Annotated in this window: 212 protein-coding genes and 4 tRNA genes (2 of these 216 cut by a window edge); 146 read left to right on the forward strand and 70 right to left on the reverse strand. The window is 54.9% G+C overall.

Features of this window, described 5'->3' with window-relative positions; translation table 11 throughout:
- Together ACXAF0_RS09925 and ACXAF0_RS09930 are read left to right on the forward strand one after the other, a co-directional pair.
- Positions 1 to 252 carry the final stretch of an HvfC/BufC N-terminal domain-containing protein gene (locus ACXAF0_RS09925; RefSeq protein ID WP_475345702.1) on the forward strand. The gene continues 543 nt to the left of window position 1, outside the view, so the window shows 252 of its 795 coding nt (coding positions 544-795); its start codon lies off the left edge, out of view; the stop codon is at positions 250 to 252.
- Entirely contained in the window at positions 239 to 790 is a 552-nt protein-coding gene (locus ACXAF0_RS09930) for a DoxX family protein (RefSeq protein WP_475345703.1), read from the forward strand. The genes ACXAF0_RS09925 and ACXAF0_RS09930 overlap by 14 nt, the downstream gene beginning before the upstream one ends.
- A 20-nt stretch (positions 791 to 810) precedes the next feature.
- On the opposite strand, the gene ACXAF0_RS09935 is transcribed toward ACXAF0_RS09930, so the two are convergent.
- Positions 811 to 1,554 carry a GntR family transcriptional regulator gene (locus ACXAF0_RS09935; protein ID WP_475345704.1) on the reverse strand — a complete coding sequence of 248 codons (744 nt, stop codon included), beginning with the start codon at positions 1,552 to 1,554 and terminating at the stop codon, positions 811 to 813.
- A 324-nt stretch (positions 1,555 to 1,878) separates the two neighbouring features.
- On the opposite strand from ACXAF0_RS09935, the gene ACXAF0_RS09940 reads away from it, so the two are divergent.
- The 5 genes from ACXAF0_RS09940 (at position 1,879) to ACXAF0_RS09960 (ending at position 9,000) form a co-directional block, all read left to right on the forward strand.
- Positions 1,879 to 2,997, forward strand: coding sequence for a TRAP transporter substrate-binding protein (locus ACXAF0_RS09940; RefSeq protein ID WP_475345705.1), 1,119 nt, complete (start codon positions 1,879 to 1,881; stop codon positions 2,995 to 2,997).
- 1 nt (position 2,998) lies between these two features.
- Positions 2,999 to 3,568: a TRAP transporter small permease subunit gene (locus tag ACXAF0_RS09945; protein ID WP_475345706.1), complete on the forward strand. Its 570-nt coding sequence runs from the start codon at positions 2,999 to 3,001 to the stop codon at positions 3,566 to 3,568.
- Positions 3,569 to 3,574: 6 nt separating this feature from the next.
- The gene (locus tag ACXAF0_RS09950; protein WP_475345707.1) at positions 3,575 to 4,900 is read left to right on the forward strand and encodes a TRAP transporter large permease; all 1,326 of its coding nucleotides are present in this window, start codon (positions 3,575 to 3,577) and stop codon (positions 4,898 to 4,900) included.
- 142 nt (positions 4,901 to 5,042) lie between these two features.
- A complete protein-coding gene (locus ACXAF0_RS09955) occupies positions 5,043 to 6,632 on the forward strand; it encodes a gamma-glutamyltransferase family protein (protein WP_475345708.1) in 1,590 nt (529 codons plus the stop codon).
- Between the two features lie 103 nt (positions 6,633 to 6,735).
- Positions 6,736 to 9,000, forward strand: a complete 2,265-nt coding sequence (locus tag ACXAF0_RS09960) for an AAA family ATPase (RefSeq protein ID WP_475345709.1) — start codon at positions 6,736 to 6,738, stop codon at positions 8,998 to 9,000.
- A gap of 13 nt (positions 9,001 to 9,013) precedes the next feature.
- Here ACXAF0_RS09960 and ACXAF0_RS09965 read toward each other — a convergent pair whose 3' ends face one another.
- The gene (locus tag ACXAF0_RS09965) at positions 9,014 to 10,063 is read right to left on the reverse strand and encodes an aldose epimerase family protein (RefSeq protein WP_475345710.1); all 1,050 of its coding nucleotides are present in this window, start codon (positions 10,061 to 10,063) and stop codon (positions 9,014 to 9,016) included.
- Positions 10,064 to 10,225: 162 nt separating this feature from the next.
- On the opposite strand from ACXAF0_RS09965, the gene ACXAF0_RS09970 reads away from it, so the two are divergent.
- The 4 genes from ACXAF0_RS09970 to yjfF all read left to right on the forward strand — a co-directional run bounded on the left by ACXAF0_RS09970 (position 10,226) and on the right by yjfF (position 14,842).
- Complete coding sequence (locus tag ACXAF0_RS09970) at positions 10,226 to 11,176, forward strand: ABC transporter substrate-binding protein (RefSeq protein ID WP_475345711.1); 951 nt, start codon at positions 10,226 to 10,228, stop codon at positions 11,174 to 11,176.
- A 144-nt stretch (positions 11,177 to 11,320) separates the two neighbouring features.
- Complete coding sequence (locus ACXAF0_RS09975; protein WP_475345712.1) at positions 11,321 to 12,817, forward strand: sugar ABC transporter ATP-binding protein; 1,497 nt, start codon at positions 11,321 to 11,323, stop codon at positions 12,815 to 12,817.
- Between the two features lie 41 nt (positions 12,818 to 12,858).
- Positions 12,859 to 13,878: an ABC transporter permease gene (locus ACXAF0_RS09980; RefSeq protein ID WP_475345713.1), complete on the forward strand. Its 1,020-nt coding sequence runs from the start codon at positions 12,859 to 12,861 to the stop codon at positions 13,876 to 13,878.
- Positions 13,865 to 14,842: a galactofuranose ABC transporter, permease protein YjfF gene (gene yjfF / locus ACXAF0_RS09985; protein ID WP_475345714.1), complete on the forward strand. Its 978-nt coding sequence runs from the start codon at positions 13,865 to 13,867 to the stop codon at positions 14,840 to 14,842. The genes ACXAF0_RS09980 and yjfF overlap by 14 nt, the downstream gene beginning before the upstream one ends.
- A 77-nt stretch (positions 14,843 to 14,919) precedes the next feature.
- Here yjfF and ACXAF0_RS09990 read toward each other — a convergent pair whose 3' ends face one another.
- Together ACXAF0_RS09990 and ACXAF0_RS09995 are read right to left on the reverse strand one after the other, a co-directional pair.
- On the reverse strand, positions 14,920 to 15,258 hold the full coding sequence (locus ACXAF0_RS09990; RefSeq protein ID WP_475345715.1) for a hypothetical protein: 339 nt from the start codon (positions 15,256 to 15,258) through the stop codon (positions 14,920 to 14,922).
- 83 nt (positions 15,259 to 15,341) lie between these two features.
- Complete coding sequence (locus tag ACXAF0_RS09995; RefSeq protein WP_475345716.1) at positions 15,342 to 16,091, reverse strand: FadR/GntR family transcriptional regulator; 750 nt, start codon at positions 16,089 to 16,091, stop codon at positions 15,342 to 15,344.
- Between the two features lie 548 nt (positions 16,092 to 16,639).
- Here ACXAF0_RS09995 and ACXAF0_RS10000 point away from each other — a divergent pair.
- The 3 genes from ACXAF0_RS10000 to ACXAF0_RS10010 all read left to right on the forward strand — a co-directional run bounded on the left by ACXAF0_RS10000 (position 16,640) and on the right by ACXAF0_RS10010 (position 20,363).
- Complete coding sequence (locus tag ACXAF0_RS10000) at positions 16,640 to 17,413, forward strand: SDR family NAD(P)-dependent oxidoreductase (protein ID WP_475345717.1); 774 nt, start codon at positions 16,640 to 16,642, stop codon at positions 17,411 to 17,413.
- 57 nt (positions 17,414 to 17,470) lie between these two features.
- Positions 17,471 to 18,460: an AraD1 family protein gene (gene araD1 / locus ACXAF0_RS10005; protein WP_475345718.1), complete on the forward strand. Its 990-nt coding sequence runs from the start codon at positions 17,471 to 17,473 to the stop codon at positions 18,458 to 18,460.
- Between the two features lie 208 nt (positions 18,461 to 18,668).
- A complete protein-coding gene (locus ACXAF0_RS10010; protein ID WP_475345719.1) occupies positions 18,669 to 20,363 on the forward strand; it encodes a hypothetical protein in 1,695 nt (564 codons plus the stop codon).
- Between the two features lie 265 nt (positions 20,364 to 20,628).
- Here ACXAF0_RS10010 and ACXAF0_RS10015 read toward each other — a convergent pair whose 3' ends face one another.
- Positions 20,629 to 20,838, reverse strand: a complete 210-nt coding sequence (locus tag ACXAF0_RS10015; protein ID WP_475345720.1) for a hypothetical protein — start codon at positions 20,836 to 20,838, stop codon at positions 20,629 to 20,631.
- A gap of 118 nt (positions 20,839 to 20,956) precedes the next feature.
- Positions 20,957 to 21,718 (reverse strand): IclR family transcriptional regulator, encoded by a 762-nt coding sequence (locus ACXAF0_RS10020; RefSeq protein WP_475345721.1) that lies wholly within the window; start codon positions 21,716 to 21,718, stop codon positions 20,957 to 20,959.
- A gap of 295 nt (positions 21,719 to 22,013) precedes the next feature.
- Between ACXAF0_RS10020 and ACXAF0_RS10025 the strand changes: the two genes are divergently transcribed.
- The 5 genes from ACXAF0_RS10025 to ACXAF0_RS10045 all read left to right on the forward strand — a co-directional run bounded on the left by ACXAF0_RS10025 (position 22,014) and on the right by ACXAF0_RS10045 (position 27,251).
- On the forward strand, positions 22,014 to 23,741 hold the full coding sequence (locus ACXAF0_RS10025) for a thiamine pyrophosphate-requiring protein (protein ID WP_475345722.1): 1,728 nt from the start codon (positions 22,014 to 22,016) through the stop codon (positions 23,739 to 23,741).
- A gap of 175 nt (positions 23,742 to 23,916) precedes the next feature.
- Positions 23,917 to 25,731: an alpha-amylase family glycosyl hydrolase gene (locus ACXAF0_RS10030; protein WP_475345723.1), complete on the forward strand. Its 1,815-nt coding sequence runs from the start codon at positions 23,917 to 23,919 to the stop codon at positions 25,729 to 25,731.
- A 192-nt stretch (positions 25,732 to 25,923) separates the two neighbouring features.
- Positions 25,924 to 26,394, forward strand: coding sequence for a hypothetical protein (locus ACXAF0_RS10035; RefSeq protein WP_475345724.1), 471 nt, complete (start codon positions 25,924 to 25,926; stop codon positions 26,392 to 26,394).
- Between the two features lie 87 nt (positions 26,395 to 26,481).
- Positions 26,482 to 26,754: a hypothetical protein gene (locus ACXAF0_RS10040; protein ID WP_475345725.1), complete on the forward strand. Its 273-nt coding sequence runs from the start codon at positions 26,482 to 26,484 to the stop codon at positions 26,752 to 26,754.
- A gap of 59 nt (positions 26,755 to 26,813) precedes the next feature.
- Entirely contained in the window at positions 26,814 to 27,251 is a 438-nt protein-coding gene (locus ACXAF0_RS10045; protein ID WP_475345726.1) for a PAS domain-containing protein, read from the forward strand.
- 18 nt (positions 27,252 to 27,269) lie between these two features.
- Here ACXAF0_RS10045 and ACXAF0_RS10050 read toward each other — a convergent pair whose 3' ends face one another.
- Both ACXAF0_RS10050 and ACXAF0_RS10055 read right to left on the reverse strand, forming a co-directional pair.
- A complete protein-coding gene (locus ACXAF0_RS10050) occupies positions 27,270 to 28,499 on the reverse strand; it encodes a glycosyltransferase family protein (RefSeq protein ID WP_475345727.1) in 1,230 nt (409 codons plus the stop codon).
- Positions 28,492 to 29,322 carry an HAD-IIB family hydrolase gene (locus ACXAF0_RS10055; RefSeq protein WP_475345728.1) on the reverse strand — a complete coding sequence of 277 codons (831 nt, stop codon included), beginning with the start codon at positions 29,320 to 29,322 and terminating at the stop codon, positions 28,492 to 28,494. The genes ACXAF0_RS10050 and ACXAF0_RS10055 overlap by 8 nt, the downstream gene beginning before the upstream one ends.
- A 291-nt stretch (positions 29,323 to 29,613) precedes the next feature.
- Here ACXAF0_RS10055 and ACXAF0_RS10060 point away from each other — a divergent pair, with 291 nt between their 5' ends.
- The 4 genes from ACXAF0_RS10060 (at position 29,614) to ACXAF0_RS10075 (ending at position 32,840) form a co-directional block, all read left to right on the forward strand.
- A complete protein-coding gene (locus ACXAF0_RS10060; RefSeq protein WP_475345729.1) occupies positions 29,614 to 30,471 on the forward strand; it encodes a hypothetical protein in 858 nt (285 codons plus the stop codon).
- A gap of 212 nt (positions 30,472 to 30,683) precedes the next feature.
- Entirely contained in the window at positions 30,684 to 31,850 is a 1,167-nt protein-coding gene (pobA, locus tag ACXAF0_RS10065; protein WP_475345730.1) for a 4-hydroxybenzoate 3-monooxygenase, read from the forward strand.
- Positions 31,851 to 32,058: 208 nt separating this feature from the next.
- Positions 32,059 to 32,352 carry an ElaB/YgaM/YqjD family protein gene (locus tag ACXAF0_RS10070; RefSeq protein WP_475345731.1) on the forward strand — a complete coding sequence of 98 codons (294 nt, stop codon included), beginning with the start codon at positions 32,059 to 32,061 and terminating at the stop codon, positions 32,350 to 32,352.
- On the forward strand, positions 32,349 to 32,840 hold the full coding sequence (locus tag ACXAF0_RS10075; RefSeq protein ID WP_475345732.1) for a hypothetical protein: 492 nt from the start codon (positions 32,349 to 32,351) through the stop codon (positions 32,838 to 32,840). The genes ACXAF0_RS10070 and ACXAF0_RS10075 overlap by 4 nt, the downstream gene beginning before the upstream one ends.
- A gap of 41 nt (positions 32,841 to 32,881) precedes the next feature.
- Here ACXAF0_RS10075 and hpt read toward each other — a convergent pair whose 3' ends face one another.
- On the reverse strand, positions 32,882 to 33,418 hold the full coding sequence (gene hpt / locus ACXAF0_RS10080) for a hypoxanthine phosphoribosyltransferase (protein WP_475345734.1): 537 nt from the start codon (positions 33,416 to 33,418) through the stop codon (positions 32,882 to 32,884).
- 486 nt (positions 33,419 to 33,904) lie between these two features.
- Entirely contained in the window at positions 33,905 to 34,648 is a 744-nt protein-coding gene (locus tag ACXAF0_RS10085; protein ID WP_475345735.1) for a glutathione S-transferase, read from the reverse strand.
- 278 nt (positions 34,649 to 34,926) lie between these two features.
- Here ACXAF0_RS10085 and ACXAF0_RS10090 point away from each other — a divergent pair, with 278 nt between their 5' ends.
- The 3 genes from ACXAF0_RS10090 to ACXAF0_RS10100 all read left to right on the forward strand — a co-directional run bounded on the left by ACXAF0_RS10090 (position 34,927) and on the right by ACXAF0_RS10100 (position 36,402).
- Entirely contained in the window at positions 34,927 to 35,145 is a 219-nt protein-coding gene (locus ACXAF0_RS10090; RefSeq protein WP_064790642.1) for a DUF3126 family protein, read from the forward strand.
- A 129-nt stretch (positions 35,146 to 35,274) separates the two neighbouring features.
- Positions 35,275 to 35,439: a hypothetical protein gene (locus ACXAF0_RS10095; protein ID WP_475346237.1), complete on the forward strand. Its 165-nt coding sequence runs from the start codon at positions 35,275 to 35,277 to the stop codon at positions 35,437 to 35,439.
- 312 nt (positions 35,440 to 35,751) lie between these two features.
- Positions 35,752 to 36,402 carry a hypothetical protein gene (locus ACXAF0_RS10100; protein ID WP_475345736.1) on the forward strand — a complete coding sequence of 217 codons (651 nt, stop codon included), beginning with the start codon at positions 35,752 to 35,754 and terminating at the stop codon, positions 36,400 to 36,402.
- A 65-nt stretch (positions 36,403 to 36,467) separates the two neighbouring features.
- On the opposite strand, the gene ACXAF0_RS10105 is transcribed toward ACXAF0_RS10100, so the two are convergent.
- The 3 genes from ACXAF0_RS10105 to ACXAF0_RS10115 are packed head-to-tail and all read right to left on the reverse strand — an operon-like array spanning position 36,468 to position 39,193.
- Positions 36,468 to 37,253, reverse strand: a complete 786-nt coding sequence (locus tag ACXAF0_RS10105) for a siderophore-interacting protein (RefSeq protein ID WP_475345737.1) — start codon at positions 37,251 to 37,253, stop codon at positions 36,468 to 36,470.
- 4 nt (positions 37,254 to 37,257) lie between these two features.
- Positions 37,258 to 37,773: a MarR family winged helix-turn-helix transcriptional regulator gene (locus ACXAF0_RS10110; RefSeq protein ID WP_475345738.1), complete on the reverse strand. Its 516-nt coding sequence runs from the start codon at positions 37,771 to 37,773 to the stop codon at positions 37,258 to 37,260.
- A 16-nt stretch (positions 37,774 to 37,789) separates the two neighbouring features.
- Positions 37,790 to 39,193 carry an MFS transporter gene (locus ACXAF0_RS10115; protein WP_475345739.1) on the reverse strand — a complete coding sequence of 468 codons (1,404 nt, stop codon included), beginning with the start codon at positions 39,191 to 39,193 and terminating at the stop codon, positions 37,790 to 37,792.
- 505 nt (positions 39,194 to 39,698) lie between these two features.
- Between ACXAF0_RS10115 and ACXAF0_RS10120 the strand changes: the two genes are divergently transcribed.
- Both ACXAF0_RS10120 and ACXAF0_RS10125 read left to right on the forward strand, forming a co-directional pair.
- A complete protein-coding gene (locus tag ACXAF0_RS10120) occupies positions 39,699 to 39,956 on the forward strand; it encodes a type II toxin-antitoxin system RelE family toxin (protein WP_475345740.1) in 258 nt (85 codons plus the stop codon).
- 10 nt (positions 39,957 to 39,966) lie between these two features.
- A complete protein-coding gene (locus ACXAF0_RS10125) occupies positions 39,967 to 40,350 on the forward strand; it encodes a helix-turn-helix transcriptional regulator (RefSeq protein WP_475345741.1) in 384 nt (127 codons plus the stop codon).
- A gap of 55 nt (positions 40,351 to 40,405) precedes the next feature.
- On the opposite strand, the gene ACXAF0_RS10130 is transcribed toward ACXAF0_RS10125, so the two are convergent.
- From ACXAF0_RS10130 to ACXAF0_RS10140, 3 genes are all read right to left on the reverse strand, one after another.
- A complete protein-coding gene (locus ACXAF0_RS10130; RefSeq protein ID WP_475345742.1) occupies positions 40,406 to 42,733 on the reverse strand; it encodes a P-loop ATPase, Sll1717 family in 2,328 nt (775 codons plus the stop codon).
- Positions 42,734 to 42,841: 108 nt separating this feature from the next.
- Entirely contained in the window at positions 42,842 to 44,071 is a 1,230-nt protein-coding gene (locus ACXAF0_RS10135) for a TIGR03862 family flavoprotein (RefSeq protein WP_475345743.1), read from the reverse strand.
- A 97-nt stretch (positions 44,072 to 44,168) separates the two neighbouring features.
- A complete protein-coding gene (locus ACXAF0_RS10140) occupies positions 44,169 to 44,969 on the reverse strand; it encodes a polysaccharide lyase family 20 protein (protein WP_475345744.1) in 801 nt (266 codons plus the stop codon).
- A 208-nt stretch (positions 44,970 to 45,177) separates the two neighbouring features.
- On the opposite strand from ACXAF0_RS10140, the gene ACXAF0_RS10145 reads away from it, so the two are divergent.
- Complete coding sequence (locus ACXAF0_RS10145) at positions 45,178 to 45,669, forward strand: GNAT family N-acetyltransferase (protein WP_475345745.1); 492 nt, start codon at positions 45,178 to 45,180, stop codon at positions 45,667 to 45,669.
- A gap of 9 nt (positions 45,670 to 45,678) precedes the next feature.
- Here ACXAF0_RS10145 and ACXAF0_RS10150 read toward each other — a convergent pair whose 3' ends face one another.
- The 6 genes from ACXAF0_RS10150 to pcaQ form a co-directional block, all read right to left on the reverse strand.
- Positions 45,679 to 46,617, reverse strand: coding sequence for a helix-turn-helix domain-containing protein (locus ACXAF0_RS10150; RefSeq protein WP_475345746.1), 939 nt, complete (start codon positions 46,615 to 46,617; stop codon positions 45,679 to 45,681).
- Positions 46,618 to 46,690: 73 nt separating this feature from the next.
- Positions 46,691 to 47,371 carry a hypothetical protein gene (locus ACXAF0_RS10155; protein ID WP_475345747.1) on the reverse strand — a complete coding sequence of 227 codons (681 nt, stop codon included), beginning with the start codon at positions 47,369 to 47,371 and terminating at the stop codon, positions 46,691 to 46,693.
- A gap of 130 nt (positions 47,372 to 47,501) precedes the next feature.
- Positions 47,502 to 48,893, reverse strand: a complete 1,392-nt coding sequence (locus ACXAF0_RS10160) for a TRAP transporter large permease (RefSeq protein WP_475345748.1) — start codon at positions 48,891 to 48,893, stop codon at positions 47,502 to 47,504.
- On the reverse strand, positions 48,886 to 49,383 hold the full coding sequence (locus ACXAF0_RS10165) for a TRAP transporter small permease (protein ID WP_475345749.1): 498 nt from the start codon (positions 49,381 to 49,383) through the stop codon (positions 48,886 to 48,888). Before ACXAF0_RS10165 ends, ACXAF0_RS10160 begins: the two co-directional genes overlap by 8 nt.
- Positions 49,384 to 49,477: 94 nt before the next feature.
- Complete coding sequence (locus ACXAF0_RS10170) at positions 49,478 to 50,509, reverse strand: TRAP transporter substrate-binding protein (protein WP_475345750.1); 1,032 nt, start codon at positions 50,507 to 50,509, stop codon at positions 49,478 to 49,480.
- A 244-nt stretch (positions 50,510 to 50,753) separates the two neighbouring features.
- Positions 50,754 to 51,695 (reverse strand): pca operon transcription factor PcaQ, encoded by a 942-nt coding sequence (gene pcaQ, locus ACXAF0_RS10175; protein ID WP_475345751.1) that lies wholly within the window; start codon positions 51,693 to 51,695, stop codon positions 50,754 to 50,756.
- A gap of 144 nt (positions 51,696 to 51,839) precedes the next feature.
- On the opposite strand from pcaQ, the gene pcaD reads away from it, so the two are divergent.
- From pcaD to pcaB, 8 genes are all read left to right on the forward strand, one after another.
- Positions 51,840 to 52,640, forward strand: a complete 801-nt coding sequence (pcaD, locus tag ACXAF0_RS10180; RefSeq protein WP_475345752.1) for a 3-oxoadipate enol-lactonase — start codon at positions 51,840 to 51,842, stop codon at positions 52,638 to 52,640.
- Entirely contained in the window at positions 52,633 to 53,025 is a 393-nt protein-coding gene (gene pcaC, locus ACXAF0_RS10185; protein ID WP_152630574.1) for a 4-carboxymuconolactone decarboxylase, read from the forward strand. The genes pcaD and pcaC overlap by 8 nt, the downstream gene beginning before the upstream one ends.
- A gap of 4 nt (positions 53,026 to 53,029) precedes the next feature.
- Positions 53,030 to 53,731, forward strand: coding sequence for a protocatechuate 3,4-dioxygenase subunit beta (pcaH, locus tag ACXAF0_RS10190; protein WP_475345753.1), 702 nt, complete (start codon positions 53,030 to 53,032; stop codon positions 53,729 to 53,731).
- A gap of 3 nt (positions 53,732 to 53,734) precedes the next feature.
- Positions 53,735 to 54,322, forward strand: a complete 588-nt coding sequence (pcaG, locus tag ACXAF0_RS10195) for a protocatechuate 3,4-dioxygenase subunit alpha (protein WP_475345754.1) — start codon at positions 53,735 to 53,737, stop codon at positions 54,320 to 54,322.
- Between the two features lie 116 nt (positions 54,323 to 54,438).
- Positions 54,439 to 55,293, forward strand: a complete 855-nt coding sequence (locus ACXAF0_RS10200) for a CoA transferase subunit A (protein ID WP_475345755.1) — start codon at positions 54,439 to 54,441, stop codon at positions 55,291 to 55,293.
- A gap of 14 nt (positions 55,294 to 55,307) precedes the next feature.
- Positions 55,308 to 56,081, forward strand: coding sequence for a CoA-transferase subunit beta (locus ACXAF0_RS10205; protein ID WP_475345756.1), 774 nt, complete (start codon positions 55,308 to 55,310; stop codon positions 56,079 to 56,081).
- Positions 56,082 to 56,104: 23 nt separating this feature from the next.
- On the forward strand, positions 56,105 to 57,310 hold the full coding sequence (pcaF, locus tag ACXAF0_RS10210; protein WP_475345757.1) for a 3-oxoadipyl-CoA thiolase: 1,206 nt from the start codon (positions 56,105 to 56,107) through the stop codon (positions 57,308 to 57,310).
- A gap of 143 nt (positions 57,311 to 57,453) precedes the next feature.
- Positions 57,454 to 58,791, forward strand: a complete 1,338-nt coding sequence (gene pcaB / locus ACXAF0_RS10215) for a 3-carboxy-cis,cis-muconate cycloisomerase (RefSeq protein WP_475345758.1) — start codon at positions 57,454 to 57,456, stop codon at positions 58,789 to 58,791.
- A gap of 42 nt (positions 58,792 to 58,833) precedes the next feature.
- Here pcaB and ACXAF0_RS10220 read toward each other — a convergent pair whose 3' ends face one another.
- Entirely contained in the window at positions 58,834 to 59,325 is a 492-nt protein-coding gene (locus ACXAF0_RS10220) for a GNAT family N-acetyltransferase (protein WP_475345759.1), read from the reverse strand.
- A gap of 268 nt (positions 59,326 to 59,593) precedes the next feature.
- On the opposite strand from ACXAF0_RS10220, the gene ACXAF0_RS10225 reads away from it, so the two are divergent.
- The 3 genes from ACXAF0_RS10225 (at position 59,594) to ACXAF0_RS10235 (ending at position 61,674) form a co-directional block, all read left to right on the forward strand.
- The gene (locus tag ACXAF0_RS10225; RefSeq protein ID WP_475345760.1) at positions 59,594 to 59,818 is read left to right on the forward strand and encodes a YgaP family membrane protein; all 225 of its coding nucleotides are present in this window, start codon (positions 59,594 to 59,596) and stop codon (positions 59,816 to 59,818) included.
- Positions 59,819 to 59,977: 159 nt separating this feature from the next.
- Entirely contained in the window at positions 59,978 to 60,391 is a 414-nt protein-coding gene (locus tag ACXAF0_RS10230) for a protein tyrosine phosphatase family protein (RefSeq protein ID WP_475345761.1), read from the forward strand.
- A gap of 146 nt (positions 60,392 to 60,537) precedes the next feature.
- Positions 60,538 to 61,674: a GNAT family N-acetyltransferase/peptidase C39 family protein gene (locus ACXAF0_RS10235; protein WP_475345762.1), complete on the forward strand. Its 1,137-nt coding sequence runs from the start codon at positions 60,538 to 60,540 to the stop codon at positions 61,672 to 61,674.
- Between the two features lie 42 nt (positions 61,675 to 61,716).
- On the opposite strand, the gene ACXAF0_RS10240 is transcribed toward ACXAF0_RS10235, so the two are convergent.
- Positions 61,717 to 63,687, reverse strand: a complete 1,971-nt coding sequence (locus tag ACXAF0_RS10240) for a GNAT family N-acetyltransferase (protein WP_475345763.1) — start codon at positions 63,685 to 63,687, stop codon at positions 61,717 to 61,719.
- 293 nt (positions 63,688 to 63,980) lie between these two features.
- Here ACXAF0_RS10240 and ACXAF0_RS10245 point away from each other — a divergent pair, with 293 nt between their 5' ends.
- The 6 genes from ACXAF0_RS10245 (at position 63,981) to ACXAF0_RS10270 (ending at position 74,394) form a co-directional block, all read left to right on the forward strand.
- Positions 63,981 to 65,990, forward strand: a complete 2,010-nt coding sequence (locus ACXAF0_RS10245) for an autotransporter assembly complex protein TamA (RefSeq protein WP_475345764.1) — start codon at positions 63,981 to 63,983, stop codon at positions 65,988 to 65,990.
- On the forward strand, positions 65,987 to 70,423 hold the full coding sequence (locus ACXAF0_RS10250; protein ID WP_475345765.1) for a translocation/assembly module TamB domain-containing protein: 4,437 nt from the start codon (positions 65,987 to 65,989) through the stop codon (positions 70,421 to 70,423). The genes ACXAF0_RS10245 and ACXAF0_RS10250 overlap by 4 nt, the downstream gene beginning before the upstream one ends.
- A gap of 166 nt (positions 70,424 to 70,589) precedes the next feature.
- Positions 70,590 to 71,441 carry an alpha/beta hydrolase gene (locus ACXAF0_RS10255; protein ID WP_475345766.1) on the forward strand — a complete coding sequence of 284 codons (852 nt, stop codon included), beginning with the start codon at positions 70,590 to 70,592 and terminating at the stop codon, positions 71,439 to 71,441.
- A gap of 127 nt (positions 71,442 to 71,568) precedes the next feature.
- Positions 71,569 to 72,510 (forward strand): bifunctional Delta(1)-pyrroline-2-carboxylate/Delta(1)-piperideine-2-carboxylate reductase, encoded by a 942-nt coding sequence (lhpI, locus tag ACXAF0_RS10260; RefSeq protein ID WP_475345767.1) that lies wholly within the window; start codon positions 71,569 to 71,571, stop codon positions 72,508 to 72,510.
- Complete coding sequence (locus tag ACXAF0_RS10265; RefSeq protein ID WP_475345768.1) at positions 72,507 to 73,004, forward strand: thioesterase family protein; 498 nt, start codon at positions 72,507 to 72,509, stop codon at positions 73,002 to 73,004. The genes lhpI and ACXAF0_RS10265 overlap by 4 nt, the downstream gene beginning before the upstream one ends.
- A 157-nt stretch (positions 73,005 to 73,161) precedes the next feature.
- A complete protein-coding gene (locus ACXAF0_RS10270; RefSeq protein WP_475345769.1) occupies positions 73,162 to 74,394 on the forward strand; it encodes a bifunctional alpha/beta hydrolase/OsmC family protein in 1,233 nt (410 codons plus the stop codon).
- Between the two features lie 81 nt (positions 74,395 to 74,475).
- Here ACXAF0_RS10270 and ACXAF0_RS10275 read toward each other — a convergent pair whose 3' ends face one another.
- From ACXAF0_RS10275 to ACXAF0_RS10320, 10 genes are all read right to left on the reverse strand, one after another.
- Positions 74,476 to 74,823, reverse strand: a complete 348-nt coding sequence (locus ACXAF0_RS10275; protein WP_475345770.1) for a RidA family protein — start codon at positions 74,821 to 74,823, stop codon at positions 74,476 to 74,478.
- Between the two features lie 47 nt (positions 74,824 to 74,870).
- Positions 74,871 to 76,157, reverse strand: a complete 1,287-nt coding sequence (locus ACXAF0_RS10280; RefSeq protein WP_475345771.1) for a M20 family metallopeptidase — start codon at positions 76,155 to 76,157, stop codon at positions 74,871 to 74,873.
- Positions 76,158 to 76,189: 32 nt separating this feature from the next.
- Positions 76,190 to 77,335 (reverse strand): NAD(P)/FAD-dependent oxidoreductase, encoded by a 1,146-nt coding sequence (locus ACXAF0_RS10285; protein ID WP_475345772.1) that lies wholly within the window; start codon positions 77,333 to 77,335, stop codon positions 76,190 to 76,192.
- Between the two features lie 11 nt (positions 77,336 to 77,346).
- Positions 77,347 to 78,390, reverse strand: coding sequence for a histone deacetylase family protein (locus ACXAF0_RS10290; RefSeq protein ID WP_475345773.1), 1,044 nt, complete (start codon positions 78,388 to 78,390; stop codon positions 77,347 to 77,349).
- A 68-nt stretch (positions 78,391 to 78,458) separates the two neighbouring features.
- Positions 78,459 to 79,388: a 3,5-dioxohexanoate:acetyl-CoA acetone transferase gene (gene kce, locus ACXAF0_RS10295; protein ID WP_475345774.1), complete on the reverse strand. Its 930-nt coding sequence runs from the start codon at positions 79,386 to 79,388 to the stop codon at positions 78,459 to 78,461.
- Complete coding sequence (locus ACXAF0_RS10300; RefSeq protein ID WP_475345775.1) at positions 79,385 to 80,761, reverse strand: aminotransferase family protein; 1,377 nt, start codon at positions 80,759 to 80,761, stop codon at positions 79,385 to 79,387. The genes kce and ACXAF0_RS10300 overlap by 4 nt, the downstream gene beginning before the upstream one ends.
- A 38-nt stretch (positions 80,762 to 80,799) precedes the next feature.
- The gene (locus ACXAF0_RS10305; protein WP_475345776.1) at positions 80,800 to 81,897 is read right to left on the reverse strand and encodes an ABC transporter ATP-binding protein; all 1,098 of its coding nucleotides are present in this window, start codon (positions 81,895 to 81,897) and stop codon (positions 80,800 to 80,802) included.
- Positions 81,898 to 82,002: 105 nt separating this feature from the next.
- Complete coding sequence (locus ACXAF0_RS10310) at positions 82,003 to 83,157, reverse strand: extracellular solute-binding protein (protein WP_475345777.1); 1,155 nt, start codon at positions 83,155 to 83,157, stop codon at positions 82,003 to 82,005.
- A gap of 125 nt (positions 83,158 to 83,282) precedes the next feature.
- A complete protein-coding gene (locus ACXAF0_RS10315; RefSeq protein ID WP_475345778.1) occupies positions 83,283 to 84,083 on the reverse strand; it encodes an ABC transporter permease in 801 nt (266 codons plus the stop codon).
- A gap of 12 nt (positions 84,084 to 84,095) precedes the next feature.
- Positions 84,096 to 84,968, reverse strand: a complete 873-nt coding sequence (locus ACXAF0_RS10320; protein WP_475345779.1) for an ABC transporter permease — start codon at positions 84,966 to 84,968, stop codon at positions 84,096 to 84,098.
- Positions 84,969 to 85,139: 171 nt separating this feature from the next.
- Here ACXAF0_RS10320 and ACXAF0_RS10325 point away from each other — a divergent pair, with 171 nt between their 5' ends.
- Together ACXAF0_RS10325 and moaD are read left to right on the forward strand one after the other, a co-directional pair.
- Positions 85,140 to 86,084 carry a LysR family transcriptional regulator gene (locus tag ACXAF0_RS10325; protein WP_475345780.1) on the forward strand — a complete coding sequence of 315 codons (945 nt, stop codon included), beginning with the start codon at positions 85,140 to 85,142 and terminating at the stop codon, positions 86,082 to 86,084.
- Between the two features lie 85 nt (positions 86,085 to 86,169).
- A complete protein-coding gene (moaD, locus tag ACXAF0_RS10330; RefSeq protein ID WP_475345781.1) occupies positions 86,170 to 86,421 on the forward strand; it encodes a molybdopterin converting factor subunit 1 in 252 nt (83 codons plus the stop codon).
- Between the two features lie 6 nt (positions 86,422 to 86,427).
- Here the strand turns inward: moaD and ACXAF0_RS10335 are convergent, their stop codons facing one another.
- The 4 genes from ACXAF0_RS10335 to ACXAF0_RS10350 form a co-directional block, all read right to left on the reverse strand.
- A complete protein-coding gene (locus ACXAF0_RS10335) occupies positions 86,428 to 87,273 on the reverse strand; it encodes a hypothetical protein (protein WP_475345782.1) in 846 nt (281 codons plus the stop codon).
- Between the two features lie 118 nt (positions 87,274 to 87,391).
- Positions 87,392 to 88,588, reverse strand: coding sequence for a choline ABC transporter ATP-binding protein (gene choV, locus ACXAF0_RS10340; protein WP_475345783.1), 1,197 nt, complete (start codon positions 88,586 to 88,588; stop codon positions 87,392 to 87,394).
- A gap of 2 nt (positions 88,589 to 88,590) precedes the next feature.
- Positions 88,591 to 89,439, reverse strand: a complete 849-nt coding sequence (gene choW / locus ACXAF0_RS10345) for a choline ABC transporter permease subunit (RefSeq protein ID WP_475345785.1) — start codon at positions 89,437 to 89,439, stop codon at positions 88,591 to 88,593.
- A 101-nt stretch (positions 89,440 to 89,540) separates the two neighbouring features.
- Positions 89,541 to 90,500: a choline ABC transporter substrate-binding protein gene (locus tag ACXAF0_RS10350; protein WP_475345786.1), complete on the reverse strand. Its 960-nt coding sequence runs from the start codon at positions 90,498 to 90,500 to the stop codon at positions 89,541 to 89,543.
- Positions 90,501 to 90,877: 377 nt separating this feature from the next.
- On the opposite strand from ACXAF0_RS10350, the gene betI reads away from it, so the two are divergent.
- The 4 genes from betI (at position 90,878) to ACXAF0_RS10370 (ending at position 96,434) form a co-directional block, all read left to right on the forward strand.
- Positions 90,878 to 91,468, forward strand: a complete 591-nt coding sequence (betI, locus tag ACXAF0_RS10355; protein WP_475345787.1) for a choline-binding transcriptional repressor BetI — start codon at positions 90,878 to 90,880, stop codon at positions 91,466 to 91,468.
- 65 nt (positions 91,469 to 91,533) lie between these two features.
- On the forward strand, positions 91,534 to 92,991 hold the full coding sequence (gene betB, locus ACXAF0_RS10360) for a betaine-aldehyde dehydrogenase (protein WP_475345788.1): 1,458 nt from the start codon (positions 91,534 to 91,536) through the stop codon (positions 92,989 to 92,991).
- An 86-nt stretch (positions 92,992 to 93,077) separates the two neighbouring features.
- Entirely contained in the window at positions 93,078 to 94,763 is a 1,686-nt protein-coding gene (gene betA, locus ACXAF0_RS10365; protein ID WP_475345789.1) for a choline dehydrogenase, read from the forward strand.
- A 354-nt stretch (positions 94,764 to 95,117) separates the two neighbouring features.
- The gene (locus ACXAF0_RS10370) at positions 95,118 to 96,434 is read left to right on the forward strand and encodes an NAD(P)/FAD-dependent oxidoreductase (RefSeq protein ID WP_475345790.1); all 1,317 of its coding nucleotides are present in this window, start codon (positions 95,118 to 95,120) and stop codon (positions 96,432 to 96,434) included.
- Positions 96,435 to 96,452: 18 nt separating this feature from the next.
- Here the strand turns inward: ACXAF0_RS10370 and ACXAF0_RS10375 are convergent, their stop codons facing one another.
- From ACXAF0_RS10375 to ACXAF0_RS10390, 4 genes are all read right to left on the reverse strand, one after another.
- Complete coding sequence (locus ACXAF0_RS10375; RefSeq protein WP_475345791.1) at positions 96,453 to 97,199, reverse strand: cysteine hydrolase family protein; 747 nt, start codon at positions 97,197 to 97,199, stop codon at positions 96,453 to 96,455.
- Positions 97,200 to 97,555: 356 nt separating this feature from the next.
- Complete coding sequence (locus ACXAF0_RS10380) at positions 97,556 to 98,041, reverse strand: group III truncated hemoglobin (protein WP_475345792.1); 486 nt, start codon at positions 98,039 to 98,041, stop codon at positions 97,556 to 97,558.
- A 120-nt stretch (positions 98,042 to 98,161) separates the two neighbouring features.
- Positions 98,162 to 99,511, reverse strand: a complete 1,350-nt coding sequence (locus ACXAF0_RS10385) for an NAD(P)/FAD-dependent oxidoreductase (protein WP_475345793.1) — start codon at positions 99,509 to 99,511, stop codon at positions 98,162 to 98,164.
- A 120-nt stretch (positions 99,512 to 99,631) separates the two neighbouring features.
- Positions 99,632 to 101,002: an aspartate aminotransferase family protein gene (locus ACXAF0_RS10390; protein ID WP_475345794.1), complete on the reverse strand. Its 1,371-nt coding sequence runs from the start codon at positions 101,000 to 101,002 to the stop codon at positions 99,632 to 99,634.
- A gap of 305 nt (positions 101,003 to 101,307) precedes the next feature.
- Here ACXAF0_RS10390 and ACXAF0_RS10395 point away from each other — a divergent pair, with 305 nt between their 5' ends.
- The 7 genes from ACXAF0_RS10395 (at position 101,308) to pgi (ending at position 109,533) form a co-directional block, all read left to right on the forward strand.
- A complete protein-coding gene (locus tag ACXAF0_RS10395) occupies positions 101,308 to 102,690 on the forward strand; it encodes a glutamine synthetase family protein (protein ID WP_475345795.1) in 1,383 nt (460 codons plus the stop codon).
- A 41-nt stretch (positions 102,691 to 102,731) separates the two neighbouring features.
- Positions 102,732 to 103,280, forward strand: a complete 549-nt coding sequence (locus ACXAF0_RS10400; protein ID WP_417829885.1) for a cupin domain-containing protein — start codon at positions 102,732 to 102,734, stop codon at positions 103,278 to 103,280.
- 96 nt (positions 103,281 to 103,376) lie between these two features.
- Entirely contained in the window at positions 103,377 to 104,882 is a 1,506-nt protein-coding gene (locus ACXAF0_RS10405) for an aldehyde dehydrogenase (RefSeq protein ID WP_475345796.1), read from the forward strand.
- A gap of 71 nt (positions 104,883 to 104,953) precedes the next feature.
- Complete coding sequence (gene speB, locus ACXAF0_RS10410) at positions 104,954 to 105,925, forward strand: agmatinase (protein WP_475345797.1); 972 nt, start codon at positions 104,954 to 104,956, stop codon at positions 105,923 to 105,925.
- A 123-nt stretch (positions 105,926 to 106,048) separates the two neighbouring features.
- Positions 106,049 to 106,648: a tyrosine phosphatase family protein gene (locus ACXAF0_RS10415; protein WP_475345798.1), complete on the forward strand. Its 600-nt coding sequence runs from the start codon at positions 106,049 to 106,051 to the stop codon at positions 106,646 to 106,648.
- Positions 106,649 to 106,780: 132 nt separating this feature from the next.
- Entirely contained in the window at positions 106,781 to 107,740 is a 960-nt protein-coding gene (locus ACXAF0_RS10420) for a PfkB family carbohydrate kinase (RefSeq protein WP_475345799.1), read from the forward strand.
- A gap of 146 nt (positions 107,741 to 107,886) precedes the next feature.
- Positions 107,887 to 109,533, forward strand: coding sequence for a glucose-6-phosphate isomerase (pgi, locus tag ACXAF0_RS10425; protein WP_475345800.1), 1,647 nt, complete (start codon positions 107,887 to 107,889; stop codon positions 109,531 to 109,533).
- A 6-nt stretch (positions 109,534 to 109,539) separates the two neighbouring features.
- Here pgi and ACXAF0_RS10430 read toward each other — a convergent pair whose 3' ends face one another.
- Genes ACXAF0_RS10430 through ACXAF0_RS10440 form a run of 3 tightly spaced genes read right to left on the reverse strand, consistent with a single transcriptional unit; the run spans position 109,540 to position 111,112 of the window.
- Positions 109,540 to 109,824 carry a DUF3253 domain-containing protein gene (locus tag ACXAF0_RS10430; protein ID WP_475345801.1) on the reverse strand — a complete coding sequence of 95 codons (285 nt, stop codon included), beginning with the start codon at positions 109,822 to 109,824 and terminating at the stop codon, positions 109,540 to 109,542.
- Complete coding sequence (locus tag ACXAF0_RS10435; RefSeq protein ID WP_475345802.1) at positions 109,821 to 110,015, reverse strand: DUF2256 domain-containing protein; 195 nt, start codon at positions 110,013 to 110,015, stop codon at positions 109,821 to 109,823. Before ACXAF0_RS10435 ends, ACXAF0_RS10430 begins: the two co-directional genes overlap by 4 nt.
- Positions 110,016 to 110,038: 23 nt before the next feature.
- Positions 110,039 to 111,112 (reverse strand): NAD(P)/FAD-dependent oxidoreductase, encoded by a 1,074-nt coding sequence (locus tag ACXAF0_RS10440; protein WP_475345803.1) that lies wholly within the window; start codon positions 111,110 to 111,112, stop codon positions 110,039 to 110,041.
- A gap of 186 nt (positions 111,113 to 111,298) precedes the next feature.
- On the opposite strand from ACXAF0_RS10440, the gene ACXAF0_RS10445 reads away from it, so the two are divergent.
- The 3 genes from ACXAF0_RS10445 (at position 111,299) to ACXAF0_RS10455 (ending at position 115,299) form a co-directional block, all read left to right on the forward strand.
- Positions 111,299 to 112,894 (forward strand): choice-of-anchor I family protein, encoded by a 1,596-nt coding sequence (locus ACXAF0_RS10445; RefSeq protein ID WP_475345804.1) that lies wholly within the window; start codon positions 111,299 to 111,301, stop codon positions 112,892 to 112,894.
- Between the two features lie 162 nt (positions 112,895 to 113,056).
- Positions 113,057 to 113,791 (forward strand): response regulator, encoded by a 735-nt coding sequence (locus ACXAF0_RS10450; RefSeq protein WP_062954505.1) that lies wholly within the window; start codon positions 113,057 to 113,059, stop codon positions 113,789 to 113,791.
- An 8-nt stretch (positions 113,792 to 113,799) separates the two neighbouring features.
- Positions 113,800 to 115,299 (forward strand): sensor histidine kinase, encoded by a 1,500-nt coding sequence (locus ACXAF0_RS10455; protein WP_475345805.1) that lies wholly within the window; start codon positions 113,800 to 113,802, stop codon positions 115,297 to 115,299.
- An 81-nt stretch (positions 115,300 to 115,380) separates the two neighbouring features.
- On the opposite strand, the gene ACXAF0_RS10460 is transcribed toward ACXAF0_RS10455, so the two are convergent.
- The 4 genes from ACXAF0_RS10460 to ACXAF0_RS10475 all read right to left on the reverse strand — a co-directional run bounded on the left by ACXAF0_RS10460 (position 115,381) and on the right by ACXAF0_RS10475 (position 119,646).
- Positions 115,381 to 116,493: an ABC transporter ATP-binding protein gene (locus tag ACXAF0_RS10460; RefSeq protein WP_475345806.1), complete on the reverse strand. Its 1,113-nt coding sequence runs from the start codon at positions 116,491 to 116,493 to the stop codon at positions 115,381 to 115,383.
- A gap of 4 nt (positions 116,494 to 116,497) precedes the next feature.
- Positions 116,498 to 117,385 (reverse strand): carbohydrate ABC transporter permease, encoded by an 888-nt coding sequence (locus tag ACXAF0_RS10465; RefSeq protein ID WP_044826806.1) that lies wholly within the window; start codon positions 117,383 to 117,385, stop codon positions 116,498 to 116,500.
- Positions 117,378 to 118,286 (reverse strand): carbohydrate ABC transporter permease, encoded by a 909-nt coding sequence (locus tag ACXAF0_RS10470; protein ID WP_475345807.1) that lies wholly within the window; start codon positions 118,284 to 118,286, stop codon positions 117,378 to 117,380. Before ACXAF0_RS10470 ends, ACXAF0_RS10465 begins: the two co-directional genes overlap by 8 nt.
- A gap of 97 nt (positions 118,287 to 118,383) precedes the next feature.
- The gene (locus tag ACXAF0_RS10475) at positions 118,384 to 119,646 is read right to left on the reverse strand and encodes an ABC transporter substrate-binding protein (protein WP_475345808.1); all 1,263 of its coding nucleotides are present in this window, start codon (positions 119,644 to 119,646) and stop codon (positions 118,384 to 118,386) included.
- 266 nt (positions 119,647 to 119,912) lie between these two features.
- Between ACXAF0_RS10475 and ACXAF0_RS10480 the strand changes: the two genes are divergently transcribed.
- Both ACXAF0_RS10480 and ACXAF0_RS10485 read left to right on the forward strand, forming a co-directional pair.
- A complete protein-coding gene (locus ACXAF0_RS10480; protein WP_475345809.1) occupies positions 119,913 to 121,121 on the forward strand; it encodes an adenylate/guanylate cyclase domain-containing protein in 1,209 nt (402 codons plus the stop codon).
- A gap of 294 nt (positions 121,122 to 121,415) precedes the next feature.
- Entirely contained in the window at positions 121,416 to 121,580 is a 165-nt protein-coding gene (locus tag ACXAF0_RS10485; protein WP_230233676.1) for a DUF1127 domain-containing protein, read from the forward strand.
- A gap of 83 nt (positions 121,581 to 121,663) precedes the next feature.
- Here ACXAF0_RS10485 and ACXAF0_RS10490 read toward each other — a convergent pair whose 3' ends face one another.
- Positions 121,664 to 123,241, reverse strand: coding sequence for a cryptochrome/photolyase family protein (locus tag ACXAF0_RS10490; protein ID WP_475345810.1), 1,578 nt, complete (start codon positions 123,239 to 123,241; stop codon positions 121,664 to 121,666).
- Positions 123,242 to 123,504: 263 nt separating this feature from the next.
- Between ACXAF0_RS10490 and bfr (ACXAF0_RS10495) the strand changes: the two genes are divergently transcribed.
- From bfr (ACXAF0_RS10495) to ACXAF0_RS10515, 5 genes are all read left to right on the forward strand, one after another.
- The gene (gene bfr / locus ACXAF0_RS10495; RefSeq protein WP_044826901.1) at positions 123,505 to 123,981 is read left to right on the forward strand and encodes a bacterioferritin; all 477 of its coding nucleotides are present in this window, start codon (positions 123,505 to 123,507) and stop codon (positions 123,979 to 123,981) included.
- A 21-nt stretch (positions 123,982 to 124,002) separates the two neighbouring features.
- Positions 124,003 to 124,494: a bacterioferritin gene (bfr, locus tag ACXAF0_RS10500; RefSeq protein ID WP_044826803.1), complete on the forward strand. Its 492-nt coding sequence runs from the start codon at positions 124,003 to 124,005 to the stop codon at positions 124,492 to 124,494.
- A gap of 175 nt (positions 124,495 to 124,669) precedes the next feature.
- Positions 124,670 to 127,159 carry a heavy metal translocating P-type ATPase gene (locus tag ACXAF0_RS10505; protein ID WP_475345811.1) on the forward strand — a complete coding sequence of 830 codons (2,490 nt, stop codon included), beginning with the start codon at positions 124,670 to 124,672 and terminating at the stop codon, positions 127,157 to 127,159.
- Between the two features lie 3 nt (positions 127,160 to 127,162).
- Entirely contained in the window at positions 127,163 to 127,546 is a 384-nt protein-coding gene (cueR, locus tag ACXAF0_RS10510; protein WP_475345812.1) for a Cu(I)-responsive transcriptional regulator, read from the forward strand.
- 36 nt (positions 127,547 to 127,582) lie between these two features.
- Positions 127,583 to 128,059 carry a c-type cytochrome gene (locus ACXAF0_RS10515; RefSeq protein ID WP_475345813.1) on the forward strand — a complete coding sequence of 159 codons (477 nt, stop codon included), beginning with the start codon at positions 127,583 to 127,585 and terminating at the stop codon, positions 128,057 to 128,059.
- An 85-nt stretch (positions 128,060 to 128,144) separates the two neighbouring features.
- On the opposite strand, the gene ACXAF0_RS10520 is transcribed toward ACXAF0_RS10515, so the two are convergent.
- Together ACXAF0_RS10520 and ACXAF0_RS10525 are read right to left on the reverse strand one after the other, a co-directional pair.
- Complete coding sequence (locus ACXAF0_RS10520) at positions 128,145 to 129,275, reverse strand: sensor histidine kinase (protein ID WP_475345814.1); 1,131 nt, start codon at positions 129,273 to 129,275, stop codon at positions 128,145 to 128,147.
- Positions 129,276 to 129,291: 16 nt separating this feature from the next.
- Entirely contained in the window at positions 129,292 to 130,542 is a 1,251-nt protein-coding gene (locus tag ACXAF0_RS10525; RefSeq protein ID WP_475345815.1) for a D-amino acid dehydrogenase, read from the reverse strand.
- A gap of 184 nt (positions 130,543 to 130,726) precedes the next feature.
- Between ACXAF0_RS10525 and ACXAF0_RS10530 the strand changes: the two genes are divergently transcribed.
- From ACXAF0_RS10530 to ACXAF0_RS10575, 10 genes are all read left to right on the forward strand, one after another.
- Positions 130,727 to 132,190, forward strand: a complete 1,464-nt coding sequence (locus ACXAF0_RS10530; protein WP_475345816.1) for an NAD(P)H-hydrate dehydratase — start codon at positions 130,727 to 130,729, stop codon at positions 132,188 to 132,190.
- A gap of 143 nt (positions 132,191 to 132,333) precedes the next feature.
- Positions 132,334 to 133,728 (forward strand): malonyl-CoA decarboxylase, encoded by a 1,395-nt coding sequence (locus ACXAF0_RS10535; RefSeq protein ID WP_475345817.1) that lies wholly within the window; start codon positions 132,334 to 132,336, stop codon positions 133,726 to 133,728.
- A gap of 168 nt (positions 133,729 to 133,896) precedes the next feature.
- Positions 133,897 to 133,981, forward strand: a tRNA-Leu gene (locus ACXAF0_RS10540).
- Positions 133,982 to 134,092: 111 nt separating this feature from the next.
- Positions 134,093 to 135,565, forward strand: coding sequence for a trigger factor (tig, locus tag ACXAF0_RS10545; RefSeq protein ID WP_475345818.1), 1,473 nt, complete (start codon positions 134,093 to 134,095; stop codon positions 135,563 to 135,565).
- Between the two features lie 44 nt (positions 135,566 to 135,609).
- Positions 135,610 to 136,239 (forward strand): ATP-dependent Clp endopeptidase proteolytic subunit ClpP, encoded by a 630-nt coding sequence (gene clpP, locus ACXAF0_RS10550; protein ID WP_167717870.1) that lies wholly within the window; start codon positions 135,610 to 135,612, stop codon positions 136,237 to 136,239.
- A 301-nt stretch (positions 136,240 to 136,540) separates the two neighbouring features.
- Positions 136,541 to 137,806: an ATP-dependent Clp protease ATP-binding subunit ClpX gene (gene clpX / locus ACXAF0_RS10555; protein ID WP_475345819.1), complete on the forward strand. Its 1,266-nt coding sequence runs from the start codon at positions 136,541 to 136,543 to the stop codon at positions 137,804 to 137,806.
- A 140-nt stretch (positions 137,807 to 137,946) separates the two neighbouring features.
- Positions 137,947 to 140,358, forward strand: coding sequence for an endopeptidase La (gene lon, locus ACXAF0_RS10560; protein WP_475345820.1), 2,412 nt, complete (start codon positions 137,947 to 137,949; stop codon positions 140,356 to 140,358).
- Between the two features lie 263 nt (positions 140,359 to 140,621).
- Positions 140,622 to 140,894, forward strand: a complete 273-nt coding sequence (locus ACXAF0_RS10565) for an HU family DNA-binding protein (RefSeq protein WP_008891813.1) — start codon at positions 140,622 to 140,624, stop codon at positions 140,892 to 140,894.
- A 111-nt stretch (positions 140,895 to 141,005) separates the two neighbouring features.
- Positions 141,006 to 141,082 (forward strand) — tRNA-Val (locus ACXAF0_RS10570).
- Positions 141,083 to 141,355: 273 nt separating this feature from the next.
- Positions 141,356 to 141,432: transfer RNA gene (locus tag ACXAF0_RS10575), tRNA-Val, on the forward strand.
- Positions 141,433 to 141,446: 14 nt separating this feature from the next.
- On the opposite strand, the gene ACXAF0_RS10580 is transcribed toward ACXAF0_RS10575, so the two are convergent.
- On the reverse strand, positions 141,447 to 141,644 hold the full coding sequence (locus ACXAF0_RS10580; RefSeq protein ID WP_475345821.1) for a hypothetical protein: 198 nt from the start codon (positions 141,642 to 141,644) through the stop codon (positions 141,447 to 141,449).
- An 88-nt stretch (positions 141,645 to 141,732) separates the two neighbouring features.
- Between ACXAF0_RS10580 and ACXAF0_RS10585 the strand changes: the two genes are divergently transcribed.
- A complete protein-coding gene (locus tag ACXAF0_RS10585) occupies positions 141,733 to 142,320 on the forward strand; it encodes a hypothetical protein (protein WP_475345822.1) in 588 nt (195 codons plus the stop codon).
- A gap of 119 nt (positions 142,321 to 142,439) precedes the next feature.
- Here the strand turns inward: ACXAF0_RS10585 and fliG are convergent, their stop codons facing one another.
- A complete protein-coding gene (fliG, locus tag ACXAF0_RS10590; RefSeq protein ID WP_475345823.1) occupies positions 142,440 to 143,459 on the reverse strand; it encodes a flagellar motor switch protein FliG in 1,020 nt (339 codons plus the stop codon).
- A 311-nt stretch (positions 143,460 to 143,770) separates the two neighbouring features.
- Here fliG and ACXAF0_RS10595 point away from each other — a divergent pair.
- From ACXAF0_RS10595 to ACXAF0_RS10795, 41 genes are all read left to right on the forward strand, one after another.
- Positions 143,771 to 143,847: transfer RNA gene (locus tag ACXAF0_RS10595), tRNA-Asp, on the forward strand.
- A gap of 285 nt (positions 143,848 to 144,132) precedes the next feature.
- Positions 144,133 to 144,498, forward strand: coding sequence for an NADH-quinone oxidoreductase subunit A (locus tag ACXAF0_RS10600; RefSeq protein ID WP_008891231.1), 366 nt, complete (start codon positions 144,133 to 144,135; stop codon positions 144,496 to 144,498).
- Positions 144,489 to 145,031, forward strand: coding sequence for a NuoB/complex I 20 kDa subunit family protein (locus ACXAF0_RS10605; protein ID WP_044826791.1), 543 nt, complete (start codon positions 144,489 to 144,491; stop codon positions 145,029 to 145,031). Before ACXAF0_RS10600 ends, ACXAF0_RS10605 begins: the two co-directional genes overlap by 10 nt.
- 19 nt (positions 145,032 to 145,050) lie before the next feature.
- Entirely contained in the window at positions 145,051 to 145,680 is a 630-nt protein-coding gene (locus tag ACXAF0_RS10610; RefSeq protein ID WP_475345824.1) for an NADH-quinone oxidoreductase subunit C, read from the forward strand.
- Complete coding sequence (locus ACXAF0_RS10615) at positions 145,680 to 146,858, forward strand: NADH-quinone oxidoreductase subunit D (RefSeq protein WP_475345825.1); 1,179 nt, start codon at positions 145,680 to 145,682, stop codon at positions 146,856 to 146,858. The genes ACXAF0_RS10610 and ACXAF0_RS10615 overlap by 1 nt, the downstream gene beginning before the upstream one ends.
- A complete protein-coding gene (nuoE, locus tag ACXAF0_RS10620) occupies positions 146,855 to 147,517 on the forward strand; it encodes an NADH-quinone oxidoreductase subunit NuoE (protein ID WP_475345826.1) in 663 nt (220 codons plus the stop codon). Before ACXAF0_RS10615 ends, nuoE begins: the two co-directional genes overlap by 4 nt.
- 1 nt (position 147,518) lies before the next feature.
- Positions 147,519 to 148,799 (forward strand): NADH-quinone oxidoreductase subunit NuoF, encoded by a 1,281-nt coding sequence (gene nuoF, locus ACXAF0_RS10625; RefSeq protein ID WP_475345827.1) that lies wholly within the window; start codon positions 147,519 to 147,521, stop codon positions 148,797 to 148,799.
- A gap of 27 nt (positions 148,800 to 148,826) precedes the next feature.
- A complete protein-coding gene (gene nuoG / locus ACXAF0_RS10630; RefSeq protein ID WP_475345828.1) occupies positions 148,827 to 150,887 on the forward strand; it encodes an NADH-quinone oxidoreductase subunit NuoG in 2,061 nt (686 codons plus the stop codon).
- 87 nt (positions 150,888 to 150,974) lie between these two features.
- Positions 150,975 to 151,988, forward strand: coding sequence for an NADH-quinone oxidoreductase subunit NuoH (gene nuoH / locus ACXAF0_RS10635; RefSeq protein WP_475345829.1), 1,014 nt, complete (start codon positions 150,975 to 150,977; stop codon positions 151,986 to 151,988).
- A gap of 31 nt (positions 151,989 to 152,019) precedes the next feature.
- Positions 152,020 to 152,508, forward strand: a complete 489-nt coding sequence (gene nuoI, locus ACXAF0_RS10640) for an NADH-quinone oxidoreductase subunit NuoI (protein WP_044826786.1) — start codon at positions 152,020 to 152,022, stop codon at positions 152,506 to 152,508.
- 83 nt (positions 152,509 to 152,591) lie between these two features.
- On the forward strand, positions 152,592 to 153,200 hold the full coding sequence (locus tag ACXAF0_RS10645) for an NADH-quinone oxidoreductase subunit J (RefSeq protein ID WP_475345830.1): 609 nt from the start codon (positions 152,592 to 152,594) through the stop codon (positions 153,198 to 153,200).
- Positions 153,200 to 153,508 carry an NADH-quinone oxidoreductase subunit NuoK gene (gene nuoK, locus ACXAF0_RS10650; protein ID WP_007089416.1) on the forward strand — a complete coding sequence of 103 codons (309 nt, stop codon included), beginning with the start codon at positions 153,200 to 153,202 and terminating at the stop codon, positions 153,506 to 153,508. The genes ACXAF0_RS10645 and nuoK overlap by 1 nt, the downstream gene beginning before the upstream one ends.
- Before the next feature lie 7 nt (positions 153,509 to 153,515).
- Entirely contained in the window at positions 153,516 to 155,519 is a 2,004-nt protein-coding gene (gene nuoL, locus ACXAF0_RS10655) for an NADH-quinone oxidoreductase subunit L (RefSeq protein ID WP_475345831.1), read from the forward strand.
- Between the two features lie 6 nt (positions 155,520 to 155,525).
- Positions 155,526 to 157,043: an NADH-quinone oxidoreductase subunit M gene (locus tag ACXAF0_RS10660; protein WP_475345832.1), complete on the forward strand. Its 1,518-nt coding sequence runs from the start codon at positions 155,526 to 155,528 to the stop codon at positions 157,041 to 157,043.
- 11 nt (positions 157,044 to 157,054) lie between these two features.
- Complete coding sequence (gene nuoN / locus ACXAF0_RS10665) at positions 157,055 to 158,494, forward strand: NADH-quinone oxidoreductase subunit NuoN (RefSeq protein ID WP_475345833.1); 1,440 nt, start codon at positions 157,055 to 157,057, stop codon at positions 158,492 to 158,494.
- A 2-nt stretch (positions 158,495 to 158,496) separates the two neighbouring features.
- The gene (locus ACXAF0_RS10670; protein WP_475345834.1) at positions 158,497 to 159,255 is read left to right on the forward strand and encodes a biotin--[acetyl-CoA-carboxylase] ligase; all 759 of its coding nucleotides are present in this window, start codon (positions 158,497 to 158,499) and stop codon (positions 159,253 to 159,255) included.
- A gap of 43 nt (positions 159,256 to 159,298) precedes the next feature.
- A complete protein-coding gene (locus ACXAF0_RS10675) occupies positions 159,299 to 160,090 on the forward strand; it encodes a type III pantothenate kinase (RefSeq protein ID WP_475345835.1) in 792 nt (263 codons plus the stop codon).
- An 80-nt stretch (positions 160,091 to 160,170) separates the two neighbouring features.
- A complete protein-coding gene (locus tag ACXAF0_RS10680) occupies positions 160,171 to 161,847 on the forward strand; it encodes a ribonuclease J (protein ID WP_475345836.1) in 1,677 nt (558 codons plus the stop codon).
- Positions 161,848 to 161,951: 104 nt separating this feature from the next.
- Positions 161,952 to 162,356: a methylmalonyl-CoA epimerase gene (gene mce, locus ACXAF0_RS10685; protein WP_475345837.1), complete on the forward strand. Its 405-nt coding sequence runs from the start codon at positions 161,952 to 161,954 to the stop codon at positions 162,354 to 162,356.
- 126 nt (positions 162,357 to 162,482) lie between these two features.
- Entirely contained in the window at positions 162,483 to 162,722 is a 240-nt protein-coding gene (locus tag ACXAF0_RS10690; RefSeq protein ID WP_475345838.1) for a DUF1467 family protein, read from the forward strand.
- Positions 162,723 to 163,251: 529 nt separating this feature from the next.
- Positions 163,252 to 163,719 (forward strand): hypothetical protein, encoded by a 468-nt coding sequence (locus ACXAF0_RS10695; RefSeq protein WP_475345839.1) that lies wholly within the window; start codon positions 163,252 to 163,254, stop codon positions 163,717 to 163,719.
- A gap of 160 nt (positions 163,720 to 163,879) precedes the next feature.
- Positions 163,880 to 165,205, forward strand: a complete 1,326-nt coding sequence (proS, locus tag ACXAF0_RS10700) for a proline--tRNA ligase (protein ID WP_475345840.1) — start codon at positions 163,880 to 163,882, stop codon at positions 165,203 to 165,205.
- Positions 165,206 to 165,328: 123 nt separating this feature from the next.
- Positions 165,329 to 166,579, forward strand: coding sequence for a lipoprotein-releasing ABC transporter permease subunit (locus ACXAF0_RS10705; protein WP_475345841.1), 1,251 nt, complete (start codon positions 165,329 to 165,331; stop codon positions 166,577 to 166,579).
- Positions 166,572 to 167,306, forward strand: a complete 735-nt coding sequence (locus ACXAF0_RS10710) for an ABC transporter ATP-binding protein (RefSeq protein WP_475345842.1) — start codon at positions 166,572 to 166,574, stop codon at positions 167,304 to 167,306. The genes ACXAF0_RS10705 and ACXAF0_RS10710 overlap by 8 nt, the downstream gene beginning before the upstream one ends.
- Positions 167,307 to 167,395: 89 nt before the next feature.
- A complete protein-coding gene (dnaE, locus tag ACXAF0_RS10715) occupies positions 167,396 to 170,881 on the forward strand; it encodes a DNA polymerase III subunit alpha (RefSeq protein ID WP_475345843.1) in 3,486 nt (1,161 codons plus the stop codon).
- A 231-nt stretch (positions 170,882 to 171,112) separates the two neighbouring features.
- A complete protein-coding gene (gene rpsB / locus ACXAF0_RS10720; RefSeq protein ID WP_475345844.1) occupies positions 171,113 to 171,892 on the forward strand; it encodes a 30S ribosomal protein S2 in 780 nt (259 codons plus the stop codon).
- An 87-nt stretch (positions 171,893 to 171,979) separates the two neighbouring features.
- Positions 171,980 to 172,903, forward strand: a complete 924-nt coding sequence (tsf, locus tag ACXAF0_RS10725) for a translation elongation factor Ts (RefSeq protein ID WP_475345845.1) — start codon at positions 171,980 to 171,982, stop codon at positions 172,901 to 172,903.
- 165 nt (positions 172,904 to 173,068) lie between these two features.
- Complete coding sequence (gene pyrH, locus ACXAF0_RS10730) at positions 173,069 to 173,800, forward strand: UMP kinase (protein WP_475345846.1); 732 nt, start codon at positions 173,069 to 173,071, stop codon at positions 173,798 to 173,800.
- Between the two features lie 44 nt (positions 173,801 to 173,844).
- Positions 173,845 to 174,366: a ribosome recycling factor gene (frr, locus tag ACXAF0_RS10735; RefSeq protein ID WP_475346238.1), complete on the forward strand. Its 522-nt coding sequence runs from the start codon at positions 173,845 to 173,847 to the stop codon at positions 174,364 to 174,366.
- Positions 174,367 to 174,368: 2 nt separating this feature from the next.
- Positions 174,369 to 175,109: an isoprenyl transferase gene (locus tag ACXAF0_RS10740; RefSeq protein ID WP_475345847.1), complete on the forward strand. Its 741-nt coding sequence runs from the start codon at positions 174,369 to 174,371 to the stop codon at positions 175,107 to 175,109.
- On the forward strand, positions 175,093 to 175,914 hold the full coding sequence (locus tag ACXAF0_RS10745) for a phosphatidate cytidylyltransferase (protein WP_475345848.1): 822 nt from the start codon (positions 175,093 to 175,095) through the stop codon (positions 175,912 to 175,914). The genes ACXAF0_RS10740 and ACXAF0_RS10745 overlap by 17 nt, the downstream gene beginning before the upstream one ends.
- A gap of 39 nt (positions 175,915 to 175,953) precedes the next feature.
- Positions 175,954 to 177,108, forward strand: a complete 1,155-nt coding sequence (locus ACXAF0_RS10750) for a 1-deoxy-D-xylulose-5-phosphate reductoisomerase (protein ID WP_475345849.1) — start codon at positions 175,954 to 175,956, stop codon at positions 177,106 to 177,108.
- Positions 177,109 to 177,152: 44 nt separating this feature from the next.
- A complete protein-coding gene (gene rseP, locus ACXAF0_RS10755) occupies positions 177,153 to 178,256 on the forward strand; it encodes an RIP metalloprotease RseP (RefSeq protein WP_475345850.1) in 1,104 nt (367 codons plus the stop codon).
- Positions 178,257 to 178,282: 26 nt separating this feature from the next.
- Positions 178,283 to 180,577: an outer membrane protein assembly factor BamA gene (bamA, locus tag ACXAF0_RS10760; protein WP_475345851.1), complete on the forward strand. Its 2,295-nt coding sequence runs from the start codon at positions 178,283 to 178,285 to the stop codon at positions 180,575 to 180,577.
- Complete coding sequence (locus tag ACXAF0_RS10765; RefSeq protein WP_475345852.1) at positions 180,577 to 181,155, forward strand: OmpH/Skp family outer membrane protein; 579 nt, start codon at positions 180,577 to 180,579, stop codon at positions 181,153 to 181,155. The genes bamA and ACXAF0_RS10765 overlap by 1 nt, the downstream gene beginning before the upstream one ends.
- Positions 181,155 to 182,174: a UDP-3-O-(3-hydroxymyristoyl)glucosamine N-acyltransferase gene (gene lpxD, locus ACXAF0_RS10770; RefSeq protein ID WP_475345853.1), complete on the forward strand. Its 1,020-nt coding sequence runs from the start codon at positions 181,155 to 181,157 to the stop codon at positions 182,172 to 182,174. Before ACXAF0_RS10765 ends, lpxD begins: the two co-directional genes overlap by 1 nt.
- 11 nt (positions 182,175 to 182,185) lie before the next feature.
- Positions 182,186 to 182,635 (forward strand): 3-hydroxyacyl-ACP dehydratase FabZ, encoded by a 450-nt coding sequence (gene fabZ / locus ACXAF0_RS10775; RefSeq protein WP_475345854.1) that lies wholly within the window; start codon positions 182,186 to 182,188, stop codon positions 182,633 to 182,635.
- 2 nt (positions 182,636 to 182,637) lie between these two features.
- Positions 182,638 to 183,441, forward strand: coding sequence for an acyl-ACP--UDP-N-acetylglucosamine O-acyltransferase (gene lpxA / locus ACXAF0_RS10780; RefSeq protein ID WP_475345855.1), 804 nt, complete (start codon positions 182,638 to 182,640; stop codon positions 183,439 to 183,441).
- On the forward strand, positions 183,422 to 184,285 hold the full coding sequence (locus tag ACXAF0_RS10785; RefSeq protein WP_475345856.1) for an LpxI family protein: 864 nt from the start codon (positions 183,422 to 183,424) through the stop codon (positions 184,283 to 184,285). Before lpxA ends, ACXAF0_RS10785 begins: the two co-directional genes overlap by 20 nt.
- Positions 184,275 to 185,441, forward strand: a complete 1,167-nt coding sequence (lpxB, locus tag ACXAF0_RS10790; RefSeq protein WP_475345857.1) for a lipid-A-disaccharide synthase — start codon at positions 184,275 to 184,277, stop codon at positions 185,439 to 185,441. Before ACXAF0_RS10785 ends, lpxB begins: the two co-directional genes overlap by 11 nt.
- Before the next feature lie 73 nt (positions 185,442 to 185,514).
- Entirely contained in the window at positions 185,515 to 185,955 is a 441-nt protein-coding gene (locus tag ACXAF0_RS10795) for a VOC family protein (protein WP_475345858.1), read from the forward strand.
- Between the two features lie 106 nt (positions 185,956 to 186,061).
- Here the strand turns inward: ACXAF0_RS10795 and ACXAF0_RS10800 are convergent, their stop codons facing one another.
- Positions 186,062 to 187,369 carry a citrate synthase gene (locus ACXAF0_RS10800; protein WP_475345859.1) on the reverse strand — a complete coding sequence of 436 codons (1,308 nt, stop codon included), beginning with the start codon at positions 187,367 to 187,369 and terminating at the stop codon, positions 186,062 to 186,064.
- Between the two features lie 110 nt (positions 187,370 to 187,479).
- A complete protein-coding gene (gene gltX / locus ACXAF0_RS10805) occupies positions 187,480 to 188,886 on the reverse strand; it encodes a glutamate--tRNA ligase (protein WP_475345860.1) in 1,407 nt (468 codons plus the stop codon).
- 279 nt (positions 188,887 to 189,165) lie between these two features.
- Between gltX and ACXAF0_RS10810 the strand changes: the two genes are divergently transcribed.
- The gene (locus ACXAF0_RS10810; RefSeq protein ID WP_475345861.1) at positions 189,166 to 191,166 is read left to right on the forward strand and encodes a ComEC/Rec2 family competence protein; all 2,001 of its coding nucleotides are present in this window, start codon (positions 189,166 to 189,168) and stop codon (positions 191,164 to 191,166) included.
- A 92-nt stretch (positions 191,167 to 191,258) separates the two neighbouring features.
- Here ACXAF0_RS10810 and lexA read toward each other — a convergent pair whose 3' ends face one another.
- From lexA to ACXAF0_RS10835, 5 genes are all read right to left on the reverse strand, one after another.
- A complete protein-coding gene (lexA, locus tag ACXAF0_RS10815; RefSeq protein ID WP_475345862.1) occupies positions 191,259 to 191,966 on the reverse strand; it encodes a transcriptional repressor LexA in 708 nt (235 codons plus the stop codon).
- Between the two features lie 162 nt (positions 191,967 to 192,128).
- Positions 192,129 to 192,629 carry a cyclic pyranopterin monophosphate synthase MoaC gene (gene moaC, locus ACXAF0_RS10820; protein ID WP_475346239.1) on the reverse strand — a complete coding sequence of 167 codons (501 nt, stop codon included), beginning with the start codon at positions 192,627 to 192,629 and terminating at the stop codon, positions 192,129 to 192,131.
- A complete protein-coding gene (gene trpC, locus ACXAF0_RS10825) occupies positions 192,626 to 193,423 on the reverse strand; it encodes an indole-3-glycerol phosphate synthase TrpC (RefSeq protein WP_475345863.1) in 798 nt (265 codons plus the stop codon). The genes moaC and trpC overlap by 4 nt, the downstream gene beginning before the upstream one ends.
- On the reverse strand, positions 193,420 to 194,454 hold the full coding sequence (gene trpD, locus ACXAF0_RS10830) for an anthranilate phosphoribosyltransferase (protein ID WP_475345864.1): 1,035 nt from the start codon (positions 194,452 to 194,454) through the stop codon (positions 193,420 to 193,422). Before trpD ends, trpC begins: the two co-directional genes overlap by 4 nt.
- A 46-nt stretch (positions 194,455 to 194,500) precedes the next feature.
- Entirely contained in the window at positions 194,501 to 195,073 is a 573-nt protein-coding gene (locus tag ACXAF0_RS10835) for an anthranilate synthase component II (RefSeq protein WP_475345865.1), read from the reverse strand.
- A gap of 272 nt (positions 195,074 to 195,345) precedes the next feature.
- On the opposite strand from ACXAF0_RS10835, the gene ACXAF0_RS10840 reads away from it, so the two are divergent.
- A complete protein-coding gene (locus ACXAF0_RS10840; protein WP_475345866.1) occupies positions 195,346 to 196,569 on the forward strand; it encodes a divergent polysaccharide deacetylase family protein in 1,224 nt (407 codons plus the stop codon).
- Between the two features lie 131 nt (positions 196,570 to 196,700).
- On the opposite strand, the gene trpE is transcribed toward ACXAF0_RS10840, so the two are convergent.
- Together trpE and ACXAF0_RS10850 are read right to left on the reverse strand one after the other, a co-directional pair.
- Positions 196,701 to 198,200: an anthranilate synthase component I gene (gene trpE, locus ACXAF0_RS10845; RefSeq protein ID WP_475345867.1), complete on the reverse strand. Its 1,500-nt coding sequence runs from the start codon at positions 198,198 to 198,200 to the stop codon at positions 196,701 to 196,703.
- Positions 198,201 to 198,283: 83 nt separating this feature from the next.
- A complete protein-coding gene (locus tag ACXAF0_RS10850; protein ID WP_475345868.1) occupies positions 198,284 to 200,176 on the reverse strand; it encodes a SurA N-terminal domain-containing protein in 1,893 nt (630 codons plus the stop codon).
- Between the two features lie 341 nt (positions 200,177 to 200,517).
- On the opposite strand from ACXAF0_RS10850, the gene tpiA reads away from it, so the two are divergent.
- The 12 genes from tpiA (at position 200,518) to ACXAF0_RS10910 (ending at position 214,125) form a co-directional block, all read left to right on the forward strand.
- On the forward strand, positions 200,518 to 201,273 hold the full coding sequence (tpiA, locus tag ACXAF0_RS10855) for a triose-phosphate isomerase (RefSeq protein ID WP_475345869.1): 756 nt from the start codon (positions 200,518 to 200,520) through the stop codon (positions 201,271 to 201,273).
- A 134-nt stretch (positions 201,274 to 201,407) separates the two neighbouring features.
- Entirely contained in the window at positions 201,408 to 201,749 is a 342-nt protein-coding gene (gene secG / locus ACXAF0_RS10860; protein ID WP_008891176.1) for a preprotein translocase subunit SecG, read from the forward strand.
- A gap of 115 nt (positions 201,750 to 201,864) precedes the next feature.
- Entirely contained in the window at positions 201,865 to 203,493 is a 1,629-nt protein-coding gene (locus ACXAF0_RS10865) for a CTP synthase (RefSeq protein ID WP_475345870.1), read from the forward strand.
- A gap of 58 nt (positions 203,494 to 203,551) precedes the next feature.
- Complete coding sequence (gene kdsA, locus ACXAF0_RS10870; RefSeq protein WP_475345871.1) at positions 203,552 to 204,409, forward strand: 3-deoxy-8-phosphooctulonate synthase; 858 nt, start codon at positions 203,552 to 203,554, stop codon at positions 204,407 to 204,409.
- Positions 204,410 to 204,519: 110 nt separating this feature from the next.
- Positions 204,520 to 205,791: a phosphopyruvate hydratase gene (eno, locus tag ACXAF0_RS10875; RefSeq protein ID WP_475345872.1), complete on the forward strand. Its 1,272-nt coding sequence runs from the start codon at positions 204,520 to 204,522 to the stop codon at positions 205,789 to 205,791.
- 323 nt (positions 205,792 to 206,114) lie between these two features.
- Complete coding sequence (locus tag ACXAF0_RS10880; RefSeq protein WP_475345873.1) at positions 206,115 to 206,477, forward strand: FtsB family cell division protein; 363 nt, start codon at positions 206,115 to 206,117, stop codon at positions 206,475 to 206,477.
- Positions 206,478 to 207,097: 620 nt separating this feature from the next.
- The gene (pdhA, locus tag ACXAF0_RS10885; RefSeq protein WP_475345874.1) at positions 207,098 to 208,108 is read left to right on the forward strand and encodes a pyruvate dehydrogenase (acetyl-transferring) E1 component subunit alpha; all 1,011 of its coding nucleotides are present in this window, start codon (positions 207,098 to 207,100) and stop codon (positions 208,106 to 208,108) included.
- A gap of 53 nt (positions 208,109 to 208,161) precedes the next feature.
- Positions 208,162 to 209,604, forward strand: coding sequence for a pyruvate dehydrogenase complex E1 component subunit beta (locus ACXAF0_RS10890; protein WP_475345875.1), 1,443 nt, complete (start codon positions 208,162 to 208,164; stop codon positions 209,602 to 209,604).
- 64 nt (positions 209,605 to 209,668) lie between these two features.
- Positions 209,669 to 211,000: a pyruvate dehydrogenase complex dihydrolipoamide acetyltransferase gene (locus tag ACXAF0_RS10895; protein WP_475345876.1), complete on the forward strand. Its 1,332-nt coding sequence runs from the start codon at positions 209,669 to 209,671 to the stop codon at positions 210,998 to 211,000.
- Positions 211,001 to 211,096: 96 nt separating this feature from the next.
- Positions 211,097 to 212,494 (forward strand): dihydrolipoyl dehydrogenase, encoded by a 1,398-nt coding sequence (lpdA, locus tag ACXAF0_RS10900; RefSeq protein WP_475345877.1) that lies wholly within the window; start codon positions 211,097 to 211,099, stop codon positions 212,492 to 212,494.
- 118 nt (positions 212,495 to 212,612) lie between these two features.
- A complete protein-coding gene (lipA, locus tag ACXAF0_RS10905; RefSeq protein ID WP_475345878.1) occupies positions 212,613 to 213,611 on the forward strand; it encodes a lipoyl synthase in 999 nt (332 codons plus the stop codon).
- Positions 213,612 to 213,660: 49 nt separating this feature from the next.
- Complete coding sequence (locus ACXAF0_RS10910) at positions 213,661 to 214,125, forward strand: type II toxin-antitoxin system RatA family toxin (RefSeq protein WP_475345879.1); 465 nt, start codon at positions 213,661 to 213,663, stop codon at positions 214,123 to 214,125.
- A 22-nt stretch (positions 214,126 to 214,147) separates the two neighbouring features.
- Here the strand turns inward: ACXAF0_RS10910 and ACXAF0_RS10915 are convergent, their stop codons facing one another.
- Both ACXAF0_RS10915 and ACXAF0_RS10920 read right to left on the reverse strand, forming a co-directional pair.
- The gene (locus ACXAF0_RS10915; RefSeq protein WP_475345880.1) at positions 214,148 to 214,642 is read right to left on the reverse strand and encodes a CinA family protein; all 495 of its coding nucleotides are present in this window, start codon (positions 214,640 to 214,642) and stop codon (positions 214,148 to 214,150) included.
- A 5-nt stretch (positions 214,643 to 214,647) separates the two neighbouring features.
- The gene (locus tag ACXAF0_RS10920) at positions 214,648 to 215,130 is read right to left on the reverse strand and encodes a phosphatidylglycerophosphatase A family protein (RefSeq protein WP_475345881.1); all 483 of its coding nucleotides are present in this window, start codon (positions 215,128 to 215,130) and stop codon (positions 214,648 to 214,650) included.
- Positions 215,131 to 215,351: 221 nt separating this feature from the next.
- Between ACXAF0_RS10920 and ACXAF0_RS10925 the strand changes: the two genes are divergently transcribed.
- Positions 215,352 to 216,677 carry a peptidoglycan DD-metalloendopeptidase family protein gene (locus ACXAF0_RS10925; protein ID WP_475345882.1) on the forward strand — a complete coding sequence of 442 codons (1,326 nt, stop codon included), beginning with the start codon at positions 215,352 to 215,354 and terminating at the stop codon, positions 216,675 to 216,677.
- A complete protein-coding gene (locus tag ACXAF0_RS10930; RefSeq protein ID WP_475345883.1) occupies positions 216,637 to 217,089 on the forward strand; it encodes a bactofilin family protein in 453 nt (150 codons plus the stop codon). Before ACXAF0_RS10925 ends, ACXAF0_RS10930 begins: the two co-directional genes overlap by 41 nt.
- A 132-nt stretch (positions 217,090 to 217,221) precedes the next feature.
- Here ACXAF0_RS10930 and ACXAF0_RS10935 read toward each other — a convergent pair whose 3' ends face one another.
- The gene (locus tag ACXAF0_RS10935) at positions 217,222 to 217,920 is read right to left on the reverse strand and encodes a haloacid dehalogenase type II (protein ID WP_475345884.1); all 699 of its coding nucleotides are present in this window, start codon (positions 217,918 to 217,920) and stop codon (positions 217,222 to 217,224) included.
- A 95-nt stretch (positions 217,921 to 218,015) separates the two neighbouring features.
- A complete protein-coding gene (locus ACXAF0_RS10940; protein WP_475345885.1) occupies positions 218,016 to 220,049 on the reverse strand; it encodes a lytic transglycosylase domain-containing protein in 2,034 nt (677 codons plus the stop codon).
- A gap of 208 nt (positions 220,050 to 220,257) precedes the next feature.
- Between ACXAF0_RS10940 and dapA the strand changes: the two genes are divergently transcribed.
- From dapA to ACXAF0_RS10960, 4 genes are all read left to right on the forward strand, one after another.
- Positions 220,258 to 221,139 (forward strand): 4-hydroxy-tetrahydrodipicolinate synthase, encoded by an 882-nt coding sequence (gene dapA, locus ACXAF0_RS10945; protein ID WP_475345886.1) that lies wholly within the window; start codon positions 220,258 to 220,260, stop codon positions 221,137 to 221,139.
- 17 nt (positions 221,140 to 221,156) lie between these two features.
- Complete coding sequence (gene smpB / locus ACXAF0_RS10950) at positions 221,157 to 221,633, forward strand: SsrA-binding protein SmpB (RefSeq protein WP_475345887.1); 477 nt, start codon at positions 221,157 to 221,159, stop codon at positions 221,631 to 221,633.
- 134 nt (positions 221,634 to 221,767) lie between these two features.
- Positions 221,768 to 222,427, forward strand: coding sequence for a sulfite oxidase-like oxidoreductase (locus tag ACXAF0_RS10955; RefSeq protein ID WP_475345888.1), 660 nt, complete (start codon positions 221,768 to 221,770; stop codon positions 222,425 to 222,427).
- Positions 222,428 to 222,509: 82 nt separating this feature from the next.
- Positions 222,510 to 223,001 (forward strand): glutathione peroxidase, encoded by a 492-nt coding sequence (locus ACXAF0_RS10960; protein WP_475345889.1) that lies wholly within the window; start codon positions 222,510 to 222,512, stop codon positions 222,999 to 223,001.
- A 39-nt stretch (positions 223,002 to 223,040) separates the two neighbouring features.
- Here ACXAF0_RS10960 and recQ read toward each other — a convergent pair whose 3' ends face one another.
- From recQ to ACXAF0_RS10975, 3 genes are all read right to left on the reverse strand, one after another.
- Positions 223,041 to 224,873: a DNA helicase RecQ gene (recQ, locus tag ACXAF0_RS10965; protein ID WP_475345890.1), complete on the reverse strand. Its 1,833-nt coding sequence runs from the start codon at positions 224,871 to 224,873 to the stop codon at positions 223,041 to 223,043.
- Between the two features lie 31 nt (positions 224,874 to 224,904).
- Positions 224,905 to 225,546 carry a uracil-DNA glycosylase gene (locus ACXAF0_RS10970; protein WP_475345891.1) on the reverse strand — a complete coding sequence of 214 codons (642 nt, stop codon included), beginning with the start codon at positions 225,544 to 225,546 and terminating at the stop codon, positions 224,905 to 224,907.
- 84 nt (positions 225,547 to 225,630) lie between these two features.
- Positions 225,631 to 226,239: a LabA-like NYN domain-containing protein gene (locus ACXAF0_RS10975; protein ID WP_475345892.1), complete on the reverse strand. Its 609-nt coding sequence runs from the start codon at positions 226,237 to 226,239 to the stop codon at positions 225,631 to 225,633.
- Positions 226,240 to 226,438: 199 nt separating this feature from the next.
- Here ACXAF0_RS10975 and folK point away from each other — a divergent pair, with 199 nt between their 5' ends.
- The 5 genes from folK to ACXAF0_RS11000 form a co-directional block, all read left to right on the forward strand.
- On the forward strand, positions 226,439 to 226,987 hold the full coding sequence (gene folK, locus ACXAF0_RS10980; RefSeq protein ID WP_475345893.1) for a 2-amino-4-hydroxy-6-hydroxymethyldihydropteridine diphosphokinase: 549 nt from the start codon (positions 226,439 to 226,441) through the stop codon (positions 226,985 to 226,987).
- Positions 226,988 to 227,096: 109 nt separating this feature from the next.
- Positions 227,097 to 227,429, forward strand: coding sequence for a DNA-directed RNA polymerase subunit omega (rpoZ, locus tag ACXAF0_RS10985; RefSeq protein WP_167718026.1), 333 nt, complete (start codon positions 227,097 to 227,099; stop codon positions 227,427 to 227,429).
- A gap of 143 nt (positions 227,430 to 227,572) precedes the next feature.
- Positions 227,573 to 229,717, forward strand: coding sequence for a RelA/SpoT family protein (locus ACXAF0_RS10990; RefSeq protein WP_475345894.1), 2,145 nt, complete (start codon positions 227,573 to 227,575; stop codon positions 229,715 to 229,717).
- Positions 229,718 to 229,908: 191 nt separating this feature from the next.
- On the forward strand, positions 229,909 to 230,571 hold the full coding sequence (locus ACXAF0_RS10995) for a DUF2062 domain-containing protein (RefSeq protein ID WP_475345895.1): 663 nt from the start codon (positions 229,909 to 229,911) through the stop codon (positions 230,569 to 230,571).
- Positions 230,568 to 230,686 carry the beginning of a pyridoxine 5'-phosphate synthase gene (locus tag ACXAF0_RS11000; protein ID WP_475345896.1) on the forward strand. It continues 631 nt past the right edge of the window, so 119 of the gene's 750 nt are visible here — the first part of the coding sequence; its start codon is at positions 230,568 to 230,570; its stop codon lies beyond the right edge, outside the window. Before ACXAF0_RS10995 ends, ACXAF0_RS11000 begins: the two co-directional genes overlap by 4 nt.

The raw sequence follows: 230,686 nt of genomic DNA on the forward strand, positions 1-230,686 counted from the left end.
GTGCAACGTGCCGAGACTGTTCTGGTCACCCGGCCTTACATGCAGGTCGAAATGCGTCTTCTGAGCGCTGGGCAGGCGGTGTTTTTTAGAGCACTGACGCGCGGCGGTTTGAGCCTTGGTGATGCCTGCGCCGAAGCGCTTCAGGCCGAACCGGATTTTGATGTCATTGCGAGCTTTGCTGAATTTTTAACAACGGGCGCATTCGACGCCCGCCTGAATACCCCGAGAGGAAACGGGCATGATGACGAATAATGTACAGAACGTAATCGGCGGCTTCGCCCGTCTTGAGATGAAAATGGACGCCCTTGGCGGGCGGGATGTTGTCGGGATTGCCAGCCGCGCGCTTTTTGTGCTTTTGCTGCTGCCCTATTATTTCAACAGCGCGCTGACCAAGATTGATGGCTTTGGGCTCAGTGCCGGGGCATTTGCGCAGATCCTGCCACCGATTGCCGAGCAGTATCTTTATGATACGTCTGTCATTCCGTTCTTCCCGTGGCACTTGATCGTCTGGGCCGGAACCATTGGCGAGTTCGTCCTGCCAATCCTGATTGTGGCTGGCTTGTTCACCCGTGTTGCTGCGCTTGGCATGATCGGCTTTGTGGTTGTTCAAACTATTGTCGATGTGGCGTTTCATGGCGCAGCCCTTGGTATGCTGGCCAATGGCCTGCCGACAGAGCTGATTGATCAGCGTTTGCTGTGGATTGCACTCTTGGCTGCGATGGTCATTGCCGGCGGCGGGAAGCTGTCGCTTGATAAGGTGATGCGTCGCGTCAACCGGGTCATCAGCTAGGCCTCCAATCGGTTGCCAACCTATTTTCCGACTGCAATGTCGTCAGAGGAAGCACGTTCTGGCGACATTTTGCTTTGACGCAGGCTTGCAAGGTATTCCTGGCTGATCTCGTGCACGGCCATGATGTGCCCGTAAAGCAAGTCTTCGGCTGCCTTGACGTCGCCGCGCAGGATGGCATCGACAATGCCCTGATGTTCCTCATGCGAGGAGGCCAGTCGTGCCAGGCTTTGGAATTGGACGCGGCGGAAGGGCGCCACGCGGCGACGAACAGAGAGTGTTACATCGACCAGCACATCGTTATGGGTGCCGCGATATAGTGTGTTGTGGAATGACCGATTAAGAGTCTCGTAGTTGTCGCTATCCCCCAGACGGACCGTTTCCGCCAACTCATGATGCAGTTTTTCAAGGTTGTGGCGTTCAGTGCTGGTCATGCGTTTGGCAGCCAGGCGGCCGCATGTGCCTTCGAGTTCTGCCATGCTTTCAAACATTGCGGTCAACCGTTCCGGGGTGGCCAGCGAGACATAAACGCCGCGATTGGGGATTTTTTCTGCCAGTTCTGATGCGGTCAGCAACTGCAACGCTTCGCGCACCGGGGTGCGTGATACGCCAAACCGTTTAGCCAAAAGCGGTTCTTCCAGACGCTGTCCCGGGGGCAGCTTGCCTTTGACGATATCATCTTCCAGCGCCTGACAAAGCTGCTGGGCAATGCCGACAGGTTCGGATTGCTCGGGCGGGGTGGTGAGCGCATGGCGAAGCTCGATCATCTGGTGTTTAGGCCCTTCTTGCGAGGTTTATTTGGTTCGAATGTATACACCAATATTTGCATCAAGGCCAAGTATCTCAAGGGGTGTAAAATTTGCTTCATTTTTCCTTCCTTGAATTGCGTATTTTGTGTGCATTGAAAATGTGCGATGTGATATATCGATTAAATATTGTGCATGGTGATGTTGCCTGAAAAGACTGAAAACAAGTTAAGTTGTTGAAAAATAAGCAATGGCATGCGTGTTGCAGGATGTATACACAATGCGGAGTGCATTCCGTTGAGCTTACGTTTCACAGAAACAGCTATCTCTATCAGGGAGACATCAATGACAAATGTTAAACGGCGCGACTTTCTGACCAAATCGGCAATCGGTGCTGCCGCAACCGGTGCAGGGGTGGTTGCCGCCCCGAATATCGTGCGTGCTCAGGAAACCTTTAACTGGAAAATGACGAATGCCTATGGTCCGGGGTCACCGTTCTATGTGACCGGTCCGGGCAGTCCGGAAGATTTCTGCAAGCGTGTCACCGAAATGTCGAATGGTCGTCTGAACATTCAGCATTTTGCCGCAGGCGAACTGATTCCGGCACTTGAAGGTTTTGACGCGGTGCAGGCCGGTACGGTCGAAATGAATGCGGCCAATGCCTATTTCTGGGCGGGTAAAATCTTTGCTGCCCAGTATTTCACAACTGTGCCGTTTGGCCTGAACTTCCAGGGTGTAAATGCCTGGCTGTATCACGGCGGCGGGCTTGAGCTGTGGCATGAAGTTTATCAGCCTTATGGTCTGGTGGCCTTCCCGATGGGCAATACCGGCGTTCAGATGACCGGCTGGTTCCGTGAACCGATTGAAAGCCTTGCCGATTTCAATGGCCTGAAAATGCGTATCCCGGGTCTGGCGGGTAAGGTTTATCAGCAGATCGGCGTTGAAGTAAAACTTCTGCCAGGTGGGGAGATTTTCCCGGCCCTGGAACGTGGCGTGATTGACGCAGCCGAATTCGTTGGTCCGTATCAGGACCGCCGTCTGGGCCTTCAGAAAGCCGCCAAATATTACTACACCACCGGCTGGCATGAGCCGTCCAACGTGACCGAGCTTCTGATCAATCAGAAAGCGTGGGAAAGCCTTCCGGCTGATCTTCAGGCGATTGTCAAAAACGCCGCACAGGCCTGCAACCTTGATAGCCATTCCTGGTGTGAAGCCAATAACGCGGCTGCCTTGCGTGATCTGGTCGAGAACTTTGGCGTCACGGCCCAGACCCTTCCTGATGAAGTGGTCACCAAGCTTAAGGGGATCACGGCCGATACCCTGGAAGCCGAAGCCGCCAAGGATCCGGTCACCAAAAAGGTCCATGACAGCTTCATGGCGTTCCGTGACACCCACCGTGAATGGGCCGCGATCAGTGAAAAGCCCTATCACGGCATCATTTCATCGAAAGGCGGGATGGGCTGATATGAATTCGACCCGTACTGAACCGTTACCGGACCGTGCCTTGGGACTGGTTGTCGACATTGCCGGATGGGGGGCTGCGATCAGTGGTCTGGCCCTTGTTCTGGTGGTCGGTGGCAATGTGTTGCTGCGCTACCTGTTCAATTCGGGAAGTGTCGCGATGCAGGAACTTGAATGGCATCTGGTGTCACCAATTGCCCTGATGGGGATGGCCTATGGCATGCGACACGGCGGTCATGTGCGGGTCGATTTTCTATATGAACGTCTGGGCCCCCGGGCCCAGGCGATCATTGATCTGTTTTCTGCTGTCCTGATGGCGATTTTGGGTGGGGCATTGATCTGGTTTTCAATTCCCTATGTCGAACAATCCATCATGATGGGCGAAGGGTCACCTGATCCCGGGGGATTGCCGTATCGCTTCCTGCTTAAGGCCTTTATCCCGATCGGGTTTGGTTTGTTGCTGCTCCAGGCGATTGCGCAGGGGCTGATCAACTACCGTCAAATCGTTGCTGGCGACAGCGAACCTGCCTTGGATGCATCTGATGCGGTCACGCAAAGCGGTGCAGGAGACTAATCAGAAATGACCGGAAATGAATGGCTGGCCATCGGTATGGTCGGGGGATTCTTTGGCTTCCTCGTGCTCGGTGTGCCTGTGGCGATCTCGCTTGCGATTTCGGGATTTGCCTTTGGAATTATGGGGTTTGGCACCGGTTTGTTTAACCTGCTGCCCGCCCGTGTCTATGGCGTTGTGACCAACTACACGCTGCTCGCCTTGCCGCTTTTCATCTTCATGGGGGTGATGCTTGAAAAGTCAAAGCTTGCCGAAGAGCTGATTGACGTGATCGGCCATGCCATGGGCAGACTCAGGGGCGGTATGGGGCTTGCCATCGTTATCGTCGGTGTGCTTATGGGCGCGTCTTCTGGCGTTGTCGGGGCGACTGTTGTTACCGTTGGTTTGCTCTCACTCCAGCCGCTGATCAATCGCGGCTATGACAAAGGGGTTGCAAGCGGTGTGATTTGCGCATCCGGTACGTTGGGCCAGATCATTCCGCCCAGTCTTGTGCTGATCCTGCTTGCAGATATTTTGGGTGAATCTGTCGGGACCTTGTTTGCCGCCGCCATGGTACCGGGATTGATCTTGGCCGGGATGCTTGGGCTTTATCTTGTGTTGCTGGGTATTTTTAAGCCGGAAATGGTTCCCGCGATCCCGCAGGATGAGCGCGATGCCATGAACGCGCAGCAATTGCTGCTCAAGATTGGCAAGGTTGTTGTGCCACCGTTGGCCCTAGTATTTGCGGTGCTTGGCTCGATTGTCGGCGGTATTGCCGCTCCGACAGAGGCGGCATCCATGGGCGCGCTCGGTGCGTTGCTTCTTGCGTTGTTTACTGGGCGCCTGAATTTCACGGTGATGCGCGATGTGCTGCATGACACCCTGATCACCAGTGCAATGGTGTTCTTTATCCTGATTTGTGCCCAACCCTTTGGTCTCGCCTTCCGCGGCCTTGGCGGCGAGGGGCTTGTCCATGCCATGTTTGAATGGGTTCCCGGTGGGGATATGGGTAACCTGCTGTTCATGATGGGGGTGATTTTTGTTCTGGGCTTCTTCCTTGAATGGATCGAAATCTCCTATATCGCCCTGCCGATGTTCTTGCCGGTGTTTCAGTATAGCGGGATCGATATGGCCTGGCTTGCCATCCTGGTGGCGATGAACCTTCAGACCAGTTTCCTGACACCACCCTTTGGCTGGGCATTGTTCTTCCTGAAGGGGGTGGCACCGAAATCGGTTTCAACGGTCGATATTTATCGCGGCGTGATCCCGTTTATCGGCATTCAGGCGATCGCGCTTATCTTGTTGTTTGTCTTCCCGGAGCTGACCAGTTGGTTGCCCGATCTGATCGGGTGGTAGGCCGGACTGGAAAATAGGTATTCTACGATATGAAAAGGCGCTGAACGGAAACGCAAAACAGCGCTATGAACAATGCAGCCGGACATGCCTCATTCGATACGGGGTGTGTCCGAACGCATTATGGCAGGGAGGCCAACGCACAATGTTACGTTCAAGAACCGCACTCGGGGGCATGATGACAGCCCCGCATCATCTGGCCGCAGAGGCTGGGCGTGACATCCTGCGTGAAGGGGGCAACGCGGTTGAGGCGATGATTGCTGCCGCCGCCGCCATTGCCGTTGTCTATCCGCACATGAATGCGATTGGCGGGGACGGGTTCTGGCTGATTGCCGAGCGCGGCAAAGACCCGGTCGCCATTCGGGCGTGCGGCGGGGCGGCAGGTCTTGCAACGCCGGACTTTTACCGCGAACAGGGCCATGCCGCGATCCCGGCCCGGGGGCCGTTGGTGGCCCTGACGGTGGCGGGTGCCATTGGTGGCTGGATCAAGGCGGCCGAGGTCGCAAGTGCGCTCGGCGGCAAAATACCGCACAGCCGCCTGATGGCTGATGCGGTGCATCATGCCAAAACGGGCGTGCCGATCACGAAATCACAGGCCGAACTGACCAAAAGCAAAATGCCGGAACTCGAAAACTCTCCGGGCTTTGTTGAGACCTATGCCGCAAATGGCCTTCCGGCGGTTGGCGATGTGTTGCGACAACCTGCTCTTGGCGCGACGCTGGAGCATCTTGGCCGTATCGGGTTCGATGATTTTTATCGCGGTGATATCGCGCGCAGCAATGCGCATGGGCTTGAGGCTGCCGGCAGTCCGATCCGCCTTGCCGATCTAGAAGGCTATCACGCCAAAATCATGACCCCGCTTTCGGTCAAACTTTCAAGCGGCACGGTGTTTAACATGGTCCCGCCGACCCAGGGCGTCGCATCGCTGATGATCCTTAGTCTTTATGATCGTCTGGGGCTGGGTACCGCGCAGCGAGACGGGTTTGATCATATCCATGGCCTGATCGAGGCCACCAAACGTGCTTTTCTTAAACGCGATGCCCATATCGGCGATCCGGACCGCATGAGCATCGATCCGATGGCGTTGCTGTCTGATGAAATGCTCGATGCCGAGGCCGCCAAAATTAATATGAAAACAGCTTTGCCTTGGCCGCATGTTGCCAAGCCGGGCGATACGATTTGGATGGGCGCGGTTGACAGCAATGGCGTTGCGGTAAGTTATATCCAGAGCATCTTCTGGGAATTCGGATCCGGCGTTGTGGTACCTGAAACCGGGGTGCTGTGGCAAAACCGCGGATCGAGCTTCACGCTACATGACGGCCCCAACCAGCTTGGACCAGGGCGCCTGCCATTCCACACCCTGAACCCGGCCTTGGCGAAGCTCGATGACGGATCGGTGCTGACCTATGGCACCATGGGCGGCGAGGGGCAGCCGCAAACCCAATCGGCGATCTTTACCCGCAATGTCCTGTATGGGCAGGACCTGCAGGAGGCGGTTAGCGCCCCGCGCTGGTTGCTGGGCAAAACCTGGGGCGATGACACCACCACCCTCAAGCTCGAAAATCGTTTTGACCCGAGCCTGATCGAACAACTGAAATCCGCCGGTCACGCGGTCGAACTCGTCGGTCCCTATGAGGACATGATGGGGCATGCTGGCGGCATTCGTTTGCATAAGGATGGTGTGATGGAAGGTGCGACCGATCCAAGAGCGGATGGAGCTGTATGTGGCTGTTAGTCGTTGGTTGTGAACTACCCTTAAGAGAGATGTGAGCATGTGCTGCAATCTGTGCGCAAGTAATGTAGGGTTGATGTACCTTACTTAGTTAGCGCGAGTGAGTATGTTCAGAAAGATAAACAAGATAAAAAACTTCGGCGTTTATGCTGATTTCAATGGTACAGACCTTCCTGACTTTCAGAAGTTCAACTTGATTTTTGGCTGGAATTATTCTGGAAAAACAACCCTTTCAAGAATATTTCGCTGCGTTGAGCTAGATGAAAGGCACAAAGATTATGCTGACGGAAGTTACACCTTTGTCGATCACGCTGGTGCTGAGCATACTGTCGGTCAGACATCATCAGCAAAAGTTCGGGTGTTTAATGATGACTTCAAATTAGCAAATTTTCGTTGGGAAACGGGGAATTCTGTTCAACCCATTTTATTGCTTGGCGAAGAAAATATAGAAGTGCGTGATCGACTTAAAAAGTCAGAAGTTCGAAGCGCAGAATTGGTAGATAAGGCTACAAAGGCTGCGGAAACAGCTGATGCTCTCACAAACAAACTTAGCAGGGCCGAGACCGAGTGTGGGAACCAAATTGCCAGAGAATTAAGGATTTCTCGGTTTAATAAAACCAGATTGAGGCCGGTTTTTGCTTCATGGGGAGCTGAAATACCAGCGCCACTAAGTGATGAAGAATTTGCCGTGGAGCGAGAGCGCGCAAACTCAAGTGAAGGTCGGGAGGAGCTGCGCAAAATAAAGTTTAGGGCCTCAAGTTTAGATACGACCCAGCTAGAAGTTTCAAAGTGTCTTTCTAAAAATTTGACTGAAGTTGTTGTCGTCGAATCTTTAGTTGCCCAGCCGGAAGTTTCTGAGTGGGTCGAGAGAGGCCTTGGTCTCCACAAAGGTCTCGAACATTGCCAATTTTGTCTATCGTCTTTGAACCACGAGCGGATTTCAGAGTTGCAGGCGCATTTCTCTGATTCCTACAGCTTATACAAGGAGGAACTCCTTGATTTGCAAAAAAGTGTCAAAGGTCAGCTTTGCGAGATTGACGGCGCTCATTACGTAAAGTCAGCCTTCTTCCCCGAGTTACATGAGAATTGGGCAGAGATTGTTCAGACTCTCAAAAGCAAGAAGGATGCTTACAACAACTTCTTGGGGGCGCTTCATGCCGCGATTGAAGAAAAGATTTCGAACCCGTTTCGCAATGTTGAAGTGCCAGACAACGTATTTGATGAAGCAGAGCTTGATTTAGCAATAAATAAACTGAACGAGCTTGTTGAACGGCACAATGATAGGTCTCAAAACTTCGAAAAATTGAAAACGGAAGCAGTGGAGAAGTTACTCCATCACTATGCTTGCGATGCCATGCGTAAAGTGGATCGTGTGGCGATTCTATCTTCTGTTGATGCTTTGCGGGATGAAGAGGCGCAGGCAAAAAAGGAGTTGAAAGAGCTAACTGCTAACATCGAAGCGGACCGAGCACAGCTATCTAAAGCCCACAAGGGAGCCGAAAAGCTAAACGAGTTGCTCGTCAGTTACTTCGGTAAGAGGGACTTGCAGATCGAGGTCAACGAGAGCGACGAGTTTGAAATTGTTCGCCGTGGAAAAGTCGCAAAAAATCTAAGTGAGGGAGAAAAAACCGCAATTTCATTCTGTTATTTTATAGTCACTCTGTACAGAGAAGCCGACGATTTTTCGAACTTGGTTGTCTATATTGATGATCCAATTTCGAGTTTAGACTCTAATCATCTGTTGCATGTTAACTCATTGATTAAAAGTACGTTTTACAGCTTTGATGAGCATGCGGCGAAAGGGCAAAAGCACAATGCTCTCGTGGAGCAGCTGTTTGTCTCAACTCATAATTACGAGTTTTTTCATCTCGTTTGGGAGTGGATGTCTGGGGGGCCAAAGACGGGTTTTAGTTCTGTCTATTATATTCAGCGACAGGATACCGATGACCGTGTCTCCTCTTCAATTGTTGAGTGTCCTAAGGCGTTTACTCAGTTTCGCTCAGAATATCTTTTTATGTTCATGTGTTTGCACAATTTCCTGCAAAAACCTGAAGACGACATAGTCGTGCTTTTTAATATCGGGAATATGTGCCGACGTTTTCTCGAAAGATATTTTGTTTTTAAGTACGTCTCGATTAGTAAAATTGACCAGCATGTTGGCCAATTGATTGAAGATAAGGTCGAAGCTGAACGGGTCAGAAAATTCTCTCACTTCTACTCTCATTCAATCAAGCGCAGTACTGCGGCTCCAGTTCCAGACAAGAATGAAGCTGTTTCAGTAATCCACATCATCATGTCTTCTATCGAGAAGCAGGATAAGGTTCACTTCGACGCCTTGGTTGAGGCTGTAAACTCAATAAACGAACCATAAACAGAGAAATTCTCTATTCGACTTCCCACTCAATCACATGACGATAGGTTTCGCCGGGTTCTAGCCAGGGACTTGGGAAGTCCGGGCGGTTGGGGCTGTTGGGATAGGTTTGTGGTTCCAAGGCAATGCCCGCAGTTTGGTGTAAACCTGTGCCGGTTTCGGTTTTCATCTCGTTCGTGAAATGCTGCGCGAGATAGAATTGCAGGCCGGCCTCGGTTGAGAACAGTTTGATCGTGCGGTTGCTTTGGGGATCAAGCAGGGTGGCGACTTGGCGAAGCGTTCCGCGGTCGCCGGTCAGGCAGAAATTGTGATCAAAGCCTTGCTCGACGTTTGCCAGCATGTCCGAGATTTTGGCGGGGTTTTGGAAATCATATCCGGTGCCGGTCACGTCACTTGGCGGGCCGTCGGGGATGAGTTTGTCATCGACCGGAAGCCATTGATCGGCATTGATCTGCAGGACGTGGTTGGCGGCGGTTGCATCAAACTTGCCAGACAGGTTCCAATAGGCGTGACTGGTCATGTTGACCGGACAGGTTTGATCGCAGGTGGCGGTGATTTCAAGCCGAAGGCGGTTGTCCGCGATCAGTGAATAGGTTGCCTGTGCACTCAAAGTGCCCGGATATCCCTGATCCCCGTCAGGGGAAATCAGCGCGAACGTAACACTGGTTTCGGTTTGTGCCGTGATCGTCCATGTCCGGCGATCAAAGCCATCCGGTCCGCCATGCAGGTGGGTTTCGCCCTCATTCGCGGCAAGCTTGATGAGTTTCCCGGTTTCATCGCGATATTGCGATCCTTCGATGCGGTTGGCATAGCGTCCGCAAACCGCCCCGATATAGCTGTCTTGCGCAAGGTAGGTGGCATCATCGATCAGGTTGACGGCAATATTGGTCTCGTCCCCCGTCTCGAGATCGCGCAGATAGACCCCGCAAAGACGCGCGCCAAGCGCAGAAACCAAGACGCGAATCTGCGGGCTTGAGAGGGTCGCGCGTGGGGCATTTTCACCCGCATTCAGGGTGGCAGAGGATGTTTCTGCCATGTGTGGTGAGGGGGCGGTCTGAGGCATGTGTTCCTTCCCGAGGCATTGATTTTTATAGGTTTACCGGCACATCGGTATCGCTTGACGCGATCACTCTAAAGGATGGTGCACTATATGGTTGAGAGCCAACAAATCATATTGTAATACTATATGGCTTTTAAACAATAAACCATACTTAGGGAGGAAATCGTGGTAAGTTTTAAAAAGCTCGCAGTCTCGACTGCAGCGCTGGGTGTTGCGCTTGGTCTTTCGGTTGCCGCACAGGCCGAAATGATGATCGGGTTCTCGCAAATCGGGTCGGAAAGTGGCTGGCGGACATCTGAAACCGCGTCGATCAAGGCCGAAGCCGAACGCCGCGGTATTGATCTGAAATTCTCAGATGCACAGCAGAAACAGGAAAACCAGATCAAGGCTGTGCGCTCCTTCATTGCGCAGGGCGTTGATGGCATCCTTCTGGCCCCGGTGGTTGAAACCGGCTGGGATCAGGTCCTGAAAGAAGCCAAGGATGCCGGTATTCCGGTTGTTCTTGTCGACCGTGGTGTTGATGCCAGCGAAGACCTTTATCTGACCAAGGTGGCCTCGGACTTCGTGGTTGAAGGTGCTTTGGCTGCGGCCTGGCTGGCATCGGAAACCAATGGTGTCTGTGACGTGGTCGAGCTGCAGGGAACCGTTGGGTCCTCTGCCGCAAATGATCGCAAGGAAGGTTTTGAATCGGTTGTTTCAAACTTCCCGGCCATCAATATCATCCGCTCGCAATCGGGTGACTTCACCCGTTCAGGCGGCAAGGAAGTCATGGAAAGCTTCCTGAAAGCTGAAAACGGTGGGGCCAACATCTGTGCGGTTTACGCGCATAATGATGACATGGCACTGGGTGCCGTGCAGGCGATCAAAGAAGCCGGTCTGAACCCGGGTGATGACATGCTGATCGTCTCGATCGATGCGGTGCCCGATATTTTCAAGGCAATGGCCGATGGCGATACCAACGCCACCATCGAGCTGAACCCGCATCTTGGTGCACCGTCCTTTGATGCGATCAAGGCATCGATGAATGGCGAAGATGTGCCGAAATGGATCAAGGCAAACGGCCCGCTCTATCTGCCTGATACTGCCGCGGAAGAATACAAAATGCGCAGCAAATAACATCTCGATGTTGTCGTGGGTTTCGGCCCACGGGATCAGAAGGCGTGTTTTTCAATGCATTGGACGTGCTCCGGCGATTGCCGGGGTGCGTCCGGTTGTATCCGCGACAAAAGACCTCAAAGAGTGACAGGGAGAGGGCAGGTTATGTCTAACGCAGTGCTTTCAGTGCGCGGTACGGGGAAGTTCTTTCCCGGCGTCAAGGCGCTGGAGGATGTTGATTTCGACCTTGAAGCGGGCGAAATCCACGCCCTTCTGGGCGAGAACGGGGCCGGGAAATCGACCCTGATCAAGGTGATTACCGGCGTGCATCCCCGCGATGCCGGTGCCGTCCTGCTTGATGGGCAGGAAATCCATCCACAGCATCCCGGTGATGCGCAAGGCTTGGGGATTTCAACGGTCTATCAGGAAGTCAATCTGGTGCCGACATTGTCGGTTGCCGAAAACCTGATGCTGGAACGTCAGACCCGCAAATTCGGCCTGATTTCATGGAAAAAGACCGAGGCTGATGCCAAGGCAGCCCTGGAAATCCTCGGTCTTGATATTGATGTCAATCGACCGCTTGGGTCCTATTCGGTTGCCATTCAGCAGCTTGTCGCGATTGCCCGTGCGGTTGCGCTTGATGCCAAGGTGCTCATTCTGGATGAGCCGACAGCCTCCCTTGATGGCGAGGAAATCCAGACGTTGTTTCGCATCATGCGCGAGTTGCGCGACAAGGGTTTGGGGATTGTCTTTGTCACCCATTTCTTGGATCAGGTTTATGCCGTCACCGACCGCATCACGGTGCTGCGCAACGGGCGACTGGTAGGAACCTTTGTCACCAAGGATCTGGCCCAGATTGATCTGATCAATCACATGCTGGGTCGCGAGCTTGCCGAAGTCAGCGCCCACCGTCATCAGGATGAGGGCAGTTATGATGGCCCTGCACGGCAGATCCAGATCAAGAACCTTGGCAAGAAACGCGTGCTGGAACCGGTATCACTTGATCTCCAGGCCGGCGAGATTGTCGGACTTGCCGGGCTTTTGGGATCGGGGCGCACGGAGCTTTCCGAACTGGTGTTTGGCACACAGCGTGCCGATAGCGGGCTGGTGTTTTTGGATGGCGAGCCGGTCATGCTGCGCTCCCCGCGTCATGCGATCCGCTCGGGCTTTGGCCTGTGCCCCGAAGACCGCAAGCAGGATGGCATTGTTGCCGAACTGAGCGTGCGTGAAAACATCGTGCTGGCCCTTCAGGGGCGGCGGGGCTGGTTGCGCCCGATCCCACGTGCCGAGCAACAGCAATTTGCCGATGACATGATCAAGGCGCTGGGCATTGCGACACCCGATAGTGAAAAGCCTGTCGGGCAGCTCAGTGGCGGCAATCAGCAGAAAGTCATTCTGGCGCGCTGGCTGGTGTCCAAGCCGATCCTGCTGATCCTTGATGAACCGACGCGGGGCATTGATGTCGGTGCACATGCCGACATCATCAAGCTGATCAAGGAGCTCTGTGACGAGGGGCTGGCGCTTCTGGTGGCGTCATCCGAGCTTGAGGAAATTGTTGCCTTTGCCGACCGGGTTGCGGTGATGCGTGATCGCGAAAAGGTTTCCGAACTGGTCGGGGCCGAGATCACCCAGGACAACATCATCGAGGCGATTGCCCGATGACCAGTTTGCAAGACAAAAAGAAATTACGGGAAAGCAGCACCATGTCTGCATCTTCTTTGATAAGTCGGCCGTGGTTCGGTCCGGTCGCCGCACTGATTTTGATCGTGTTGGGGATCGGGGTGATTTCACCTGACTTCTTTAATATCCGCATTGTCGACGGGCATCTCTATGGATCGCTGGTCGATGTGGTGCATCGCGGGGCATCCACGGCCCTTGTTGCGGTCGGTATGGCAATTGTGATCGGCACGCGCGGGATTGATCTTTCGGTCGGTTCGATCATCGCCATATCCGGGGCGGTGATGGCGGTTCTGATCCGCGATACCGACCTGCATCCCGCCGTCATTATTCTGGCTGCCCTTGGGGCCGGGGTCCTGTGCGGCTTATGGAATGGCGTGCTTGTTGCCTTCCTTGATATTCAGCCGATCATTGCCACCCTGATCCTGATGGTGGCCGGGCGCGGTATTGCCCAGATGATCACAGGCGGGCAGATCGTGACTTTCCATGGGGAGTTTTTTGAGGCGATTGGCAGTGGCTATTTGCTGGGTATTCCCTGGCGGGTGATCATTGCCGCCGCCGTAATTGCCGCAATCTATTTCATCATGCGTCGGACCGCCTTGGGTCTGTTTGTTGAATCGGTTGGTGGCAATGCGCGCGCCAGCCGGGTGGCGGGCATTGATGCGCGCGGCATCAAGCTGATGGCGTACGGCGCGTCGGGTCTTTGTTCCGCCTTTGCCGGGATCATTATTGCCGCTGATATCCGCGGGGCGGATGCCAACAATGCCGGACTGTGGCTTGAACTCGATGCCATTCTGGCGGTGGTGATTGGCGGCGCATCGCTGATGGGCGGGCGCTTCTTTATTGGCATGACCGTGATTGGCGTTCTGATCATTCAGGCGCTGACGACGGGCATTTTGCTCTCCGGGCTTCCGTCGCAATACACCCTGATCGTCAAGGCAGCTGTGGTGATGATTGTTCTTCTGGTGCAGGCGCCAAAATCCCGTGAATTGGTCGGGCAGGCGATGGAACGTTTGAAGCGGGGGAAATCCGATGAAAATCAATGAACGCTTTTATCCGATCCTCGCCACCATTGCCGTTCTGGTGCTGCTGTATGGCTACGGGATTTTTGAGCATCGCGCCTTTTCCGATACCTATGTTCTGGGCGCGCTTCTGACCGACAATGCCTTTTTGATCATCACCGCTGTCGGCATGACCTTTGTCATTCTCTCTGGCGGGATTGATCTTTCGGTCGGCTCGATGATTGCCTTTATCGGGGTGCTGATGGCTGAGCTCGTCACCGGGTTTGGCATGCATCCGATGTTGGCAGCCCTGATTTCCCTGATTGTCGGATCGGCATTTGGCGCCTTAATGGGGGTGATGATCGCCAAGTTCGATATTCAGCCCTTTATCATCACGCTGGCCGGGATGTTCTTCCTGCGCGGCATGTGCTTTTTGATCAATCTGGATTCCGTCCCGATTGATCATCCGTTTGTCGCCGCCTTTAGCGGTTTCAAGGTGCCGTTGCCCGGGCGTGGCTGGTTAACCGCATCCGCACTATTGATGCTGGCGACCGTGATTGGCGGGGTGGTGATTGCCCATTACACGCGGTTCGGGCGGAACGTTTACGCGATTGGCGGGGATCGACATTCGGCCGAATTGCTGGGCATTCCGGTCCATAGCACGATCATCCGGGTTTATACCCTGTCGGGCTTTTTCAGTGCGCTTTCGGGTGTGGTGTTTGCCTTTTATACCGCGTCGGCCTATCCGCTGGCTGCGGTCGGGGTAGAGCTTGATGCGATTGCCGCGGTCGTAATTGGTGGCACGCTTCTGACCGGCGGGATGGGCTTTGTCATGGGTACGTTCTTTGGCGGGATCATCATGGGCGTGATCCAGACATTGATTGCCTTTGACGGGTCGCTCAATAGCTGGTGGACCAAGATCATGATTGGGGCATTGCTGTTTGGCTTTATCGTCCTGCAACGCCTGATCACGCGGTCCTTCTCGGGCATGCGGGCCGGGGCGACATAATTCGCTAAGCAGGATCGAAAATTTTGATAAAAGGGCGGCCATCAAAGGCCGCCCTTCGTTATTGAGGTGCATGAAAATCAGCAGCCTGAACAGGTCTTGCCTTCATCCGTGCAGACTTCGGCAATCTTGGCTTTCAGGTTGGCCGCGGACTGCGCGTCCGCCTTGCTGCATGCACTGCCCGCCGTGCCGGTCTTAAGCTGATCACCGACAACAAAGTTGTAGTGGTTTGACCCGCTGCTATAGGTCAGGAAGTTCTTGCCGCAATGCAGGTGCGGGTACGTGCTGCCATCATTCGCACCGGCGTCTGTGTAATAGGTCTGATTGGCGCAATAGTCTTTCTTGAGGTTTGCCTGCGCGGTTTGGGTGGTGACTGCAAGCGCAATCAGTGTACCAAGCAAAGTCATAAGGTGTTTCATAACATACTCCTTCGAAATGAAGAAAACCGGCCAAAGGGCCGGTTTTGCGACGTATCAGGGTATGTGTTGTGATCTGGTCGGGATCAAAGCCCGATCTGATCCCAGTCGTGATCGACCGACATGCCAAGCTGCTGGCGCAACTGGCGCATGGTCCGGCGCAGCAATTTATGCATGGTCGCGCGGGCTTCTTCCGGATCACGATGGCTGATCGCGGCATAGACGGCCTGATGATCGGGCAGGGATTGTACATGCGGTGCCGGGCCGCCAGATGACAGGCGGAACGACCCGATCAGGGCGGTTTCAATCAGCATGCCGAATGATTTCATGAAATCATTGCCCGATGCGTTGAGAATCTTCTGATGGAAGTCCAGATCGGTCAGATAGACCGCCTCGGTGCCCGGTTCGGCATTTTCCATCGCGTCATAGGCATCCGAGATCGCCTTGATTTCGTCCTTGGTGGCGCGGACTGCGGCCATGGCAGCCGTATTGGGCTCAATGATCAGGCGGGTTTCAAACAGGGCATAGAGGAATGCCGGGTCCGGATCCGGGAAGTGCCAGGACAGGACATCAGGGTCCAGCAGGTTCCAGCTTGAGCGCGGCTTGACGCGCGTGCCTGTTTTCGGACGGGATTCAATCAGGCCCTTGGCCGACAGTATCTTGATCGCTTCACGAAGCGCCGTGCGCGAGACATCAAGGGATTCACTTAACGCCGCCTCTGTCGGCAGGACATCGCCCGGCACCAGCTTGCCAGACACAATGCGTGCGCCAAGGTCGTGCGCAACAATGCTGTGCAGGCTGCGTTTGGCATAGGTTCTCGACATGGTGGACGACATATATTCCCTCCGGCGTGGCCCTGATTGGAAAGCAAAAGGCAAAAGGCCCGCTTTATTATTATTCATATAATATGAATTAATGCGCAGGGCAACTTATCTGGCACCATCAGGGATTTGCGCAGAAGGCATATATTTGGAAGGGTGCTGAACCTTGGCAGGTGAGGTGGAGAATTGCAATGCCAAGGTATTTGCGTATGTCATGAACTTATAAACTAACTTTGCTGTCACGGAAAGAAAAGACTTCCTGTTTGACGCTTGACAGGTCCGGACATCCTGATCATTAATGTTATTGTATGAAGAATAAAAACAAAATTGTCAGGAGGAAACATCATGACGTCGTGCGAGGTCAAACACCCGGAACGCTAGGCGGATCCGGATCGCAAGGGCGGGCGTCGGAAAAGTTGGTTCCAGGATAACTGGTTCTACCGCGCTGCAACGTTTGCAATGGGTGTACTTTCTGTCAATTTTGGGTTGAAATCATGATGGTGCACATGGGGTTTCTGTGCGCCTGACAGTATAAAAAACACATGACGGGAGATGAAAAGATCATGTCTGATCGCATGCCGACACACTATACAAGCCTTGAAGACAAATCGGTATTCATCACCGGTGGGGCATCTGGCATTGGCGAGGCGCTGGTGACCGCCTTTGTCGAACAGGGGGCCAAGGTCGCCTTTGTCGACATCATGGAAGATGCCGGTAATGCGCTTGTTGAAAAGCTTTCCAAGGATGCGCGCAATGCGCCGGTCTTTATCAAATGTGATCTGACCGATATCGCTGCCCTGCAGGCAGCTGTTGCCAAGGCAGCCGAAATCAATGGCCCAATTACGGGGCTTCTGAACAATGCCGCCAATGACACCCGCCACAAATGGCAGGACGTGACGCCGGAATACTGGGACGAACGCCAGGCGATCAATATCCGCCCGTCCTTCTTCTCCATCCAAGCGGTCGCACCCATGATGCAAAAGGCCGGCGGCGGCGCGATCATCAATTTCGGCTCTGTCAGCTGGATGATGGGGCAGGGCGGCATGCCGGGCTACACCACGGCAAAGGCCGCAACCCATGGTCTGACGCGCGGTATGGCGCGTGACCTGGGTAAGGATCATATCCGGGTCAATACGCTTGTGCCCGGATGGGTCATGACCCAGCGCCAGCTTGACCTTTGGGTCGATGAAGCGGCCGAACGCGAAATCGATGAACGCCAGTGCCTGAAAAACAAGGTACTGCCGGGCGATATTGCCCGCATGGCGCTGTTTTTGATTTCCGATGAAGCCCGCATGGTCACCGCCCAGAACTTTATCGTTGATGGTGGCTGGGTCTGATACCGGCCAACCGCACATATTTCGAACAGACAACCAAGACCGTTCAGGACAGAATTTATGAGACTGGTTCAATTCAAGGACACCGCCGGCGCACAGCATGTTGCCGTGGTCAACGACGAAAACACCCTGATCCCGCTCAAGGGGGTTTCCACCACCCGCGAACTTGCGACCATCGCACTTGCCAAGGGCATGACGATGATCGAAAAGGCGAAAATCCGCATGGGCGACATCACGGTCGACTATAACGAGGTCGCGCGTGACGGGCGTCTTTTGCCGCCGATCACTCATGCCGATCCGGCGCATTTTCTGGTGACCGGCACCGGGTTGACCCATCTTGGCTCCGCCTCGGCGCGCGCGAACATGCACAAGGCCGATAACAAGGACGCCAATGAAACAGATTCCATGAAGATGTTCCGTATGGGGGTTGAGGGCGGCAAGCCCAAGGCGGGCGAACATGGTGTGCAGCCGGAATGGTTTTATAAGGGTGATGGCTCCATCGTTGCCGATCCGGGGGCGGATATTCCAAGCCCGTCCTTTGCCCTGGATGGCAGCGAGGAACCGGAAATTGCCGCGATCTATGTCATTGATCATGACGGCACCCCGGTGCGCATCGGTTTTGCCATTGGCAACGAGTTTTCCGATCATGTGATGGAACGTCAGAACTACCTGTATCTGGCGCATTCAAAGCTGCGTCATTGTTCGATGGGCCCGGAATTGCTACTCGGCGATCTGCCAAGCCATGTCGAGGGCACCTCGCGCCTGTATCGCGATGGCGAGGTGATCTGGGAAAAGCCGTTCGTCAGCGGCGAAGACAATATGTCGCACTCGATCGCCAATCTTGAATATCACCACTTCAAATACGACCTGTTCCGCCGTCCGGGCGACGTGCATGCGCATTTCTTTGGCACTGCGACGCTGAGCTTTGCTGATGGCATCACCACACAGGATGGCGATGAGTTCGAAATCGAAGCCGCGCCATTTGGCCGCCCGATCCGCAACCGCATGATGAAGCAGGTCGAACGTCCGCTGACCATCAAGGCGATCTGAATTTTCGAAACTCCCAAGGGGTGTAAAACACCCGTCTACCTCCAAACGACACGACTTCCCCCGGCTCAAGTGATTGGGTCGGGGTTTTGTTTTTTTTACTTTGGGTTTTGGGTTGGGGTGTTTCGTGTTGTGCTAAAGTACCTTTTGGAAGGCAGCGGAATCAGGGCGAAATAGCGTACACGCTACATAGTAGTAAGGGCAGGGTTAGATGAGTTCAGAACTAATCAAGAATGAGATTAAACGATTTTTAAAATCAGAGGACAAATCGGCGCTCTGTCTAACGGGGAAATGGGGTGTCGGCAAGACCTACACTTGGGACGCCCTCGTGACAGAAGCTTTTGGTAACAATACCATCATCCCAAGGAAGTATGCTTACGTCTCCCTATTTGGACTTGAAACCCTCAGTGATGTCAGAAAGTCGGTATTTGAACATACCGTTGGTGCAGCTTCCTTTGGCGAGAAGAAGAGCCTGGAAGCCAACTTCAGTAGCTTTTCTGAGCGGCTGGAGCAAATCGCCTCTAAATGGAGGGCTGGGGCAGCCATCATTCGCGGTCTTCCAGTCATTGCCGACTATGGCGGTCTCATGGAGGTCGGTTTCCTTGATGTCCGGGACCAGATCGTGTGTTTCGACGATCTTGAGCGCAAAAGCGATAACCTCAATCTCAAAGACGTTCTTGGTCTGATTTCGTTCCTTAAAGAGAAGAAAGACTGCAAGGTTGTTCTACTGCTGAACAGTGATGCTCTTAAAGGGCAGGATCACGAAGATTTCCGCGTCCAATTGGAAAAGATCATCGACATAAAGCTCGAATACAACCCGAGCCCTGAGGAGGCAATTAACGCAGCAATACCGGACCGCTCAACGTTAAGAACCCAGCATGTTGCAAAACATGCGACTACTTTGGGGATAACGAACCTTCGCACCGTGTTTAAAATTCTACGGATATGTGAGCGGCTTGAAGAAGTGCTAACTGGATACGACGAGCGGATTATAGGGCAAGCCTTCCACAGTGCGTGTCTTTTTGCGTTCGTCCTCAATCAGCCAGAGGACGCTCCTCCGTTGGACGCGATCGTGAAACCCCGCCCTTATGCTGACCTTTTTGGTGAAAAGAAGGGAAAGACCCCCGAGCAGATCCAGCAGGCTGAGCTTCTTCGTCGCTACGGATTTCTTAGAGCTGACGATTTCGACCTTGTGGTTTTGAATAGCATTCGCACCGGTGTTTACGCAGATGAGGTTATCAAGCAAGAGGCTGACCGAATAGTCGCACAGCTCGATCTCAGGGACAAAGACGTAGCTTTCACAAAAGCATGGGATATCTACCATGATTCTTTCGATGATAATGGCGAGGAGTTCGTGGAAGCTCTAAAACTATCTATTCCAGAGAACGCTCCGGCGATTAGTCCAAGAAACTTGTCATCTTCAATAGCTATCCTGAAGAAGCTCGGTCATGGCGACGATGCCAAGGAGATCATCGCTGACTACATTAAGAATCGAAGTGACGGAAAGGAATTCTGGTGCGGAGACCGGTCGTCGCCACTTCACAATGTCGAAGATGATGATGTTAAAGCCGCATTCGCGAGCAAAGCTGCCGAGTTCTTAGACAACAGGACACTTGAGGATGTGGGAACATCCATAGTCAGCCGGAACGGTTGGAATGATAGTGATCTCGATTTTCTGGACCAGCACACATCCGACGATTTCTATAACGCAATTAAGGCGGCAAAGGGGGAGCAGCTACGACTTCTTATTCACGGTTTGACTTACTTTCGGAACGTTGCCAGTGAAGACGATAGGTTGCCGAGTATCACCACAAAGGCCATAAAGGCCTTGCAGAAGGTGGGAAAAGAAAACGAAATCAATCGTTTGCGAGTAAGGAAGTTCGAGATCGAAGTGCCGGATTGCTAATTCGCGGAAAAGGGGGCAGAACCCTTTTTTATGTGTTCAAGGAGGTGCGTTGTCTGAGGTGGATGCCAAATAGGGGCTCCGCCTTTGGTGCGATGCGTTATGGATCGCACGCCTTGATGGATGGATTCCCACCTGCGTGGGAATGACGGGGTTGGTGGTCGTTGTGGTAGATGGATGCCGGTAGAACGCGATAAGGGCAGCGGAACCAACCCGCTGCCCTTGGTTTTGCTATTTGGTGTGTTTGCGGTGGTGACGCGAAGGGCGATCAGGTCTGTTCGCGGGCGACCGGGGGGGGGGGACGGAGTGCCATGGTCACGACAAGGGATGCGACGACAAGCACGGTGCCGCCGACACCAAAGACGCCAAGTGATCCGGCGAAGTCAAACAGAAGGCCGCCGATTACGGCACCGCTGGTAATTGCGGTCTGAAAGCCCGCAACGACAAGGCCGCCGCCGCTTTCTGCTTCATCAGGCACAGTGCGGGTGATCTATGTTGACCATGCTACGGGGACGCCGCCAAATGCCACCCCCCAGATCGCGACAAGCACGATGGTTGGGCTCAGCGCAATCCCCTGGCGCCGTCCGGCATATCGATTACGCATCCCCGTAAAGGGCACGTTGCGCGTTCTTTGCTGCGGCCTGAAGTTCGTTCAAAAACCTGTCGCGGTTCTGATCAAGGGTTGTGGGCGATGCGCCAAATATCGACAGGGCCGAGATCATCTTGCCATGGGCGGTGGTGATCGGAACGGCGAGGGCATAGATGTCATGTTCGCGCTCGCCATTGTTGCTGGCAAAGCCCTGGTCGCGGATGACGGCGAGCTCAGCCTTTAGGGTTTTGACATCTGTGATGGTGTGATCGTTCATGCGGCTCAGGTCGGCAGTTTTGAAATAGCGATCCTGACCCTCGGCATTCATGTGTGCGAGCCACAATTTGCCATGGGCGGTGCAAAACGCATCAAGGCGCGAACCAATCCGGATATCAACATAAAGCGGCCGGTCGGGCAGGGCCTTGGCAATGCAGACGGCCATGTCGCGATCAAATTCGGTCGCCATGCAGGCTTCACCGGTTTCGCGTGCGAGCTGATCAAGGATCGGCTGCAGGATGGTGGGCAGGTTGCCATCTTGTAAAACACGTTCGCCCAGATCGGCAAACATATATCCCAACCGAAAGACGCCGCGCGATGTCACCCGTAATGCCCCGGCATGAACCAGCGTGTGCAGGAACCGGTGCGCGGTAATCATGTTGATGCCAAGTGCATCAGCGGTTTCCTTGGCGGTCAGTTCGCTTTGCCCGGCGGCAAACAAATCAAGGATCTTGAACGCCTTGAGAACGGAACCATTGAGTTGGCTGGTCATCGGATCACTTTCCCCTGCAAACAGTAAATATGCTGCCGCCCTGTCTTGACGGGCAGCCGATTTCAATAATAAACTATATTATAAATAATATTTTAAATATAGAAATAAAGGAGTGTGCTGCATTTAATCTGTCCCGGCCCGCAGGGTTTGTTTTTGACGGCGTTTCGCAGCGTTACAGCGTTTGACCGATGTGCCGCATCGCTCAGCACGCTGTGCCTTGCCAAACGGCACGTCAAAAACAAACAAAATGGAACAGATTAAGTGCAGCACGCTCCCGGAAAGCAAGAGGCGTCTGATGAAAAAGGACAAGCAGGAAAATTCCGGTCAAATCACCCTGACCGCTGGTGGGGCAGTTCTGGCCCGCATGAAGGCGATCGGGATTGATTATATCTTTGCCAATTCCGGGACCGACTTCCCGCCGATCATCGAAGGCCTGGCCGAGGCCGCGGCAAAGGATATTGACCTGCCGCACGCGTTGATCATGCCGCACGAAAATGCCGCGATGGGCATGGCGCATGGCTATTACCTTGCGACCGGCAAGACGCAGGCGGTGATGGCGCACACCAATGTCGGCCTTGCCAACTGTGCGATTGGGGCAATCAATGCCGCGACCGAACATGTGCCGGTCGTTCTGATGTCGGGCCGAACCCCGGTGATGGAAAAGGGGCGGCTGGGCGCACGTACCGTGCCGATTGGCTGGGGCCAGGAAATGCGTGATCAGGCGGCATTGGTGCGGGAAAGTTCGAAATGGGAGTATGAGCTTAAATTCCCCGAACAGGTGCCCGATGTCGTTGATCGCGCCTATGCCATCGCATCATCCGTGCCCAAGGGGCCGACCTATGTCAGCCTGCCGCGCGAAGTTCTGTGTGAGCCTTGCCCGGGGGACGAGATCAACGGGCCGCTTCGCATGCACCCCGTCCCCGTGGCGCCGCCGCAAACGTCGGTCGAGCAGGCCGCAGACATTCTGGCCAATGCCAAGAACCCGGTGATCATCGCCCAGCGCGGTACAGGCACGGCGGAGGCCTTCGGGCGCTTTGGTGATCTGGTCGATCAGTGGGGCATTCCGGTGGTGCAATATTGGGCGATCCAGCTTGCCATTGGCACAAAACATCCGATGTTTGCCGGCATGGATCCAGCACCCTGGCTTAAGGATGCCGATGCGGTGGTGGTGATGGATTGCCTTGCCCCCTGGTCGCCCGATATCCATGATCTGCGCGAAGACTGCAAAGTCATTCAGATTGGGCAGAACCCACTTTATTCACGCTTTCCGGGGCGTAATTTTGCCGCCGATATCTCGCTTGTTGGTGAAACCGGCGACGTGATCATGATGCTTTCTGAGGTCATGGATCACCGTTATGCCGACCACAAAACTACCTGCGTCGATCGCCGCGAAAAGATCGCTGCCAGCAATGCCAAAGCCCGCAAAAAGGCCCTGTCCATGGCCGATGCCGGGGCGGTGGACCCGATGACCAAGGCCTATGTCTCGCGCTGTCTTTCGGATGCGATTGCGGATCGTGCTGCCACGGTATTTTCCGAACTCGGCTGCCCGCTGGAGCCGCTTTCGCTTTCGGAACACAGCAGCTGGTATCAGGAGCCGCATTCCGGCGGGCTTGGTTGGTCCTTCCCAGCCTCGATGGGCTATCAACTGGCGGACAAGGAAAGGCTGGTCGTCGCCACCATGGGCGACGGGTCCTACATGTTTGCCAACCCGACAGCCTGCCATCAGATTGCCGAGGCACTTGAGCTGCCTATCCTGATTTTGGTGCTGAACAACAATGAATGGGGGGCAGTGCGCCAGTCGGTGGCGGGCATGTACCCGGATGGCTATGCGGCCAAAACCAATGAGATGCCGCTGACCGCGCTCAAACCAAGCCCGGACTTCACCAAGGTCGCCGAGGCCAGCCGTGCCTGGGTCGCCAAGGCCAAACGGGCAGAGGATTTGCCCGGTATCCTGCGCGATGCGATCAATCATATCGACACCAACCGCACCCATGCGCTGGTTGAAGTAACGATTGCGCCTTAAGCGTTTTGTGATTGTAATGCAGCTCTGGCGCCCGGTATCCTGTCGGGCGTCATCGTTTTGAACAGATGCCCTGTATTTTGGCATCGCAAAATGCCTGCTTGCATCGCAGGCAGTTTCATTATTTCATTGTTTCATAAGTTTAATCATTTGAATTGACTGCCCGGAAGGAACCAGTATGGATCGTGTTGTCGGAACCTCGGGGCGTATTGCGTTTGCAAGCGCGATGCGCAACCTCCTTGCGGATGTGTATCCCGGGCACGACCATGCCGAACTGGTGCGTCGCGTGTTCGAGGTTTTGGGCCTGCCGATCGAGGGCGATGGGCCGGAACCCTGCGAGGAATACCTGCGAAAATGGGATCAGCGCGATGCGTTTCTGATCACCTATGGCGACAGCATTCAGCAGGACGGTAAAAAGGGCCTGCAAAGCCTGGGCGAATTTCATCGAAAATGGCTGAAAGACTGGCTGACAGGCATTCATATCCTGCCATTCCATCCCTTCACGTCTGATGACGGCTTTTCGGTCAGCGATTTTGATATGCTGCGCCCGGAACTGGGCGACTGGAGCGATGTCGAGGATCTGGCAAAGCACGCAACCGTGATGGCTGATCTGGTGGCCAACCATATTTCGGCATCCCACCCGTGGTATCAGCAGTTTCTGGCAGGCGAAAAACCCGGCATTGATTACATCAAGACCGCAAGTCTTGAAGACGATCTGTCCGATGTTGTGCGCCCGCGTAGTCACGCCTTGCTCAACCACGTGGTGACCAAGGACGGCGAAAAGCAGGTTTGGTGTACCTTCAGCTACGATCAGGTCGATCTGGATTACGGCAATCCGGACGTGTTTTTCGAAATGCTCAAGGTCGTGCTGAACTACCTCAGGCATGGCGTGCGGGTGGTTCGGTTGGATGCGATTGGCTTTATCTGGAAAGAAGTCGGCAGCACGTCGATCAATCTTGAACAGACCCACAAACTGATCAAGGCGATGCGTCTGGCCTGTAATGCCGTGCATCCCGATGTGCTGTTTATTACGGAAACCAATTTGCCGCTTCTGGAAAACCTGTCCTATTTCGGTAATCAGGACGAAGCGCATCTGATTTATAACTTCTCGCTGCCGCCGGTGATCATTCACGCGTTGCTCAGCGGGCGGAGCGACTATATCCGCAAATGCATCATGGCGATGCCACCCGCACCTGCGGGCTGTACGTTCTTTAACTTTACCGCCAGCCACGATGGCATCGGGTTGCGCCCGGCCGAAAACCTGATCCCGGATGACGATATTGATGGCCTGCGCGATCATGCAGTCAAGATGGGCGGGCAGGTCAGTTACCGGGCGCTCAAGGGCGGTGGACAGAAGCCCTATGAGCTTAATGTCACGCTGTTTAGCATGCTGGCTGAAAACTTTGCCGGAGAAGCCACCATGGGGCTGGAACGCTTTGTGATGAGCCAGGCGATCGCCATGTCGCTTGAAGGCATTCCGGCAATTTATGTTCAGACCATTCTGGCAACGGAAAATGATCAGGATGCTTATACTGAAACCGGCATTCCACGGCGCCTGAACCGCAAAATCTGGAAGCTGGATGACGCGGAAGAAACACTGACGCGTGAAGGCCCGGCACGCTCGGCCTTTGATCAGTTACGTGCCCTGATGTCGATCCGTCAGGGACAGCCGGCCTTCCACCCGAATGCCACGCAATATACGCTTAATCTTGGCCAGAACCTGTTGGGCATCTGGCGGCAGTCGCATCTGAATGAACAAAGCATCTTCTGCGTGTTTAATTTAACAGAAGACCCGCAGGACCTTGATCTGTCCAAGATCAACCTGATCATGACCGAAGGCTGGCAGGACCTGATCACCCAGCAGGTGGTGGGGGATTATAACGGCATGATGAAGCTCGCACCCTATCAGATCGTCTGGATATCGAACATGGATGGCCGCAACCGCACCGAAAGCCGCCTTCTGCAACGCTACCGTGATGCGATGCCGGTTTAGGGGCTCAGCCGACCACTTCTGCTTTTGATGTGATTTTCAAGGCTGGGGTTCACGCCGTTCAGCTGGCTACAGCGCTGCTTGCAATGATTCGATTGTGAAGAGACGATGATGTGCTGATACGCTGTTGCCTAACGGCGAATTTTCCTTGTATACGGTGGTTTAAAGTTGAAGAGATCAGGGGCATGACGCGCAATGGCTTACGCGCAGGAAGTTCGGATTCCACACTTGCCCGATGATACCGACCACCGTGTTCGGGCATATGTAGAAATCTGGTGGGATGCGGCCCGCAATGGGCAATTGCCTGAGCGCAAGCGATTGAATGCAGACGTTTTGTCGCGATGGCTCGACGATATCTGCATTTATGAATATCTGCCTGAAAGCCGGGATTTCGTTATTCGCATTGATGCGCCCAACCTCATCGAGGCCAGTGGTGAATGTTACAAGGGCTGTTCGCCGCGTCAGATCGATCTTGATTTCGGGACAACCGTTTATCCGACGCTTCTTGAAGTCATCGATACCGGAAAGCCGGCCTTTCAGCGTGTCGGGTACCAGCGTGCGGTATGGGAAGAGTGGCTGCGCATTCTGTTGCCCGTCCAGACCACGGATCGGTCCGGGAAGGTGATCAAGCAGGTTTTTGTTACCCATTTTCTGTATCGCGCATAATCATTGGCGAATTGATCCGCAAAGCTTGTTTCTGGCGTGAGTGTCCCCAAGTGGATGCTGAAATGAGTTTTGGGAGTTTTACCGCCAATGTTCGACACCTCCGATATTGAATTGACCCGTTTGCCCAAGGGTGGAGACGGACATATCCGTGCGCTTGCCGATGTTTGCCGCAAAGCGCCGGGCGCGTGCCGTATGGGTAACGTGTCCTCGTGTGCCGTTCTGATCGCCGGGCGACAGGGGTTCTGGCACGATGATAGCGGCATCTGCGAATACCAGCCCCAAGCATCCAATCATTTTCAGATGCCTGTCCGTCAGGTGATTGGCGGGCGGTTCGTCTGTGCGCCAATGCATGCTGTGTAACAGGGGGATTTGAGTTGGAGTCAAGTGCCGTTCAGGAAAAGGAAATCTCGCAAGATGAGTTGGACGATAACGTGCCAGCCAAAGCTCGTGAGTTGCTTGCCTTTTGGAACAAACATGCATCAGGGCGACAATTGCCCACGCGTGGCGATTTTCGTCCGGGCAATCTGAGGGCATGGATCGAAGATATCGCGATCTTTGAGTATATTCCCGAGAAGGATGATTTTCAGATACGTATCGAAGGCGAAAATATCTCGGCCCTGACCGGAGAGGACTGGCGCGGTGGATTTGCCCGTGAACTCGACAGCCAGTTTTCAACCAGCCTGCATGCGTCAATGACCGTTCTGCGAATGACGGGCGAGCCACAGCTTCATCATTTGCAGGTGTTCCAAAAGGACTGGCAGAGCGCGATCCGCTTACTGTTGCCAGTTTTGCTGCAAAAGCCGGGCAAGGAAGACATTCTTCAGGTCTTCCTTGCTATTTTCCCGATCGAAGAATAGGGCGGCGCCTAGCCCCGGTTATTTACCGATTTCCATGTCATGAAGGTCGTCTTCGACCGCACTTGAGAGCTGTTCAAAGATATCCCCCATCGCACTTTCGACACGCTGCCAGCTTGGGATGAACGGGCTTTCGAGCGGGTTTTCAAGATAGTGCTGACCGGCACTGATGATCACTTCTGACAGGACTTCAACGCAGTTTTCTTCCTCGTCACGATTGATCTTGAGCCCGTTAAACAAAGCATCGGCGCGGTACTGCTCGATCAAATCAAGTGCAACGCGGTAATAGGTTGCCTTGAGTGTGCGGAAGGTTTCCGGGGTAAAGACCGTGCCCTGGGTGGCGAGTTTGCGGAACAGCGATTTCGCGATGTCACTTGCCATGCGTGACAGTCCGTCATCCTTTTGCGCCGGGTCGAATTCGCGGTGCTTGTGATCATAGATATCGGCGATATCAACCTGGGCCAGACGATGGACCGTATGGTTACGATACATTTCCGAAAGCATGGAAACTTCAAGGCCCCAGTCGGACGCCACACGCAGGCCATAGGCAACATCTGTGCGGATCGCCATTTCCCCGGACAGCGCATAGCGGAAGCAATCAAGATAGTTCAGGAAATCGGTCTTGCCGACGACCTGTTTCAGTGCCCGGATCAACGGTGTGACAAACAGGCGGCACACGCGGCCCTTGAGCGTGCCATTGGCAACGCGCGCGTAATAGCCCTTGGCAAAGGCAAAGTTGAACGCCGGGTTGGCGATCGGATACATCAGCTTGGCCGGCAGGTCCGGGGTGTATGTCGCGATGTCGCAATCATGAATGCCAATCACCGAGCTGCGGCCAGACGCCAGTGTATAACCAAGGCAGTACCAGACGTTACGGCCTTTGCCCGGCTCGTAACGGGCAAGGTTGTTATCAGCCAGCCGGTCATGCACGTTGCGCAGGCGCGGGCCGTCATTCCACAGGATGCGAACATGCTGCGGCAGGTCCTTGAAAAACTCGCGGGCATGGAGGTATTGCTGCGCATCGGCACGATCGAGTCCGACAACAATCTGATCAATATAGGTGGCCTGTTTGAGCCCCTCGACAATGGTTGTCATGGCCGGGGTTTCGAGTTCCGAATACAGGCAGGGCAGGATCAGGGTCTGACGCCGTTGGCGGGCGAAGGCGCTCATTTCATAGGCGAGTTCTTCCGGGTTGCGGTCAAGAATGCGATGAAGGGTTGTAATCGGGCCACCCTGATGGAAATCAGCCATGAAGTACCTCGCTGTTTTTATTGGTATTGATTATCTGATCCAGAATTTCATTGACCGCCACATTCCATCCCGACGGGCCCGGCTCGGGCGCAATGCGCAGGTTTGGGTGCTCAAGCAGCGGTCGCGTGCGCTTTCCATGCTTTAACGGAATTTGTACGGCGTAGTCGGCCTCGGCCAGCATCGGAATGTCGTTTGGAGAATCTCCGAGCGCGATTGTCGTGAAGCGCTGCTGGGATGCATCATCAAGCCAGGTAATCGTCAAACGTTCAACCATACGCCGCATCGCCTGTCCCTTGCTCGACGTACCGCACAATGTATGGAATCTTCCGCCTTTCACGAGCGTAAGGCCAGACTTTTCCGCGATCTTGCGGGCAAGTGCGATGTCCTTCGCCGCAGGCTGCCAGATCAGCGGATCCGAGCAATATCGCTGGCCTGCGCGTATTGCATCTTCAAGCGGTAAACCGGTTTCTGCCGCAATGACTTCCGGGCTGACAGTGCGGAAACTTTCAACGGGGACAGCGACAGCAGACCGGATGTTTTCGCGGGCGCGATCAACCGTTTCGGTTGCCGGGCCATATTGTTCGACATTGCCGTTAAGCGCGATTACGCCGCCGTTTTCACCGATAAGTCCGTCAAAGAGGCCTGATGTCTCATTGATATATTCAAGTTCGGCGACTGTTTTTGAAGATACCGCGATCAGGGGGATGGAAAGCAGCTTCAAGCGGTCCAGTGCCGGGCGGGCATCCACCCAGCTATAGGTGTCATGATCAAGCAATGTGCCGTCAAGATCGGTAAAAATGGCGATGGCGCGGCTGTGAGGCATCTTCCCATTTGTCGCAGTTTTAAAGGGGTTTGACCTAATTGTGCAGGGCCGAAAGAAATAACTTAGCATAGTGCTGGTAAAGGATCGACAGGTCGCGGCATGAATTTTTTAGTCCCGCGGGAGGGTTGAGGAGTATGTAAGAAGTTCTGCCGTTTTCGCGGTGCAAGTTTGGACTTTTATTGTTTTTGTAGCAAACTCTGGATCGCTTGCTACTTCAGGCCGTATCACACAGTCCTGTTTTCGGCGCATCAAAGTGTCATTCTTTATAACCTTGCAGGAGGCCAAAGAACGATGGGAACAAAACAGACAGCATATTTTTTGAGATCCTCTGTCGTTTTGACATCGATTGCGGTCAGTTGTTTGACGATCACAGCGTCGCTTGCGCAACCAGATCCTTCAAAAGCTTCCGGCTCCGGTATCGAAGTGCATTTTGCTGTTGCCGAATGGCCCCCGCTGGTAACAGAAAGCCGCCTGGAATTCGGTACGATTTCGGGTCGCATTAGCAAGATTTTCAGCGCTATGGGATTGGACGCACGGTTCGAGTTCCTGTCATGGCCTCGCGCAATGGAATTGACACGCCGCGGAGAGTATGTTGCGACCTTCCCGTGGTGGCAAACATCCGAAAGAAGCGATGAATTTCATATTCCCGAGTTCCCGGTGGCCTCTTCAAACCACAAGGGATTTTATAAGCTTTCCCGTTTTCCAGATGGATTGGAAATCAATGATTTTGGCGACGTTGCCGATCTGGGGTTGCGTCCGGTGGTGGTTGCCAGTTATTGGCACGAAAAAGAATTTAAAAAGCTTGATGTCGGTGTCGATGTTGTTGCCAATCCTGAATCGGCTTGGCGTTTTCTGAATGCAGACCGGGCTGATATTCTTTTCGAAGACGAAGAACCCGGATGGTTTGATCTAACAGAGACGCTGGGTGCCGATGTTGCAAAAACCTACGCGACAACAGACATTGTGCCGACCAGTAACCTGTTTATCCTTTTTTCCCGACATCATCCAGATGGTCAGAAACTGAGAAAGGCCTTTGATGAGTTCATGTCGTCGGAAGAGGGACAGGGCATATACGAGCTTTGGTCAATTCTGCCTGATGGACGGCAGACGTTGCAAGATGAAATGGTCGCATTGCCAGTCAAAGATTGAGATGAAATGAAGTTCTCGCTGAGCGGTAACTGATCATCCCAGATTGGTTCCGAAATATAACCAAAATCAGATAGGTGTTCGATTTGTCCAATCATTGTCCCGGTTTGTCCATTCTGTCCTAACCGCAACAGGCGTATTCTTTGCGCAATGGAATGGTTCTTGTTCCAATTCAAAAACAGAAGCAAAAACCGTGATCTTGTGAGGAAATCGTCATGCATGTCCCTGTCGTAATCATTGGCTCCGGCCCGGCCGGCCTGTTGCTGTCGCATCTTCTGCATGTGCAGGGGATCGATTCCGTTATTCTTGAACGCAAAAGCCGAGACTATGTCGAAAGCCGCATTCGTGCAGGTGTCCTGGAAATGGGATCTGTCGAACTGATGAAACGTGTGGGCGTCGATGCCCGCATGAACAAGGAAGGCATCATTCATGGCGGTATCTATATCAGTGTAAATGGCAAGCGTACCCATGTGAACATGGAAGAACTGACCGGTGGATCGACGGTGATGATCTATGGTCAGACCGAGGTCACCAAGGACCTGATCCAGGCGCGTCTTGATCACGGCGGTGAAATTATCTTTGAGGCCGAGGATGTCAGCCTGCATGATGTTAATGGCGAGACGCCAAGTGTTCGATATGTCAAGGATGGCAACGCGCTGGAGCTGACCTGTGATTATATTGCAGCCTGTGACGGTTTCCATGGTGTCGGACGCAAGACCCTGCCGGGTGTGCAGGAGTTTGAAAAGGTCTATCCGTTTGGTTGGCTGGGCGTTCTGGCCCATGCAAAACCGGTTGCCGATGAACTGATCTATGCCAAGCATGATCGCGGCTTTGCCCTGTGTTCAATGCGCTCGGACAAGGTTGTGCGCCACTATGTTCAGGTACCGAGCACGGACAAGATCGAAGACTGGTCTGATGATCGCTTCTGGAACGAGCTTCGCACCCGCCTTGGCGAGGAAGACGCCGAACTGGTCAATGAAGGCGAAGTGTTTGAAAAAAGCATCGCCCCACTGCGCAGCTTTGTTGCCGAACCGATGCAGCATGGCCGCCTGTTCCTGGCCGGTGATGCCGCCCATATCGTGCCGCCGACCGGGGCCAAGGGGCTTAATCTTGCGGCGAGTGACGTGCACTACCTTTCCGAAGCCCTGATCGCGAAATACAAATCCAACCGGGAAGACCTGCTGGCAAGCTATTCCGATACGGCCCTGGCCCGTGTCTGGAAGGCAGAGCGGTTCTCATGGTGGATGACCTCCATGCTGCATACCTTTGGCGACCAGAAGGAATTTGATGGTCGTATCCGCGATGCAGAACTTGAATATATCCTGTCGTCAAAAGCAGGTTTGAAAACCCTGTCGGAAAATTACGTCGGTTTGCCTTACTGATCGGCGTAACGGGGATACCCACCCCTGACGGAGAAGTGCCGCTCTCCATATCCGCGCAGAAATCCGGCAGGTTATGAAACGGTCCGCAACCCACGCGGGCCGTTTCTTTTTTCTGATACCTCGAAATCATCACATTTGCCTTGGGAACCATTCGCCATGTCAGCACGTTACCTGTGTGTTGCTGTTTTCAAGACAATAGGAGAAAACCATGGCGACCAAGACCGAGACGACTGCCGATACTGCAAAACTTCAGGCAGATGTCGATGCCCTGCGCAGCGATCTGGCCGAAATCACCAAGACCCTGAAAACCATGGGTGGCCAGACGGCAGAGACCAAGACGCAGGCTGCGGCTGAACGCATTCGCGAAGTATCCGGTCAGGCCCGTGAGCAGATTGACCATGCACGCGGTGTGGCCGTGGATCAGGTTCGTGAGAACCCGCTGGCTTCTGTTGCTGTGACCTTTGGTGTCGGCCTGCTTGTTGGCCGTCTGCTGCAGAAATGATCGATCAGCTGACCGATATACTCGTCGATCAGGCAAAGGCCGCCGCCCGCAAGGGCGCGGCTTTTGCTGCAATCGCGGTTTTGATGCTGATCGGGGCGGGGTTCCTGCTGGCCGCGATTTATATGGCGCTTGCTGCGTCCTTTGGGGCGATTGCAGCGGCGATGGCGATTGGCGGCACGATGGTGACGTTGGGGCTGGTGGCGCTTGCCATCATGTTGCAGCGTGATCCCGGTGAGGCTGTCGATCAACTGAGCACCGAAGAACAAGCCGCCCAGGCCCGCAAGTCGGAAGATGACATGTTGCTTGATCTTCTGGTGCATTCGGCCATGACCGGATATGCGACCGGGCAGGGCAACAAGCCACGCATGCAATCGGGCTTTGACCAGATGATTACCGATCTTGGCGCGCTTGGTATTTTTGATCCGCCCAAAGGACGGATGGAAACCGGGCAGGCGGACCATGATCCGGAAAAGAAAATGGCGGGCTAGCAAAAGCTCCCCGCCATTTTTGTGTTCTGATGTGACCTGGCTTATTCGCCGTGGAAATGCACCGTGCCAATAAAGGGCAGGTTCCGGTTGTTCTGGGCATAGTCGATGCCATAGCCGACAACAAATTCATCGGGAATATCAAAGCCGCAGAATTCAATCGGGATTTCAACTTCGCGGCGCGACGGCTTGTTCAAAAGCGTGCAGATTTCCAGACGGTTCGGATCGCGGGTTTTAAGAAGCCGGACCACTTCCGAAAGTGTGTAGCCGGTATCAATGATGTCTTCGACCAGCACCACGTCCTTGCCACGGATCTGGCCATCAAGATCCTTGACGATGCGCACATTGCGAGAGCTTTCCGTGGAATCGCCATAGCTTGATGCGACCATGAAATCGACCTCGACCGGGACGGTCAGTTTGCGCACCAGATCGGCGATGAAAACAAAAGAGCCGCGCAGAAGCCCGACGACAATCAGCTTTTCTGTGTCCTTGAAGCTTTCATTGATCTCGGCGGCAAGCGTATCGATTTTGGTGGCAATTTCGTCCGCCGTTATCAGCGGCTTGACATCATAGTCGGCCATAAATTCCGATCCTGAAGCGTTATGGGGTGGTATCTCGCTTGCTAGCATAAGCCGGTCACGATGACCAGCCTGTGAATGGTAACAGAAGTATAACCCCGTAGCTCAAAGGTCACGAAATCGCGCCATCCGCGAAGCCGCTTGGTGCGATTGCACGCAAAAGTATTTTTATGGTTTTAGGGTCAGGACCTATTAATTTGGTTTGAATGGTTAAACAGATTTGTGCGGATACGCGGAGTAAAACTGCAGGAAGATATTTATCTTTCAAAGTTTTACGACAAAGTAGCCCGTGCAAATCCGATTAATCCGGAGGACAGACGTTATATTTGCAAACTCCAGCGTCAAATCCCTTGTCCGGGATGCCGACCCGACCGGCGGGCTTTTCCTTGGATTTCGCAAATATAACGTCTGCCATTCAAATCAAATTAATAGGTCCTGACCCTAAACTGATTTGCGGGGCCGTAATGCCAAGACCTTGCTTGCCGAATTCTACGCGGCCTTGAAGATCACCGGTGTGTCGCCTTTGTGCCATTGATCATACTTGATCATGGCCTGCTCAAAGAAGGAAGATGCCAGGAAATCATCCAGCCAGCGTTGAACATGCACGAACGGCATGGCGTCAAAGGCGTCTTTGTCGGTATTGGCAAACTGGCGAATGAACGGTGCGATGGCGAAATCAGCCAGCGCCGGGCGCGACCCGAACAGGTATTTCCCAACCGCGAGCCGCCCGTCAAGACGGTTGAGGATCTTTTCCGCGTCGCGGCGATGTTCGGCCGGGTCAACGTCCTCGTAGCGGTTAAAATACTTGTAGCGGTCCAGATGATGCTTGAACGGACCATCATTCTGGGCAATCAGGGCCAGCATATCGTCAAGGGTACCGCTTTCCGGTGTCAGCCATTCCAGCGGATCATTTTCCGCCAAGGCCCAGACCATGATTTCAAGGCTTTCATCAATCACCGAACCATCGGGCAGGATCAGAACGGGCACGGTGGCCTTTGGGGATGCTGCGATCATGCTTTGCGGCTTGTCGCGCAGGACAACTTCGCGCAGTTCGACATCAATGTCGGCGGCCAAAAGCGCCATACGCGCACGCATCGCATAAGGACAGCGGCGAAAACTGTAAAGGATGGGCCGGGACTGCGAAGCCGCGTCTGTTGTGGCCTTCGCCGGGGGAAGGTCGGTCGTCGCGCTGGATGGTGATTCTGACTTGGTCGTTAGCTCAATCTCGGACATATATTCGGATTAAACCGTGCATGACGCGATTGCAATAGACATTCTGATGCCGCGACATTTGCGCGGCCCCTTGGTGCCCTGACGCGTAGAATGGGAAAAATTGGCCTGTTTTGCGACTTTTTTGGCCCGGTGGGCTTGATTTCACTGCCCGGTTTGTGGAAGGACAGTGCACCAGATTTCACAACAGGCACAGGAAAGAGGGCAGACGCCAAAGCGCGTATGCGATATTCTGTGAACCTGCAGATAACAGCCGTTGGAAAGAACAAGGGGCAAGTCCTATGACACCGTCAGAGATCGCACGCGTCGAAGATTACCTGCGTCGCACATTCGAGAACCCGAAAATCGCCGTTGATGTGCCCAAGAAAAAGCATCTACCGGTTGAGATGCGCGTTGGCGACGAATTCGTCGGTGTTGTTCACCGTGATGAGGATGAAGGCGAAGTCAGCTACTCGCTGAACCTTGTCATCCTCGAAGAAGACCTGCCGCCGGCAAAATAATCTGTGATCTGATCGCATTCAAAGCGCCCCGTGCCTGAACTGGCCGGGGCGTTTTGTTTTTCTGAGATTTGTCACGGGGCTGAATGATTTTGTGCACTGCCGCGACGCGGGGAGGGGCTTTGCCATGAAATCACCGGCGTGATCGTCAAGGCCGGCCGTGATGTCGAATTTCTCAATGACGGTGACGTTTGCTCCGTACCGTTCAATATTGCGTGCGGCCGATGCCGTAACTGTTTCGATGGGGATGGATATACCGCATCTGGAAACAAATTTGTTGGCAACACGTTGAAGTGAAAGTGCCTTAGGGTCAGGACCTATTAATTTGGTTTGAATGGTTAAACAGATTTGTGCGGATACGCGGAGTAAAACTGCAGGAAGATATTTATCTTTCAAAGTTTTACGACAAAGTAGCCCGTGCAAATCCGTTTAATCCGGAGGACAGACGTTATATTTGCAAACTCCAGCGTCAAATCCCTTGTCCGGGATGCCGACCCCACCGGCGGGCTTTTCCTTGGATTTCGTAAATATAACGTCTGCCATTCAAATCAAATTAATAGGTCCTGACCCTAAGCACGCTTAAGACGAATTTGTTTTCAGGGGAGCTCCATGGGGTCATGGATTGAACAGCACGCCACCTTGCTGCAGGTGGGTGTCAGCATCGCAACATTGATGATCTGGATTTTCTATGCGCAATTGCTGTTTCAGAGCTACCGCCGCGCACGACGTCCGAAAATCGTCATCAATCAGATGCTGGGCGAGTCAGACAAGGCCCGCTTTCTGATCAGCAATATGAGCCAGGAAGCCATCCATATCGACAAGGTGCTTGTCTGTGTCGGCGATCCGCAAAACCAGATATGCGAACAGGTCACCGACGCCGATCCGGAACAGATTTTCAAGGATCGTGATCAGGATGAGACGCCGCTTTCGACCAGCTTGGAAGAAGTGACATTGCAGGGGCCGCTTGATGCCGGACATTGCATCGAGTTGGGGGCGTTGCAAAACCTGCTTGCGCGAATCAAACGGCGCTCGGAAGCCTCCCAGGCGACTCAGAATAATGATCTGGGCGCGACTGATCACCAAAGGATCGAAATCACGGTAATCGGTGTTTACAGTTCTGAAAAAGGGGTGATCGGTGCAAGTCGGGCTTTCATCTGTGATCAGGATGGCAATCTTCGTCCCGAAGACGTCCAGACAAGCCAGCATGCCGGTTTTTTCGCCCGCAAGCGTATGGCGCGCCTGCATGCGCAATATGTGTGATGAAACGAAAACGGGCCCCGCAAAACGGGGCCCGAATGGTGTGAGTTTGTTGTTGGGGCGCTCGATCAAGCCGCCGTTTTGGCATCTTCGGACTTGATGACCTTGTGGTTGTCTTCATTCATGCCAAGCTTCCAATAACTTGAGATATAAAGATCATCCTTGCCAAGACCACGGTCTTCGCGGAAATAGCTGCGCAATGCGCGCATCGAGGTGAATTCACATGCCGCCCAAACCGAAATCCGGCGGCCGTCATGCCATGGCAGGCGTTTGACCACATCGCTCAGGACCGAGTTTTTCGTGCCCGGATGCGGGTTGATCACCCATTCGATCGTGATGTTCTCGGGCTTTTTCAAATCCTGCATGTCGGCCTCGGACCGGACTTCGATCACCGTATAGCCGTGCGCGTCATCGGGCAGGATTTCCAGATTGACCGATACCGCGGGCAGGGCTGTCATATCACCAACAATCATGAACCAGTCGGCGGTCGGATCGACCAGTTTCTTGGGGCCGGGGCCGCCAATGGTGATCACATCGCCGGGCTGGCAATTCACCGCCCAGTTCGAGGCCGGGCCGCCATGATCATTGTCATCCGATCCATCACCATGCATGACGAAATCGATATCGATCTCGCGGCCCTGATCGGTCATGCGGTCATGACGCACCGTATAGGTCCGGCGCAGGACGCGGTCCTTTTCATCGCCTTCAATCGGGAAGATCAGTTTTACATAGGCGCTTTCCTGATCTTCGGGAAAGTCCTTCATGCCGTCACCGCCAAGAGTGACGCGCAGCATGTTGGGGGTGACGTATCCCTTTCTGATCACGGTCAGATCGCGTAGGGAAGGTTTACTCATTTCTTCACTCCTTGGTCCCAAGTCCTTGGTCATTTGGGTCGTTATCCGCAAAGTCGAGTTTCTTGCATTTGTGGGTTTCCAGGTTGTCGGACATCAGATTGGCGATCTCGACAAAATCATGGATCTGCTGTGGCGTAAGACCGCTTGTCATGCGTGATCTGACTTCTTGTTCGACTGCGCGGAAATCTTCCATTTTCGCGCTGCCGGCGGCCGTCAAATGCAGTGTTTGGCTCCGTCGATCTTCGGGGTGCGGGCGGCGTTCGATCAGCCCGTCATTTTCTAGTTCTTTCAAAAGCCGCGTCACCCGGCCTTTGTCCTGACCGGATTTTTCGGCCATTTGCTGGGCGGTGATGCCCGGGATGCGGACAATCCATTTCATCACCCGTTTGTGCGAGATCGGCATGGGCATGCTTGCTGCCTGCATCGCATGCATCAAACGTCGTTTATAGGCATGCACCAGCCGATGCAGGGTTTCACCGGGGACATGGACCTGATTTTCGACCTGATTTTCTTCGGTCATGGTTTTTCTTTCATCCTCAGGCGTTTGCCGTAATTAGGCCGCTGCGAAGGGCATGGCGGCGGCCTTCGCAAATCAATGTTGCCAGGACCGCCGATCCACTGGCCACCCAAAGAATGGTCTGCAGATCAAAGCTGCCACTTGTGCCAATCAGGATGGCGGCCAGGGCGGCACCAATTGATTGACCCGTCAGGCGTGCGGTGGCCAGCAAGCCGCTGGCGCCACCGGAACGGTCACGCGGGGCAGAGGTCAGCAACAGGCGGTTGTTGGGCGCCTGAAACAGCCCGAACCCGGCACCGCACAGCGCAAGGGTGATCACCATTGCGACGTCGCCATCGACATCGGCGCTGAGCGTGATGCCATACAGCCCGGTGGCAAACAGGCCCATGCCTATTCCTGTCAAACGCATCGGAGAATAACTGTCAGCCAATTTCCCGGCCAGCGGGGCGATGATGGCGGCGGCCAAAGGCCATGGCGTCATCAGCAAACCGGTGACCGTCGGGCTATATCCCAACACATCGTGGAAATAGAAGGGCAAGGTGACAAACGCAATCATCAGGGCGCAAAAACCAGCAATCGATGATGCAATCGAACAGGCAAAGACCGGCAATTTCAGCAAATCAAGCGGCAGCATCGGGCGGGTGCGCGTCAATTGACGGCGCACCAGAAACACCCCGGCGATCAGCGATATTGCAAACTGTGCTGCAATCAAACGCGGATCGCTTTCAATGCCGATATTGCCAAGGGCGGCAATCAGACCACCAAAGGTCAGGACATTGAGTATCGCACTGATGACATCAAACCGTGTACGGCTTGGCTGGGTAAATGGCAGGCTGAAGAACCCGATGGCAATCGCCAGCACCGACAGCGGCAGATTGATCAAGAACAGCCAGTGCCAGCTTGTAACGGCCAGAATGGCCGACGCAATACTTGGTCCGGCAGCGGCCGAAACCGATACCGTCATCGCGATCCAGCCAATCGCAATCCCCAGCTTTGCCTGCGGAAAGATATGGCGCATCAGGGCGGGGTTGATGCTCATGATTGCCGCCGCACCAAGGCCCTGTAACACGCGGGCTGCGGTCAGAAATTCGATGTTCGGGGCCATGGTGCACAGGGCGGATGCCACGCCAAACAGGCCAACCCCGACAAGATTGATTTTGCGAAAGCCGATGGCCTCGCCAAGGGCGGAAAGCGGCAGAAGGGCGACGACAATCGAAAGCTGATAGGCGGTTACCACCCAAATCGCATGGGCGGGTGATACACCCTGATCCGCCGCGATGGTCGGAAGCGCGACATTGATAATCGTGCCATCCAGTACGGCCATCATGATGGTGACCAGAATGGCAAGGGTGGCATAGAACCGCCGGGGTTTTGGCAAGCCGTCAGGGTGAATTTCAGGTGATATGCGAAACAGTCCGGGCATGGGGCAGTGCTTTCAGTCGGTTGCGCGAGGGGCGTGGCGACCAAACAGGGCATCGCATCGAAACAGCGTGGGGCGCCATCAGGTGCCAACGCAATTCCCTGTTTGGTTGACTTAATCAACTACATGAAAATGGTTGATATTGTCAACTATAATCTGACCTGCTCATACGGGCAGTATTCCTGCGGATCGATGGCGGTATCATCGCGAATGGAACAGGAGGAACGCAGATGAAATCAATCATCACGCTGGTAATTGCCGGACAACTCACACTCGGTTTGGTGATCCTGCCAGAACAGACAAACGCGCAGCCGCGCCTTGTCGATCAAACGGTTAAGCATGGTGGCGGGTGCCGGAAAAGCTCCCCGCCCGGTCAGTGTTGCCAAATGAACAAGAAGGCGGGCAGTGTGCATTGTCATTGAGGGGGCGAGCATGAGGCTGTGTCCGAAAATTCTTTTCATTTGTTTGTGTAAATGTTATTAAAAGTTTGCATTAAGAAGGCGGGATAATGTTGCAGGTTGTCTATGCAAGGGAAGCCCGTAAGGCGCTGCGCAAAATACCGCAAAAGACGCGTGACAGTATTTTGCAGAAAATCGCCCTGATCGCGGAAAACCCACGCCGCACCGATCTGGATACAAAACCACTCAAAGGTGTTGCCGCATGCCGGTTGCGCGTTGGGCAATATCGGGTGATCTATACCGAGGATGGCGTCATTCTAGATGTGCTTAAAATCGGTCCGCGTGGTGACGTTTACGACAAGCTTTAGGAGACAGGCGATGAATGCGCCCCATCAGATCATTTACAAGGACGACAAGCCCGAATTCGCCGTCGTGCCATGGGATGAATATGTAAAACTCTTCAAGCCGACAGAAGATGATCTGGACAGAATGGCCTATGACCAAGCCGCGGCGCACGATGATGGTGTGCGCTTTCCCGCTGCGGTGATCAAGCGTCTCAGTGACGGCGAAAATCCGGTGCGCGTATATCGCGAGTATTATGATCTGACACAGGAAGAATTGGGCGCAAAAGTAGGGGTGACTGGAACCTATATTGGTGCCGTCGAACGGAACGCGCGCCCGCTGTCAAAAAAGCTGGCGACGAAAATTGCGTCTGTTTTCAAGGTTGATGCGGATGATTTGGAGCCTTGGTCGCAAGAGTGACCTGACGTTTTGGGCGGAAAATAAGTCTGTCCTCTTTTTTTGTGTTTGGGGTATTTTAGCTATCGTTGAGAGCGACTTGTAGTGCAGGGTTTGTGACATACATTGCTTTTTCACCTAGTGACCTTGCTTCTGCTTTGAGCCGTTTCATATTGTATTCATAATTATATATGAATGCGTCGTTGCCTGATTTGTTTTTGATGCCGATCACGCCATACCAAAGCATCAGATCAAACGCTTTTTCGGAATCTTCTTCGTTTAATCCAAAGCTAATAAACTGGGCTATGAACTCGGTCTTATTCTGAGATTTTTCGGCTCCAACGAAAGCGTATAGCAAGTCTTCGCTTAACCCTGAGACATCTCGAATTTCGTAACCAAAGTCATCAATGAGATAAAGAGAGTGTTGTCTCACAGCATCAATGCAATCTTCATCGCTTACTTTCTCATGTCCTCTGTTAACGGCGTTTGAGATTGCGTTTTCAACGATATTAATCAAAAATCGAGGTCGCATTAAGCAATGATCGACAAAAAAATCAAAAGAGTCATTGTCTTCCACTTTATCTGGGAAAAAACGCAACCAAAGCTGCTCGAACGTGCTTCTGTTATCTTTCAAAGATGACTGAAGCCGCTTGTATATGACTTGCTTTAATTTGGCTCTGTCGGTCCAGTCTATCCTTACTTGGCCGGATTTTCCACGGTCAGGAGTGCTCTCGACTAGCATCTCGTAAATGTCGTTACGTAGAAATACTACTGACATAAACTCCTTTTTTGATGCATTGAAGTCTCTTTGTATTTTGTCCAGTGTTTCGATTAGTAGTCTGACAAGACGAATGTCAAACTCATCGACGCCATTGGTTGGCCACCCCTTATCTATGTTGTCAAAAAGTAATACTATTTGGTCGTCGTGATCGATGTTTTTGTAGATTGTTTTCTTTAGGTCTGTTATTCCACCGCGAAATATTATGTTAGTTAATAAATCTGCGGATATTGCTTGTTTTCTTGATTTTGCCGCGTCAATTTCTTGGACTACGTAGTTTCCAAGTCGGTTGATGCGAGTCGTGAAATCGCCGCTTTCATTAATTCCGTACTTATATAGCCATTGGTTTATATCGTAAAGATTTTCAAGTGCTTTACTATCTACTTTGGATTTATATTCAATGTTTTGCTGAATTGTGATTAATATTTCTGATAGAATCAGGAAGTACCAGAATGCCGCAAGAGAATGATCAAATGCTCCAACATCAAGTATCTTTTGAAGTTCAGTTCTGAAAAGACTGAGTTGATGCGATTCTGGCTTTAGATCGGTCACAAATGAGTTGCGTTGTTGTCTAAAGTTATCCCTTGCTTGGAAGAAAATAGCTGTTTTTCCCGAGCCTTTTCTGCCCGCGACGACATTGACTTCGCCTCGCATAGTCCGAACAAACTCAGAAGTCTCGACAAAATAGCTAGACAGAGTGCGAAATTCGTTCTCAGCCGCAGATGCGCCAAGTGAGAGCTTTTGAAGCGCGGTTCGTTTGTGTTTTCTTGGACGCGACTTGATATTTTGGCCTGCAAGATAGGCCGCTTTGCAGAAGTCAACCACAGCGTTGCTTGTGGAGTTATCATCTGTAACCGCCGTAACAAAATCTCTGTAGTCAGCGGGTCTGGACCCGTCGAAGCGGGCTAACTCAATTAGCAATGTGTCACGCTCTAACCCATGCCCAATTCCAGCTAAAAAAGATGCCCGAAGATTGTGTCGTTCGTAGTCTTCTATGTTTGATGAAAGTAAAGGTAGGATTATTCCCGAAGAGGCAGAAAGTTGCCCGATAATAGCAAACGTTGATAGTCGTGCTGTTTCCACTGGGTCAAAGCTTCGGTAGTGGACTTTTGAAGATTTTACTGCTGAAACAATCGCATTTCGAAAGTCAGTTTTTTTGATTGGCTCTAGAATGAACAGAGGCTGTCTGTTGTCGAATTCTTTTCCGTACAAGTCCAAAAGTATATTGGGTGTGATATTTGAAAAGGACGCGGCAAGGCTGTCACTATTCTCATAGCTGCTAATGCCGATATTATCGAAGATTCCGTCTTTTTGCACGTTGGTAAACGCGCCATTGAAAGAGGAATTTACTACTGGGAAGACTGGCTTGCCTAAGCCAATCGCATAGCCGGCTTCGTAATAAACGTTTTGGTTTGGCACAGTGACATCAAAGATGACCACGTCGGAGTTTTGTATGCTTTCCCGAACCGTATCAGGTATCGCCTTACCAAAAACGCCCATTTCAGGCCAAGGAGTGATCTGTAAGCGATTTGTTGAATTCGATAGCCGAACTGCAGCTTCGATAGTGGAAGTGAGTTCTGTAGGTGCTCCAGGATAGGCAAAGAAGGCTGTATTTGGTTTTGAGCTCATTGAGTTCATCTACATGGTTAGTGTTGCGTCTTTGCGAAGCATTATTCGGCTAATCTAATGGAACTATAAAGCTCTTCCCTCGATGGTTGCAACACTCAGTGTGAAGTTTCAGTCTCTCTGAGGTTTTGGCGAGACTAAACACCCACTCAACAAATACCCCCCCGTCGGAGCTTCCCAGTCCACCATCTCGCCAAGGCAGTAGGTGCCGGGGCGTTGGATGAGTTGGAAATTTTCATCCAGTTCCTCCCATGCGACACCGCCTGCGGTGCTGATGGCCTCGTCCAGTGGACGGGGCTTTTTGATTTGAAGCGTGAGGCTTTTGATGGCGGTGGCGAGTTGGGCCGGGTCGTTCAGGGTTTCGCGCGGGGTGACTTCGAAAATCAGGGCGGTTTTGGTGGCATCAAGGCCGAGTGTTTTGCGCAAATGATTGCCCAGTGAGTTTTTGCCGCGTGGCTTTGACAGGCGTTTGGTGATGTCATCAAGCGTTCGGTCGGGGCAGAGGTCGAGTGTGAGGGTGCCAACCCCGGTTTCAAGCCATTGATCGCGGAGCCGTGCCGAGATGGCATAGACCGCACTGCCTTCGATGCCGGTTTTGGAAATTACGAATTCGCCGCGTACCGTTTGGTTGCCGCAGGTTAGGGTAACGGCCTTGACTGGCGACCCGGCGCATTTGTCGATCAAATGGTCGGTCCAGTCGATGTCAAAGCCGCAATTGGCCGGTTTGAACGGGGTGCATTTGATCCCGGCATTGGTCAGGATTTCCATCCATTTGCCGTCTGATCCCAGGCGTTTCCAACTGCCGCCGCCGAGCGCCAGAATGGTGACGTCAGCGGTTGCGGTGATCTCGCCATCGGGCGTTTTGAAAACAGCCTGATTTGCGTCGTTCCAACCGGTCCAGTAATGGCGGGTGTGGATGGTGCAGCCGAGATCATCCAGCCGCCTAAGCCAGGCGCGCAAAAGCGGACTTGCCTTCATCGCGGTCGGGAAGACCCGGCCTGAGGAGCCGACAAAGGTTTCAACACCCAGCCCAGCACACCATTCGCGGATTTGATCGGGGCCGAATTTGCGCAAATGCGGTTCAAGCCGTGCGCGTGACGTGCCATAGCGCGAGAGGAATGTTTCCAAATCCTCGCTATGCGTGATGTTGAGCCCCGATTTCCCGGCCATCAGGAACTTGCGCCCCGCACTTGGCATGCCCTCATAGATCGTCACCGCATATCCATCACCCGCCAGCCGTTCTGCCGCCATCAGGCCAGCCGGACCGGCACCGATCACCATGGCGGTTTTGCCGTTCGGGGCAGGGCGGGATGCCGGAGGTGCGGGTGTGTTGGCGGGCATGTGCGGCCTTTTGAAATGGGGTGGTCAGCAGGTTTTAGCGGCTTTGTCCGGTAATGGCAATTTGTGCGCACGGCATGGTTGACGCCACCATGTTCGATCAGTTGGTCGGTGCTTTGTGCAGGACCGGGGCCGCAACATCTTCGCGGCTGCGACCGCGCCTGACATTGGCGTAATAAACCACTTGGCCCGGGACGATTTCGACCTGTTTGAATTGCTTGTAACGGCTCATGAAGGAGCGATAGAGGCCGTATTTGAAATAGGTCCCTGTCCGCGATTGCAAGGTCGCGCCTTCGTGATTGACCTTCTGCGTGCCATTGACCCAGACGCGGAAGAAACCATCACTGTCGCGCGACCATTTTGCTTCGACCTCTATCCGGTGCCATTTGCCGCGCAGATCATCTTCCGGAATCAGGAGGTGATACCGCCGGGTGCTACCATAGACTTGATCATCAAGGCTATAGCCGCCACCCGCATTCTGGAACATCCAGACCGGGTGGGAGCCGCGTTGATGAAACTGCCCAAGGGCGACCTTGGTCGGGTAGATGTTGATGTAATCCTCGGGAAAATAGATATCCCACGCGTACCAATAGGTTTCGCCAGTTCTGCTCAGTCCGTTTTGCGAAAGTTCGGAGCGTTCCCGGTCATTGGCGCAATCGCTCCAGCCTTCGTTGCTGTTGCAATCGCCCGGCTGGACTTCAAACCGTTCGACGATCTCGGCATTTGCCAAGCCGGTGGGATCGGGCATCTGTTGATAGCCGTAACTGGTGGTGTTCAGGGATCGTTTGAAGCTGCCAAAATTGCCGCGATCAAGCGCAACCGTCTGACAGGCTGCCAACCCAAACAGCATCGCCCCTACCATGCCCAGTTTCGCCAAATGGTGCGTCACATTCTCTGACATCGCGCGATAGTCCTTTTGATTACATCGCAAGATCCTGATGTTACGGAGCAAGCAGGGTGTTTTTCAATTAAAAACCGGAAATGGCAGGTGTTACCTCACGCGCTTGGGTTTCACCGATGGCTTGACCATTGTGATCGTGGGCCTTAAACCCCTTGGTTTGCGTTTAACGGGCGCCACCAACGCCCTGATCCATGTCTGGAATAGTGTTATGTCTGCTGAAAACTGGCGCACGCCGAATGAAGATGATCTTGTCCGTGTACGGGCGATGATGGCGGATGCGGATTTCCATGACCGGATCGACAATGTATCTGATGACAAGCTCAGCACCGCCATTGCCGGCGAAAACGACATGATCTTCTGGGTCTATCATGCGGATGGCTGCGCACGCGCCTATGTTCTGATGCAGCATACTAGCTCAAACACGCCCAAGATTGACGAGTTTGCCGTTCTGGACCGTGGCAAGGGGTATGGCAAAGCTGCTCTTGCGGCCCTGATTGCCAAATGCGCGCAGATCCCGGGTTATGAGAAAATCTGGCTTAATGTCGTGACCGATAACGAAGCGGCGATTGGCCTTTACCGCCGTCTTGGTTTTGGCGATGAGCAATTCATTCCCGCCGGCTGGGTCAATCCCAAAGGTGTTGAAGTGGATCTCTGCCGGATGTTTCTTGATCTTTCCCGGGTGCGGACTGCTGCCCAATAAAGGCCGCGCTCAGCGCTGATCTGCGCGGAAACGGGCCGGGGAAACGCCAGCCTTTTTGGTGAAGAAGCGCGAAAAATATCCGGCATCGCGAAAGCCCAGTTCGTCGGCGATCTGTTGAATGGCGATGTCGGTATAGATCAGGGTTCGCTTGGCTTCGAGCATCAGGCGGTTTTGCACCACCTCGCTTGTGGTCATACCATAGATGTCCTTGGCAATGCGGTTCAGCTGGGTCGTGGTCACGCCAATCTCGCGGGCATAGAAATCAAGCGATTTGTGCTGCTTGTAAAAGGTTTCGACCAGCGTCTGAAACTTGCGGAATTTTTCGGTCTTTTGTTCCTGGCGTGACAGGCGCGCTGAATGGTCCTGTGGTACGGTGCGCCCGATGCCCAGAAGCAACAGGCCGAGGATATGGCGAAGCGCAAAAAGCCGGCCGGTATTGTGGCTGTAATATTCCTGGGCGAGTTGCGATATCAGGAAATCTGCCGGGCCGTTGGTATCGCCAGATGTTGAGCGCGTATCAACACAGACCGCCTGATCAAGGCGGGCGAGGAGTTTGGGGGCGGGGCTTAGAATTTCCTGCAGGTGATAATCGGTCAGTGAAATCACCCAGCCATCAATATCATCACTGAATTTAAAGCCGTGCACAGTGCCCGGCGGGACGGTGATCAGTTGGCCTGCCTGCATCGTCAGCTGCTGGTCATCGAAGCTGATTTCGGCCTGCCCGCGGGTGATGTAAAGCAGCTGAAACAGGTTGGTATGGCGGTGCGGTTTGATGTGCAGGTCATGCAGGCGCGATCGTTCCGGGATGCTTTCAAGGTGAAAGAATTCGGGCTCCGTGACCGGTTGCGGATCAGATGTAGTGTCCAGATCAAAGCCATCGCGCGCGCCGGGCTTTGTTGCTGCATCGCGTTCGCCATAAAGCTTATAGATCGGGATATTGTTGCGCATTTGATCTATAACTGTGGTTAGAAAAGTTGCTTTCCTATTCGCGGGTCAAGTATTTCCGCGAAACTGCTTAGCATTAGGCTGTCGTATTAAGTAATGGGGGTGCGTACTCGTAAAAGTAGTCGGATGGGACGTTGATTTTTAGCGGCAAGCTTGCGTCATTTTTTAGCAGTCCTTCCGTGAAAATAACGATTCTCCATTCGTCCTGACTAATGAATGGTTCTATAGGTGCCTTTCTGAGAACGTCAGAGTCAATTGATCTCAAGCTTGTCTCGCCAGTCGTTATAGCTGCACCTTGACTGTTGTCAGAGAGCGTTAAGGCTGTGTGCTGATATGATACTTGTCCATATCTATACGCGATAACTGGAATTTGTTGTGCTACTTGATGACAAATTTCGATAGACAGCTTGAATAGGTTTTTTACTCCCATTGTGTATCCGCCGAATTCCTTGCGGGTCTCTTCGCGAATAGCTGTTCCGTGCATTGACATAATGTAATGTGGGGCTATTTCGCACCCAATGTGCCCGTTTCCGCTGATTGAAACGGAAGGAGAACTCTGCTGTGAAAGATGAAGACCTAGCAGCGTTTGGGTCGCATTGATTCCCTCTTTTTCGTCTTTGCGACTAATATCTTCTATCTCTTGATAGTAAACATTTGATCTGAGCCAGACAGAGCCGCCTTTTATAGTTGCATCGTGTACTTCTTTAGAGGCTGTCCGGAAAATTATTGGTTGGTTGAATTCAGTTTGAAGCTTCATTTTTAGAACTCTAAAAATTGGGATTAAAAAAAAATTCAAGAATTGAACCTGCTAATAGCATAATTGTAAAGAGGCAAAAGAAAAGCCCACCACGATAACGGGCGGGCTTTTTCGAGACATGTGAGTGTCGCTAATTGCCAAGGATGGTTGGCACAAACAGCGTTATTGTCGGTGCAAAGATCAGCAACAGAATTCGGATGATCTCCGCACCAAAGAACGGCATGACACCGCGGAAGGTCTGGGTCATCGGCACACCCTTGGCAAGGGCATTGATGATGAACACGTTCAAGCCCACAGGCGGCGTAATCAGCCCCAATTCCACGACAATTAGGGCCAGGATACCAAACCAGATTTTAAGGTCCTCGGTCCCCATGCCATAGGCCGCAGTCGCGGCCGTAGCCCAGTCACCACCGTTGATGTCAACAAGGGCCGGCCAGAAGAACGGGATCACGACCACGATCATCGACAGGCTTTCCATGAAGCAGCCCAGCAGGATCAGGGCCAGCAACATCAGAACCATGACAAGCCACGGATCAAATCCACTGGTCGCGGCAGCCTCGGCCATATAGGCCGGAAGGTTCGCGCGGCTAAAGAAGCCCTTGAGGATTTCAGCACCCAGAAGGATGAAGAAGATCATCGAAGACGTAATCGCCGTATCCTTGAGCGACTGACGAAGACCCTTCCAGGTCAGCCCACCTTTGCCTTTCCAGCGCATATAGGCGCCGTAAACCAGAATGGCGAACACACCCACACCGGCCGCAGGCGTCGGCGTAAACAGACCGGCACCGAGCCCCAGAATGATCGAACCAAAGATCACCATCACCGGGATCAGGCGCAGCAAGGCTTCCTTGCGTTCGGCGGCTGGCATCGGTTCTGGTTTCGGGGCCAATGAGGGGTTCAGTCGCACCTGAATGGCAATCACGGCCATAAAGAACAGAACGGCAATCAGGCCCGGAATGATCGCGGCCTGGAACATCTGAATGATGGAGGCCTCAACCGTCACGGCATAAATCACAAGTGCAACCGACGGCGGGATCAGGATCCCCAGCGTACCGCCCGCTGCCAGCGTGCCGGTGGCCAGACGCGGCGAATATTTCAAACGGTCAAGCTCGGGCAGGGCGACCTTGCCCATGGTCGATGCGGTTGCAAGCGATGAGCCGCACACCGCGCCGAAACCGGCGCAGGCACCGATGGCCGCCATGGCAACACCGCCACGGAACCGGCCCAGCATCGCATTGACGCCCTGAAACAGATCGCGCGACAGGTTGGCCTGACTTGCGAGATAGCCCATCAGAACAAACAGCGGCACGACCGAAAGTTCATAGTTCGACACAATTCCGTACAGCAGGGATTTGAACTGCTGCAGGTAAGGGTCAAAGCGCAGGAACGGGAAAAACAGGCTCAGCACATAGTTGCCGCCAATCCCGACGCCGACCATGGCCAGGCCGACCGGAACGCGCAGGGCAAGAATGAAAAAGAGAACGGCAAGGCCACCAAGGCCGATCAATTCACGTTCAGACATCGGCTTCTCTTTCGAAAATCTGACTTCCGGCAATTGCGGCCCACAGGAACATCGCAATGATGCCCGGCACATAGAACGGCCAGATCGGCCAGCCCAGAATTGCGGAAAGGGTGTTGTCGCCACGAACCTCGATCAGGCCATTGACCATCATGTATCCAAGGAAAAGCGCCAGACAGGTCATCAGTATGCCGGAAATCGCGTCAACAACGCGCGAAAACCAGTCGGGAAACATTTTGATGAAGACATCAACCGCGACATGACCGCGATGCGCCTGACAATAGGGGAAAAACATCAGGGCGGCCGAACTGACGATCATGCTGACAAAGTCCTCATAGCCGATTATGGCCGGGACATTGGCATCGAACAGTCGGGCAATCTTGTCCAGACCAAACGCGGTAACGTTAACAATCGTCACAATCGCGATCAGCAAGGCAAGCATGCCACCGGCAACGGCAAGCCATGAGGCAGCCTTGTAGAGCACGTTTTTCATATCTCTAACAATCTAGCGGGCAATCTAGCGGGAAAACAGGGCCACGCATCGCATGATACGTGACCCCACAATATTTACCAGTAACTTTAAACTGTTACTTGGTATGGGCCTGAACGGCAGCTTTGGCGTCTTCGACGAGTTTCGCGCCATCAATGCCGTTTGATTTGGATTCTTCGATCCAGCGATCAACGACAGATGCGGCTGCATCGTCAAAGGTTGCTTTTTCGGCTGCGGTCAGTTGAACAACTTGGCCCTTGCCTTCGTTGACCATACGCTTGCCAACTTCTTCAACGCCGTTAAAGACGTCACCAATCTGGGCTGCAAAATCACGGCCCGAGTTGCGGTCGATGATTTCCTTGAGATCATCAGGCAGGCTCTCGTAACGGTCCTTGTTCATCGCGAACAGGAAGGTCGAGGTGCCAAAGCGCGAATTCACGCCTTCGCCTTCAACGGAATAGGAAATCAATTCAGCCAGTTTCAGCGGCGGCACAACTTCGAAAGGCACCAGACCGCCATCAACGACGCCGAGCGACATCGCCTGCGGCAGGGCCGGGACCGGCATGCCAACCGGTTCTGCACCCCAGGATTCAATCACCCAGGAACCGGTACGGGTCGGGGTGCGGAGTTTCAGGCCTTTGACATCGTCAACGGTGCGGACTTCTTTTTCGGTTAGATGAATGGCCTGACCGGCATGCACGTGAACAGCAAGCGGGTGGATGTCGGTAAGGTCTTCGGCGTATTCGTCTTTCAGATCCCACATCGCAAGGTTGGTTGCGCGTGCATCGCCAAGATGAATCCCCGGAAGTTCAAACACTTCAAGGCGCGGGAACACGCCCGGGGTGTATCCCGGCAGTGTCCAGACGATGTCAGCCACGCCATCACGAACCTGGCGATACAGTTCCGGCGGATTGCCGCCCAGCGACATGGACGGAAAGATTTCAAACTTGATGCGGCCGTTTGATTCTTCTTCGATCTTCTTTGCCCACGGTTCAATCATTTTGGACTGGGCCGGTGCCTTCGGACCCAGGAAATGGTGGACGGTCAGGGTGACTTCCTGTGCGTGTGCGCCGAACGACACCATGGTCGCGACAGCAGCACCGGCAAGCAATTTGGTGATCTGTTTCATTCTCTTCCTCCTTATGAACGTCTTGTCGCGTTCATTGCGCCGACAAGCGTTTCAGCCACGATGCGCATCTAGCGTACGAAGTTTTCCAAGAGTTCTTTTTGTTGTTCTTGGTCTTGTTTTTATTGTTTTTTTTATCGCATGACCTGCGTTTGACGCATTTCAGCCATGCCGAATTAAGTGCAATCTAATAGGTACGTGATGGTTATGTATAATGATATGTAGGCACATATCCATAACCAAATGATTATATGTTTGCCCCTGCCTGTTCGCTGTGATGACGGGATGCTTCTTCGCGCACGGCATTGATCAGCATTTCAACCGGCGGGGAAATCGGCGAATCAATTCGGGTGGTCAGGCCAACCGGACCAAAGGTATCGCTGGTATCAATCGGCAGTTCGACAAGATGTCCCTCGGCAATATCGGATGCAACCGCCCCGTTTGAAATGATCCAGATCGCATCGGTTTCACGCGTGAAAGCGCGGCCGAAAGATGTCGAAACGGTTTCGATACGGTCGGGCAGGGCGCCGATGCCATGCGCAATCAGCATCTTGTCGACGGTCGGGTGAATAATCGCCTGTTTGGGCGGCACGAGAACGGTGAATTCGCGAATGCGGGTAATGTCCGGGTTCTTGTCGGCCAATAACGGGTGCCCCGGCCGCGCGACCAGCGAGATGTGTTCTGAATAAAGATGAATGAACGACAGGCCCGACATCTGATCTGGCTCGGCCAATCGCCCGACCACAAGATCAAGTTCCCCCACGCGCAATTGCCCCATCAACATCACGTTCGGACCCGCCACGACCTTGACCGTGGTATCGGGGCTAAGGGTTTTGAAATGACGAATGGCGTTGGGCATCACACTTGCGGCCACGGTGGGCAATACGCCCAGATTGATCGAAAGCCCGCCATGCATGCGGACCTGGCTGATGCTGTCGACACCCTGACGCAGGGCCGTGACACTGGCCCCGGCATAGCGCAAGAACACCTTGCCGAAATCGGTCAGGGTGACCCCACGCTTTGATCTGTTAAACAGGCGCGCATCGAGATGCTCTTCGAGTTCGCGGATGGTTTTCGACACGGCCGGCTGGGTAATGGACAGCGTATCGGCAGCCTTGACGACACTGCGTTGGCGCGCGACCTCCAGAAAGCAGGTCAGATGACGGAATTTGATGCGTTGATCTAGCATGCAGCCCTACATGTCAGCAGTTTAGAATGTTCCGATGGGTGTCTGATGTATAATTATATAGTTATGCAAAATACGCAATTCCTCATTTTACATAACCAAAACCATCTGCGAATGTAAGGTCAAACAAGCAGGGTGGAAACGATAATGAGTCTGCAAGTCGCCCCGGTCAACGGGACACACATTCATTATAGCCAGTCGGGACCGAAAGATGGTCCGGCGCTGGTCTTTGCAAATTCTTTGGGTACTGATCTGCGCATTTGGGACGATGTTGTCGGGACGCTGTCCGAACGCTTTAACATCGTAACGTATGACAAGCGTGGCCATGGTCTTTCCGGGATTGGTGATGCGCCGTACGACGTTTCGCTGCATGCCAATGATCTGATCGGGTTGCTTGATTATCTTGGGTTGGATCAGGTGATCATTTGCGGCCTGTCGGTCGGCGGTCTGATCGCCCAGAAAGTCACTGAACTGGTGCCCGGTCGTGTGCGTGGCCTGATCCTGTGTGATACGGCATCCAAGCTTGGCGATTATGACAGCTGGAACACCCGGATCGAGGCCATCAAGGCCGACGGGATTGCATCCATGGGCGATGCGATTATCGAACGCTGGCTGTCGCCGACCTTCCGCAAGGAACGGGTGCTTGAAACCGCGATGTATCGCGACATGCTGGTTCGCACCACGGTCGAAGGCTATGTCGGGACCTGTATCGCGCTGCGCGATGGCGATCTGCGCGATGCGGCGGGAAAAATCGCTGTTCCGACATTATGTATCTGTGGATCAGAAGACCTGGCAACGCCGCCCGATGTGGTGCGCGCCATGGCATCTGCCATCCCCGGTGCCGAATTCGAATTGATTGACGGGGTCGGGCATCTGCCATGCATCGAAACCCCTGAATTGCTGACCCGGTTGATCGACCGATTTACCAAGGAGAAGAACCTTGTCTGAGAGCCGGTATGACGTTGGCATGAAAACCCGCCGTTCTGTTCTGGGCGATGCCCATGTGGATCGCGCTTCCAAGAACATCACGGAAATCGACGAAGGTTTTCAGCGCTATATCACCGAGAATGTCTGGAATGGTGTCTGGACGAGTGACGCGTTCACCAAGCGTGAACGTTCGATCGTGACCATCGCGCTGCTTGCAGGGCTTGGTCATGAAGAAGAACTCGCCATGCATATCCGGGCGACCTTGAATACCGGGGCAACGCGCGATGATATCCGTGAAACCCTGATGCATGTTGCGGTTTATGCCGGCGTCCCCGCCGCCAATACGGCGTTCCGCATTGCCAAACAAGCCTATGCCGAGATCGACGCGGCATCCAAGGGAGAGTAGTCACATGTCCACCTTCAAACCGCGTGACTGGGGTTCCCACGCCCCCTATATCGCACCCGGTTACAAATCGACCCTGCTGCGCGGTCCAAGCCAGGCACCGCTTGCCATCAAGTCCGGCCTGACCGAGGGCACTGGTCCGCGCTTTGCCCCGGCATGCGTGCGTGAAATGGATTTCGATCTGACCAAAAACGGTGTGGTCAATGGTGAGCCGCTTGGCGAACGCATTGTCGTGCATGGTCGGGTGATGGACACCGATGGCCGCCCGCAGCCCAACACGCTTGTCGAAATCTGGCAGGCAAACGCGGCGGGTCGTTATGTGCACAAGGTTGATCAGCATGATGCGCCGCTCGATCCGAATTTCCGCGGATCAGGCCGTTGCTTTACCGATGATCAAGGCAATTACAAATTCTATACCATCAAGCCGGGTGCCTATCCGTGGGGGAACCACTTCAATGCGTGGCGTCCGAACCATATCCATATCTCGCTGTTTGGTCCGGGCTTTGCCACCCGCCTTGTCACCCAGATGTATTTCCCGGGTGACCCGCTGCTGGAACTCGATCCGATTTTCCTTGGTACCGAGGACGCGCAAGCGCGTGAACGCCTGATTGCCAAATTCTCGATCGACAACACCGAGGAAGGCTTTGCCCTTGGTTATCAGTTCGACATTGTCCTGCGTGGACGCAACGGCACCCCGATGGAGAATTAAGTCATGGCTTATGGTGAAACCCCCTCACAGACGGTTGGTCCGTATTTCGCCTATGGCTTGACCGCAGGCCAGTACGCATACGACTTCACCGATATCGCAGATCCGACTGTTGCCGGTCCGGATGCGGCGGGTGAACATATCCGCATCACCGGCACCGTCTTTGATGGCGAAGGCAATCCGGTCAATGATGCGATGATCGAAATCTGGCAGGCTGATGCCAATGGCGTTTACAGCGAAAAGCCGGTTGATGTTTCTGAAACCGGGTTCCGCGGTCTTGGCCGTTGCGGCACGGGAACGGATGCCAAGCTGCGCTTCTGGTTTGACACGGTAAAGCCGGGTGTTGTCGAAGACGCCGAGGCGCCGTTTGTCAACGTGATCGTGTTTATGCGCGGCATGCTGGTTCACGCCTTTACCCGTTTCTATTTTGACGATGAAGCAGACCGCAATGCAAAGGACCCAGTCTTGCAGTCAGTTCCGGCAGATCGTCGCGACACCCTGATTGCCAAGCGTGTCGAAACCCCGACGGGGATTGAATACCGGATCGATATCCACATGCAGGGGGACGCGGAAACCGTGTTCTTCGACGTGTAAGTCGATCTGGCGCGATGGCTGCGTCCGCTGCTTTGGGGAAAGCCGGCGGTCGCAGCCATCGACCTCATTTATCGCACTCGTAGTTTTTTTTGGATTGATACCACAGGAGTTTTGCCGTGGTTGCACGTTTCATGTCGCTTAAAGAGGCGGTCGCATCCTGCGTCAAGGATGGCGATACCATCTCGATGGAAGGCTTCACCCATCTGATCCCGCATGCCGCTGGACACGAAATCATTCGTCAGGGCATCAAGGACCTGACCCTGATCCGTATGACCCCCGATATGATCTATGATCAGCTGATCGGTGCGGGTTGTGCGAAAAAACTGGTCTTTTCCTGGGGCGGTAACCCTGGTGTCGGCTCGCTGCACCGTCTGCGCGATGCCTATGAAAAGGCATGGCCGACCAAGCTCGAGATCGAAGAACACAGCCACGCGGCAATGGCCAATGCCTATGACGCGGGGGCTGCTGGCCTGCCGTGCGCGGTGTTCAAGGGCTATCGCGGGGCGGAACTGCCGCGTGTGAACCCGAACATCAAATTCATCGAATGCCCGTTCACCGGCGAAAGCCTGGCTGCTGTTCCGGCGATCCGCCCGGATGTCACCGTTGTGCACGCCCAAAAGGCCAACAAAAAGGGCGATATCCTGTTTGAAGGCATTGTCGGTGTTCAGAAAGAAGCCGTTCTGGCGGCAAAGAAATCGATCATCACGGTCGAAGAGATTGTTGATGATTTTGGAGATATCTCGCCCAATGCGGTCATGTTGCCCAACTGGGCGGTAACGGCGATTGTCGAAGTGCCGGGTGGGGCGCATCCGTCCTACGCGCAGGGCTATTACAGCCGCGACAACGCGTTTTATAAGGCATGGGATCCGATTGCCCGTGATCGCGAAGCGTTCCAGGCCTGGCTCGAAGAGCATGTCATTAATGGCGGTCCCGAAGATTTCGCGGCCAAGCGTGAAGCAAACAAAGGCTAAGCGGAGGAAAAATCATGGTTGAATATACCCCGACTGAAATGATGACGGTATCCGCCGCACGCGCGCTTAAGAACGACGATGTGTGCTTTGTTGGCATCGGGATGCCGTCGGCTGCGTGTAACCTTGCGCGCCTGACCCATGCACCGGACATTACCCTGATTTATGAAAGTGGCACCATCGGCACCAAGCCGGACGTCCTGCCGCTGTCGATCGGTGATGGCGAGCTTTGCGAAACTGCTGTTAACACGGTCGCCGTGCCGGAAATGTTCCGCTACTGGCTGCAGGGCGGCAAGATTTCGGTTGGCTTCCTTGGTGCGGCTCAGCTCGACAAGTATGGCAACATCAACACCACCGTGATTGGTGATTACGACAATCCCAAAGTCCGTCTGCCGGGCGGCGGTGGTGCGCCGGAAATCGCGACCAGCTGTGGTGAAGTCTTCCTTGTCATGAAGCAAAGCAAACGCGGCTTTGTCGACAAGATCGATTTTGTGACCTCGCTTGGTCATGGCAAGGGCGGTGATGACCGCGCATCTTACGGCGTTGATACCAAAGGTCCGTCGCGTCTGATTACCGATCTTTGCATCATGGAACCGCATCCGGTGGGCAAGCAATTCGTTGTGACCTCGATCCATCCGGGCGTAACCCGCGAAGAAATCATCGAAAATACCGGTTGGGATGTTGAGTTCGCCGACGAAGTCGCCGAAACTGAGATCCCGTCCGAGAAAGAATTGCAGGTTCTGCGTGAACTGCATGCTCGTACCGCCAGGGCCCATGGGGACCAGCAGTAAGAGTAATAAAAAGGATATTAGAAATGGCTGACGCATATATTTGCGATTACATCCGCACCCCGATTGGCCGCTTTGGTGGCAGCCTGTCGCAGGTGCGCGCCGATAATCTTGGCGCCATTCCGCTGAAAGCGCTGATGGACCGTAACCCGGATCTGGATTTCGCCGCTGTTGACGACATCGTCTTTGGCTGTGCGAACCAGGCCGGTGAAGACAACCGCAACGTTGCACGCATGTCATCGCTTTTGGCTGGTCTGCCGGAAACGGTCACCGGCACCACGGTCAACCGCCTGTGCGGTTCGGGCATGGATGCGATCATTATGGCTGCGCGTGCGATCAAATCGGGCGAAGCCGACCTGATGATTGCGGGCGGTGTTGAAAGCATGTCCCGTGCGCCGTTCGTCATGCCAAAGGCGTCTTCGGCCTTTTCGCGCAACGCGGAAATCTATGACACCACCATTGGCTGGCGTTTTGTGAATCCGGTGATGAAGAAACAGTACGGCGTGGATTCCATGCCCGAAACCGGTGAAAACGTTGCCGAGGATTTCAACATCTCGCGCGAAGATCAGGATACCTTTGCTGCCCGTTCGCAGGACAAAGCCGTCGCCGCACAGGAAAATGGCAATCTGGCTGAGGAAATCACCCCGGTGACCATTCCGCAGCGTAAAGGCGACCCGGTTGTTGTTTCCAAGGACGAACATCCGCGTCCGGGCACCACGGCCGAAAAACTTGCCAAACTGCCAACCCCGTTCCGCGAAGGCGGTTCGGTCACGGCGGGGAATGCATCGGGTGTCAATGACGGCGCCGCAGCGCTGATCGTTGCGTCGGAAGAAGCGGTCAAGAAATATGGCCTGACCCCGATTGCACGCGTTGTTGGTGGGGCAACCGCCGGTGTGGCACCGCGCATAATGGGCTTTGGCCCGGCCCCGGCAAGCAAGAAACTTCTCACACGCCTTGGCTGGTCAACCGACGAGCTTGACGTGATCGAACTGAACGAGGCCTTTGCATCGCAGGGTCTGGCAACGCTTCGTGATCTTGGCATCGCTGATGACGACGCACGCGTAAACCCGAATGGCGGCGCGATTGCCCTTGGTCATCCGCTGGGCATGTCCGGTGCGCGTATTGCCGGTACTGCAGCCCTGCAGATGAAGCGCAGCGGTGGCAAACGTGCGCTGGCGACCATGTGCATTGGCGTTGGTCAGGGCATTGCGATTGCGCTTGAAGCTGTGTAAGGCTGATGGCGGATTGATCTTTTAAAGGTGCCCCTGTGCCGGTTGACGGGCAGGGGCTTCTTTTTGCGTTATTGACCAATATGGTTGCTGGCGCGACACTATCGACTTGAATTCACACCTGTTTGAACGGTGGATGATACCTGATGAGCGTTTCGCCCTTTGACTCTGCCCTGCTTGGGGATCTGTTTTCCGATCCGGAAATTGCCGCCCTGTTTGAAGACCGGGCACAGATTTCATCCATGCTGCTTTTTGAATCGGCCCTTGCTGCGGCCGAAGCACGCGCAGGCGTGATCCCCCAACAAAGCGCAATTCGTATTGCCGATGTGTGCCGCGATTTCAATCCTGATCCGGCAACGCTTGCAGGCCCGACCGCTAGTGCGGGTGTGCCAGTGCCGGCTCTGGTCAAGGCGTTGAAGTCCGAAATTGGCGGTGAAGACGCACGCTTTGTTCATTTCGGTGCCACCAGTCAGGACGTGGTGGATACGGCTCTTGTCCTGCAATTGCGGGATGCGATTGCGATCATTCGTCGCCGCATTCGCAAATTGGCCAAGGTGCTTGCGGCCCATGCCGATACCCATCGCAAAACGGTGATGATCGGTCGTACCCGATCCCAACAGGCGGTTCCGACCACCTTTGGTCTTAAGGCCGCCGGATGGCTGGCACCCCTTGTACGGATTGATCGCCGGATTGAAAGCCTGGCGTCTGATTTGCTCCGCGTTTCGTTTGGCGGTGCTGCGGGAACGTTGGCCTCCATCGGGGCAAAGGCCGCAGATGTTGAAAATAACCTGGCCGAGGAACTTGATCTGCCACTGGCTGACATGCCCTGGCATGCGCAGCGTGATGGCCTTGTCGATTTTGCCAGCCAGCTGACGGCACTGACCGGTGCGCTTGGCAAAATGGGGCAGGATTTGGTTCTGCTGGCGCAATCCGAAATCGCCGAAGTCCAGCCCGGAAAGGGCGGTGGATCATCGACCATGCCGCACAAATCCAATCCGGTGCAGGCAGAAATGCTGGTGACCCTGGCGCGCTTTAACGCCGGTCAGCTCGGTACCTTTTCCCAGGCGCAGCTGCATGATCATGAACGCTGCGGCGCAAGCTGGCTTCTGGAATGGTTGACCCTGCCACAAATCATTACGGCTACTGGTGCGGCCCTTGCGCAGGCGGTGGATATGGTACCCAATCTCAAGATCAATACGGATCGAATGGCGCAAAATCTGGAACTGTCGCGGGGCGCAATACTGGCAGAGGCCGCGACATTTGCCCTTGCCGATCATATTGGCCGCGACGCTGCGGACAAGCTGGTCAAGGAAGCGGTGGCCAAGTCGGCGGCCAATCAAAGCAATCTGTTTGACGAGTTGCCGAAACTGACCGATGCACCGGTTGATTGGGACCATGTCCGCAATCCAGTCAACTATATCGGGCAGGCCGATCTGTTCATTGATCGGGTGTTGGGCACAGCACGTCGCGGACTGCGCGACTAAGCAAACAAAAAGGCTGCCACCCGGCAGCCTTTTTTGATGGTATCATTCCGCCTTGGGCCGGGGCCGCAAGCGTTTTTCCACAGCGTAGTTGTGGATCGGCACCCCACAAAGTTCAAAATCACGGCGTTCAACCACCGAAAATCCCTGTTTGAGCATGAAGGATTTGGCAAGCTCGCTTGCCTCGCAATACAGCTTGCCAATGCCCTGTTTGATGGCCTCGGCCTCGAGCGTGGCATAAAGCGTGGTGATCGCACCGCTGCCGGCAATATCCGGGCTGGCATAGAGAAACCGGATATGGCCATCTGATTCCAGATCGGTAAACGCCACGGGCTGGTTTTTCTCATCAACCGCAATGAAGGTTGTTCGGCCATCATTCATGATGTCGATCCATTGCGCCGGCGTTGGGCAAAGATCGGACCATACCTTGGTTTGATCGGGGCCATATGCACCTGAACCCAGTTCGTGAACGGCACGCCTGAAAACGTCAATCAGGGCAGGGGCATCGCTGTTTTGAAAGGGGCGGATGGTGATCATACCGTGTCTCCCGAAATAGCGGTTTCCGGCAAACAGCATCCGGTGCCTTCTTGCAGCAATATCGATGGCTGACCAAACATGAACGTCTTCCCGAGTGTTTTGATTTTGATCGGTTTTTGCACGGTCAAATGGCAAAGGCAAGAGGGTGTGTGGCCATTGTCGATATTTGCATGAGGCGGGCTTGCGTATTGATTCTTATCAATGAAAAACAATAGTTCATAATGTTATGCATTAAAAACAATTGATCGCCTTTCCCAAGGAGGAATTCATGGCAAATGTTGGAACTCTGGACCGTCTTGTTCGTGCCGTCGCTGGCGTTGTTTTGCTAGCCTTGCCGTTTGTTTCGGCGACCCCAGAAGACGGTGGCATGGCGTATGGCGTTTATGGCTGGGTGATGATTGCTGCTGGCGTTGTCATGCTGGTGACTGCAGCCTTTCGGTTCTGCCCGCTTTATACACTGTTCGGAATTCGGACCTGCCCGCTTTCCAAATAAGACCATAAACGGCGTTTGAAACCACAATATTCCGTTCGGTCTGTTGTTGTGTGAACGTTATGCTGGCATCCGCAACTCTGTGCGGTATGCTGAGTGTACGTGCTGTAAAATCCCGATCAATCGGGCACGGCGACCAGCAACGACGAACGGAATATAAAAATGAAACGCCTGAGTGATGAACTGACTGTATCTCCGCAAATGCCGATTGAGGCGATTGACGAAATCGCCGCAGCCGGGTTCAAGACCATCATCTGCAACCGGCCTGATGATGAAGACCCGGGACAACCTTCATTCTCTGAAATTGCGGCCAAGGCCGAGGCTGCCGGTATGAAGGCGATCTTCCAGCCGGTCACAAGTGGCAATGTATCCGACGCGGATGCTGATGCGTTCGCGGCCAATCTGGCAGCTGCCGAGAAGCCCGTCTTTGCCTATTGCCGCAGCGGCACGCGCTGCACCATCCTGTGGTCTCTGGCCAATGCCGGGCAAATGCCCGCTGGTGACATCATCAAGGCCGCGGCCGATGCCGGGTATGATATGTCCCCGCTGGCACCGCGGATCGCGACGCGCGGCTAGGCGATCTGAATTTGCAGGTTATGCGGTGCGTTGCTGTGCAAAAAACGCAGTGAGCATCGCATAAATTGCACTATTCCTTTTTTGCGTTTCATGACGATATATCCGCGCATGCCCTGTCTGGCATGGGTTTATCAAGTGATAGTGCGATGGCATTAAACGCAGACCAACTTCCCGACATCCGATTTCGACCGGCGAACAGCGATGATCTTGCTGTGCTATGCGAGATTGAAAACCGGTCCTTTGACGTTGACCGATTGAACCGGCGTGCCTTCAAGCGCTTTATCGGCAGTGAAACCGCGCGTTTGACTGTCGCCGAAACCGGGGATGGAACGGTTGTCGGTTATGCGCTGGTGATCTTTCGCCGCAATGTTGCGCTCGCGCGGCTTTATTCGATGGCGGTGTTGCCCGATCAACGCGGGCAGGGGATTGGTCGTGCGCTGATCGCTCAGGCCGAGGAACTCAGCCTTGATTTCGGCGCGCCGATCCTGCGTCTTGAAGTCAGTCAGAAAAATCCGGATGCGATCGGGTTGTTTGCCGCAAACGGGTACCAGGAATTTGCCCTTTATCCCGATTACTATCCCGATCACAGCAATGCGGTTCGTATGGAAAAGGTCTTGGTGTCAAACGCCATGCACCTGCCATCACCCATTCATTTCTATCACCAGACCCTGCCATTTACCTGTGGTCCGGCGGCCTTGATGATGGCGATGAATGCGCTTGATCCGGATATCGAACTTGATCGCAATCTTGAAATCGCGCTGTGGCGTGAAGCCACCACGATCTTTATGACATCCGGGCATGGCGGGTGCGGTCCGCTGGGTTTGGCACTGGCTGCGCACAAGCGCGGCTTTGACGCCGAAGTACTCAGCAGCCGCGATGGGCCGCTTTTTGTCGATACCGTACGCAAACCCAAAATCCGCGAAGTGGTCGAACTGGTGCACTATGACTTTGCCTGTCAGGCGCTTGATGCCGGCATTCCGGTCACGAGCGGCCCGTTCGGTGTGACCGAGATCGAAGAGCGCACCAAACAAGGCCAGATGGCACTGGTCCTGATCAGCCAGTACCGAATTTATGGCGACAAGATCCCGCATTGGGTGGTGGTGTCGGGCTTTGATGACCGCTTTGTCTATATCAGCGATCCCGATATCGGCGAGGACCACGAACCCTTTACCGGAAGCGATTGCCTGTCGGTGCCGATTCTGCGCCATGAGTTCGATCTGATGGCGCGTTATGGCCGCGACAAGCTGCAGGCTGCTGTGTTTATCGATAAAAAGGCCGGGTAAATACCCGGCCTTTCTCTTTGTCTGCGGTCATCTGTCATCAGTTTATGGACGTGCGATCTTGCCCAGAAGATGCGCAATGATCCGGCGATACAGATCCATATCCAAAACCACATCCTCGACCCCGGCATCGATATTGGGGTTGTCATTCACCTCGATCACCATCGGGCCGTGCGGCGTTTCCTTGACGTCGACACCATAAAGGCCATCGCCCATCAGGCGGGCAGAGGCCAAGGCTGTGGCAACGATGTCGGCCGGGGCCTGTTCGACCGGCAGGGTTTCAAAGCCACCTTCCTCAAAGCTTTTGCCGTCATCTTCATGCTTGACGATCTGCCAGTGGCCCGGTGCCATGAAATAGCGGCTGGCAAAGATGGCTTCGCCGCCCAGAACACCAATACGCCAGTCAAAGGTGGTTTCGACATATTCCTGAATGACAAGAAGTTCCGAGTTCTTGAACATCTCGGTTGCGACTTCATTGAGGTGTTCTGGTGATTTCACCTTGCGCACCCCGCGCGAGAAGCAACCATCGGGCACCTTCAGAACCGACGGGAAACTGAATTGTTGGCCGATTTCGGCAATGCGACGCTTATCGAAAATTGCACTTTTCGGCGCGGGGATACGGTGCGTGCGCAGCAACTCGGCCAAATAGACCTTGTTGGTACAACGCAGCATCGAGTCCGGATCATCAATCACCGGAATGCCTTCCTTTACCGCGCGCTTGGCAAAGCGATAGGTGTGGTGATCAAGGGCTGTGGTTTCGCGGATCAGAAGCGCATCAAATTCCGACAGATGATGGAAATCCTTTGCCGTGATCAGTTCGGCCTTGGCCCCCAGATCGGATGCGGCTTGCACGAAATTGGCAAGCGCTTCCTTGTCTGACGGCGGCAGGACTTCGTCGGGGTCATGCAAAATGGCAACCAGGGCGGTCGGCGGGGTGATATTGCCCTGTTTGCGCACGCGACCACGAAGATAGGCACGCAAGGCGGCCTCGAACTCGGCAAGGTTGCTGTCATCAAGCTGGCTGAGTGACGGGGCTTCGATTTCGCGCAAAATCCTGCGGTCCTGCGGGTTAAGATGCAAGCGCAGGATCGGGCAGCGGAACTGGTCAAAGGCGCGTTCGCCAATCTGACGGAATTTCTTGTTCGCCGTCCGCCCGAAATAGACGTCAATATGATTCGGGGCCTGATCCGGTGTCTGGCCAGATTTTTCCAATGCTTCGATGATTTGCGGGCTCAGTTCCGCACGTGCAGTTTTCTGCAGGCGTTTCCAGTTGAGGTCCAAAAGAACATCGGCCTCGGGAATGACACGCTCTGCCCGGGCGGCGGCCAGAAGGCTGCAATAATATCCACGCGACAGATATTCATAGGACTGGCACAGGTTGATCACACGCCGGTTACGCACCCCATGATCAAGGGCGAGATAATCGCGCACCCGCATCACACGGGCACCGGATACGGCAAAGCGTTGATCCGACAAACGGTCAACAAGGATCAGCGGCGCCCCGGTGGTAACCGTCGGCGTGACAGTGCCTTCGCCGTCATAAAGGGCATGTTCAAGGCGAATGCCATCGCCGCCATCCTCATAGTACCCTGGAAGATCTGCAATCCGGAGATAGCCGTGGCGTTCATACAAATTGCGCGCGGTTTCGTTGTTCACGCGCACTTCAAGGCGCATGCGCGTACAACCCGCATCCATCGCAAGGTTTTCAAGCCCGGCCAGAAGTTGTGTCCCCAAACCTTTGCCGCGCCAGTCTTTTGCAATCGCCAGCGAGTAAATCCGGGCGGTCACCGCATTGGCACGCAGCAACAGCAAGCCATACCCGACAATATCAGGATGATCGGCATCACCGGCATCGGCGACCAGAAGGCGCGCACTGGCCTGCCGCAGGAAGCGCGAAAACGATGCGCGCGTGATCAGGTCACTGTCGAAATTGCCGGTCTCAAGGGCGCAAAGCCCGTCAAGATCAGCACGGATGGCATTGCGGATGATAACAGTATCGGTTCGGGTCGAAGTCACTGCGGGGACCTCCTGCGGTGGGGTGAAGCAATCTTGTTGCTTTCAACTCCCGGTACGCTCAATCTTGAAACCTCACAAGCGCATTTATCGTTCATAGCCATGCCATTTTTTCATGGATCATGGCACAGGTCGCACTCGACCAATGCGTCGAATAAAAATATGGTGTTTTCAAAAGGCTGTTTTGAAACATTTAATAATCCTGATCGTTTGCACCTATATGGAAAACAAGGTCCAAACGAAACAAGTTCAGTCATGACCCGCCGGAAAGGCGGGCCGATCAAGGGCACGATGGTTTGAACAAGAACATCCTTCGCACTTTCCCGGCTTTCGGGCGCCGTGCTGCTGTTGTCCCGCTGTTGTTGGCGGGCACGATGCTTTCGGCATGCGCATCCGACGAGGAAGGCGGCGGGTTGCTGGGACTTGGCAATGGCAACGGCGGCGAGGTCGTTCAAAACGATCTGCAAACCACCATTCCCTATGATGTTGAGATTACCGGCATTGACACACAGGAAGAAAACCTGATTGCGGCATTGAATTCGGTGAGTACCGCAAAGCGTCTGCAATCGCGCCCGACCGCGTCGCGCGCCGGTTTGCAGCGTCGTGCCGAAGACGATATCGAACGCTTTCAGGCGGTGCTGCGATCCAACGGCTTTTACGACGGTCAGATCACCTTTGATATTGAGGAAAAGGCACCCGACAGTCCATCAGATGATACGTCTGATACAGATGCACCTGCCCAGGGTGCCACGGATGATGCGGTTGACGGGCAGGCCGGTGATGACGCACTTGAACCAAACGGGGATCAGCCCACACCACTGGTTTTGACCTATAATGTTGATGTCGGCACGCCTTATTTGATTGCGGCCGTCAATCTTGTGATCACCCGTCCGGATCGCGTGGTCGAGCGCCACGCGACTGACAAGGAACTCGAAAAGACCCGTCTTGAAATCGGTCAGCGCGCCACGGCGGAGCCGATCATTTTGGGCGAACAATACGGCGTCGATATCCTGCGCGAACAGGGGTATCCGCTTGTTGAGGCGGAAAAACGCACCATTCTGGCCGACACCGCGCAGAAAACGATCACCATCAATTACGCCTTCAATACCGGGCCACTGGCAAAGTTTGGCGATATTACCGTAAACGGGGCTGAGGATGTCGATCCTGACTTTATCGCGGGCTATCACAGCTGGGAGCCGGGCGAACAATATCATCCCGATCAGGTCCGCACCACGCGCCGGGATCTGGCGCAAAGCAACCTGTTTGACAGTGTGATCGTCAAAGTCGCCGGACCGGTAAATGACAACGGGGAAGTGCCAGTCGAAATTGATGTGGTTGAGCGCAAAATGCGCTCGATCGGTGGCGGGGTGAATTTCTCGACCGCAGATGGTCCGGGCGCCAATGCCTTCTGGGAACATCGTAACCTGTTTGGCCGGGCCGAAAAGCTACGGCTTGGTGTTGATGTTTCAAGCCTTGAACAGAGCGTGTCGGCCGAATTCAAAAAACCGCAATTCCTGGAACGCCGTCAGTCCTTTGTTGCCGAGGCGGATGCCAAAAACAACGACACCGACGCCTATAAGGGCTCAACGGTCGACAGCTTTGTCGGTATTGAACGTCCGCTTTGGGAAAACTGGACGACCACCTTTGGCGTGACGGCGGAATATTCCGACCTTACCGGCTCAGACTCCCCGAACGAGCAATTCTATCTTGCCGGTCTGCGCGGCATCCTGCGCCATGACAATACCGACAATCCGCTTGACCCGACCGAGGGCAATCGCTTTGAAATCAATGTTTCGCCCTATATGGGCCTGACGGACAAGGACACCAATTTCACCACCGTATCGCTGGCTGGGTCGCAATATCTGTCTGTAGATGACGACGGCGATTACGTTTTCGCGGCCCGTGCGCGCACCGGCACGATTATCGGCGAGGAACGCGGCAGCCTGCCATCGAACAAACGGTTCTATTCCGGCGGTGGCGGATCGATCCGGGGTTATGAATACCAGAAGGTAGGACCGCTTGATGACGATCATGATCCGTTGGGTGGGCGTGCGGTTCTTGAACTTGGTGCTGAATTCCGCGCACGTGTCACAGAAAGCTTTGGCGTTGTGCCGTTCATCGAAGGCGGTAACGTCTACGCCCGGTCCGAGCCGCAAGACATTGATCTTCTGTGGGCAGCTGGTCTTGGTTTCCGCTATTACACGGCGGTCGGGCCGTTGCGCTTTGATGTCGCCGTGCCGCTTGATAAACGCGAAAACATTGATGACGATTTTCAATTCTATATCAGTCTGGGGCAGGCATTTTGACCGGGTCTGACACGTCGCCACCGATTGAACCCAAGCCTTCCAAGCCGCGCCCATCCACCAAGAAATGGCTGCGCTATGCCGCCTATGGACTGGGCGGAGCTGTGCTTGGTCTTGCCAGCATTATTGCCGTCGCCGGAACGGGGCCGATCCTGCGCATGTCAACCCCGATGATCAATGAAACGGTCTCGACGGCGACTGACAGCACGTTTGAGCTCGGCCGGATCGATGGTAGTCTGTGGACCGGTTTGACGCTTGATCACCTCGTGATGGATCGGCCGTCGGACGGGTTGCATGTTGATGTCAATGACGTCGCCTTTGATTGGTCGCCAATGGCGCTTCTGGGCGGTCAGTTGCAGATCAACCGCGTGGGTTTGGCTTCGGCAAATATCATTTTGCCAGATGGCACTGCGCCCGAAACGCCAGACGAAGACGATGAGACCGGCGGTGGTTTTTCCATGCCGCTTTCCGTGGCGCTGGATGATCTTGATCTTGGCGAAATCGCCATCGTTGATCAGATCACGGGCAACAGCTTTTTATATACCCTCGACGGGCGGGCAAAGGTTGGTAGCAATCTGTCTGCAACAGCATTTCTGGACTTGCAGCCCCGCGATGGCGGCACGGATCGCCTCAAACTGGATCTGGATTTCGACGGGCCACGTGAACGGCTGTCTGCCGAAATTGATGGCGCCTTGGGTCGCGACGGGTTGGTCATGACCTTGGCGGGTGTCGATCCGAGTGTCGCAACCGATGTTACTATTGCGCTGCGGGGTGATGGCCCCGCTAATGACTGGAACGGCACGCTTGATCTTTCAGCGGATGGCTATGCATCGGTTCAAAGCGATATCGGCGTGCAACTGTCATCAGATGTTCTGGCTTTTGCCCTTGATGGCGGGCTTGCCCCGCAGGAACGCATTACCGAACAGTTGCCGGAAAACCTCCACAAGAACATTGAACTCGGCATTGGCGGGGCGTTTGACCAGGGTAACCAAACCCTTGCCCTTGATCGCATTTCGATTGTGATGGCAAATGCCCTGTCATTGTCTGGCACAACCGCAATCAATCTTGATCAAAGCCAGATCACGGCGGATATCAATGCCGATATTGATCCGGAAATGGCCGAACTTTTGGATGGGGCAGTATCCTGGTCGGAGCTTGGGCTTTCGGTAAAAGCCAATGGCAATCTGGCGATGCCTGGTCTTGCGGTGCGCGTCAATGGCCGTGATGTCAAAACACCCGTATCCCAAATTGATGATGTCACTCTGCAGGCCGAAATGCCTGCCACGGATGACATTGACGACCCCGTTCAGGCGGCCGTGGCTTTGTCTACATCCGGGACAAATTGGGATGATCCGCGGCTTGGCGCATTTTTTGGCGAGGAACAAAGCCTGACCCTTGATGCGCAAATGTTACCGGATTTTGCCAATATCTCGGTTCGGGATATGGCGCTAAATGTGCGCGAGATCACCCTGCGCGGGCAGGCGGATGTGAACGAAGATCTGGTGGTTACCACCTCAAACCTTGTTACCGAAATCCGCGATCTGGCGATTTTTGCGCCGATTTCGGGGCTTGATCTGAGTGGGCGCGGGCAGGTGGCCTTGCCCGATCTGACATGGTCGGATGCACGGGGCCTTGAAACCGGTCTTGAGGTCTCGGCCAGCCAAGCCGCATTCGGGAATTCTGATGTTGATCGTATCATCGGTCAGGCACCGCGTATTATCGGCAATGTCGCGCTCACGCCCGATCTTGATCTAAGTGTGGATGTAATAGCCCTCCAAACAGCGATGATTAACGGCCCGCTGAAGCTGAATATCACCGACGCGTTCGAGAAACTGGCACTTGAAAGCAAGCTCGATATCGCACCGGGTGTTGTGCCACCCGACCTTGGTCTTGAAATTGAACCGGCAACCTTAACGGCCAACCTTGATGGTGCCCTGTCGGCGCCACCGGGCACGATTGAGCTCAATGTGCCAAGCCTTGATGTTGCGGGGCATAGCTTCTCCGACATTGTGCTGACGAGCGAGATGTCATGGTCAGAACAATCTGTCTTGTCGCTTGGAAATGCTGCGGACTTCATGTGGGAAAACCGGGCGTTCAAGCTTGCCGCCAATGTCGTCTTGCCAGCGGATGCGTTACGTGTCGAAGGCATCTCGCTGGAAGGGCAGCATCTGGCGCTTTCTGGTGACATAACAATGCCCGATTACAGCATTCCGATGCGCGGCGATATCGCGCTTTCAAACCTTGATGCCGAGCTGCTTGATCAGTTTGGTGTCGGGTTTGGCAATGGGACCCTGGTCGCCGATATTGCGCTTCGTCCGGACAATGACCGCCAAACCATTACGGCCACTGCTTCTGCCAAGGGGCTTCGGATGGCCGATACCGATAACGCCAATCCGACCATGATCGAGGATGTCGAACTTGATGCCACGATTGGCAACGCGTTCGACGCGCCGGAAATATCGGCCAAACTGAACGGGCGCGACATCATCACCGGCGCCATCGCGATTGATGAAGTCGCCCTTGATGTTGAAGGCGGTCTGGATGCGCTTGCGATCACGATGGACGGTGCCGGGCTTTATCAGGGCAATGTCCCGATCTCGACAGATCTGGTTGCGGATGTCGCCCTTGGCGATGATATCAGCGTCACCGCCAGCCAGTTTGATACCAACATCGGGGATCAGAGCATCGCGCTTCGCAAACCGTTGGAATTTGTCCTGCGGTCAAATGGCCGTCAGCAGCTTGATGCCGACCTGACGGTTGGAACCGGGCATCTGGTGGCAAACCTTGATCAGGAAGCCCAGCAACGATCGATTTCCGGTGAAGTTCACCTCAATGACTTTGATCTTGGCCCGTGGGGTCGCATTTCCGGATATGACGGGCTGAGCGGGACGGCAAATCTCGATGCGCGCTTGCGTGAAACCCGTGGGAACTTGCCAACAGCAGAGGTCAAAGGCCGGATTTCAGGCATCACGGCCAAGGCGGTTGCTGATCTGAAGCCGTTTGAAATACTGCTTGATATCACGCTTGCAGAGGGCACACTTAACGGCCAGGCGTCGCTTGGAAATGGCGATATCGAAGCCCTGACAGCTGAGGGCACCGTTCCGCTTGCGATTTCTGTCCTTGAGCAGGAATTCAGCCCGGATCTTTCAGCACCGGTGTCGGCGCGTGTGCGCCTGAATGGCGAGATTGCAGAATTCTGGCCCTATGTTCCGGCCCCGGACCATCAGGTGTCTGGCAAGATCAAGCTTGCGCTGGATGTCGGCGGGACGCTTGATGATGTGCGCTGGAACGGCGACGTGTCCCTTGCCGAAGGTCACTATGAAAACCTTGAATACGGGACCATCCTTGATCAGATGGCGCTTGAGGGGACCTTTGACCAGGCAGGCCTTTCGATCCCGTCCTTTACGGCAACCGACGGCGGCAATGGCACGGCGAAGGCATCTGTCGATCTTGATCTGCTTGATGGCGGAGAGGTGCGCTATGACGTCTCTGCCGATCTGCGTAATGTCGCGCTGTCGCGCAAGGACGAACTGCAATTCTGGGCTGATGTGCAAACAAGCGTGACCGGGTCACAGTCCGAGGCCGATATTCAAAGCAATGTGTCGGTTCTACGCGGCGAAGTCGATCTGACCTTGGCCCTGCCGGAATCGGTGCCGACGATTGAAATTGAAAACCTGCCCGATGCATCGCAAACCGAAGCCACCGAAGAAACAGAGGACGCTGAGGGGGGATTTGTTGGCAATCTGGATGTCACGGTCGACATTCCGGGACGCCTGTTTGTGCGGGGCAAGGGGCTTGATTCCGAGTGGGGCGGGCGACTTGATATTTCCGGCACCACCGATGATCCGCGCATCAGCGGGCAACTGTCTGCGCTCCGCGGGCAGCTCGACGTTATCGGTAAGACGTTTGTTATTCGGGATTCCCAGATTACCTTCGCCGGGGCGTCACCGCCTGATCCGATGCTCGATATCGAAGGGGTCTATTCCACCGAAGACCTGGTCGTGACGGCTGGTTTCCAGGGGCCGTCAAGTGACCCGGAACTTGTGTTGTCTTCAAACCCGTCGCTACCCGAAGACGAAATCCTGTCGCAGGTCCTGTTTGGGAAGTCACAAGGTAGCCTGTCTGCGGTCGAAGCCGTCCAGTTGGCGAGCGCGCTTAATGAATTGTCTGGCGGTGGCACAGGCCTTGATGTGGTGGGAAGTATCCGACGCTTTATCGGTGCGGATGTCTTGCGTGTCGGTGGCGGTGAAAACGGGCCAGAGGTCAAGGTCGGCAAATACCTAACCGAGGGTGTCTATGTCGGCACCAAGGCCGGATCCACCCCGGGATCAAGCGGCGTCGAAGTCGAAATTGAAGTCACCCCGAACATCAGTGTCACCAGCGAGAGTACCGAAATCGACAGCAAGGCAGGCGTTCAGTACAGGCTTGATTACTAGGAAACTTGCTCGTCAATGGTGCCTGCTATTTGTTTATCGCCACTACAGCCATACGTTGAAAATTCACGCAAACGCTTGAAGTGATTGCAAACCGAAGAAAAGTGAAGAAAGATCATTGGGAACAATTGGTCTGATCATGATCTGAACCCTGATATCCGAGGTGTTGATGGCTTGGGGCGGTTTCACAGCAGCAGAGCTTGAATGGCAATATAATCCGCGCGAAACCGTGCCGGACTTCATGACCCATGTTGAACGGTTCGTGAAATTATCCGATGAAACCCGTGCTCAGCTCGGCGGCAAGCTTGATGTCCGCTATGGCAAGGGGGCCAAGGAAACCATGGATGTTTTCATGGCGTGCGATCCGGGCGCGCCTGTGCATGTGTTTTTCCATGGCGGCTATTGGCGCAGTCAGGACAAAAAGGATTACGCCTTTGTCGCGCGTGATCTGGTGGCAGCTGGTTTTACAGTCATCTGCCCGAATTATGATCTGTGCCCCGATGTAACGGTGGCCGACATCACCGAAGAAGCGGTCCGCGCCATTGCCTATATCTATCAGCATATCGAAGAATTCAACGGTGACCGTGACCGCATTTCGGTTTCCGGGCATTCCGCCGGTGGGCAGATTGTCGCGCGCCTTGCCACCCATGACTGGTCAGAAACGCTTGGCGACGAGATGCCGTTTGAGGCGATCGTGCCGATCTCCGGTGTGTTCGATCTTGAACCGGTGCGCCATACGACGCTCAATGAGGATATTCGCCTTGATGAAGCATCGGCGGCGGACAATTCACCGATGCTGGATGCCGTGCCGCTCGATGCCCGCCTGATGGTGGTGGTGGGCGGCAATGAAAGCCCGGAATTCGTGCGTCAAAGCGATGCTTATGGTGCCTATTGTGGCAGTGCCGGGCTGAAGGTTTCGGTCTATAAGGCGTGGGGTGCCAACCACTTTACCGTGCTTGAAGAACTGTTTCTGGGCACCGGATCGTTGTTTGGCACGCTCAAACGGTTTTTGTTGCCGTAAATCCCCCGGAAATTCGAACAAAACAGTATAAAAAACTACTGGTCTTCCTGTGACGTGCGGGCTGCGACGTGGTATAAAATACGCCTGCTACCGCACTGAAATGAAAAACAGTTCTACAGGAAGGCCCATGCGTTTCATTACTGCCGACGATATCGAAAAATTTGTCTCGCCCCGCGATCTGGTTGAAGCCCTTCGTGACGGGTTTGAACAAGGCTGCGAAGCACCATTGCGCAGTCATTTCAACATGGAACGCAGCAACGAGGATGACGCAACTTTCCTGATTATGCCGGCCTGGCAAAAGGATGGCGCAGCTGGTGTGAAAATCGCCGCTGTCGTGCCGGGCAACTCGGCGCGCAATTTGCCGGCGGTTTCCGGAACCTATGTGTTGCTGGATGCCGTGACCGGGCAACCGTCCGCTGTGATTGATGGCACCAAACTGACGACGCGCCGTACGGCAGCCGCATCCGCACTGGCATGTGACTATCTGGCGCGCAAGGATGCCAGCGACATGGTCATGGTCGGATCAGGCGCAATGGCACCGCAATTGATCAAGGCCCATGCATCGGTCCGCCCGATCAAAAACGTCACCATCTGGAACCGCAATGCCGACAAGGCCGCCAAACTTGCCAGCGAAATTGCCGAGCTCGGCTTTAACGCCAAGGGCACGGACGATCTTGAAGGCGCATGCAAAGCCGCCGACCTGATTTCCTGCGCAACGCTTTCGACCGAACCGCTGGTACGTGGCGACTGGCTGCGTGAAGGCACCCACGTTGATCTGGTTGGCGCGTTCAAGCCGACCATGCGCGAAACCGATGATGCGGTCATGCAGAAATGCCGCATCTATGTTGACAGCTTCGAAGGTGCCAGTGCCGAAGGCGGCGACGTTGTGCAGGCCATCGACAGCGGTGCCATTGCGAAATCCGACATCATCGGTGATCTGTTCGGCCTGACGCGTGGGCAGGTCAAGGGACGTGAAACTGATACGGAATGCACGGTGTTCAAATCGGTCGGTCATTCACTTGAAGACTTTGTCGCAGCCGTGGCGGTTGTAAAGGCCGTCGAAAAATGATCAGCACCGATCTGTTTGCGCCTGAACCGCTTGAAGCCTTTCGCGGGCATATCAAACCCGAATGGATTGATTTCAACGGCCACATGAATGTCGGCTATTACGTGGTCGCGTTTGATCTGGGATCGATGGCGTTTCTGGATGCGGTGGGAATGGGCTATACCTATCCCGAACGGCGCGGTGGATCGACCTTCGGGCTTGAAATGCATGTGACCTATGATCGCGAAATTCATGAACGTGATCCCTATGTGATCCATACCCGGGTTCTTGATTGCGATCAGAAACGCATTCACATGTATCACGAAATGCGTCATGGCGCTGAGGGATGGCTGGCCGCGACCAATGAAATCATCACCATGCATATCAATATGCAGGAACGGCGTTCAGCGCCATTTCCCGATGACATCATGGAAACGCTCAACAAGATCAAGGACGCCCACGCGAACTTGCCAACCCCGTCCGGGGTCGGGCGCAAGATCGGCATTCGGCGAAAATAAATACACCAAAACCCCGCATCGTCAGGTTGCGGGGTTTTGTTTGCCGGTGTGATGTGCGCCTCAGGCCCGGATGCGATGTAAATCCTTTGCGTGAGCCTATCGGCAGTGATTTGAAATAGCAGTATGATTTTACCCCGCAAAGGTCAGGAGGATTAAGATGCCCGGAAAACCGATAAAGCTGACATTTGAAGGGGACCATGGTGCCGAACTGGCAGCACGGCTTGATCTGCCGACGGGGCCGATCAAGGCCTATGCGCTGTTTGCGCATTGCTTTACCTGTACCAAGGATCTGATCGCGGCCCGCAAAATTGCCGAGGCCCTGACTGTCGAAGGCATCGGCGTGCTGCGCTTTGATTTCACCGGTCTGGGCGGATCGGGCGGTGATTTTGCCTCGACCAATTTCACCTCAAACCTTGATGATCTGGAACGCGCGGCTGACTTCCTGCGCGATGAATTCGAAGCCCCCAAGCTCCTGATTGGGCATTCGCTGGGCGGGGCCGCGGTGTTGGCGGTCGCCGATCGCATCAAGGAAGCAACCGCGATTGCGACCATCGGCGCGCCATCGGATGTAACGCATGTCACCCATAATTTCGCTGATCATCTTGATGATATCCGCGAAAAGGGCGAGGCCGAAGTCTGCCTTGGCGGGCGGCCGTTTGTCATCCGCAAGCAGTTCGTTGATGACCTTGGCGGTTATGATCTGGCCGCCCAGGTCGCCAAGATGAAAAAGGCGCTTCTGGTCATGCATGCACCGCTTGATCAGACGGTCGGGATTGAAAATGCCGGCAAGATTTTTGATGCCGCCAAACACCCCAAGAGCTTTGTCTCGCTTGATCAGGCCGACCATTTGCTGCGCGATCCCGATGATGCGGCCTACGCCGCATCCGTGATTGCGGCATGGGCAAAACGCTATCTGCCCGGTGCCAAGGAAACAACGCCGGAGCTCAGCGAAGGTGTCATCGTGCGTGAAACCGGATTGGGCAAGTTCCAGTCAATGGTGCTGGCGGGTGCTCATCGCCTGTTGGCCGATGAGCCGGAAAAGGTCGGCGGGCTGGATAGCGGGCCGTCGCCCTATGATTATCTGTCGACCGCGCTAGGCAGTTGTACGGTGATGACGATCCGGATGTATGCCGATCATAAGGGGATTGATGTTGATTCCATCCGGGCCGAAGTCCTGCATCAGAAAGTTCACGCCGATGACTGTGCGGAATGTGGTGAGCAGCATACGGCAAAAGGCGGCAAGATCGACCGGTTTGAGCGCATCATTCGCTTTACCGGTGATCTGGATGACGCCACCCGGAAACGTTTGGTCGAGATTGCCGATAAATGCCCGGTGCACAGAACGCTAGAAGCCACATCGCTGATCGTCACCCGTGAGGACCGGGAATAGTTTCAGATTGGCTGCTCAAATGAAAAAAAACGCCTGACCGGTTTCCCGCGTCAGGCGTTTATTCTTGGGTGTCAAAGCGACTTACGGCTTGGCCGCAATCACCATGAACTCAACCAGGTAATCCGGGGTGGCAAGCTTTGCTTCGCCGCAGGCGCGACCCGGGGTGTGACCCTGTGGGACCCATGCATCCCAAACTGCGTTCATCGCAGCAAAGTCTTTCATGTCGGCAAGCCAGATTGTGGTCGACAGGATGTTTTCCTTGTTTGATCCACATTCGGCCAGAAGGGTATCAACCTTTTCAAGGCATTCCTTGGTCTGGTTGGTGATGTCGCTGTCGGGGTTACCAACCTGACCAGCCAGATAGATGGTGTTGCCATGGACAACGGCCTGGCTCATGCGCGGGCCGGTGTGAAGACGCTGAATGCTCATGAAGTTCTCCTTCGGATTCAATTGGATAATTTATTTAATAATGACGATTAGCTAGCACGCTTTTGCACGCCACACCAGTCGGCAATGAACAGGGCAAGTACCTCGGTGACTTCCATCATCGAGGCAATCGAAACCCGTTCATCAATCCCGTGAATGCGTTCGGCCTTGGGGCCATAACAGGTGGCCGGGATGTTGCCATAAATCTGGAAGAAGCGCGCATCGGTCGTTGCGGTCGAGGCAAGGTTTTTGATCTCACTGCCCGTCACTTCCTGATGAATGTCACCGATCATGGACATCATCGGATGATTGATATCCATCTCGCAACCTTCGGCCTGGAAACCGCGATAGGTGATCTCGATCTTGGCCCCCTTGCAGGCCGGGTGGTTTTCGAGTGCGCTTTTTTTGACGGCCTCGATGGTTTCGCGGATCTTTTCAAGTTCCATGCCCGGATAGAAACCAACACGGATATCCGCCGTGCAAACTGGCGGCACGGTCGATGCCCATTCGCCGCCGTCAATCTTGCCCAGATTGAAGTTCACCGGATGGACATGCGCACCGAACGCACCGTGGCGATGGGTTGGATGGTTCCAGATTTCCTCGACTTCCTTCAGGGTTTCAAAGAACCCAAAGGCGGACTCAATCGCATTGCTGCCCGCCGAGGTATCAAGAACATGCGCCGGGCTGCCCGATACATGGATCTGGAACCACATGACACCAAGCTGGGCGGTCATCAGGGTCTGGTTGAACGGTTCGGGGATGATGGCGCAATCGGCCTTGTACCCGGCATGCAGACAGGCCAATGCCCCGTTGCCGGTACATTCTTCCTCGATCACCGATTGCAGGGTGACCGGGGCGGCGGGTTCAAGCCCGATATCGTGCAGCGCTTGAATTGCCTGGCAATAGGCGATGATACCGGCTTTCATATCCCCCGCACCACGGCCGTAAATCCAGTCATCCTCGACATGCGGGGTGAATGGTCCATGGCGCCATTGTTCGGCTGGGCCTGTCGGCACAACATCCATATGGCCATTCAGGATCAGGCTGCGCCCCGTCGGGTTTTGCGGGCGATGCAGGCCAACAACGTTTTCACGCCCGTCGTAACCGTCAATCACCGGCGGGGAAAAGCCCGGCTGATCACGAAGGGCGTCGATGTCAATCTTGACCCGTTCGACATCGAGTCCCATCGCAGCAAACTTGTCAGAAATCCAGTCCTGTGCGGATGCTTCGTTGCCAAGCAGGCTTTCATGGCGCACCAGCGCGGACAAATCATCAATCGCACTTTGGGTGCGCTTTGATACAGCTTCACGCAAGGCTGCACGATCAAACTGGCTCATTGGTCTTTCTCCTGATCGGTCGATGCCGGTGATTATTTGCCGCTGACAAGGGTGGGGCGGGTGGCCGACAGGGCATCTGTCGTAATGCCAAGCGTTTCCATCTGCGGCGGAACGCCGTTTCCGGTGATGATACTTGCGGCATACTCGCCCATGGCCGGTGCGGTCTGGATGCCGTAACCGCCTTGGCCCGCCAGCCAATAGAAACTGTCATCTGCCGGATCAAAGCTTGATACCGGATCCCCATCGGCAAAGAAGCTGCGCAATCCGGCCCAGCTTTCACCCGGGCGGCGCACCTCGATGCTGGTCGCCGTCATCAGGCGATCAATGGTAATGGCGATATCTAGTTCTTCAGGCTGCACGTCATGCGGCTCGGTCGGGGTGGTGTCGGCCGGTGACACCAGCAAGCGACCAGCGTCTTCCTTGAAATAAAGCGTTTCATCAAGACTTGCGACCAGCGGCCAACCATGCGGTTTCACGTCTGCGGGTACATCCACCATCACCGCCGTACGGCGTTTGGGCACAATGCCAAGCGGTTTGATACCGGCCTTGGTGGCAATGTCATCAGCCCAGGCCCCCGCAGCGTTGACCACGATATCAGCGCTGTAAATATCGCCCTTGGAGAGCGTGACCTGCCATTTGCCGTCTGATTTGTTCACCTCGCTGACATCGGCCTTGGTGATGACCGTGCCGCCAAGCGCCTTGAATTGGCGAATAAAGCCCCAGTGTAGCGCATGCACATCAATGTCCATGGCATCCGGCTCATAGGCGGCCTTGGCGACCCGGTCGGTATGGATAACCGGGATGATTTCCTTAAGCTCTGCTGGCGTCAGTTCAACAAAGTTCGCACCGTTCGCCCGGCCTTCGGTCAGAATGGCATCCAATTCGGCTTCTTCGCCCGGGGCGGCGGTCATGATGATACCGCGCGGGGTCAGGATCGGGTTTTCGCTAAATCCGTCCGGGGGTGTGATGAAGAAGGCCCGGCTGGCGGTTGACATCTTGCGGATGATTTTCGGGCCATAGGTCTCGCTATAAAGGGCCGCAGACCGGCCGGTGCTGTGATAGCCCGGCTGGTCTTCACGTTCGAGAACCGTGACGGATTTGCCCGCCTTGGCCAAAAAGAATGCTGCTGACATTCCGGCGATGCCGCCGCCGATGATCAGGATGTCTGAATGGGTCATGTGGGGCCTTCTTAAATCGTGTTGGTCTCGGTGGTCGCGCCAAAGCCGCTGATAAATTGATAAAGGTTTTCTGCAAGAGTTTCACTAACATAACCGCCTTCCTGCACGAGAACCGTCGGGCAGGAGAGCGTGCCGATTTTTTCGCCGATCCGGGCAAAACCATCGGGGCTGACGGTCAGTCCGCCAAACGGATCATCGCGTGATGCATCAAGGCCAAGCGCAATGACAACCGCATCCGCACCGAAATCATCAATCTTGGTCAGTGACCGATCAAGCGCATCAAGGAACACATCATCACCGCTGCCAAGCGGCAGGGGCTGATTATGGTTAAAACCAAGCCCGTCCTTTTCACCGCATTCCTCGGCATGCCCCCAATAGAATGGATAGAAATCCATCGGGTCGGCATGGATCGACAGGGTCAAGACGTCTGAGCGGTCATAGAAAATGTGCTGGGTACCGTTGCCATGGTGCAGATCGACATCAAGGATCGCCACACGGTCATACTTGGTGCGCAGTTCCTGGGCGGCGATGGCGCTGTTATTCAGATAGCAAAAGCCGCCAGCGATATTGCTACTCGCGTGATGGCCCGGCGGACGGCAAAGGGCATAGGCCGTGTTGGCACCTTGATCCCGGACATGACGGGCAGCGGCAATCGCGGTTTGCGCGCTGGCATAGGCCGAATGCCATGTCGTGTTTGAGACCGGGCAGGACGTATCGCCAAGGTGAAAGCCGGCCTTTCCCGCAGGGTGACGCGGGTAGGGGCCGTTGCGATCAAACGGGTGGATGTTTGGAATGACTTGCTCGGCCCCGCCGACATCCTGCCATTCATCATGAATGGTCTGCAGGAAGTTCAGATATTGCGCATCGTGAATGGCGGCAATCGGGGCCAGTCCGGTGTCATCGGGGGCATGAAGATCAAGACCGAGGCGTGCGACCGCACGGCGCAGAATTTCCGCACGTTCCGGGACTTCTGGGATCGGCTTTTTCTCGCCCGCGACAATGAAAGTCTTGCCGTGATGGCGAAGCTGATCGTCTGAGAAATAGGCATGCATCATCGTTGCCGCCTTTCACATCATGTGGTCAAACGGTGGTGGTATCGTCGTTCGGTTGTCTGATCCCGTTCCTAAAAGGCGACCTTGTCGCCGCCTTTCAGGCCGAGAATTGCGCGCGCTTCGTCCGGGGTGGCGATTTCAAGCGACAACCCGTCAAGCACTTCGCGGATTTTGCGCACTTGCGATGCGTTGTCCGGCGCGAGTTCGCCCTTTTTGATATAAAGGTTGTCCTCAAGCCCAACCCGCACATTTCCGCCCATGGCGGCCGACATGCTGCCAAGTGGCATCTGATGGCGTCCGGCACCCAGAACAGAAAACTGATACTGGTCGCCAAACAGCTTGTCTGCGGTGCGTTTCAGATGCGCCAGGTTGTCGGGATCGGCCCCGATGCCGCCCAGAATCCCTAGCACGAACTGAATGAAGATCGGCCCCTTGATCAGGCCGCGATCAACAAAATGCGCCAGGGTATAAAGATGGCCGACGTCATAGCATTCGAACTCGAACCGGGTGCCATTGGCGTCGCCCAGATCGGCCAGAATGGTTTCGATGTCTGAAAACGTGTTCTTGAAAACAAAATCACGGCTGCTTTCAAGGAATTCCGGTTCCCAGTCATGTTTCCATTCGGTGCGTCCGCCAAGCGCCGGGAACAGGCCGAAATTCATCGTGCCCATATTGAGCGACGCCATTTCCGGTGCGGCTTCGCGGGCAGCCCGGATACGGTCGCGCACATTCATGTTCATGCCGCCACCGGTGGAAATGTTGATCACTGCATTGGTCGCTGCCTTGATCTTTGGCAGGAACTGCATGAATACATCCGGGTCCGGGCTTGGGAAACCGGTTTCGGGATCACGCGCATGCAGATGCAGGATTGATGCCCCGGCATTGGCGGCATCAATCGCCTGCTGGGCGATTTCATCGGGGGTCACCGGCAAATTTGGGCTCATGGACGGGGTATGGACCGATCCTGTAACCGCGCAGGTGATGATGACTTTGCGGCTCATGCGAAGGCTCCTGCGATCACGAGTTCGTCTTGCAGTTCCGTTAGTGCCTTGCGCAGCGGCACCAGAATGTCGTCGAACTGCTCCTTGGTGATGATCATCGGCGGGCAGATCATGACATGATCACCGCGATAACCGCCACGTGTGCGGCGCCAGTAAATGATCAGGCCCATATCATAGGCGATATCAACCAGTCGTGCCGCCGCCATATGCTTGGGCTCAAGCGGTTCCATGCTGTTGCGGTCCTTGACCAGCTCCATGGCCAGCAACAAACCCTTGCCGCGGACATCGCCGATCATCGGGAAGTCTTCGGCAAGCTTGGTCAATTCATCCTTGAGTGCGGCACCATTGGTCGCAGCATTTTCAAGCAGATTGTCCTCGTCAATCACATCAAGGACGGCATTGCCGGCAGCACACGCCAACGGGTTTCCAGCATAGGTATAGCCGTGAATAAATCCGCCATGATCCAGAACCGGACCAACGATACGATCGGGCGCAATCATCGCACCGAGCGGCGCGTAACCTGCGGCCAGCCCCTTGGATACCGCCAGGATATCGGGCGTGATGCCCCAATGTTCTGCGGCGAAATATTTGCCGGTACGACCGGCACCGGTCATGACCTCGTCATAGATCAGAAGAATGCCGTACTGATCGCAAATCTCGCGGATGCGGCCATAGTAACTGTCCGGGGCAACAAGTGCACCGGTCGCAGCCCCGCCAACCGGTTCCATGATGAAACCAAGAACGGTTTCGGGACCCTGTTTGATGATTTCGGCTTCGAGCATGTTGGCATATTTGATGCCGCGCTCGTGATCGCTCAGATCATCGCGATCCAGATAACAGGTCGGGGCCGGAATTTTCGGCTGATCAACCATCATCGGCGCGAACGGCGCATGCATCGGCGTATAGCCGGTGACGGCAAGCGCACCCAGTGTGGCGCCATGATAGCTTGGAAAACGTGAAATGACTTTGGTGCGCTGCGGCTCGCCATTGGCAAGTGCATATTGGCGGGCAAGCTTGATGCAGCTTTCAACCGCCTCGGACCCACCCGAAACAAAGAACACGCGTTCAAGATCGCCCGGGGCACGTTCGGCAAGACGGATGGCCAGATCTTCGGCCGCGTCATTTTCGAAATGAAGGCGATAGGCGAAGCTTGCCTTTTCAAGCTGTTTCATCATGGCGGCAACAACACGCGGGTCGCTATGGCCGATATTGCTGACCATGGCACCGCTCGACGCATCGATATAGCGTTTGCCGTCCACATCCCACATATAGATGCCTTCTGATCGGTCGATCAGCGGGCGGCGGGACCGGCTTTGATAAAACAGACGGGACTCCCGGTTATGTCCGACGGAACTTTTGGGGGCATGCGTCATTTCTGGTGGCTCTCCTGAACCGGCTGAAAATGGGACGTTCAGTCCTGATGGCCGGGTAACAACACACAATTACGGGCGGCGATATGCATGAATATATCCGCCCCTTCCTGATGGGGGTGGGCATCAATCGGATTGATGACCTGCCAGTCGCGGCCATTGGCCTCGACAAAGTAACGGGCCTGTTGGCCCAGATAGTCAACTGTTTTGACCTTGCCGGGAATGGCGATCACACCATCGGTGGCGCCGTTCTGTTCGGAAAGATCAATTTTTTCGGCCCGGATCACGGCCCGAACGTCTTTCGATCCCTTGGCCTTTGCGGTTTGCTCGTCAGTGGTCAGCAATGTCTCACCGCTTTGAAGCGCCACCTTGGTAAAGGCGGCATCCGGGCTGCCAAGGTTGGCAGCAATTATATTGGAATGTCCAAGGAAATCCGCAACAAAGGCCGATGCCGGATTGTTGTAAACTTCTTCCGGTGCGCCTTCCTGTTCGACAAAGCCATTATTCATCACAACCAGTTTGTCAGACATGGCCAGGGCTTCGGACTGGTCATGGGTGACAAAGACCGTGGCGACACCAAGTTCGCGCTGAATACGTTTCAGTTCCACGCGCATTTCTTCGCGCAGATTGGCATCAAGGGCCGAAAGCGGTTCATCAAGCAGCAAGACGTCGGGCTCAATCACAATCGCACGCGCCAGTGCAATACGCTGCTGCTGGCCACCGGAAAGCTGATTGGGGTAACGGTCGGCGACATGGGGCAACTGAACAAGATCAAGCGCCTTGTTGACCTTGTCGGCGATGTCGGCCTTGGACACCTTGCGGTATTTCAGGCCAAAGGCGATGTTGTCAAAAATCGTCTTGTGCGGGAACAGGGCATAGTTCTGAAACACAAGGCCCAGATTGCGCTTGTGGATCGGCAGGCTGTTGACCCGTTTGCCACGGATCATCAGATCGCCTTCGGTAATGTCGGTCAGACCCGCAATCATGCGCAGCGTCGTCGTCTTGCCACAGCCCGACGGGCCAAGGAAAGTCACAAAGCTGTTGTCGGGAACGGTCAAATCGATGCGTTTCACTGCGGTGAATTCACCATACCGTTTGACGACATTTTGCAGTTCAACGGCGTTGTTTGTGTCTGCCATTGTTAAAGTCCCTGTCTGAATGGGGCCGCACCTGACGACTGGCGGCTAAGGTGTTCCGGCCCAACGCGACGGGCCAGAACACAGTTTCCGATATGCAGGCGGGGCTTAGTAGCCGCGCTGCACACGCGAGAAGGTTTTCGACCATTCACCTTCGTTTTCGTTCCAATACGCCGGATCGAAGAAGCTGAGCGAGGACAGCGTACCGGTCGGATCAAATGCCGGCAGGGTCGGGATGATTTCACCCAGATCGATCTTCTGCGGATCAAGGGCCGGCGGATAGCTCTGACCTTCGGCAACGGCGATTGCCACTTCCGGTTCCAGCATGAAGTTCAGAAGCTCTTCACAGGCGGCCATCGGGCTGCCACGCAGCACGAACAGGCATTCCTGCCAGCCAAGACCACCAGCCGGATCCAGATAACCAATGTCATGACCCTGATCCTGCAACGCCTTGATGCGGCCAGACCAGCCTTCGGTGACATAGATTTCTTCTTCGGCCAGAAGGCTCATCAGTTCCGCGCCCGAAGACCAGTATTTCAGGGCAAGGTCACGGTGTGCACGGATCATGTCCCAAACGGCATCGATGTCCTTGATGTTGTTCGGATCCTGATCAGACTGAAGCGCGCCGTACCAGATACGGGTTTTCCATTCGCCCCAGCCGCCGATTTTGCCTTTATAGGCTTCATCAACCATCAGCTTGGCACCCTTGGCCTTGGCTTCGTCGTCGCTGATATATTTGCGGTTATAGGCAATGCCCGTGGTGCCGTAGTCATACGGAACCGCGGAAATCGTGCCGCCGGTGATCTTGCGAAGTGGCTCAACCAGGGTCGGGATGACGTTTTCAAGGTTCGCAATGTTCGACTCATTGAGTTCCGAGGTCAGCTCCAGACCATGATAGCGGGCATAGTCAAACACGCCCGAAAGGTGGGCGAGGTTGAATTCACCCGGCTGGCTGGCTTTGACACGGGCGATATATTCATCTGCACCACCAAAGGTACCCGAAACCACATCAATGCCGGTTTTCGCGGTATAGGGCGCAAAGGCATGTTTCTCGAATGCTTCGGAAACAACGCCGCCCCAACCGTCAAAACGGACCTGTTCCGGGGTTGCTGCCATCGCCTTGCGGGCCAGCATGCCCATCGGGCCACCGGTAATGCCGGCAGTTACGCCAGCTGCACCCAGTGCGGTCAGGAAAGTACGGCGGCTGATGTCGCCGTCGCGGAAACGGGTAAGTAGGCGTTCATAACGTTTGGTATCGTCCATTTAAGGCCTCCTGATAAAACGATATATCCGTTGATCGGTCTTGTTCTTGGTCGTTGAATTTGTCGTGTTGTTTTTGGTCTTGGCGGTGAACCGCGTTTTGCAAAAATCTTCGTGTTTTGCTCTGTCTATTTTGATGCCCCGGCCTTGCGCATCGCCATGACGCGCGCAATCGATGCCGCAACCAGCGGCAGGGCAATGGTGAAGATCACCATCACAGCACCCAGCGCGTTGATTTCCGGGCTGATGGAGTTGCGCAGCATGGCAAATATCTGGGTCGGGACGGTTTCAACACCGCCCGGCTTCCAGAACAGGGTGCCGGTGATGTCATCAAATGAAATCGTGAAGGCAAACAGCATCCCGGCCATGACGGCAGGCAACATCAGCGGCAAGGTCACTTCAAAGAAGGTCTGCACCGGTGTTGCGCCAAGGCTCATGGCCGCTTCTTCGACATCACGGCGGATGGAGACAAGCCGTGCCTGAACCACCAGCACCACAAAGGGCAGGGTAAAGACCACATGGCCCATCAAAAGAAGCCCGAAGCTTTTTGGCATGGACAGGAACTGCAAAAACAGCAGGAGTGCCACGGCCAGAACGACTTCCGGGATCAGGATTGGGGCAACCAAAAGGGTTGAAATAGTCCGTTTTCCCGGGAAATCGTATCTGACCATGGCAAGTGCTGCGAGGGTCCCAAGCGTCGTGGAAATGGCTGCTGTGAGCACACCAAGCAACAGCGACGTCTTGAATGCCCGTACAATGGCATCATTGTTCCAAAGTGCTTCGAACCAGCGGAAGGAAAAACCTTCGATCGGGAAGCTGCCGAACTGATTGGCGTTAAAGGCCAACAGGATGACGACCGCCACCGGCGCAAACAGGAACAGATAGACTAGGATCGTGGCAATTCGGATTACTGACCAACCGGACATCATCGTACCTCTCCCTTATTTGAAGCTCTTGGCGATCTGATCGATGCCGAGATAGCGGGTGTAGATGACGACCAGTGCCCCCAGAAGGGCCAGCAGGACGAGCGAAAGGGCAGAGCCAAGCGGCCAGTTGAGCTGGGTCACGATGGCTTCGAACACAAGGTTGGCGAACATGGCATCACGCGGCCCGCCCAGAACGATCGGGGTGATATAGGTGCCCGCAGCCAGCACAAAGCACAGCAACGATCCCGCGGCCAAGCCGGGCAGGGAAAGCGGCAGGGTGACTTCGCGAAAGGCCTGAAAACCCGTGCAGCCAAGGCTTTGGGCCGCTTCGGTCAGGTTCTTGTCGATGCCATCAAGGCTGACATAGACGTTCAGGATCATGAAGGGCAGCAGATAATGCACAAGGCCCAGAACCACGGTCTGCTGGTTGTAAAGCATCTGGATCGGGTCATCGATGATGCCCATCGACAACAAAATTGTATTCAGCGCGCCGGATGTGCCCAGAATGTTGATCCACGACATGGTGCGGATGATGTAGCTGATCCAGAAGGGCAGCATCAGCAACAGCAACAAAAACGCCTTGGACTTCATGCGTGTATTGGCAACGAAATAGGCCGGGATATAACCGACAAACGCGCAAATAACCGTGGTGTAAAAGGCGATCAGAAGGGTCTGAAACAGGATGTCGCGATAAAAACGATCACCCAACACTTCGATCCAGTTATCCAGATAGAAGCCGACCTGATCCGCGCCGGTCGACGTGCGCAACCAGAATGAATAAACGACAATGAACAGCATTGGCACGATCAGCAGCAGGCTGATGGTTGCCAGTGATGGTGATAGCAGTAACCACGGAGTCCTGCGGGCTCCGGCGATATCTGCGGCCATTTGTGCCTCCCGTTATTGTCTGCGGTCAGTGCCGCACCCGGTTATTTGGCCGTAAAGAATATGTTGGAGCCATTCCAACCCAGACTTGCACATAGCGCAAATAGATAAGTAGAATAGAACTCATAGCCAATAACTATGTACTTGATCGCCACGTGCAAAAAGGCCCGCAAGATGAACGAGTTAATGCGTCGCCAGTTCGACTGGAATTTGCTCCATACCTTCACCGTTATTGTCGAGGAACGCTCGATTACCGGGGCGGCCAACCGGCTGTTGCTGCGCCAACCCAGTGTCAGCAACGCGCTGAAACGGCTTGAAGATCAGATTGGCGCGCGCCTGATTGACCGTGAACGTGGTCGGTTTGAAGTCACCGAGCAGGGATTGGCGCTTTATCATGAATGTCGTGAAATCTGCGGCGCGATCCGGCGTCTTTCGGACGTGATGTCAGATAGCGGCAATAAGCTGACCGGGCATTTGCACATGTGGCTGGCCAGTCACGTTGTCTTTCCGCCCCTTGATGATGCGCTTTTTGAATTCAATCGTGCCCATCCGGAAGTGACCTATGAGATCGATGTGGCGACCTCGGTCAATGTCGTTGATCAGGTACTTTCACAGCAGGCCAGTTTTGGCATTTGCCTCGTCAAGGAACGTCACCCGAGGTTGGAATATCGCCGGCTTTATCGTGAACATTTCGGCTTCTTCTGTGGCCCGACCCATCACCTGTTTGGCAAAAAGGATCTGACACTGGCCGATTTGCGCAGCGAAGCCTTTGTGTCCTTCGCGACCGACCAGCTAAGCGATGCACTGGCCCCGGTGGCGGTTTTGCGTGCGCAGGAAGGCATGAAGGGCAAGGTTGTCGCGGTCAGTCCGCACCTTGAAGAAGTCCGCCGTTTGATTAATGCTGGGCTTGGCATTGGGCCCTTGCCGATCCACGTTGTGCAAAGTGCAACCGAACGCGGCCAACTTTGGCGTTTGCCGCCCTATATCGAGCCGCCAGCGATTGATATTTACCTTGTGACCAACCCGCGCATGTCGCTTAGCCGGGCGGAGCGATTCTTTATCGAAAACCTGACCGCACGCCTTGATGCGGCCCCGAATGGTTACTTTGTTTATCCGTAGCGCACGTTCACACGATTGGGACTTGCCTGCTGCGCGCGTCTGCGCAAGCATGTGGGCAAATTGAAGTTTGCTGTCAGGACAAGAAATGAAGCTGATCTATTTTTCATGGGTCAAGGACCGCATCGGCATGGCGGAAGAAGCCGTTGATTTGCCGGACAACGTCAAAACGGTTGCCGATCTTCTGGCATGGCTGCCCGGACGCGGGGCGAATTTTGCCAATGCCCTGGCTGATCCGGCGATCATTCGCGTCGCCGTTGATCAGGAATACGCCACCCCCGAATCCGACATCACCAAGGCCACCGAAATCGCCCTGTTTCCGCCGGTCACGGGTGGGTGATTCCGGTCAAGTGACCTGATCGTCGCCTGATGATGGGCTACTGCTCGTTGAACTCACGTCTGCACCACTCGCAGGTGCCACACTGTCATCTCCACTTGCCGGTGGTGCGGTCAGGGGGGCCGGATCATCCGGCGATGGTAGTGGACCGGGATGGGGCGGCGGTGGTGGATCGCCTGCCGGGGGTGCTGCGACTGCGGGCCAGCCTTGGGCATGTTGCAAATAAATCAGATGCCCGTCATGCAATTCCGTAACATAGATTTCTGTCAGGATCGGATGACTACCCCAGACCTCGTCTGATCGGGTATTGACCGGGTTTACGCCCGCATCGCGCTGGGTATATTGCCATGCCGGATTTTCCGGGGCGGCGATATTGTTGCAAAGCCCCAGTGACCAGTGTTCCCAGCTATACCAGTGATCGGATGCCATGACGATTTTGTAGTTGGTCGGGGCAACGGCCGGGGTGAGACCATTGACTATGATGCACAGCTTGGCAAAGGCCAGGCGACAGGCCCGTTCGGCATTTTCATCGAGCTCAACGATCGCGCGGTTGAAATTCTCGGCTATGACGGCGGCCTGATTGTTCGCGGCGACATTGGCATGAAAAGCCACATGAACCCAGTCGGCAAAACCATCCCGAAGCCCGGTCATGATGCCCGCTGCATTGCGCGCGATGGCGCGATCAAAAATCTCGGCTGGTTCGGCATTGCCATGGGCGCTGGGTCCGCCACACAATGCCCATCCCCAGCACGCGGCATCGGGGTAGGGATCCACAAAATCCGCATCCAGCTCGACACCCGCCCCAAGCTCGGCGGATGCCAGGCCCCTTAATTGCAAATCGGTTAGTTGCGCCATCGGTTACCTCTCATCACACACTGTTTAGAGAAGGACGCAAACAAGGGGCGTTTGTGAGACAAAAAAGGCGACCTCATGAAAGGCCGCCTTTTTATAGGTGAGTTTTATTCGCCGATGATCAATCCGCCACAGAAGACGTCTGGGTCAGGCTGTCAAAGAACTCCTTGCGGCCCAGAGTGCCCGATACCTTGCCGTCGCGGGTCAGGATGACCGGGTTCTGGGTGATGGAGCGCATATCAATCAGATCCTTCAGCAGCACATCATCCTGGGCGACAAAGACAATCGAATTATCGGTCGCATCCAGCTCGCTGGGCAGGGTGCCGTCATAATTGATCAGCTTGAGCTCGCCGCGTTCCCCATTATTGGCAGATCGCACAACGCCGTCCTGCAAGGTCACGCGGATATTGGCATCTTCAAGCATCAGCTCACCAACGCCGGCTTTCTGATCACGGCTGATGCGATGCATGATCGCCCGACCGCGCAGGATATTGACCGGGTTCATATGGGCAACAAAGTCGGCCACATAATCATTTGCCGGACGCAGGGCGATATCTTCGGGCGTTCCGTGCTGCACGACATAACCGCCTTCCATGATGGCAATCGAATTGCCGAGCTTCATGGCTTCATCAAGATCATGGCTGACAAACAGGATGGTCTTGTTGAGTTTTTCCTGAAGATCAAGCAACTCGTCCTGCAGACGGTTACGGATCAGCGGATCAAGGGCCGAGAACGGCTCATCCATCAGAAGGATCGGCGCATCGGTTGCAAAGGCGCGCGCTAAGCCCACACGTTGCTGCATACCGCCCGACAGTTCATGGGCATATTTGCTCGCCCACTGATCAAGGCCGACAAGGGCCAGCTTTTCGCGCACGATCTCGCGGCGTTCCGCCGGGCCCATGCCGCCCAGTTCAAGGCCAAAGCCAACATTGTCTTCAACCGTGCGCCATGGGAACAGGCCAAATTGCTGGAAGACCATGGCGACACTTTTGCGCCGAAGATTGCGCAGTGTCATGGAATCACAGCTGGTGACATCGACCATGTCATCACCGGCCCGCACGCGAAGCGATCCGCGCGATACGGCATTAAGCCCATTCACACAGCGCAGGAGCGATGACTTGCCCGATCCCGACAGCCCCATCAGGACGCAAATTTCGCCTTCAGGGACGTCAAAGCTGACATCGGCAACACCAAGCACATTGTTGGTGGCTGCGGCAATCTCTTCGCGGGTTTTGCCTTCGTCGAGCAGCTTGAGGGATTCTGCCTGACGGTTGCCAAAGATCACGTCGATATTATCGAATTCAACAGCATTGCTCATGATCACTGCCCCGAAGTTTCGTTGTTGTCACGACGGCAGATGCGATCAAGCACGATGGCAAGGATCACAATCGCAAGACCGGCTTCAAAGCCCTGTGCGACATTCACGGTGTTCAGTGCACGCACAACCGGCTTGCCCAAACCATCCGCACCGACAAGGGCGGCGATCACCACCATGGAGAGCGACAGCATGATACATTGCGTCAGCCCCGCCATGATCGAAGGCATGGCTGATGGCAGTTCGACCTTGAACAGCAACTGGCGCGGTGTGCAGCCAAAGCTTTCACCAGCTTCCAGAAGCGCCTTGGGCGTGTTGGAAATGCCAAGATGGGTCAGGCGGATCGGGGCGGCGATGGCAAAGATCACGGTCGAAATAAGACCGGGCACAACGCCAAGCCCGAACAGGATCAGGGTCGGGATCAGATAGACGAATGTCGGGATCGTCTGCATCAGATCAAGAACCGGCCGCATTGCCTGATAAAGCCATGGACGATGGGCCGATGCCACGCCAAGCGGTACACCGATCAACATGCAAAACAGCGTCGCATAGATCACCAGCGCCAGCGTTTCCATGGTTTCTTCCCAGTAGCCAAGATTGACCACAAGCAGCAGGGACAAAACAGTGAACGCCGTCAGCTTCCATGATTTATGCAGCACGGTTGCCAGAATCCCGAAGGCGGCAATCACCAGCAGGGCCGGGAGCCACACCAGAAAATCGATGGTGTTTTCAATGATGAATTCAAGAACATCAGAGATGGTATAGAACACGAAATCAGCATGTTCGTTCAGCGCATCCATCAGGGACGATATCCACTGTCCCAGCGGAATTTTCGTTTCCGTGAGCCATTCCATGCAAAAATATCCGTTCAATGAGAATTAAGAAAAATACAATCGATGCGCCCAAATTGGCCGGAAATCGGCTTTGGGCGCATCGGTGAAATCAAGCCTGTGGCTTAAAGGCCAAGGTCGCCTTTAAGGGCAGCTTCTGCGTCACCACCGTCAAAGGTGGTCACACCGTCAAGCCATGCATAGGCAGCTTCCGGGTTGTCTTTCAGCCATGCGGTTGCGGCTTCTGCCGGATCGGTCCCTTCGTTCAGGATCGCATCCATGATTTCGTTTTCCATGGCGAGGCTGAATTCAAGGTTGGTGACGAATTTACCCGCATTCGGGCAGTCGTCGGTGTAACCGGCACGCAGGTTGGTGTGAACGGTGGCGCCGCCAAAGTTCGGGCCAAATACGTCATCGCCACCATCAAGATAGGCCATGTCGTATTTTGCGTTCATCGGGTGCGGTTCCCAACCCAGGAAGACGATGAACTGATCGCGCGAGGATTTGCGCTTTACCTCGGCCAGCATGCCCTGTTCTGAGGATTCAACGAGTTCAAATTCGCCCAGACCGAACTGGTCGCTATCGATCATGTCCTGGATAAGACGGTTGCCGTCATTGCCCGGCTCGATACCATAGATCTCGCCGTCGAGCTCGTCGTTGAATTTGGCGATATCGGCAAAGTCTTTCAGGCCCGCGTCAAAGGCATTCTGGGTGACAGCCAGGGTGTATTTCGCACCTTCAAGGTTTGCACCGGTTGAAACAACCGTGCCCGCATCGAGATAGGGTTGAATGTCAGCAGCCATGGTCGGCATCCAGTTGCCCAGGAAGACGTCAACGTCGCCATTGGCAAGGCTGGTATAGGTGACCGGAACCGACAGAAGTTCGGTTTCAGCGGTATAGCCGAGCGCTTCGAGGATGACCGATGCAGTTGCCGTGGTTGCCGTGATGTCGGTCCAGCCAACATCAGAGAAGGTCACGGTTTTGCACGCATCGCTATCGGCGGCTTTGGCACCAGCAGCACCCAGAAGGGTGGTTGCAATAATGGTGCTGCCAAGAAGGCGGCCGAACGTGGAAAGATTGGTCATGCTTCTGGTTCTCCCTTGTATAAACCTAATGTTACTGACGCCCAGATGAGGACGGCCGTCAGAAGACTCTCGGTTCCGGAGGCCAGACGAACATCAACGCAACAAACATGTCGCCAACACTCGCCCAGAGCCATCAGTCACGTTCCCCCGAACGCAATTGATGGGCCGGAATAATCACAAAAACAGCCGAATGGCCGCGCAGCAAAGGTTTAAACCCCTGAGAAACGCGCCGCCCATATCGGCGTGTTTTTATTGATTGATTGTTCAATTAAATTACAGCATATTCTGGTTACGTCAATTGCGAAGGATTAAAAACTGCGTTTTATCCCGATGAAGCGGTTCTAAACCCTTCGCAACGCAGAGGATTGGATGACTTAATGCCCAAGGTTGGTATGCAGCCTGTTCGCCGCAGGCAGTTGATCGACGCGACGATTGAAACCATTCACCAGCACGGATTCGCCGATACGACAATCGCCCGTATCGCGAAGGCTGCGGGGATGTCGTCGGGTATTATTTCGCATTATTTTGGCGGCAAGAACGCGTTGCTCGAAGCAACCATGCGCTCGCTGATGCAGGATTTGCGCAAGGACTATCTGGTGCGTCTGGCAACCGCCAAAACGCCGATAGACCGTCTTGAGGCCATCATCAACACCAACTTCAACGAAGAACAGTTCACCCCGCAGGTGACGGTGGCGTGGCTGTCCTTCTGGGCGCAGGTGCCGTTCTCCGAAGCCTTGAGCCGACTGAACACGATCTATTTTCAGCGCCTCGCTTCGAACCTGCGTCATGAGCTGCGCCAATTGACGACCGAGGAATGCGCCGATGACATTTCAGCCGTAATCGCCGCCATGGTGGACGGAATCTGGGTGCGCACCGGCCTGTCACACGGCAAATCGGATATCGCCGGGGCGCGCAAAATGGTGCTGGGCACCGTGCGCATGTATCTGGCGAATTCGCCAAGCCGTTAAATGCAATCGAACCATAGAAACGTTCAAGGCTGCCGATCAAACGTGCAGCCAGCAGGAGTTTTAAGATGAGCCTTTATCAAATCCAGAATTTCATCAACGGCAAGAAAACCCAAGGGTCGGGCGCGGAAATGGTTACGCTGAACCCCGCGACCAATACCGTCCTTGCCAAGGGTAATGAAAGCACCGCTGCTGATGTCGATGCCGCGGTCAAGGCGGCACGCGCCGGGTTCGAAATCTGGAAAAACACCCCGGCTGCCGAACGGGCCCGTGTGTTGTTCAAGGCAGCCCAAATCCTGCGTGATCGCAATGATGAACTGGCCCTGGTTGAAACCCGTGATACCGGCCGTGCCATTCAGGAAACCGAGATTGTCGATGTGGTTTCCGGTGTTGAATGCCTTGAATATTTCGCCGGTGTCGCCGGAAGCCTTGCCGGCGAACATATCGACCTTGCCGGGAACTTTGCCTATACCCGCCGCGAAGCGGTTGGCGTCTGTGGTGCCATTGGCGCCTGGAACTATCCGATCCAGATTGCGTGCTGGAAAGCCGCACCGGCGCTGGCATGTGGTAACTCAGTTGTCTACAAGCCGTCCGAAACCACGCCGCTGTCTGCGATTGCCGTGGCCGAGGCCCTTCAGGAAGCCGGTCTTCCAGATGGTGTCTATAACGTTGTGCAGGGCGCACGTGAAAGCGGTGCTGCGCTGGTTGAACATCCGGGCGTGGATAAGATTTCGCTCACTGGTTCGGCCGCAACCGGTGCCAAGGTGGCATCCGTTGCAGCAGGCGGCATGAAGGCCGTCACCATGGAACTTGGTGGCAAATCGCCGATGATCGTGTTTGAAGACGCTGATCTGGACAACGCTGTTTCCGGCGCACAGATGGCGAACTTCTATTCGTCGGGTCAGATTTGCTCGAACGGGACGCGTGTGTTCGTTCATGAAAGCGTTGCCGATGCCTTCATCGAAAAACTGATCGCGCGTTCCAAGGATCTGGTTCTTGGCGATCCGGAAAAACCTGAAACCCAGGTCGGCCCGATTGTCACCAAGGCACAGTACGAACAGGTCATGTCCTATATCGAAAAGGGCAAGGCCGAGGGGGCGAAATGCGTTCTGGGTGGTCATGCCGTGTCTGAGGGCATGCCAGAAGGTGGCCTGTTTGTTGCCCCGACCGTCTTTACAGGTTGCTCTGACGACATGACCATCGTGCGCGAGGAAATCTTTGGTCCGGTGATGTCGGTTCTGACCTTTAGCGAAGAAGACGAGGCGATCAAACGTGCCAATGACACCCAATACGGTCTGGCAGCAGGTGTGTTCACCAAGGATCTGTCGCGCGGCCATCGCGTCGTTGCCCGTCTTGAGGCCGGCACCTGCTGGATCAACACCTATAACATTACCCCGATCGAGATGCCGTTTGGCGGTGTCAAGAAATCGGGCGTTGGCCGCGAAAACGGCCGTGCGGCGATTGAATATTATACCCGCATCAAATCCGTTTATGTCGAAACCGGCGATGTCGAGGCCCCTTACTAAGGGGCCTGGGGCCCGGCCCTGGATCAACCAACGTCGCCAAACACTCACCGGCTGCCCACACAGCACGACCAAACAAGGGATCAGAAATGACGACCCCAACGACCACTGAAAGCTATGATTACGTGATTGTCGGATCCGGTTCGGCAGGGGCTGTGCTTGCCAACCGACTGACCGAAGACCCTGAAGTCAAGGTACTGGTTGTCGAAGCCGGACCGAAGGATCACTGGTGGGACTGGCGTATCCATATGCCGACCGCATTGTCCTATCCGATGCAGTCGGAAACCTATAACTGGGCCTATTGGACAACGCCGCAGCCCAACCTCAATAACCGCCGCATGGAAACCCCGCGCGGACGCGTTTATGGCGGTTCAAGCTCGATCAACGGCATGGCCTATGTCCGTGGTCATGCCCTTGATTACAATCGCTGGGCCGAAGAGGACGCCGCACTCAAGGAATGGGATTATGCGCGCTGCCTGCCATATTTCCGTCGCGCAAATACGCGCAACGAAGACACCGAAGGTGACGAGTATCATGGTGGCGATGGCCCGCTGCATGTGACCACAGGTGCGTGTCAGAATGACCTGCACAAGGCATGGATCAAGGCCGGTCAGCAGGCCGGATATGAATTCACCCCCGATCAGAATGGCTATCGCCAGGAAGGTCTCGGCACCATGGACATGACGGTCTATAAGGGCCGCCGCTGGTCAACCGCGCGTGCCTATCTGCATCCGGCAATGAAGCGCCCGAACCTCACTGTTTACCACAAGGCACTGGCGCAAAACATTGTTTTCGAAGGAAAACGTGCCATTGGTCTCGACTTCACCCATGAAGGAGAGCTCAAGCGTGCGGTGGTTGATCGCGAAGTGATTATCTCGGCCGGTTCGATCAACTCGCCCAAGCTTCTGATGTTGTCGGGCATTGGTCCGGCGGCGCATCTGCGTGAACATGGCATTGATGTTGTCCATGACCTGCCTGGTGTGGGTGAAAACCTTCAGGACCATCTGGAACTTTATGTTCAGATGGAATGCACCAAACCGATCAGCCTCAACAGCAAGCTTGATTGGTGGAACAAGCTCAAGATCGGGGTTGAATGGTATCTGTTCAAAACCGGCCTTGGCGCGACCAACCATTTCGAAGCCGGTGGATTTATCCGTTCCAGGGCGGGCGTGAAGCACCCGGATCTGCAATACCACTTCATGCCAGCCGCGATTAACTATAACGGCTCCAAGGCGGCTGAAAAGGATGGCTTCCAGGCCCATATCGGCCCGATGCGTTCCAAGTCGCGCGGCACGGTGCGTTTGGCATCCGCCAATCCCAAGGATCGCCCGATCATTGATCCGAACTATATGAGCCACCCGGAAGACTGGGAAGAAATGCGCGCGTCAGTCCGTCTGACCCGCGAAATCTTTGCTCAGGAAGCCTTTGCCGATCTCAGTGGCGGTGAAATTGCCCCGGGCAAGGATATCCAGACCGATGAACAGATCGATGCCTGGGTCGCCGATCACGCCGAAAGTGCTTATCACCCGTCCTGTTCGTGCAAGATGGGCAGTGACGAGATGTCGGTGGTAGACGCGAATACCCGCGTACATGGCGTTGAAGGTCTCCGCGTCGTCGACAGTTCAATCATGCCGACGATTGTGACCGGCAACCTCAATGCACCAACCATTATGGTCGGTGAAAAGGCAGCCGACATCATTCGTGGCAAAACGCCCTTGGCCCCGTCAAATGCACCTTATTTCGTGCATCCGGAATGGGAAACCAAACAGCGCTAAGACCGACCGTTTCAATTGGTCTGATGATTTCCCCGGTCTGTCTTGCGATGGATCGGGGATTTTTTTATGGCGGCTTCACGGTTGCGAATGCAACTGTATGTCGTCGGTAAACGCCAGAAGACTCTGATTTTTAACGCACTGCTTTGCGAAACACGCAAGAATCATCGCCGCAGGTATCGCGCTTTGTCCGCGACTTTGCGCAATCGGTTTTCCTCGCTCCGGCTGGTTTTGGCATAATCGGTGAAAAGCGGGTGTGGGGCCCGAAAATCGGCAGTTTTTCCTTGATAGGGCGCGCGGATTGGGCAGGATAAGCCCACATTCAATGCGCCCCAACAACAAATGTGAGGGTTCCTCATGTTCACCCCGAATTTACTGACCGCCAATGACCGGGCAGGCCAATATCCTGATTCCTATTATGCCGCGACGGCCAACGCGACCGCGCCGTTTGCCAAGCTTCAAGGGGATCAGACCTGCGACATTGTGGTGATCGGCGGCGGTTTTACGGGGCTGTCATCGGCGCTGCATCTGGCAGAACGCGGCTATGACGTGATTTTGCTCGAAGCCCATCGCGTGGGCTGGGGCGCGTCAGGTCGCAATGGCGGGCAGGTCGGATCGGGCCAGCGCCGCGAACAGGATGAACTTGAAAAGATGGTCGGGCGCGATGATGCCCGCAAACTTTGGGATATTGCCGAAGAGTCTAAGGACATCGTCAAGGCCCTGATTGCCAAGCATGACATCAAGTGTGACTGGAAACCGGGCATCTTGCATGCCGACCATCGTGCGCGCTTTGTCGAAGATACCCATGCCTATGCCGAAAAGCTTCAGACCGAATATGGCTATGAAGATATTCGTTCTGTTGATCGTGCTGAAATGCGCGAGATGGTCGGAACCGAGTTTTATCACGGCGGATCGCTTGATAAGGGGGCGGGGCATTTGCATCCGCTGAATTTCGCGCTGGGTCTGGCGGATGCCGCCCGCGCAGCAGGCGCGCGAATTTTCGAAGAAGCGGTCGTTACCGGTTATGAAAATCAGGCAGGCAAGGTCACGGTCAAAACCGCAAAGGGTGCAGTTGTGACGGCCAACAAGATGATCCTTGGCTGCAATGGCTATCTCGATGCGCTGGAAGATCGCGTGGCGAAACGTGTCATGCCGATCAATAATTTCGTCATCGCGACCAAACCGCTTGGTGATGATCTGGCACGCGAACTGATCCGAGATGATGTTGCGGTGGCAGACTCAAAGTTCGTGATCAACTATTACCGGCTCAGTGCTGATAAACGCATGCTGTTTGGCGGTGGGGAAACCTATGGCTATACCTTCCCCAAAGACATCAAGGCGTTTGTTTCGCCGCATATGTTGGAGGTCTATCCGCAGCTCAAAGACGTGAAGATTGATTATGGCTGGGGCGGGACATTGGCCATCACCATGAACCGCATGCCGTTTTTCGCCAAGGTCGATGACAACATCTTCACGGCGACCGGCTATTCCGGTCACGGGGTGGCGATGGCGACCCTGGCCGGGCAAATCATGGCCGACGCCGTGGTCGGCACCATGGAACGGTTTGACGTGATGTCCAATGTCAAAACGCCAATCTTCCCGGGCGGGAAGATGTTGCGCTTCCCGATGCTGGTCGCCGCCATGCTGTGGTATTCAATCCGAGACAAGCTGTAAGACGGGTGCAGGCGCGATTTACGCCGTATCGCGCCTGAGGTCTTCGTTTTCACGCGCACGCTCATCAGCGCGATCCGAATTCTCGTCATTGTTGGGGACGGGCGTCGTTGCTGTCACGTCCAATGCGTCTGATGCACCGCGTGCAGTCAGTTTCGATTTGGTTTTCTTCCAGCTGTCGGGTTTGAGGGCCAGCGTTGTGGCATCGCTAAATGAAACGTCATACCCGCGGTTTAAGGCAGCCTGCATGGTTGCATTCACGCAGTAATCCCCATCCAGACCGACAATGATCAGCTTGCCGACCTTTTGACGGTCCAGAACGCGATCCAGCTCCGGCTCGCTAAAGCCATCGGCGCGCGATTTGACGATATCATGGTCGATGTCGCCATTCAGGCGCGCGTCAAGATCAAGTCCCTTGGATGTCGGGCTGCCGCGACCATCATTGAGCAGTTTCATCAGGAAGTTCATGTACCAGCCACGGAATGTCTGGCGGATCGAAATCACCGGAGATCCGTTGGCATTGGCAGTTTCCACCAGACCATTGATCGCGGAAATCAGTTTTTCGACCATATCCGGGGCATAGGCATTCTTGCCGGTCGCGTTGGTGAAATCCTCTTGCAGGTCAACAATCAGAAGCGCGCTATTGGGGCGCTCTGAGAGGTTGATCTTTTTGCCCTTGCTCGGGGTTAGGTGATGGCGATGGCCATAGAGGGTGTAGGCGATTACACCAATCAGCAAAATGACAATAAGAGTGATCACTGACCACATGTGCAGGCTCTCCGTTTCGGCGTCTCAAGTCTCGTCGTGAAGGCGTTGGGAAACCGGATCGGGAGACTGAAAGCAAAACGGCTGCTGACGGTTCCATAAAGCGCACGGCGTCACCCGAACCAAAAGGGGCAGGGGTGTTACGCCAGATGTATCCGATTTTTTGAATGCCGGGTGCCGCATTGCGGCGCGTCTTTTTGACGTCGCGATCAGAACTGTATTTTCGCAGTCTTCCGGCATTCCCCATAACCAAATGAAATCGCAATCGATTCAATTTGTCAATGTAACTGACAAAAGGCAGCGCATCCCTTGCTCAGGGCTGCGTGGTTACATTGCCTTGGTCATGTAACGTTCGGGGATCAGTTTGGTTCCCAATTTGATACGGGATCATAGCGTTCACCCTTCGACAGGATCACGCCATTATGCGCGGCGATACCGATTTCAAAGCTCGACGCAATGCGAAGCGCGCGTTCCATGAAGTGCTTGGCAGCCGGTTCATCGCAATATTCTGACAGCGTCTGGGCAAACAGTTGCAGCCAGCGATCAAAATGATGTCGGGTGATTTTAAGCGGCAAATGCTTTTGCATCGGGCGGCCGTCATAATGTCCGGTCGCAAGTGCCACCGACGACCAGAACATCACCATGCGATCAAGGTGATGGTCCCAGTTATCGACTTTTTCCTCAAACACCGGGCCAAGAAGTTCGTCACCGCGCACCTTGGCGTAAAAGCCATGCACGATGTTCTTGATCATGTCCGTATCAATGCCGGTATCGTCCTTGATGCGGCGCGTTGCGATTTCGCGACGTTCCTTGATTTCGGCAAGGGTTGGCTGTTTTTCGGACATGGGTTTTTGCCTGTTCTGCGCATCAACTGGAATTGCTTTAAGTCATAAAGCGATCACTCGACATGACATATGTCACTTTGTCGGCGAACGCAAACAGATCACCTGGAAGATCAAAACAGATCAGGCAAACCGGTCATGCAGGCCGTAATAGCGATATCCGACCGAACGTGCGACACGGCGCAAGGCCGGCATCGGGAATTTGCCCATCGGGGTGGTCATCACCGCCCCGATATCCTCATCATCACTGATGCCGAGCATCCGCTCCGCCAAAAGCTTGCCGCCCAGATTTGCCATCGCAACCCCGTTGCCATGCCACGCAAGGGCCGTCCAGACATCATGATGGCCCGGAACCCGCCCGATATAAGGCCGCCAGCTTTGGGACAGGCAGGCAAGCCCGTTCCAGTGATGGGTAAAGGCAACATCCTGCCATGCCGGGAACATGCGTTTGAAGTTATCAAGAAGGTCGCGTTTTCCCGCCGCAAAGGCCTTGGGCGTTGCGGTGATGCCGCCGCGTCCACCAAACAGGAACCGATTGTCGGGAAGCTTGCGGAAGTAATGCAGCAGGATGCGGCTATCAAACGCCATCAGATCGCTGGTCCAGCCCTGATTTGCCAACTCGTCCTTGCGTAGCGGGCGGGTAATCAGGATACCGGAAAAGACCGGCATCAAACGCCCGCCAATCCAGTCCGGCAGGTTTTCCGCGCTATAACCGTTGGTGGCGATAACGATCTTGTTGGCACGGATCTGGGTGTTGCCAGCATGCAGACGATAGATATCGCCATCTTCTTCAAACCGCTCGATGGTGGCCTGTTCGAATATCCGAACACCAGCACGCACGCATTGTTCATGCAGGCCAGCAACATATTTCATCGGGTTGATGCCAAAGCCCGCTTTGACATGCAAACCGCCATAGGTTTCTGCCGTATTAAGGCCGCGTTCCGAAAGCGCATCGCGATCAAAAAACTCGGTCTTGATGTTGGTAAAATGCGCGAGTTCCTTGGCTTCGTGCTTAAGCTCCGCCACTCGATTGGGTTTGTGGGCCAGAACCACTTCGCCGTTCGAATGGCGATCCGCATCGATGTTCCAGTCGCTCAGGCGGTGATCGACCAGATTGATGGCGTCACGTTGATGACGGGCAAACTGCTTGGCGGCGTCATCGCCAAAGGTCTTTGCCAGTGCGCCAAATCCCTTGCCACTACCACCCATGCAGCAAAAACCCCCATTGCGCCCGGATGCACCCCAACCGGACCGGCCGGCGTCAAATACCGCAACATCCGCACCATTTTTTGCCAGTTCCAATGCTGCCGACAGGCCGCAATAGCCGCCACCGATGATGGCGATATCGGCTTTAAGCTGACCTTCTTCAGGCAGGGTTTCACAAGCGGGCAGTGGGGATGCGCTTTCCACCCAATAGCTGTCTGGCAGGGTGTCGGTGCGATAGGCGGCGGGCTGATAAATGCGTTTTAGCATGGTGGGCTCTTTTGGGGCGTGGGTATTATGTGGGGCGGGGTGGTCTTGTCTGTAATCGAAATACCCGGCGATGATAGCTCATGCCGGGTATTTGGTTAAATCACTGCAATCGCGAACGGATTACATCTTGCCGATTTTCTTCGCGGTCTCGTCAAAGGCGGCACGCGCGCGTTTGATCAGCTCGTCGATTTCTTCCTTGGTGATGCAAAGCGGCGGCGACAGAACCATGCGATCACCGCACGCTCGCATGATGACGCCATTGGCAACACAGGCATCACGGCACATGGTGCCCACCGTTCCCGGATTATCAAAACCTTTGCGGGTTTTCTTGTCATCGACCAGCGGCATGCCGGCAATCAGGCCGACCGTTTCAACCGCACCGACCAACGGGTGGTCTTCAAGGGTTTTAAGCGCCTTGGCGAAGTAAGGTGCGATCTCGTCCTTGACGCGCTCGACCATTTTTTCTTCGCGCATGATACGAATGTTTTCAAGCGCGACTGCCGCACAGGCCGGATGACCGGAATAGGTAAAGCCGTGGGTGAATTCACCGCAGTCATTGATCAGGACATCGGCAACGCGATCACCAACCATGACAGCCGAAATCGGCAGGTAACCGGATGACATGCCCTTGGCCATCGGCATCAGGTCCGGCTTGATGCCGAACGTGTCGCTACCAAACCATTCGCCGGTACGGCCAAAGCCGCAAATGACTTCATCAGCAATCAGCAGGATGTCGTATTTCTTACAGATACGCTGAATTTCCGGCCAGTAGGTCGACGGCGGAATGATGACGCCACCAGCGCCCTGGATCGGTTCGCCGATAAAGGCACCGACGCGGTCTGCACCGATTTCCTCGATCTTTTCTTCAAGCTTACGCGCCGCGATCAGACCGAATTCTTCCGGGGTGTGATCGCCACCTTCGCCGTACCAGTACGGCTGATCGATATGCACGATATCGCGCACCAGCGCACCACCCTGGGAATGCATGCCCGACATGCCGCCAAGCGACGCACCTGCAACAGTGGAGCCGTGATAGGCGTTCTTGCGGCTGATGATGTGGGTGCGTTCCGGTTTGCCCTTAAGGTTCCAGTACTGATGAACCATGCGGACAACGGTGTCGTTCGCTTCCGAGCCGGAGTTGGCATAGAACACATGGTTCAGGCCTTCTGGCGTGATTTCGGCAAGAACCTTGGTAAGCTCAATCGCCGGGGTATTCGCGCACTGGAAGAAGTTGTTGTAATAGGGCAGTTCCAGCATCTGCTTGTAGGCTGCTTCTGCCAGTTCCTTGCGGCCATAGCCAATATTCACGCACCACAGACCCGCCATGCCATCGAGATAGCGATTGCCGTTGGAATCTTCGATAAAGACGCCTTCGGCACGTGTGATGACGCGGGTGCCACGATTGTTCAGGTCCGCCGTATCGGTGAACGGATGAATGTGGTGAGCCTGATCAATATCCTGCCAATAGGCGGTTTTGTCGAAATTATTCATAACGTCTCCTGGCAGCGGGGCTGCTCTGCTTTCGTGCGATATGTTGAACATCTGATGCCAGTGTTCGTTTTTTCGAACACCTTTGCAAGAGGATTTTTCGACAATATTTTTGAGGAATTCAAGGCGGGTTTTTGTTATCCACCGGTTGATATAGCGCATTCAGGTCCGATGGTTTGCTGTAAGCTAGAAAAATTGTGCATTGCACGATTTGCACGATATATCGAACGAAGGGGCTTGACCGGGGCATTTCGGCGCGGCACGATGCCAAACGATTAAGAACAGGCCTTTTCTGGGAGTATAAGACGATGAACAAGTCGTTCGTCGAAGACAGTAGGGCAGATGCCCAACGTTTCTTTGAAGAAAATCCGGATGTCGAACTTGTTGAGTTGCTCATTCCCGACATTAACGGCGTGTTTCGCGGCAAGCGAATCAGCAAACAGAAATTCCTTAAAAGCTTTACCGAGGGTGTAACCCTGCCGGGCTCCATGTGCCTGGTCGATATTACCGGTGACAACCCCGAAGGTACGGGTCTTCTTTGGTCGAGCGGTGACCAGGACAATCTGGCAAAACCGATCCCGGGGACCCTGTGCCGTGTACCGTATGGTGAGTTGCCGCTGGCCCAGGTGATGATGAGCCTGCATAACCTTGATGGCAGCCGGTTCTTTGCCGATCCGCGCAATGTCTTGCAGGGTGTTGTGGACCGCATGGCGGCTGACGGTTTCTATCCGACTGTTGCGCTTGAACTTGAATTCTATCTCGCCGATCAGAACGAAAAAACTGCCGAACCGCTGCCGCCGCAGCCGCTTGGCGGCGGGATTGCATCCGATGGTGTGCAGGTTTATGGCCTGCAACAGATCGAGGATTTTGAAAAAGTCCTGCATGACGCGGTAGCGGAACTCAACCGTCAGGGCATTCCGGCCGATACCATTGTTGCCGAAGCCGGCCCGGGGCAGTTTGAAATCAATCTTGGTCACGTGACCGATCCGATGTTGGCTGCTGATCACGCCATGCAGCTCAAACGCGTGGTCAAGGGGATTGCCTGGGATCACGGGGTAACCGCGACCTTTATGGCCAAGCCTTATTCCGATCAGGCGGGCAATGGCCTGCATATTCATGTGTCGCTGCGTGACGAGGACGATAACAACGTTCTGTCCCCGGTCGGTGACGAGGAAGTCTCGGACAATCTGCGCTTTGCGATTGGCGGCCTGCAGGAAAGCATGTTTGAAAGCATGGCGATCTTTGCGCCCAACCCGAACTCCTTCCGCCGGTTCCAGAACAAGGCCTATGCGCCGATGTCGCCGAACTGGGGGCTGAATAACCGTACGGTTGCCCTTCGTATTCCGGCAGGCAGCCCGAAGGCCGCGCGTGTTGAACACCGTGTGTCGGGGGCCGATGCCAACCCGTATCTGGTGCTGGCATGTGTATTGGCCGGGATGCATCACGGGCTTAAGAACAAGCTTGATCCGGGCGAGCCGACTGTTGGCAACGGCTATGAACAGCATGGCGGCAAGATAGTTCCGCGCAGCATGATTTCGGCCCTCGACCGGTTTGTCGACGGCGATATCGTCAAGGACTATCTCGGCGAACGCTTTGTCGAGGTCTTTGATATCTGCCGACGCGCCGAATATGACGAATTCTTCGCCGAGGTGACCCAGCTTGAATATCGCTGGTATCTCGACGCGGTCTAACCAAACAAAACAAGAATAAGTTCAACAGGGAAAAGACGGGAATGTCGCAAAAGGTAGGGGATCGTCTGAAGGCGGTGCGCAGCATGTACGGGCTGTCGCAGCGTGAACTGGCACGCCGTGCCGGTGTGACAAACAGCACGATCTCGACGATCGAACAGAACCGGGTCAGCCCGTCTGTTGACAGTTTGGCCAAGGTGCTGGCTGGCATTCCCATGAGCTTGATTGATTTCTTCACCATTGATCTCGATACCGGTGAAGAAATCTTTTTCAGGAAAGAAGACCTTGTTGAATTGTCAGACGGGACGATGTCGATGCGTCTTGTCGGGGCGTCGCGTAAGGACCGAAAACTGCGCGTGCTTCATGAAACCTATCCGGCGGGCGGGGATACCGGTGAAAATCTGATCGTCCAGAAGGGCGAAGAAGCCGGTGTCGTTGTCCGTGGCAAGCTTGAAGTCACCGTCGGTGAGCGGGTCAAGGTTCTTGGTCCCGGTGATGCCTATTACTTCAATGCCGAAATTCCACACCGCTTTCGAAATGTCGGTGACGGAGAATGCGAAGTCGTCAGTGCTGCGACGCCTCCGTCATATTGATGACAGATCATGCGGCTATGGTGCCCGGTTGGGTGCCTGCATGTAACGATCAACCTTGAAAAATAGCCAAACGCGCCATCCGTCAGGAGACTTGCGATGACCAATCAGATGAATTTTGAACAGCTGAGTGCACAGGCCAAAGCGCTTGATTTCCGTAACAAGGCCTTCATCAACGGCGCCTATGTTGATGCGGCCTCGGGCAAGACATTTGATTGCATCAGCCCGCGTGACGGATCGGTTTTGACCAAGGTTGCCGAATGCGACGTCGAAGACGTCAATCGTGCGGTGGCGTCTGCACGTGCCGTGTTTGAAGAAGGCAGCTGGTCGGAAGCCGCCCCCGCAAAACGCAAGGCGATCCTGATGCATTTCGCTGATCTGCTGGAAAAGAACGCGGCTGAACTGGCCCTGCTTGAAAGCCTTGATATGGGCAAGCCGATCACGCTTGCTGCGCGCGATGACATTCCGCTGTCTTACAAATGCATCCGCTGGTACGCCGAGGCGATCGACAAGATCTATGACGAAATTTCCCCGGCTGGTGCCAATGAAATCGGCATGATCACCCGTGAACCGCTGGGTGTGGTTGCGGCTGTTGTGCCATGGAACTTCCCGCTGATGATGGCGGTCTGGAAACTGGGTCCGGCCTTGGCAATGGGCAACTCGATCATCCTCAAACCGGCCGAACAATCGCCGCTGACTGCCCTTCGTGTCGCCGAAATCGCGGTCGAAGCTGGCCTTCCGGAAGGTGTTTTGAACGTTCTTCCGGGCTTTGGCCCGACGGCGGGCAAGGCGCTTGGTCTGCATGAAGATGTTGATTGCGTAACATTCACCGGGTCCGGCGAAGTCGGCAAGCTGTTCCTGCAATATTCCGGTCAGTCGAACATGAAGCGCGTCTGGCTTGAATGCGGTGGTAAAAGCCCGAATATCGTTCTGGCCGATTGCCCGGATATGGATGCGGCGGCAGCGGCTGCTGCGGGCGGTATCTTCTATAACCAGGGTGAGGTCTGCACGGCCGGTTCGCGCCTGATTGTTGAAGAAAGCATCAAGGACGAATTCATCGAGAAAGTCATCGCGGCTGGCGCGAAGATGCAGCCGGGCGATCCGCTGGATCCGCAAAGCCAGATGGGCGCGATTGTTGATGAAAACCAGATGAACCGTGTTCTGGGCTATATCGAAAAAGGCTCCAGCGAAGGCGGCGTTCTGCGCACCGGTGGTAAGCGGGTTCGTACCGAATCTGGTGGCTATTATGTCGAGCCGACCGTCTTTGATGGCATCAAGAATGACATGACGATCGCCAAGGAAGAAATCTTTGGCCCGGTACTGTCGGTTATTTCGGTCAAGGACTGGAAAGAAGCTGTTCAGACCGCAAATGATACGCCATATGGTCTGGCAGCCGCCGTCTGGACGAGCGACATCAACAAGGCACATCTGACCGCAAAGAAACTGCGTTCGGGTCTTGTTTGGGTCAATTGCTGGGACGGTGGATCGATCACCATGCCGTTTGGCGGTTATAAACAGTCCGGCACCGGACGTGACCGTTCCTTGCATGCGCTCGATAAATATTGTGAAGTCAAATCAACCTGGATTGCCCTTGGCAACGGTTGAGGGGCCGCTTCCTGTTGACTGCTGATGGGCAGCGTCCGGGAACGGGACAAGGAATTGGGAAGGATTACGACATGAGCAGCACCGGGGTCATTGACACCAAGGGTGGTGATAACGCCTTTACGGCAAAATCCGTGCATCAGAACACCAGCGAGCCGATGTATTCCGGTGCGCTGTCGTTTATGCGTCGCCGCTATTCCCGTGATCTGAACGGGATCGATGTTGCGGTGACCGGCATTCCCTATGATCTTGCGACTTCAAGCCGCCCGGGCACGCGCCTTGGCCCGCAGGGTGTGCGTCGTGCATCGACTAACCTTGCATGGGCGCCACATTTCCCGTCCGGTCGCGATATCTTTGCCGAAATGGCCGTGATTGATTATGGCGACATGGTCATTGATCCGGGCCATCCGGAAAAGCTGCCGGAAATGATCGAGGATCACGCACGTGATATCGTTCAATCCGGTGCGAAAATGCTGACCATTGGCGGTGATCACTTCATCACCTACCCGATCCTGAAGGCGCATGCCGAAAAGTACGGCGATGGCATTTCGCTCATCCAGTTTGATGCTCATTCCGATACCTGGGAAGATGACGGTGATCGTATTGATCACGGCACCATGTTCTGGCATGCCGCCAAAAAGGGTATCGTCAATCCGTCGAAATCCATTCAGGTCGGCATTCGTACCCACAATGAATCCACCCACGGGTTCAATATCCTGTATGGCCCGGATGTTCAGTCGATGTCGATTGATGCCATCGTTGAAAAGATCAAGGCCACCGTGGGTGACAACCCGGCCTACATCACCTTTGACATCGATGGCCTTGATCCGTGCTATGCGCCGGGCACCGGCACGCCGGTTCTGGGTGGCTTGACCAGCCATCAGGCAGTCTCGATCCTGCGCGGTCTGGCAGGGCATGTGAACCTGATCGGCAGTGACGTGGTTGAAGTTTCCCCGCCCTATGATGTTTCGGACATCACATCGCTTGCCGGTGCGACCATGGCGTGGGAAATGCTGAACATTTATGCGGTTAACCGCGCAAAGTAATCTGCGATTTCAGATCGAAACTCTTTGGGGCTGGTATCATTTAACGATACCGGCCCTTGTTTTTTCATTTTCCTGTGCTTTGATACCGCCAGAAAAAAGAAACGAAGACAGGAAACCAAGAGAATGAAACCAATCGCAATTTCGCGCCTGACCATCTGTGGCATCGACGAGCTGCCCACCCATCGCAGCCATGGTGTCACCCATGTCCTGTCTGTGCTTGATCCCGAACGCGAAGACCCGGCCATCTTTGGCAATTATGCCCCGCATGAACGCACAATTTTGCGCTTTCATGACGTGATCGAAGACAAGGAAGGCCGTCCGGCCCCGACCAAGGCCGATGTCGAAGGCATCCTTGCTTACGGCGAAACCCTGATCGAAAGCCGTGCGGACCGCCGTGATGGCCATTTGCTGGTGCATTGTCATATGGGTGTGTCACGCTCGACCGCGGCGATGATCACCCTGATGGCGCAGTGCGAGCCGGACCGTGATGAAGACAGCATTTTCACCACCATCCGTGAAATGCGCGCGATTGCCTGGCCGAACTCGGTCATGATCGCCTATGCCGATGAGCTTCTCGGCCGTGAAGGCCGTCTGACGGCTGCCCTGCAACGTCACTATGCGCTGCAATTGGAACGTGATGCGATGTTCGAACGCTGGATGACGGAACTGGAACGCGTGCGCGAGATCGAATTTGGCCGTGCGCTTGGCAAACAAAGCGCATGATGGTTCGTGCGTGCACAGATTGATCGGGTTTTGGTTTGCGTGCGCAATTGAATCGATTTAAAAGGCGGTGGGTCCCACAGACCACACAATATCAGTCCGCCAATTTGCGGACTTTCCGAACGGAGAAACGTCATGACAGCCAAAGCTGTTTGTCTTGGGGAACTGCTGATTGATTTTGTTCCGACGGTGACCGGAACCGGTCTTGCCGATGCCCCGGCCTTTGCCAAGGCCGCCGGTGGTGCGCCGGGAAATGCGGCTGTGGGCCTGCAGCGTCTTGGAATTGAAACCGGCTTTATCGGCAAACTCGGCGATGATGCCTTTGGCCATTTTCTGGTCGATACCCTTAAGGCCGATAATGTCGATACATCGGGCATTGTGCTTACCAAGGAAGCATTGACCGGGCTTGCCTTTGTTTCGCTGCGCGCTGATGGCGAACGTGAATTTTCTTTCTATCGCAGCCCGTCGGCCGACATGTTGCTCAGCATTGCTGATCTTGATCAGGACATGCTGAAATCAACAGATCTGTTCCATTATGGAACGCTTTGCATGATCGATGATGATCCGCGCGCCGCAACGCTTGAGGCGATCAAGATCGCGCGCGAAAACGGGGCGATCATTTCGTGTGACCCGAACCTGCGCCTACCGTTGTGGCCAAGCGAGGAAAAGGCCCGTGAAATCCTGCGTCTGGCGATCAGTCTGGCCGATGTCGTCAAGATGTCGGACGAGGAAATCACCTTTGTCTCTGGCAAGAACGACCTTGAAGCGGGTATTAAGGATCTGTGGTGTGATCAGTGGCGCGCGATGATCGTGACCTATGGTCCCAAGGGATCGCGCTATATCACCCCGGAATTTGATGGCTTTGTGCCGTCCTTTGAAATCACCGCGGTCGATGCGACCGGGGCAGGGGATGGTTGTACGGCCGGCTTCCTGTCGCGCCTGCTAAAAGATCCGGAACTTCTTGGTTCCGAGGAAAATCTTGCAGCGGCATGTCGCTTTGCCAATGCGGTCGGTGCGATCACGGCAACCAAGCGCGGTGCGATCAACGCGCTCCCGACCGAAAAAGAAGTCGAAGACTTTCTTTCGGCGCGCTAAGTCGCTAGGAATAGGAATGTCGCGGTATCAGGACCCCATAGCCGCGACATTCTGCAAACTGTCCCACACATGGTTTGAAGCGCGTGCTAGGCTTTTCGCCACAGCACTGCATTGTGATGAATGAATTTGAATGGGCCGAGAGTGGTATGTCTGCTGATAAAATGACCGCAAGCTGGGAAAAACTCGATCAACTGGGCGCGGAAGTTTCCGAAAAACTCAATCTGCGTCAGGCCTTTGCCGACGATCCTGCGCGGTTTGAACGCTATAGCGCGGCCCTCAATGACCTGTTTGTCGATTATTCCAAAAACTTGATCACCGACGACGTCATGACGGCCCTGGTGGATCTTGCCAAGGCCGCCAATGTCGAAGGCTGGCGCGACCGGATGTTTGCCGGCGACAAGATCAACGTCACCGAAAACCGGGCGGTTCTGCATACAGCCCTGCGGAACCTCGATGGAGGCCCGGTCGCGGTCGATGGCGAAGACGTCATGCCTGCGGTCAAAGACGTGCTTGGCCGCCTCAAAGACTTTGCCGCACGGGTGCATTCCGGCGAATGGAAGGGCCATACGGGTAAGAAAATCACCGATGTCGTCAATATCGGTATTGGCGGGTCTGACCTTGGCCCGGTGATGGTCAACGAGGCGCTGCGCCCATACCACATTGATGGCATTCGCTGCCATTTCGTCTCCAACGTTGATGGCGCGCATATTGTCGATACGCTGAAATTCCTTGATGCGGAAACGACACTTTTCATCATCGCGTCCAAAACTTTCACCACCGATGAAACGTTGACCAACGCCTATTCTGCGCGCGATTGGCTTGTCGGTATGCTGAAAAACGAAGCTGCGGTCGCAAAGCACTTTGTTGCTGTTTCAACCGCACTGGACAAGGTCGCGGCATTTGGCATTGATACCGACAATGCATTTGGTTTCTGGGATTGGGTCGGCGGGCGTTACAGCCTGTGGTCCGCGATTGGTCTGCCGATCATTCTTGCCGTCGGGTACGAGAAGTTCGAAGAATTGCTGCGCGGCGCGCAGTCGATGGATAACCACTTTAAAACCGCACCGGTTGAAACCAACATTCCGATGATCCTGGGTCTGATCGGGGTTTGGTATCGCAATGTACTGGGCGCATCCAGCCAGGCGATCCTGCCTTATGATCAGCATCTCTCGCGCCTGCCGGCCTATCTGCAGCAGGCCGATATGGAGAGCAATGGCAAGTCTGTCACCCGCGATGGCAAACCGATTGCCTATGAAACCGGCCCGATCATCTGGGGGGAGCCCGGCACAAACGGCCAGCATGCCTTTTATCAGCTTATCCATCAGGGCACCGAACTGATCCCGGTTGATTTCATCGTCGCTGCCAATCCCCTTCATCCGCTGGCAAACCATCATGACAAGCTGGTCTCAAACTGCCTGGCACAGGCCGAAGCATTGATGCGCGGCAAGACCGAGGCCGAAGTGCGCGAAGAACTTGCGGGCAGTGATCTGAGCCCGGCCGAGATCGATGTGCTGGCGCCGCAAAAGGTGTTTGATGGCAACAAGCCCAGCACCATGATCCTCTATAAGCAGCTTGATCCCTTCACCCTTGGCCGACTGGTTGCGATGTATGAACACAAGATCTTTGTTCAAGGCATCATCTGGAACGTCAATTCCTATGACCAGTGGGGGGTAGAGCTTGGTAAACAGCTTGCCAAGGAACTGCTGCCGATGGTCGAGGGCAAAGAAGACGCAGGATCGCGCGATGCATCCACCGCAGGCCTGATCAAACGTCTGCAAGGTTTGCGCGGCTAGGGTTTCTCAGTCGTCCTTTTCCGGGACGACGCGCAATCGATAATGACCCGAAGGGCGGTGTTGGCCATAGCTGACGCCGCCCTTTTCAAATGTCAGCCTGCCCTCGGCACACAATTGATCGGCCACCTGATGCACGCGCGGCATCAGATCACGCCAATAAGACCCGAATGATTTGGCGACTTCGGATGGGCAGATGGTTTTCTCCACGCCGCGCTGTGCTGCCATATCAATCACCCGCTGGCGCAGAATGGCAAAGGTTGGCTGATCTTCATCGAGCTGATCAAACATCATGACGCATGGCCTTGTGTGGCGGGTTTTGCGGCCTGCTTGCGCTGGCGACGGCACCGCTCGGAGCAATACTGAACCGCGTCCCAGCAGTCCTTCCATTTGCGTCGCCAGCTAAACGGGCGCGCACATGTCACGCAGGTTTTCTGTGGCAGATGGGCTTTGCCACGGTTCTGTCCGTTGGCATTTTTCGGCATATCAGTGCGATCAGGTTTTTGGTTTATCCAAGCAGGGTTTCGATCATCGAATGGGCGGCAGTTCGCCCGCTGCGCCAGGCCGCCTCGACCCGCGCACCAAGGCACCAGTCACCGGCGGCAATCACGCGGCCATTCATGCCATTAAGGTGGCTCATGCCCAGCGGGACTTCCGTTCGGGCATAACGCCAACGGTGTGCTTGCACCGAATGCAGTTCGGGCAGTTCGGCGCCACTGACATTGCGCAGCGCGTCGAGCAGTTTTTCAATCACGCGTTCCTTGTCATCTTCAAGATGGGCGCGTGACCATTCCGGGCTGGCATGCAGGACCCATGGATCGGGAGTGCGACGGTGGAACATGTCGTTGCTTTGCGTGCTGCGTGCCGCCCAGCTGATTTCGCGACTTGGATAAAGCATCGCATCAAATCCGGTCGGAAGCGGCTTTTCGAACGCGGCCATCACGGCCCAGCAAGGTGCCATAACCACCTCGTCAATCGGACCATAACGCGGGGCGAGTGGACGAAGCAGTTCTGCGGCCTGCGGTGCCGGGGCCGTCACAATGACACCGTCGAAAGGTCCATATACCCCATCCAAGTCATCATGAAGCATGAAGCTGCGCTGATTGACCGGCTCTATGCCAACGATGCGGTATTGCTTCTGGATCGGAAAGCTGTCCACCAAGGGGCGGATCAGTTTGTTCATCTGCGGCGCACCCTGATACCATTGCTCCTCGGCAAGGTTGCCGACATGACGGGTAATGGGCGAAAGCGCATCATTTGTTCCTGTGGCGGCGGTGCCGTCGGTGCGGTCCGTTTCGGCACTCACGCCACGATGCAGGTTGGGCGACCAGTTCTGGGCGGCGTTGAATTCGGTTGCTTCCTGAAGGAACGCGTTAAAGCCTGGATCGCGCGCAGTGACATATTGCGCACCATGGTTGAAATGACCGAACTCGGTCCGCCGCGATGCCAGGCGCCCGCCAAGCCCGCGGCTTTTCTCAAAAACGGTTACGTTCATGCGGATGCGATGCAAGGAGCTTGCGGCCTTTAGCCCGGCCATGCCCGCCCCAATGACGGCAATATTGACGTTCGACATGCTTGGCATCGGGATACTCCTGTTCGCTAACCACCCGTGGTGTTTTTGTGTTGTCATCTCGATACGGGAAAACCGCGCTATTGGAGCAGTCCTTGCCACAAGAAATTTATGAAACTGTAACCGACGGGTCATCAAACCGTTACAGCAAATCATCAAGCTGCTGGCTTTGTTGACGGTTATTCCAAGGGGGAAAAGATGCGTTCTTCACTGATGGCGACGGCTGCTGTTTCTTTGCTTCTGAGTGCCTGTGCCGGCTCATCTTCTGAAAACACCATGATGTCGGGCGATGTGGTCAATGCCGGCGCACATCCGATCACGATTGTGCCGATGGGCGAATATCGCACCGGGATGCTGGATGAAAGTGCCGCAGAAATTCCGGCATTCGATCCGGTGTCGAAGCGCATTTTCGTTGTGAACGGTGCGGACAAGGTGATCGACATTCTTGATATGTCCAACCCGTCCGAGCTCACCAAAATTGGCGCGATGGATCTGTCGAGCTGGGGCAAGGGTGCCAACAGTGTCGCCGTCATGAACGGTGTTGTCGCGGTTGCTGTTGAAAACGCTGACAAGCAGGCACCGGGTCAGGCTATTTTCTTTGATACCGAAGGCAATTTCATCTCGGCGGTCACCGTCGGTGCACTGCCCGACATGATCAAGTTTTCTCCGGATGGCAAATATGTGCTGGTCGCAAATGAGGGTGAGCCGAACGATGCCTTCACCAACGATCCGGAAGGAACCGTTTCGATCATTTCCATGGCCGGTGGCGCAGAAGATCTGTCGGCCGCTGATGTGCGCACGGTTGATTTCAACTTCCTGAATGGCGGTACGTTGCCTTATGGCATGCGCACTTCGAACCCGGGAACCTCAACCGTCGCACAGGATGTGGAGCCGGAATACATTGCGGTCTCCAAGAACAGCAAAACCGCCTATGTCTCGCTTCAGGAAAACAATGCAGTGGCGATCATTGATATCGAAACCGCCACGGTCAAACGCGTTGCCGGTCTTGGCTTCAAGGATCATTCGGTGCATGCCTTTGACGCCAGTGACAAGGACGGCAAGATCAATATCCGCACCTGGCCGGTCATGGGCATGTATCAGCCTGATACCATCGATGCGATAAACATCAATGGCAAGGACTGGATCCTGATCGCGAACGAGGGCGATGCCCGCGATTATGACGGCTATAGCGAGGAAACCCGCGTTGGCAAACTGACCCTTGATCCGGTGGCCTATCCGACAGCCAGCACCCTGCAAAAGGATGAAAATCTTGGTCGTTTGAAAACCACCACGGCACAGGGGGACATCGATTTTGATGGTGATGTCGATGTGATCTATAGCTACGGTGCGCGGTCCTTCTCGGTGCTTGATGCCGATGGCGAGATGGTCTTTGACAGTGGCGATGCGTTTGAGCAGCTCCTGGCGGCAAACTACGCCAATGTCTTCAATTCGTCGGATACCGAAAACTACAGCCGCGATAACCGCTCCGATGACAAGGGCCCGGAACCCGAAGGCATCGCCAGTGGCTATGTCAATGGCACGCCATACGCGTTTATCGGCCTGGAACGTCAGGGCGGTTTCATGGTCTATGATCTGACCAACCCGACCAACCCGCAGTTCGTGACCTATCACAGTGATCGCCGTTTCTCGGGCAACCCGGAACATGACACCGCCGGTGAACTGGCGCCCGAAGGTCTTCAATTCGTTGATGCCAAGGACAGCCCGACCGGCAATGCCATGCTGGTGGTGGCGTCCGAAGTATCGGGCAGCACCAAGGTTTACGACCTGAAGTAATCAACATTCAGGACAGATTTCTTGATGTGGGAAAGCCGGGCAATGCCCGGCTTTTTCGATTTTAGGCACCACATGGTAAAATGGTTCAAACCGTTGTCGAATTAGACTAAACTCCGGCCACGGTCAGGGACATGGCCGATAAAATCAGGGGAGTTCGGGACACTGACGACGCGACGTGAACCACATATTCTGGTCGTTGATGACGATCAGGAAATCCAGAAGCTTTTAAAAAAGTTCCTGCTGCAACACGGCTTTCGCATCACCACCGTTTCCGACGGTAATGAAATGCACCGTGCCTTGCGCGACTGGAAAATCGATCTGGTGATTCTTGATATCATGCTGCCGGGCGAGGACGGCTTTGCCCTTTGCCGCGATGTGCGGCGTACCTCCAAGGTGCCGATTGTCATGCTGACTGCGGTGGGCGAGGATACCGATCGTATTCTCGGCCTTGAACTGGGCGCAGATGACTATCTGACCAAGCCGTTCAATCCGCGTGAATTGCTCGCACGTATTCGTGCCGTGTTCCGCCGTTTTGAAACCGGTACGGTCGCACCGTCTGATAACGAAGTTACCCCGGCCCACAAGATCATTTTCGGTGAATGGACGCTTGATATTGGATCACGCGAATTGCGCGATGCCGATAATGTGGCGGTACACCTTTCGACCGGTGAGTTTTCCTTGCTTCTGGCACTGGTCAAGAACAACAAGCGGGCGCTCTCGCGCGAGCAGCTTGTCGATATTGTCCGTGGTCAAAGCTCGCTTCCGTTTGATCGCAGCATTGATATCCAGATCAGCCGTCTGCGCCGCAAGATCGAAAAAGACGCCAAGAACCCGAAACTGATCAAGACAGTGCGCGGCATCGGGTATCAGTTCTGCGCTGACACCCAAACGCTTTAGGGCCACCCATGGCCGATATGTTCGCAAATCTCAGCAATTATCTGCGCCGCTACAAGCCGCGCACGCTGGGCGGGCGTATCTTTATCCTGATGATGCTGGGCGGGTTGATCATTGCCGTGCTGAGCGCCATGGCATCCTATTACGTCATCGAACGCGACGAGCGCATTGGTCGCGCCTACACGCTGGGCTTTACCATCCGCGAGTTGGTGCGGATCGCTGAAAACCCGGAATTTGAAGAAAACATTGTCGATATCGCCGCCCGTGACGGGATGACGATGCGCATTCTGCCGCCCGATGATCTAGGCACGCTATTGCTTTTTTCCCGTCCCGCACAACACATCGCCATGCCAGCACGCCTGGCCAATACCGGCTGGCCGACCTCGGTCAAGGTGCATTTCGAACGCGGGCGGCTCAGTTCCGAGCAACGTGCCATCATCGAGGCCACAGAAAATCCGAGCCTGTTCTTTGCCGAACTGTCGCGCGAAATCGCCCGGCTGGGGCTTGAGGCACAAGTTGAAATCCTGATGCCATCGGGCAAACGCATCCTGGTCAGCCATGACGAGCTTTGGTCGAACTATGCATCCCCGTCGCTTGTCTTCCTGATGTTCCTGATGGGAGTGGCTGCTGTCCTTGTGGTTTTTGCCGGGCTGGCAGACCTTCTGGCCGGGCCGTTCAAGCGTCTGACGCAGGCGATCATTGATCACGGTGATGAGGTCAGCGGGCCACCCGTGGAAGAACGTGGCCCCACCGAAGCCCGCTCGATGGCCGCGGCCTATAACGATTTGCGTGAACGCATTTCGCGCATGCTGGGCGATCGTACCCGAATGCTGGCCGCCATTTCGCACGATCTGCGCACGCCAAGCACGCGTTTGCGCCTGCGCGCCGAATTCATTGAAAATGATGAACTGCGCGAGACCGTGCTGCGTGATCTTGATGAAATGGACAGTCTTCTCAATGACGCGCTTGATTTCCTCGGTGACTGGATCGCCAAGGAAGAAGAACGCACGGTCGATTTTGTCTCTGTGCTTGAAGCCATCTGTGATGATTACGCCGATCTTGGCCGCCCGGTGAGCTTTGCCGGGCCGCAACCGTTACAGTTCAGCTCTGTCCACACGGTGTTCGGCGGTGGGGACGAACCCCATAGCTTTGATGGCAAACGCAGCATCCGGTTGTCGTGCCGCCCGGGCACGTTAAAGCGCGCTTTCACCAATCTGATTGAAAATGCCCTGAAATATGGACACCGCGCCAATGTCAGCCTCGAAGCAACGGCGGATAATGTGCTCGTCACCATTCGTGACGAAGGGCCCGGAATCCCGATTGAACATCAGGACAAGGTGTTTTTGCCGTTTTATCGTGTGGAAGGATCGCGGGCGCGCAGTACCGGGGGCAGTGGTCTTGGGCTGTCGATCGTCAAGACCGTGATTGATGCCCATGACGGGCGCATTGAATTGCGCAATATGCCGGGTAAAGGTCTGGAAGTGATTGTGTCTCTGCCGCGCCGGGTTTAGCTCGACGAGAGACAGGGACGCAAAGGGCAGGGCCCCAAAAGAAGAATGGCGGGTGGCCCCCAGAACCACCCGCCAATCAGATCAGATCCGCAACTCGGTATCCGGGTCAAACAGACTGATCTGAGACATGTCGGCCGAGAACGTCATGCTCTCGCCCGGTGTCGGTGCGCGGTCCGGACGGACACGTGCGACGATTTCCTTACCAGCGATTTCGATCACGGTCATGGTGTCGGCACCGGTCGGTTCGATGACTTCAACCTTGCTGTCGAAATTGACATACTGGCTGCCAGGCTCATCCGAACCGGTACGCTTGTGGGTCAGGGCTTCGGGGCGAATGCCAAACACGACATCCTTGCCGACATAGCCATGATAGCTTTCCGGGGCCTCAAACAGCGGCAGGACAATCGGATTGTCACCACGCGGAATAGTCACGGCGAGCTTGCCGTTTTCTTCGCTGAGTGTGGCATTGATGAAGTTCATCGACGGTGAGCCAATGAAGCCGGCAACAAACATGTTGTTCGGACGCTCATAGATATTCTGCGGCGTATCGAACTGCTGCAGGATCCCGTCCTTCATCACCGCGATGCGCGATGCCAGAGTCATGGCTTCGATCTGATCGTGTGTGACATACACAATGGTCGAGCCAAGACGCTGATGCAGCTTCTTGATCTCGGTACGCATGTCGACACGCAGTTTCGCATCAAGGTTTGAAAGCGGCTCATCAAACAGGAAGATGTCCGGATCACGCACAAGCGCACGGCCCATGGCAACACGCTGACGCTGACCACCCGAAAGCTGGGACGGTTTACGATCCAGAAGCGGCTCAATCTGAAGCAGCTTGGCAACTTCGGCCACGGCCTTGTCACGTTCCTGATTGGAGACGCCACGGATTTCGAGGCCAAAGGTGATGTTCTTGCGGACCGTCATGTTCGGGTACAGCGCATAGGACTGGAACACCATGGCGATGTTACGGTCTTTGGGATGCACGTCGTTGATAACGCGATCCCCGATGCGGATTTCCCCGTCGGTCGAGCTTTCCAGCCCTGCAATCAGGTTCAGAAGCGTCGATTTACCGCAACCCGACGGACCGACAAGGACGAGAAACTCGCCATCATCGATTGCCAGATTGATTTCCTTGAGAACTTCGACAGGGCCGAATGCCTTGCGAACTTTATCGAGGGTGAGTGATGCCATTTGCTTATCCCTTCACCGAACCGGCGGTCAGGCCGCGGACGAAGTATTTGCCTGCGAGGACATAAACCAGCAGCGTCGGAAGGCCGGTCAGCAATGCTGCCGCCATATCGACGTTGTACTGTTTCACGCCGGTCGTGGTGTTGACGATATTGTTGAGTGCGACGGTCATCGGTGCATTGTCGCCAGAGGCAAACGACGCGCCGAACAAGAAGTCATTCCAGATCTGGGTGAACTGCCAGATGACCGAGACCACGATGATCGGGGTCGAGATCGGCAGGATAATGCGCCAGAAAATGGTGAAGAACCCAGCACCGTCGATGGTGGCTGCCTTGACCAGTTCATCCGGGATCGAAACGTAGTAGTTCCGGAAGAACAGGGTGGTGAAGCACAGGCCATAAACCACATGGACCAGAACAAGGCCCGGGGTGGAGCTTGCAAGACCCAGCTTGCCAAGAACCTGTGACATCGGCAGCAGCACGACCTGGAACGGAATGAAGCAGCCAAACAGCAGCAGGGCAAAGACGATGTTCGCCCCTTTAAAGCGCCACTTGGTCAGGGCATATCCGTTGATCGCACCAAGGAAGGTGGAAATCAGAACGGCGGGGATCGCCATTTTGACCGAGTTCCAGAAATAGATTTTGATCCCGGTACATTCGACACCGACGCAGGCTTCGTTCCATGCATAGTTCCATGCATCAAACGTCACCACACGCGGCAGCGAAATCAGCGACCCTTCACGAATTTCGTCGAGCGACTTCAGCGAGGTCGCAATCATGACGATCAGCGGGAAAAGATAATAGGCCGCAAACAGGATCAGAACGAGATATAGCAACCCGCGCAGAACGGTATGTTTCCAGCCTGCGTCGTGGCTGTAGGTCTGAATATCAGCCATTTTTCTTGCCTCCGCGCAGTTCGGAATACAGATACGGCACGATGATTGCCATAACGGTCGCCAGCATCATCATCGCACTGGCTGCACCAACACCAAGCTGGTTACGCTGGAAGGCCATCGTGTACATGAAGGTTGCCGGAAGATCGGATGAATAGCCCGGGCCACCACCGGTAAGGGCGATGACAAGGTCGAAGCTTTTGACCGCAAGGTGGGCCAGAACGACGATCGCACTCAGGAAGACCGGGCGGATCGACGGAATGATGATACCGAAATAGATACGGGGCAGGCTGGCACCGTCCATATAGGCTGCGCGAATGATGTCCTGATCGACGCCGCGCAATGCCGCAAGGAACATTGCCATGACAAAGCCCGATGCCTGCCAGACAGCTGCGATCACAACGGTGTAGATCGCCATGTCCGAATTGACCAGCCAGTCGAACTTGAAGCTCGTCCAGCCAAAGTCATGCATCATGCTTTCAAGGCCAAGGCCCGGATTAAGAAGCCATTTCCAGACAGTACCTGTCACGATGAAGGACAGGGCCATCGGATAAAGGAAGATCGTGCGAAGCGCACCTTCGGCGCGAATACGCTGATCAAGAAGAACTGCCAGAAGGCACCCGATGAACAGGCAAGTCACAATAAACAGACCGCCAAAGATCAACAGGTTTTCAATGGCAACATGCCAGCGTTCCATCTGCCACAGGCGTTCATACTGTCGCAGGCCTGCCCAATCCCAGACGGGAAGCATGCGCGACTTTGAAAACGCCATATAGCCGGTCCACAGGATGAACCCGTAGACAAAAAACAGGGACGCAGCAAAGGACGGCGCAACAACGATCTTGGAAAGATGACGCTGAATGCTGGCCATCAGGTTGCTTTCGGTGCTTTGAGAAGCCCCCATAACCTTTGCCTCAAAAGTTAAATTACTGGGAAACAGGCCCCGGAAAATCCGGGGCCTGCAAATCGCTCATATCTCAGATTGTTCTGATCAGATGAGATTAGTCTTTGGCCAATTCAACAGCTTCGACCAGGCGCGAGACGGCTTCGTCAGACGACATGTCGGAGTTGAAGTGTGCGGTCACGACGTCAACGATCGCACCTGCAAGGTGGCCGCGAAGCGCCATGCCATGTGCCATCGACGGAAGGAACCCGCCAGCTTCCTGAGCTGCTTCTAGATCAGCTTCGGATTTCTTGGCGCAATCGTCGAATTTATCAAGCGATACGCCCGAACGTGCCGGGATCGAACCCTTGAGAAGGTTGAAGGTTTCCTGGAACTTCTCGCCAACGATAAGTTCGGCAAGCAGTTTCTGGCCTTCGACCTTGTCGTCGCCTGAAACGTTGAACATGGCAAAGCTGTCAACGTTAAACAAGTAACCGTGCTCTGACGGGGTTGCGGCACAGATGAAGTCTTCGCCCGGTACTTTGCCGGCAGCAAGGAATTCGCCTTTGGCCCAGTCACCCATGATCTGCATGGCGGCTTCGCCATTCATGACCATTGCGGTTGCAAGGTTCCAGTCACGACCCGGGAAGTCGGCATCGACATAACCGCGGATTTTACGCATCTGGTCAAACACCGCTTTCATGGTGTCGGAGTTCAGTGCGTCTTCGTCGAGGTCGATCAGGGCTTTCTGGAAGAATTCCGGACCGCCAAGACCAAGAACGACAGTCTCGAATACGGTTGCGTCCTGCCACGGCTGACCGCCATGTGCGACCGGCGTAATGCCAGCAGCCTGCAGTTTGTCAGCAACGTCGTTGAATTCGTCCCAGGTGGTCGGTGCGGAATCAACACCAACTTTTGCCAGAAGCGCCGGGTTTGCCCAGATCCAGTCAACGCGGTGTACGTTTACCGGAACAGCAACATAGTCGCCTTCATACTTCATGACGTCCTGGATCGCAGCCGGAATAACGTCATCCCAACCTTCAGCAGCAGCAACGTCGTTCAGATCGGCAAGCGCGCCCTGTTCGGCCCATTCCTGAATGGCCGGACCTTTAAGCTGAACAGCAGCCGGTGCATCGCCCGACAGAACGCGCGAACGCAGAACGGTCATGGCTGCATCGCCAGCGCCACCAGCGACCGGGCTATCAACCCAGGTGCCGCCATTGGCTTCGAAATCTTCTTTAAGGGATGCGACAGCTTTTGCTTCGCCGCCCGAAGTCCACCAGTGCAGAACTTCAGCGGTCGGCTCGGCATGAGCAAAGCTTGCAGTCGCGAGTGCAGAAAACGCCACACCAGTGGCGAGGATGGTTTTGCGCAGATACATCTAGGTTTCCTCCCTGGCTTTTAACCATTTGCAGCGACAACATGCTGCGAGAGGGGTCGCAATGCATCCACAAAACTGTAACAGGGCGTTTCCAGATTGCGAACTGAAACAAACTGTTACAAAATTGGTAATATGCAACCCAACTATATTGCAGGGCAGCAAAAACAATTAGGGCGTTTATGTGCATTAAAGCTGTGACGGTTTGGAATGAATGTGTGAAAATCCGTCGTGATTGTTGCGTTATCAAGGGGGAATAAGGCCCGGATATGTGGAATAATGCAGCTGTTATTGACTGGATTGCGACAAAAGGTCGGTTGCTTGAAGATCCGAATGCGTTTTTTGACGGGTTGATGGCGCAGCTTAACGCCAATGGCTTTCATATTGCGCGCATGCGCTGTTCGATGCAGGCCCTTCATCCGCAAGTTGCTGTCTGGTCTTTTACCTGGGATCGCGATCACGGGGCGCATTTGTGGGAAGCCTCGCACGGCATCCACGAAAGTGATGCCTATATCGGAAGTCCGGTCGAAGAGGTGAACCTGCATGGCGGTCCGGTCCGCATCCCTTTGGCCAAGGTGAACCCAGCCGACCATCATCCGCTGGTGGGCGAACTGATCGGGATGGGGCTGACCGATTACTATTGCATGCGCGTTCGATTTAGTGGCGGACGTTGGTGTGTGATGACGATTGCCACCGAACAGTCGGGCGGGTTCGACGATTCCGAAATCGCAAGCTTTGACGGGTTGCTCGATCATATTGGCGTGGTGCTTGAGCTGCATGTCACCAAGCGGATCGAACATTCCCTGCTTGATACCTATTTGGGGGAGCGCACCGGCGCACGGGTGATGCATGGACAAATGCGCCGGGGGGACGGGGAAACCATTCGCGCGGCCCTGTGGTTTAGTGACGTGCGCGATTTTACGGTTCTGACCGAAACCCTGTCGGTCGAGCAGTTGCTTGATAGTCTGAATGTCTATTTTGAAACAGTTGAACGCGCTGTGCGGCCCCATGGCGGCGAGATTTTGCGCTTTGTCGGCGATGCCATGCTGATTGTCTTTGCCCAGGAAACCGATCAAACCCCCGAAACCGTCTGTGAAAATGCCCTGCGTGCAGCCGAGGCTGCCCTGGCAGATCTCGTCAATGTCAACGCAGACCGCTCAAAGGCCGGATTGCCGTTGTTGCGGTTTGGCGTCGGGCTTCATTACGGCGAAGTGGTGTATGGCAATGTTGGTGGCACTCATCGGCTTGATTTCACCGTGATGGGGGTGGCCGTGAACCGCACCGCCCGTTTGGAAAGCCTGACCAAACAGATTGGAACGCCCTTGTTGATGTCTGATGTTCTGGCAAGTCACATCAAAGCCCCGACCGTCTGCTGTGGTGACTTTGCGGTCAAGGGGGTTGCCGACCCCTTGACGGTGCATGCGCTTGAAACGGCTCTTCCTTTCGCCCCGGTTGACGGTGAAAAGAATCACGGGTAGGGGCGTTTTTGCTGTTTAAAACAGTAAAAATGTTGCGCTGCACTGTTTGCGTAGGGGCACAATTCAACTCAAAACATCAGACCAGATCACCTTATCAGCCACGAATTGTCGGGTATGATCGGTTGATATTTGGTTATCTGTGAATAAACGGCACAGATGATATGCAGTTTTTGGTGGTTGAGGATAAAATGCAATTTCGACATATTGCAACGCGAAGCAAGTCAGTGAATGCGCCAGACAGTTGGAGACGACCTCCAAGGCAGCATTCGAAATTGTAACCCAAGGAGGTTCAACATGTTCCTGTCCAGTATTCTTGTTGCTGTTCGCCGTTGGGCCTATGCACGCTCGGTTGCGAATGAACTTTACGGTCTTGATAAGCGCGATCTCGATGATGTCGGGATTTCCACGTGGCAGATCAAAGACGTTGCACGTAAAGCAGCCCGTGACGCGATTGCATAACGCTCGCACCATATAGGCACCCGATAATTCGGGATTGCCAATGCTAAAGCCGGACCCAGTCCGGCTTTTTGTGTTTTTGGGTTTTAAAACAGCTCATCCTGGGCCGGGCTGGTCTCAAGCTTACCTGCGTCAAGCTTGGCCAAAAACGCGTCGGCCTGATCAATCAGTTCGCGCTTTTTATCGTCTTTCATCCGTGCCCAGTTGCGGTACGGCATGCCAAGGCGCGGGTTGTTGCCAAGCTTATCGGTATTGCGATCCATGAAGTGCCAGTACAGCGCGTTAAACGGGCAGGCATCCGCACCGGTATTCTTGCGCGGGTTATACTGGCATCCCTGACAATAATCTGACATCCGGTCGATATATTTGCCACTCGCCGCATAGGGTTTTGATGCCATCTTGCCGCCATCGGCATAAAGCGCCATGCCGAACGTGTTGGGAAGCTCGACCCATTCAAACGCATCGATATAGACCGCCAGATACCAGTCACAGACTTCCTTGGGATCAAGCCCGGCAAGCAACGCGAAATTGCCGATTACCATCAGCCGCTGGATATGATGGGCGTAAGCATTTTCAAGTGTTTCGCCAATCGCCTGCTTCAGGCAATTCATCGGCACATCCCCGTCCCAGAAGAACCCGGGCAGGGGGCGTTTCGCCTTGAAATGATTGCCGCTGCCGTAATCCGGGCCAAGATACCAGTAAAGACCCCGGACATATTCCCGCCAGCCAAGGATCTGGCGAATAAACCCTTCGACCGCATTCAGCGGTGCCTTGCCGTCATGATAGGCCTTCTCGGCCGCACGGCAGACTTCATCGGGCAGCAAAAGCCCGATATTGATGCTCGGACTGATCAGGGAATGATACAGCGTCGCACTTTTTACCGTCATCGCATCCTGATAATCGCCAAAGCACGGTAAGCGATGCGTGATGAACTGATCGAGTGCGATCAAGGCATTCTTGCGCGTTACCGGCCAGCCAAAGGACGTAACATTGCCTAGCGCATCGGGAAAGTCGTCCATGGCGCGATCAAGCAAAGCTTGCGTGATCTTGTCGGGCGCAAAGGTCTTGGGTGCGGGTGGGGTGACATCATCGGGCAGGCGTTTGCGGTTGTCGTGATCAAAGTTCCATTGCCCACCAACCGGTTTGCCATCGGGTTCTATAAGAATGCCGGTTTCGCGACGTAAACCGCGATAGAAATACTCCATCCGCAATTCCTTGCGGTCTTTGGCAAAATCCTCAAACGCTGCAAGCGGCGCAAAGAACCGGTCATCGGGGCGGATATCTAACGATACGCCAAGATTCTCGGACCAGCTTTCGATTTCGTGTTTTACCCGCCACTCACCGGGCTGGGTGATGACGACATGCTGGATGCCGTGGGCATCAATCGCTGCTTTCAGCGCCTCGGTAAACGACGTTACCGGACAGTCCTGATAATCGAAATATTCAACCTCAAAGCCCTGATCGCGGAGCTCATTGGCGAAATGACGCATGGCCGACAGGATCATCACGATCTTCTGGCGGTGATGGGGGACGTATCTTGCCTCATCGCGCGGTTCGGCCATGACGATCAGGTCACGGTCGGGATCGGCATCTGAAAGGCTTGAAAGCCCGGGGGTGAGTTGATCACCAAGGACGAAACGAATGGTTTGAAAGCGGCGCTTCATGTTTTGCTTCAATCGATTGCACGGCAATTACGAGTCGTACGAAAACATGCGGGCAAAGGATCTTTGCGAAGGTCAATTTGGCCGAAGCGATTGTCATTCTCAGGGAAATCCGTGCGAATGATTTTTAGTCATTCAGAGCAAGTGGCAAATTTCGGAAAAATCGGCTAAATTATTGATAATGGTAATCAAAGGCGCGTTTTTCCCTTGAAACGCAGAAGGGGGATTCCCACTATCTGCGTAGCCCAAACATCAGGAGAGCCATGATGAAAGGTGATCCCAAGATCATCACATACCTTAATCGCATTCTGACCAACCAGTTGACTGCGATTAACCAGTATTTCCTGCACGCCAGAATGCTGCGGGACTGGGGCGTGGAAGAAATGGGCGAGTATGAGTACAAGCTCTCGATCAAGGAAATGAAACGCGCCGACGACACGATTGAGCGCATTCTGTTCCTCGAAGGTCTTCCCAACCTCCAGAACCTCAACAAACTGATGATCGGCGAAAACGTCGAAGAGATCATCAGTTGTGACATGAAATTTGAACTGGCGTCTCTGCCGCTGCTGCGCGAAGCCATCACCGCCTGCGAAAAGGCCGAGGACTTCGTGACCCGCGACCTGCTTGTGAAATTCCTTGAAGATCAGGAAGAGCATGTCGATTGGCTTGAGACCGAAGAATGGCAGCTCGAAAATGTCGGGATTGCAAACTTTATCCAGAGCCGTTCAGGCGACGGCGATTAATCAGATCAGGAGTATTACACCATGAAGGGTAGTAAAAAGGTCATCGCCGCGCTGAACAAACAGCTCACTGCTGAACTGTCGGCGGCGGATCAGTACAACACGCATGCTGAAATGTATGCTGATTGGGGCCTGCATTCGCTGTATGAGCGCATGCACCACGAAAAGGACGAGGAGCTCGAACACGCAAAGCGTCTGATCGAGCGTATCCTGTTCCTTGAAGGTGTGCCCGACACTGCCTCGCGCGAACCGATCAAGATCGGCAAAACCGTGCCCGAGATGATGAAAAACGATCTCGAACACGAATACCATGTCATAAATCTTCTGAAAAAGGCGATCAAGATTGCCGAGGCAGAAGACGATTTCCAGACCCGCCAGATGTTGGTCGGACTGCTTGATGACAGCGAGGAAGATCACGCTTACTGGATCGAACAGCAGATCCGCCTGATCGATATGATGGGCCTGCCGAACTACATCCAGTTCCGTGCTGCCGGTGAACCCACCCCGCACGGCTGATTGCAGATATTTGATCTATCAAAAGCCCCGGACCGGTTCCGGGGCTTTTTTGTTGCCCGGTCGGCGGGTTTCAAAGGTTTTCCATCGCTGAGTCTTTTCGGCTTGACCTTCCAGTTGCTGGAAGCTCTATGTTCGCCCATATCTTAAAAAGACTCCTGTATTGAGGTAACGTGAAATGGATAGCCGGACCGAACAAATCGATGCCCCAACTGGTGGCGCTGGTGGCACTTCCGCCGGAACCGCGGCCGCAAATGATGACGATGTCAGCTTCCAGATCGAAGGCATGACCTGCGCGAACTGTGCGGGCCGCGTGGAAAAGGCGTTGGCCGCTGTCGATGGCGTGTCCGAGGCATCGGTGAACTTCGCCCTGAATTCGGCCAATGTCCATTTTGATCGCACCAAGACCGACGCGGCGAACCTTGCAAAGGCCGTCAATGATGCCGGTTACAGCGTTGTCGAAAATCAGCTGTCCTTTGATGTTGATGGCATGTCATGTGCCAACTGTGCGCTTCGGGTGGAAAAGGCCCTGGCGGCCTTGCCGGGTGTTTCAACGGCCAGTGTCAATTTCGCGCTTGAGCGCGCAGATGTTTCGGCGCTGTCTGAAAGTGTCAACGACGCCCGCGTGATCAGGGCCATCGAGGATGCCGGGTATCATGCAACATCACGCAATGGACCGGCGTCCGAGGTGGGAGATTCAGAGGGTGCTGATACCGGGGCCAATAAGAAAGTCGACAAATCCCTGATCCTGTTGGCCGTTTCAGCTGCCCTGACCGCACCGCTGGTCTTGCAGATGGTCTGGATGAACCTTGGTGTGAATTATCACCTGCCGGCATGGGTTGAGCTGGTTTTGGCGACACCGGTGCAGTTCTGTATCGGGGCGCGGTTCTATAAGGGTGCGTTTGCAGCCCTTCGTCATCGCAGTGCCAATATGGATGTGCTGGTCGCCCTTGGGACGTCGGCCGCCTATTTCCTTTCCGTCTATAAAATGATTATGGCCAATGCCGGTCAGGCTCACCTGTATTTCGAGGCCTCGGCTGCGATTGTGACCCTGATCCTTGCTGGCAAGATCATGGAAGAACGTGCCAAACGCGGTGCGTCGGCCGCCATCCGTGAATTGATGGCGCTCCGCCCGCGGCGGGCACGTAAACTGGTCGATGGCGAAGGCGAACAGGATGTCGCAGTCGAAAGCCTGTCGGTTGGTGATGTCGTCCGTGTCTTGCCGGGCGAACGCCTGCCCGTGGATGGCACGGTGCGTGCGGGTGACAGTGAGCTGGACGAAAGCCTGATCACCGGTGAAACCCGCCCGATTGCCCGGATGCCGGGCGACGCTGTTGTTGGCGGCGCGGTCAATGGCACCGGCCGCCTTGATATCGAAGTGCGTGCAGTTGGCGATGACACAACGCTTTCGCGCATCATTCGTCTGGTCGAACAGGCCCAGACCGGCAAGGCCCCGGTCCAAAAGCTGGTGGACCGGGTTTCTGCGGTGTTTGTCCCGGTCGTCGTTGGCATCGCATTGCTGACCTTGGCGGCCTGGTTGTTTACGGGCTTCGGTGCAGAAGCCTCCATCGTTGCAGCGGTATCGGTTCTGGTGATCGCATGTCCCTGTGCGCTTGGCCTTGCAACGCCAACCGCCCTTGTTGCCGGCACGGGCAGTGCGGCGCGCAACGGTATTCTGATCCGCAACTTCGAGGCGCTTGAGCAGGCCCATAACGTCGATACCGTCATTTTTGACAAGACCGGTACGCTGACCGAAGGAACCCCTACGGTGCGCGATGTCGAGGCCGCGAATGGTATTGATCGCGATGAACTTCTGCGCCTGACAGCTGCAGTTCAGGCGGCCAGTGAACATCCGCTGGCCCGCGCGATTGTCTCGCTCGCCCGTGACGAAGGCCAAACCCTGCCAGACATCAGTAACTTCAAAGGTAAAACCGGGGCCGGCGTCATGGCCGAGGTCGATGGCCGCAAGGTCGCGATTGGCAGCGAAGCCCTTCTGACCGATCAGGGCATCGATCTGCCAACGGGGGACGCCGCACAAGCGATCAAGACCCACGAGGGTGAGGGGCGAACCGTCATCCTGATTGCGGTCGATGATGCCTTTGCCGGTTACATGACCCTTGAAGATCGCATTCGCGAAAACGCCAAGCAGGCGATTGCAGACCTCAAGGCACGTGGCTTCGCGTCGATCATGCTCTCAGGTGACAGTCAGGATGTCGCAAGCCATGTGGCGCGTGAACTGGGGCTTGAACGGGGTGAAGGTCGCATTCGCCCGCAGGACAAGGCCGCCGAGGTCGAGAAACTCCGCAAGGAAGGCCGTCATGTCGCCATGGTCGGTGATGGTATCAATGATGCCCCCGCACTGGCCGCAGCCGATGTCGGCATTGCCATGGGCGGTGGAACCGATGTTGCCATGGAAACGGCGGGCATTACCCTGATGCGGTCTGATCCGGCATTGGTATCGGCAGCGATTGATATTTCCATCGCCACCCGGCGCAAGATCGCCCAGAACCTGTTTTGGGCCTTTGCCTATAACGTGGTCGGGGTGCCGCTGGCAGCCCTTGGTGTGCTCAGCCCGGCAATTGCCGGGGCGGCGATGGCGCTTAGTTCCGTTTCGGTGGTGGGGAACTCGCTGACACTTCGGCGCTGGAACGCAAAGGGACGGGGATAAGCCATGAATATTTCCGACGCAGCGACCGAATGCGGCCTTCCGGCGAAAACCATCCGCTATTACGAGGATATCGGGCTGGTCTCGCCGGGCCGTCTTGCCAATGGCTATCGCGATTATGACGAGGATGACCTGCACAAGCTGCGTTTCCTGCAACGCGCGCGTGGGCTTGGGTTCTCGGTCGAGGATTGCCGTGTTTTGCTGTCCCTTTACGAGGACCGCAACCGGGCGTCTGCCGATGTAAAGAAAATCGCCAAAACCCATCTCGACGAGATCGAACGCAAGATTGCCGAGCTGCAAAGCCTGCGCGATACCTTGTCGGATCTTGTGCAGTCCTGTCATGGCGATGATCGCCCGAACTGCCCGATCATCAATGATCTTGCGCGCTAATACGGTGCGGCTCCCGAATGACTATGAGAGAGAAAATTGAACAATAAAGGCATTATGGCGCTGGCTGCGCTCATTGGTGTAGCCATCATCGTGGGCGGCGTCAGCTTTTTCTTGCGCGCCAATGGGGGCGATCCGAATGTCGAACTCCGCCCAGATGACCTGAAACTGGTTGCCCTTGGCAAGAAGGTCTATGACGCCAATTGTGCGTCCTGTCATGGCGCAAAGCTTCAAGGTGAGCCCAACTGGCGCGAACGCGGGGCAGACGGGATGCTTCCGGCACCTCCCCATGATGAAACCGGCCATACGTGGCATCACCCCGACGAGGTTCTGTTTGCGCTGACCAAATATGGGCCCGCGGCGATGGCCGGGGGCGACTATAAATCCGCCATGCAGGGTTATGAGGGCGTGCTGAGCGACGAGGAAATCATTGCCAGCCTGTCCTACATCAAAAGCCGCTGGTCCCGCGAAGTCGTCGAACGCCACGATCAGATAAACCAATCCGCCGCGCAATAAGGTCCGGATCAACCACCAGATAAAGCAAAAGACCCGCCCGGAAATACCGCGGCGGGTCTTTTAAATTGTGGCGTGAATTTGCTGGTTACTTGCGCGGCAGGGTAATGCGCACCGTTGTGCCCTTGCTCACCGCACTTTCGATGCTAAGCCGTCCGCCATGTAGCTCCACCAGAAGCTTTGCCAGTGGTAGGCCAAGACCCGTGCCGACACTTTCCTTAACCCCAGACGGATGTAACTGGGAGAACCGGGCAAGTGCACGCGGAATGTCATTCGGGCTCATGCCGACACCATTATCCTCGATCGCAAAGCTCACGTCTTCGTCCGTTGCCGTCAGACCAAGACGGATTTTGCCATGCTCGGGCGTGAACTTTGCCGCATTACTGAGGATATTGATCAGGATCTGTTTGAGCTTGAGCTTGTCACACTGCATCAGTATCGGCGCATCTGGCAGATCAAATTGCAGATCATGCCCACGCCGCGACAGGTCATCGCCAACAAGTCGGGCTGCGTCGCGCATCACGGACCCCAGATCGGCTTCTTCAAGCTGCAAGGTCATCGACCCGGCAGACAGCTTGGAAACATCAAGGACGTTATTGACCAGTTCAAGCAGATGCTTGCCCGCTTTGTAAACGTCACGGCCGCAATCGCGATAGCCATCAGGCAGATCACCAAGTACGCCATGGGCAATCAGTTCGGAGTTGCCGATAATCGCATTCAGCGGCGTGCGCAGTTCATGGCCCATATTGGCGATAAAGTCGGATTTCGACGCGTTGGCGTCCGACTGATTGCGGTTCTGCTCCATCAAGGAGCGTTCCGCCTGCTGCTGACGATCATTTTCAAGAAGCGTCATCAGAACCGCGGTGCGCGTTTCATTGTTCTGGAAATATTCAAGCGGGGCGATGGACAGATCGCAGACATGATTTTCCTTGGAGGCCCCGACCAGAATGATATCCCCGCGCCAGGTCCGGCCTGACGAAAACACATCTTCGATATCGTCCATCAGGCCTTTGGAAATAAACCCGGCCTTGCGACCAATCATACGGTCACGCGAAACGCCGATCATGCGTGCGATGGCTTCGTTACATTGCAGGACGATACCGCTGCGATCACAAATGACGGCTGCATAGGGCAGGGCGTTCAGGACAACCTGATCGGCCAATGGCACACTGGTTGAGCCAATTGGTGTGTTGCTGGTCATGTCGGCACGTGATCCCATGATTTTAAGGTCGCCGCTAAAAACGGTCGATACCAAGCCCCGTCAAAGAGATGTCAGGTGATTTATTGCTGATAAGATCGGCGACTGCTTTTGCGGATCCGCAACTCATAGTCCAACCCAACGTCCCATGCCCCGTATTGAGGTAAAGATTACCATACTTTGTGCCGCCAAGAACAGGGGCAGAATCCGGTGTTACGGGGCGCAAACCCGCCCAGAACCTTATGTTGGAACGGTCGCCGGAATTCGGAAATAATTCCAGTGCCTTATCAACGATCAGTTGTTTCCGGCGCTCCGACATCCGCAGGTCATAACCATCCAGTTCTGCGGTGCCTGCAACTCGAAGCTGTGCGCCAAGTCGGGAATACACCATCTTGACGCTGTCATCGATCAACGCCGTCTCAGGCGCGCCGGAATGGCCAGCCGTATCAATGCTGATCGAATAGCCCTTGCAGGGATAAATCGGCAGCTTGATGCCAAGCGGACGCAGCAATCGCGGGCTGTAACTGCCAAGGCAGACAAGAAACGCATCTGCCTTGATCGCGCCCGCATCCGTTTGAACAGCGGTAATCCTGTCTAGGTCACGGCTAAGGCCGGTGATCGTGGTGTTGAAACGAAAATCCGCCCCCTTGGCGATGCAAAGCGCACTTAGGTTTTCGGTAAACTTGCGGGCATCGCCGCTTTCATCATCCGGGGTAAAGCTGCCGCCGATGATCGGGGCGTTTGTGCTGCGCAAGGCCGGCTCGATCTCAAGGCACTCTTCGTCGGAGACCAGCCTGCGGTTGAGGCCATATTCCTGCATCTGCACGGTGGCCTTTTCGACCGCGGTCATATCGTGCTCATTGCGGCAGATATGCAGGATGCCGCGCGTGCTGTGATCATAACTCAGATCAAGCTCATCCCGCAGGGCGCGCAGACAATCACGGCTATAGATCGCAACCCGAAGCGCCTTTTCCAGATTGCTCTTTGCACGCGCATCCGTGCAGTTGCGCAAGAACCGCAAACCCCATGAAAACAGTTGCGGGTCAAAACGCATCCGCACCAGCAGTGGCGCTTCTTCGCGCCCAAGCCAGCTGAGGATCTGTTTCGGGGTGGATGCATTGGCCCACGGCGTCGCATGACAGGCGGAAATCTGACCGCCATTGGCAAAGCTTGTTTCTTGCGCACTGGCATGCTGGCGATCAACGACCGTGACCTGATGGCCATTTTGCAAAAGATACCAGGCCGCCGTTGTCCCGATGACCCCGGCGCCCATGACGACAACATGCATGTGGGCAAAGCCTTGCTGCGAAAATTTTTGGGCTTCGTATCTGTGTGTCAGCCTTTCTGCCAACTATCAGACTTGCGAATTTGGCTGCAATATAGTGGGGTGAAATTTAATTGGCTACAGTCGACTGGACCTGTTTTAAATGCTAGCCGACAGGATGGGATCGCGACAGGCATGACGGGGTGAAATGTTTGAAATCCTCACAACCGATCAGATGTATGAGGCCGACCGCCGCACAATCGAAGGCGGCGTTCCCGGCGATGTGCTGATGAAAAATGCCGGACGCGCCGTGTTTGAGGAAATCGTACGCCACTGGTCGCCGCGCTCTGTCTCTGTTTTATGCGGTCCCGGCAATAATGGCGGTGATGGCTTTGCGATTGCCAAGCTGCTGCGCGACGAAGGCTGGTCAGTGCGCCTGGGCCTGATGGGCGATGTTGCGGATATCAAGGGTGATGCGGCCCTGCATGCCGTCCGCTGGGACGGGGCGACCGAACGTTTGTCACCCGCACTGGTGGTGGGCGCCGATCTGGTGGTCGATTGCATCTTCGGCGCCGGGCTGGCCCGTGCGATTTCTGGTGAACTTGCCGAACTGGTCACAACAATCAATTCAAGCCCGTGCAGTGTCGTCTCGGTCGATGTGCCGTCCGGGGTTGATGGCAATACCGGCATGGTTCTGGGCGTCGGCGTCAAGGCCGATCTGACTGTGACGTTCTGTCGGGCAAAGCCAGGGCATTATCTTTTGCCGGGACGATTGATGTGCGGTGAGCTGGCAGTGCGCGATATCGGAATTACCGATCAGACGGTGCTTGATATCGCCCCGGCCTGTTGGCGCAATGATCCTGTTCTGTGGCGGGCCGGGATCCATTGGCCCGGCCTTGAAGGCCACAAATATCATCGCGGCCATCTTCTGGCCTTTGGCGGCAGTGCGATGACCGGCGCGACCCGGCTTGTCGCCCGTGCTGCAAGACGATCTGGCGTCGGGCTGCTGACGATTGTTGCAGAGGCGGGGGCTCTTCCGGTTTATGCATCGGACGCGCCGGGCAACATGACAGCCCCAATGTCGGCGGTGGACACATTGGTCAATGATTGCCGCCATAATGCCTTTGTCATTGGGCCTGGCTTCGGTGTGGGCGATGATACCCGTGCACTTGTTTTGAAGCTTTTGCATCTTTGCCGCGCGACAGTTCTTGATGCCGACGCGCTCACAAGTTTTGCTGAAGATCCGTCCACCTTGTGCTTTGCCGTGCAAGGTCCGACCGTTCTGACCCCGCATGAAGGCGAATTTGCCCGCCTGTTCCCCGATATCACCGGGGACAAGCTGTGTCGGGCGCGCGCCGCTGCCAAGCGCTGCGGGGCGACGGTTCTGATCAAGGGGGCCGATACCGTGATCGCTGCCCCCGATGGACGGGCTGCGATCAGTGCGGTGGATGTGCCGTGGCTGGCAACCGCCGGGTCGGGCGATGTTCTGGCCGGGATCATTGGCGGATTGATGGCACAAGGCATGGACAGCTTTGATGCGGCCTGCATGGGTGTCTGGCTGCATGCCAGAAGCGGGGCTGATATCGGCCCCGGCCTGATTGCCGAGGATATCCCCGAACATCTTCCCGGGGTTTTGCGTGAACTTTGGCTGGCGTCCCGCAAAATGGGCTGAGACGAATTGGACAAGAAGTCTCTGTCCGCGCTGGCACTTGATGTATAATGACCCGACATAAAAACGATATGGCGTGATGATATGGGCATCACGCACTGAGGAAACGGTTTGAATTTCTTCTGATATCGGAGTGGGAGACAGGCATGTCTCAGACATTTCTCGACAGAACGCTTGATAATCTGCGCGGCGCATGGCGCGAATTGCGTGATAGTCCGGTGGTGCGCGGTCTTGGTTTTGATGAAAGCCATAGCCGTCAGGATCGCTGGCGCGAACAGATCGCCGATTGTCTGGCAGGGCGCGGTGGTGCGGTTTCGGCGCGTGCCCGGGCGGCCACCCTTGGCCATGATTTCCTGCGTCTTGATGATGTTGGCAAACGCGAATTCTTGCACCTTCTGGTCAATGAATTTGGTGTGGATCGCGACCGGGTTGCGGCGGTGATGTCCGACTGGACAGCGGCCGATGATCTGGCAGAGCAGGCATTGCTTGAGACCGAACTGCGTGCGGCTCTGGTGCCGCCATTTCGCTCAATCCTCAAGGAATTTAATTCCTTACCGCAAGGTGTGAAGTTTCTGGTTGATCTGCGAGCCGATCTTTTGCGCTGGCGCAAAGAGGCCCCCGGACTTGCCATTCTCGAACGTGACCTCAAGACATTGCTGGCAAGCTGGTTTGATATCGGCTTTCTGGAACTGCAACGCATCACATGGAATTCCCCCGCGGCCCTTCTGGAAAAGCTGATCGCTTATGAAGCCGTTCATGCCATTCAAAGCTGGGATGATTTGAAACGCCGTCTGGCTTCTGACCGGCGCTGCTTTGCCTTTTTCCATCCCGGAATGCCTGACGAGCCGCTTATTTTTGTCGAGGTTGCGCTGGTGAACGGCATTGCGGGCAATGTCGATGTCCTGATCCAAAGCCGGGATGACATCTCGGATGGAGGCGATAACGGACCCAAGGCCGATACGGCGATCTTCTATTCAATCTCGAACGCGCAGGCGGGGCTGGCCGGGATCAGTTTTGGCGATTTCCTGATCAAGCGGGTGGTGGCCGAACTGCAACGCGATCTGCCACAACTCAAGCAATTTTCGACCTTGTCGCCAATCCCGGCCCTGCGCAGCTGGATGGATCGCCAGCTTGATACAATGGCAAAGGGCCATGAAACAGGCCTGCCCAAGGCGATCGAGGCGGCGCTTAATGACTGTGATGATCTGATGGGTCCCAAGCCGCCGGCAACCAGCCCCGACGGCGTGTCAGAGCGCACAAAGACCAATATCGAATATCTGACCGCCTGGTACTTGTTGAATGCCAAGCGGCCGGGGATGGAGACGGCCTTTGATCCGGTGGCGCATTTTCACCTGAGCAACGGTGCACGGGTGGAGCGGCTGAACTGGAACGGCAATGGCAAGGAAAATGGCTGGAACCAGTCGTTCGGGATGATGGTGAACTATCTTTATGACCTCTCCACCATCGAAAAAAACCACGAAAGTTACGTCGGGCAGGGCAAGATTGCCGTTTCCAGTGCGGTAAAACGGCTTCTGCGTTGAGCCATTCAATATCGGAAATCGCTTGATTACCCTCAATTCGGGGCCGGTTTGACGGTTATTTTCGACAAGATTGCGATTGTCGAAAAGGCGATGCTTGCATGAGCGGATCGAAGTTTGTATTAAGGCGCACTCATTCCGGTGTGACCGGAGTGATTACTATGCTTGTGTGCGGGTGTGGCGGAACTGGTAGACGCGCTGGATTTAGGTTCCAGTGGAGCAATCCGTGGGGGTTCGAGTCCCTTCACCCGTACCATAAGCAGCTGAAAATTTGATCGAGACCATATTCGTTTAGTCATATTGACTTTCTGACGTCCGGACTGCGTCGCGTAACGGACATTATTCGAACCAAGCAAAAGAGTTATCTATGCAGGTTACTGAAACCAAAAACGAAGGCCTGGCGCGCGAGTTCAAAGTCGTCGTGCCCGCCGCACACATCGAAGAAAAAGTCGTCGCCAAACTCGACGAAATCAAGGATCAGGTTCGCCTGCCGGGCTTCCGTCCGGGTAAAATCCCGGCGAAACTCCTGCGCCAGCGTTATGGCCAGGCCGTCATGGGTGAAGTCCTTGAAGCCGCTGTGAACGAAAACACCGGCAAGGTTCTGAACGACAATGACCTGCGTCCGGCTGTTCAGCCGAAAATCGAAGTCACCAAATTCGACGAAGGTGGTGATCTGGAATTCGACATCGCTGTCGAAATTATTCCGGCCATCGAAGCGATGGACTTCAAAAAGCTGAAGCTGACCCGCGAAGTTGTTGAACTTGACGACAGCAAGGTGAACGAAACCCTCGAGCGCATCGCAAGCGCACAGGGCAGTGCCGAGCCGGTCAAGCGCAAGCGCAAGTCCAAAGCTGGTGACGTTGTTGTCATCGACTTCCTGGGCAAAATCGACGGTGAAGCATTCGAAGGCGGCAAAGCCGAAGATTACGAACTCGAACTTGGTTCCGGTTCCTTCATCGAAGGTTTCGAAGATCAGCTGACCGGTGTGAACGCTGGTGACGAAACCGTCGTCAAAGTGAAATTCCCGGACGAATATGGTGCAGCAGAACTGGCCGGCAAAGATGCCGAGTTCGACGTTACCGTCAAGGAAATCAAGGAAAAGAAACCGGCTGAGCTGGATGATGAACTGGCCAAGAAACTCGGTCAGGACAGCCTTGATGCCCTTAAAGACGCGATCCGCACTGACTTTGGCCGCGAATACGAATCGGTGTCGCGCCAGAAAATGAAGCGTCAGCTTCTCGACGCCCTGGCTGAAAACCACAGCTTCGACCTGCCGGCATCGCTGGTAGACAACGAACTGGAAGGCATCATCGGCCAGATCAAACAGGCCCGTGAAGCTGGTCAGGAAGACGAAGAAACCAAAGGCAAGTCCGAAGAAGAGCTGACCACCGAGTTCCGCGAAATCGCAGAACGTCGCGTTCTTCTGGGTCTGCTTCTGGCAGAAGTCGGCCGTGAGAACGACATCCAGGTCACTCAGGAAGACGTCAACAAGGTCCTCGTTGCCGAAGCCCAGAAATATCCGGGTCAGGAACAGCAGGTTATTGAATTCTATAAAAATAACCCGCAGGCCTTGCAGGCGCTTCAGGGCCCTGTATATGAAGACAAGGTCGTTGATTACATCATCGAACTCGCGAAGGTTGAAGAAAAGACCGTCTCGGTCGAAGAACTTCTGAAGCCGGAAGAGGAAGAAGAAGCTCCGAAGAAGAAATCGGCTGCCAAAAAGGCACCGGCGAAAAAAGCAGCAGAGAAAAAGGCTCCGGCTAAAAAAGCCCCGGCCAAGAAAACTGCAGCCAAAAAGCCGGCCGCTAAAAAAGCTGCTGACAAGTCCGAGGACAAGTAATCCGACCGGAAACGGTTTAGGATCATGCAGGGAGATTGCAGTTGATGATTGAAGAACAGATGAATTCGCTTGTGCCGATGGTCGTTGAACAGACCAGCCGTGGCGAGCGTGCCTATGACATCTTTTCGCGGCTGCTCAAGGAGCGCATCGTTTTCATCAACGGTCAGGTCCATGATGGCATGTCGTCGTTGATCTGTGCGCAGCTTCTGCACCTCGAATCGGAAAATCCGGACAAGGATATTTCGCTTTACATCAACTCACCGGGCGGTGTTGTGACCTCGGGTCTCGCCATCTATGACACCATGCAGTACATCCGTTGTGATGTCTCCACAGTGTGCATGGGGCAGGCGGCATCCATGGGCTCGCTGCTTCTGATGGCCGGTGCAAAGGGCAAGCGTTACTGCCTGCCCAATGCACGTGTCATGATCCACCAGCCGTCCGGCGGCTTCCAGGGTCAGGCATCGGACATCGAAATTCATGCCCGTGAAATTCTGGCTCTGCGTCAGCGTCTTAACGAGATCTATGTCGAACATACCGGCCGTGATCTCAAGACCGTCGAAGACGCGATGGAGCGCGATAACTTCCTCACACCCGATCAGGCCAAGGAATTTGGTTTGATTGATGAGGTTGTTACATCGCGTCCGAAGTCGGAAAGTGATGAAAAGAAAGACTGATCACTTAGCTGTGATTGGTGAAAACGCCCCGGTGATCCGCCGGGGCGTTTTTTTATATCTTGCTTCATGGCACTTTTAAGTCATAGACAAGTATATGCGCTGGCTTTGGCGTGTTTGTTTGGAACTTGCAGCCCGCCCGAACGTTTGGGTGATTAAAGCAAGGGGTTTCGCAACCAAGGTGGCGAACCCATATCAAACGAGACGCCATAAAGCCGAAAAACGCAGATTAAACGTTGAGATCGGTATCGTTTACCGGCTAACATGGCGATAAAAGATAACGTCAAACGTAATTGGGGTTTGTATGAGCAAATCGAATAGCGGGGACTCCAAGAACACTCTGTACTGTTCTTTCTGCGGAAAGAGCCAGCACGAGGTTCGCAAGCTCATCGCCGGTCCAACCGTGTTCATCTGTGATGAATGCGTAGAGCTTTGCATGGACATCATCCGCGAAGAGCACAAAACACATCTCGTCAAATCGGCAGACGGGGTGCCTTCTCCGCAAGAGATTTGCAAGGTCCTCGATGACTATGTCATCGGTCAGGGCCATGCGAAGAAAGTTCTCTCGGTAGCGGTTCACAACCATTACAAGCGCCTGCACCATTCCAGCAAGAATGAAGACATCGAGCTGGCGAAATCAAACATCATGCTGGTCGGTCCGACCGGTTGCGGTAAAACGCTTCTGGCCCAGACATTGGCCCGCATTCTTGATGTGCCATTCACCATGGCAGATGCCACCACCCTGACCGAAGCCGGTTATGTGGGTGAAGATGTCGAAAACATCATTCTCAAGCTGCTGCAGGCCGCTGACTACAATGTCGAGCGCGCCCAGCGCGGCATCGTCTATATTGACGAGGTCGACAAGATTTCGCGTAAATCCGACAATCCGTCGATCACGCGCGATGTCTCGGGCGAGGGCGTTCAGCAGGCATTGCTCAAGATCATGGAAGGCACTGTTGCTTCCGTCCCGCCGCAGGGTGGCCGGAAACATCCGCAACAGGAATTCCTGCAGGTCGACACCACCAACATCCTGTTCATCGTCGGCGGCGCGTTCGCCGGTCTGGACAAGGTGATTTCACAGCGCGGTAAAGGCAGCGCAATCGGCTTTGGTGCCGATGTGCGGAGTGCTGATGACCGTCGCACCGGTGATGTCCTGCGTGATGTGGAGCCGGAAGATCTTCTGAAATTCGGTCTTATCCCGGAATTCATTGGTCGTCTGCCGGTTCTGGCAACGCTTGAAGACCTCGACAATGATGCTCTGGTTCAGATTCTGACCGAGCCGAAAAACGCACTGATCAAGCAGTATCAGCGCCTGTTCGATATGGAAGATGTCAAACTCACCTTCCAGCCGGACGCGCTCAAGGCGATTGCCGACAAGGCGATCGAACGCAAGACCGGTGCACGTGGTCTGCGCTCGATCATGGAAGGCATCCTGCTTGAAACCATGTTCGATCTGCCGACCATGGAAAGTGTCGAGGAAATCGTGATCAATGCCGACGTCGTTCAAGGAAAGGCAAAACCGTTGCTGATCCATGCAGAACGCCGCGAAGGTGTTGAAAACACGGCCTGAACCTAATTCCCGCACCGGCAACTATTGCGGTGCGGGAAATTCAGCTTATCTAACGAATATCTAAAACATGTTCGCGTTGCTGGCGGGGCCTATGGCAGGACCCCAGGAACGTTACGGCTCAGAGTAGGGAATAGAACATAATGGTCGAATTGGCGCGTGGCGAAATATACCCGGTGCTGCCGTTGCGTGACATTGTCGTGTTCCCGCACATGATTGTTCCGCTGTTTGTGGGACGTGAAAAATCGGTGCGTGCGCTCGAAGATGTGATGCGCGAAGACAAGCAGATCCTGCTTGTTACCCAGAAAGACGCCGGTCTTGATGATCCGGCTGTCGAAGATCTCTATGAAATTGGTACTGTCGCGACTGTCTTGCAGCTTCTCAAGCTGCCCGACGGAACCGTCAAGGTATTGGTTGAAGGCGGGAAACGGGCCGAAATTACCGGCTATGTTGATAACCCGGAATTCTTCCAGGCCTATGGTTCTGTGCGTGAAGACAGTGACGAGGATGACAGCGAACTCGAAGCGCTGGCTCGTTCTGTCGTCACCCAGTTCGAACAGTACATCAAACTCAACAAGAAAATTCCGCCTGAAGTTCTGGTGTCGGTCAATCAGATCGAAGAGCCGGCCAAGCTTGCCGACACGGTGGCATCCCACCTGTCGCTCAAGATTTCCGAAAAGCAGGAGCTTTTGGAAACCAAGCTTGTTGGTGACCGTCTGGAACGTATTTTCGGCTTCATGGAATCCGAAATTGGCGTGTTGCAGGTTGAAAAGAAAATCCGCAACCGCGTCAAACGCCAGATGGAGAAAACCCAGCGCGAGTACTATCTGAATGAGCAGCTCAAAGCCATTCAGAAGGAACTGGGCGAGGGCGAAGATGGCAAGGATGAAGCTTCTGAACTCGAAGAGAAGCTGAACAAGGCCAAAATGCCCAAGGAAGCCAAGGAAAAGGCACAGGCAGAACTCAAGAAACTGCGCAATATGAGCCCGATGTCGGCAGAAGCCACCGTGGTGCGCAACTATCTTGACTGGATGGTGTCCATTCCGTGGAACAAGCGTTCGCGTGTTTCCCATGACCTGAAAAAGGCCAAGAAGGTTCTGGATAAAGAGCATTACGGTCTGGAAAAGGTCAAGGAACGCATCCTTGAATATCTTGCGGTTCAGGCGCGTACCAAAAAGGTCAAAGGTCCGATCCTTTGCTTGGTTGGCCCTCCTGGTGTTGGTAAGACCTCGCTGGGTAAATCGATGGCCAATGCGACCGGGCGCAGCTTCGTGCGTATGTCGCTTGGCGGGGTGCGTGATGAATCTGAAATTCGCGGTCACCGCCGGACCTATATCGGGTCGATGCCGGGCAAGATTGTCCAGGGCATGAAAAAGGCGAAATATTCCAACCCGCTGTTCCTTCTCGACGAGATTGAAAAGATGGGTTCGGACTTCCGCGGCGATCCAGCCTCGGCCCTGCTTGAGGTATTGGATCCAGAGCAGAACTCGACCTTTAACGACCACTATCTCGAAGTCGATTACGATCTTTCGGATGTGATGTTCGTGACCACGGCCAACTCGCTTCGCATGCAGCAGCCGCTGCTTGACCGTATGGAAGTCATCCGGATTTCCGGTTACACCGAAGACGAGAAAGTCGAGATCGCCAAACGTCACCTCATTCCCAAGCAGGTCAAGGACAATGGCCTGAAGAAAGGGGAATGGAGCATTTCGGACGACGCGCTTCGGGATCTGATCCGTTATTACACCCGCGAAGCCGGTGTGCGTAGCCTCGAACGTGAACTGGCCAAACTGGCCCGTAAGGCGACCAAGCGCATCATGCTTGAAAACCTGAAAACGGTTCGTGTGACCCCGCGCACCCTTGGCAAATATGCCGGCATCCGCAAGTTCCGCTATGGCGAGACCGAGGGTGAAGATCAGGTCGGTGTGGTTACCGGTCTTGCCTATACCGAGTTTGGTGGCGATCTGCTTCAGATCGAAGCTGTCACCGTGCCGGGTAAGGGCAACATGAAAACCACCGGTAAACTCGGTGAAGTCATGACGGAATCCATTCAGGCGGCGACATCGTTTGTGCGTTCGCGTGCGGTTGATTTCGGGATCAAGCCGACCCTGTTCCAGAAACGTGATATCCACGTTCACGTACCAGAAGGTGCCACCCCGAAAGACGGCCCGTCGGCCGGTGTCGGTATGGTGACCTCGGTTGTGTCGGTTCTGACCGGAAACCCGGTCCGCAAGGACGTCGCGATGACGGGTGAAGTCACCCTGCGTGGCCGTGTGCTTGCGATTGGCGGTTTGAAAGAAAAGCTTCTCGCGGCGTTGCGCGGCGGGGTGAAAACCGTCCTGATCCCGCAAGAGAACGAGAAGGATCTCGAAGACATTCCTGATAATGTCAAACGCGGTATGGAGATCATTCCGGTCACCCACGTTGATGAGGTTCTCAGCCACGCATTGGCCAATCCTCTTGTCCCGATCGAGTGGGAAGAAGAGGTTGATGATGTTGCTGTCAAATCCAAGGACGGCGAAGAATCGGATATCGGCGGTGTGACGACTCACTAAAGTCCGTCATAACCGGCAGAAAACAAGGGGAACGACCATGTCGTTCCCCTTTTTCTGTGGATAACTTTGCCCAAGAATCGGTGCAGGAACATGTCGGCAATGGTGTAAAGCGCAAAAAATCGAAAAAAACGTCAAAAACCGCAGAAAACTGCGTCTCTCGCATTGACGAGATGTTTGCGACCTGCTTACACTGCCCGTGCAACAGGTTTGGGGCAAACCAAATTTCCTCATAACTCCGAACGTCCAAACAAGGGGGCCAGGAAGTGAATAAAAACGATCTCGTTGGAAGTGTAGCTGCTAAAGCTGATCTGTCCAAAGCTGACGCTGCAAAAGCGGTTGACGCTGTTTTCGATTCCATCACCGATTCTCTGAAATCCGGCGACGAAGTTCGTCTGGTTGGTTTCGGTACCTTCGCTGTCGCTGCTCGCGCTGCTTCAAAAGGTCGCAACCCGCGCACCGGTGAAGAAATCGACATTCCGGCATCGAAACAGCCGAAGTTCAAGGCTGGTAAAGGCCTTAAGGACGCCGTCAACTAAGTTTGACGAAGTTCTTTGAAATAAATGCCGGTGACCTGTGTCACCGGCATTGCTTTTTGGGAAAACCATGCTATGTTCCGCTCCGCTTCGGAGCCGTGGCTCCCAAAGCAAGGGTGATTAGCTCAGCTGGTTAGAGCATCTCGTTTACACCGAGAGGGTCGGGAGTTCGAATCTCTCATCACCCACCATGATAAAGGCAGCCCTAAAGGCTGCCTTTTTTGTTTTCAGCCCGTGCCGAATCATCCCGTCTTGCCACGGCATTTCAAATGCATGCGCCAACGGGTAATTCATGGCTGAAAATGGCGGAAAAACAGGTGCGAATAGCGGGTTTTGGTTGACCATTCACCCATGATAATCCGCCCTGAAATAGAAGTTACATTTTTATGCAAAGTGGGCATTGCTTTTTGGGAAAACCATGGTAAGTTCCGCCCCGCTTCCGCAGAACAGCGCGGTTTGCAAAAGGGTGATTAGCTCAGCTGGTTAGAGCATCTCGTTTACACCGAGAGGGTCGGGAGTTCGAATCTCTCATCACCCACCATGATAAAGGCAGCCCTAAAGGCTGCCTTTTTTCATTTCCGGGTCAGCCGGATCAAACCTTCCGATATCCTCTGAAAATAAGCCTGCTGGCTTTGTCGATCTGCCAGCAACGAAGCGGTCTATAACCACCTGTAAAAGTTGACGCTTGGTCGGCATGCGGGCACTGTTGGTCTCTCGGTCAAAAGAATCGGAACCTTTCAAGATGAACAGCACGCCGGCCCGTCCTTTGTCTCAATCTGCTCGCGCGTTGCGCGCTGTGGCGTCACAGGCGCGTGTGGGGGCGGTTTGGATGAGGTTGAGGTTGAGGCGTCTACTGTTGGTTCTGTGCCTGCCACTGGTACTTGCCAGTTGCTATCTGCCAGAGGCCTTCACCATTGATCTGTCAATGCAGCGCAATGGCGATTATCGCCTGAGCTATCGTGGATTGCTGGTTCAGCCAAACATCACCCAAGGCCTGCTTGATCAAAGCCTGGATGCCGAGGCAGAGCAGGAAAAGGTTGCCGCAGTTCTGGCTGATCTCAAACGCGATTCGGGGGTTCGCCAGCTGACCTATAGCGGGCGTGGGGTGTTTAACATCGTCTATGAGAAGCGCGGCAACATCATGCGTGAAAAAAGCTTCGTCTTCGTGCGTCGCCAATCGCGCATACTGGAAATGTTCTTCCATTCAGAGCGAAATACAGTAGAAATTCGTGGCGGCTTTGTCCCGGATCAGTATCAGGACCGTCTGACAGCCCTGGGCTACCAGATGACCGGCAAGATCGAGGTCCGCACGACCGCCGGTGTGCGCAGCCATAACGCGGCAGAGTTCCGCGAGGTTAGCGGCCAGAACCGCCTGCGCTGGGAAATCAATTCGATTACAGACCCGACGCCAAACGTCATTCTGGGTTAGGGCAGGGCGCCTTGCATCAGTGACTCGAGCTGGTCGTTTGCCAGCATGCGTAGCAGAACAGAAAAAGGGACAGCATCGGCTGTCCCTTTGGTGTTTGCGAGGTTGGGTCTCCAGCGGGTTTAGAAGACCATTTCGTCTTCGGATCCGCCTTCGGAAATAACGATCTGCCCCTGTGCGGCCAGTTCCTTGGCCAGCTGGACGATCATCATTTGTGACTCTTCCACGTCCGACAGGCGGACCGGGCCAAGCGCATCCATATCTTCTTTCATCATCTTGCCGGCACGTTCGGACATGTTCTTGAAGAACAGATCGCGCATCTGATCGGTCGAACCTTTCAGTGCCAGGGCAAGCTTGTCTTTTTCGACCTGACGCAGCAGCGTCTGAACACCGTTGTTGTCGAGACGGGCAAGGTCTTCGAAGGTGAACATGAGGGCCTTGATCTTCTCGGCCGAGTCACGGTTACGTTCTTCAAGCGCAGTAAGGAATCGGTCCTGACTTTGGCGGTCCAGGCTGTTGAAGATATCCGCCATGAGTTCGTGGTTATCGCCACGCGAACCGCGCGCAAGGTTCGACATGAACTCGGTACGCAGGGTCTTTTCAATGTTATCAAGTACTTCTTTCTGAACGGCTTCCATGCGCAACATACGCATGATGACCTCCATCGAGAAGTTTTCCGGTAAAAGCGACAAAACAGACGCAGAATGTGCGGGCTTGAGTTTGGAAAGAACCACGCCGACGGTCTGTGGATATTCATTTTTCAGATAGTTGGCGAGAACCGCTTCGTTCACGTTGTTAAGCTTGTCCCACATGGTACGACCCGCAGGGCCGCGGATCTCTTCCATGATGCCGTTGACACGGTCTTCGGACAGAACCTTCGACAGCAGGCGTTCGGTGGTGTCAAACGAACCGACAAGCGAGCCGGTCGAGGACAGCTGATCGGCGAACTCGACAAAAAGGCGCTCAACGATATTGGAGTTGATCGTGCCAAGGCTCGACATGGTTTGGGAAATCTCTTTGATTTCCTCGTCATCCATCATGCTGAACATCTTGGTTGCGTGCTCTTCCCCAAGAGCAAGCATGAGAATCGCTGCCTTTTCAGGTCCGGCAAGTGATCTGTATTCTTCTTTAACGCGCCCCACGGGTGGTCTTCTCCGTCATAATGACTCTGGTCGGGAGTGGAACCTGACTCCCGAACCTGCCTCTATCGCACCGTAAGATAGGGGTTATTTGTCAACAATTCTATAAAAGCTGACACCCCATTGCAAAGCCCCATCGCAATAAAGCGGCCTAAACGTACAGAATTGATTAATGCCGTACAAATCCGGGTCAAATTGCCCCACAGGGGGTGATGTGTGCAGACGCAATTGTCGAATGGGTTGAAAACGTTGCTAGCTGCTTGACTTGGTTTGGGGTGTGGTCTAACAAAGGCGCGCCGATTGATGGTCATTTAGCGGGCGTAGCTCAGTTGGTTAGAGCGCCGGCCTGTCACGCCGGAGGCCGCGAGTTCAAGTCTCGTCGCTCGCGCCATGACCCATCATCTGTTGTCTTTTGTAGGGCGAATTGTCTTTTCCGCGGTCGCCTTTTCATGTGTTGCTAATGCTGCTTCGCACGATTGGGTCTTGATCATCTCGACGTCCAGCCCGATATCGGACGATAGTAAACGGTAGAAAGATTTAGAAAGTTTCCGTTCTTTGAGCGTCTTAAACGCGCTTGAGGGCTGGAACTTGTGCGGTGCATACGTTATGGTGCGCCGTAATGGGCCAGGTGGGGACCTGGTCGGGTCAAAAGGCCTGTTCTTGAGAGGTCAGAGAGATGCAAGAGCTTCTTTCGGAATATCTTCCGATCCTGGTGTTCATCGGGATCGCCGTCGGTCTTTCGGCGGTAATCGTCATCGCGTCGCTGGTTCTTGCCAAGCAGGCACCGGATGTTGAGAAACTGTCCGCATACGAATGCGGGTTTGCGCCGTTCGAAGACGCGCGCATCAAGTTCGACGTCCGGTTCTATCTGGTCGCAATCTTGTTCATTATTTTCGACCTCGAAGTCGCCTTCCTGTTCCCGTGGGCTGTGACCCTCGGTGATATCGGGACGTTCGGCTTTGTATCGATGGTGATCTTCCTGGCTGTTTTGACGGTCGGCTTTATCTACGAATGGAAGAAGGGAGCTTTGGAATGGGAGTGAGCACCAATACAGGCGCACCCCTGGCACCCGGTTCGGATCAGGATGCACTGCTTAAGGGCGTGTTTGACGAGATGAACGACAAGGGCTTTGTCCTTGCCAATCTCGATAAACTTGCCAGCTGGGCAAGCACCGGTTCCCTGTGGCCGATGACTTTCGGTCTGGCCTGCTGTGCTGTTGAGATGATGCATTCCGCTGCGTCGCGTTATGACCTTGACCGTTACGGTCTGGTCTTCCGCCCAAGCCCGCGTCAGTCGGACGTGATGATCGTTGCTGGTACACTGACCAACAAAATGGCCCCGGCACTGCGTAAGGTCTATGACCAGATGGCAGAGCCGCGCTGGGTTATTTCGATGGGCTCGTGCGCCAATGGCGGCGGTTACTATCACTATTCTTATTCGGTGGTTCGCGGTTGTGATCGCGTTGTGCCGGTGGACGTATACGTTCCCGGGTGCCCGCCGACAGCCGAAGCGCTGATTTACGGCGTGATGCAGCTGCAAAAGAAAATCCGCCGTACCGGTGTCCTGACACGCTGATCCGTAATAGGGGGCTTGCATGAGCGAACTGCTCAGCGATAACAGCGCTGCTTTGAACGATCTGAAAGATCTGGTGGCGTCCCAGCTGGCCAACGAAATTCTCGAAAGCGAGATTCGTTATGGCGAGTTGACCATCGTCGCCAAGCGCGATGATATCCTTAAAGTTCTGACCTTCCTTCGGGATGATACCGGCTGCTTGTTCAAGCAGCTGATTGATGTTTGTGGTGCCGATTACCCGGAACGTTCAGAGCGTTTCGATGTTGTCTATCACCTGCTGTCTCTGAAGCATAACCTGCGCATTCGTGTGAAGGTCCGTACCGACGAAGATACCCCGGTACCAAGTGCCGTCTCGCTTTTCAGCGCCGCCGACTGGTTCGAGCGCGAAACCTGGGACATGTACGGTATCTTCTTCGCCGATCATCCGGATCCCCGCCGTATCCTGACCGACTATGGTTTCGAAGGTCATCCGCTGCGCAAGGACTTCCCACTGACCGGGTATGTCGAAGTGCGTTATGACGATGAACAGAAGCGCGTTGTCTACGAGCCGGTTAAACTGGTTCAGGATTTCCGTAATTTCGATTTCGAAAGCCCGTGGGAAGGCATCCAGCATGTTCTTCCGGGTGATGAAAAGGCGGAGGGCAACGCCTGATGTCCGAACAAAAAATCAAAAATATGACCATGAACTTCGGCCCGCAGCACCCTGCGGCGCACGGCGTTCTGCGTTTGGTTCTGGAAATGGACGGCGAAGTCGTCGAACGTTCCGACCCGCATATTGGTCTTCTGCACCGTGGTACGGAAAAGCTGATCGAATATAAGACCTATATTCAGGCAACCCCGTATTTCGACCGTCTCGACTATGTCGCACCGATGAACCAGGAGCATGCATATTGCCTGGCCATCGAAAAGCTGATGGGCGTCGAAGTGCCCAAGCGTGCGCAGTATATTCGCGTTCTCTATGCGGAAATCGGTCGTATCCTGAACCACCTGCTGAACCTGACGACCTTTGCACTGGACGTTGGTGCGATGACTCCGCTGCTTTGGGCGTTCGAAGAACGTGAAAAGCTCATGGAGTTTTACGAGCGCGCCTGTGGTGCCCGTCTTCACGCCAACTATTTCCGTCCGGGCGGTGTTGCAGCCGATCTGCCGGCCGGTCTGCTTGATGATATTTCGGACTGGGCTGAACAGTTCGAAACCTTCATGAAAGACTTTGACCGTGTCCTGGTCGGCAACCGTATCTTCAAACAGCGTACGGTTGATATCGGTGTCGTCAGTGCGGAAGAGGCCCTTGATTGGGGCTTCACCGGTCCGAACATTCGTGCATCGGGTCTGGCATGGGATCTGCGCAAGTCGCAGCCTTATGACTCGTACGAAGATTTCGACTTCGACATTCCTGTCGGCAAGAACGGCGATTGCTATGATCGCTTCCTGGTCCGTTTCGAGGAAATGTGGCAGTCGCTCAGCATCATCAAGCAGTCCGTCAAGAACATGCCTGATGGTCCTGTGATTGTTGAAAACAACAAAGTGGCACCGCCGTCGCGCGCGCAGATGAAGCGTTCGATGGAAGCCCTCATTCACCACTTCAAACTCTTCACCGAAGGTTTCCACGTTCCGGCTGGCGAATGCTATGCCCCGGTCGAGGCACCGAAAGGCGAGTTTGGTGTGTATCTTGTTTCGGATGGCTCGAACCGTCCGTATCGCTGCAAAATCCGCGCCCCGGGGTTCCCGCACCTCCAAGGCCTCGACTTTATGTCCAAAGGCCACATGTTGGCCGACGTCGTTGCCAATATCGGGTCGCTAGATATCGTGTTCGGTGAGATTGACCGATGAGCCATTTGAGAAGACCAGCTCCGAAAGAGCTTCAACCGACCAGCTTTGCTTTCACGCCGGAAAATCTGGAGAAAGCAAACAAGATCATCGCCAAGTATCCGGAAGGCCGCCAACAGAGCGCGGTCATGCCGCTGCTTGATCTGGCACAGCGTCAGACCGAAGGCAACTGGGTTCCGACCGTCGCAATGGATTACATTGCCGACATGCTCGAAATGCCGGCCATTCGTGTCTACGAGGTCGCGACCTTCTATACGATGTATAACCTTGCCCCGGTGGGTAAGAACTTCATCCAGGTTTGCACCACGACCCCGTGCTGGCTTCGCGGTTCTGCTGACGTTGTCGATACCTGCAAAAAGGAACTCGGCATCGGTGTTGGCGAAACCACCGAAGACGGTCAGTTCACCATGATCGAAGTTGAATGCCTTGGCGCGTGTGTCAACGCGCCGATGATGCAGATTAACGACGATTATTACGAAGACCTGACTGCGGATAGCACCAAGGCCATTCTCGATGCCCTCAAAAAGGGCGAGAAGCCGAAAACCGGCCCGCAGAGCGGCCGCAAAGGGTGTGAGCCGATCGATGGTCCGAAGGTTCTGAAGGCATTCTGTGGCTGCGGTGCAGCCCCGCAGGACGCTGATGCAAGCGAAGGGGACGCCTGATATGCTGCAGGATAAGGATCGTATCTTTACCAACCTGTATGGTTTCCAGGATTTCGGCCTCAAAGGCGCGCAGTCCCGTGGTAACTGGGATGGTACCAAGGCATTGATCGAAAAGGGCCGCGACTGGATCATCGATGAGATGAAAGCATCCGGTATGCGTGGTCGTGGAGGCGCAGGCTTCCCGACTGGCCTGAAATGGTCCTTCATGCCCAAGGAATCTGATGGTCGTCCGAGCTACCTCGTGGTGAATGCCGACGAAGGGGAGCCGGGTACCTGTAAAGACCGCGAGATCATGCGTAATGATCCGCACACCCTGATTGAAGGTTGCCTGCTGGCCAGCTTCGCGATGAACGCACATGCGGCATATATCTATATCCGTGGTGAGTTCTATCACGAGGCGTCCAACCTGCAGATGGCCATCGACCAGGCTTATGAAGCCGGTCTTGTTGGCAAAAATGCCTGCGGTTCGGGTTGGGATTTTGACATTTACCTGCACCTTGGTGCTGGCGCATACATCTGTGGCGAAGAAACCGCCCTGATCGAAAGCCTCGAAGGTAAAAAGGGTCAGCCGCGCCTTAAGCCGCCATTCCCGGCCAACGCCGGTCTGTATGGTTGCCCGACCACGGTGAACAACGTTGAATCGATTGCCGCTGTTCCGACCATTCTGCGTCGCGGCGGTTCTTGGTTCTCAAGCTTTGGTCGTGAAAACAACCACGGTACCAAGCTGTTTGCCATTTCCGGTCACGTTGAAAAGCCGTGCACGGTCGAAGAAGCCATGAGCATTCCGCTCAAGGAACTGATCGAAAAGCATTGCGGCGGCGTGCGTGGCGGCTGGGACAACCTTCTTGCGGTTATTCCGGGCGGTTCTTCTGTTCCGCTGATGCCAAAAGACGTCTGCGACGACGTGCTGATGGACTTTGATGGTCTGCGTGAAGTGGGCTCGGGTCTTGGCACGGCGGCTGTGATCGTCATGGACAAGTCGACTGACATTGTCTACGCGATCGCGCGTCTGTCGGAATTCTACAAACATGAAAGCTGTGGTCAGTGCACGCCGTGCCGTGAAGGTACCGGCTGGATGATGCGTATGATGACGCGCATGGTTCGCGGCGAAGCCACGCTCGATGAGATTGATCTGTTGTGGGATGTGACCAAACAGGTCGAAGGCCACACCATTTGTGCGCTTGGCGATGCAGCTGCATGGCCAATTCAGGGCCTTATCCGTCACTTCCGTCCCGAAATGGAACGTCGGATCAAGGAATATCGCGCACGGATCGCGGCCTGAGAGAGGCCTGTTGAGAGGGATTGAGACATGCCGAAACTAACAGTTGACGGTATTGAAGTTGAAGTAGAAGCCGGGGCGACAGTCCTTCAGGCCTGTGAAGAGGCCGGTAAGGAAATCCCGCGTTTCTGCTATCACGAACGCCTGTCAATCGCCGGTAACTGCCGTATGTGCCTGGTTGAAATGGAACGTGCGCCGAAACCGGTCGCATCCTGTGCCATGCCAGCGGCAGATGGAATGGTGATCAAAACCGATTCCGATCTGGTCAAGAAAGCACGCAATGGCGTGATGGAATTCCTGCTGATCAACCATCCGCTGGATTGCCCGATCTGTGACCAGGGTGGTGAATGTGACCTGCAGGACCAGGCAATGGCCTATGGTTTTGACGCGTCGCGTTACGCCGAGAAAAAGCGTGCCGTGAAGGACAAGGAACTGGGCCCGATCGTCAAAACGATCATGACCCGTTGCATTCACTGCACCCGTTGCGTTCGCTTCTCCGAAGAAGTCGCTGGTGTCGGCACCATGGGTGCTGTTTACCGTGGCGAGGACACCGAAGTCGGACCGTATATCGAAGCATCGATCAACTCCGAACTGTCGGGCAACCTGGTTGACCTGTGCCCGGTCGGTGCATTGACCTCCAAGCCGTATGCGTTCACCGCGCGTCCGTGGGAGCTCAAGAAAACCGACAGCGTCGATGTTATGGACGCGGTTGGATCCAATATTCGTATTGATGCCCGTACGTCCGAAGTGCTGCGCGTTCTGCCGCGGACCCACGAAGACATCAACGAAGAATGGATTTCGGACAAAACCCGTTACGCCATTGACGGCCTGAAGCGTCAGCGCCTTGACCGTCCCTATGTTCGCAAGGATGGCAAGCTCCAGCCGGCAAGCTGGGACGAAGCATTCGCTGCGATCAAGGCGAAGGTTTCCGGGCTTGATGGCAAAAAGATTGCCGCTCTTGCCGGTGACACGGTCGATTGTGAATCGATGACGGCACTGAAAGATCTGATGGGCAAACTTGGTTCTGCGAACCTTGATTGCCGTCAGGACGGCTCGAAGATTGGTGGCCCGCGTGCTTCCTATATCTTCAACAGCACCATTGCCGGCATTGACGAGGCAGATGCCTGCCTGATCGTCGGTGCCAATGTGCGTGCCGAAGCGCCGATCATCAATTCCCGCCTGCGTAAGCGCTGGCGTTCGACGGCTGGCGATTTCAAAGTCGGCATCATTGGTGAACAGTGGGATCCGACCTACAAGAACGATTATCTCGGTGCCGGTCCGGACACCCTCCAGGAAGTTCTGGATGGCAAGAACGACTTCGCCAAGGTTCTCGAAGCTGCTGAAAAGCCGATGATCATTGTCGGCATGGGCGCGCTCAGCCGTGAAGACGGTGATGCGGTTCTCGCTGCGACCCGCGCCATTGCAGAGAAATTCGGCATGGTTGCCGGTGAATGGAACGGCTTTAACGTTCTGCACACCGCTGCATCGCGTGTTGGTGGTCTTGATCTTGGCTTCGTGCCGGGTGAGGGCGGTCTTGCGACCAACGACATTCTTGATGGTGCTGCCAAAGGCGATATCGAGGTTGTCTACCTTCTGGGTGCCGACGAAGTCGACATGAGCAAACTGGAAAAGGCATTTGTCGTTTACCAGGGTGCCATGGGCGATGCCGGTGCACAGGCCGCAGACGTGATCCTGCCGGGTGCTGCTTACACCGAAAAGAACGGCACGTATGTCAACACCGAAGGCCGCGCCCAGCAGGGCTGGCGTGCGATCTTCCCGGTTGGTGACGCGCGTGAGGACTGGGCGATTGTCCGTGCACTTTCCGGTGCGCTCGATCTGACCCTGCCATACAACAATATCGATGCTGTTCGTGAACGCATGGTGGAACTCAGCCCGACCTTCGCGTCGCTGAATGTTCCGACCAAGGCGGAATGGACCGATTTCGGCACGGCAGGCGACATGAAGTCAGATGGCTTCACCTCGCCGGTTCGCAATTTCTATATGACCGACCCGATCAGCCGTGCATCGGTGACGATGGCCAAATGTACTGAGGCCTTTGTCAAGGATGAGGCTGCCGAGAAGGTTGCCTGAGTAAGGGGAGCGACGATCTGATCGTCGCTCATCCCGCAAGGGGGTGTCCCAATTTTGGGACGAAACGCAAAAGATACGGTTTGACCGATGGAACTTCTTTGGGACGGATATATTGAACCGCTCGTCTGGATCGTCGCCAAAATTCTGGCGATTGTCCTGCCGCTGCTGGGTGCTGTCGCCTATCTGACCTACGCCGAGCGTAAGGTTATCGGTGCTATTCAGCTCCGTAAGGGCCCGAACGTTGTGGGGCCGTTTGGGCTGCTGCAGCCGCTTGCCGATGGTTTGAAACTGTTTCTGAAAGAAACAATCATTCCGAGCAGCGCGAACAAGGGCGTGTTCATTATCGCTCCGATGCTGACCTTCATTCTGGCAATCATCGCTTGGGCGGTTATCCCGTTCGACGAAGGCATGGTTCTGGCCGATCTGAATGTCGGTATTCTTTACATCTTCGCGATTTCTTCGCTGGGTGTGTACGGTATCGTGATGGCCGGTTGGGCATCGAACTCCAAATACGCCTTCCTTGGTGCGCTGCGTTCCGGCGCCCAGATGGTGTCCTACGAGATTTCGATCGGTCTGATCATCATCTCGGTCCTGCTGACGACCGGCTCGCTGAACCTCAGCGACATTGTCCGCGGACAGGTCGGTGGTATCTGGGAGTGGAACTTCCTGTATCACTTCCCGATGTTCATCGTCTTCATCGTATCCATCCTGGCAGAAACCAACCGCGCACCGTTTGACCTTCCCGAAGCGGAAGCCGAACTGGTTTCGGGTTATAACGTCGATTACTCGGCAATGACCTTTGCGCTGTTCTTCCTTGGTGAATACGCCAACATGATCCTGATGAGCGGCCTGTGCGCTGTTCTGTTCCTGGGTGGCTGGAGCGCGCCGTTGCCGTTCCTTGAATTCATCCCGGGCGCAATCTGGTTCATTCTCAAGATCTGCTTGGTTCTGTTCATCTTCCTGTGGGTCCGTGCAACCTTCCCGCGTTACCGCTATGACCAACTGATGCGTCTGGGCTGGAAAATCTTCCTGCCGCTGTCCTTCGCATGGGTCATGCTGGTTGCCACGTTCCTCGTTGTTTTTGACAAGGTCCCGGCCTGATCGCCGCGCATCGGAAAGAGAGAGGTAAACGATGTCATTTATAGATCGGACGGCCCGGAGCTTCCTGCTCGCGGAACTCGTTTCGGGAATGGCGCTCACCTTGAAATACATGTTCAAGCCCAAGGTGACGATCAACTACCCGTACGAAAAAGGCCCGCTGAGCCCGCGTTTCCGTGGCGAACACGCACTGCGCCGTTACCCGAACGGGGAAGAGCGTTGCATCGCCTGTAAACTCTGCGAAGCCATTTGCCCGGCACAGGCCATCACCATCGAGGTCGAGCCGCGCGACGATGGTTCGCGTCGTACCACGCGTTACGACATTGATATGACGAAATGCATTTACTGTGGCTTCTGCGAGGAAGCCTGCCCGGTGGATGCCATCGTCGAAGGTCCGAACTTCGAGTTCGCAACCGAAAACCGCGAGGAGCTGTTCTATGACAAGGACAAACTCCTGGCAAACGGCGAGCGTTGGGAAGCCGAGCTTGCTGCACGATTGGAGGCAGACGCACCTTATCGGTAAGTGTCGCGTCTGATCGTTAGAAAGAGAGTTCATGGGCCGTTGTAAGCCATTGGGGCAACAACGGTTCGCCAAGGGGGTACCTTATGGTCGTACAGGCTTTGGCTTTTTACCTGTTTGCTACCGTCGCGGTTTTGTCCGCGACCGCGGTTGTGACCGTTCGCAACCCGGTGCATTCGGTACTGTTGCTGATCTTGACATTCTTTAACGCAGCCGGACTTTTCGTCCTGCTGGGTGCCGAGTTTCTCGCCATGCTGCTCGTCGTCGTCTATGTCGGCGCGGTTGCAGTCCTGTTCTTGTTCGTCGTCATGATGCTCGACATTAACTTTGTCGAGATGCGTCAGGGCTTTCTGAACTACCTGCCGATCGGCATTCTGATCGCGGTCGTTCTGTTCGTCGAACTGGCACTGGTTGGCGCTGGCTGGACCCTAACCGATGAGGCCGTCGCGGTTATCGCGCAGCCAACACCGGCAGGGCTGACCAACGTCGAAGCACTCGGTCAACTGATCTACACCGATTACGCATACATCTTCCAGGCGGCTGGTCTGGTTCTGCTTGTTGCGATGATTGGCGCAATTGTCCTGACACTGCGTCACCGTGATGGTGTCCGTCGTCAGAAAATCTCCGAGCAGATCAAGCGTACCCGTGCTGAAACGCTTGAAGTCAAAAAAGTTCCGGTCGGAAGGGGGATCTGATGGAAATCGGTCTTGCACATTATCTGACCGTCGCGGCGATCCTTTTCACACTCGGGATCTTCGGCATCTTCATGAACCGCAAGAACGTCATCATCATCATGATGTCGATCGAGCTGATGCTGCTGGCGGTCAATATCAATCTGGTCGCGTTCTCGTCGTTCCTCGGCGACCTCGTCGGACAGGTCTTTACCATCTTCGTTCTGACGGTTGCCGCGGCTGAAGCAGCAATTGGTCTGGCGATCCTGGTCGTCTATTTCCGTAACCGCGGTACCATCGCGGTTGAAGACATCAACATGATGAAGGGGTAAGGCAGATATGTATCCGTTGATTGTATTCCTGCCCCTGATCGCGGCAATCCTTGCTGGCGTCATCACGCTGGTCGGCGGCATGTCGGCAGCCAAAGATGCCCCGCATGACAGCCACGGCCACCATCATCATGGTGCGTCCTCGGCCGATCGCGTGGCACAGCTGATCACCGTCGCCGGTGTCGTGATTGCGTTTGTGATTTCGATCTTTGCCTTTGTCGATGTTGCCCTGGGCGGCAACCCGGTTGTGATTGAACTGTTTACCTGGATTTCCTCGGGCAGCTTCGATGCGTCCTGGTCGCTGCGTATTGATACGCTGACCTGTGTTATGCTGATCGTTGTGACCGGTGTGTCCTCGATGGTTCACATCTATTCCATCGGCTACATGTCGCATGACCCGGACAAGCCGCGCTTCATGGCGTATCTCAGCCTGTTCACCTTTGCGATGCTGATGCTGATTACCGCCGACAACCTAATCCAGCTGTTCTTCGGCTGGGAGGGCGTTGGTCTGGCATCATACCTGCTGATCGGTTTCTGGTATTCCAAACCGTCGGCCTCGGCTGCTGCGATGAAAGCTTTCATCGTCAACCGTGTCGGTGACTTCGGCTTTGCCCTTGGTATCTTTGCGGTCTATGTCCTGTTCGACAGCGTTCAGTTCGACGTCATCTTCGGCAATGCCGAAGAAGTCGCCGGTGCGACGCTGATGTTCCTCGGCCATGAGTTCTCCGCACTCGAGATTACCTGCTTCCTGCTGTTCATTGGCGCGATGGGTAAATCGGCACAGCTTGGTCTGCACACATGGCTTCCCGACGCAATGGAAGGCCCGACCCCGGTTTCCGCACTTATTCACGCGGCAACCATGGTGACGGCCGGTGTGTTCATGGTCGCGCGTCTGTCGCCGATCTTTGAATATGCTGAAACGACCCTGATGATCGTGACCATCGTTGGTGCCTCGACGGCGTTCTTCGCTGCGACCATCGGCTGTGTTCAAAACGACATCAAACGCGTCATTGCCTATTCGACCTGTTCGCAGCTGGGCTACATGTTCTTTGCTTGCGGCGTGTCGGCTTATTCGGCGGGTGTGTTCCACCTGATGACGCACGGTTTCTTCAAGGCGCTTCTGTTCCTTGGTGCCGGTTCGGTTATCCACGCCATGTCTGATGAACAGGATATGCGCAAGATGGGCGGCATCGCGAAAATGATCCCGCTGACCTTCGCTGTCATGGTGATCGGTACGCTGGCGATTACCGGTGTTCCGGGCTTCGCAGGCTACTATTCCAAGGACCTCATCCTTGAAAGCGCTTATGCGGCCCATACCGGTGTTGGCATGTACGCGTTCTGGGCAGGGATCCTCGCAGCTCTGATGACCTCGTTCTACAGCTGGCGTCTGATCTTCCTGACCTTCTTCGGCGCACCGCGCGCGGATGAACGGACCATGGCGCACGTGCATGAAAGCCCGGCTGTCATGACCGGTCCGCTTCTGTTCCTGACCGTTGGTGCGATCTTCGCTGGTTGGTTTGCATCGGATTGGTTCGGTGTTGGCGATTATGAAGAAATGCTGTCCTTCTGGAACGGTGCACTCTTCATGGCAGAAGGCCATCAGGCGCTTGAACATGCACACCATGTTCCGGGTTGGGTGAAATGGGCACCGTTTGTGGCCATGATCACCGGTCTGTCGCTTGCGATTGTCATGTACAAGCTCGTACCGACGCTTCCGCGCACGCTTGCAAACAGCTTCAACCCTGTTTACCGCTTCGCGCTGAACAAATGGTACTTCGACGAACTCTATGACAAGATTTTCGTCAAGCCGGCCTTTGCTTTGGGCTATGGCTTCTGGAAATCAGGGGATGGTGCCATCATTGATGGTTGCGGTCCGGATGGTGTTGCAGCCGCTTGCCGTAACATCGCACGTCGCGTCAGCGCCATTCAGAGTGGTTTCGTTTATCACTATGCATTTGCGATGCTGATCGGCATTGCGGCGCTGGTCTCCTACACAATTTGGAAGATGGGTTAACGGGCGATGAGTGATTGGCCAATTCTTTCGATCGTCACTTTCCTGCCGCTGGTCGGTGCAGCCCTGCTGCTGCTGATCAACGGTGAGGAGGCGACTGTTGCCCGCAATTCCCGTTGGGTTGCGCTTTGGACCTCGGGGTTCACCTTCCTCGTATCCTTGATGCTGTGGGTGAACTTCGATGCAACGACCGCAGATTTCCAGTTCGTCGAGCAGGCGGACTGGATGCCGGGTCTGAACATTTCCTATCACATGGGCGTTGACGGTATTTCCGTTCTCTTCGTCCTGCTGGCGACCTTCCTGACACCGATCTGTATCCTGTCGGCCTGGGAAGCAATCCAGAAACGCGTGAAGGAATACATGATCGCCTTCCTCGTTCTTGAAACGATGATGGTCGGCATGTTCAGCGCCCTTGACGGTCTGCTGTTCTATCTGTTCTTCGAAGGCGTCCTGATCCCGATGTTCATCATCATCGGCGTCTGGGGTGGTCAGCGTCGCGTCTATGCCGCGTTCAAGCTGTTCCTCTATACGCTGCTCGGTTCGGTCCTGATGCTGGTGGCACTGCTTGCGATGTATTTCGAAGCGGGTACCACCGATATCCCGACCCTGATGGAATACGGCTTCGAATATAATATGCAGCTCTGGCTGTGGCTGGCCTTCTTCGCATCGTTTGCCGTCAAGGTGCCGATGTGGCCGGTCCATACATGGCTGCCCGATGCCCACGTTGAGGCACCAACAGCAGGTTCCGTGATCCTGGCTGGCGTGCTGTTGAAAATGGGTGGTTACGGTTTCCTGCGCTTCTCGCTGCCGATGATGCCGCTGGCGTCTGAAACCTTTGCTCCGCTCGTCTTCACGCTGTCGATTGTTGCAATTATTTACACGTCGCTGGTCGCACTCGCGCAGCAGGACATGAAAAAGCTGATTGCATATTCGTCTGTCGCCCACATGGGTATCGTGACGGTTGGTGCCTTTACCTTTAACCAGCATGGTATCGAAGGTTCGATCTTCCAGATGCTCAGCCACGGTGTGGTTTCCGGTGCACTCTTCCTATGTGTCGGTGTGGTCTATGACCGTATCCATACCCGCGAAATCGACGCCTATGGCGGTCTGGTTCATCGCATGCCGAGCTATGCACTGATCTTCATGTTCTTCACCATGGCATCGGTTGGTCTGCCGGGTACGGGCGGGTTCGTTGGTGAAATCCTCGCACTTCTGGGTGCGTTCGAAGCCAACACCTGGGTCGCATTCTTTGCGGCAACCGGTCTGATCCTTGGTGCGGCCTATGCGCTGTATCTCTATCGCCGGATCATTTTCGGGGCACTCACCAAAGAGAACCTGAAAACCATCCTCGATCTGAGCCCGCGTGAATGGATTATCTTTGCACCGCTGGTGATCATCGTTCTGTGGATGGGGGTCTATCCGGTCTCCTTCCTCGACATCATGCATGTCTCGGTTGAGAACCTCGTCAACCAGGTCGAAACGGCCCAGGCTGCCGCGGCACAAGCCGCTCAGCTGGCTGCGAATTGAGGGGAATGAACATGGGAGTTTCTATGCTCAACCTCGGGGCCGCGCTGCCCGAAATGTTTATGGCAGTTTCTGCCTTGGCGCTGTTGATGCTTGGGGTTTTCGCCGGCAAGGACAAAGCCTTCCGCACCGTATCCTGGCTGGCTGTTGCCGCCCAGATCGTTGCCATCGCTCTGGTGGTGATGGGTGATGGCGGCTCGGCATTTTATGGTCAGTTCAGCGCTGATCCGTTTGCCAAGTTCTGCAAGGTCCTGATCCTGATCGGTTCTGCTACCGGCATCATCATGGCCATGAACTTTGCCGAGCGTGAAAACATGGCACGCTTCGAGTTCCCGATCCTGATCACCCTTGCCACGCTTGGCATGATGGCGATGGTTTCGGCAACCGATATGCTGTCGCTGTATCTCGGTCTCGAACTGCAGTCGCTTGCACTTTATGTTGTCGCTGCCATCCGCCGTGACACCGTGCGTTCGACGGAATCGGGTCTGAAATACTTCATCCTTGGTTCGATCGCCTCGGGCATCCTGCTCTATGGCATGTCGATGGTGTATGGCTTCACCGGCACCACGAACTTCACCGTTCTCGGTGATACCCTTGTTGGTGGTGAACTGCCGCTTGGTGCGCTGGTTGGTCTGGCATTCATCTTTGCCGGTCTGTGCTTCAAGGTTTCCGCCGTTCCGTTCCACATGTGGACCCCGGACGTCTATGAAGGTGCGCCGACCCCGGTCACGTCCTTCTTCGCGGTTGCCCCGAAAATTGCTGGTCTGGCACTGTTCATCCGCGTTGCGGTTGGTCCGTTCGGCGGTGCTGTCGAAGACTGGCAGCAGATCATTGTCCTGATCTCCATCCTCTCGATGGTGGTTGGTTCCTTTGCAGCCCTCCGTCAGGAAAACATCAAGCGTCTGATGGCCTATTCGTCCATCGGTCACGTTGGTTTTGCCCTGGTCGGTCTGGCAGCAGGCACCCAGGAAGGTGTAACCGGTGTTCTGGTTTATCTTGGCATTTACCTTGTCATGAACCTCGGCACCTTTGCGGTTATCCTGTGCATGCGTCGCAATGATCGCATGAACGAGGAAATCACCGATCTGGCTGGTCTTGCCAAAACCAAGCCGCTGATGGCTGCGATCACAGCGATCTTCATGTTCTCGATGGCAGGTATCCCGCCGCTCGCTGGCTTCTTTGGCAAGTTCTATGTCTTCAAGGCAGCCGTCGATTCCGGTCTTGTGACGCTTGCTGTGATCGGTTTGGTGACCTCGGTCGTCAGTGCCTATTACTATCTGCGGATCATCAAGGTCATGTATTTCGACGAGCCGGTCGAAGGCTTTGATCGCAATGGTACCGAGATGAATGTCATCATGGCGGTTGCCACGATCATCATCCTGGCCTTCGTCTTCTTCCCGAACCCGCTGATGGATAGCGCATCTGTTGCCGCGGCATCGCTGTTCGGGATGTAAGAATGGCATCGCGCACGATCCGTCTGCCCGAAGGGTTTACCCTTCACGAATTCGAGGCAGTCGACAGTACGAATGAAGAGGCCAAGCGCCTCGCTGACAAGGGCGCCCAAAGTGGCGCCCTTGTTGTTGCCAGAACACAAACTTCTGCGCGCGGGCGGCGGGGTCGACCTTGGGCATCACCGGTCGGAAATTTCTATTGTTCTTTATTGTTGCGGCCCCAATGCCCATTATACGAGGCTGCTCGCCTGACATTTCTGACAGCAGTTGCCGCCGCCGAGGCCGTTGAGATCGTGACAGGTGGCCAAATCCGACCGGATTGCAAATGGCCAAATGACTTAATGGTCAATGGGCGCAAGATTTCCGGTATTTTGCTCGAAAGCGCCTCCAATCAGGGATCAGAAACCGATTATGTCGTGATAGGGACAGGGGTGAACGTCGCCTTTTTCCCTGATGATGCAGAACGCCCAGCAACGTCATTGGCCGCCTTGGGGGCACCATTGGCGGTCGATGATCTGATATCGTGGTACGTCGCACGTATTGCGCACTGGCTGCCGATTTGGGAGCAAGAAGGTTTTGCGCGGATCCGCGAAGCGTGGCTAAGTCGTGCGTACGGGATCGGCAAACCGGTTGTGGCCCGATTGACGCAACGCGAACTCGAAGGAACTTTCGTCGCGCTTGATGATGATGGCTCACTTATCCTAAGAGAAGACAGCGGTGTCGAACATCGCATCGGAGCTGGCGAAGTTTTCTTTGCAGCCTGATATCACCCCATAGCTTGCTTTGTAGCGGAGGCTTGTAAGCATCATGTTGCTTGCGATTGACGCCGGGAACACCAACATCGTCTTTGCGGTTTTTGATGGCGATACCATCATGGGCCAGTGGCGCTGTTCGACCACGACCGAACGCACGGCCGATGAATTGGGTGTGTGGTTGCACCACCTGTTTACCTTGTCCGATGTTCCGGTGGATGCGATCACTGGCGCGATTATCGCGACCGTGGTGCCGGCGGCGGAATTCAGCCTGAAAACCCTGTGTCGCCGTTATTTCAATGTCGAGCCGATGGTGGTGGGTGATCCTGCGGTCAATCTTGACATGAAAGTCATCATGGATCGACCAAGCGAGGTCGGCGCTGACCGTCTTGTCAACGCGATTGCCGCCCATGAACTGTTTGGCGGGCCGCTGGTGGTGCTTGATTTCGGCACGGCGACGACCTTTGACGTAGTTGATGAAAACGGGGATTACCTCGGCGGTGTGATTGCACCGGGTGTGAACCTGTCGATCAAGGCGCTGCATATGGCCGCCGCCCAGCTGCCGATGGTCGCGATTGAGGCCCCGCGCAGTGTGGTGGGCAAAAATACGGTCGAAGCGATGCAGTCCGGTGTTTATTGGGGCTATGTTTCGATGATCGAAGGTCTGCTGGCCCGCATTCGCAAACAGCAAAATCTTGACCATATTAAAGTCGTGGCAACTGGCGGTCTTGCGCCGCTCTTTACCAAGGCAGTTGACGAAATTGAATATCTGCACGGTGATCTGACCATGCTGGGCCTGTTGATGATTTATCGTCGCAACAGTCAGAAGGCAGGCAAGCCGGTCTGATAAAGACTTGCGCCGGGGCAGGGGAACGATTATCCCGCTTCTAGCCCTAATCAACGTGCCGAAAACAAAGGATACCCTTCGTGGATTTGTATTTGCCAAAAGATGACGTGTTGTTCGTGCCGCTCGGTGGTTCCGGCGAAATCGGCATGAACCTGAACCTGTATGGCTACGACGATCAATGGCTGATGGTCGATATGGGCGTCTCCTTTGGTGAGGAAGGCCTGCCAGGCGTGGATGTGGTCATGCCCAATCCATCCTTTATCGAGGAACGCAAGGACAAGCTGCTTGGTCTGGTCCTGACTCACGCGCACGAAGATCACCTGGGGGCGGTGCCCTATCTGTGGCCGCGTTTGAAATGCCCGATCTATGCGACCCCGTTTGCGGCTGAGTTCCTGAAGGCAAAGCTTTCGGAAACCGATTTTGCCGATGAAGTGCCGATCCATGTGATCGAACTGGGCGGCCGGTTTGAGCTGGGCTGCTTTGACATCGAATTCGTCACCATGACGCACTCGATCCTTGAGCCAAACGCGCTGGCCATTCGCACGCCAAAAGGGCTGATCGTTCATACCGGTGACTGGAAATTTGATCCCGATCCCCAGATTGGCGAAGCATCGGATGTCAAAAAGCTCGAAGCACTGGGCGATGAAGGCGTGATGGCGCTGGTCTGTGATTCGACCAATGTGTTTTCCGAAGGCAAAACCGGCTCCGAGGGCGAAGTCGCGCAAAACCTGTCCAAACTGTTTGCCGAACATCCGCAAGGCCGCATTGCCGTGGCTTGCTTTGCGACCAACGTTGCGCGCGTGCAGTCGGTGATCGAAGCCGCCCATGAAAACGGACGCTGTGTTGGCCTTGCCGGTCGTTCGCTGAACCGCGTAACAGAAGCCGCCCGTGAAGTCGGCTATCTTAAGGGCTATCCGAACCTGCTCAGCGACGAAGACGCAATGGAAGTGCCCAAGGATCAGGTGCTTTTGATCTGTACCGGGTCCCAGGGCGAGCCGCGTGCCGCCCTTTCGCGCATTGCCAAGGGCGATCACCCGAATGTGGAGCTTGATCCGGGTGATACGGTTGTCTTTTCGGCGCGTGAAATTCCGGGTAATGAAAAGTCCATCGGCTATATCAAGAACATGCTGATCCGCCGTGGTGTTAAGGTCATTACCGCGCGTGATGAACCGATCCACGTTTCGGGCCATCCGGGGCGCGAAGACCTCACACGCATGTATCAGCTGACCCGCCCGAAAATCCTTGTTCCGGTACATGGTGAAACCCGCCATCTCTGTGAACAGGCCGCCCTTGGGGCAGAATGCCAGATCCCCGAACAGGTGATCCCGCATGACGGTACGGTCATTCGCCTGTCACCGGGCGATGCCCATGTCATTGGGCTGGCGGAGGCCGGTATTCTTGCCCTTGATGGGGGCAGGTTGCTCAAACGCGATTCCGATACCTTCCGTAACCGTAATCGCATCGTTTGGAACGGCGTGATCTTCGTGACTGTCGTGCTCAATCAGTTTGGTGAAATGGTCAATGATCCGATGATCACGGCGCCCAGCCTGTTTGACGAACCAGAAGAAGATACCCGTCTGGATCACTTTGCCGCCGAAATCGGCAACCGCATTGATCAGCTCAATGACGAAGAAGTCCTTGATGATGCGGCGGTGATCCTTGCGGTCCGTCAGGCCCTGCGTCGCCCGGTGCGTCAACGCATGGGCAAACGTCCGCTGATCGAAGTCCATCTGGTCCGGGTGACGGAAAACGGCTGATCACCCAGCACGCGCATTCGACCAAAAGCGCAGTTGTCTCTGTACCCGCAGCTATCCTAGATTGACGTCAATCGGGCAGATTGAAGACATTAGGAGTAAACACCATGATTGGACGGCTGAACCACGTTGCGATTGCTGTGCCGGACCTTCAGGCCGGGATTGCGCAATATCGCGATGTTCTGGGTGCAAAAGTCTCGGAGCCGCAAGACGAACCCGATCACGGCGTGACGGTTGTTTTTGTCGAACTGCCCAACACCAAGATCGAACTGCTCTATCCGCTGGGTGAAAACTCCCCGATCAAAAGCTTTCTGGAGAAGAACGCGTCTGGCGGCATTCACCATGTCTGTTACGAGGTCGATGATATCTTGGCGGCCCGCGACAAATTGCAGGAAAGCGGTGCGCGCGTTCTGGGCGACGGCGAACCAAAAATCGGGGCGCATGGAAAACCGGTCCTGTTCCTGCATCCCAAGGATTTCAACGGCACGCTGGTCGAACTCGAACAGGTTTGATCACATGCTGCTCAAACACTGATCTGAGCGAGACCCATCTCACAGCGTCCGGCCTTGCCAAACGGGGCGGGTGTTTCTATCGTCTGCGGACCGCATCATTCACGCCACCAACCCGAAGAGACACCCATGAACTGGTTTTCCGGACTACTTGTTTACATCGTTATCTGGTGGCTGGTTCTGTTCATGGTGTTGCCGGTTGGCGTGAAGCGGGTTGAAAATGTCGAGCCCGGCCATGACAGTGGCGCGCCGGAAAAGCCGCATATGTGGAAAAAGATCCTCGCCACCAGCTTGATCTCGGCGATCCTTTGGGTGGTGGCCTGGTTCGTCATCACCAGTGGTATGATCGAAGTCCGTCCGCCGGAATAAGCATTTTGTACAATCCCGGATACAGAAAACCCCGCACAAATTGTTGCGGGGTTTTGTCGTTCCGGCCTGCCAAGCCCTGCAGAAAAATCATGGCTCCCGGACCGGGACAGGGAGACGGCCAAAAAAAAAGCAAGATCACAAGGATCTTGCTTAGACGCTATTTTTATAGCTGTTTTCCCGTAATCTTTTTATACTTCCTCCTCAAGACCTGGGCTTCTAGCACAGGTTTTATTGCGACGTCGCGCCAGCTTCTTGTATGCTTATTGGCAACAAAGCCTCCCGCAATATTATGAGCGGCTGCGATACGCCATCCGCAACGATCTTACGCCGTTAGCGGACGACTAAGAAGCCACATGTTTCATTTTTATGCAAGATGTTTTGACCAAACTTCACAAATGAATCGTTGCTGCACCGCACACAGATAGGACGAAGCTAAAACATGCGCGAGTTTTCATGGGTCCAATCTATTTATCGTCCCGGTTTTGGTCATAAAATCAGACTATTGGCATCTGTTGGTGCCGTGATGCTGATGGCGCTTCCAATCACCGGTGCAAAGGCACAGGACGAATCCCCGTTCCCGTCGGCAGCGGAACCATCCGGTGACCTTGCTGCAGATGATGCTGCAGCATCGACAGAGGCAAAGGCGCCGACAATCAAAGTATCTCGGTCGGCATGCAAGGAATTGCTGAGCCACGTGCCCGATGACGATGTTGCCTATAAGCCGGGTGTGGATGTGCGCGGCAATGAAGTGGCACCGGCCGATTTGAATGGCGGCAGCAACATTTTGAAATCCCTGCCCAAGGAAATCGAATTCCCGGTTTCGATCGACTTCTTTGAATATGCCGGGATTGCAGTGCCCAATGGCGTTAGCGGCGAACAAAGCATTGGTAAAATTACCTATCGCAATGGGCAGATTTACTTCAATGATCAGCCACTTGGGGATGCTGCCAACAGCGCGGAATTGATTGAGGCGTGCCGCAAGGCGGGCTTTCGCTGATCAGACGTTTCGCGTCGGGATCGGTATCGCAGTTTCGCCATCTTTGCCCCCTAACCGGGTAGGCGTGATATAAAGCAAGTTCCGGCTTGCGTTTCGGGCTGCTCTGTCGCATTTTCCGGGCAAGGTTAAAATATTCAGATTTGATCATCACGAGGCATTGATGCGTCTTTCCCAGTTCTTTCTGCCGACCCTGAAGGAAACCCCTTCGGAAGCCCAGATTGCGTCCCACCGTTTGATGCTCCGCGCCGGTATGGTGCGTCAGCTCACCGCAGGGATCTATTCCTGGCTGCCACTCGGCCACCGTGTTCTTAAAAAGATCGAACAGATCGTTCGCGAAGAACAGGACAAGATCGGCTTTAACGAGCTGCTGATGCCGACCATCCAGCCGGCTGAGCTGTGGCAGGAAAGTGGTCGTTATGATGATTACGGTCTTGAGATGCTGCGCATCACCGACCGTCATGATCGCAAGATGCTGTTTGGTCCGACCAACGAAGAAGCGATCACCGATATCTTCCGCAAGGATGTGCGTTCCTATAAGCAGCTGCCGCAGCTGCTCTATCATATCCAGTGGAAATTCCGCGACGAGATCCGCCCGCGCTTTGGCGTGATGCGTGGTCGCGAATTCTACATGAAAGACGCGTATTCGTTCGACATCGATTACGAAAGCGCGCGTCACACCTATAACAAGATCTTCCTGGCCTATTGCCGGACCTTCACCCGTCTGGGTGTCAAGGCGATCCCGATGGTGGCCGATACCGGCCCGATCGGCGGCGATCTTAGCCACGAATTCATCATTCTGGCCGATACCGGCGAAAGTGAAGTCTTCTGCGACAAGAAGTGGCTGGAAAAAGACCTGACCGGGAAGGGCGTTGATCTTAATGATCGTACCGGCCTTGAAAACTGGGTGCAAGGTACGCTCAAGGACTATGCCGCGACCGAAGAAATGCACGATGCCAGCGACGATGCGGTTACCGCACTCGGGGATGATCTTGTCACCACGCGCGGCATTGAAGTCGGTCATATCTTCCACTTCGGGGCGAAATATTCCGAACCGATGGGCGCGACCGTGCTTGGCCCGGATGGCACCGAAGTTCCGGTTCAGATGGGCTCTTATGGTATCGGTGTTTCGCGTCTTGTTGGTGCCTTGATCGAGGCATCCCACGACGAGAACGGCATCATCTGGCCCGAAGCCGTCGCACCGTACAAGGTTGGTCTGATCAACCTGCGTACCGGTGATGATGCGTGCGATGCGGCCTGTGAAGATGCCTATGCCAAGCTGACCAATGCCGGGATCGAGGTCCTTTATGATGACCGTGATATCCGTGCCGGTGGCAAGTTTGCCGACATGGATCTGATCGGTCTGCCCTGGCAGATCGTTATTGGTCCCAAGGGCCTCAAGAACGGTGTCGTCGAACTCAAGAACCGTAAATCGGGTGAAAAAACCGAAGTCACCTTTGAGGCGGCTCTTAACCAGATCAACGGCTGATCTTAAAACGCATTTAAACGGGGCGGCGTGTGCTGCCCCGTTGCCATTTCCGGTTTGGCTGCTAAGTCTTTATTGTCCAACCAACCCGGTTTCCTGACCCGCTTCCACAAGGATCGATTGCCCATGTTCAGTCCGTTCGAGCGTATGGTGGCCTTTCGCTACCTGCGTCCACGTCGGCAGGAAGGCTTTGTTTCCGTCATCGCCATCTTTTCGTTGCTTGGCATCATGCTGGGTGTTGCGACACTCATCATTGTCATGTCGGTAATGAATGGTTTCCGTGCGGAACTGCTTGGCCGAATTCTCGGGCTGAATGGCCATATCTCTGTCTATGCACAGGGCAATGGCGGCATTGGTGATTACGCCAAGATCGAAGACGAAATTGCCCAAAACGGCAATGTGGTCCTGACCGTGCCGGTGGTCGAAGGGCAGGTGATGGCCTCGAAAAACGGGCGGGCATCCGGTGCCATCGTGCGCGGCATGCGCCCCGAGGATGTCAAACAACGCGCAACCATCGCGGACAATATCGTTTTCGGATCGCTTGAAAACTTCAAGGGCGAAGATACCGTGATCATGGGCGCACGTCTGGCCATGAAACTTGGCGTCGGCGTTGGTGATACGGTCAATCTGATTTCGCCCAAGGGCAATGTGACGGCGTTTGGTTCCGTGCCGCGTGTGCGCGGATATACCGTGGCGGGCCTGTTTGATATCGGCATGTATGAATATGACAGCGGCTTTATCTTCATGCCGTTGGGCGCTGCCCAGACCTATTTCCGACTGCCGGAACAAATTACCCATTTCGAAGTGATGCTGGATGACATCGGTTCACTCGACGACACGATGGATGAGTTGCTCACAACCTTGTCGGGGCAGTCGCTGCGTCTGGTGAATTGGCAGCAATCCAATGCCGGGTTCTTTAACGCCCTTCAGGTCGAACGCAATGTGATGTTCCTGATCCTGACGCTGATCATTCTGGTCGCGGCGTTCAACATCATTTCGGGCATGGTCATGCTCGTAAAGGACAAGGGGCGCGATATCGCGATCCTGCGCACCATGGGTGCAACCCGCCAGTCGATCATGAAGGTGTTCTTCCTTGCGGGTGCCTCCATCGGGGTATTGGGCACGATTTCGGGTTTGATCATTGGCGTTCTGTTCTGCCTGAACATCGAAAATATCCGTCAGTTCATTCAAAGCCTGACCGGCACAGACCTGTTCAATGCCGAAATTTATTTCCTTTCGCAGCTGCCAGCCGACATGGATGTTGGCGAGGTCGTCATGGTGTGCATCATGTCGCTGACGCTGTCCTTCCTTGCCACGGTTTATCCGGCATGGCGGGCATCGCGCCTCGACCCGGTGGAGGCCCTGCGTTATGAGTGATCTGATGAAAAAGACCGCCGAAGAACGCGCACGCAACGTTGTGCTGCGCCTTGAAAAGATTGACCGCATCTTTAATCAGGGTCCTGATCAGCTCGAGATTTTGAAATCGGTTGATCTCGAAATCCATCAGGGCGAAATCGTCGCCCTTGTCGGGCCGTCAGGTGCTGGTAAATCAACCCTGCTTCAGATTGCCGGTCTTCTGGAAAAGCCTGATGGTGGCTTGGTGTCCATTGGGGGCAAGCGCAGCACGGACTTGTCCGATCTGGCGCGCACGGAAATGCGCCGCAGCCATATCGGATTTGTTTATCAGTACCATCACTTGCTGCCGGAATTTTCAGCGCTTGAAAACGTCGTCATGCCGCAAATGATCAATGGTCTGAAGCGGCCTGAGGCCGAAGAACGTGGTCTTGAATTGCTGCGCTGCCTTGGTCTTGAAAACCGTGCCGATCATCGTCCGGCGCGCCTGTCGGGCGGGGAGCAGCAGCGTGTGGCGATTGCCCGTGCGCTGGCCAATGTGCCCGACGTTCTGTTTGCCGATGAGCCGACCGGCAACCTTGACCCGCAGACGGCCGATACCGTGTTTGGCATGTTGATGACACTGGTGCGTGAAACCGGACTGGCATCGCTGATTGCGACCCATAACCCGGAACTCGCCCGTCAGATGGATCGCGTGGTCACCCTGCGCGATGGTCATTTGATCGAACTCGACCCGGCCGAGCTTTCCTAAGCGATCAAAATTCTTTAAGCTGGATTCAGCGCGTCCTTGATGGGCACGCGAACCCTGCATTTTTCTTATATTTCAAAGGTCTGGCTCCGATGGAAAATGGTTTCGTCCATCTTCGTGTACACACCAACTATTCGCTCGCCGAAGGTGCAATCACGACCAAGGAGCTTGCCAAACTCTGTGCAGCTGACGGACAACCCGCCGTCGCAATGACCGATACCGACAACATGTTCGGCGCGCTTGATTTTGCCGGTGCGCTCAGCGGTTCGGGCATTCAGCCGATTCTGGGCGTGCAGATGGGCGTCGAGCGTTATGGTGACAAACCCGCGGTTGGCAAAATCGCCCGTGAACCGATGCCCGATCGCCTTGTTCTAATTGCCCAGAACAAGGAAGGCTATTTCAACCTGCTGAAAATCGTTTCGCGCGCCCACATGACGTCCGAAGCCGGCAGCGAACCCAAGGCGCTTTACCAGCATATCCGCGAACATGGCGAACATATCATCTGCCTGACAGGTGGCCCGACTGGGCCTCTGGCACGTTTGCTGGGCGAAGAACAGGTCGAAAAGGCAGAAAACTGCCTTGCTGAGCTCAAGGAAATCTTCGGCAATCGCCTTTACATCGAACTGCAGCGCCACGGTGAGCCGCTTGAAGAACAGGTTGAACCGGGCCTCGTCAAGCTTGCCTATGACCATGACGTACCGCTGGTTGCGACCAATAACTGCTATTTCCCGAAAATCGACATGTACGAAGCCCATGACGTATTTATCTGCGTCGGGCAGGGGGCGGTTGTCGGTCAGGAAGATCGTTGGAAACTCACCCCGGATCATCGCTTCAAATCGGCTGCTGAAATGCGAGAGTTGTTCGCCGATATTCCCGAGGCCTGTGATAATACGCTTTTGATTGCCAAGCGTTGCTCCTGGCACGTTGAGAAAATCGATCCGATCCTGCCGCCCTTTGATTGCGGCGAAGGCCGTACCGAGGTCGATGAACTCCGCCACATGTCCGAGGAAGGCCTGAAAGGTCGTCTCGAAAAGCATGTCTTCACCGAAGAAATGTCGGACGCGGAAAAGGAAGAAATCGCCAAACCCTATTGGGAACGCCTGGATTATGAACTTGGTATCATCAATCAGATGGGTTTCCCCGGCTACTTCCTGATCGTTGCGGACTTCATCCAGTGGGCGAAGGATCATGAAATTCCGGTGGGACCGGGTCGTGGGTCGGGTGCGGGCTCGCTTGTGGCTTACGCATTGTTGATCACTGACCTTGATCCGCTGCGCTTCTCGCTTCTGTTCGAACGTTTCCTTAACCCGGAACGTGTGTCGATGCCTGACTTTGACGTCGATTTCTGTCAGGATCGGCGCGGCGAAGTCATCGAATATGTGCAGAAAAAATATGGTCATGACCGTGTCGCGCAGATCATTACTTTCGGTAAGTTGCAGGCAAAGGCGGCCGTGCGTGACGTCGGGCGTGTTCTGTCGATCCCGTATGGCTATGTCGACAAGATTTGTAAAATGATCCCGGGCGATCCCGCCAAGCCGATCCCGCTCAAGGAAGCGATTGATATGGAACCGGACCTGCGCCGCATCGCGCGCGAGGACCCGGATATTGATCGCTTGCTGTCCATCGCCATGCAGATCGAAGGCCTTTATCGTAACTCCTCGACCCACGCGGCCGGGGTGGTGATCGGTGACCGCGACCTTGATGAACTGGTGCCGCTCTATCGTGATCCGCGTTCGGACATGCCGGTTACGCAGTTCAACATGAAGTTCGTTGAAAATGCCGGTCTGGTGAAATTTGACTTCCTCGGTCTTAAGACGCTGACGGTGATTATCGAGGCCGTCAATTTGATGCGTCTTCGTAAAGATGTTCCGCAAGACTTTGATATCGGGGCAATTCCACTTGATGATCGCCCGGCCTTTAAACTGCTGTCTGCCGCTGAAACCGTTGGTGTGTTTCAGCTTGAATCGCAGGGCATGCAGGATGTTCTGCGCGGCCTGAAGCCCGATACACTCGAAGATATTATCGCTGTCGTGGCGCTGTATCGGCCGGGTCCGATGGATAACATCCCGCATTACATCGCGCGTAAGCATGGTCAGGAAGAGCCTGATTACATGCACCCGATGTTGCAGCCGATCCTTGAAGAAACCTACGGCATCATGATCTATCAGGAGCAAGTCATGCAGCTTGCCCAGATCATGGCGGGTTATTCGCTTGGCGGTGCTGACCTGTTGCGTCGTGCGATGGGTAAGAAAATCGCCGAGGAAATGGAAAAGCAGCGTGGCCTGTTTGTCGACGGGTCCGAAAAGAACGGTGTCGACCGCGCGCAAGCATCCGATATCTTTGACCAGGTCGCAAAATTCGCATCCTACGGCTTTAACAAGTCGCACGCGGCCGCCTATGCGCTGGTGGCCTATCAGACGGCATATCTCAAGGCGAATTACCCGGTCGAGTTCATGGCGGCTCTCATGACGCTTGATATGCACAACACCGAAAAGCTCGCGGTGTTCAAGCAGGAGGTCGAGCGGCTTGAAATCGAAATTCTCCCACCTTGCGTCAACAATTCACAGGTCGCGTTCTCGGTCGAGAACCATGATCGTGTGCGCAAGATCCGTTACGCACTGGCCGCTGTGCGTAACGTTGGCGATGCCGCAATGGAAAGCTTGGTTGCCGAACGCGAAGCCAACGGTCCGTTCAAGGATATCACCGATTTTGCGTCACGCATCGACAGTCGTGCGGTCAATAAACGTTTGCTTGAAAACCTTGTGCGGGCAGGGGCGTTGGATTGCCTGGCATCGAACCGCAAGGTGATGTTTGAAAATGTCGATAAGGTCATTGCAGTGGCCCAGCGTGAAATGCAGGCGCGCAACGATGACCAGATTTCGATGTTTGGGGACAGCAGCGGCTTTGGCAAGGATCAGATCCGCTTGCCCGATGATCGTGACTGGGTGCCGATGGAAAAACTGACCGAGGAATTCTCGGCCATCGGTTTCTATCTGTCGGCCCATCCGCTAGATACATTTGGCAAAAGCATCCAGCGCATCGGCATCGCCCCGATCAAGGAACTGCCCGCACGTATGCGTGCCTCGAACAAGGGGACCATTCGTCTGGCCGGCACTCTGATCAACGCGCGTGAGATGATTTCCAAAAAGAACGGCTCGAAATTCGCCTTTGTCATGTTCTCCGATCCGACCGGCAGTTTCGAGGTCGCCTTCTGGGCCGAAGCATGGGCAGCCTATAAGGAAATCATCACCGCCGGACGTCCGGTATTACTCAATGTCTCTGCCGAAATGCGCGAAGGACAATTGCGTATTCAGGGGCAGCGCGTCGAAGACCTTGAAAAGGCTGTTGCCGGTGCTGCTGAGGGCATTCGCATTCGCCTGAACCGCCCGGACCCCGTCACTGAAATACGTGAACTGCTTGAGCAGGCAGGGAAGGGGCGTGGCCTGGTCACGTTGTCATCGGTCTGTGATGACGGCCGCATGGCTGAGATTGAGCTTGAAGAGAACTACAAAGTCGGCCCATCCCTGATTGGCGCCATTGGCGCAATTCCCGGTGTGGAGTTCGCCGAGGAAATCTGATGATTTCATCCGGTTGGCGGGCTTTGTCAGTCAGAAGTGTCGAGAACCGCACATTTGTGCGCATTTTAGGGGTTGCAATCTCTCGCTGAGGGGATTAAAACCCGCCCCGAACATCGCACGCGGAAGAGCGGCGACTGCCGTCATATGGCAACTCGTCCATCCGGTGTTTCATACATGGTGTATGGAATTCCCTTCCGCGGAGGTATTAACCGGAAAAAGGTAGGAATTATCATGGCTCTGCCAACCTTTACCATGCGCCAGCTCATGGAAGCTGGTGTCCACTTTGGTCACCACACCCGCCGTTGGAACCCGAAGATGAAGCCGTTCATCTTTGGTGCACGTAACGACATCCACATCCTGAACCTGCAGGAAACCGTCCCGATGCTGCATCGTGCGATGCAGGCCGTTCGTGACGTAACCGCTTCGGGTGGTCGTGTTCTCTTCGTCGGTACCAAGCGTCAGGCTTCCCCGATCATCGCAGACGCTGCAAAGCGTTGCGGCCAGTACTATGTCAACCATCGCTGGCTCGGCGGCATGCTGACCAACTGGAACACCGTTTCCAACTCGATCAAGCGCCTCAAAGAACAGGACGAGATCCTGAGTTCCGGTGCAGAAGGTCTGACCAAAAAAGAAATCCTGAACCTGACCCGTTCGCGCGACAAGCTTGAGCGCGCGCTTGGCGGTATTAAGGACATGGGTGGTCTTCCCGACATCATCGTCGTGGTCGACACCAACAAAGAATCGCTTGCTATTCAGGATGCCAAAAACCTGAACATCCCGGTTGTTGCGATCCTCGACTCCAACTCTGATCCGGCAAACATTCAGTTCCCGGTTCCGGGCAACGACGATGCGATCCGCGCAATCCAGCTGTATTGCGATCTGTTCGTTGGTTCCGTTCTGGACGGCATCCAGGAAGAAATGACTGCTTCTGGCGCAGATCTCGGCGAAGCGGAAGAAGTTCCGGCCGAGGCAGCTGCTGCTTCCGAAGCTGCAGAAGAAGCTTCCGCATAAGTTTCATTTTGTACCTGATGAAACGGCGGCTAGCATGCCGCCGTTTTGTTAGGTGTTAACCTGATCGCGTAATTAGGGGCTTTAAAAATGGCTATTACCGCTGCTCTCGTTAAAGAGCTTCGCGAAACCACCGGCGCTGGCATGATGGATTGCAAAAAGGCGCTGTCTGAAACTGATGGTGATCTGGAGGCAGCTGTTGACTGGCTTCGCACTAAAGGTCTTGCTGCTGCTGCCAAGAAAGCTGGCCGCGTTGCTGCCGAAGGCCTGGTTTCTGTTTCTGTTGACGGCACCAAAGGTGCAGTTGTCGAGCTGAACGCTGAAACCGACTTCGTTTCGCGTAACGAAGACTTCCAGAAGTTCGTTGGCGAAATCGCAAAGCTTGCTGTCGCTGCAGACGGCGACATCGATACCCTCAAAGCAGCTGCTTTCCCGGGTACGTCGCGTAACGTCGAAGAGCAGGTCACCCACATGATCGCCACCATCGGCGAAAACATGTCCCTGCGTCGTTCGGCTGGTCTGTCGGTCGAAAACGGTGTTGTTGCTTCCTACATTCACTCTGCTGTTGCCCCGGATCTCGGTAAAATCGGTGTTCTGGTTGCACTCGAATCCGAAGTAGATGCCGGCGTTCTCGAAGGCCTCGGCAAGCAGATCGCAATGCACATCGCAGCAACCAACCCGGCATCGGCAACCGTCGAAGATCTCGATCCGGAACTGGTAGAGCGTGAAAAAGCCGTTCTGACCGACCAGGCCAAAGAATCGGGCCGCCCGGCAGAGATCATCGAGAAGATGATCGAAGGTCGTATCCGTAAATATTACGAGCAGGTCGTTCTGGTTGAGCAGACCTTCGTGATTGACGGTGAAAATAAAGTCAAAACCGTAATCGAAAACGCTGCCAAAGAAGCTGGCAAGCCGATCACGCTCAAGGGCTTTGTTCGCTTTGAACTCGGTGAAGGCATCGAGAAAGAAGAAAAAGACTTTGCTGCCGAAGTTGCTGAGCAGCTGAACAAATAAAACATCTGATCGAAATGGTGCGTTCGTCATCATTTCGTGTATGATCCAGACCGGCGAGGTCGGCAGCGCATATCCGCCCTGTTACTCGCCGGTCTTTTTATATCTGAATTTTGCATTTCCCGCGTTTGGGCAATGCGTTACATCGGCATTAAGAGGCAATCCGACATGGCAGAAAACGGCCAACTGAAGTTTCGTCGCGTCCTTTTGAAGCTCTCGGGTGAGGGGCTCTTGGGCAATCAGCAATACGGTATCGATCCTGAAACGGTTGACCGAATTGCCAGCGAAATCAAAGCCGTTCATGACATGGGTGCCGAGGTCTGCATGGTAATTGGCGGCGGGAACATCTTCCGCGGCGTCAAAGGCGCTTCCCAGGGCATGGAACGCGCAACCGCAGACTATATGGGCATGCTGGCCACCATCATGAATGCGCTTGCAGTTCAGAATGCGCTTGAACGTCACGGCATCCATACGCGCGTTCAGTCGGCCATCCCGATGTCTTCTGTGTGTGAGCCGTATATTCGTCGTCGTGCCGTGCGCCATATGGAAAAAGGGCGCGTTGTGATCTTTGCTGCTGGTACAGGAAACCCGTTCTTCACGACTGATACTGCTGCTGCCTTGCGCGCGGTTGAAATGGGGTGTGACGCCTTGCTCAAGGGGACCCAGGTTGATGGCGTCTATACGGCCGATCCCAAAACCGACCCGACGGCAGAGCGTTATGACGAACTGACCTATATGGAAGTTCTGTCCAAAGATTTGCGTGTTATGGACGCATCGGCTATTTCTTTGGCACGCGAAAATGATATTCCGGTTATCGTATTTTCTTTGCATAATCCGGGTGCCTTTGCAGACGTTGTTACTGCAAAGGGGACGTTTACGATTATTTCGAATGGAGACTGAACGTGTCTGACGTTGCTGGCCTAAAAAAGGACCTGTCCCGCCGTATGGAAGGGGCTGTGGAAGTACTGCACAAGGAATTCACCGGTCTGCGCACCGGGCGTGCGAGTGTCAGCCTTCTTGAGCCGGTCATGGTTGAAGCTTACGGCGTTCCGACCCCGCTTAACCAGGTGGCTTCTGTCAGCGTTCCGGAATCGCGTATGCTTTCGGTCCAGGTTTGGGACAAGTCGATGGTCAAGGCCGTTGAAAAGGCCATCCGAGAGTCCGGTCTCGGTCTGAACCCGGCGGCTGATGGCACGCTGGTCCGTGTTCCGATTCCCGCGCTCAATGAAGAGCGCCGTGCTGAACTGTCCAAAGTTGCCGGCAAATATGCCGAGCAGGCCAAGGTCTCGGTCCGTAACGTCCGTCGTGACGGCATGGATCAGCTGAAAAAATGGGAAAAGGACAGTGAAATCTCCAAGGATGAGATGCACGACCAGGAAAAAGAAGTTCAGAAGCTGACCGACAAGGTCATCGGCGAGATCGACGAAGCGCTCGCCCATAAAGAACAGGAAATCATGCAAGTCTGATTATGGCTGTGCTTTCTTCGCAAACCCAACCTTCAGAAACGCCCTGTGTGCCGCGTCATGTTGCCATCATTATGGATGGCAACGGGCGCTGGGCCCGTGGGCGTGGGCGTCCACGTACCATGGGCCATCGCGCCGGTGTTGATGCCGTGCGTCGCACCATCGAAGCAGCTGGTGAACTCGGTATCGAGTATCTGACGCTTTATGGTTTCTCGACTGAGAACTGGAAGCGCCCGGAAAGCGAAGTCAGCGACCTGATGGGGCTTCTGCGTCTGTTTTTGAAGCGTGAATTGTCCACCTTGCACAAGAATGGTGTGAAAATACGCATCATCGGTGATCGCTCGCGCTTTGCTGACGACATTCGCGACCTTCTTGCCAAGGCCGAAGATCAGACGTGCGACAATACGCGTCTGAACCTGACCATTGCGCTGAGCTACGGTGCGCGTGCCGAGATCACCCAGGCCGTGCGTGATATCGTGACCAAGGTCGCGAAGGGTGAGCTTCCTGCTGATGCGATCACCGAAGAGCTGATCGAAGAAAACCTGTTCACAGCGGGTATTCCGGACCCGGATCTTTTGATCCGCACCAGTGGTGAACAGCGGATCAGTAACTTCCTGCTTTGGCAGTCGGCCTATACGGAATTTGTTTTCGAGGATGTTCTGTGGCCGGACTTTGATCGCAGCCATCTTGAAAAAGCTATCGATAACTTTGCCGGGCGGGAGCGGCGTTTTGGTGCCGTCATCTGAGACCAAAGATCAAAAAGATACCAATTCCGGCCTTCTTCCACGCGTTCTTTCCGCGTTGGTCATGGCACCAGTGGCTGTCGCAGCTGTCTGGTTCGGCTCTCCCTATTTCGACATATTGCTGTTTGTCTTCTCCGCCGGGATGATGTGGGAATGGTCGCGCATGTGCGCGCCAGCACATTATAATGGCATCTCGGTTGTAACCGGTGTTGCCCTTGCGGTTGCGATGATGATGTATGTCACGGGGCAGGAAGAATACATTGTCATGCCAATTGCGATCGGTGTGATCATCGCCGCAGCACGCTCTGGTGCGAACTGGCTTCTTGCCGGATTTGGTGTGTTGTATGTCTCTCTGGCAGCGTTGGCAGCACTTTGGCTTCGGTCCCACGATGGGGATGGTCTGCTGATTATTATGTGGCTGTTTTTCCTTGTCTGGGCGACAGATACAGGGGGTTACGCATTTGGCAAGACCATTGGCGGACCGAAACTGGCCCCGCGCTTCAGCCCCAAGAAAACCTGGGCCGGATTGATCGGTGGCATGGTCTGCGCAGGCGTTATTGGTGGGCTGGTAACTTATTTCAGTGCCGGGGCAATCAATTGGGTGATTGTCGGCATCAGTATGGTTCTGGCAATTGTCGCGCAGATCGGTGACCTTGGTGAATCTGCCCTCAAGCGCCGTTTCAACGTCAAGGACAGCAGCCACCTGATCCCGGGGCATGGTGGTTTGCTTGATCGTGCGGACGGGATGTTGTCGGTATTTCCTGTTGCCTTTGCTATTATCTGTTTCGCAGGGCTCTCTCTGCGTTAAGGCGATCAATCCTTTGGTCGCTGTCCTTACAGGTGTTTGATGACTTTGAAGAAATCCGTCAGTGTCTTTGGTGTTACCGGTTCCATCGGGGCCAGCACCGTTGATGTTCTCAAATCCCACACTGACAAATATGTTGTCGAAGCTGTGACCGCGCATCGCAATGTCGACGCACTCGCGAAAGTTGCCATTGATCTTGGGGCCAAATGCGCTGTCATTGGTGACCCGACACATTACGGCGATCTCAAGGATGCATTGGCCGGGAAGGGCATTGATAGTGCTGCTGGCGAAGAGGCGCTGATCGAGGCCGCAGAACGTCCTTCTGACATTGTCATCGCCGCCATCGTTGGGGCTGCGGGTCTCAAACCGACCCTTGCTGCAATTCGGCGCGGCGCACGCATCGGGCTTGCCAACAAGGAAACACTTGTTTGCGCCGGGTCGCTGATGACAGCCGAAATTGCCAAACATGGTGCAACGCTAATCCCGGTCGATTCCGAGCACAGCGCGATCTTCCAGGTACTTGAAGACACTACTGAAAACCGCATTGATCGCATTCTTCTGACGGCCTCTGGCGGGCCTTTCCGCGAACGGTCGTTAAAGGATATGCAATCGGTGACGCGGGCGCAGGCTCTGGCACATCCGAACTGGGAAATGGGTGCAAAGATCTCGATTGATTCTGCGACCATGATGAACAAGGGGTTGGAGCTGATCGAAGCTTGGCACTTGTTCCCGGTCGATGAAAAACAGATTGAAATTGTTGTGCATCCTCAATCAGTTGTTCACAGTATGGTGGAATATTCCGACGGCTCGGTGCTGGCACAACTTGGAACGCCGGATATGCGCACCCCGATCGCCTATGCACTTTCATGGCCGGATCGGATCAAGGTGGATACACCGCGTCTTGATTTTGCCACGATCGGAAGCTTGAACTTCGAGACGCCGGATACGGAACGTTTCCCGGCACTTCGTCTGGCACGTCAGGCCTTGCAGGAAGGCGGGACGCTGCCTACTGTTCTGAACGCTGCCAACGAAGTGGCGGTTGAGGCGTTTCTGAAAGACAGAATCGGCTTTTTGGATATCGCCGGGACCGTCGAAAAGGTCATGACAAGGCTTGGAAGCGACGCGCTGACCAGTCTTGATCAGGTATTTGAAACAGATGCAATGGTCCGCCGGGAAACTGCGGCATGCCTTGCATAGAATTGGATTGAAATTGCTGGTGTGACCGGCTTAGGGAATTCTTGATGGAAACCTTGCTTGCTTTTCTTTTTGTGCTCTCGGTGCTCGTATTCGTTCACGAGTATGGCCATTACTGGGTGGCAATCAAAAACGGCGTGAAGGTCGAAGCCTTTTCAATCGGCTTCGGGCCGGAGCTTTTCGGCTGGCAGGACAAGAAGGGCACGCGCTGGAAGGTCAGCATCATCCCGCTGGGCGGCTACGTCAAAATGTTTGGCGATATGAACCCGGCCAGTGCGGGCGGTCGTGATGATCTTGATGAAGAAGAAGCGAAACATGCCTTCCATCACAAAGGGGTTGCTGCACGCGCGGCAATTGTCTTTGCCGGACCACTGGCGAACTTCATCTTTGCCATCATCGTCTTTACGTTCCTGTTTGCCGTTGTCGGGCAGCAGCGGGCCCTGCCGGTTGTTGGCGAAGTTCTTGATGACAGCCCTGCAGCAAGTGCCGGTTTCGTCGCTGATGACCGCATCGCTGCCATCAACGGGCAATCAGTTGAGTGGTTCTCTGACCTGTCCGAGATCGTTCGGGCAAATCCCGGTCAGCCGCTTTCGGTCACTGTGCAACGTGACAGTGAAACGCTGGACCTGGCGGTGACGCCCGAGGCAGTCGAAGTTGACGAAGGCGGTATGACCGCAACGGTCGGGCGCCTTGGAATTACCGCCGGTGAATTTGAAATGAGTCGGACGGGCGTTGTTGAATCGGTCGGGCGCGCGTTTGAGACGACCTATTCCTTGACCACGCAAACCTTCTCCGCACTCGGTGAAATGATCAGTGGGGATCGCGATAGCTCCGAGCTTGGCGGTCCGATCCGGATTGCGCAAATGTCAGGGCAGGTGGCCGAAGGTGGGATTGCGCCGCTTCTGTTCTTTATGGGCTATCTTTCCATCAGCCTTGGGTTGATCAACCTGATGCCTGTTCCGGTTCTGGATGGTGGCCATCTTGTCTTCTATGCGATTGAGGCAATTCGCGGTAAGCCATTGGGGGCAAAAGCACAAGAATATGGTTTCCGTATTGGCGCGGGTTTGGTATTCAGCTTAATAATTTTTGCAACGTGGAACGATTTGACGCAATTGGGTGTCTTTAGTTTCCTCAAAGGACTTGCTGGCTGATGAATGACAGCAACAGGGGGGTTAACTTGCTGCGTAAGGTAAAAGCGGCCGTCGTCATCGCGGCCCTGCTTGGCGGAACGGCGCCATTGATTGTTCCTGTGGCAGTGCATGCCCAATCGGGTCTCATTCGCGACATCGAGGTCGAAGGCAATAACCGTATCGAAAGTGCGACGGTGAATGCCTATCTGACGGTCGCTCCCGGCGATTCCTATGACGTGCAGAAAATCAACAACTCGCTGAAGGCGTTGTTCTCGACCGGCCTTTTTGCCGATGTGTCCTTTTCCTTCAATCAGGGCATCCTTCGGGTAAACGTTGTTGAAAACCCGATCATCAACCGCATTGCCTTTGAAGGTAACAAACGTCTTGACGACGAAACGCTGGGTGCCGAACTTCAATTGCGTCCGCGTGTTGTTTACACCCGCACCAAGGTACAGGCTGACGTGCAGCGTGTGCTTGAACTTTATCGTCGCAGCGGGCGTTTTGCCGCAACGGTCGAACCCAAGGTCATTCAGCTTGATCAGAACCGTGTCGATCTGGCGTTTGAGATTGACGAAGGCGATTCCACGGGCATCCGCAAGATCAACTTTGTTGGCAACAAGGCCTTTGATGACGGCGATCTGTCGAGCGTTATTCGTACGACCGAAAGTGCCTGGTGGAAAATCCTGACCGCTGACGACAACTATGACCCGGACCGCGTCACCTTTGACCGTGAATTGCTGCGCCGCTTCTATCTCGCAGCGGGGTACGCCGATTTCCAGGTGTTGTCCTCTGTCGCGGAATTGACACCTGACCGTTCTGACTTCTTTGTGACCTACACGGTCAGTGAAGGGCAGCGCTATCAGTTCGGGGACATCAATGTCGTCTCCCAGATCGACAAGATTGATCCCGAAACCCTGATGCCGCTGATCGAGATCGAGAGCGGTGAATGGTACAACGCCAATCTCGTCGATGACGCACTCGATATGCTGACCGACAGTGTTGGTGATCAGGGCTATGCCTTTATCGATATTCGTCCAAACGTGCAGCGTAACCGCGAAGAAGGCACGATTGACATCACGTTTAACATCGCCGAAGGGCCGAAGGTTTACGTTGAGCGCATCAACGTTGTCGGTAACGTTCGGACGCTTGATGAAGTGATCCGTCGCGAATTCCGTCTCGTCGAAGGCGACGCGTTTAGCAGCTCCAAGATGCAGCGTTCCAAGCAACGCATCGAGAACCTCAACTTCTTCAAGTCGGTCGATGTCAAAACCCTGCCGGGGGCAACACCCGATCAGACTGTGATTGAAGTCGATGTCGAAGAAAAATCCACCGGTGAATTCTCGATTGGTGCTGGCTACGGGACTGATGACGGTGCCTTTGGTCAGCTCGGCATTCGTGAACGTAACTTGCTTGGTAAAGGTCAGGATTTGCGCCTGAACTTTACGCTTGGTTCTTCTGATCAGCAGATTGATCTTTCCTTTACAGAGCCCTATTTCCTCGATCGTGAAGTTGCCGCAGGCTTTGATTTATATCGCCGCGAAGAAGACAACCAGGATGAAAGCTCTTACGATGAAGAGCAGACCGGTGGTCGTCTCCGTGCCGGGTTCCGCTACAGCGAGGAACTGTCGCATTCTTTCCGCTACACGCTTGAGAAAAATAGCTATTCCGATATTGACGAAGATGACGCATCACGCCTTCTGTTGGCAGAAGACACGGAGTTCGTGGAATCCGCCATTGGTCATACCCTGACTTATGACGAACGCGACAGCACGATTTCACCGACCGAGGGTTACTTTGCCCGTCTGTCGAACGATCTGGCTGGACTCGGCGGTGACGAAAACTATCTGCGTACGCGTGTTGAAGGCGGGTACTATTACCCGCTGGATCGCGAGCATGAGTGGATACTCTCGACCCGTGGGTCAACCGGTTACATATTTGGTATCGGCGACGATACGCGTATCTCACAGCGCTTTATGGTCGGTGGTTCGAACCTGCGTGGCTTTGAATCAGCTGGTGTTGGCCCGCGTGATATCGCGACCGGGGATGCGCTCGGTGCGAAAATGTACTACACAGGTACTGTGCAAATGGACTTTCCGCTTGGCACACCCGACGAGTTTGCTCTGACCGGTCGCATCTTTAGTGACTTTGGTTCCGGGCAGGATGTCGACGGCGCACAACCAGGTGAAATCTATGACACCGGTAAGTTGCGCAGTTCCGTTGGTTTCGGTGTCGGTTGGGAATCTCCGTTTGGCCCGATTGGTGTGGATATCTCTCAGGCCATCACCAAAGAAGATCACGACAAAGAGGAAATGTTCCGACTTAACTTCGGAACCAGATTCTAATGCAAATGATCAAATCTCTACGTAATCTGCTCGTTCTTGCTGCCCTGATTGGTTTCGCGGCACATACATCTGCTGCGCAGGCACAGGAAACAAATCCGGATAATTTTGCCTCTGTCATGGTGGTTGATGTTGCCGGGATCATGCGTGAAGCATCTGCCATGCAGGATGCCCGCAAACAGATACGGGACCGTCAGGTCGCCTATCAGCAGGAAATCGAAACCCGTGAACAGGCCCTGCGCGAAGAAGAAAAACAGCTCGCCCAGCAGCGCACGCTTCTGGCCGCGGATGTTTTCCAGGACAAGCAAAAGCAGTTTCAGCAGAAAGTCGCGGACTTCCAGAAATTCGCCCAGGCTCGCAGTCGCGTGCTAGATCAGGCCCTGGCCGAAGCACAGTCCAAGTTCTCGCAGTCTTTGAATGCCATCATCGGCAGCATTGCCGAAGAACGCGGTGCAAACCTCGTGCTGCATCGCGGGCAGGCCGTCCTGTTTGCGACCGCAATGGATGCCAGCAAGGAAGTCTTTGATCGCGTAAATGCCGAGGTCCCGACTGTAACGGTTGAATTCAAGGAAGGCTCCTGATGGCGGATCCGCGTTTCTTTAGCCGCAAGGGGCCGTTCAGCGTCGCCGACATCGCGGCAATGACGGAAACAACGCCGGTCAACGCACCCGATGAAACCCGGGTCTTTCAGGATGTGTCCCCGCTGCAGAATGCCGATGGCGATATCCTGAGCTTCTTTGATAACCGCAAATACCTTGATGCCTTCACCAGCAGCAAGGCAGGCGCCTGCTTTGTCCGTCCGGAATTTGTCGAACGCGCCCCCGAAGGCATGGTGCTGTTCACGACCAAGGACCCGTATCGCGCCTATGCCAAGGCCGCGACTGCGTTCTATCCCTTTGAAACCGGTAATGGCGTTGTATCCGACCATGCCGCGATAGACCCGAGTGCCAAGCTCGGCAAAAGCGTTCAGGTCGATGCCGGTGCTGTCATCGGGGCCAATTGCGAAATTGGCGATGGCACCATCATCGCATCCAACGCCGTAATTGGTGAGGGGGTTGTGATTGGTGCGGGCTGTAAGGTCGGCGCAAACGCGTCCATCAGCCACAGCCTGATTGGCAATCTGTGCCTGATTTATCCCGGTGCGCGCATCGGGCAGGACGGTTTTGGCTTTGCCATGGGCCCGCAAGGGCACGTCAAGGTGCCGCAGCTTGGCAGGGTTGTCATCGGGAACGATGTCGAAGTCGGCTCAAACAGCACCATTGACCGTGGAGCGGGCCCGGATACCGTGATCGGCAATGGCTGTCGTATCGACAATCTGGTGCAAATCGGCCATAACGTTGAACTGGGCATGGGCTGTGTCGTGGTCTCGCAAGTCGGGATTTCGGGCTCAACCAAGCTTGGCAATTTTGTCGTGCTTGCCGGTCAGGCAGGCATTACAGGACACCTCGAAATCGGCGATGGCGCGAAAGTTGCAGCCCAAGCCGGTGTGATGAAGAATATCGGACCGGGGGAAACAGTGGGCGGCAGTCCCGCTGTGCCGGTCATGGAATATCATAAACAGACGGTCGCCTTGTCGCGTCTGATACGAAAAAAGAAGTAAGGGCTACACACATGACCGAACTGGTAAGTGTCGATATCCAGCGCATTCTGGAAATGATTCCGCATCGCTATCCGTTCCTTCTGATCGACAAGGTCATCGACATCGAAACCGATGTTAGCGCGACCGGCATCAAGAACGTCACGATGAACGAGCCGCAATTTACCGGCCATTTCCCCCAGCAGCCGATCATGCCCGGTGTTCTTATCATCGAAAGCATGGCGCAGACGGCAGCAATCCTGGTTGTACAGACGCTGGGTGCGGATGCCGAAGGCAAGCTGGTCTACTTCATGAGCATTGATGACGCCCGTTTCCGCAAGCCGGTAACCCCAGGTGATGTCATGCACATCCATGTGACCAAGAAACAAAGCCGTGGTCCGGTCTGGAAGTTCGAAAGCCAGGTCAAGGTCGACGGTCAGGTCGTGGCCCAAGCCACCATCGCCGCGATGATCCGGGATAGCTGATAATGTCAAAAGTGCATCCAACCGCCGTTGTCGAAGATGGCGCGCAGATTGGTCAGGATGTCGAAATCGGGCCCTATAGCGTGGTCGGCCCGAATGTTGTCTTGGGTGATGGTGTCAAACTGCATAGCCATGTTGCTGTCGCAGGTCACACCACCCTTGGCGATCAGTGTGAAGTGTTTCCGTTTGCCTCTGTTGGTCACGCGCCGCAGGATTTGAAATTCAAGGGCGAGCAAAGCCGGCTAATCGTCGGCAAGCGCACCAAAATCCGCGAGGGTGCTACCCTTAATCCGGGCACCGAAGGTGGTGGTATGGAAACCACCATTGGCGATGATTGCCTGCTGATGACCGGGGCCCATGTCGGCCACGACTGTCACGTCGGAAACCATTGCATTCTGGTCAATAACGGGACGCTGGCCGGCCATGTCCTGGTCGAGGATTTCGCGATTGTCGGGGGCCTGTCGGCTGTGCACCAATTCGTGCGCATCGGCAAACATGCGATGATTGGCGGCATGACCGGCGTTGAAAGCGACATTATTCCTTACGGTTCGGTCATTGGTAACCGTGCCTATTTGTCGGGTCTGAACATCATTGGTCTGAAACGTCGCGGATTTGATCGCGAAACGATCCACTCCCTGCGCAAGGCCTATCGCCTGTTGTTTGCCCAGGAGGGCACCCTGGCTGAGCGTGTCGAAGAAGTCGCAACAGACTTCGAGGGCGTTGGACCGGTCATGGAAATCATCGACTTCCTCAAAGCGGAAAGCATGCGTTCCGTATGCACGCCAAAATATGACAGCTCCGCAGGATAATCCGCAGCCAAAATTGGGGATTATTGCCGGGGGCGGGGCGCTTCCCGCCCGTTTGGCCGCCGCTGTCACCACGGCAGGGCGCAATATCTGCATCGTCAAACTTGATGGCTATGCAGATGATCCGGAACTCGATCACTATCCGACTGTGACCGCACGCCTGGGCGCTGCGGCCAAAATCCTTGATGCCATGCGCGATGCAAACTGTCAGGACGTGGTCTTGGCGGGCAAGGTTGCGCGTCCAAGCTTCTCCTCCATCCGCCCGGATTGGCGCGCTGCCAAACTTCTGATGAAGGTCGGCTCCAAGGCGCTTGGCGATGACGGCTTGCTGCGCCTCGTCGGCAAAGAGCTTGAACGCGAAGGTTTCCGCCTGCTGGGCGCCCATGAAATTCTTGGCGATCTGGCGGTTGAAGAAGGCGTGCTTGGCGCGGTCAAACCCGATGAACAGGCTGTTTCGGACGCCCGCCATGGCCTTGCGGTTGCCCGCACACTGGGGCAAGCCGATGTCGGACAGGGATGCGTTGTGCAGCAGGGGCTGGTTCTGGCGCTTGAGGCCATCGAGGGTACCGATGAAATGGTCCGCCGCTCCGCGACCTATAAGCGCGATGGCGTTGGTGGTGTGTTGGTAAAATCTTCCAAGCCTCAGCAAGACAAGCGACTTGATCTGCCGGCCATCGGCATGACCACGATCGAAGAGGCCCACAAGGCCGGTTTGCGCGGTGTGGCGTTGCTGGCAGGCTGCACCATGATCATTGACCGCGCGGCTGTGATTGCCCGTGCAGATGCGTTGGGCCTTTTTGTTGTCGGTCTGACGCTGCCAGATGGGGAAGGCGCCCATGGCGGATGAAACCGCTTCACTTGGCCCGAAAATCATGCTCGTTGCCGGTGAGGCATCCGGGGATCAGCTGGGTGGTCGCCTGATGGCGGCGCTAAAGGCCAAGCAGGATCATATTCGTTTCATTGGTGTAGGTGGCCCGCGTATGGAGCGCGAAGGCCTCAAAAGCCTGTTTCCGATGAACGAAATGTCGGTCATGGGCCTGACGGAGGTCGTGCCTCATATCCCACATTTGCTCAAACGCATTTCCCAGACTGCTGACTTCGCCAAATCCGAAAAACCCGATGTCGTCATAACCATCGACGCCCCGGATTTTAGTTTCCGGGTTGGCAAGAAGCTAAAGGGAAAAGGCATCCCGCTGGTGCATTATGTCGCACCATCGGTCTGGGCATGGCGCGAAGGCCGGGCCAAGAAAATCGCCGGCTTTCTTGATCATCTTCTCGCACTTCTGCCGTTTGAGCCGCCCTATTTCGAAAAGGAAGGCCTGCCAACCACCTTTATCGGCCACTCAGCGGTCGAAGAGCGCAGTGACGGTGATGCGGAACGATTTCGCACCCAACATGGCCTGAGCGCCGATAAAAAGCTTCTCGCGGTTCTGCCCGGAAGCCGCAATTCCGAAGTCAAACGCCTGCTTCCAGTCTTCAAAGAGGTGATCGACGATATCGCGGCCAAATATCCCGATGCACGTATCGTTGTCCCGACCGTCAGCAAGGTGGCCGATACGGTCACCGAGGAAATGCAATCATGGCCGCTTGATCCGATTGTCGTCACCACCGATCAGGACCGCCATGACGCCTTTGCGGCTGCGAATGCGGCCTTGGCTGCATCGGGAACGGTGTCATTGGAACTCGCCATTGCCGGTGTCCCGCATGTGATTGCTTATCAGGTCAACGCAATTACCGGCTGGATTGCCAAACGTCTGATCAAGATTGATACCGTCACCATCGTCAATCTGGTGCTTGGCAATAAGCTGATCCCCGAGTTCCTTCAGGAAAACTGCAAGGCAAAGAACATTATTCCGCGCCTTGATGCCCTGATGGCAGACGGCCCGGAAAGAAGCGCGCAGATCGAAGGTTTTGATAAGGCCTGCACCTTGCTCGGGTTTGGGGATCGCCCACCCAGTGAAAAGGCCGCCGATCAGATTTTGAAAATCATCGCCAAAAAATAAGCTCTTACGGCTGGCATCAAGGCAGCATTGCAATTAGGTTCTTCGCATTGAACAATTCATAACGGAGAGTGTTATGCGCTACCTGCACACGATGGTACGTGTCGAGAATGTCGATGAATCGATGAAGTTCTATTGTGACCTTCTTGGGATGCAAGAGACCCGCCGCATCGAAAGCGAGCAGGGCCGTTTCACCCTGATTTATCTTGCACCACCGGCTGACGTGGAAAGTGCCAAATCCGTCAAGGCGCCTGAGCTTGAATTGACCTATAACTGGGACCCGGAAAGCTATTCGGGTGGCCGCAACTTCGGGCATCTGGCCTATGAAGTTGACGACATCTATGCCACTTGCCAGAAACTGATGGATGCGGGTGTGACCATCAACCGCCCGCCGCGCGACGGCCGTATGGCGTTTGTGCGCTCCCCGGATGGCATCTCCATCGAGTTCCTGCAAAAGGGTGATAACCTCGCACCGGCAGAACCATGGGCCAGCATGGAAAACACCGGCAGCTGGTAAGCGTGCAAATGTAGGTTTGTTGGGGAAGGGGAAACCTGCCCTGAAACATAAAAAAGGCCCGGAAAAATCCGGGCCTTTTCTTTTGTCTGGTCTTTGTCGACGCGGCTTAGCGCTTGTTGACCGGAACGAACGGACGTTCTTCGATGCCGGTAAACAGCTGACGCGGACGACCGATTTTCTGAGACGGATCTTCGATCATCTCTTTCCACTGGGAAATCCAGCCAACGGTACGTGCAACAGCGAACAGCACGGTGAACATGCTGACCGGGATGCCCATCGCCTTGAAGATGATGCCCGAATAGAAGTCGACGTTCGGGTAGAGTTTCTTCTCGATGAAGTACTCGTCTTCACGTGCGATGCGTTCCAGTTCCTGGGCAACGTCAAGCAGCGGATCCTGAATGTTGAGTTCCTTGAGAACTTCGTGGCAGGTTTCCTGCATGACCTTGGCGCGCGGATCGTAGTTTTTGTAAACGCGGTGACCAAAGCCCATCAGACGGAACGGATCGTTCTTGTCTTTTGCTTTTGCAACGAATTCCGGAATGTTTTTCACATCGCCGATTTCGTTGAGCATCTTCAGAACGGCTTCGTTCGCGCCGCCATGTGCCGGACCCCAAAGGGATGCGATACCAGCAGCGATACATGCGAACGGGTTGGCACCCGAAGAACCGGCCAGACGGACGGTCGAGGTCGAAGCATTCTGTTCGTGGTCGGCATGCAGGATCAGGATACGGTCCATTGCTTTGGCCAGAACCGGATTGACTTCGTAATCTTCGCACGGGTTACCGAACATCATCTGCAGGAAGTTTTCTGCATAACCAAGTTTGTTGTTCGGATAACGGAACGGCTGACCGATCGAATATTTGTATGCCATCGCAGCAATGGTCGGCATTTTCGCAATCAGGCGATAAGCCGAAATCAGGCGCTGCTGCGGGTCATTGATGTCGGTACTGTCATGGTAGAATGCAGACATTGCACCGATAACGCCAACCATGATGGCCATCGGATGCGCGTCACGGCGGAAGCCGTTATAGAAGTTGCGCATCTGTTCGTGGACCATGGTGTGCATGGTGATGTCGTTTTCGAACTGGCTTTTCTCGGTGGCGTTCGGCAGCTCACCATAAAGCAGCAGATGGCAGACTTCGAGGAAGTCGGCATTTTCTGCGAGTTCGTCAATTGCATAACCACGGTGACGCAGGATACCAACGTCGCCATCAATGTAGGTCAGTTCGGACTGGCAGGAGCCGGTCGAAGTGAAACCCGGGTCATAAGTGAAGTATCCGGTTTCTGCATAGAGCTTGCGAATGTCGATGACAGACGGGCCTACGCTACCCTCAAGCACCGGCATCTCGAACGACTTGCCAGTGGCATTGTCGGTCATTGTCACGGTGTGGGAAGTCTTGGAATTAGATGCCATGACTATTTTTCCTTCCCTGTTTGAACGAACACGGTTTCAAGTTGTGTGCAGCATAATGCTGCGGCGCACAAAGCGCAAACGGGTTATTAGTTTTTCTTAATTCGCTGTTGTTATGCATCAAAATGGCGAATGCGTTTCAGCGTTTGTGTCTTGCCAAGCACAATCATTACTTCGAAGATGCCTGGTGAAGAGTTGGAGCCTGTAAGCACCGCCCGCAAGGGCTGCGCAACTTTGCCAAGCTTTAACTCGAACTTCTCGGCGATGGCACGAACACTTGCGTCAACGTCCTCTTCCGTCCAGCTATCAAGCGCTTCCAGGCTGTTGGCCAGTTCCTTGAACAGACCTTCAGGTGCACCATCAATCAGGGACTGGGCTTTCTCGTTAACGGAATTGACGCCGTCAGTAACGTAGAAGGCCGAAGAGTCGGCGAGCTCGGTGAGAGTCTTGGCCCTTTCTTTAAGGCCTGACATGCCGTTGATCAAGATTTCTTTTTGCGATGCATCAAGACCGTCAACGCCAATCTGCTTGGCTATCAGCGGTGCGATCTCGTCTACAAGGCGGCTGTCATCGGCCTGACGCAGGTAGATGCCATTAAGGTTGGTCAGCTTCGCGAAATCAAAGCGCGCCGCACCTTTGCCGACATCGGTAATGTCAAACCATTCAATCGCCTGCTCGGTCGAGATAACCTCATCATCGCCATGGCCCCAGCCAAGACGCAGAAGATAGTTATTGATTGCTTCAGGCAGGAAACCCATCTCATCGCGATAGGCGTCAACACCAAGCGCACCATGACGTTTGGACAGTTTCGCACCGTCCGGGCCATGGATAAGCGGGATATGCGCAAAGGTCGGAACGTCCCACCCCATGGCGTCATAAATGACTTTCTGGCGGAACGCGTTGGTCAGGTGGTCATCACCACGAATAACGTTGGTTACACCCATGTCGTGGTCATCGACCACAACGGACAGCATGTAGGTGGGGGTGCCGTCGCCGCGCAGGATGACATAATCATCAAGCTGCTCGTTACTGACACGAACTTCACCCTGAACCTGATCATTGATGACCGCACCGCCTTCCTGCGGCGCTTTCACGCGTACGACCGGTTTCACACCTTCGGGCGCTTCGGATGCGTCACGGTCACGCCAGGTGCCGTCATATTTCATCGGACGGCCTTCGGCGCGGGCTTTTTCGCGCATCGCCGTCAGCTCTTCTTGCGAGCAATAGCAATAATAGGCTTTCCCGGCATCAAGGAGCTGTTGGGCAACTTCTGCATGGCGGTCGCGACGCGAAAACTGGAAAGTCGGTTCTTCGTCAGCGGTCAGGCCAAGCCAGTTCAAGCCGTCAAAAATGGCCTCGACGGCCTCGGGCGTTGAACGTTCACGGTCGGTATCCTCGATCCGGAGCAGGAACTTGCCACCGGTATGTTTGGCATAAAGCCAATTATAAAGTGCGGTGCGTGCGCCGCCGATATGTAAAAACCCGGTCGGAGACGGGGCAAAACGGGTAACAACCGTCATTCAATCTATCCGTTATTTGGATGTTGTCGCTTGTACTGGGGACTTTTAGCGTGCAGGCTATAGCACAAATGACACGCTGTTGCACCACAGCGGATGTTAGATAGAAACTATGCGGCAGGCGGGCTATTGGACATTCGTCGTAGGGCGGCAAGTAAAATTCAATTAATTCAAATATTTGCGATGATCCTTTCGCAAATTAATTTTGTTGTTACAAGCCAAAGAAATAAGTGGTTTCTAACGTCGGTTATATTCTTTGGGTTGGGCTGTGCAGCGTATTTCTTGCTCCCTGCGCGTGTTGGTGCCGGTCAGATTGGTCTGGCCGTGATTCTTTTGGCCTGTGCATTCTGGATGTCGCGGCGCATTGCCATCGTGGCCTTTGTCTTTCAACTGCTTGCCAGCATGGCTTTCGGGGCTTTGACAAGTGCGGTTCATACCGAACTTGGCCCCGATGATATTCCAACCAAAACGCTTTATGTGATGGAGGTCACTGGCACCATTATCGGGCTGGAACCACGCAACGGCCGGATCCGTGCAACTGTTGAGCCATCCGAAATTGAAGGCATTGCAAACGATCAATTGAACTGGAATGTCCGGCTCAGTTTTCTGGGCGATAGTGTGCTTGCGATTGGTGATCAGGTCCGCGCAAGCGCGCGGCTCTTTCCACTGCGTCCGCCCTCTGTGCCCGGTGATCCGCATTTTTCGCGCAACCTCTATTTCAGCGATATCGGCGCATCCGGGTTTGTGTTCGGGCGACAGTTCGAAGTTTTGAAGAATGATAAATCAATCAATAACAATGCGTTATTTGTTTATATTGAAAGAGCACGTCAATATATATCAGCCTCTATTAGCAATGAAATGCGCGGACCGGAAACTGGAATTGCAAAGGCGCTGATCATTGGGGAGCGCGGCGAAGTCACCCCGGAAATTGCCGATAACCTTCGAAAATCCGGTCTTGCACATTTGCTGGCGATTTCCGGTCTGCATATGGGGTTGCTCTGCGGGACGGTGTTTTTCCTGATCCGTTTCGGGTTGGCTGCCATTCCGGCAATTGCCCTGCGTTATCCGATCAAGAAATGGGCGGCGATGGCCGCGATGCTGGCGGGGCTTGTTTATCTTGGGTTATCGGGGGCCACCATCCCGACCCAGCGTGCCTTTGTCATGTTGCTCGTTGTCTGGTTGGCATTGCTCTTGGATCGCCGCGCCATATCCCTTCGGCTGGTCGGGGTCGCGGCCATCGTGGTGCTGCTCCTGCGGCCTGATGCCGTGTTGGGGGCCAGTTTCCAGTTATCTTTTGCCGCTGTTGGCGCGCTTGTCGCCTTTTATGACGGGCCGGGGCGGCGTTGGCTGGACCGACAAGGGATGTTGTCCTGGTATGAGCGAGGTGGTCTTTATCTTGCCGGTTTGCTTCTGACCAGTCTGATTGTAACGGCCGTGACCGCGCCGATCATTGGCTATCATTTCGGGCGCATTTCCATGCTTGGCGTCTTGGCCAATCTGGTCGCCATTCCGGTAATGGCTTTCTGGGTGATGCCCTGGATCGTCGTGACCTTGGCGCTGATCCCGCTTGGATTATCCGGCCTGTCCCTGGCGGCGATGAAGCCCGGGCTGATTGCTTTGCTGGAAACCGCTGATCTGGTCGCAGCCCAAAACTGGGGGCTTTGGTATGTCGCGGGCCTTGATATGTTGGCGGTCGCTTTGGGGTTGCTCGCACTGGCATGGATTGTCATCTGGTGCGACAAGGTGATGATCCTCCCGGTACTGCCTGTGATCGCGGCTGCCTTCATTTTTCAGATAACCCATCAGGAACCTGAAATCCTGATCTCGGGGGATCGTGAAAGCTTTGCAATCTATGATCCGGATACCGGTATCCTGCACACATCCTCCCGGCTGAATGACTTTCAGAAAGATATCTGGATGAACCGCTTTGGTATTCGCCCGGAACAGGCAGCACACAGCGTTCAGGCATGCCAAAATGATCCCTGTAGCGTTGCTGTCAGTGCGGACGGCATTCCATCACAGATCATTGTCGCCAGCCGCATCAGCAATCCGTTTTATGCCTGTCGCAATGCCGATATCGTCGTCAACCAACAAACCGATCTGCCTAACAGCTGTCAGGTGTCTGGGGCGCGTATGGTGATTGATGATGATGTGCTGTGGTGGCAGGGCGGTGTGGCCGTCAAGCTGCCAACAAACCCCGACCGACAGCCGATAATCAAAACGGTGCGTGAAGACAGCGGTAATTGGCCCTGGATCATCATTGGCGGCAGAGCAGGGCGCTAAGCGCCTACGTCGATATCAGCCATAGTCGTTAGAAAACAAAACGCCCGGGCAAAGGCGCCGGGCGTATGTTGTTCGGAATATTGAGTGATCAATCAGTACTGACGCAGCAGCCCGACCAGACGGCCCTGAATTTGCACGCGATCCGGCGACAGGGCGCGGGTTTCATAGCGTGCGTTGGCGGGTTCAAGCAGCACTTCACCACGGCCACGTTTCAGGCGCTTCAGGGTGGCTTCGGCATCATCAACAAGGGCAACCACAATAGTGCCGTCATGGGCTTGTTCGCAACGCTGGATCAGGACGGTATCGCCATCAAGAATGCCAGCCTCAACCATAGAATCACCCGAAACTTCAAGCGCGTAGTGATCGCCGCTGCCAAGTAGGGCCGCAGGAACCTGTACCATGGTGCTTTGATCACGCAGCGCCTCGATCGGCGTGCCCGCAGCAATCCGGCCATATAGTGGCAGACCGATGGATTCCCCTGCCTCGGAGAAGGCGGTTGGCACTGTGGCGGGCCGGTGCGGGGCCTTTCGTGCGCTGGCGATTGACGTCACGTTGTTGGGCGTTTCTGGACCGTCATCTTCATTGTTTTCAGGCAGGCGCACCACTTCAAGCGCGCGGGCCCGATGGGCGAGGCGGCGGATGAAACCGCGTTCCTCAAGGCCCGTAATCAGGCGATGAATGCCGGATTTGGATTTAAGGTTCAGGGCCTCTTTCATTTCATCGAAAGAGGGCGAAATCCCGTGATCGCGAAGGTAATTGTCTATATAGACCAGCAACTCATATTGCTTGCGCGTCAGCATGATATTTCCCGAACCTGTAAAAAGAACAAAAAGGATACATAAATGTTCTACTTTAGTTCTTTTCGCGGGTCAAGCGGCTCTGTACGATTAAACGCAAAAACCGAATAATCGCGGCAATTTTTCAAAAAATATGAATATTGGGCCGTGAAACAGGACAGGATGTTAGTCCGCCGTAAAGGTCCCCGACTTGCCACCTTCTTTCCGGGTGACCCGCAAATCGGTAATCCTCATACTTTTGTCAACCGCCTTGCACATGTCAAAAACCGTGAGTGCGGAAACTGATGCTGCGGTAAGCGCCTCCATCTCGACACCGGTCTTGCCGGTTGTCTTGCAGGTGGCGGTGATATCGACTGCATCAACGTCTTCCGCAAGCTCAAGGTCGACCGTGACCGAGGTCAGGGGCAGGGGATGACAGAGCGGGATCAGATCGGGGGTCTTTTTCGCCCCCATGATCCCGGCCAATTGGGCGATGCCAAGAACATCACCCTTTTTATGGCCACGGTCCGCAATCAGTTTTGCGGTTTCCGACGACATCAGAACCCGTGCCTTGGCAATCGCGATGCGCGCAGTTTCCGCCTTGGCCGAGATATCGACCATCACTGCATTGCCACCGGCGTCAATATGGGAAAGCTTGTCTGCCATTTTCGGTCCAGTATTGATCAGGCCGCAAGGCCGAGCAGGTTGCGGGTGGCGGTTGCGACGTCGTCCTGACGCATCAGGCTTTCACCGATCAGGAAGCACTGGGCGCCAACCTTTGCCATGCGGGCCAGGTCGTCCGGTGTAAACAGGCCGCTTTCGGCCACTAGCAGGCGACCACCGCCGACCATGCTTGCCAGTTCCTCGGTCGTGGTGAGGGAGGTTTCCATGGTCTTGAGATTGCGGTTGTTGATGCCGAGCAAACGTGATTTGAGCTTCAGCGCACGTTCAAGTTCCGGGGCATTGTGCACCTCGATCAGGACGTCCATGCCAAGGCTGTGCGCGGCATCTTCAAGTTCGGCGGCCAGGCTGTCTTCAAGGGCGGCCATGATCAGAAGGATGCAATCCGCACCAAGTGCGCGGGCCTCGGTCACCTGATAGGGATCGATCATGAAATCCTTGCGAAGGGCGGGAAGGTCGACCGCTGCGCGGGCGGCGACCAGATAGCTGTCATCGCCCTGGAAATAGGGGATGTCGGTCAGAACCGACAGGCAGCTTGCCCCGCCAGCCTTATAGGCCTTGGCGAGTTCAGGCGGATTGAAGTCCGGGCGGATCAGGCCTTTGGACGGGGATGCCTTCTTGATTTCGGCAATCAGACCATAACGGCCATCGGCAACACTGGTTTCAAGTGCGTTGATGAAGCCACGCGGCGCGGATTGTGTTTTTGCCTCGGCCTCAAGCGTGGCAAGGGACGTGCGCGCCTTGCAGGCCGCGACATGATCGCGCTTGTCGTTGCAGATTTTGGTCAGTACGTCGCTCACGCCGGGGTTCCTTCGTTCGTAATGTCTACAAGGCCCTGAAGGGTTTCGGCAGCCTTGCCGCTATCAATCGCGTCTGCGGCCTTTTTGATTCCATCGGCCAGATCGCTGGCAATGCCGGTGACGACAAGCGCCGCACCCGCATTCATCAGAACGATATCACGGTACGGGCCTTTCTTGGCGGCGAGCAGGTCCGTGATCGCCTTGGCATTCTCATCGGCATCGCCACCCTTGAGGTCGTCAAGCGTTGCGGTTTCAAGGCCGAAATCGCCCGGATTGATTTCAAAGGTGGTGACGGTGCCGTCCTTGACCTCGGCGACAAAGGTCGGGCCGGTGGTCGAGATTTCATCAAGGCCGCTATGACCATGCACAACCCAAGCGTGGACGGAGCCAAGACGGTTAAGCACATGGGCAATCGGTTCGACCCACTGTTTACCAAAGACACCAAGAACCTGACGTTTGGTTTTGGCCGGGTTGGCGAGCGGGCCCAGCAGGTTAAAGATCGTGCGCGTGCCCATTTCAACGCGGGTCGGCATCACGTGACGCATCGCCGAATGATGGCGGGTGGCCATCATGAAGCAAAGATTGATCTTTTTCAGCGCCTTTTCAAGGAGCTTCATATCGGCATCAAGATTGACACCCAGCGCCATCAGAACATCCGCCGAGCCCGATTTCGACGATGCCGCGCGGTTGCCATGCTTGGCAACCGTGGCGCCAGCGGCGGCGGCAACGATGGCCGCCCCGGTCGAAATGTTATAGGTGCCGCTGCCATCACCGCCGGTGCCGCAGGTATCAACCGCGTTTTCCGGGGCAATGATGCCGGTGGCCTTTTCACGCATGACACGGGCCGCGCCGGTGATTTCATCGATGGTTTCACCGCGCAGTCGCAACCCCATCAGGAAAGCCCCCATCTGCGACGGCGTCGCCTGACCGGACATCAGCACGTTAAAGGCGCCTTCGGCCATGCTTTCGGTCAGTTTTTCGCCATCTGCGACTTTGGCCAGAATTGGCTTCAGATCATGATCAGTCGACATCGGGTCTTCCTTGGTTTGCGGTCCAGTGCGTGTTGGGCACTATGGGTCAGGCACTGGTATAGTCGATAAAATTCTTCAATAGGGCGTGTCCATGTTCCGAAGCAATGCTTTCGGGATGGAACTGAACGCCATGAATCTGATGGTTTTTGTGACGCACGCCCATAATCAGACCATCTCCGCTTTGGGCGGTGATTTCAAGGTTGTCGGGCAAAGTTTCGCGCTCGATCACCAATGAATGATAGCGGGTGGCTTCAAACGGGCTGGGAAGGCCCGCAAAGACGCTTTGTCCGGAATGGGTCATCGCATCGGTCTTGCCGTGCATGCATTCAGGCGCGCGAATGACCTTGCCGCCAAAGGCCTGACCGATGGATTGATGGCCAAGGCAAACGCCAAGCAGCTTGACCTTGCCCGCCGCCGCCTTGATCAGATCAAGGCAAATGCCGGCACGTTCCGGGTCGCACGGGCCCGGCGAAATCACAATCCCTTCGGGATTAAGCGCCATGGCTTCTTCAACACTGACCTCATCGTTGCGGCGCACTTCGACCTCGGGGCCGAGTTCGCGCAGATAGTGCCACAGATTGAATGTGAAACTGTCGTAATTATCGATGAGGAGATACATAAAAAAGCAGGCTCATGCACATTAAGATCGGCAGAGAATAAACGCCATTGTCGCTACGTCAAGCAGAAGCAGAGCAAGGCTTTTTTAGCCTCTGGCGCGTCTTTGATCACGCGAGGTGTAATCCTTTAACCGTGCGCTAACCAGAACCGTTTTAAAAACGTGAAAACACAAGCCGACGTGATCGGTATATAATCACCATATGGGAAGGGGCTGTTCAATCAACGAAACAGCCGCTACGAGCATCCCAGCAAACGAATACTGGAGACCACAGCGTGGCACGCCGGGCAACCCGGGCAACGACCGCCAGACGTAAAAAGGCGGCACCCAAGAAATCCAACCGTAAAAAGACCGCCCCGAACAAGAAAACGGGTGGTATTGGTCGCCTGATGCTGGGCGGGGCCTTTGTTGCGGGTACGCTTTCGGCCATCATTGCGGTTGGCAGCATGCTTGAACTTGATCGCGCATCCGATGAAATTGGCCGTGCTTCGGATCAGGGCGCACCAAATTATGCGCTGGCTGACCCCGAACCGACCCCGATGCTGCGCAAGGATTACACGCTTTCGGATAAGGCGTCGGTCTCCGAGCGTGGACGCACGGGATATCTCGTTGGCGAGAATGACGGTTCTGGTGCATCAAGTGGGCAGAGTGAACCAGGTCTGGCCAACTATGTCCCGGCCCCAGAGTCCCGCAAGCCCGCCCAAGCTGGTGATATCCTTCCGGGTGACAGCGGCAATGATGTGCCAGGTTCGTCGGTTGCCGCCATGGATCAGCCGTGGCGGAAATATGCCGCCCTGACACAGGATACCGGGGACAAGCCGGTGATCGCGATTGTGATCGATGATGCAGGCCTTGATCAGCCGCGCACTGCCAAAACGGTCGAGCTTCCGGGGCCGATCACGATTTCCTATCTACCCTATGCCCGGGATTTGCAGCCACAGGTCGATGCGGCGCGCAAGGCCGGGCATGAAGTGATGCTGCATATGCCCATGGAGCCGTCCTCCAGTGCGGTTGATCCGGGGCCACATGCCCTGTATGTCAGCGATGGTCGTGACAAGGTTCTGTCGGAAATGAACTGGATGCTGGATCAGTTCGATGGCTATGTCGGTGTGAACAACCATATGGGCAGCAAGTTTACATCGGACCCCGCCCATATGAAAATGGTCATGGAAGTCATGAAGTCCCGTGGACTGATGTTCCTCGATTCCCGCACCAGTGCAAAGTCTGTTGCCTACTCCACAGCGGGCAGTTTTGGTGTTCCGGCTCTGACGCGTGATGTGTTTATCGATGATGCAGACGATGCTGCCAAGATTGCTGAGATGCTTGATAAAATCGAACGGGTGGCCAGCAAACAGGGATATGCCATCGCCATTGGACATCCACGCGATCGGACGCTTGGCGCGCTTGCGAAATGGATTCCTGAAATTCAGGCCAAGGGGTTCGAGCTGGTCCCGATTACAGATGTTCTGCGCCGATCAATGCAGAGTGTGACTGGCTAACCTTAACCTGAACAAATCGTCATTCCCACGAAGGTGGGAATCCACAACGGTAGCAACGCTGTTTGGATTCCGGGTCTACGCTTCGCTTCGCCCGGAATGACGGTTTTCATCTTTGTTATGGTTTGTTCCCGTCACGCGAAGCGATGGGCTTCGCGCGCAGCCGCCATCAGGGCGCCTGCCTTGTTCTGGCATTCCTTATGTTCAAGTTCCGGTTTGCTGTCGACGACGACACCGGCCCCGGCCTGAATATGGATTTTCTCGTCCTTGATGACGGCGGTGCGGAGCGCAATACAGGTATCCATCGAGCCGTCGGCCGAGATATAGCCGATGCAGCCGGCATAGATGCCACGGCGGACCGATTCCAGTTCATCGATGATTTCCATGGCGCGGACCTTGGGCGCGCCCGAAACGGTGCCTGCCGGGAAGCCGGCCTTGAGCGCGTCCATGGCGTCATATTTGGTTTCGTCAATCTGACCGACCACGTTAGAGACGATATGCATGACGTGGGAATAGTATTCGATCTGTTCTCGGTCGGTGACACGCACAGTCCCCGGTTTGGAAACGCGCCCGACATCGTTGCGACCAAGGTCGAGCAGCATCAGATGTTCCGAGCGTTCCTTGGGGTCATCAAGCAGGTCCTGCGCCATGATCTTGTCGTCATCGGGCGTTTTGCCGCGCCGACGGGTACCGGCAATCGGGCGAATGGTGACTTCGCCGTCGCGCAGACGCACAAGGATTTCCGGGCTGGCGCCGACGACCTGAAAACCGCCGATATCAAGATAGAACATGAAGGGCGACGGATTGATCCGCCGCAAAGCCCGATAAAAAGCAAAAGGCGGGAGCTGATAGGGTAGTGTGTAGCGTTGTGACAGCACCACCTGAAAGATGTCGCCTGCACGGATGTAATCCTTGGCCTTTTCGACCATGTCGTGGAAGCCGACCTCATCAACGCTGACCGCAGGCTCGGGCAGGGTGTCGGGCACGGATTTGGAGCGACGGTCGATAAACAGGTTACGCTGGAACTGCTGGACCACGTCATTGAGACGCGCGCAGGCCAGATCATAGGCTGCATCCGCCGAGATACCGTTTTCCGGGCGCACCGGGCTGACAACGGTAACCGTGTCTTCGATGGTATCGAAACTTGCGGTGACAGTCGGGCGGATGAAAATGGCATCGGGTACATCAAGTTCGTCCTTGTTGCTGTCGGGCAGCTTTTCCATCAGGCGGACGGTGTCGTAGCCCATATAGCCGACCAGTCCGGCACTCATCGGCGGCAGGTTGTCGGGCAGTTCGATATAGCTTTCGGCGATCAGTTTCTTGAGGCTGTCAAGCGGGGCGTCAGCCTCGGCCAGGAAGGCGTCGGCATCGGCCATCGCACGGCGATTAAGCTCGGCCTTGTCGCCAAAGCAGCGCCAGATCAGATCGGGCTTGAGACCCAGGAACGAATACCGTCCCCGAACCGATCCGCCTTCAACAGATTCAAGCAAATAGGTGTTTGGCATGCCTTCGGCGATCTTGAGAAAGGCCGAGACCGGCGTATCAAGGTCAGCGGTCAGCGAGGTCCAGAGAACCTGCGAAATGCCGTTGTCGTAGTTTTGCTTGAAACTGGTGAAATCCGGTTTGATTTCCATGGTCTGTCCGATGTTGAGACGCGTTGTCGGGATAGAAATAGAAAAAGGGCGACCGGATTTTTCCGGTCGCCCTTGTTGACTGATCAGTTTGCAGCGGTTGGTTGATAAAGCTCGTTGATCACGCTGTTATTCACACTGACCGAGATTTCCTCGTTCAGGTAATTGAGATACTGCGCAAGGATATCTTCGTTCAGCGCTTCCTTGAGCTCGTCATTTACCGGTGCGGCGTCTGCGGTGTTTATGTCGGCTGCCTCGATGTCATCAAGCTTGACGACAAGAACGTCTTCACCGGTCTGAACGGCTTTGGCCTTGCCGTCTTCAAGGGTGAAGAGGGCTGCGGCAACAGCCGGGTTTACATCATCACCAAGGCCCTGGCCGGTGCGGCGGGTCATGCCGGTTTCGCGAACGGTGGTCGCATCTTCGGATGCAAGCGTCGCGATGTCAGCACCGGTATTGTTGATGTTGCCAGCCAGTTCTTCGGCCTTTTCCATCATCAGGCGCTGACGTTCTTCGGCTGTCCAGGCGGCGACAACGTCTTCACGGACGTCTTCGAACGGACGCAGGGCCGAGGGCGTTACGTTTTCAACGCGGACAACATAACGGGTGCCTGAAGCGGTTTCTTCGAGGAAGCTTTCCTCGCCGTTTTCAAGTTCGAAGATCTTGGCGTTGATTTCTTCTGCACCGTCAACGTTCTGACCAACAAGGCCTTCGCCGCGGACAACGCCGTCAAGCTTGTAGGTTTTTGCACCGACGTCACGTGCGGCATCTTCGATCGGGGTGCCCGCACCGAGTTCCTCGTCAAAGGTGGCGGCAAGATCGTAGATCGCGTCTTCGGCTTTGAACTGCTTGAGGCCATCAACAATGATGTCGCGTACTTCATCAAGGCTTTGCGTGCTGCCCGGGGTGACGGACGGAACACGGATGATGTGCCAGCCAAGGGCGGTTTCAACCGGCTCGGAAATGCCGCCTTCTTCAAGGGAGAAGGTCGCTTCGCTCAGATCCGGCAGAATATCGTTGGCGGTGAATTCGCCGAGTTTGACCATGGCTTCGTCCATGCCGGCATCTTCGGCAACGGCCATGAAGTCAGCACCTTCTTGAAGGCGGTTATAGGCATCACGCGCGGTCTGTTCTTCGTTCGGGGCAAACAGGATCTGTTCGACCGTACGTTTTTCCGGGGTCTGGAATTCCGGTTCGCGCTGGGCATAAGACTCAGCGATTTCATCCTCGGTCACGGGGATGGTCGGGATGAGATCGGCTGCGCTGAGCGTTGCCAGGGTCACGTCGCGGCTTTCCGGTGCGGTGAACTGTGTGGCGTTATCTTCGTGATAGGCACGCAGGGTGGCGTCATCGGCGACCGGAATGTCGGCGAACTCGTCCGCATTCAGTGCAAAGAAAGAACCGCTGCGCTGTTCATTGCGATAGGCAACGATCTGGCGCGCCATGATGTCGGGCACAGCTGCCGGGCTGGTCAGGCTGTCAACAACCTGCTGGCTCATCATATCGCCACGGACACCATTGATGAATTCGTTTTCGGTGTAGCCCGCCTGATAAAGCGCCTGCATGAAGCGGTCGCGGCTGAACTGGCCGGTGGCCGGGTCCTTGAAGCTGTCAGACGAGAAAATCTGATCGCGGACTTTTTCGTCGCTGATGCCGATGCCGATATTCTTGGCATCTTCGCGCAGGATCTTCTGCGAGACGAGCGACTGCACCGTATTGTTCAGAAGGCCCATCTGGACGGCCTGCTGCTGGTTGAAGTTCGGTCCGAACATGTTTCGCATATTCTGAACGCTGCGCTGAAACGCGCGGTCCAGTTCGACCGGGGTGATCTTCTGGCTGCCGATTTCGGCAACTTCACGCGAGGTGCCCAGATTAAGCATCGATGCGTTCAGGCCCCAGATCACGAAGCTCAGTGCAATCACGCCAAAGATAATCTTGGCAAAGATTGATTTCGAAAATGTGCGAATGCCAGCAAGCATATGATAAGCCTAACAATCCGTGGTTTGACGCCAAAATCAGGCTTTGACGTCGTTTCATTATTGATCGCCCAAGCACCACGTCAGATGACACGGGCCGAGCAAATTTGCCGCGCATCTTAATGGCGAGTGTTATCAGCGGCAACAGGCGATTGTATAGAAGATGACTGCAATCACATCCTAAATAAGGGATCAGGCGTTTTCGGGTACTTGGCCCCGCTGGCATGGCATGCTAAAACCCGCGTCGAAACAGGTCCTGTAACAAATCGTAACGGCCGCAAACAGGTTGTTATTGCCTTGATACACGGACATAATATGAACCTGATCAGCACGAGGTACCCCCGATGACCCAACGCCGTCCCCTGATTGCCGGAAACTGGAAAATGAACTGTTTGCGTGCAGACGGTCTTGCGCTGGCGTCAAGCCTGGCGTCGAAGGCGTCTGAAAAAGGGGCGCTTGGTTGTGATGTTCTGGTCTGTCCGCCGGCGACGTTGCTGTCGGACGTGGTCGGGGTCACGCATGGAAGTGTCGTTGCTGTTGGCGGGCAGGATTGCCACGCTGCGATCTCTGGCGCGCATACCGGTGATGTTGCGGCTGCGATGCTGGCTGATATTGGGGCGGAATATGTTCTGGTTGGCCATTCCGAGCGCCGCGCGGATCATGCGGAAAACTCAACCGATATCCGCAAAAAGGCGATTGCCGCCCATGATGCCGGTTTGACGGCGGTTGTCTGTGTGGGTGAAACCGAAGAAGAACGTGATCTTGGCGCGACGCTTTCGGTGGTGAACGGGCAGGTGGCAGTATCGCTTCCCGAAGGGGCGACTGCGAAAAATACGGTTGTAGCCTATGAGCCGGTCTGGGCGATCGGGACCGGGCGCACGGCAAGCGTTGAAGAAGTGGCCGAGGTGCATGCCGCGATCCGCGCCGAGCTTGTCAAACGGTTCGAGGATGGTAACGAATTTCGCATTCTGTATGGTGGTTCGGTCAAGCCGTCCAATGCCAAGGAATTGCTGGCGGTTGAAGATGTCGACGGTGCGCTTGTCGGCGGGGCGAGCCTAAAGGTTGAAGATTTCTGGCGGATTATTGAATCCTGCGCCTGATACGCTGCGGTGCAGATTTTGTTCAATATGCTCTAGCCAACAGCCATAAAACGCGTTAAATACGCATCAAATTTATGCCCGATCCGGGCACAATTGCGTTTGGATCGGTAGATTAGGACAAGAGTTTCGACACCATGCAAACAGTCATTCTGGTAATCCACCTTCTTCTTGCGCTCGGCCTTATTGCCGTGATTCTCGTGCAGCGCAGCGAGGGCGGTGGGCTTGGTATCGGCGGTAACAGCGGCGGTGGCGGCGGAGGCGGTGGCTTCGGCGTGATGAGTTCACGCGGCGCTGCAAACCTGCTGACCCGTACCACTGCTATACTGGCAGGCGCATTCATGATCACCAGCATCATCCTTGCCCTTCAGTCGAACACCCATACCCAGCCGGCTTCGATCCTTGATCAGGCACCGGAACCGGCGCCGGCGGTCACTGAGCCCGCCGAGGATACCGGGCCCGCGGCTCCGACCCGATAAAAAATAAACCGACGACATGAGGCGGCAAACTTGCCGCCTCAATTTTTGATTGTTGTATTCCACGGTTCGTGATGCACTGAACCGAGGCTTTGTGCTTTGAGATGAGGCCAAGATAATGACTCGTTATATCTTTATTACCGGTGGCGTTGTTTCTTCGCTGGGCAAAGGTCTGGCTTCCGCTGCTTTGGGTGCGTCCCTGCAGGCACGCGGCTTTACAGTTCGTCTGCGTAAACTTGATCCGTATATTAACGTCGATCCGGGCACCATGAGCCCGTACCAGCATGGCGAATGCTATGTGACCGAAGACGGGGCGGAGACCGACCTTGATCTTGGTCACTATGAACGTTTCACCGGCGTTTCTTCGCGCCGTTCTGATAACGTCACCACGGGTCGTATCTATTCCAATGTGATCGCGCGCGAACGTCGCGGTGATTACCTTGGCGGGACGGTGCAGGTCATTCCGCATATCACCGATGCGATCAAGGAATTCGTAATGTCGGACGCGACCGAGGACTTTGTCCTGGTTGAGATCGGCGGTACGGTTGGTGACATCGAAAGCCTGCCGTTCCTTGAAGCCATCCGTCAGATGGGTAACGACCTTGGCGATGGCCGGGCGTTGTTCATGCACCTGACTCTTGTGCCGTATATTTCTTCGGCCGGTGAACTTAAGACCAAGCCGACCCAGCATTCCGTCAAGGAACTGCAGAGTGTTGGTATTCAGCCTGATATTCTTCTCTGCCGTTGTGATCGTGAAATTCCGATCAATGAACGCCGCAAGATTGCGCGTTTCTGTAACGTCCGTGAAGCGGCTGTTATTCCGGCTTATGACGTTGACAACATCTATCAGGTGCCGATCAGCTATCACCAGTATGGCTTGGATAACGAAGTGCTTCATCACTTCGGCCTGCAGGCGCAGGAACCCGACCTTCAGCCGTGGGAAGACATTTGCAGCACCATCCGCAATCCGGAAGGTGAGGTCACCATCGGCATCGTTGGTAAATACATCCAGCTTCCCGATGCCTATAAGTCGCTTACCGAAGCACTGACCCATGGCGGGATCGCCAACAAGGTGCGTGTGAAGCTTGAATGGATTGCGTCTGACGCGCTTGAAAAAGACGGCAACGTCAACGAAATCCTGTCCAAGCTTGATGCGATCATGGTGCCGGGCGGCTTTGGTGAACGTGGCGCGGAAGGCAAGATTGCCGCCGCCCGTTATGCCCGCGAAAACAAGGTTCCTTATTTCGGGATTTGCTTTGGCATGCAGATGGCGGTTCTTGAAGCCGCGCGTAACCTTGCCGGGATCAAGGATGCGTCCTCGTCCGAATTTGGTCCGACCAAGACACCGCTTGTCGGTCTTATGACCGAATGGGCCAAGGATGGTGGTGCGGTTGAACGTCGTACCGATGATGATGACCTTGGCGGGACCATGCGTTTGGGCAACTATGAGTGCAAACTTGTTGATGGCACCCATGCGCGTGACATTTATGGCAACGAAACCGTTTTGGAACGTCACCGCCATCGTTATGAAGTGAATGTCAATTTCATGGCACAGCTTGAGGAAAAAGGTCTTAAATTCTCAGGGCTGTCGCCGGATGGCCGTTTGCCGGAAATCGTCGAATATCCGGATCATCCGTGGTTTATCGGCGTTCAGTTCCACCCGGAACTGCGTTCGCGTCCGCTTGATCCGCATCCGTTGTTTGTTTCCTATATCAAGGCTGCCAAAGAACGCAGCCGTCTGGTGTAATCGCGACTGTCGGACTATTTGATAGCAACAGATACGTGATCGACTGAAAGCCCAAGTGATGACCGAAATTAAAACCGTCAAAGTCGGCAATATCGAAATCGCCAATGACAAGCCGTTCGCCGTTCTGGCGGGGCCGTGCGCGATTGAAAGCCGTCAGCACGCGCTCGAAATGTCCTCAGCGCTCAAGGAACTGTCCGAAGGGCTTGGCATCGGGCTTGTCTATAAAAGCTCATTTGACAAGGCCAACCGGACCAGTGCGACGTCCAAGCGCGGTGTCGGCCTTAAGGAAGGGCTTGATATCCTGGCCGACGTCAAGGAAACCACTGGTCTTCCCATCGTGACCGATGTGCATCTGCCCGATCAGTGTGCGGCGGTTGGCGAAGTTGCCGATATCTTGCAGATCCCGGCGTTTTTGTGCCGTCAGGCCGATCTGCTCGAAGCCGCCGGCAAGACCGGGCGTGTGGTCAATGTCAAAAAGGGCCAGTTCCTGGCCCCTTGGGACATGGCCAATGTTGCCAACAATCTGGCTGCGACCGGCAATGACAATATTATGCTCTGTGACCGTGGGACCAGCTTTGGCTATAACACGCTTGTCACAGACTTCCGCGGACTTCCCACCATGGCCCAGCAGGGCTATCCGGTTGTCTTCGATGCCACCCATTCGGTTCAGCAGCCGGGCGGACAGGGCACCTCGTCAGGTGGCCAGCGCGAATTCGCGCCTGTTCTGGCCCGTGCGGCCGTATCGGTTGGTATCGCAGCACTGTTTATCGAAACCCACGATAACCCGGCGACGGCCATTTCCGATGGCCCGAACCAAATCCCGTTAAACAAGCTTCCCGAAGTTCTTTCGGTTCTGATGGAACTGGACAAAGTGGCAAAAGCCAATCCGGTTCGTCTGGATATGTTTGACGCGTAAATATCAGATGCCGCCAGTCAGGGATTGGCGGCATTCTTTTTTGCTGTAACCTGCATGCCTGCTAAATATTTACAGGTATGGTTCCTACCAGTGAGGAGAACGTTTCTGTCATGACCGCTATTATTGATGTTCGCGGCCGCGAAATTCTCGACAGCCGTGGTAACCCGACGGTCGAGGTTGATGTCACCCTGGAAAATGGCGCCTTTGGTCGTGCTGCCGTTCCGTCGGGCGCATCGACCGGTGCACACGAAGCCGTCGAACTGCGTGACAAGGAAGACCGCTATCTTGGCAAGGGTGTCACCAAGGCGGTTGCATCCGTGAATGGTGAAATCTTTGAAGCACTGGCCGGCATGGATGCCGAAGATCAGCTTGCAATCGACAGTGCCATGATCGAGCTTGATGGCACCGAAAACAAAGGCCGCCTCGGCGCAAACGCCATTCTCGGCGTATCGCTGGCAACGGCCAAGGCTGCGGCCGAAGATGCGGGCCTGCCACTTTATCGTTATGTTGGTGGTTCGTTTGCCCGGTCGCTTCCGGTGCCGATGATGAACATCATCAATGGCGGCGAGCATGCCGACAATCCGATCGACGTTCAGGAATTCATGATCATGCCGGTATCGGCCGAGACTTGCTCGGACGCGATCCGCATGGGTGCCGAGATCTTCCACAACCTGAAAAAGGCCCTGTCGGCAGATGGCCTCAACACCAACGTTGGTGACGAGGGCGGATTCGCGCCGAACATCGCATCGACCGAAGCTGCCATCAGCTATGTCATGAAATCGATTGAAGCGGCGGGCTATCGCCCGGAAGAAGACGTTGTGCTGGCCCTTGACGCGGCATCGACCGAGTTCTTCAAAGGCGGCAAATATGTGCTGTCTGGTGAAGGCAAGTCGCTTGATCCGAGCGAGATGGTCAAATACTGGGCCGATCTTGTTGGCAAATATCCGATCTTCTCGATCGAAGACGGCATGGCCGAAGACGATTGGGATGGCTGGGCAGAGCTGACCTCTGCTATTGGTGCCAAAACCCAGCTGGTCGGTGATGACCTGTTTGTCACCAACCCGAAACGCCTGTCTGACGGTATCGAGAAGGGCGTTGCCAACTCGATCCTGGTCAAGGTCAACCAGATCGGGACGCTGTCTGAAACCCTTGAAGCGGTCGAGATGGCACACCGTGCCGGTTACACCGCGGTGATGTCGCACCGTTCGGGCGAGACCGAAGATTCGACCATTGCCGACCTGGCAGTTGCCACCAATTGCGGCCAGATCAAAACCGGTTCGCTGTCGCGTTCGGACCGTATGGCAAAATACAACCAGCTGATCCGCATCGAGGAACTTCTCGATGCCGGTGCGCACTTCCCGGGTCGTTCGATCCTGAAGTAACGCCACGCTGCACTACATTGCAGATATGCAAACAGGCCGCTTTCCGATGGGAAGGCGGCCTGTTTTGCTTCCGGAACAGGGCGTTAAATTCGAATATCAGGATTAGTGGATTGAGCGTAATCGCATTGGTTTGCGCTGGTCGCTTAACTCTATTTTTACCCGCTTATGCGCAAGTTTAAGAGTAATGTTATCGGGTTTGTCGCCTTGTTTGATAGTAAGTTGCTGTCAGGCAACGGAAATAACGCACGCAGTTTTTACGTTGTGGACCCGGAATGGTTTGTTTCGTCGCCAAAACGCACAAATGTGCAAGGGGCATAGGGTAAATGGCGTCCAACTCGCCGGTCTTTCGTCGCCTGAAACAGGCTGTCGCGCCGGTCATCGCATTTACAGTGATGGCATATTTCATCTTCCACAGCGTGGAAGGGGAACGCGGCCTGCTGACCTATTGGTCGATGCAGGACCGGGTGAGCGAGATTGCCCGTGTGCTCGAAGAAACCACCGAGGAGCGCAAGTCGCTTGAGCAGCATGTGATTTCGCTGCGTGCAAAACACCTTGATCCCGATCTGCTTGATGAGCGCGCGCGGGCAATGCTCAATGCCGCCCATCCCGATGATGTGATCATTTTCCATCACGATGGATATAGCGACGTCGCAGATATTACGACGGTTGCCGCCGGGGCAAACTGAGCATCGGGCAGGGTGCAGTCCTGTCTGACCTCCGCTGATCCCCGCTGATCCCCGCTGATCCCTGTTGAATTCTGCTGATCTTGTTCCGCGCGCCGTCCGGAAAGAATCCATTTTTGACCAAGTGTGGCTTTTGGCACGAAAAATCACATTTGATGCGCCGATATCGCGCCGTGAAACAGAAATTCACGGTTGTGAAATGCGTTCAGGAATGCTCGCAAACGGGTAAGTGGTTGTTTAAACTGAGTTATGGTTTAGACGCCATTTTGATCTGATCTGGTAGAGGTCTTTGATATTCAATGCATTCTTGCGGTTGTTTTCCGTTGTGCGCTGCTATGCGAAATTATCCTCGAGAAAGCATAGCATTTGTGACACAGGGGAATGAACGAGTTTTAAGGCAGTGCCTCAAGTTGCTGAAAAACCAGCATCTCTGCAAAAACACGTAAACTCAATGATTAACCAAATTACAGTTTATTTGTGATTGTGCGTTGCAAAACAACGGTTTAAACGCGGTGAGATTGCTTGCCCTTGAGGTCTGTTTTCGGTAGTCATTTCGGTGGTCCAGTACCGAATTAAGCGCCCATACATGATGCTTAAGCGATAGCCATCCACCGGGAGGAAACATGGCGACCACAAAACGCAAACGCGCCACGACGCGCGCCGACAACCAGGCGAGCAGTGACGATCTCCTCAAATATTACCGTGAAATGCTGCTGATCCGCCGCTTTGAAGAAAAAGCCGGTCAGCTGTATGGCATGGGTCTCATCGGTGGTTTCTGCCACCTTTATATCGGGCAGGAAGCCGTTGTTGTCGGCATGCAGGCCGCCGCATCGGACGAAGACGGTGTTATCACCAGCTATCGTGATCACGGCCACATGCTTGCAACGGGTATGGATTCAGCCGGCGTCATGGCCGAACTGACGGGCCGCGAAGGCGGGTATTCCCGCGGTAAAGGCGGCTCGATGCACATGTTCTCCAAGGAAAAGAACTTCTATGGTGGACACGGCATCGTGGGCGCACAGGTTCCGCTCGGAACCGGTATTGCCTTCAATTACAAATATCGCGGTGAGAACAAGGTCTGCATGACCTACCTTGGTGACGGTGCCGTCAACCAGGGTCAGGTATATGAGTCCTTCAACATGGCAGCCCTTTGGGAACTGCCGGTAATTTACTGCATCGAGAACAACCAGTATGCGATGGGCACCTCGACCCAGCGTCACTCGTCCAGCCCGGACCTGTATGAACGCGGCAAGGCCTATGGCATCCCGGGTGAGCAGGTTGACGGCATGGATGTTCTGGCGGTGAAGGCTGCTGGTGAACGTGCCGTGGAACATTGCCGTTCGGGCAAGGGTCCTTACATCCTGGAACTCAAAACCTATCGTTATCGCGGGCATTCCATGTCCGACCCGGCGAAATACCGGACCAAGGACGAGCTCGACAAAATGCGTAAAGAGCACGATCCGATCGATATGGTCAAAAAGCTCCTGATCGATGGCAACATCCTTGATGAAGCAGGTCTGAAAGACATCGACAAGGAAGTTAAGGCCGAAGTCGCAAAAGCGGCCGAGTTCGCGCAAAACAGCCCGGAGCCGGATGTTTCCGAACTGTTTACCGACATTCTGATCGACGCGTGATCGCAAAGACTGCGAACCGCTTTTGAACGATATTTCCCGGGAGAGAGGGAACAATGCCGATTGAAGTTTTGATGCCGGCCCTGTCGCCGACCATGACCGAAGGCACACTTGCCAAATGGAACGTCAAGGAAGGCGACACTGTCGCATCCGGTGACGTGATCGCAGAAATCGAAACCGACAAAGCCACGATGGAAGTCGAGGCCGTTGACGAGGGTACCATTGGTAAACTTGTCATTGATGCCGGTACCGAGAATGTCGCGGTCAACCAAGTGATTGCCTATATCCTCGAAGAAGACGAAGACGCGTCTGCACTTGATAACGTGTCTGCATCGTCTGCACCCAAAGCAGATGCCGCACCGGCCAAAGAAGAAGAATCTTCTTCCGAAGAAGCTCCGGCTGCTGCATCGTTGGGTGCAGCACCGGTTTCGGTCAGTGGTGCGATTGAGCGTTCCGAAGCTGAGCCACGCGCAATGAGCGTGATGAACAGCACCCAGGACGAAAAGACCTATACCAGCTTTAAAACCCAGACCGTGCGTGAAGCCCTGCGTGATGCAATGGCCGAAGAAATGCGCACCGACGAGAACGTTTTCGTCATGGGTGAAGAAGTTGCGCAGTATGAGGGTGCCTACAAGGTTACCCAGGGTCTGCTTGATGAATTCGGTGACAAGCGCGTGATCGACACTCCGATCACCGAGCATGGCTTCACCGGCCTTGCAACCGGTTCTGCCTTTATGGGCCTGAAGCCGGTTCTGGAATTCATGACCTTTAACTTCGCAATGCAGGCGATCGACCAGATCATCAACTCTGCTGCGAAGACGCTTTACATGTCCGGTGGCCAGCTTGGTTGCCCGATCGTGTTCCGTGGCCCGAACGGTGCCGCGTCGCGCGTTGGTGCCCAGCACTCGCAGTGCTATGCATCCTGGTATGCACATTGCCCGGGTCTGAAGGTGGTTGCACCGTGGTCGGCAGCAGATGCGAAAGGCCTGCTTAAGGCTGCGATCCGCGATCCGAACCCGATTGTCTTCCTTGAAAACGAAATCATGTACGGTCAGAGCTTCGAAGTGCCTGATGATGATGATTTCGTCCTGCCGATTGGCCAGGCCAAGATCGAACGCGAAGGGACCGATGTTACCATCGTTGCTTTCTCGATCATGGTGGGCAAGGCGCTGAAAGCGGCTGAACAGCTGGCAGAGCAGGGCATTTCGGCCGAGGTCATCAACCTGCGCACCATCCGTCCGCTGGATGTGAACACCATCGTGCGTTCGGTCATGAAGACCAACCGTCTGGTGACCGTCGAGGAAGGCTGGCACTTCTCGGGTATTGGTGCGGAAATCGCGTCTGTTGCGATGGAACATGCATTTGATTACCTCGATGCACCGGTTGCCCGTGTGACCGGCGAAGACGTTCCGATGCCGTATGCTGCCAACCTGGAAAAGCTTGCGCTTGCTCAGGACAGCCACATCGTCGCCGCGGCCAAGGCCGTTTGCTATCGCTAAGTAAGACGGACAGGGGCAGGTCGCGGGTCAAGCCGCGCCGCCCCGTTACCGGGAGATTGCGTTCATGCCTGTAAAAGTATTGATGCCGGCCCTGTCGCCGACCATGACCGAAGGCACCTTGGCGAAATGGCACGTCAAGGAAGGCGACACCGTTGAATCGGGTGACGTCATCGCCGAAATCGAAACCGACAAAGCCACGATGGAAGTTGAAGCCGTCGACGAAGGCAAAATCGGTAAAATCCTTATTTCCGAAGGCAGCGAAAATGTTGCGGTGAACGAAGTCATCGCACTGCTTTTGGAGGAAGATGAAGACGAAAGCGCCCTTGAGGGGGCGGATACCTCGGCAGCAAGCACGGGTGGCGGCGAAAGCGCACCGGCCGAAAGCGATGCCGAAGAGGAAAAAGCACCGGCAGCTGATAAGCCAGCCGCATCGGGTGGTGACAAACCGGCCCCGGCCGCACCGGTTTCCGGTGGCGAACGGATCAAGGCAAGCCCGCTTGCACGTCGTATTGCGGCGAACGAAGGTGTCGAGCTTTCCGGGGTTTCCGGTTCGGGCCCGCGCGGCCGTATCGTCAAGCGTGACGTTGAAGCAGCGCTTTCGTCCAAACCGGCCGAAAAAGCAGCCGCGTCCGAAGACAAGAAATCGGATGCCGCACCAGCCGCTGCCGCACCGGCGGCATCTGGCTGGAACCCGGATCTTACCGGTCTTCCGGAATACGAAGAAATTCCAAACAGCGGCATGCGCAAAACCATTGCGCGTCGCCTGACCGAGTCCAAACAGCAGGTTCCGCATTTCTATCTGACAGTGGATTGCGAGCTTGATAATCTTTTGGCAACCCGCAAGCAGCTGAATGAGAAGGCGGGCGAGGGTGTCAAGATTTCGGTCAACGATTTCATCATCCGTGCGGTTTCGCTGGCGCTCAAAAAGGTTCCGGCGGCGAACTCCATCTGGACTGACAAAGCCACCCTGCAGTGCAAGCAGCAGGACATTTCGGTGGCGGTTGCCATCGAAGGTGGCCTGATCACACCAGTGGTCCGCGATGCCGGTTCGAAAGGCCTTGCTGAAATCTCTGCCGAGATGAAAGCACTGGCTGGCAAGGCACGTGATGGCAAACTGATGCCGGAAGATTATCAGGGTGGCACGTTCTCTGTGTCGAACCTTGGCATGTTTGGCATCAAGGACTTCTCCGCGATTATCAATCCGCCGCAGGGCTGTATCCTGGCCGTTGGTGCGGGTGAACAGCGCCCGGTCGTCAAGGATGGCGCGCTGGCAATCGCAACGGTTATGACCTGTACCCTTTCTGTTGACCACCGTGCGGTCGATGGCGCAGTCGGTGCAGAGTTCATGGCCGAATTCAAAAAGCTTATTGAAGATCCGCTGAGCATGCTGCTCTGAGGGGTCCAAAGTTGCGCGGGGGCTTTAATAAGTCCCCGCAAGCATTTGAATTTAAAGACCTGTAACCGTTAAAGGGCAGGCGAAGGAGATCCTACGATGGCGGATAGCAATTTCGACGTAATCGTGATTGGTGCTGGCCCGGGTGGTTATGTAACCGCAATCCGTGCGGCCCAGCTTGGCCTGAAAACGGCTGTTGTTGAACGTGAACATGTTGGCGGTATTTGCCTGAACTGGGGTTGTATCCCGACCAAGGCGCTGCTGCGTTCGGCAGAAGTTTATCGCAACATGCACCACGCAAAGGAATATGGCCTTTCATGTGAAAAGCCGGCCTTTGATCTTGATGCCGTGATCCAGCGTTCACGCGGCGTGTCCAAGCAGCTTGCCGGTGGTGTTGGCCATTTGCTGAAAAAGAACAAGGTCACCGTGATCAATGGTGAAGCCAAGTTCGACGGCCCGAAAAAGATCGTGGTCGAAGGCAAGGACAAGGGCACCTATACCGCCAAGAATTACATCATCGCGACCGGTGCCCGTGCGCGTGCGCTGCCGGGGCTTGAGGCCGATGGCAAGGTTGTCTGGGATTACAAGAAGGCGATGACGCCTGACAAGATGCCCAAAAGCCTTGTTGTGGTCGGTTCTGGCGCGATCGGGATCGAATTTGCCAGCTTCTATCACACCATGGGTGCTGATGTGACTGTGGTTGAGATCATGCCGCAGATCATGCCGGTCGAGGATAAGGAAGTTGCCGGTCTTGCACAGAAGATGATGACCAAGGACGGGATGAATATCCTGACCGAAGCCAAGGTCGCGAACCTTAAGCGCAACGCCGATAACGTCGTTGTCACGGTTGAAACCAAGGACGGCAAGAAACAGGAACTCACCGTTGATCGCGTGATTTCCGCAGTTGGCGTGATTGGCAATACCGAGGGGCTTGGTCTTGAAACCACTAAGGTCAAGGTTGATCGCAATGTGATCGGCACGGACGAGTATTCCGCAACCGCAGAACCGGGCATCTATGCCATTGGTGACGTTGCAGGCCCGCCGATGCTGGCCCACAAGGCAGAACATGAAGGCGTGATCTGCATTGAAAAGATTGCCGGTGTCAAAGGCGTGCATCCGATTGATCCGCGCAAGATCCCGGGATGCACCTACTGCCATCCGCAGGTCGCAAGTGTTGGCCTGACCGAAGCCAAGGCCAAAGAGGCCGGTTACGAGGTCAAGGTCGGCAAGTTCCCGTTCATCGGCAATGGCAAGGCGGTTGCGCTTGGCGAGGCCGAAGGTCTGGTCAAAACCGTGTTTGACGCCAAGACCGGTGAATTGCTTGGCGCACATATGGTCGGCGCCGAAGTGACCGAGCTGATCCAGGGCTTTGTGGTGGCGATGGGTCTGGAAACGACCGAGGAAGATCTGATGCATACGGTCTTCCCGCATCCGACGCTTTCGGAAATGATGCATGAGTCGGTCCTTGACGCCTATGGCCGTGCGATCCACTTCTAAAACATCGGGTTGTACCGGGAACACATGCCCGGTATGACCGTTTAAAACGAATGTCGGTTTGACAAATGCGCGACGTGGCGGCAAATTGCCGCCCGTCCAATCCTTCGGAGGTAACTCTATGTCGACGGCGCCCAGCGAACAGAAACCCGTTCGTCACCCGGAAAAACAGAAACGGCCAGACCGCCCATCGGGGCGCAAACCGTCCTGGATCAGGGTCAAGGCTCCGACCTCCAAGGGTTATCAGGAAACCCGCGAACTTGCGCGTGGCCTGAACCTTCATACCGTGTGTGAAGAAGCCGCATGCCCGAATATCGGCGAATGCTGGCAGAAAAAACACGCATCCTTCATGATCATGGGCGACACCTGCACACGTGCCTGTTCGTTCTGCAACGTCAAAACGGGCATGCCAAACGCGCTGGATCCGTTCGAGCCGGAAAATCTGGCGATGGCGGTTGCCGACATGCAGCTCAAGCATGTTGTGATCACGTCTGTTGACCGTGATGATCTTGCCGATGGCGGGGCAGCCCATTTTGCCCGCGTGATTGAAGCGATCCGTCACAAGTCGCCGGAAACCACGATTGAAATCCTGACCCCGGACTTCCGTGACAAGCCCGGTGCGGTCGAAATCGTTGCCAAGGCCCGCCCGGACGTGTTCAACCACAACCTTGAAACAGTTCCGCGGCTTTACACAAATATCCGTCCGGGCGCGCGCTATTACCAGTCGCTGCGCATTCTGGACCGCGTCAAACAGATCGACCCGACGATCTTTACCAAATCCGGCCTGATGGTTGGTCTGGGTGAAGAGCGCAAGGAACTGGCACAGGTGATGGATGATCTGCGTGTGGCAGATGTCGACTTCCTGACGATTGGCCAGTATCTGCAGCCGACCCTTAAGCACGAACCCGTGCACAAGTTTGTCACGCCGGATGAATTTAACGATTATGCATCGATGGCACGTGGCAAGGGCTTCTTGATGGTATCGGCAACGCCGCTGACCCGTTCGAGCTACCATGCTGACCGTGACTTCGAGCAACTGCGTGAAGCGCGTGAGAAGAAGCTGGCAGCAGCCGAGGCCGCCAAAGCCAAAGCCGAACAGGCCGTGACCGCGGCACAGTAATCCTTTAACCCGTTTTACCGCAGACCACGACGATCAGGGGAGATGTCGAGTGCCGACGCATGCAGAGCGCAGGAAACTGCCCTATACGCCGGAACAGCTCTTTGATCTCGTCGCGGATATCGATTCCTACTCGGAATTTTTGCCGTGGTGTGTGGCATCACGTGTGCGCAAGCGAGATGGCGATGTGCTTAAGGCTGATCTGGTGATCGGCTTTAAGATGTTTCGCGAGAAATACACATCCAAAGTCACCCTGCAGCGCCCGGACCGGGTGGATGTGGAATATCTGCAGGGGCCGTTCAAATACCTGAATAACCATTGGGTGTTTGAAGAGGACGAGGATGGCGGGACCTGGCTTGATTTCTTTGTTGATTTCGAGTTCCGCTCAGCACTTTTGCAGAAAATGATCGGCGTTGTGTTCAACGAAGCCGTCAAGCTGATGGTCGGGGCGTTTGAGACCCGGGCGCGCGAAGTTTACGGCGAGCCGACATTGCCGGATCCGAAAAATCAGGGCTAAGCCAGCCCCGGATTCCCCCAGGTTATCCCAGCATTTCTTCGATCAGGGCAAAGGCCTTGAGCACGGTGGCCTTGCGCACGGCATGGCGATCACCGGGAAAGACGATATGTGTCGTGACGGTGTCGCGTCCTTTGGCTGCACAGCCGAAATGAACCAGTCCGATCGGCTTGGTCGCGGTCCCGCCACCCGGACCGGCAATGCCGGTAACAGAGACGGCAATCGTAGCATTGGGGGCACGGTCCAGCGCCCCTTCGCACATCGCACGCGCAACCGGTTCGGACACGGCGCCAAATTCAGCCAGAAGATCATTGCCAACCCCGATCAGGCTGTGCTTTGCCTCGTTCGAATAGGTGACAAATCCGCAATCGACGACTGAGGAGCTGCCATCAACACCGGTCAGCATGCCGGTGATCAGGCCACCCGTGCAGGATTCCGCAGTGGCGATCATTTCGCCCTTGGCCTTGCAGTGGGTGATCAGGGTGCTTGCAGCGTTAAGAAGATCGGTGTCTGTCATCATCCGGGTCATCCGAGGGTCAGGTGAACAAGGATTGCCAGTGCGATCATGGCAAAGATAGCGGCCAGCACATCATCAAACATGATGCCAAAGCCGCCGCCAACGCGCCGGTCGACCCAGCGAATCGGCCAGGGTTTGAGGACGTCAAATACGCGGAATGCGATGAAGGCGACCAGAAGCCAGACAATATCCATCCAGCCGCCAGCAAGCGGCACGACAAGCAGGCACATCCATTGACCGACCACTTCGTCAATGACGATCTCGCCGGCGTCATGAATGCCGAGCATATGGCTATAAAGATGCGCAACCCAGATCCCGATGGCGAAGATGACGATGCTGCCGACAATAAGCGCCATATCGCCGCCATAGGCCCAGACCAGCCAGCCAAAGGGCACGGCGGCAAATGAGCCTGCCGTGCCAGGCGCCTTTGGGCTTTTGCCGCTGTAAAACCAGGTGGCGGCAAAGGTGATCAGAAATCTGGAAAACGCCATTTGTCGCAAACGCATATGATGTGAAAGATGGTGATAGGTATCACAGCATAAGGGCTTGAGGTGAAAATTTTGCGATTAAGGAGGTGTTAACAGGCTTGCCTGAAGGCCGAGTTACAGGTAGCGTAAAGAAAAGACAAATAGTCTCAGGCGGGGGGCATAGAAACTCTGCATAACCGGACAACCGGGCGTGCATACGAGCAATTAGGGGTTAGACACTGAATATGTCGGCGTTTGAACGCATTCGTCGGTTGGTGGATAAATGGTTTCCGGATCGGCAATTGCTTATCCGGTCAAATGATTCCGTTTACCAGCTTCGGCTAGGAAAATACGCGCAGGTCGCGTTGGCCTCTTTCGGGGCGGCAGCTATCACCTGGACGGTCGGCGTTACAGGTTATAGCTGGTACCTTGACCAGCGCCTTACAATGCGTGAAGAGCAGCTTTTTAGAAGCGAGCTGTCCTATAACCGTCTGATTGCTCGCGTTACCGAAAGCCAACGCCGTTTCGGCGAGATTACCGCCCAAATGGAAGACACCCATCGCAACCTGTTGTCGATGGCTGAAAAGAACCTGCAGCTTCAGGCGCGGGTACAGGAATATAACTCCAAGCTTGCGACCAGCGAGAAGGAAAAAGTCCGGATTTCAGCCCTGCGCACGTCGATGGACAACCAGATGAATGCCCTGCAGGGGCAGATTGACGGGATTACCAACCGCAATCTTGCGCTGCGCGATGAGCTTGAAACCGTTGAAACTGTGATGTCGCGGGTGATGCGCGAACGTGACCAGGCCTTGCAGCGGTCCAAAAAGCTTCAGGGTGAGCTGAGCGACGCCCGCCAACGTATTGCCGATCTGCATTCCGTCCAGCAGCAGGCAATGCAGCGTGTAGCCCAGACGGCGGATACCACCATTCTCGAGCTTGAGAATGTTCTGGAGATGACCGGCCTTCAGCCGGAAACCTTCATCCTGCCGCCGATGAAGCCGCTGCAGCCCGGCGTTGGTGGTCCGTTCGTGGCCTTTGAGCCCGAACACCCGCAGGACGAAGAATTTGTGAATACGGCAGTGGCACTGAATGATCGTATGGATCACCTCGCCAATCTGCATGACAGGATAAAGAAGACGCCAATCGGGGAACCGGCGGCGAAATACTATCTATCGAGCTCGTTCGGTAAACGAAAAGACCCGATCAATGGTCGCTGGGCTTTTCATTCAGGCATTGACCTTGCCGGACCGCTCAAAACACCGATTTTGGCAACCGCACCAGGTAAAGTGGTGCATGCCGGATGGAGTGGCAAGTACGGGAAAATGGTGGAAATCGACCATGGTAATGGTGTCCACACCCGTTACGGCCACTTGCTTAAGGTCCTCGTAAAGAAGGGCGACGAAGTGCAGTATCAGGACAAAGTAGCGTTAATGGGGAGTACCGGTCGTAGTACCGGAAGTCACGTGCACTACGAAGTTCGGGTCAACAATAAGCCAGTCAATCCCATTAAATTTATTGAGGCGGGACGTTATGTTTTCAAAAGCGAGCAAGACGACACAAACGACGAATAAAAGCAGCAATACGACTGCCGAGAAAAAGGGTGGCCTTTCGGTCATCAATGCCGATCTCCGTGTTACCGGTGATCTGATCTCGGAATCCGATGTGCAGGTAGATGGTTCGGTTAACGGCGATATTCGCACCCGGACACTCACCATCGGCCAGAATGGCGAAGTACGCGGCGAAATCGTTGCCGAGAAAATCCGCATCTGCGGCACCGTTGTCGGTCAGGTCCGGGCGAAAGATGTTTCTCTTTCGGAAACGGCGCGCATGATCGGGGATATTCTTCACGAAAGCCTGTCGATCGAACCGGGTGCCCATATCGAAGGACATTGCCGCCGCATCGAAGGTGCGGAAGAAGGCGGTCTGACGGTTATTCAGGCAGGCCAGGTGGTTGCGTCCAACGTGAAGAAAGAAAACAAATAATCGCTTAAGTGATTTCTTCCGGTTTCGGGATGGCGGGTCCGGCCAGCCCTGAAACCACATGCAGAATTAAAAAAAAGGCAGGCTCCGGGTTGAGGACCTGCCTTTTTTCTTTGGGATATTAAGTGCCGTGTATCAGGCCTTTTGCGGCTCCCCGACAAGGGGCAGCAATTCATCAAGACCGTTCAGCACCACGTCCGCGTCGTGCGACAAACGTTCGGCCGGATTGTGCGCCCGGTTGATCCAAGCGGTGCGGAAACCGAAATGCCCGGCACCGGCGATGTCCCAGCCGTTTGACGACTGGAAGGAAATCTCGGCCGGTTCGACTTCAAGCTTGTCGACAGCGAGCTGATAAACATCCGGATGCGGTTTGTAGGTTTTGAGATCATCAACACAAATGATCTGATCAAACAGCGACAGAATCCCCGACGTCTTGGCCGCCGAAATCAACATGTGCTTGGCGCCATTGGACAGAATGGCAAGCTTGTGCCCTTGATCCTTGAGCGTTTTCAGCGTTTCAACGACTTCCGGGAATGTATCAAGCGACAGATAGGTTTCCATCAGCTTGGCACGCAAAACCGGATCCTTTTTGCCTGTCTGATCAAGCGCATAATCCAGCGCGTCCCCGGTCACCGTCCAGAAATCGGCGAACTCCCCCATCAGGCTGCGCAGCCAGGTATATTCCAGCTGTTTCTGGCGCCAGAGTGCCGAGAGGCGGTCTGCCTCGTCGCCGACGCTGTCGCGCAGTTTGGCGACGGCCGATCCAACATCAAAAAGGGTGCCATAGGCATCGAATACAAAAGCACGGCAGGAAGACAGTGCGTTATCGGACATATTGCTGACCTCTTCTGACAAGCAGTATTGATCAAATATGGGGTGTATACCCGCAAGCGCAAATTACGGAACACGCTCCAAACGCTGTGGACCGGTTATTCTGCGTCTTCAGTGTCACTCTGGCCCATTGCGATCTCGTCCCGGGCAAAACGCCGGCGATAGACATAAGTTCCTTCCATCACACGCTGAACGTAATTTCGGGTCTCGCTATAGGGGATCATTTCGATCCAGTCGACCAGATCAACTTCCGGATCGCGCGGATCACCATATTCGTTGATCCACTGACGCACCCGGGTCGGACCGGCGTTGTAGCTGGCGATTGTCAGGACTTCCTGACCATCCCAGCGATCCAGCAACCGGCGAACATAGGCACGGCCAACCGCAATGTTAAAGGACGGGTCTTCGGTCAGGCGGTCGGTGTCGTAATCGAGTTTGAGTGACTGCGCCATGCGTTTGGCTGTGGCCGGCATCAGCTGCATCAAACCGCGCGCACCGGCAGACGATATGGCATGCGGGTTAAACAGGCTTTCCTGACGCATGATCGCATGGACCAGTGCGGGATCAGGTGCACGGCCGAGCGGAACCTGTTCATGGATCGGGTAGGCGGCATCAAGATAGCCGCTGCCGGTCCGGATGCTGCGCTTGGCAGCAAGGATACCGAGATCGGTCCGGCCATATTCACGCGCCAGATCCGTCGCCATGGCGAGGTATTCCGGTTCATCATGTTCATAAACCAGCGCCATGATGAACGGACGAATGATATTGCCAAGCCCCATTTCGCCAAGCTTGCGCACGACCTGGGTCAGTTCCTGTGCCTCGAACGCAGCGCGTTGTTCTGGGGTCGGAACCGGTTGTTCAACCGAATAGGACGGCTTGCTGCCAAGTTTGTCGATGGCAAGCTGCCCATAGAAGGTATGGGCATGATCAGCGGCAATCGCATACCATTCCTTGGCGCGTTTTTCATCGCCAAGCGCCTCATTGGCGCGCCCGGCCCAGTAGGAGCCGCGTGCCAGGCTGATCGGGTATTGCACGACATCATAAAGGTTCTGGAAATGGGTCAGGGCAATGTCGGCATCGCCAAGGAATTCCAGCGCGATCCAGCCAGCATACCATTCGGCTTCGGCAATATCGCCAGCATCAACCTGCCCATGGTTGGCGACAAGGCGATAGGCATCGGTAATATGGCCCTTTTGCAGGGCGCGACGCGCCAAAATGGCCTTTTCCAGCCACCAGTATTGCGGGCGGATCGAGATATAGGCGAGGTCATTGGCCTGCGATAGCAGAAGATCGCGGGCATCCTGATCGCGGTCCTTTTTACGGCGCCAGCGGACACGTTCGTAAATCAGGCCGGGATCATCGCGGTATTTTTCCGGCACGCGATTGATCGCACCATCAACACCGCCACGCATGGCGCGGAGCGACGCCCGGGCTTCTGCCAGGCGACGGTAATCCTCGCTGACATATTTCATCATGCGTGATGCGGTCGTCAGGCGGCCTTCCCACAACAGGCGATCGAGACGCTGTTCGTGGGTTTCCTGATCAATATATTCGCCGTAACGATCCAAAAAGCGGCGTTCCTGACCGCGGCCGAAATTCTCGTTAATCCAGCTGTGACGCACCAGGGCGATGGCAGCCGATTCCTGTCCAGCACCCAGCAACGCCTTGATCTGGCGGGTTGCGCCATCGGCAGTGACCGGTGCGGAACGCTTGAACCATGCCAGAATTTCTTCATCGGGAACGGCATCGGTCATGGCTTCTTCGGCGCGCTGACGCAGTAGCGCCTGACTTGGCCATTTCGGATGGGCGTCAATAAAAGAGGTGATTTCTTCGAAGTTGTGACCGGAATTAGGGGCGGTCAGCAACATCCATTCGGCTGCCTTTTGCAGCAGAGGATCATCAAAATTGGTCAGGAGCTGCTTGAACGTTTCTGTCTTGCCGTCTTCGACAGCGTCCAGAAAGGCGTTCAGACGTGCTCGACTGACAGAAGAATAAAGCGGCGAGGGCGGCTGCGTCTGAAGAACGCTGTCTTCATTCGTCGCGGCCTGCACCTGATAACTACCTGGTATCAGTATCGATACGCCCAGTGCCAATGCGCAGGCCGAGATCTTGCGGAAAGACGCTTGCGCCATGTGATGTTCCCCTTGTGCCTTCCGGCAACGAATGCTCTCTCGAGCCGGGCATTATGGCAGCGAAATCGATAAAAGCCAAACAGTCCTGACGGGAATTTTCAGAGCCGATCAAGGATCGCTCGGATTATTGTATACAGTGCTTGCGGGAAACCTCAACAGCGGCTATTTTCGCGACCGCTTTCAATATATCCCGAATTTGGAGATCTCTATGTTTAAGGGTTCAATCACAGCTTTGATCACACCATTCACGCAAGATGGTGCGATTGATGAAAAGGCGTTCCAGTCTTTTGTGGATTGGCAGCTTAAACAGGGCACGACTGGTGTTGTGCCAGTCGGAACCACCGGTGAGTCTCCGACGCTCAGCCATGCCGAGCACCATCGCGTTGTCGAACTGGCACTTGAAGTTGCCAAGGGCCGCGGTCCGGTGATTGCCGGTACCGGTTCAAACTCGACCGCAGAAGCTGTATCGCTGACCCGTCACGCGCAGAATGCCGGTGCGGATGCGGCCCTTGTGGTGACACCGTATTATAATAAGCCGACCCAACGGGGACTGTATGCCCATTACAAGGCCATTCATGACGCGACCGATATCCCGATTGTGATTTACAACATTCCGGGCCGTTCGATCGTCGATATGAATGTCGATACCATGGCGGAACTTGCGAAATTGCCGCGCATTGTTGGTGTAAAAGACGCGACAAGCGATCTCGAACGTCCGGCACTGACCCGTTTGGCAGCAGGTGCGGATTTCTGCCAGCTTTCTGGCGAGGATGGCACGATTGTTCCGTTCCTGGCACAGGGTGGTCATGGCTGCATTTCGGTGACGTCGAACATTGCACCGAAACTGTGTGCGGATTTGCATGCGGCCTGGGCTGCCGGGAACATTTCCAAGGTTCAGGAGTTGAATTATCGACTGATGCCGGTTCACAAGGCGATGTTCCGTGAATCCAGCCCCGGACCGGTGAAATACGCCGCCGAGCTTCTTGGCCTGTGTGGCAGCCATATGCGCCTGCCGATGGTCGAGATTGCCGAAGAAACAAAACGCAAGGTCGAAACCGCGCTTAAAAACGCCGGTATTCTCGGCCATTAAGCGATAACAAGCGTCTTATGGCACCCAAGAAAGAAACAAATAACAACAAGATTGTCGCGCAGAACCGGCGGGCCCGCTTTGACTATTTCCTGACGGAAACGTTTGAAGCTGGCATCGCCCTGCGCGGTACCGAAGTCAAATCGCTGCGCGACGGCAAGGGCAACATTCAAGAGTCCTACGCCGAAGCGAAGAACGGCGAAGTGTGGCTGATCAACGCCTATATTCCAGAATATCAAAGCAAAATGCCGTTCGGCCACGAAGAACGCCGTCCGCGCAAGTTGCTTTTGCATAAACGCGAAATCAGCAAGATACACGATGCCCTGAACAAGAAGGGTTTTACCCTTGTTCCGGTCAAACTGTATTTCAATGAGCGTGGTATTGCGAAACTTGAACTCGCCATTGCCGAGGGCAAGAAAAAGGCCGACAAGCGCGAGACCGTCAAGGAACGCGATTGGCAGCGCGACAAGGCACGCATCATGCGTGACTTTGGCTGATGGGGATGTTGGTCGCAGGCATGTGACTTGCCCCGTTCTGGCAAAAAGAGATTAAATGGCGCTGGCATGATGAACATGTTGGCGCCATTTGCGTATTAGATGGTAGCGAAGGCATAGAAACAAAGGATTGTCTGGTGACAGAGAGCTTTTCAGGCAAGATCAAGGACAAGCTGATTGCGGCCAAACGCAAATGGGCTGAAGACGGGCGCCTGATGACGGGCGCGCCGGACGTCGCGCGTGAAAACCGACTGCCGCCGGGCCAGCGCCTTGTGACCGACTGGCCGGTGCTTGATTTGGGGATTACCCCGCATGTTACGCCAGAGGACTTTCAGCTTGAGATCAACGGACAGGTGAAAAAGTCAGTCACACTGAGTTTTTCCGAACTGCTTGATTTGCCTCATGTTGCGGCGAAGAACGATATTCACTGTGTGACCAGCTGGTCACGTTATGACAATCACTGGCAAGGGGTGTTGGCAACGACCCTGGCTGAGATGGTTGGTCCGTTACCGGCTGCGCGCCATGTGTTGTTCACCGCCCATGACGGGTACACAACCAATGTAAGGATTGAGCAGTTTCTCGATGATGATGTGTTGTTGGCCCATCATTGGGAAGGTGAGCCGCTGAGTGAGGAACATGGTGGGCCACTGCGCGTCGTGATCCCGAAGCTGTATTTCTGGAAGAGTGCCAAATGGGTGCGAAAGATCACTTTTGCGCGCGATGATCGGCCGGGTTTCTGGGAAGAACGTGGATATCACAACAATGCCGACCCGTGGACGGAGGAGCGATATGATTAATCGACAGATTGGAAACTGGCGGCAATTCGTTGTATTCTTTGTTTTTACGGTTCTTGTCGTGAGTTTGTCCTGGAGGGAGACAATGGCATCGGATGATGCGCCATCGGCTTATGATTTTTCTTTCCCGGCGATTGATGCCGGTGAAATCTATCTTTCAGAGTATAACGACAAGGTCGTTCTGCTGGTAAATACCGCCTCGATGTGCGGGTTTACGCCCCAATATACGGGCCTGCAAAAACTGTGGGAAGATTACCGCGACGAAGGGCTTGTGGTGCTTGGCGTGCCATCGGCCGATTTCGGCGGGCAGGAATATAGCGAGGATGCCGATATCCTTGATTTCTGTGAGGTCAATTTTGATGTCGACTTCCCGCTGACATCAAAAACCACAGTCAAGGGCCCGGATGCACATCCGTTCTATAAATGGGCGGAACAGGAATTGGGGACGGAGAATGCCCCGCAATGGAATTTCCACAAATATCTGATTGGCCGTGACGGCAAGCTTGTTCAAAGCTTTGATAGTCGGACCAAGCCGGAAGACGAGGAAATTGTCAGCGCCATTCGCGCAAACCTTTAAGGCTGGTGGCACTGCCGGAACACTTGACAGGACGGCGGATTACCGCCGTCCGTCCATGACATCAAGAAATGCCAATCCGTACTGATCAAGTTTTTTAACGCCAACACCATTGATGGACGCCATGTCTTCAAGGGTGCGGGGCTTGAAGCGCACCATTTCCCAAAGGGTCCGGTCGCTAAAGATCACATAGGGCGGGACATTCTGGCTGGTGGCCAGTTCGCGACGCAAGGTGCGCAGGCGTTCCCAAAGGTCCCGGTCTTCTTCGTTTTCAAATTCGGTATCGAAATCACGCAGGCGTTTGGTCATGGCGCGCTTGTTTTCGCCGGGATCCTTGCGCATTTCGACGACTTTTTCACCGCGCAGAACCGGTCGGGATTCCTCAGTCAGATAAACACCGCCATGGCCTTCGACATCGACTTGAAGGTATCCCATCGCCAAGAGCTGGCGGAAGACCGAGCGCCACTGTGGCTGGGCTATATCCTTGCCGATGGCATAAACCGACAGTTTGTCATGGCCGTTCTGGCGGATCTTTTCGGTTTTCCGGCCCATCAGGACTTCGATCACATGGGCCGGTCCAAAGCGTTGGCCCGTGCGATAGACCGCCGACAGTGCCTTGCGCGATGCATCGGTCGCATCCCATGTTTCCACCGGTTCAAGGCAGGTGTCGCAGTTGCCGCAAGGTTGATGCTGGTCTTCGCCGAAATAGGACAGGATGACCTGACGGCGGCATTTTGTGGTTTCCGCCAAGCCAACCAGTGCATCAAGCTTGCGCGATTCAATACGTTTCTGGGCCTCGGGCGCTTCGGAGCTTGCGACCATGGAGCGGATGGAAACAATGTCAGACAGATCGTAATTCATCCAGGCATTGGCGGGCAGGCCATCACGCCCGGCACGACCGGTTTCCTGATAATAGGCTTCCATGCTTTTGGGTAGGTTGAGATGGGCGACAAAGCGGACATTGGGTTTGTCGATCCCCATGCCAAAGGCAACGGTTGCACAAATGATCAAGCCGTCTTCACGGAGGAAGCGGTCCTGATGAAGTTGGCGCGTTTCCTGTGTCAGACCCGCGTGATAGGGCAAGGCCGGACGCCCGTTATCGGAAAGCCATTGCGCGACATCTTCGGTTTTGCGTCGTGACAGGCAGTACACAATGCCGGCATCCTCAGCGTGTTCACGATTGAGGAACGACAGCAGGCGCTGTTTGGCATTGCCCTTGGTTTCAATGCGATAGGTGATGTTCGGGCGGTCAAAACCGGTGATGAAGCACTGCGCATCGGTCAGATGCAGGTTTTCGGCGATGTCCTTGCGGGTAGGCGTATCAGCCGTTGCCGTCAGCGCAATGCGCGGCACATGGGCAAAGCGGGTTGGCAGCAGATCAAGGCGGCGATATTCCGGGCGGAAATCATGGCCCCATTGCGATACGCAGTGCGCTTCATCAATGGCAAACAGTGAAATGCTGATCCGATCCAACAGATTAAGGAACCGGTCAGAGGCAAAGCGTTCCGGCGCGACATAAAGCAGATCAATATCGCCATCAACGGCACGCGTTTCAATTTCGCGCGCAGCATCGGGGGCGAGGGTCGAATTGATAAAGGCAGCCTTCACACCCAGTTGGTTTAGCGCATCGACCTGATCCTTCATCAATGCAATCAGTGGTGATACGACAACCGCCGTTCCCGGACGGCAAAGGGCAGGAACCTGATAACAAAGCGACTTGCCGCCGCCGGTCGGCATCAGGACAATTGCATCGTTACCCGCAATGACATGATCAATGATTTCAGCCTGTTGGCCGCGAAAGCTGCCATAGCCGAAGACTTCTTGCAGAACATCAATCGGTTGACGTTGTGCAGGTCGGTCGAGCAGGTCTGACATTGGCTCAGGGATAGGCGAAGTATCGGGCAAATTAACCGTCCAGATGTGCGCGAATTCCGGCAAAGACGTTTTCAAACATCTCTGGCGTCAGGCGATAGGTCTGGGTGTTGTAGCGCGAACAGTGATAGCTATCAAACAATGTGATGCCATTTTCCATCTTATGTGACGCGCCATGGCCAAATTTCAGCGATGAAAGCTTAAGCCCGAAGGTGCGCAGCATGGCCTGATGGGCCACCTGACCAAGGCACAGGATGGCTGAGAGGTTCTTCATCGCGTCAAATTCGCTGATCAGGAAGGGATGGCAGGTATTGGCTTCTGGCCCGGTTGGCTTGTTTTCCGGCGGCACACATTTTACCGCATTGGTGATGCGGCAATCAAGCAGTTCCAGACCGTCATCGGGGCGTTTGTCATAAGTGCCCTTGGCGAAACCGAACTTTTTGAGCGTGTCATACAGAAGATCACCGGCATAATCGCCGGTAAACGGGCGGCCGGTGGCATTGGCGCCCTTAAGCCCCGGTGCCAGACCAACAATCAGAAGGCGCGCATCAAGCGGGCCGAAGGGGCGAACCGGACCGTTGTAAAATTCTGGAAATTTTTCCTGATTTTTACGCCGAAATTCAACCAGGCGCGGGCAAAGCTGACAATCGATATCGGGTTGCTGATGGGCGGTCATGGCAGGTTTGACTTTTTGCCGGTCACAGTGCGGGCTGTGAACGGTGGTGATCAGGGCAGGGTGATGGGCGACGCGGTAAGATGATCAATCGTAATCAAACTCGTCGAGGTCCGGGTGCTCCGGATGATCATCGATATCGGGATGGCCATCATCGCGGCGTTGCTGAACCTTGCGCGCGATGGTGCCTTCAAGTTCGGTAAGCTCGATAAAGTTATCGGCCTGACGGCGCAATTCATCGGCCACCATCGGCGGGTTGGATTTGACCGTCGAGACAACCGTGACGCGGACACCTTTGCGCTGGATGGCATCGACCAGGCGGCGGAAATCGCCGTCGCCCGAGAAAATGACAACATGATCAAGATGTTGCGCCATTTCCATGACGTCAATTGCCAACTCGATATCCATGTTGCCCTTGATCTTGCGGCGACCGGTGGCATCGGTGAATTCCTTGGTCGGTTTGGTGACCATGGTGTAGCCGTTATAATCAAGCCAATCGACCAGCGGGCGGATCGGGGAATATTCCTGATCCTCGATCAGGGCAGTGTAATAGAAGGCCCGGATCAGCTGACCTTTTTGGGAAAACAGCTCTAGAAGGCGTTTGTAATCAATATCAAAGCCAAGGGCGCGGGCGGCGGCATAAAGGTTCGAGCCGTCAATAAACAACCCGATGCGTTCCTGCGGGTAAAAAATCATCGTTAAATTCCTCAAACATCAAATTTAATTATCAGAGTTCCTAAAATCCGGAACTTTTAAAAACAGACCTTCAATCTTTACCGTGGCCTGCAGGACAAAGAAAGGTGAAAAATCGTGGACAGAGTATGATGGCTCCCTTAGATATGCCGTCTTTCCGAACTTGTTTCGCCCATCAGACATCGAACTGAAAGTCTTCTTCGTGCGCAAATCCTTACCGACAGACACCAGCATGATCGCGGATGACGCTATCCTGATTGCTTTCGGTGCAAATTTGCCTACCGAAGAATATGGTGCGCCCGCACAAACTTTGAAAGCCGCGCTCAGCCGTTTGGCTGAAAATGGCGATATTTCGATTGATCTGGTGTCATCGTTTTATGAAACCGCACCGGTGCCGATTTCCGATCAGCCCTGGTATGTGAACGGTGTTGCGCGGATTTCGACCGATCTGTCTGCGCATGATCTTTTGGCGCGGTTGCATGACGTCGAGGCCGAATTTGGTCGTGTCAGGCGGGAACGCAATGCCGCACGGGTGATTGATCTTGATCTGATTGCCTATGGCCGGGAACTGGTGCGCGAGGAGGGCGGTATTCAGGTGCCCCATCCCCGTATGTCCGAGCGCGCCTTTGTTTTGTTGCCGCTGCGCGATGTGGTGGCCGACTGGGTGCATCCGGTTCTGGCGTGTGATATCGAAGATCTGATTGCCGATCTTCCGGCCGATCAGCAGATTCGCAAACAGGCGGAAAGCTGAAAAAGCATACGAAAACCTGAGCGAAAGAGTGGTTTCGCTGTTGCAACACACGTGATCGGGCGCTATAAAGCTCGGTCTGGACACCCCAAAAGTATTTCTGGAGACATTTATGGCGCGCGTTACCGTCGAAGATTGCGTTGACAAGATTCCGAACCGCTTTGAGCTTGTAATGCTTGCAGCTCAGCGTGCACGCAACATTTCGGCCGGTGCAGAACTGACCATTGATCGTGACAACGACAAAAACCCGGTCGTTGCGCTGCGCGAAATCGCCGAAGTAAAGGTTGATTTCGACGATCTGCGCAATGGCATGGTCCAGGGTCTGCAGCGGCATGTTGAAACCGACGAGCCGGAAGAAGCCGAAGACGATTTCGGTCCGAAACTGGTTGCCGAAGCAGTCGAAGACGCATCCGTTGGCGTTGTTGCTCCGTCGGAAGAAGAATAAGGTCAGACTGGTTTTGATCTGAGCCTTTCCAAAAGAAGAGCCACGGTGTTTATCTTCCGTGGCTTTTTTTTGTCCAGATCGTACTATCTTAAGAATAGGGAACGCAGACTGTTCCCATTGGATAATTGCGGAGACGCCCCTGAATGATGCGCCAATACGAACTTGTTGAACGGGTTAAGGCATATGACCCCGATGCGTGTGAAACCACGCTGAACCGGGCCTATGTCTATGCAACCCAGAAACATGGTTCGCAAAAACGCGCATCCGGTGACCCGTATTTTTCCCATCCGATCGAAGTCGCAGGCATTCTGACGAACTACAAGCTTGATTGCGACACGATCATTACAGCCCTTCTGCACGATACCATCGAAGATACCGATGCGACCCCTGAAGAGATCACCAAGCTTTTCGGGTCCAACATCATGAAGCTGGTCGATGGTGTGACCAAGCTGACCCAGATCGAGCTTAAATCCGCAGACTCCAAGCAGGCGGAGAACTTCCGCAAGCTGCTTTTGGCGATGTCCGAAGATATTCGCGTTCTGCTGGTCAAGCTGGCTGACCGTCTGCATAACATGCGGACCCTGCATTATATTTCCAAACCGGAAAAACGGGTGCGGATTGCGGCCGAAACGCTTGAGATTTATGCCCCGCTTGCCGAGCGTATCGGTATGCATGACATCAAGGAAGAGCTTGAAGACCTTGCCTTCCAGCATATTAACCCCGAAGCACGTGACTCTATTCTGGCGCGTCTCGAGTTCCTGCGCGAGAAGGACGACAATGTCGTCAGCCGGATTGTGTCGGAACTGCAAGACGTCGTATCGCGTCAGGGGCTGAAGGTCGATATTTACGGGCGTGAAAAGCGGCCCTATTCGATCTGGAAGAAGATGCAGCGCAAAAACATCACCTTTGGTGAGCTCTCTGACATCATGGCGTTTCGCGTTCTGGTCGGTGAAATGCCGGAATGCTACGAGGTGCTTGGCTATCTGCACGCCAATTACAAAGTCGTGCCGGGTCGGTTCAAGGATTATATCTCGACCCCGAAACCCAACGGATACCGTTCGATCCATACCACCGTGTTGGGCCCGGAAAACCACCGGATCGAGGTACAGATCCGCACCCGCCAGATGCACGAGGTCAATGAAAACGGTGTGGCCGCACATTGGGCCTATAAACAGGAAGAACCGAGCGGCCAGCAGAAGGAAGGCGTTCAATATCGCTGGCTGCGTGACCTTCTTGATATTCTTGATCACGCGTCTGAGCCCGAAGAATTCCTTGAACATACCAAGCTTGCGATGTTCCAGGATCAGGTGTTCTGCTTTAGCCCGAAGGGCGATGTGATTGCGCTTCCGGCGCGTGCGACCCCGGTTGATTTCGCCTATATGATCCATACCCATATCGGGGACACCTGTGTCGGGGCGAAGGTCAATGGCGCGATGGTGCCGCTGCGCACCGTTCTGAATAACGGTGATCAGGTCGAGATCGTTACCTCCAAGGCACAAACGCCGAATCCGACTTGGGAGCGGTTTGTTGTTTCCGGCAAGGCGCGTGCGCGAATTCGCCGTTTCATCCGCCAGCAGCAGGAAGACCAGTATAAGGACCTTGGCAAGGCAATCTTGCAAAAGGCGTTCCGTCAGGAAGGCTATGACTATTCCGACAAGGCGCTTGAAGGGGTTCTTAAAATCTTCAAGCAGCCCTCGGTCGAGGCGCTTTTGACGCTTGTGGGTGCTGGGCATCATACCGGGCGTGAAGTTGTTCATGCCGTCTTCCCGGGCACCAAGGACAAGGAAACAGCGCGCAAGGTCGTGCCGCTAGATAAAGTCCGGGCGCGCAAGCACGAGCACGCCATCCCGATCAAGGGCCTTATTCCGGGCATGGCCGTGCATTATGCCGGCTGTTGCCATCCGCTGCCCGGCGACCGGATTGTCGGGATTGTTACAACCGGCAAGGGCGTGACAATCCATACGATTGACTGCGATACGCTGGAAACTTTCACCGAGCAGCCGGAACGCTGGCTTGATGTCGGTTGGGACAACGAGGGCGAGCCGGAACACTTCATCGGCCGTCTTGGTTTGACCGTTGGGCACGAGCAGGGGGCGCTGAGTTCGATCACCAGCGTGATTGCCAAGAACCATGGCAATATCACCAATCTGCGTTTTACCAATCGTACGACCGACTTCTTCGAGATGCTGATCGATATTGATGTTGTCGATGTCAAACATCTGACCAACATCATTGCCGCTCTGCGTGCGACCCCGGTCGTCAATGCGGTTGAACGGGCACGCGGCTAAGGGTGGACTTGAGCGCGGACTGTAAACGCCTTCACCTTTTAGGTTAATTTGGCGCAAAACCCTTGCCATTCGCGCGGTCAGCACTTACCCATATGCTTCAAGAATTTATAGCGTTTCCTGATTTGATCCAGAACTGACCCCGCATGTTTCGGCGCCGCATCAAACCTTCTTCCTTCCAGCGTGTACGCAACGTGGTTTGGCCACGGGGTGGCTGGCGCCGCTCGTCGCAATATTTTGCCCATCGGGTCGCACGTTTGCCGGGATCGCCCTATAGCATCGCATCAGGCTTTGCCATCGGGGCGGCGGTTTCGTTTTCGCCGTTTATCGGGTTCCACTTTGTCATTTCAACCCTGCTGAGCTTGCTGACGCGCAGTAATGTTGTTGCCTCCCTTTTGGGGACGGTGGTGGGCAATCCCTGGACATTTCCGTTTATCTGGCTGTGGCTTTATACCTGTGGCAACTGGATCCTTGGCGCGCATTCAAGCAGTTCTACGGTCCATTTCGATATGGCCGTGCTGTGGGAATTCGTCGTGCTTGGCCTGAATTACGTAGGCGGCGGGCTGATCTTCGGCAATTGGGATGTTGCGGATCACGAGGCGCTTGCCCAGCTTTGGGCCAGTATTGTGGATATCATCTGGCCGATGGTGGTGGGCTGTATCCCGACAACCATCGTCGTCTGGATGCTGTTTTACTTCCCGATCAAACGCGCAGTGGTGATTTATCGCCACAACCGCATCTTGCGTCGGATGAAAAAGACTGATCGCCATGGTCTGGGCCCGATGCTCGAACATGCCAAGGAAAAGATAGGGGCCGCTGCCAAGCACGCCACCAAAAAGCAGGATGAAACATCATGAGTTCGAAGCTCCGTCTCGGGGTCAATATTGACCATGTTGCGACCATTCGAAACGCGCGCGGCGGGGATATGCCCGATCCGGTGCGCGCCGCCGCCCTTGCCAAGGCCGCTGGTGC

The sequence above is a fragment of the Thalassospira sp. ABD4_177 genome, from assembly GCF_056160125.1.

Excerpts from the sequence above, each read along its gene's own strand:
- ACXAF0_RS09930 (WP_475345703.1), top strand. The coding sequence starts at position 239 with ATGATGACGAATAATGTACAGAACGTAATCGGCGGCTTCGCCCGTCTT.
- ACXAF0_RS09935 (WP_475345704.1), bottom strand. The coding sequence starts at position 1,554 with ATGATCGAGCTTCGCCATGCGCTCACCACCCCGCCCGAGCAATCCGAA.
- ACXAF0_RS09940 (WP_475345705.1), top strand. The coding sequence starts at position 1,879 with ATGACAAATGTTAAACGGCGCGACTTTCTGACCAAATCGGCAATCGGT.
- ACXAF0_RS09945 (WP_475345706.1), top strand. The coding sequence starts at position 2,999 with ATGAATTCGACCCGTACTGAACCGTTACCGGACCGTGCCTTGGGACTG.
- ACXAF0_RS09950 (WP_475345707.1), top strand. The coding sequence starts at position 3,575 with ATGACCGGAAATGAATGGCTGGCCATCGGTATGGTCGGGGGATTCTTT.
- ACXAF0_RS09955 (WP_475345708.1), top strand. The coding sequence starts at position 5,043 with ATGTTACGTTCAAGAACCGCACTCGGGGGCATGATGACAGCCCCGCAT.
- ACXAF0_RS09960 (WP_475345709.1), top strand. The coding sequence starts at position 6,736 with ATGTTCAGAAAGATAAACAAGATAAAAAACTTCGGCGTTTATGCTGAT.
- ACXAF0_RS09965 (WP_475345710.1), bottom strand. The coding sequence starts at position 10,063 with ATGCCTCAGACCGCCCCCTCACCACACATGGCAGAAACATCCTCTGCC.
- ACXAF0_RS09975 (WP_475345712.1), top strand. The coding sequence starts at position 11,321 with ATGTCTAACGCAGTGCTTTCAGTGCGCGGTACGGGGAAGTTCTTTCCC.
- ACXAF0_RS09980 (WP_475345713.1), top strand. The coding sequence starts at position 12,859 with ATGTCTGCATCTTCTTTGATAAGTCGGCCGTGGTTCGGTCCGGTCGCC.
- yjfF (WP_475345714.1), top strand. The coding sequence starts at position 13,865 with ATGAAAATCAATGAACGCTTTTATCCGATCCTCGCCACCATTGCCGTT.
- ACXAF0_RS09990 (WP_475345715.1), bottom strand. The coding sequence starts at position 15,258 with ATGAAACACCTTATGACTTTGCTTGGTACACTGATTGCGCTTGCAGTC.
- ACXAF0_RS09995 (WP_475345716.1), bottom strand. The coding sequence starts at position 16,091 with ATGTCGTCCACCATGTCGAGAACCTATGCCAAACGCAGCCTGCACAGC.
- ACXAF0_RS10000 (WP_475345717.1), top strand. The coding sequence starts at position 16,640 with ATGTCTGATCGCATGCCGACACACTATACAAGCCTTGAAGACAAATCG.
- araD1 (WP_475345718.1), top strand. The coding sequence starts at position 17,471 with ATGAGACTGGTTCAATTCAAGGACACCGCCGGCGCACAGCATGTTGCC.
- ACXAF0_RS10010 (WP_475345719.1), top strand. The coding sequence starts at position 18,669 with ATGAGTTCAGAACTAATCAAGAATGAGATTAAACGATTTTTAAAATCA.
- ACXAF0_RS10020 (WP_475345721.1), bottom strand. The coding sequence starts at position 21,718 with ATGACCAGCCAACTCAATGGTTCCGTTCTCAAGGCGTTCAAGATCCTT.
- ACXAF0_RS10025 (WP_475345722.1), top strand. The coding sequence starts at position 22,014 with ATGAAAAAGGACAAGCAGGAAAATTCCGGTCAAATCACCCTGACCGCT.
- ACXAF0_RS10030 (WP_475345723.1), top strand. The coding sequence starts at position 23,917 with ATGGATCGTGTTGTCGGAACCTCGGGGCGTATTGCGTTTGCAAGCGCG.
- ACXAF0_RS10035 (WP_475345724.1), top strand. The coding sequence starts at position 25,924 with ATGGCTTACGCGCAGGAAGTTCGGATTCCACACTTGCCCGATGATACC.
- ACXAF0_RS10040 (WP_475345725.1), top strand. The coding sequence starts at position 26,482 with ATGTTCGACACCTCCGATATTGAATTGACCCGTTTGCCCAAGGGTGGA.
- ACXAF0_RS10050 (WP_475345727.1), bottom strand. The coding sequence starts at position 28,499 with ATGGCTGATTTCCATCAGGGTGGCCCGATTACAACCCTTCATCGCATT.
- ACXAF0_RS10055 (WP_475345728.1), bottom strand. The coding sequence starts at position 29,322 with ATGCCTCACAGCCGCGCCATCGCCATTTTTACCGATCTTGACGGCACA.
- ACXAF0_RS10060 (WP_475345729.1), top strand. The coding sequence starts at position 29,614 with ATGGGAACAAAACAGACAGCATATTTTTTGAGATCCTCTGTCGTTTTG.
- pobA (WP_475345730.1), top strand. The coding sequence starts at position 30,684 with ATGCATGTCCCTGTCGTAATCATTGGCTCCGGCCCGGCCGGCCTGTTG.
- ACXAF0_RS10070 (WP_475345731.1), top strand. The coding sequence starts at position 32,059 with ATGGCGACCAAGACCGAGACGACTGCCGATACTGCAAAACTTCAGGCA.
- ACXAF0_RS10075 (WP_475345732.1), top strand. The coding sequence starts at position 32,349 with ATGATCGATCAGCTGACCGATATACTCGTCGATCAGGCAAAGGCCGCC.
- hpt (WP_475345734.1), bottom strand. The coding sequence starts at position 33,418 with ATGGCCGACTATGATGTCAAGCCGCTGATAACGGCGGACGAAATTGCC.
- ACXAF0_RS10085 (WP_475345735.1), bottom strand. The coding sequence starts at position 34,648 with ATGTCCGAGATTGAGCTAACGACCAAGTCAGAATCACCATCCAGCGCG.
- ACXAF0_RS10090 (WP_064790642.1), top strand. The coding sequence starts at position 34,927 with ATGACACCGTCAGAGATCGCACGCGTCGAAGATTACCTGCGTCGCACA.
- ACXAF0_RS10100 (WP_475345736.1), top strand. The coding sequence starts at position 35,752 with ATGGGGTCATGGATTGAACAGCACGCCACCTTGCTGCAGGTGGGTGTC.
- ACXAF0_RS10105 (WP_475345737.1), bottom strand. The coding sequence starts at position 37,253 with ATGAGTAAACCTTCCCTACGCGATCTGACCGTGATCAGAAAGGGATAC.
- ACXAF0_RS10110 (WP_475345738.1), bottom strand. The coding sequence starts at position 37,773 with ATGACCGAAGAAAATCAGGTCGAAAATCAGGTCCATGTCCCCGGTGAA.
- ACXAF0_RS10115 (WP_475345739.1), bottom strand. The coding sequence starts at position 39,193 with ATGCCCGGACTGTTTCGCATATCACCTGAAATTCACCCTGACGGCTTG.
- ACXAF0_RS10120 (WP_475345740.1), top strand. The coding sequence starts at position 39,699 with ATGTTGCAGGTTGTCTATGCAAGGGAAGCCCGTAAGGCGCTGCGCAAA.
- ACXAF0_RS10125 (WP_475345741.1), top strand. The coding sequence starts at position 39,967 with ATGAATGCGCCCCATCAGATCATTTACAAGGACGACAAGCCCGAATTC.
- ACXAF0_RS10130 (WP_475345742.1), bottom strand. The coding sequence starts at position 42,733 with ATGAGCTCAAAACCAAATACAGCCTTCTTTGCCTATCCTGGAGCACCT.
- ACXAF0_RS10135 (WP_475345743.1), bottom strand. The coding sequence starts at position 44,071 with ATGCCCGCCAACACACCCGCACCTCCGGCATCCCGCCCTGCCCCGAAC.
- ACXAF0_RS10140 (WP_475345744.1), bottom strand. The coding sequence starts at position 44,969 with ATGTCAGAGAATGTGACGCACCATTTGGCGAAACTGGGCATGGTAGGG.
- ACXAF0_RS10145 (WP_475345745.1), top strand. The coding sequence starts at position 45,178 with ATGTCTGCTGAAAACTGGCGCACGCCGAATGAAGATGATCTTGTCCGT.
- ACXAF0_RS10150 (WP_475345746.1), bottom strand. The coding sequence starts at position 46,617 with ATGCGCAACAATATCCCGATCTATAAGCTTTATGGCGAACGCGATGCA.
- ACXAF0_RS10155 (WP_475345747.1), bottom strand. The coding sequence starts at position 47,371 with ATGAAGCTTCAAACTGAATTCAACCAACCAATAATTTTCCGGACAGCC.
- ACXAF0_RS10160 (WP_475345748.1), bottom strand. The coding sequence starts at position 48,893 with ATGTCTGAACGTGAATTGATCGGCCTTGGTGGCCTTGCCGTTCTCTTT.
- ACXAF0_RS10165 (WP_475345749.1), bottom strand. The coding sequence starts at position 49,383 with ATGAAAAACGTGCTCTACAAGGCTGCCTCATGGCTTGCCGTTGCCGGT.
- ACXAF0_RS10170 (WP_475345750.1), bottom strand. The coding sequence starts at position 50,509 with ATGAAACAGATCACCAAATTGCTTGCCGGTGCTGCTGTCGCGACCATG.
- pcaQ (WP_475345751.1), bottom strand. The coding sequence starts at position 51,695 with ATGCTAGATCAACGCATCAAATTCCGTCATCTGACCTGCTTTCTGGAG.
- pcaD (WP_475345752.1), top strand. The coding sequence starts at position 51,840 with ATGAGTCTGCAAGTCGCCCCGGTCAACGGGACACACATTCATTATAGC.
- pcaH (WP_475345753.1), top strand. The coding sequence starts at position 53,030 with ATGTCCACCTTCAAACCGCGTGACTGGGGTTCCCACGCCCCCTATATC.
- pcaG (WP_475345754.1), top strand. The coding sequence starts at position 53,735 with ATGGCTTATGGTGAAACCCCCTCACAGACGGTTGGTCCGTATTTCGCC.
- ACXAF0_RS10205 (WP_475345756.1), top strand. The coding sequence starts at position 55,308 with ATGGTTGAATATACCCCGACTGAAATGATGACGGTATCCGCCGCACGC.
- pcaF (WP_475345757.1), top strand. The coding sequence starts at position 56,105 with ATGGCTGACGCATATATTTGCGATTACATCCGCACCCCGATTGGCCGC.
- pcaB (WP_475345758.1), top strand. The coding sequence starts at position 57,454 with ATGAGCGTTTCGCCCTTTGACTCTGCCCTGCTTGGGGATCTGTTTTCC.
- ACXAF0_RS10220 (WP_475345759.1), bottom strand. The coding sequence starts at position 59,325 with ATGATCACCATCCGCCCCTTTCAAAACAGCGATGCCCCTGCCCTGATT.
- ACXAF0_RS10225 (WP_475345760.1), top strand. The coding sequence starts at position 59,594 with ATGGCAAATGTTGGAACTCTGGACCGTCTTGTTCGTGCCGTCGCTGGC.
- ACXAF0_RS10230 (WP_475345761.1), top strand. The coding sequence starts at position 59,978 with ATGAAACGCCTGAGTGATGAACTGACTGTATCTCCGCAAATGCCGATT.
- ACXAF0_RS10235 (WP_475345762.1), top strand. The coding sequence starts at position 60,538 with ATGGCATTAAACGCAGACCAACTTCCCGACATCCGATTTCGACCGGCG.
- ACXAF0_RS10255 (WP_475345766.1), top strand. The coding sequence starts at position 70,590 with ATGGCTTGGGGCGGTTTCACAGCAGCAGAGCTTGAATGGCAATATAAT.
- lhpI (WP_475345767.1), top strand. The coding sequence starts at position 71,569 with ATGCGTTTCATTACTGCCGACGATATCGAAAAATTTGTCTCGCCCCGC.
- ACXAF0_RS10265 (WP_475345768.1), top strand. The coding sequence starts at position 72,507 with ATGATCAGCACCGATCTGTTTGCGCCTGAACCGCTTGAAGCCTTTCGC.
- ACXAF0_RS10270 (WP_475345769.1), top strand. The coding sequence starts at position 73,162 with ATGCCCGGAAAACCGATAAAGCTGACATTTGAAGGGGACCATGGTGCC.
- ACXAF0_RS10275 (WP_475345770.1), bottom strand. The coding sequence starts at position 74,823 with ATGAGCATTCAGCGTCTTCACACCGGCCCGCGCATGAGCCAGGCCGTT.
- ACXAF0_RS10280 (WP_475345771.1), bottom strand. The coding sequence starts at position 76,157 with ATGAGCCAGTTTGATCGTGCAGCCTTGCGTGAAGCTGTATCAAAGCGC.
- ACXAF0_RS10285 (WP_475345772.1), bottom strand. The coding sequence starts at position 77,335 with ATGACCCATTCAGACATCCTGATCATCGGCGGCGGCATCGCCGGAATG.
- ACXAF0_RS10290 (WP_475345773.1), bottom strand. The coding sequence starts at position 78,390 with ATGATGCATGCCTATTTCTCAGACGATCAGCTTCGCCATCACGGCAAG.
- kce (WP_475345774.1), bottom strand. The coding sequence starts at position 79,388 with ATGAGCCGCAAAGTCATCATCACCTGCGCGGTTACAGGATCGGTCCAT.
- ACXAF0_RS10300 (WP_475345775.1), bottom strand. The coding sequence starts at position 80,761 with ATGACGCATGCCCCCAAAAGTTCCGTCGGACATAACCGGGAGTCCCGT.
- ACXAF0_RS10305 (WP_475345776.1), bottom strand. The coding sequence starts at position 81,897 with ATGGCAGACACAAACAACGCCGTTGAACTGCAAAATGTCGTCAAACGG.
- ACXAF0_RS10310 (WP_475345777.1), bottom strand. The coding sequence starts at position 83,157 with ATGGACGATACCAAACGTTATGAACGCCTACTTACCCGTTTCCGCGAC.
- ACXAF0_RS10315 (WP_475345778.1), bottom strand. The coding sequence starts at position 84,083 with ATGATGTCCGGTTGGTCAGTAATCCGAATTGCCACGATCCTAGTCTAT.
- ACXAF0_RS10320 (WP_475345779.1), bottom strand. The coding sequence starts at position 84,968 with ATGGCCGCAGATATCGCCGGAGCCCGCAGGACTCCGTGGTTACTGCTA.
- ACXAF0_RS10325 (WP_475345780.1), top strand. The coding sequence starts at position 85,140 with ATGAACGAGTTAATGCGTCGCCAGTTCGACTGGAATTTGCTCCATACC.
- moaD (WP_475345781.1), top strand. The coding sequence starts at position 86,170 with ATGAAGCTGATCTATTTTTCATGGGTCAAGGACCGCATCGGCATGGCG.
- ACXAF0_RS10335 (WP_475345782.1), bottom strand. The coding sequence starts at position 87,273 with ATGGCGCAACTAACCGATTTGCAATTAAGGGGCCTGGCATCCGCCGAG.
- choV (WP_475345783.1), bottom strand. The coding sequence starts at position 88,588 with ATGAGCAATGCTGTTGAATTCGATAATATCGACGTGATCTTTGGCAAC.
- choW (WP_475345785.1), bottom strand. The coding sequence starts at position 89,439 with ATGGAATGGCTCACGGAAACGAAAATTCCGCTGGGACAGTGGATATCG.
- ACXAF0_RS10350 (WP_475345786.1), bottom strand. The coding sequence starts at position 90,500 with ATGACCAATCTTTCCACGTTCGGCCGCCTTCTTGGCAGCACCATTATT.
- betI (WP_475345787.1), top strand. The coding sequence starts at position 90,878 with ATGCCCAAGGTTGGTATGCAGCCTGTTCGCCGCAGGCAGTTGATCGAC.
- betB (WP_475345788.1), top strand. The coding sequence starts at position 91,534 with ATGAGCCTTTATCAAATCCAGAATTTCATCAACGGCAAGAAAACCCAA.
- betA (WP_475345789.1), top strand. The coding sequence starts at position 93,078 with ATGACGACCCCAACGACCACTGAAAGCTATGATTACGTGATTGTCGGA.
- ACXAF0_RS10370 (WP_475345790.1), top strand. The coding sequence starts at position 95,118 with ATGTTCACCCCGAATTTACTGACCGCCAATGACCGGGCAGGCCAATAT.
- ACXAF0_RS10375 (WP_475345791.1), bottom strand. The coding sequence starts at position 97,199 with ATGTGGTCAGTGATCACTCTTATTGTCATTTTGCTGATTGGTGTAATC.
- ACXAF0_RS10380 (WP_475345792.1), bottom strand. The coding sequence starts at position 98,041 with ATGTCCGAAAAACAGCCAACCCTTGCCGAAATCAAGGAACGTCGCGAA.
- ACXAF0_RS10385 (WP_475345793.1), bottom strand. The coding sequence starts at position 99,511 with ATGCTAAAACGCATTTATCAGCCCGCCGCCTATCGCACCGACACCCTG.
- ACXAF0_RS10390 (WP_475345794.1), bottom strand. The coding sequence starts at position 101,002 with ATGAATAATTTCGACAAAACCGCCTATTGGCAGGATATTGATCAGGCT.
- ACXAF0_RS10395 (WP_475345795.1), top strand. The coding sequence starts at position 101,308 with ATGAACAAGTCGTTCGTCGAAGACAGTAGGGCAGATGCCCAACGTTTC.
- ACXAF0_RS10400 (WP_417829885.1), top strand. The coding sequence starts at position 102,732 with ATGTCGCAAAAGGTAGGGGATCGTCTGAAGGCGGTGCGCAGCATGTAC.
- ACXAF0_RS10405 (WP_475345796.1), top strand. The coding sequence starts at position 103,377 with ATGACCAATCAGATGAATTTTGAACAGCTGAGTGCACAGGCCAAAGCG.
- speB (WP_475345797.1), top strand. The coding sequence starts at position 104,954 with ATGAGCAGCACCGGGGTCATTGACACCAAGGGTGGTGATAACGCCTTT.
- ACXAF0_RS10415 (WP_475345798.1), top strand. The coding sequence starts at position 106,049 with ATGAAACCAATCGCAATTTCGCGCCTGACCATCTGTGGCATCGACGAG.
- ACXAF0_RS10420 (WP_475345799.1), top strand. The coding sequence starts at position 106,781 with ATGACAGCCAAAGCTGTTTGTCTTGGGGAACTGCTGATTGATTTTGTT.
- pgi (WP_475345800.1), top strand. The coding sequence starts at position 107,887 with ATGTCTGCTGATAAAATGACCGCAAGCTGGGAAAAACTCGATCAACTG.
- ACXAF0_RS10430 (WP_475345801.1), bottom strand. The coding sequence starts at position 109,824 with ATGATGTTTGATCAGCTCGATGAAGATCAGCCAACCTTTGCCATTCTG.
- ACXAF0_RS10435 (WP_475345802.1), bottom strand. The coding sequence starts at position 110,015 with ATGCCGAAAAATGCCAACGGACAGAACCGTGGCAAAGCCCATCTGCCA.
- ACXAF0_RS10440 (WP_475345803.1), bottom strand. The coding sequence starts at position 111,112 with ATGCCAAGCATGTCGAACGTCAATATTGCCGTCATTGGGGCGGGCATG.
- ACXAF0_RS10445 (WP_475345804.1), top strand. The coding sequence starts at position 111,299 with ATGCGTTCTTCACTGATGGCGACGGCTGCTGTTTCTTTGCTTCTGAGT.
- ACXAF0_RS10455 (WP_475345805.1), top strand. The coding sequence starts at position 113,800 with ATGGCCGATATGTTCGCAAATCTCAGCAATTATCTGCGCCGCTACAAG.
- ACXAF0_RS10460 (WP_475345806.1), bottom strand. The coding sequence starts at position 116,493 with ATGGCATCACTCACCCTCGATAAAGTTCGCAAGGCATTCGGCCCTGTC.
- ACXAF0_RS10465 (WP_044826806.1), bottom strand. The coding sequence starts at position 117,385 with ATGGCTGATATTCAGACCTACAGCCACGACGCAGGCTGGAAACATACC.
- ACXAF0_RS10470 (WP_475345807.1), bottom strand. The coding sequence starts at position 118,286 with ATGGGGGCTTCTCAAAGCACCGAAAGCAACCTGATGGCCAGCATTCAG.
- ACXAF0_RS10475 (WP_475345808.1), bottom strand. The coding sequence starts at position 119,646 with ATGTATCTGCGCAAAACCATCCTCGCCACTGGTGTGGCGTTTTCTGCA.
- ACXAF0_RS10480 (WP_475345809.1), top strand. The coding sequence starts at position 119,913 with ATGTGGAATAATGCAGCTGTTATTGACTGGATTGCGACAAAAGGTCGG.
- ACXAF0_RS10485 (WP_230233676.1), top strand. The coding sequence starts at position 121,416 with ATGTTCCTGTCCAGTATTCTTGTTGCTGTTCGCCGTTGGGCCTATGCA.
- ACXAF0_RS10490 (WP_475345810.1), bottom strand. The coding sequence starts at position 123,241 with ATGAAGCGCCGCTTTCAAACCATTCGTTTCGTCCTTGGTGATCAACTC.
- bfr (WP_044826901.1), top strand. The coding sequence starts at position 123,505 with ATGAAAGGTGATCCCAAGATCATCACATACCTTAATCGCATTCTGACC.
- bfr (WP_044826803.1), top strand. The coding sequence starts at position 124,003 with ATGAAGGGTAGTAAAAAGGTCATCGCCGCGCTGAACAAACAGCTCACT.
- ACXAF0_RS10505 (WP_475345811.1), top strand. The coding sequence starts at position 124,670 with ATGGATAGCCGGACCGAACAAATCGATGCCCCAACTGGTGGCGCTGGT.
- cueR (WP_475345812.1), top strand. The coding sequence starts at position 127,163 with ATGAATATTTCCGACGCAGCGACCGAATGCGGCCTTCCGGCGAAAACC.
- ACXAF0_RS10520 (WP_475345814.1), bottom strand. The coding sequence starts at position 129,275 with ATGGGATCACGTGCCGACATGACCAGCAACACACCAATTGGCTCAACC.
- ACXAF0_RS10525 (WP_475345815.1), bottom strand. The coding sequence starts at position 130,542 with ATGCATGTTGTCGTCATGGGCGCCGGGGTCATCGGGACAACGGCGGCC.
- ACXAF0_RS10530 (WP_475345816.1), top strand. The coding sequence starts at position 130,727 with ATGTTTGAAATCCTCACAACCGATCAGATGTATGAGGCCGACCGCCGC.
- ACXAF0_RS10535 (WP_475345817.1), top strand. The coding sequence starts at position 132,334 with ATGTCTCAGACATTTCTCGACAGAACGCTTGATAATCTGCGCGGCGCA.
- tig (WP_475345818.1), top strand. The coding sequence starts at position 134,093 with ATGCAGGTTACTGAAACCAAAAACGAAGGCCTGGCGCGCGAGTTCAAA.
- clpP (WP_167717870.1), top strand. The coding sequence starts at position 135,610 with ATGATTGAAGAACAGATGAATTCGCTTGTGCCGATGGTCGTTGAACAG.
- clpX (WP_475345819.1), top strand. The coding sequence starts at position 136,541 with ATGAGCAAATCGAATAGCGGGGACTCCAAGAACACTCTGTACTGTTCT.
- lon (WP_475345820.1), top strand. The coding sequence starts at position 137,947 with ATGGTCGAATTGGCGCGTGGCGAAATATACCCGGTGCTGCCGTTGCGT.
- ACXAF0_RS10600 (WP_008891231.1), top strand. The coding sequence starts at position 144,133 with ATGCAAGAGCTTCTTTCGGAATATCTTCCGATCCTGGTGTTCATCGGG.
- ACXAF0_RS10605 (WP_044826791.1), top strand. The coding sequence starts at position 144,489 with ATGGGAGTGAGCACCAATACAGGCGCACCCCTGGCACCCGGTTCGGAT.
- ACXAF0_RS10610 (WP_475345824.1), top strand. The coding sequence starts at position 145,051 with ATGAGCGAACTGCTCAGCGATAACAGCGCTGCTTTGAACGATCTGAAA.
- ACXAF0_RS10615 (WP_475345825.1), top strand. The coding sequence starts at position 145,680 with ATGTCCGAACAAAAAATCAAAAATATGACCATGAACTTCGGCCCGCAG.
- nuoE (WP_475345826.1), top strand. The coding sequence starts at position 146,855 with ATGAGCCATTTGAGAAGACCAGCTCCGAAAGAGCTTCAACCGACCAGC.
- nuoF (WP_475345827.1), top strand. The coding sequence starts at position 147,519 with ATGCTGCAGGATAAGGATCGTATCTTTACCAACCTGTATGGTTTCCAG.
- nuoG (WP_475345828.1), top strand. The coding sequence starts at position 148,827 with ATGCCGAAACTAACAGTTGACGGTATTGAAGTTGAAGTAGAAGCCGGG.
- nuoH (WP_475345829.1), top strand. The coding sequence starts at position 150,975 with ATGGAACTTCTTTGGGACGGATATATTGAACCGCTCGTCTGGATCGTC.
- nuoI (WP_044826786.1), top strand. The coding sequence starts at position 152,020 with ATGTCATTTATAGATCGGACGGCCCGGAGCTTCCTGCTCGCGGAACTC.
- ACXAF0_RS10645 (WP_475345830.1), top strand. The coding sequence starts at position 152,592 with ATGGTCGTACAGGCTTTGGCTTTTTACCTGTTTGCTACCGTCGCGGTT.
- nuoK (WP_007089416.1), top strand. The coding sequence starts at position 153,200 with ATGGAAATCGGTCTTGCACATTATCTGACCGTCGCGGCGATCCTTTTC.
- nuoL (WP_475345831.1), top strand. The coding sequence starts at position 153,516 with ATGTATCCGTTGATTGTATTCCTGCCCCTGATCGCGGCAATCCTTGCT.
- ACXAF0_RS10660 (WP_475345832.1), top strand. The coding sequence starts at position 155,526 with ATGAGTGATTGGCCAATTCTTTCGATCGTCACTTTCCTGCCGCTGGTC.
- nuoN (WP_475345833.1), top strand. The coding sequence starts at position 157,055 with ATGGGAGTTTCTATGCTCAACCTCGGGGCCGCGCTGCCCGAAATGTTT.
- ACXAF0_RS10670 (WP_475345834.1), top strand. The coding sequence starts at position 158,497 with ATGGCATCGCGCACGATCCGTCTGCCCGAAGGGTTTACCCTTCACGAA.
- ACXAF0_RS10675 (WP_475345835.1), top strand. The coding sequence starts at position 159,299 with ATGTTGCTTGCGATTGACGCCGGGAACACCAACATCGTCTTTGCGGTT.
- mce (WP_475345837.1), top strand. The coding sequence starts at position 161,952 with ATGATTGGACGGCTGAACCACGTTGCGATTGCTGTGCCGGACCTTCAG.
- ACXAF0_RS10690 (WP_475345838.1), top strand. The coding sequence starts at position 162,483 with ATGAACTGGTTTTCCGGACTACTTGTTTACATCGTTATCTGGTGGCTG.
- ACXAF0_RS10695 (WP_475345839.1), top strand. The coding sequence starts at position 163,252 with ATGGCGCTTCCAATCACCGGTGCAAAGGCACAGGACGAATCCCCGTTC.
- proS (WP_475345840.1), top strand. The coding sequence starts at position 163,880 with ATGCGTCTTTCCCAGTTCTTTCTGCCGACCCTGAAGGAAACCCCTTCG.
- ACXAF0_RS10705 (WP_475345841.1), top strand. The coding sequence starts at position 165,329 with ATGTTCAGTCCGTTCGAGCGTATGGTGGCCTTTCGCTACCTGCGTCCA.
- ACXAF0_RS10710 (WP_475345842.1), top strand. The coding sequence starts at position 166,572 with ATGAGTGATCTGATGAAAAAGACCGCCGAAGAACGCGCACGCAACGTT.
- dnaE (WP_475345843.1), top strand. The coding sequence starts at position 167,396 with ATGGAAAATGGTTTCGTCCATCTTCGTGTACACACCAACTATTCGCTC.
- rpsB (WP_475345844.1), top strand. The coding sequence starts at position 171,113 with ATGGCTCTGCCAACCTTTACCATGCGCCAGCTCATGGAAGCTGGTGTC.
- tsf (WP_475345845.1), top strand. The coding sequence starts at position 171,980 with ATGGCTATTACCGCTGCTCTCGTTAAAGAGCTTCGCGAAACCACCGGC.
- pyrH (WP_475345846.1), top strand. The coding sequence starts at position 173,069 with ATGGCAGAAAACGGCCAACTGAAGTTTCGTCGCGTCCTTTTGAAGCTC.
- frr (WP_475346238.1), top strand. The coding sequence starts at position 173,845 with ATGGAAGGGGCTGTGGAAGTACTGCACAAGGAATTCACCGGTCTGCGC.
- ACXAF0_RS10740 (WP_475345847.1), top strand. The coding sequence starts at position 174,369 with ATGGCTGTGCTTTCTTCGCAAACCCAACCTTCAGAAACGCCCTGTGTG.
- ACXAF0_RS10750 (WP_475345849.1), top strand. The coding sequence starts at position 175,954 with ATGACTTTGAAGAAATCCGTCAGTGTCTTTGGTGTTACCGGTTCCATC.
- rseP (WP_475345850.1), top strand. The coding sequence starts at position 177,153 with ATGGAAACCTTGCTTGCTTTTCTTTTTGTGCTCTCGGTGCTCGTATTC.
- ACXAF0_RS10765 (WP_475345852.1), top strand. The coding sequence starts at position 180,577 with ATGCAAATGATCAAATCTCTACGTAATCTGCTCGTTCTTGCTGCCCTG.
- lpxD (WP_475345853.1), top strand. The coding sequence starts at position 181,155 with ATGGCGGATCCGCGTTTCTTTAGCCGCAAGGGGCCGTTCAGCGTCGCC.
- fabZ (WP_475345854.1), top strand. The coding sequence starts at position 182,186 with ATGACCGAACTGGTAAGTGTCGATATCCAGCGCATTCTGGAAATGATT.
- lpxA (WP_475345855.1), top strand. The coding sequence starts at position 182,638 with ATGTCAAAAGTGCATCCAACCGCCGTTGTCGAAGATGGCGCGCAGATT.
- ACXAF0_RS10785 (WP_475345856.1), top strand. The coding sequence starts at position 183,422 with ATGACAGCTCCGCAGGATAATCCGCAGCCAAAATTGGGGATTATTGCC.
- lpxB (WP_475345857.1), top strand. The coding sequence starts at position 184,275 with ATGGCGGATGAAACCGCTTCACTTGGCCCGAAAATCATGCTCGTTGCC.
- ACXAF0_RS10795 (WP_475345858.1), top strand. The coding sequence starts at position 185,515 with ATGCGCTACCTGCACACGATGGTACGTGTCGAGAATGTCGATGAATCG.
- ACXAF0_RS10800 (WP_475345859.1), bottom strand. The coding sequence starts at position 187,369 with ATGGCATCTAATTCCAAGACTTCCCACACCGTGACAATGACCGACAAT.
- gltX (WP_475345860.1), bottom strand. The coding sequence starts at position 188,886 with ATGACGGTTGTTACCCGTTTTGCCCCGTCTCCGACCGGGTTTTTACAT.
- lexA (WP_475345862.1), bottom strand. The coding sequence starts at position 191,966 with ATGCTGACGCGCAAGCAATATGAGTTGCTGGTCTATATAGACAATTAC.
- trpD (WP_475345864.1), bottom strand. The coding sequence starts at position 194,454 with ATGTCGACTGATCATGATCTGAAGCCAATTCTGGCCAAAGTCGCAGAT.
- ACXAF0_RS10835 (WP_475345865.1), bottom strand. The coding sequence starts at position 195,073 with ATGTATCTCCTCATCGATAATTACGACAGTTTCACATTCAATCTGTGG.
- trpE (WP_475345867.1), bottom strand. The coding sequence starts at position 198,200 with ATGGAAATCAAACCGGATTTCACCAGTTTCAAGCAAAACTACGACAAC.
- ACXAF0_RS10850 (WP_475345868.1), bottom strand. The coding sequence starts at position 200,176 with ATGCTTGCTGGCATTCGCACATTTTCGAAATCAATCTTTGCCAAGATT.
- tpiA (WP_475345869.1), top strand. The coding sequence starts at position 200,518 with ATGACCCAACGCCGTCCCCTGATTGCCGGAAACTGGAAAATGAACTGT.
- secG (WP_008891176.1), top strand. The coding sequence starts at position 201,408 with ATGCAAACAGTCATTCTGGTAATCCACCTTCTTCTTGCGCTCGGCCTT.
- ACXAF0_RS10865 (WP_475345870.1), top strand. The coding sequence starts at position 201,865 with ATGACTCGTTATATCTTTATTACCGGTGGCGTTGTTTCTTCGCTGGGC.
- kdsA (WP_475345871.1), top strand. The coding sequence starts at position 203,552 with ATGACCGAAATTAAAACCGTCAAAGTCGGCAATATCGAAATCGCCAAT.
- eno (WP_475345872.1), top strand. The coding sequence starts at position 204,520 with ATGACCGCTATTATTGATGTTCGCGGCCGCGAAATTCTCGACAGCCGT.
- ACXAF0_RS10880 (WP_475345873.1), top strand. The coding sequence starts at position 206,115 with ATGGCGTCCAACTCGCCGGTCTTTCGTCGCCTGAAACAGGCTGTCGCG.
- pdhA (WP_475345874.1), top strand. The coding sequence starts at position 207,098 with ATGGCGACCACAAAACGCAAACGCGCCACGACGCGCGCCGACAACCAG.
- ACXAF0_RS10890 (WP_475345875.1), top strand. The coding sequence starts at position 208,162 with ATGCCGATTGAAGTTTTGATGCCGGCCCTGTCGCCGACCATGACCGAA.
- ACXAF0_RS10895 (WP_475345876.1), top strand. The coding sequence starts at position 209,669 with ATGCCTGTAAAAGTATTGATGCCGGCCCTGTCGCCGACCATGACCGAA.
- lpdA (WP_475345877.1), top strand. The coding sequence starts at position 211,097 with ATGGCGGATAGCAATTTCGACGTAATCGTGATTGGTGCTGGCCCGGGT.
- lipA (WP_475345878.1), top strand. The coding sequence starts at position 212,613 with ATGTCGACGGCGCCCAGCGAACAGAAACCCGTTCGTCACCCGGAAAAA.
- ACXAF0_RS10915 (WP_475345880.1), bottom strand. The coding sequence starts at position 214,642 with ATGATGACAGACACCGATCTTCTTAACGCTGCAAGCACCCTGATCACC.
- ACXAF0_RS10920 (WP_475345881.1), bottom strand. The coding sequence starts at position 215,130 with ATGGCGTTTTCCAGATTTCTGATCACCTTTGCCGCCACCTGGTTTTAC.
- ACXAF0_RS10925 (WP_475345882.1), top strand. The coding sequence starts at position 215,352 with ATGTCGGCGTTTGAACGCATTCGTCGGTTGGTGGATAAATGGTTTCCG.
- ACXAF0_RS10930 (WP_475345883.1), top strand. The coding sequence starts at position 216,637 with ATGTTTTCAAAAGCGAGCAAGACGACACAAACGACGAATAAAAGCAGC.
- ACXAF0_RS10935 (WP_475345884.1), bottom strand. The coding sequence starts at position 217,920 with ATGTCCGATAACGCACTGTCTTCCTGCCGTGCTTTTGTATTCGATGCC.
- ACXAF0_RS10940 (WP_475345885.1), bottom strand. The coding sequence starts at position 220,049 with ATGGCGCAAGCGTCTTTCCGCAAGATCTCGGCCTGCGCATTGGCACTG.
- dapA (WP_475345886.1), top strand. The coding sequence starts at position 220,258 with ATGTTTAAGGGTTCAATCACAGCTTTGATCACACCATTCACGCAAGAT.
- smpB (WP_475345887.1), top strand. The coding sequence starts at position 221,157 with ATGGCACCCAAGAAAGAAACAAATAACAACAAGATTGTCGCGCAGAAC.
- ACXAF0_RS10960 (WP_475345889.1), top strand. The coding sequence starts at position 222,510 with ATGGCATCGGATGATGCGCCATCGGCTTATGATTTTTCTTTCCCGGCG.
- recQ (WP_475345890.1), bottom strand. The coding sequence starts at position 224,873 with ATGTCAGACCTGCTCGACCGACCTGCACAACGTCAACCGATTGATGTT.
- ACXAF0_RS10970 (WP_475345891.1), bottom strand. The coding sequence starts at position 225,546 with ATGACCGCCCATCAGCAACCCGATATCGATTGTCAGCTTTGCCCGCGC.
- ACXAF0_RS10975 (WP_475345892.1), bottom strand. The coding sequence starts at position 226,239 with ATGATTTTTTACCCGCAGGAACGCATCGGGTTGTTTATTGACGGCTCG.
- rpoZ (WP_167718026.1), top strand. The coding sequence starts at position 227,097 with ATGGCGCGCGTTACCGTCGAAGATTGCGTTGACAAGATTCCGAACCGC.
- ACXAF0_RS10990 (WP_475345894.1), top strand. The coding sequence starts at position 227,573 with ATGATGCGCCAATACGAACTTGTTGAACGGGTTAAGGCATATGACCCC.